The following is a 227,244-nucleotide window of genomic DNA, read 5'->3' on the forward strand; positions in this document are numbered from 1 at the left end:
CCTTGAATCCGTGAACGAATAGATGACGGTCCAGAGCGTGCAACCGACAAAGACGACGATCACCGTCAACACCATCGGAATGGCGGCGATTTTCGCATTGAGGTTGCGGAAAAGACCAAAGGGCCGGACAGCGTTAGCCATCGATACCTCCGTTGGTGGCGCGCATCAGGACAGGCGAGAACCCTCGCCCGCCCCGATGCCTGCCATCGCGATTGATAGGATGGTCGTCTGCTTACTGCGCCTGCTTGAAGATGGCGGCCTGCTTCTCGATCGCCTCGTCCACCGTCATCTTCGACGAGAAGAACTGCAGTCCGAGATCGGTCATCTGGCCGCGTGTATCGGGGTCGATCAGCTGGGTAACACCAGGCACGACATTGTCCGGGTTCTTCAGGATCTCCAGACCCTTCTTCATGCAGCTGCTAGCCGCGCTCAGATCGATATCGCCACGCACCGGCAGCGATCCCTTGGCGAGGTTGAACTTGACCTGGGTTTCCTTGGAAACCAGCATGCTGGCAAGCTCGAGCTGCGCCTTCGTAATGTCGGCATTGCTGTTCTTCGGGAAGTAGAAGCTGTCGCCGCCGGTATCGAGCAGGCCGTGGAAGCCGAGACCCGGCAGGCAGTCGTAATCCTTGCCGGCGACCTGCTTGGCAACGCCGAACTCGCCCTGCGCCCAGTCACCCATGATCTGCGCTGCGGCCTTGCCGGTTATGACCATGTTGGTGGCGACGTTCCAGTCGCGACCGGAATAGCTCTCGTCAACCAGATCGCGCGCCTGGGCGAAAGCGTCCCAAACCTTGCGGTTTTCGGGGCTCTTCACGGCGTCGGCATCTTTCTTCTGATAGATCGCCAGATAGGTTTCCTTGCCGCCGATACCGATCTGCATGACGCTGCGCATGCCGTCGACCTGCCACGGAGCGCCGGTCGCGAGCGGAACGATGCCCTTCTCGCGCAGCTTCGGCGCATCGGCGACGAACTCGTCCCAGTTGGCCGGAACCTTCATGCCATTGTCTTCGAAGACATGGCGATTGACCCACATCCACTGCCAGGAGTGAATGTTGAGCGGCACGCAATAGATACGGCCTTCATAGGTGCAGGAGTTGAGCAGGCTGGCCGGACGAATGATGTCCTTCCAATGTTCCTTCTCAGCAAGATCGGTCAGATCGGTCATCAGGCCGGCCTTGACGAGCTCTTCAGCGTCGCGGCCCGTGTTGAGCTGCGTTGCGCCCATGGGGTTGCCGCCGAGAATGCGGCTGACGATCAACGGCGTCGCAGTCGAACCGGATCCGGCGATCGCGCCGTCGACCCAGTGATTATCGCCAAGCGCGTTGTACTGATCGGCCAGAACCTTCACGGCAGCTGCTTCACCGCCCGATGTCCACCAATGCGTTACTTCAAGATCAGTCGCGTTTGCTGAGAAGGCCGGAATCGCGACAGATGCGAGCAAAGCGGCGGCCACCAAACGAATATTCATGAGTTCTCCTCCCTCACTGAAACGTTGCCGGAAAAATGTATTCGAATCATTTTCAACACGCAACCGCCTGCCCACAAATTTTTTATGACGACATCAATATACAATCAAAGATTACATTTTACCTGTGGAAGATAACCCTTTCTCACCGTTGAATGAGCATTACGATATTCCATGAAATTCACTTAAATTATTGATATCAAATGATTTAAATAGATACCTCATTCATCATGCATCCGAGATGGATCTCAGCCAGTCCGATTCCATAACCAAAGACCAGAAGTGCAACCAAGAGAATGCACGTGAAAATCGGCATCAAAATAAGGCTCGACTTTTCAACTGTATCGTTACAGTTTTTCTCATTGCCTTGCGAAGGCGGTGTGGCGTCTATGCTTGCGGCGGACGCATGGGCAATATAAGCGGATTGGCTGCGGGAGGCGGCCGGGAGGCAAGCGTGAGCGAAATGGACAATAAGAAAATGTCAGGGAGCGGAGCGCCATCCACCCCCGAGCGACCGACGTTGAAAACAATCGCCTTCATGACCGGGTTGGGAATCACCACCGTTTCACGCGCACTGAAGGATGCCCCCGATATCGGCGCAGAGACCAAGGAGCGGGTGCGTATGGTCGCCCGACAACTGGGCTATCAGCCGAACCGTGCGGGCGTGCGTCTGAGGACCGGCAAGACCAATGTCATCGCCCTGGTGCTCAGCATCGACGAAGAGATCATGGGCTTCACGAGCCAGATGGTGTTCGGCATTTCGGAAGTTCTTGCCGGGACGCAATATCACCTGGTGGTGACGCCGCATTCACATAGCAAGGATCCTTTGGTACCGGTGCGATATATTCTCGACACGGGCTCTGCCGACGGTGTCATCATATCGCGAACGGAACCGGACGATCCCCGCGTTCGGCTGATGCATGAACGCAGTATGCCTTTCGCCACGCATGGGCGCACGGATATGGGCATCGTTCATCCGTTTCACGATTTCGACAACGAAGCTTTTACCCACGAAGCCGTTCGTGCTCTCGTCGCCAAAGGCCGGCGGCGCCTGGCCTTGCTGCAGCCCTCCAGCAAGCTCACCTATTACTCTCATACCCGCATCGGCTTTCAGATCGGCCTGCACGAATATGGCGCCGAGGAAATCCCGCTGCGCGTGACGACCGACGCCCCGCTGACCGTTATCAGAGACAGCGTCGAAGCGATGATGCGTTCATCGCATCCGCCTGACGGTATCGTCTGCTCCAGCGGTGGCGGCGCTATCGCCGTCAACGCCGGTATCGAGGCAGCCGGTTTCCGGCTCGGTAAGGATATCGACATGGTCGCCAAGCAATCGACCGATGTGCTGAACTGGATCCGCCCAGAGATCATCACGATCTACGAGGACGTTCGCCACGGTGGCCGTGAACTGGCCAAGTCCGTCATCGCTCGCATAGACGGCATAGAGCCGGAATTGCTGCAAAGCATCAGCGAGCCGGTCTGGCCAAAGAGCTGATAGCAAAAAGCCCGCCTGATCTCTCAGACGGGCTTCTTCACTCAGATACGGGACACCACTTTAGCCGTTGGCGCCGCTGCCCCACGGTCCATGGTGAATATCCTTGCCGTCGACACGGTCGAAGCCATGCGCACCGAAGAAGTCACGCTGGGCCTGGATCAGGTTGGCGGTACCGCGCGCCTGACGATAGGCGTCGAAATAGGTGAGCGCCGAAGCAAGTGCAGGAACCGGTAGGCCGGATGCCGTTGCCGCCGAGACGATGCGACGCAGCGACGGAATGGATTCCTTGACCATGTCGGCGAAGGCAGGCGTGACGATCAGGTTGGCCGCATCCGGCGTCTTGGTGAAGGCGCTGGTGATTTCGTCGAGGAACTGCGAGCGGATGATGCAGCCTGCACGCCAGATCTTGGCAATGACGGGCATCGGCAGCGACCAGTTGAACTCCTTCGAAGCCTCGGCCATGACGGCAAAGCCCTGCGCATAGGCACCGATCTTGGCGGCGAACAGCGCAAGCTCGAGATCCTTGAGCAGATCGGGGCCGAAGCTGATCGGGAACTTGTAGTCCGGCGTGCCGAAGATCTTCTCGGCTGCTTCGCGCTGGCCCTTGATGGCCGACAGACTACGGGCGGCCACAGCCGCTTCGATGGCGGTTGCCGGGATACCCATGTTCTGCGCCTCGATGGCAGACCACTTGCCGGTGCCCTTCTGACCAGCCTTGTCGAGGATGACGTCGGGCATGGCGCTGCCTGTTGCCGGATCCTTGGCGGCGAGAACTTTCTCCGTGATCTCGATGAGGTAGGAGTTGAGGCGGCCCTTGTTCCAGTCACCGAAAATGCCGCTGATCTCAGCCGCGCTCTTGCCGAGGCCGTCGCGCAGGATGCCGTAGATTTCGGCGATCATCTGCATGTCGGCATATTCGATGCCGTTGTGAATGGTCTTGACGAAATGGCCTGCGCCGTCATTGCCGAGCCAGGCGACGCACGGATCATTGTTGTACTTTGCAGCGATCGAGGTCAGCACCTTCTCGACGCGCTTGTAGGAGTCTTCCGTACCGCCGACCATGATCGACGGGCCGTGACGGGCGCCTTCTTCACCACCGGACACACCCATACCGATGAAGGTCAGGCCGGTGTCCTTCAGACGATCGAAGCGAGCGATGGTGTCGCGGAAGTTGGCGTTGCCGGCATCGATCATGATGTCGCCCTTGTCGAGATAGGGCTGCAGCGCCGCCATCTGCTGGTCGACCGGCTCACCGGCCTTGATCATGATGATGATCGGCCGCGGCGGACGGATCGACTCGACGAACTCCTCGATCGTCTTGCACGGAATGATCTTGTCCTTAAGCTCGCCGGCATTGGCGTAGAATTCATCCGTCACCTGTGGAGTGCGGTTGAACACGGCGATCTTGTTGCCTTTTTCAGCGATGTTGAGCGCCAGATTCGATCCCATCACTGCGAGACCGATCAGCCCGATTTCTGCCTTTTCCACGACAATCCTCCAGTCAGTCGTTGGCTGCATCCGGCCCCATCCTGAAGCCCCGCAAGACGCAGCAAAATCCGATTTGACGCAATGCCGCCGAACTCCATGAAGCCGGTGGCAGCCCTGCGTTCGGGCTTGTTGTTGCACTCCGGACAAAAAACGGCAAGCCTTCGAAAGCCGTGAATCGTTCGCTTTGCAGGACTGTGCAAGAATGTTGCGGGATTCGAGATTCATCCATTTTCCGAACCGTCGCCTGCTTCACCGATTGCAGCCCTCGGGAAGGATATAGAGGAGGAAAACACCATGTCGACCATGAGCGCAAAGATCGTACACATCGCCATCGAACGCAGCTGGCAAGAGGTTTATGATTTTGCCAGCCGCCCGCAAACCATCGCGCTTTGGGCCTCCGGCCTGGCATCCGGCCTGACGCAGGATGGAGACGAATGGATTGCCGAGGGCACACTCGGCAGCGCCCGCGTCCGTTTTGCCCCACGCAACGACTTTGGCGTGATCGACCATACCGTGACGCTGGAATCCGGCCTGCAGGTTCATAACGCCCTGCGCGTGGTGCCAAACGGAGATGGATGCGAGGTCATGTTCACCCTGCTTAAGCTGCCTGACATGGATGATACACAGTTTGCCGATGACGCGGCGCATGTCCTGCAGGATCTGCAAAAACTGAAAGAGTTGCTGGAGCGCTAGAACAACTGCGGAAACCCGTGTGACGATTTCCGCCAGGCGCGTCCGTCAATGCTGCCGCAACGCACGCCTGGTACCCAACACGCTTGTTGCAATCGGTCGAAAAGAGGAGCCACCCGCAATGAAATGCCTGCGCATCTATGCCACTCCCGACGGCGAATCGCATTTCGACGAGGTTGACCTGCCGACTACGAAGCGGACGGTGCATCCCGATGCCGCGCCATTCGAAGTTTCAGCCAGCTACCCGGCGTCGCGCGTCCGCCTCACCCGCATTCCGGCAGGCATGCGCGAAGTTGCCTGGCATACGGTTCCTGAGCCGGTTCTGACGGTCAGGCTCGACGGTTCGGTGGATTATGAGACGAGCGACGGCGAGGTGCGCCACGTTCCGGCCGGCAGTTTTGTGCTGGTGGAGGACACGCACGGCAAGGGCCACCTGTCGCGCCATTCTCCCGAAGCGCAAACTGTCATCTGGATTTCGCTGCCGAACGGCCTCAATCCACCGCGCTCATAACACGCGGATGGCGGATGAGCCGTCGCTACCTACTCAAAGCGAGCGCAAGGTCCAATCGACCATCTCGGCTGCAACACCGGCGAAGGCGGCATCAAGCCCACGCACGAAATCGGCGTTGCTGCCGCCGCTGACGGGCACGGACTTGCGGAACACGTTCTGCGCCTTCACGGTGCCACTGCGGTCGTTGAGGATCTTTTCCGAGATTTCGACCACTGCCGTCTTCTGGCCGCCCGCTGCATTGATCTCGAAAGAGCGGATGTCCGTCACAATCTGATAATCGATCGCAAGACCCTGACCCGGCACGCCGACACCGCCAAGCTTTCCGGTATTTTCAAAGGCTTCCACCAGCTTCGACTGCACCATCTTGCTCAGCTTGTCGCTCCATTGCGATTTGCCGAGATACTGAATTTCGGAGGGCGAGACACGGATGACGATCTGGTTGCTGTCCAGTGCCTGCAATGCGGTCGGCGTCGGGATCAGAATTTGCCGGCTTTTCACCGCCGGGCCATTCGCTTTCACCGATGCCGAAAGATCGTAGGTATCGTTGTTCGTTGTTCCACAGCCACCGAGCAAAGCTGCAAGCAGCGGCAGTGCGATGGCAGCTTTCCACACCTGATGACGCTCACTCGACACGCAACCGATCATATTTCGCTTATCCCCTGGAGACCAGATATCGCTGTTCATCAATGCCGCGCGCGGCCGTCATATGTCTTGACCGTATCGCCACCAAAGATCAGTCGCTGTGGGTTCCGGTCGAAATTAGTGATTGTCGAGTTCAGATTGTCAACCGTGCCTCGCATATCGTTGACGAGGCTCTGAACGTCACGAAGGCCACCGCTGGAGAACTTCTGCAAGTTTTCAGCGATCGGACCGATGCGCGAATTGAGGTTGTCAGCCACCTTCTTGAAGGATTCGAGCGTGTCCTTCGCTTGGGCAAACAGCGATTGCGTGCTGTCATTGCCAAGCAGCGAATCCACCTTCGTCAGAATGCCATCGACCTTGCCGGATGCGGCATTCAGCTTGGTCGAGATATCGCGTGCGTTGGCGATCGTCTGGTCGATATCCTGCTGATGCGCGGCAACGGAATTCGCCACATCGCGAATGGACGCGACAACGGTGCGCGCCTGCTTGGTCACGTCGTTGATGTCGTCGACCGACCCCTTGATCTTGGCAGGGTCGATCTGCGCGACGATCGCATCGACACGATCCAATGTCTGCTGCGCCTTCTGGCCGAAGGCGTTGTAGGTATCGGCAGTCTGCTTGAAGCTGGCGACAGTTGCCTTCAGATCGGTCGTTGCGTCGGCCACATTGGCGGTAATCTTGTCCGCATTGGCTATGACGTCATTGACCTTTTGCGCGTCAACCGCCCGCACCAGCTTCTCGATGGCATCAAGGGTGGAGTCGACGCGGACGGAGACGGTCTTAAAGGTATCCGACAGCTGTCCGACGCTTGCGAGGAACTTGTCGATATTGTCGGAATTGTCAGCGATAGCCTTGGAAAACTTCTGCGCATTGCGCACGGTGTCGGTCAACGGCCCACGCGAATCCGAGACAAAGCCCTGAATATCGCCGATGGTATCGTTGGCGCGATTGAGAATCTTGTCCGCCGTCGTCAGAAGGTTCGTCACACTCGATTGATCCGCGAGCAGCACCGCTCGCTTGCCGGTGTCGACCGAGCGCTTCAGGATGTTTTCGTCGCCGTTGCGACCGCCCGAAAGTTCGATGTAGGCAGCACCCGTTAGACCCTGGATCTCAAGAATGGCCTTGGTGGAGGTGTAGACAGGTGCATCCGCGCGAACCTGGGTGAAGGCCAGCGAGTAGTTCGGATCGTCCGCATCGATCGACAGGCCCTGCACCGTACCGACCTGGATACCGTTGAACCGAACGGGAGAGCCAACGCTCAAGCCGTTTGCCGAGCCTGGGATACGGACCACGAGTTCGACCATCGGGCCGCCGCGTCCGTATTCCGCCATCCAGTAGACGAAGCCGAAAGCGGCCGCGATGACTAGCAGCGTAAAGAACCCGACGATCGTATAATTCGCTTTGGTTTCCATTGTCTCCAGTCACTTCTCGCGGCTGTGGGCGCCTGCGCCTTTATCGTCGTTACGCTGCCTGATGTCATCCCGCGGCACGATCGAGCGTGCACGCTTGCCCCTGAAATAGGATTGCACCCAGGGGTCATCACAGGCGAGCATGTCCTCAACCGTGCCTTCCACCAATACCCGCTTCTGTCCAAGAACAGCAATACGGTCACAGACGGAAAACAGGCTGTCGAGGTCGTGAGTCACCATATAAACGGTCAAGCCGAGCGTGTCTCGCAGCTTGGCGATCAGCTCGTCGAACTCCGTTGCACCGATCGGATCGAGGCCCGATGTCGGTTCGTCAAGGAAAACCAGATCCGGATCGAGCGCCAGGGCGCGAGCCAGCGCGGCGCGCTTGATCATGCCGCCGGACAGTTCCGAAGGATATTTGTCCGCGGCATCGGCAGCCAGACCCACCATGCGGATCTTCATCAGCGCGAGCTCGTCCATCATCTCTTTCGGCAGGTCCAGATACTCGCGCATCGGTACCTGGATGTTCTCTTTCACCGTCAGCGAGGAAAACAGCGCGCCCTGCTGGAAGAGAACGCCGAGGCGCATATCCAGCCGGTTGCGGGCATTTTCGTCAAGCTTGTCATAGTCTTCGCCAAGAATCTCGATCTTGCCGGAGCGGCGCGGCAGCAACCGCAGCACGGTGCGCAGCAACACGGACTTGCCCGCACCCGACGCGCCGACAAAGCCCAGGATCTCACCGCGATAGATATTCAGGTTCAACTTATCGAGCACGACCTTCGAGCCGAATGCCACCGTGACATCCCGCGCCGACAGCACGATATCCCTGCCCTGCTCATCTTGTTCCAAAGGGATTTCCGACTGAATTTCGCTCATCGTTGCCCCCTTTAGAAGTCGATCGCGGCGTAGAACATGGCAAACAGCCCGTCCATCAGGATCACGACGAAGATCGACTTCACCACTGCGGAGGTGACGTGCTGACCGAGCGATTCGGCACTGCCTCCGACTTTCAGTCCCTCGACGGCCGCAACGATGCCTATGACAAGCGCCATGAATGGCGCCTTGATCATGCCCGAAATGACGGTCGAAAGGCTGATAGCCTCATGCAGGCGAGAAATGAACGTCGCAAAGGTGATGCCGGAATATCCCCAGGCGACCATCGCAGCCCCGAAAAGCGAAGCAAAGTTGGCAAGGATCGTCAAAAGCGGCAGAGCGACAGTCAGAGCGACCAGACGCGGGAAAATGAGAACGCCGATGGGGTTGAGGCCCATGACCTTCAGGGCATCCACTTCCTCGCGCATCTTCATCGAGCCGATTTCAGCGGTGATCGCGCTGCCGGAACGGCCGGCAATCATGATCGCCGTCAAAAGCACGCCGATTTCGCGCAATTGCAGAATGCCGACGAGATCGACGACGAACACTTCCGCGCCGAAGTAGCGAAGCTGGAACGCACCCTGCTGCGCAATGATCGCGCCGATCAGCGATGACATCAGCAGGATGATCGGAACGGCTCTGACGGCCATATGGTCGATCTGGTTGATGATCGACGCCGGCGAAACGCCGCTGCCGCGCCCGAACTTCAGCTGGGCACCACGCACCGCCGAGCCCAGAATATACATTGCGGCAACGAGATTGCCCCAGAGGTCGTAGACATTGCGGCCGATCGGCGCAAACAGTCTTTCGGCCAGGGATATCTTAGGCTTTTTGCCGGTGCCCTCTTCCTTCGCGTCCTCATCGAAGGCGGTCAACAATTCGTCGATATGCGGATTCGAGCCGTCGATCGTCACGGTCGCGCCATGGGCTTCCTGACTCATTTTCAAGCGTCGGATCAGAAGCGCGCCCGCTGTATCCACGTCGGAGAGATCCGAAAGGTCGATCACCACCTCGCCGCCAGCGCTGCGCTTGGAAAGCTGCTCGATCTGCCTGAGAACGCCGTGCACATTGGCGCTACGCCAATTGCCTTCGAGCCGATAGCGATGCCCGCTGCCATCGGCTTCGTCGTCGATCCTCGGTGCATCGGATTTCTGTTCGGCTGCTTTCAAACTCATGCGTCTTTCAGATCTGGCGTCATCTATGGCGACTCGGAGAATCCGCCCGACATTAATACTTAATACACCGACTGCACGGGAAATTGCTATGCTGCACCGCAGCCAACATATGTCACGGCTTTTTGATATCCAAATGAATTTGTCGTTGCCGGCTCAGGATACGCCGTGCGCGCCCCCGATCGCTTTGCCGTGGGACGGCAAACCGCGGGCAAAGACAACCATGGCGAGACCGAACGCCGCGGTGCCCGCCATCACATAATAGCTGTAGATATCGAGCCAGGCATAGAGATAGCCCGACGCCAGCGTCATCAGCCCCAGGAACATCCCGTTGTAGAAATAATACGCTCCCTGGGCCGATGACTCCTGCGTCTCGTGAACGGAAGCGACGATGCGGCGCTGAATTCCGGTATGAACGCAGGCATAGGTGCAGGAATGGAAACACTGCAGCAGGAAATAGCCGATGAAACCCAAATTCATCGGAAACAGCGTCCATCGAAGGATGCACATGCTTGAGCCGAAGAAGATCAACGTCCAGGCGCTGAAGCGCCGGCTCAGTCTCTTCGACAGGAAGAAGACCATGACCTCAGCGGCAACACCGATGCTCCACAGAATGGCGATTTCCGCTCCGGAAAAACCGAGTTTGCGCCAGTAGATCGACGCAAAGGTGTAAAGCATCGCGTGGCTCGACTGCTGCACCGAGACCCCGATCATGGTGACGAGCAATTGCGGCGAGCGAAGATTTCCGGTTGGCGGCTGCAGGTTGATCGGCTGGTTGGCGCGGCGCGTCGGCCCGATACGCGGCGAGAAGACCCCCATCAGCATGGTGAGAACGAAGCCGGCCACCATGACCGGCAACACCATCGTGCCGCCCCACATGCCGATCATCTGCCCGCCGAGAAGCGTCGACAGAATGAAGGTGATCGATCCCCACACCCGCATCGATCCGTAATCGAACCCCCAGCGGCGCACGCCCGACATGGCGATCGACTCGACGACCGGCACGTAAGGCGCATAGGTCGCCCCTTGAATGCCGTAGACCAGCAGGACCGGCCAGAAATCACTCGTCCAGTAAAGCGCGATTGCCGTCAGCAGCGACAGGCCGCCCGACCAGAACAGCACATCGGCGCGCTCCTTCATGTGGTCGGCAAGGACAGCGATGATCGGGGTCACGAGAACGCGCACGACCATCGGTACGGCGATCACAAGACCGATCTCGTGATCGTTGAAGTTCAACCCCGCCAGCCAGACGGGAAAGAACGGCAGCGCGATGCCGTTGACGAACAACGGCGCGCAATAGGACAAGGCTGTGCGCAAACGGAAATAAGAAGGCGCACCCTCGCTCGGCAGGGACTTCATCGCGGGAATCATGACAGACCTGAAGGGAACTGATTTGTCCCTATCACTCTATCGTGAGTACGACTATGGCGAGAAATAGCCAAATCGTAACGTTTCGAAGGAAATCCGAAAATACGGGCCTTCCGTGACGATCAATAATTATGTCAGGCTATGATAAAGCGCGTGAAGCGGCGTGACGATCACGCCGCCCGAATGCCGACAGGCAATGGCAGCGGCACATCCTCCAGCGGCGTCGAAACCGGCTGCGTATCGAGAATGGTCCGCCATGTGATGAGCTCGAAGGTACCGTCTTCATGCTCGGCGATCGCCGTGCAGCTCTCCACCCAGTCACCGGTATTGATGTAGCGAACCCCATCGAGGTCCTCGATAACGGCATGGTGGATGTGACCGCAGATCACGCCATCGGCATCACTGCGCTTGGCTTCCTCGGCAACGACACGCTGGAATTCGCCAATGAAGTTGACGGCATGCTTGACCTGCAGCTTTGCCCAGGCCGAAAACGACCAGTAAGGCATGTTCAGCCGGCGGCGTACCGCAGCGAGACCGATATTGATCAGGATCGCCATGTCGTAGGCCCAGTCGCCGAGATAGGCGAGCAGGCGAGCGTTGCGGACGACGACATCGAATTCGTCGCCGTGCAGCACCAGATATTTCTTGCCGTCGGCCGTTTCGTGAATGGCGCGCTGCGCCACCTCGATGCCGCCGAAATGCATGCCGGGGAAGTCACGCAGGAACTCGTCGTGATTGCCGGGGATGTAAACGATGCGCGTGCCCTTGCGCGCCTTGCGCAGCAGCTTCTGCACGACGTCGTTACAGTCCTGCGGCCAATACCAGCTGCGCTTGAGACGCCAGCCATCCACGATATCGCCGACAAGAAAGATCGTGTCGGCTTCGTGATGACGCAGAAAATCGAGAAGGAAATCCGCCTTGGCGGCTTTCGAGCCGAGATGCACGTCAGAAATGAAGAGTGTTCGGAATCGCCGGGTGTCCATGTTTTCATCCACGAACTCTATCGTCCGTGCCCTATCCTACCTTGGTTATTCCAAAACCAGACTCGTGTTGCAGGAAGATGACAAATCCTGTGCCCGAAGGCATATCGGACCTGTTCAACCGCGTTTGGCCGCGATGGTGACGGCGCGGACCATCGCGCGGAAAACCGGCGACACCAAGGCCATGCTTTGCCTGCCCCGCCCGGTCGCTTTCGTCTGCAAACGTCGGCGCCGCGATCAATCCCGCAAACCCGCGGCCCAGCAATCAAGACTTTGTCACGACAAAAACGGTCCGTGACGCCAATTGCATACTGTGAACGCCAAACGATTGATGTATGGAGGGACTCGAGGCGCAAGCGCAGGCAGGAATGGAGACCGCGAGATGGATACGAACGATACTTCTAAGGCAGCCAAGAACATGGCGAGCGGAAACTTCGACGAACAGGCGCTCTATTTCCACCGCTATCCCCGCCCCGGCAAGCTGGAAATCCAGGCGACAAAGCCGCTCGGCAACCAGCGCGATCTGGCCCTTGCCTATTCGCCCGGCGTTGCCGCGCCCTGCATCGCTATTCGCGACAACCCCGAGACGGCCGCGGACTATACGTCCCGCGCCAATCTCGTCGCCGTCATTTCCAACGGTTCGGCCGTTCTCGGTCTCGGCAATATCGGGCCGCTCGCCTCCAAGCCGGTCATGGAAGGCAAGGCCGTTCTCTTCAAGAAATTCGCCGGCATCGATGTGTTCGACATCGAAGTCGACGCTCCGACCGTCGATGAGATGGTCAATACGATCTCGGCGCTGGAACCGACCTTCGGCGGCATCAATCTCGAAGACATCAAGGCGCCGGAGTGCTTCGATGTCGAGCGACGCCTGCGCGAGAAGATGGAAATCCCGGTGTTCCATGACGATCAGCATGGCACCGCCATCATCGTCGCCGCTGCCATTCTCAACGGCCTGGAACTTGCCGGCAAGAAGATCGAGGACGTCAAGATCGTCGCATCGGGCGCCGGTGCTGCCGCGCTGGCCTGTCTCAACCTGCTGGTCATCCTGGGCGCCAAGCGCGAGAACATCTGGGTCCACGATATCGAAGGTCTGGTCTACAAGGACCGCAACGTCCTCATGGACGAGTGGAAGTCCGTCTACGCCCAGGACAGCGACAAGCGCGTTCTCGCCGAATCCATTCCCGGTGCCGACGTCTTCCTCGGCCTGTCGGCCGCCGGTGTTCTGAAGCCCGAACTTCTCGAGCAGATGGCTGAGAAGCCGCTGATCATGGCGCTCGCAAACCCGACGCCGGAAATCATGCCTGACCTCGCCCGCGCGGCTCGTCCCGACGCCATGATTTGCACCGGCCGTTCGGACTTCCCGAACCAGGTCAATAACGTTCTCTGCTTCCCCTACATCTTCCGCGGCGCGCTCGATTGCGGCGCAAAGACGATCAACGAGGAAATGAAGATGGCCGCCGTGCGCGCCATCGCCTCGCTTGCTCGCGAAGAACCTTCCGATGTCGCCGCCCGCGCCTATTCGGGAGAAACGCCCGTCTTCGGGCCGAACTACCTGATCCCCTCGCCGTTCGATCCGCGCCTGATCCTGCGTATCGCGCCGGCCGTTGCGAAGGCCGCAGCCGAAAGCGGCGTGGCGCTGCGTCCGATCACCGACTTCGACGCCTATATGGACGAGCTGAACCGCTTCGTGTTCCGCTCCGGCTTCATCATGAAGCCGATTTTCGCGGCGGCCAAGATCGCAGATCGCAAGCGTGTGGTCTTCTCCGAAGGCGAAGACGAGCGCGTGCTGCGCGCAGCCCAGGTCCTGCTTGAAGAAGGCACGGCAACGCCGATCCTGATCGGCCGTCCCTCCGTCATCGAGACGCGTCTAAAGCGCTATGGCCTGAAGATCCGCCCGCATACGGATTTCGCCGTCATCAATCCGGAAGACGATCCGCGCTTCCGCGAATATGTCGATCTCTATTTCTCGCTCGTCGGCCGCGCCGGCGTTATCCCTGAAGCCGCACGCACGATCGTTCGTACGAACGCAACCGTCATCGGCGCGCTGGCTCTGAAGCGTGGCGAAGCCGATGCGCTCATCTGCGGCCTCGAAGGCCGCTACGAGCGCCATCTGCGCATCGTTCGACAGATCATCGGCAAGCGACCCGACGTTCGGGATTTCTCCGCTCTGAGCCTGCTGATTTCGCAGCGCGGCGCCACCTTCTATGCCGATACCTACGTGACGTTTAACCCGACCGCCGAGGAAATCGCGGAGTCTACGGTGCTGGCTGCCGAGGAAATCAAGCGCTTCGGCATCACGCCGCGGGCCGCCCTCGTCTCGCATTCGAACTTCGGGTCCCGGGAATCCGAAAGCGCGACCAAGATGCGCAACGCGCTCGCTCTTGTTCGGCAGGCGGCGCCGGAATTGGAAGTCGACGGCGAAATGCATGGTGACAGCGCCATCTCCGAAAGCCTGCGCCGGCATGTCATGCCCGACAGCACGCTCTCCGGCGAGGCAAACCTGCTCGTCTTCCCGAACCTCGATGCCGCCAACATCACGCTCGGCGTGGTCAAGACCATGACAGACGGCCTGCATGTCGGCCCGATCCTGCTCGGCACTGCCCTTCCGGCGCATATCCTCTCGCCGTCGGTTACGTCGCGTGGCGTGGTCAATATGGCGGCTCTCGCTGTCGTCGAAGCATCCGAGGTCGCTTGACCAACACAATCGCAGCCGCTTCGGCGGCTGCGACCTGCAATTTCATAAAATTCCTCTCGAAATCCATGCGTTTTGATGGATACGTTGTTAAGCTGGAAGATATAGGCTTCAGCGAAGTCGAACCGCTTTCGAGAGCACATCCGTGAACCGCGGCATCAAACACGCTTCCATCGCCTTGCTGTCCCTGATGACGGCCACACCGACCTTTGCGCAGGCCGATCTTTGCGACGGGTTACGCGGCCATTTTGTCGATATCAATCAGGTCATTGGCGCGAGCCAGGAAACGCGCCAGCTCTCGCGCGCCATCGTGCAGCAGAATTTGCTGATCCGCCGCACGATGAGCGAGTTGCGAAATCAGGGCTGCGTCGAAGATAGCAGCATGGTGATCATCGGGCAGGACAATGAAGGCGTCTGCGACGATATGAGAGGATCGCTCGACCAGATGCGTCACGATCTCTCGATCCTGATGGATCAGCGTGAAGACAGCGTCAGCCGCGTCGATGCCGTTGCCATGCAGCGCCGACAGTTGCTGGATACGATGCAGCGCAACGGCTGCAGCCTGCCGGCATCGGCAACCCCCGACATCGTTATCGACACTCGCACGAAGCTCGACGCCTACGCGCCGGAACAGCAGGGACTTGCTCAACCCGAAAGCTCGATTACGGTCATCGAGACGCCGAAGCTGCAGAAAAATTCCAGCATCACACCGAAGCAGACGCCGAGCGCAAATGCCCCGGCCGTGACGCAGATCCAGCCGCAGCAATTCCCGCCCGACAGACCTTATGACCCTTCGGCCAATAAGGTGCGCCAAGTCGGACCGCAATTTCTTGCGACCGACCAGGGCAGCATCGATCTCAAGCATCCGAAGGATGGTGGCCCGCAGCCGACACAATAGGCTCGCGCAACAGGGAAGCGATGGTCTCGTCCCCCGCTTCCTGCGCCAGGTCACGATACGATCGTCCTGACGCATCTCTGACTGCCCGATTGCCGCCGCGCTCCAGCAACAGCCGCACTACATCGACACGCCGATTGATGATCGCAAAGCCGAGAGGTGTCATCCAGTCGCGATCGGCGCTTGGCTGCCCACGAGGGCGGAAATCACCAAATCGGATCTCCAGCTGTTCGGGATTGATATCGAGACGTTTGAGTAGCTCTTGCACCTCGCCAAAGGCGGCGGCGGCGAAGACATCGAGCGGATGGGCCTTCAGCAGTTCGACCATGTCGGTCTTGCCGTTATAATCGGCCCAACCGATTGCCGGTGCATAGAAATACGGATCGCGGATGGTCGTATCGGCCCCGTGCTCAATCAGCAATCCTGCCATCTCGATATGCCCATGCAGCGCCGCCTCGTGCAGCGGCGTACGACTAGTTATCGCGTTGACATCGAGCCCCAGCGCCAGCATCCGGCTCACACCATCGATATCGTTTTCGCCGGCGGCTTCATGCAGCATCGCGGGATGAGCTTTTTGCATTGCCGCAAGAATGTCACTGGACGGTTTCATGGCAAGCAGCGCCTTGAGCGAAATGCCCTTGTTCAAAACGGCGATATAGAACTCGTCCTCCGGCTTAAGCCGGACGGCGACAGCGCCTTTCCCAACAAGATAGTCCGCCAGTTCGGTGTCACCCCCGAGCCGCGCCCACTCGTAAGGCGTACGTCCATTGACAACCTTCTGAACGTCGGCGCCGTGCTCGACCAGAAGGCGCACCCGCTCACCCATGCGGTGTTCCAGCGCCCAGGCGAGCTGATAGTCGAAAACGGTCTGCGAATTCGCGACGAACTGACCATCCTCGCGAACCAGCCAATTGTTTCGATCCCGCGCAGTAAGACCGTACTCCAAGAGCAATTTCAGGCAGGTATCGTTAGGCTCGAACATACGATTGTAGAGCGCCTGGCTGTCATTGGCTTCAGCTCCAGCATCCAGCAGCAGACGCGCGAATGCTTCGCAGTCCGGATGTGGCGGCTGGCGCTCCTTGCCCGCCTCGCCTTCTGCGAAGACGCCGGTGAGTACGGTAAATCGATACTGACCATTATCGAGGAAAAACGCATTCACATCAGCGCTGCGCCTCACAAGCTCGCGTGCGGCCGGCAGACTGGATCGGCCGGGAAGACGTGAATACGCGGCATACATCAGCGGCGACCAATCGTAAGGGCCACCCTTGCGATCCAGAAGCTGCGGTTGGCGATCCAGCCAACGCCCGACGCCATCAGCATCACCAAGCGCTGCGGCAACGTGGATGCTTTCTGCAGCAATCTCCGGATGCGCTTCAAGCAGTTCCCGCGCTTCATTGAACCGCGCGGGATCGGCGGCGATATTGCCGAAGTAGGAAACCGTCACCAGCGACAGGAAGCGGTTGGCGAGCTGATCGCGCGGAACCTGCCTGCGGTTGCCGCTCTCCAGATGCACTTTGAGCTTCGTCCAGCTGGAGAAACCGAATTCACGGGCGAGAACGAGCTGAATGTCCTGCAATCCAACGTCGGCGCTATCGGAAAAATAGGGTGCAACGCGGCCGCGTGCCGAAGCATCGCCAGCTTGAAAGGCCTTGAGAAACGTCTTGGCCTGCTTTTTCAGGGAATCGATTGTGGCGTCAGCCGCCAGAGAGCGCGTGGTCAAAATAGACCTCCTTCCATTTACGTCCGGTATCCGCGCCCACAGACTGAAAAGAGGTGTGGCAGTCTATTCTACATGCTTCAGGTGGGCCTTGCCCTTCCCGCGGATCGGATGTGCCCTGAGAACACATCCAGATCTATAGCGTCGGTTGCAATCTGTCCAGAGGTGTCAAACGGGTTCGTAACGGACGTAGGCGAAGGCATCACCATCCGGTGACCAGTTCGGCACATTGATCGATCCCTGCCCGCCGAAGAGTTCGAACAGTGTCGTGATATTGCTGCCGTCCATATCCATCAGCCGCATGCGCACATTGAGATCGCGGGGGTGATCGAAGACGTCGGGATCGTAGGAAATCAGCACGACCTTGTCATTCTTGGGTGACGGATGCGCAAACCAGTTGCCGTAATTGTCGTGCGTGACCTGCTCCAGGCCGGTGCCGTCGGGATGAATACGCCAGATCTGCATCAGGCCGGTGCGGCTGGAATTGAAGTAGATCCACTGCCCGTCGGCCGAAAAATCGGGGCCGTCATTCCGGCCCTCGCCATGCGTCAGACGCGTCTCCTCGCCGCCATCGATCGAGATCGTGTAGATATCGAAGACATCGTTGCGGATGCCGCAATAGGAGAAACGCTGACCGTCCGGCGACCAGCCATGCCAGTAGGAGGGCAGATTGGTCGTCACCTGTCGCGGCGTTCCGCCTTCCGCGGGCAGAACATAAATGCAGGCCTTGCCATGCTCCACCTTGTCGGAAATGGCGATCAGCGAGCCGTCGGGCGAGATGCCGTGGTCGTTGTTGCATCGCGTCGCAAAGCCGGTATCGATGCGCACGATGCCACCGCTCACGTCGAGCGGCAGCCGATAGAGAAGTCCGTCGCCATTCAGCAGCAGGTAGCGCCCATCTGGCGAATAATTCGGCGCCTCGACGAGCTCGTCAGTCTGCCAGACAACCCGGTTCTCACCGGTGCGGATGTTGTAGATCTCGACCGAGCTTCGCATTCGTCTTCTTCCTGTGTCGGAGGCGTGATCAGCGATCGCGGAACCGATTGGTGATCGGGTAGCGGCGGTCGCGGCCGAAATTCTTCTTGGTGATCTTCACGCCCGGTGCCGACTGACGGCGCTTGTATTCGGCGAGATAGAGCAGATGCTCGATGCGATGCACCGTCGCGACATCGTGACCACGCGCCACGATCTCCTCGACCGACATTTCTTTCTCGACGAGGCACTCGAGGATATCGTCCAGCGCCGGATAGGGCGGCAACGAATCCTGGTCCGTCTGGTTCGGCCTCAGCTCAGCCGACGGCGCCTTGTCGATGATGTTGTAAGGGATCACCTCGCCCGATGGACCGAGCGCCCCTGGCGGCACATGCAGGTTGCGCCAACGCGAGATGGCATAGACCTGCATCTTGTAGAGATCCTTGATAGGGTTGAAGCCACCGTTCATGTCGCCGTAGAGCGTGGCGTATCCGACGGACATTTCCGACTTGTTGCCCGTCGTCACCACCATTGAACCGAATTTGTTCGAGATCGCCATCAGGATCGTGCCGCGAGCACGGCTCTGCAGGTTTTCCTCGGTGATGCCGGTTTCCGTCCCTTCGAACAGGTCGGACAGAGCAGCGGTGAAGCCGGTGACTGGATCCTCGATCGGCACGATATCGTAGCGGCAACCAAGCGCCTTGGCGCAATCGGCCGCATCCTTCAGCGAATCCTGCGAGGTATAGCGATAAGGCAGCATGACGGTGCGCACGCGCTCTTCACCGAGCGCATCGACCGCAATCGCCGCGCAGATCGCCGAGTCGATGCCGCCGGAAAGGCCGAGCACGACCGACTTGAAGCCGTTCTTGTTCACATAGTCGCGGAAGCCCAGCAGGCAGGCGCGGTAGTCAGCCTCCTCGCCTTCCGGAATGTGCGCCTTCGGCCCCTCCGCGCAGTGCCAGCCATCGGCATTCTTCTTCCAGGTCGTAACCGTCAGCGCGGTCTCGAACTGACTCATCTGGAATGCCAGCGTCTTATCGGCATTGAAACCGAAGCTCGCGCCATCGAAAACCAGCTCGTCCTGGCCGCCGAGCTGGGCGGCATAGATCATCGGCAAGCCCGTCTCGATGACTTGCTTCAACACAACCTGATGACGGATATCGACCTTGCCGCGATAGTAGGGCGAGCCATTCGGCGACAGCAGGATTTCAGCGCCGCTTTCGGCAAGCGTTTCGCAAACGCCAAGTTCACCCCAGATGTCCTCGCAAATCGGGATACCCAGCCGAACGCCGCGGAAATTGACCGGGCCCGGCATGGCGCCCTGATCGAAAACGCGCTTCTCGTCGAATTCGCCGTAATTCGGCAGATCCACCTTGTCACGGACCGCGATGACCTTGCCGCCATCAAGCACGGCGACCGAATTGTAGCGGCCGGTCTCATCCTGTCGAGGGAAACCGATAATGACACCGGGGCCACCATCGGCGGTCTCTGCAGCCAGACTTTCCACCGCGTTCCAGCAGGAGCGCAGGAATGCTGGTTTGAGCACAAGATCTTCCGGCGGGTAGCCGGAAATGAACAGCTCCGTCAGCAGGACGATCTGCGCGCCTTCGCGCGCCGCCTCTGAGCGCGCCTCGCGCGCCTTGGCAAGGTTGCCGGAGATGTCGCCAACCGTCGGATTGAGCTGCGCAACCGCAATGCGGATCGTGTGGGTAATTTGGCTTTGCTCTGTCATGCCATACATTTAGCGACGGCGTCATTCTTCCGCAACCGCCTTCGTCCTCCAGCACGCATCAAAGATCGCGACACCCGTATAGGCGGTATTTTTATCCGGAAAAATACCAAGCCTGCCTTGCGGTTCATCAGCCGTTCATGACAGAAACATGACAATTATATGAACGTCTTGTCGCATTTGGAGACATCCTTGGTCGATCTGGTCATCGGTTCCGCCTTAGCGGGCAGGCTCGCGCTATTCCAGAAGATCGGCGCGGCAAGGCAGCATTCCGCCCTGCTTCGTCAGTTTTTGAGCCTTGCGCTGACCTTGTTGATCGCTGCTTTACTGGTCGTCATGGTGGAATGGATTGCGCGCGGCGAGCTTTCCAGCGTCTTTCCCTATCTTTTTTCGCTTTCTCGCCCGGGGTTCACCACTGTTGGAATCATCGTGCTGGCGATGCTGACTGGCGACGCCGTATTCGGCCGAGCACATCTGTCCCTCCTGATCGTCGCGCCGTTGCTTCTGGTGCCCGCCTTCATCTCCAGCCAGAAGCAGAATTATCTGTCGGACCCGCTCTACCCTTCTGATTTCCTGTTTGCACGACAGATCATGGAATTGATGCCCGTCATGGTGCGTGAGCGGCCGTGGACTGCGGTGGCACTTTCTATCGGTATCATTGCCGCAGCGGTCGCTGTCGCATTTTTCGGGCGGTACGCTTGGCGCCATGCCGCAAGGCTGTCGCAAACAGCGCGTGTGACGAGGCTTTCGATCTGTCTGCCGCTTGCGGCGCTCTTTGTTTCGCAGATGGATCCCACGCAATACTCCTTCATCCGCGAGAAGTTGCGCATTATCCCGATCGTCTGGGATCAGAAGGAGAATTACAGCTACAACGGCTTCATCATCGCCTTCTCGCTGAACTTGCCCATGGCCGATGTCAAATCGCCGGCCGGCTATGGCTCCGACGCCATCGATGCCATCCCGTCGAGAAACTACGGTTATCTTTCCGGACCGCGCGAGAAGCCGGACGTGATCATGCTGATGAGCGAGTCCTTCTGGGATCCGACCCGGCTTTCCAACGTAAGCTTCACGCCCGATCCGATGCCGACGATCCGGGCTCGGCAATCCGGATATGTCTTTTCACCCGAATTCGGCGGCATGACCGCCAATGTGGAATTCGAGGCGCTGACGGGCTTTTCCAATGCCTTCCTGCCCTATGGCAGCATTCCCTATCAGCAATATGTGCGCCGCCCCATGCCGTCGCTCGCCACCTTCTTCCGCGGCGAAGGCTATGCGGCCCGTGCCTTGCATCCGTTCAGCGGCTGGTTCTGGAACCGCAACGAAGTCTATAAGGCTTTTGGTTTCGAGGAGTTTCATACCGAAGAGACCATTCCCGGCATCGAGAAGCGCGGCATGTTCGCCTCCGACGATTCCCTGATGAAGGAGATCATGCGCGAAGGCGACGGCACCGATCGTCCATTCTTTTTCTTCGCTGTCACCCTCCAGGGACACGGCCCCTACGAAGCCAATCGCTACGCCCAGAACACCATCGATGTCGGCGGAAATCTCAGCGACGAAGATCGTGCAGCGCTCGCCACCTATGCCCAAGGTGTTCGCGAGGCCGACGACAGCCTGAAAATGCTGATGGATTGGGCCGAAAAGCGCAATCGCGAGACCATCATTGTCCTTTGGGGCGATCATCTGCCGCCGCTCGGCAGCGTCTATCCGAATACCGGTTACATGCCGCAACAGGTCGCAACTCGTAAGGCGCCCCTTGATGTCATGAAGCGGGAACACGAAACCCCGCTGGTCGTCTGGTCGAGCAAGAAGGGCGTGCGGAAGGATATCGGCACGATCAGCCCGTCACAGCTGCCCTATCAGGTCCTGAAAGCGGCCGGGTATGAGCATCCGTTCTACACCGGCTTCCTCGGTCGCGTTCAGAAGAAGTACAACATCGTCGACCGCTATCAGTTGGCGACGCGCGACAATCAGGCCTTCCCGGATTGGGCGCGCAAGGAGCTGGATCTCGACCCGCTGGTTCGCGACTACCGCTATCTGCAGCATGATGCCATGTTCGGGCGCGAATACGGTGTGGAGCGCTTTTTCCCGTCCCATGCAAGGCTGATCAACCAGGGCAGCTGAAGGACGAACTACCGCCGGAAGCGCAGGAGCGTGAAAGCTTGTCGGAATCCGCTGGACTAAGACCGGTGTGTTTGCAGGCTTTCACATTGCTTTCTAGCCGGGCGATCGAATACTTGGCGACCAAAGGTATTAAGCCCCGGAGCCCTCCATGTATAATCTTCCCAATTTCGTACATCTGCATTTTGACAAGACGGCCGACCAACTTGGTGAGACCGAGAAGCGCGTGCTCCGGAAAGCGCATGAGCGCAAGATCGTCTCGACCGATATCAACGCCGCCTTCTCCGCCAATTCATCTTTCGGCGAACGGCTCGCTGACGGCATTGCCCGCGTCGGCGGCTCCTGGTCCTTCATCATCGGCTTTTTGCTGTTCCTGGTCTTCTGGTGCGTCATCAACACGGTCATTCTCGTCACCCGCGCCTTCGACCCCTATCCCTTCATCTTCCTCAATCTCGTGCTCTCCATGCTCGCCGCCATCCAGGCGCCGATCATCATGATGTCGCAGAACCGACAAACCGAGCGAGATCGCTTCGAGGCCGCCAAGGACTACGAGGTCAATCTGAAGGCCGAACTCGAAGTTCTGTCTCTTCATCAGAAGATAGACATGCAGGTGCTCAAGGAGCTTGCGCTTGTCCGGGAAGAACTTGCCAACCTGACGAGGCAGGTTGCCGAAAAAGGCAGCGCGTGACGATCAGTCCGACGATCCCGCCGTCGCCAATCCGGGGCGGCCTTGTCGGTATTGCGGCAGCCCATCGGTGATTTCGTAATAGTCGCCCTTATCCGCGCAGAAGATGTGATAGGCAATCTCCATGCCGCTCGGCTGGTCGAACAGCCCGGCCATAATCGATATCTCGTCCTCCCCGTCAGCCGCCCAAAACAGTGCCGAACCGCAGGTCTTGCAGAAGCCGCGGCGCGCAAATGTGCTGGCGCGATACCAGGTGATGAAATCCTCGCCCTCTATGGCAAGGTTGGCGATCGGCACGTTGGTGGCCGCATAATAGAGACCGGTTTGCTTGCGGCATTGCGAACAGTGGCACGCCACGACCTCTCGCAATTTGCCATGCGTCCTGAAACGTACGCTGCCGCAAAGGCAGGCTCCTGTATGGTCTGCGGTCATGATGTCTCCCCATTTCAGGAAGACTTTCCCGAGAAGCTGGGCCAGGTCAATCTCAAAGAAATGAAGCGCCGTTCAGCGGGATTGATCATGGCACCTCAAATGCAAAACGGGCCGGCTGGAAGGCCGACCCGTTTCTGACATCTTGCTGCGACTTGGCTCAGCCGTGAGCGCGCAGGCGCTTCTCGTCGCGGCCGCCCTTCATGCGTTCGGCGAGCAGGAAGGCCAGTTCGAGCGCCTGATCGGCATTGAGGCGCGGATCGCAATGAGTGTGGTAGCGATCCTGCAGATCTTCGGCGCCGACGGCGCGCGCGCCGCCCGTGCATTCGGTCACATCCTTGCCGGTCATCTCGATGTGGATGCCGCCCGGATGCGTGCCTTCGGCGCGGTGAATCTGGAAGAAGCTTTCGACTTCCGACAGGATGCGCTCGAACGGACGCGTCTTGTAGTTGTTGAGCGTAATCGTGTTGCCATGCATCGGATCGCAGGACCAGACGACCTTACGGCCTTCCTTTTCGACGGCACGAATGAGACGCGGCAGGTTGTCCGCAACCTTGTCGTGGCCGAAGCGGCAGATCAGGGTCAGACGACCGGCTTCGTTTTCCGGGTTCAGGATGTCGATCAGATTGATGAGATCATCTGCCTGAAGCGAAGGACCGCACTTCAATCCGATCGGGTTCTTGATGCCGCGGAAATACTCGACATGTGCGTGGTCGGCCTGGCGCGTGCGGTCGCCGATCCAGAGCATGTGGCCCGAGGTCGCGTACCAGTCGCCGGTCGTGGAGTCGACGCGGGTGAAGGCTTCTTCATAGCCGAGCAGCAACGCTTCATGGCTGGTGAAGAAATCGGTTTCGCGCAGGTTCGGGTTGGTCTCGGCGGTAATGCCGATCGCGCGCATGAAATCCATCGTCTCGCCGATACGATCGGCAAGCTTGCGGTAGCGCTCGCCCTGCGGGCTGTCCTTGACGAAGCCGAGCATCCATTTCTGCACGTTTTCCAGGTTGGCGTAGCCACCCATGGCGAAGGCGCGCAAGAGGTTCAACGTCGCGGCAGACTGGCGATAAGCCATCATCTGACGCTCCGGGTTGGGAATGCGTGAATCGCTGTTGAAGTCGATGCCGTTGATAATGTCGCCGCGATAGCTCGGCAGCGAAACACCATTCTGCGTCTCGATGTTCGACGAGCGCGGCTTGGCGAACTGACCGGCGATACGGCCGACCTTGACCACCGGCAGCTGCGCGCCGAAGGTCAGGACCACAGCCATCTGCAGGAAGGCACGGAAGAAGTCGCGGATCGTGTCAGCGCCATGCTCGGCAAAGCTTTCGGCGCAATCGCCACCCTGCAGCAGAAAGCCGTTGCCTTCCGCAACATTGGCCAGATGAGCCTTGAGACGGCGAGCTTCACCGGCAAAAACGAGCGGCGGATAGCTTGCCAGCTGCGCTTCGGTATCTGCCAGCGCTGCCTTGTCCGGAAATTCCGGCACCTGCTGGATCGGTTTCTGCCGCCAACTGCTCGGTGTCCAATTCTGTGCCATCTCACTCACCTGCTTGTGCGCCCGGTCTTTTGCCGGGCGTCCCGTCGTCGAAAATAACGCGCGCTTATAAACCTTTGCCGCCCGCTTGCAAAGGCGGGCAAACTACTGTGCCGATCTTTTGTGGCGCAGACGATGCCTGCCCCAGTCGAGCGCGTTACACGCGCTCGCCGTTGCGGATCCGATAGCTCGGAGAATACATCGTCACCAACTCTTCCGCAGCGGTCGGATGGACCGCCATGGTGCGATCGAAATCGTCCTTGGTGCAGCCGGCCTTCAGCGTAATGCCGAGAATCTGCGCCATTTCACCGGCGTCATGGCCGAGAATATGCGCGCCGACCACCTTGCGATCGGCAGCATTGACGATCAGCTTCATCAGCATCTTCTCCGTGCGACCGGAGAGCGTCGCCTTCATCGGCCGGAACTGGGCGCGATACACCTCAAGCTCCGGATAACGCTTGGCCGCATCTTCTTCTGTCAGACCGACCGTGCCGATTTCGGGCTGCGAGAAGACGGCCGTCGCGATGAGCTCGTGATCCGGCCGCGTCGGATTGTTCTTGTAGACCGTCTCGATGAAGCATATGGCCTCATGAATGGCGACGGGCGTCAGCTGTACCCGATCGGTGACGTCGCCGAGGGCGAAGATGTTCGGCACGGACGTGCGCGAATATTCGTCGACGACGATCGCACCCTGATCGTTGACGGCGACGCCGGCAGCCTCCAGCCCAAGTTTGTCGGTATTCGGCGTGCGGCCAAGCGCCAGCATGACGGTATCGACGTTCAGGGACTTGTCGTTCTTGGTACGAACGCTGAGGCCATTTTCCGTCTTCTCGACGCTTTCGATGATGTCGTGGCAGAGAATGCGGATGCCCTTCTCCTCCATCGCCTCATGCAGGCCCTTGCGCAGGTCGTGATCGAAGCGCGACAGGATTTCGGCACCGCGATAGATCAGCGTCGTCTCGACACCGAGGCCGTGAAACACGTTGGCGAATTCGACCGCGATATAACCGCCGCCGGCGATCAGGATGGACTTCGGCAGCTCCTCCAGGTGAAAAGCTTCATTGGAGGAAATGCAGAGCTCATGCCCCGGCAGCGCCGTATGAAGGTTCGGCGTGCCACCGGTCGCGATGACGATGGTTTCCGCCGTCACCGTCTGGCCGGTCTTTAGAAGCTTGATCGTGTGCGCATCCACCAGCTCCGCGCGGGTATCGAAAATCTCTGCCTTGGCATTGTCGAGCCCCTTACGATAGAGGCCTTCCAGACGGGCGATTTCCTTGTCCTTCGCCGCAATCAGCTTCTTCCAGTCGAAGCTGCTCTCGCCGACGGTCCAGCCGTAGCCGGCCGCATCTTCGAAATGCTCGCTATATTGCGAGGCGTAGACGAACAGCTTCTTCGGCACACAGCCGCGGATGACGCAGGTGCCGCCATAGCGATATTCTTCGGCAATGCCGACCTTCTTACCGAGCGAACTGGCCACGCGGGCACTGCGCACGCCGCCGGAACCGCCGCCAATCACGAAGAGGTCGAAATCAAACGAAGGCATGGGTGGCTCCTGTCGAAATGGAAGCGCGCTCAAAGCGCTATTGGGGATCGGCATTCATATAGGAAGCCGCGACACAAAAAGAAAAGCCCGGAAAGATGTCCGGGCTTCGAATTTGCCAGCGTTGACCGCGCACCGCCAAAACGTTGGAACCGTCCTGGGGTAAGGGTCGCAAATTGCGTCTTACTGCTTCGGTGCAGCCTGCTGGGCAGCAGCGCCGCCATCCGGCATGACGACCGGCTGCTTGACGATCTTCTGGAGAGCGTCGCTGCTCTGCTTGGCGAGATCGCGGGAAATGCCCTGACCCCAGATATCGGCAGACTTGTAGAGTTCGCGGTTGGCGAGCGGGCTATCCTTGATCAGCTTCTTGCCGGCCGGCGAGTTATAGAAATCAGCGATGGCCTTGAGCTCATCGACCGTGAAGGTCTTGGCATAGGTGGTCGCAGCCTCGCGCTCGAGATCTGCACGGCGCGGAGCAAGTGCGAGAGCGGTGGCATCGACGGAAGAGTTGATCGCATTGCCGAAGTTCGGGTTGGCCTGGATCATCGTGCTCTTCAACTGCTCGGCAAGGTTCGGCAGGATGTTGTCGAACTGGTTGGTGATGCCCATAGCGTTGATCGCAGCGCGCGCAGCCTTGATCTGATCCTCGGAAATTTCCTGAGCGTTGGCAGAACCGAACGCCATGCCGGAAAGAAGAATGGTTGCAGCGGCAAGACGGCCAAGACCCGCAAATTTGATCATGAGATGAGTGCTCCTATGTATTGTTCGCCCGCAACGTACGCGCACCGGCGGGGCCGGCGATAATCGCTAATGTCGCCATATTGATAAAGAGCCCGTGTTCGACAACTCCGGGAATCGAATTGAGCTCATCCGACAGCGCCTCTGCATCAGGAATGCGGCCGAAAGATGCATCAATGATAAAATGTCCACCGTCAGTGACAAAGGTCTTGCCACCGGCAAGCCGCAGGTTGAGAGGCCCGGAAAGGCCGAGACGCGAGGCAGCCTTCTCGATGAGAATACGCGTCGAAGCAAGACCGAAAGGATTGACCTCGATCGGCAGCGCGAATGTGCCAAGCGTCTGAACGATCTTGCTTTCGTCCGCGATCACGATCATTCGGGCTGACGAGGCCGCGACGATCTTTTCACGCAGCAAAGCACCGCCGCCACCCTTGATCAATGTCAATGCGCCGTCGACTTCATCGGCGCCGTCAATGGTCAGATCAAGTTCGGGAAGCTCATCCAGGGTTTTGAGCGGCACACCGAGTTCGTTGCAGAGTTTCGCCGTTCTCTCCGACGTCGGAACGCCCTCGATAGACAGGCCGGATGCCACCTTTTCGGCAAGCAGGCGAACAAATTCCTCCGCGGTGCTGCCCGTGCCGATCCCCAGCCGCATGCCGCTTTCGACATAAGTCAGGGCCGCCCTCGCGGCCTCAATCTTCATCTCGCGGGCGTCCATGCGCCACTCGCTCCCATTGTTACGTTGGTCTGCTGTTTACACGGCTCTCCCGCCAAACGAAAGCCAAAATAACGGCAGAGCATAGAAATCCCCGCGCCTCTTTGCCAAGGCTTCCCGGCCATTCGGTTGCAATTGCCAGCGCGATATTCTAACTCCGAAAGACGCCCCTTTTTTCTATGCAAAGGCCGATTCCCAGTGACATCTTCCCTTGTCGTATTCGATCTCGATGGCACGCTGCTGGATACGCACGCTGATCTCATCGTCAGCCTGAACCACACCATTGCAGCGCTCGATCTGCCGCCCGTGGGCTATGACGACATTACGCATCTGGTCGGCCACGGTGCTCAGGTCATGATCGAGCGGGCCTGCAAGCTGCATGGTTATGCGCTTTCTCCCGATGAATTGCCGGCATTGATGCAGCGTTTCATCACTCATTATTCAGCAACGATGCCCGGCGTCACACAGCCCTACCCCGGCCTTGTTTCGGCACTCGATACGCTCAAAAGCAAGGGCTACAAGCTGGCGGTCTGCACCAACAAGATGGAGGCGCTCGCGCGCACCCTCCTCGACCTGCTCGGCCTGACCCACTACTTCGAAGCCATCACCGGTGGCGACACCTTTACCGTGCGCAAGCCGAATGCGGAACATCTGATCGGCACGGTCGAGCGCGCTGGAGGCGACATTACCCGAACGATCATGATCGGCGACAGCGTCAACGACATCCTGGTTGCCCGCAATGCCGGCGTTCCCTCGATCGCGGTTCCCTTCGGCTATTCCGATGTTGGCATCGAAACGCTCGAGCCGAGCCGCATCATCTTCCACTATGACGAACTCACCCCTGAGCTCGTCGATGCGATGCTTGCCGCCTGAGAACATCAAAATCCCTGTTGGTTCAGCCCGCAAGGTTGCAAAGCATCTTGCGGGAAACACGCGACTGCGCCACAACCTTGTGACGTCCTGTTCCCCCCAAGGCCGGTGAAGCGAAGACATTCGCACGCGATTCATGGAGGCAAGCCGGGCGATCCGAAGTTGGAGTGGCCCCCTTGCTCGCAGCAGACCCTGAAGACCGCAACGCCGGTCGATTGCCAAACCGTCGGGGCTGGTTTGCCCCGATCGTGCAGACACTTATCATTTGCGCGGCGCTCTGCGCGGGAATCTGGTTCTACATATATGGAGACCGCGTCGTCGGTTACGTCGAACAGGCAACCTCCGCTGCGCCCGATCCGTCATTGCTGGCGGTATACCAGCACTTCGATATCGATCCTCTGCCGAATGTCGTTGCCGGCCGCACGACAATGGCCACCGATCTCGACATGCTGCGCCGAGAGCACTGCGATTGGGACGCCGTCTATAAATTTGCCGACGAACTGCAAAAGCAAGGCTATCGCCGCGAGGCCGCCAGGGTGTTCATCGCCTTTTCGAACAAGTGCAAGCCTTCGAACGTCGCGCTAAGTGCCGCCGCCAATATACTTGACAACCTCAGCGATTTCGACGAGGCCCTGAAGGTCTCCAACGACTTGATCGCGATGTCGCCCGGAATGCCGGACTACTATTTTGAGCGCGCGCAGATCAGGCAAAACGCCAAGAAATATCGCGACGCCATCGATGATTATTATTCGGTGATCGGCCTGACTGACAACATCGCCATGCTGAACAGCATGGTCTTCGATGGTCTTTCGGGCAGCTATCGCAATCTCGGCCAGTATTGTGAGGCAATCGGCGCGCTCCAGCTCTGGATATCCGCCAATCCGGACCGCAACGACACTGCCGTCGTGCGTGGGATGATCAAGGAATATCAGGCCAAGGGAAAATGCACCTCCGCCTACGCTACCGGCAGCGATCGCTTCCCGACACAGGGCAAGAACGTCATTTTCGCGAAAGTGTCGATCAACGGCACTGAAGGCACGTTCATCGTCGACACGGGCGCAAGCTTCGTGGCAGTCACCAAGGCCTTTGCCGCACGTGCCAAACTACCGATCGACGGAAACAACGGCATCGCGTTGCAAACGGCGAACGGCGTATCGCAAGCCACCCATACCGACGCTGCGACGGTCAAGGTCGGCCGGGTCGAGGCCAGCGACATTACAGCCGTTGTGTTGAGTGACGACGGAGCCCTCGGCAACGAGGTCGACGGTCTGCTCGGGCGCTCGTTTCTATCACGCTTCGATGTAACCTTTGGCAGCCGCGAATGGCGGATCGAGGCCAAGGATTAAAGTGCTGGACCGGCTGTGCTCTTTCAAACAGAGCCGGATGAGGACGCTCGGCCGACTTAGACGATCGATGTCTCGACATAGCAAAAGGGCGGCCAATGGCCGCCCTTTTACGTTCCTTATCTCAACAACCTTAAATCTGCGCGGTGCGCGACTTGCTGGTCGTGTCGAGCGCCTTCTGTGTTGCCGCGTCGCGATCGTAGACGTCGTTGAAATACTGAATAACGCCATCCTTGTTCGGCCATGCCGTGAAGTAAGCGATGTAGATCGGGAACTTCTGCGGCACGGCGACGGCCTTGTTCTGACCGGCAGCGATCTGCTTGGCGACATCCTGAACCGTGGTGTCGAGAACGGCGGCAGCCATGGCGCGCGGATCGGCAAGGCGGACGCAGCCGTGGCTGAGTGCGCGCATGTCCTTCTTGAAGAAGCTCTTCTGCGGCGTGTCATGCATGTAGATTGCATGCGAGTTCGGGAAAAGGATCTTCAGTTCGCCGAGAGCGTTGTCGCTGCTCGGCGGCTGGCGGACTGCGATGTTCTTCGTCGAGCCGTACCAGTCGACACTCGACGAGGCGACGGCATGACCACCGACTTCGACCTGGTAACCCATGCGATCGAGGTAATTCGGGTCGGAGCGAAGCTTTGGCAGCATCTCGTTGATGATGATCGACTGCGGAACGCCCCAGAACGGGTTGAATTCGACCGTCTGGATCTGGTTTTCGAAGAAGAACGTCTGATGCTGCTTGCCGCCGACAACGACGCGCATCGACAGCTGTTCCTGGTTGTTGTTGTAGTAGTACACCATGAACGCCGGCTGGTTGATCAGCACATAACGCGGACCGAGTTCGGGCGGCAGCCAGCGAAGCTGCTCCATGGCGATAACCAGCTTCTGGATCTTGGTATCGTTGTTTTCGCCAACCATGGCGCGAACGGAGGAAGGACCGATCACGCCATCCGACGTCAGACCCTTTTCCTTCTGGAAGTCTTCGACCAGTGACACGAGGTCCGGCGTATAGTCCGGCGCGCCTGCATAGGAGGCGAGAACATCGGCGTGAGCCGTCTTCAGCGCGTCCGAACCGCGATGCTGGATCGCCTTGACGATGTTGGCCATTTCCGGCGAGCTGCTACCCGGCTTCAGGGTGCCGCTCAGCGAGATGGAGATATGCGTGCCATCGGTACCTGCTTCGGCGCGCAGCTTGGCGAGTTCTGCCTTCAGCAAGGTAAACTGCTGGTTCGACGGGTCGCGGCTGTTGAGATAGGCGGCCACATCCGGGCTTGCGCGCAACACATCGAGCGTTGCCGCCAGATTGACGTCCTTGCGCTTGAAGTCGTGGTAGCCGGAAATCTTGTTCGGGTCGAGACGACCACGGATCGTATCCTGGACGAACATCAGCACCTTGCTGGAAAGCGCGAGTTCGAACTGCATGAGAGCACGATCACGCATGACCGGGTCGGCATTTGCCGCATCCGCGCTCGGAGCGGTTACGGCGTAGTCGGCAGGATCGAGGCCGACGGAACCGGCGTCGGCAAGAACGGCCATCGCGGCCTTCGCCTTGTCGCTGACCGCATGATCGGCAACCCACAGCAGCGGCTTTGTCTGATCGGCGTAGTAACCTTCGATCGCCTTGGCGATATCGTTGGTCGCCATCACGCGCGCATCGGCCAGATAGCGGCGCTGAGAGCCTTCTGTGTCGAGGGCGACGGGCGTCGGAGACGCATCGGCAACTGCGCCGGTGACGACCGGATCAGCAAAATGCGACGTCGACACAAGACGCATCGAGTCCGCCTTGTAGGTATAATATTTTGGCGCATCGACCTTCGGCAGCGGCAGCTTGGCCTGCGGTGGCGCTTGAACGGTATCGAGTGTCTGCGCCGGATTAACGGGAACCGGAGCTGATACTTGGGTGCTCTGCTGACGCCCCTGACCGCCACGGATGAAATCCATGAGCGTCATGGCGCTTGCTGAAGTCGCGCCAACGGAGGAAAGGCAACAGGAAAGAGCCAGGACGGATGCTGTGGCTTTAGCTGCAAGTTTCATTCTCTAATCAGTCCCTGTATCTTGCGGTAACTTCGAGCCAGACGGCGGTGTTTTCAACTCGGCCGCGATGTAGGAAACATCGTATACCGTTTATACTGAAAACGGCGAGAGCCGCCTTGCGTTCAATGTCTCAACTTCACGTTACGAAGCGAAGACGTTTTCCACGATTCAATTCACACAAAATTATGAAATTATTGGTTAATCTTTTATTGAAATTTCCAGCGCTTTTTCGCCTGTCGAAAATTCGCCTTCAAGAATATATCCAGAGCGTGTTAAAAAGGGCACGCCTCGGCGCGGCACTCCAAACCTGACTTCAATAATCATGAAATAGCATCTGCGGTGTTTTCATCGGTCCGCTTCGGGCCTATATGGCTGCTTGTCTATTTCAATGGAAAGCAGGATCAGGAACATGACTTCCACCCGCACCGAAACCGATACCTTCGGACCGATCGAAGTTGCCAGCGACCGCTACTGGGGCGCGCAGGCCCAACGCTCGCTCGGCAACTTTAAAATCGGCTGGGAAAAGCAGCCGCTTTCGGTCGTCCGCGCCCTCGGCATCGTCAAACAGGCAGCCGCCCGCGCCAATATGCAACTCGGGCAGCTCGATTCGGCGCTTGGCAAAGCGATTGTCGATGCCGCACAGGAAGTCATCGACGGCAAGCTCAACGAGCATTTTCCGCTGGTGGTCTGGCAAACCGGTTCCGGCACGCAGTCCAACATGAATGCGAACGAGGTGATTTCCAATCGTGCGATCGAGATGCTCGGCGGCGTGATGGGCTCGAAAAAGCCAGTGCATCCGAACGATCACGTCAATATGAGCCAGTCCTCGAACGACACCTATCCGACGGCCATGCACATCGCCTGCGCCGAAGAAATCGTTCATCATTTCCTGCCCGCACTCAAACACCTGCATGCGGCGCTCGAAAAGAAGGTCGCCGACTTCGGCCACATCATCAAGATCGGCCGCACCCATACACAGGATGCAACGCCGCTCACGCTCGGCCAGGAGTTTTCAGGCTACGCCGCACAGGTCGCCTCGTCGATCAAGCGCATCGAGCTGACGCTGCCGGGCCTTTGCGAACTCGCCCAGGGTGGCACCGCGGTCGGCACAGGGCTCAATGCGCCCATCGGCTTTGCCGAGAAGGTTGCCGAGGAAATCTCCGGCATCACCGGCCTGCCGTTCGTCACCGCGCCGAACAAGTTCGAAGCGCTGGCCGCGCATGATTCGATGGTGTTCAGCCATGGCGCGATCAATGCGGCGGCAGCAGCCCTCTTCAAGATCGCCAACGATATCCGGTTGCTCGGCTCCGGCCCGCGCTCCGGCCTTGGCGAACTCTCTCTGCCGGAAAACGAGCCGGGTTCATCGATCATGCCGGGCAAGGTCAACCCGACCCAATGCGAAGCACTGACGCAAGTCTGCATCCAGGTCTTCGGCAACAACGCCGCTTTGACGTTTGCCGGCAGCCAGGGCCATTTCGAGCTGAATGTCTATAATCCGCTGATGGCCTATAATTTCCTGCAGTCGGTGCAGTTGCTTGGCGATGCCGCGGTTTCCTTCACCGACAATTGCGTCGTTGGCATCGAGGCCCGCGAAGACAACATCAAGGCCGGCCTGGAGCGCTCGCTGATGCTGGTGACGGCACTGGCACCGAAAATCGGCTACGACAGCGCGGCAAAGATCGCCAAGACGGCTCATAAGAACGGCACGACCTTGAAAGAAGAGGCTCTGGCAAGCGGACTGGTGACGTCGGAAGAATATGACGCCATCGTCCGCCCGGAAACGATGATCGGGCCGAAGTAAGACCAGACATGAAAGAGGGCATTTCGAGTATTGACGAAATGCCCTCTCATTATCGGCCGTGAGCGATGCTCGCGGCCTCTGCGACGATCGGCTTGATCGCCCTTCTCGGGTAAGGAGCCGTGTGGCTTACGGTCAAAACGGTGGCCGGATCGATCCTCGCCAGAATTTCCTTATGAAAAACGCCCTTCAGATAACCATCCTGCACAAGCACGAATATGGCGAAGGCGGCCAGAAGTGCAGAAGCGGATAGCGGCGACAAATGATGGTGATTGCGATGCGAGATATCCATGATCTCTGTCCTTGCGCCAAGGCCTCAGGGACATATCGCCCGGCCTTGCCTTGATAGGACGTGGCTCTTTCCCACCTCACTTGAAAGACGCGAGTTTCAGAACCGAGCGTCTACTCTTCATTGACAATGACGCTATTGAACTCGGGGGATGTTTTTCAGCCGATTGCATTTGCTGTGAGGCGGATTTAGACCACCTCCAAATATTTTCCTCCGCCATCCGGCTTGAAAGGTTTCCCACATGGCTGACGATCTATTTCCCCTCGGCGAAGACACGACTCCGTATCGCAAGATTTCGGGCGATTATGTTTCCGTCGATACCTTCAAGGGCCAGGAAATCCTGACCGTGGATCCGGAAGGCATCCGGCTTCTCGCCGAGACGGCGTTCGCCGATATCAATCATCTGCTGCGGCCCGGACACCTCAAGCAGCTGGCCTCCATCCTCGACGATCCCGAGGCCACCGATAATGACCGCTTCGTCGCCTATGATCTTCTGAAGAACGCCAATATCGCCGCAGGCGGTGTGCTTCCCATGTGCCAGGATACCGGCACGGCGATCATCATGGGCAAGAAGGGCCGTCGTGTCTGGACCGAAGGCGGCGACAGCGGCGCTCTGGCCAAGGGCGTTCTCGATGCCTACGAGAAAAAAAACCTGCGCTACTCGCAGCTCGCGCCGATCAAGATGTTCGAGGAGAAGAACACCAAGAACAATCTGCCGGCGCAGATTGATATTTACGAGGAAGGCACCGACTCCTACGACTTCCTTTTCGTTGCCAAAGGCGGCGGCTCGGCCAACAAGACCTTCCTCTTTCAAGGTACGCCGTCTCTGCTGACCCACGACCGCATGCTGGATTTCCTGAAGGAAAAGATCCTAACGCTCGGCACGGCAGCCTGTCCCCCCTACCATCTGGCGATCGTCATCGGCGGCACCTCGGCCGAGATGAACCTGAAGACGGTAAAGCTGGCGTCGACACGATATCTCGACTGTCTTCCCACGGAAGGCTCCGAAAGCGGGCATGCCTTCCGGGATATCGAGATGGAGAAGGAAATTCACAAGCTCACACAGAGCCTCGGCGTCGGCGCCCAGTTCGGCGGCAAGTATTTCTGCCATGACGTCCGGGTCATCCGTCTGCCGCGCCACGGCGCTTCCCTGCCGATCGGTCTTGGCGTGTCCTGTTCCGCCGACCGCCAGGCAAAAGGCAAGATCACACGTGACGGCATCTTCCTCGAGCAACTCGAGACCGATCCTTCGAAATACATGCCTGAAATCGATGAGGCAAAGCTGTCCGAATCGATGGTGCGTATCGATCTCAACAGGTCGATGGCGGAAATTCTCGCCGAACTCTCTCAGTATCCGGTCAAGACCCGGCTTTCTTTGACCGGAACCATCATCGTTGCCCGCGATCTGGCGCATGCGAAAATTCGTGAGCGTCTGGAGAAGGGCGAAGGCATGCCCGAATATCTGAAGAATCACCCAGTCTATTACGCCGGCCCGGCAAAGACGCCCACGGGCTATGCTTCAGGCTCTTTCGGCCCGACGACGGCTGGCCGCATGGACAGCTATGTCGATCAGTTCCAGTCTTTCGGCGGCTCGATGGTGATGCTCGCCAAGGGGAATCGCTCGCGGGCCGTCCGCGAAGCCTGCAAAAAGTATCGCGGCTTCTATTTAGGCTCGATTGGCGGGCCCGCAGCACGTCTTGCGAAGGATTGTATTAAGAAGGTCGATGTACTGGAGTATCCAGAACTCGGCATGGAAGCTGTATGGAAGATCGAAGTGGAAGATTTCCCCGCCTTCATCGTGATTGACGATAAGGGCAATGACTTCTTCCAGGAACTCAACCTGGGGTAATACACCTTCCCTTAGCTGGCTCACACGAAGGCACAAACGGTGCCTTCGTACATAAACGGTGCTTTACTTGTAAGGTTTTCGAATAAAACTTTACTTGAGGGCAATTATTCGCAATGTTCCTCTTAATATTTTTCAAAGAATCTCGGTATAAGTAAAAAATGCGTTTAACCGATACATGTTACGGAGCTCACCGATGAGTACGGCGATTGCGCCCAAGGCGCAAATTCCCGACGTGGCAGGGCAGATTACCTACGCCATGCGATCCATGGGAGTCGCACCTATTCCGCGCAACTATGAGCTTTTCTACGAAGCTTATATCGGTTCCAATCCGGCGCTGACGCGAGAGCTGGCTGCGCTTGGCAACAACGCGAACCAGGAAGAGCTCGATACGATCGGCGCAAAGTACTTCCCGCGCCATGCCGGTCGCGTCTTCGACGATGCGCATACCCGGCTAACCGTCGAACTGGATGCCGTGCTGCGCGCGCTCAGGCAGGAGCAGACTACGCTCGAGAGCTACAATCGGCTTCTCGGCGAGACCTGCGAACGCATCAGCTCCCGGAACCACAACAGCGCCGACCTGTTGCGCAACGCCATCGACATGCTGACGACCGCGACCGGCGATACCATGGCGCAGGGCGAAAAGATCGTCGAGAACGTGGCACAACGCAGCCAGGAGATGGATCAGGTCCGTAAGGAACTGGATGAATACAAGCGCATCGCCAATACGGATGCCTTGACGCGGCTTTCAAACCGCCGGGCTTTCGAAGATCGCCTCGTTTCCATTTTCGACAATCAGTTGACCCGCCCGACGACGGCGCTCGTGCTTGCCGATATCGATCATTTCAAGCGGATCAATGACACCTACGGCCATCCCGTCGGCGACAAGATCCTTGCCACGGTCGCGTCCATCATTCGCGCCAACGTCCGGCGCGAAGTCTTCGTCGCCCGCGTCGGCGGCGAGGAGTTCGCGCTGATCATCGAAGGCATCACGGTGGAAGAGGTTACGGCCGCCTGCGAACGTATCCGCCGCGCCCTGGAAACCACCCCGTTCAAGAATTCGCGGACTCGGATCGATTACGGCCCGGTCACCATATCACTCGGCATCTGCATGGGCTCGGAAGCCGCCGATTCCGGCGAACTCTACAACAAGGCGGATCTGGCGCTTTACTGCGCCAAGAACGCCGGTCGCAACTGCTACAATGTCTATCAGGACAGCATGCAGAAAGACTTCACCAAAAGTTGGCTCATCTACAAAAACTAGAACTGAAGCCAACCAACCGCCGGCGCTGCTTTCCCATGCAGCCCGGCGGTTTTGCTTTTACGGCTGACAGGCTCCAGCGCGCCCGCTGCGAACCTAAGAAAAGCGCCGTGCGGGAGCGCGGTAAAACGATAAGACCCTGCCTTCGGCGCCATCGCCAGCGCTTTCGACACCCTCTGCTTCCGATAGAAAATCGTTGACTACGTCAAAGACCGGAGCGGCACTGACAATGCGCCTGTGTCCAAAGCCATTGGCCCAGAAGAGGCGCACATGCTCTCCCTGTGCTGCATAGGCGCGAGCATGGTCGGCACTCACTTCCTTATCGTCTTCGGCGTGAACGACAAGGACGGGACGGCTTGCGTCGAGCATGTCGCGCCGTTCGTCATAAGTGCTGAGCGCCCTGCCCGTCACACGGCCGACCTCTTCCTCCAGCGACCGCTGTGTTTGAGCCGGAAGATTCATCAGGCGGCCAAAATCCCTGAAAAGCCAGCCCATCGCGCTGGGCGCCCCGATCAACACCAGCCTCTTCACTTCGAGTGGATCGATACCAGGCAGAAAGCCCGCACAGGCAAGCGCCAGGGACGCGCCACCGAAGGAATGCCCGATAGCGGCATCCAGCGTGCCGAAGCGCGCGGACGCTGCCGCTATCGCTGAAACGGCAAGCCGCACATGAAGGGAGCGCCCAGCCGAACGGCCATGCCCGGGCAGATCCAGCGAGATGACCTCCGCGCCGGTACTGGCAAGAGCGGCCGTCAGCTCGGACATATACTCGCTGCCGGATCCCCAACCGTGCACGACGAGATAGCGCTTGCGCGGTCCCTTGGCACCGCCGTTGAAGCGATAGGCCATCGCGCGACCACCCGGAAACGACAACGGCACCTCTTCCGCGGCGCGGAGACGCTGACGGCCCTCCATATAGGCAGCTGTCGCCTTCGCCCCGAGCGGACGCCGCGATGGCGTCCGGCAGAAAAGCTGGAAGGCGACCTTGCCCGCAAGCTTCGGCGAAAGCCTGCCGAGGCCGGCCAAACCGGAGCGGGTGACCTTGAGCGCAAACGATGGCATAGTGGGAATCCAAGAATGTTCAACTATGAACAATAAAGTACAACGATGAACAAAAATCAATCCCTTCCCTGGGACCATCCGCGTTTTCGAAGCTGGATCGCCGTCGCGCGCGCCTGCCAATTGATGCAGCAATCGCTGGCGAGATCGCTGGCATATCTCGACATCAAGCCGCCACACCTCGATATCCTCGTCAACCTCTTCCGCTTTGAAGGCATCTCGCAGCAGCAGCTTGCGCGCAAGCTGCTGGTCGGCCGTTCGAACATGAGCATGCTCCTGCCGCAGATGGAAAAGCGTGGACTGATCGAGCGACGCAGCGACAAGCAGGACAAGCGCATTTTGCGTCTCCACCTGACCGATGCCGGGCGGCAGGTGACGGAAGAGGCCATGACCATCCAGACGGCCCTGATAGATCGCATGCTCTCGGATGCGCCGGTCGAAGAATGCGAGCTGATGACCACGCATATGGAGCGAATCGTCAGCCTGTTGCTACAGGAAGAGAACGAACCTCTGGTCGCGATCGGCGATCAGTGATCGCCGGCCGAGCGTGCCGACGGAACGACGCGGGTCAGTGACGCAAACTCCCAGATCGCCACCACGACGAGGACGGCTGCGGCCAGGATACCGAGTTGATAAACCACGACCATCGGCAAGGTGAGCAGCAGCAAGCCGAGGCCGACAAGCCCAACGATATGCGACAGCGGCGGTCGCCCCGTGGTCGCACCTTTGAACCACAGGTTCCCCAGCAGAAACACGGCAGGACCGCCGAGAATGGCTGCTGCAAGATGCATGTCCGCCTGCTCGTGCGGATGCGCAAAGAGGAATTCGTCGCCGACGACGCTCAGGATGATGCCCGCCAGGATGGGGATATGCGCATAGGTAAAGGCCTGCCGTGCCAGGCTTCCGGGCGTGTCGTCATGCTCGATGCGATGAGCGGCACGTTCATGTCCGAACTGGAAGTAGATCCACCACAGGGCAACCGTGCCGACAAAGGCGGTGATGAACACCATGATCATCAAGGGCGTCACCGGCTCTTCGGCAAAGGTCTTTCCTGCCTGCAGAACGGCTTCGCCGAGGCAGATGATGATGAAGAGTGCGCAGCGTTCGGCAATATGGGCGCCGGATACATCCCAGTCCGCCACGGTCGATTTCCCAAGTCCGGGAACACGAAAGCCAAGCGCGGGAGCGGAGTATTCAATAACGAGCGCCACCAGCCAGAGGCCAATCCGCAATTCGCCCTCCATAAGCGCCCCGGCGATCCAGAAGATGCCGGAAAGCACGAGCCATGATGTGATGCGAAGGAAGTTGCGATGGCGGCCGGAATGCACATCCCTGAGCGCATAGACCGCAAACAGAGAACGGCCGACCTGCATGAAGACATAGGCGCCGGCAAAGAAGATGGCTTTATCACCGAACGCGTCGGGTATGGCAGCGGACAAGATCAGCCCGGCGAACATCAACACAAAGAGCATGATGCGCACCGGCATGCGATCCGGATCGAGCCAGTTCGTCACCCATGTCGTGAAAATCCAAACCCACCAAACCGCAAAGATCAGCATGATGGCTTCCATCGCGCCCAGCGGCGTAAAATGTTCGCCCAGCGAATGTGCAAGCTGGGAAATCGAAAACACGAAAACCAGATCGAAAAACAGCTCGACGAAAGACACCTTGCTTTCGTTTTTGCTGCCCTTGGCGCGAAGCCAGCCTTCCCTACCCCCAAGGATCATGCCTACGCCCCCTTTTACGTCGGTATTTTCAGTGTGAATGCGGCCTGCCAACCGGATCTCGGCTGAGACCTTTTTCCGTCATTTCGGCCTCATAGACGGCAAAAAGCTCCTGCCCCTTCTCGCCGAGTTCGCGCAGATAGGCCCAGGTGAAGATGCCGGTGTCGTGCATGTCGTCAAAGCCGATGCGCACCGCGTAATTGCCGGTAGGCGTCATCGACATGATACCGACATTGCGCTTTCCGGGCACGGTAACTTTCTGCCCCGGGCCATGCCCCTGCACCTCGGCAGACGGCGACAGGACCCTTAGCATCTCGGCGGGCAGATCGAAGCTTGCGCCGTCATCGAAAGTCACCAGGAGGCGATGACGATCCTTCGATACTTTCAATTCGGTCGGCCAGACGGCGCTCATCGGTTTTTCCATGCGTTTCAATGTCGGGTTTGAGGATTATGCTGCCGCTCGTTCACGCGCAAGTGCAATCAAAATGCATTTTCCTTGACGCAACAATCGCCTATGCACACATTAGCAGTGTAACGGAGGTTTGAGTGAACAGCATAGTCGGCCCCATAGGCAACGCATCGGCATTGTTGCCGGACGCGTCCCCCATGATCGACCCTTTCGGCCGAGCCATCAGCTATTTGCGCGTTTCGGTAACGGATCGGTGCGACTTCCGCTGCACATACTGCATGGCTGAAAACATGACCTTCCTGCCGAAGAAGGATCTTCTGACGCTTGAAGAGCTGAATCGGCTCTGTTCCGCCTTCATTGCCAAGGGTGTCCGCAAGATCCGGCTGACGGGCGGCGAGCCGCTGGTGCGCAAGAACATCATGTTCCTTGTGCGCGAGCTCGGCAGGCAGGTGCAGAATGGCGCGCTGGACGAGCTAACGCTGACGACGAACGGATCGCAGCTCGCCCGTCATGCCGAGGAACTCTACGACTGCGGCGTGCGCCGAATCAACGTCTCCCTTGATACGCTGAACCCCGACAAATTCCGCAGCATCACGCGCTGGGGCGATTTTTCGAAGGTTATGGAAGGGATCGACGCGGCTCAGAAGGCCGGTCTCAAGATCAAGCTCAACGCCGTCGCCCTCAAGGACTTCAACGAGGCGGAAATTCCAGATCTGCTGCGCTTTGCCCACGAGCGGCGCATGGATCTGACCGTTATCGAGACGATGCCGATGGGCGAGATCGACGAGGATCGCACGGATCAATACCTGCCGCTGTCGAAGCTGCGCAGCGATCTCGAGCGCCAGTTCACGTTGACGGACATCCCCTACAAGACTGGCGGCCCGGCGCGCTACGTCAAGGTCGAGGAAACCGGCGGCCGGCTCGGCTTCATCACTCCGATGACCCATAATTTCTGCGAGAGCTGCAACCGCGTGCGGCTCACCTGCACTGGAACTCTCTACATGTGCCTAGGCCAGAACGACGCGGCCGATCTGCGCACAGCGCTGCGGGCAACGGAAGACGATGCTCTTCTTCACGCCGCGATCGATGAAGCCATCACCCGCAAGCCGAAAGGCCATGACTTCATCATCGATCGCACCCATAACCGCCCGGCGGTGGCTCGCCACATGAGCGTCACGGGCGGCTAGGACAATTCCACGGACATGTGGAATTACGTGTAGCCAACAAGCCGGAGCGGCTGGGACGTCGATCGAATTCCTGCCGCTTCCGCCAACAATCGAGACAATCACATGCAGCTTGAGCTCATTCGCAACGCGACGCTGAAGGTCACCTATGGTGGCCAGGTATTGCTGATCGATCCCTACTTCGCGCCTCGCCATAGCCTGCCGTCCTTTACCGGACGCTCTCCCAATCCCATGACGGAACTGCCGCGCCCGATCGACGACATTCTCGAAGGCGTCGACGTGGTGATCGTCTCGCATCTGCACACCGATCATTTCGATTCGGTAGCGAAAGAGCGCATCAACGAGGCTGTACCGTTCCTCTGCCAGCCGGGCGACGAGGAGACGATCCGGGAATCCGGCTTCACAAGCGTCACGCCGCTGCTTCAACCCACCGTCTGGCATGGCGTGACCGTCACCCCGCGCCAGGGCAGTCATGGCGTCGGGCCGGTTGTGGACAAAATGGGGCCAGTGATCGGCTTCACGCTGGAGGCGGCCGGCGAACCCACGGTCTATTGGGCAGGCGATACCGTCTTCTACCCGCCCATTGCCGAGACGATCCGGGACGTCTCTCCGGATGTGATCATCACGCATTCCTGCGGCGCGCGCTGGGATAGCGACCTCATCGTCATGGACGCCGAGCAGACAGTCGCCGTCAGCCGGCTCGCGCCGCAGGCCATCGTCGTCGCAACCCACATGGAAGCGCTCGATCACGCCACGATCACCCGGCAGGCTCTGCGCGAGGCGGCAGACGCGGCGCATATCGATCCGTCGCGTCTGCTGATCCCGGCCGATGGCGAGAGGCTGCACCTCGGTCAGTAATCCCATATTGCCTGCTCGGTTCGCGACGTCGACCTGGGCAGGTATCGTCGCTTCGCTCGCGCTGCTACGAACGCGATGCGAAGCGTTTCTTTGCCTCGTCAGTCGCCGGCATATAGAGCGAAACCGCGGTTCCCTCGGGGTCACGGAACTGAAAGGTCTTGTTGCCCCAAGGCATCATTTTCAGCTCGTGGACGAGAGAAACCTGGTCCTTCAGGCGCTCGTATTCCGCATCGATATCCTCGACCTGAAATTCGAGATAGGCGGTGCGATTGGCGCCAGGCTCGGCGCTGCCCTCTTTCCAAAGTGCGACAGTCTCGATGGAGCCGATGGCCAGCGCTGCCGCCGGGGTCTCGATCTCGGCAAAGACAGGCGCGAGCCATTGAGCCTTGAGCCCCGTCACCATCTCGTAGAAGGCCACCATGGCCTTGATATCGCCTGCGATAAGACGGGTGGAAGCGAACTTCATGAACAGTCCTTTCAATTGGGAACAAAGCCTTTGCGGCTTCGCGGAACCTCTTGTCGCACGTCCCTGCTGCCAGCATACTGTCAGCAGGAGTCAACATACGATGCGCCGCGCCGACCGACTGTTTCAGATCATTCAAATTCTACGCCGATCCACCCGACCAGTGACGGCAGCCGCGCTGGCCGCCGAACTGGAGGTGTCGAAACGCACTGTCTATCGCGACGTGGCGGATCTGATCGGCCAGCGAGTTCCGATCGAAGGCGAGGCCGGATTGGGCTATCTGCTCGCAGATGGCTACGACATGCCGCCCCTGATGCTGGCGCCCGATGAACTGGAAGCGGTGGTGCTGGGCGCGCAATGGGTATCGGCCCATTCCGACAAGGTGCTCGCCAACGCCGCGCGCGATGTGGTGGCGAAGATCGCCGCAGTGATCCCCGAGCGGCTGCGTGCCTTCGTCATTGAGCCGAGTGTCGGCGCACGGCCGACCATCGGCAAGCCCGAGGAGCGCGTCGATGCATCACTCATCAGGGCGGCAATTCGCAACGGCATGAAACTGCGGCTTCGTTATAAGTCAGAAGCGAGCGAGGACACCGACCGGACGGTGTGGCCGGTGATTCTGGGTTATGCCGAGACGAGCAGCCTGCTGGTGGCGTGGTGCGAGCTGCGCGAGGGTTTCCGCCATTTCCGCACCGATCGCATTGCAGCCGTAGAGATGCTCGACGAGCCGATCGGTTTGCGGCCGGGAGAATTGCGCCGGCGCTGGCAACGCTGGCGCGAGGAACAAGTTCGCTTGGCGCCCGATCTCCATTGATCAAAAAAACGCCGGCTTCTTAGCCGGCGTTTTCAAGGCATTATAAAAATTATCTAATATACTGATTTAAGCCGCGCGGTAGCGAGCATCGGCAGCGCCGTAGTCGTCATATTGCGCATCGCCCTCGCCTGTCCGGAAGCGATCGATCTTCTCTGACAGCATGTCGACGCGCTGGCGTAGACCATGGATCTCGGCGTTGTTTTCCTCGACCATGGCCGCATTGCGCTGCGTGATCAGCTCGACTTCGGCGACGGCCCGCGTGACTTCCTCGATACCGGTCGACTGCTCGGTCGTCGCAGACGAGATATCGGCGACAAGCCGCTGCACACCCGTTACGTGGCTGATGATTTCCGTCAGCGCCGTGCCGGTCTGCTCGACCAGGCGAACACCGTTCTGAACCTGCGACGAGCTTGCCGAAATCAGGCCCTTGATCTCCTTTGCCGCATTGGCGCAGCGCTGTGCCAGCTCGCGAACTTCCTGTGCCACGACTGCGAAGCCACGACCGGCCTCGCCTGCCCGTGCCGCTTCCACGCCGGCATTCAGCGCCAGCAGGTTGGTCTGGAAGGCGATCTCATCGATGACGCCGATGATGGTCGCGATCTTTTCCGAGGAGCGGTTGATCTCGCTCATGGCGCCGACAGCCTTGGCGACCACTTCGCCGGACTGGGTCGCATAGGCCTGCGTCTCGTTGACCGAAGTCGCCGTCTGACGGGCACGATCGGCAGTCGAACGGACGACGTCGCTCAGACGATGCAGGGCACGCGAGCTCTCTTCCAGTGCTGCCGCCTGCTGCTCGGTACGCCGCGCCAGATCGTCGGCAGACATGGCGAGATTGCCGGTGCCTCCCTTGATTTCCTCCGCCGTATAGCGAACATCGGTCAATGTTTCGCGCAGCGCTTCGATGGCGTGGTTGTAGGTGAAGGCCATCTCGACGAAGTCCGTCGACAGGTCCTCACGCATGCTTTCTTCCAGGTTACCGTCGGCAAGCTTGGCAAGGACATCGGCCAGCGCATTCAGAGCCTGCTTCTGCTCGGCTTCGATGCGAGCACGTTCGGCGGCGCGACGTTCGGATTCTTCGGCCGAAAGCGCCCGTGCACTCTCTGCCTCGCGCTCAAGCCGTACGTTCTCAAGAGCGGCATCACGGAAGACACTGACGGATCGGACCATATCGCCGATTTCGTCGCCGCGGTTGCGTCCATCGATCGCAACCTCGAGGTCGCCGCTCGCAAGACGCGTCATGATCTCGGTCACGCGCTTCAGCGGTCCGCGCAGCGTTTCCACCAGCATCAGGCCGCCGACGATGGCGAGCAGCGTGCCGAGGATCATGGCGATCACGGAAACATTCGCCGAGCGCTCGCTGTCTTCCTTGCCGATTTCCTGCGCCTGCGCCACGAAGCTGCGCAGCGACGTCATGGCGTCAGCCAGCAAGCCGTTGGACTGAACACGCGTCGTCTTCCAGTCCGCAGCAGTCTGCAGCAGATCGGCCGAGCCATTGGTGAGGCTGTCGATCAAAGGCTTCACATGGGCTGCGAAGTCGCGCATCGTGGCATTGGTCTGGCCGAGCGACGATATTTTCGCGGCGGCATCCTGCAGATCCTTGAGGTCGGCGATGACGGGCTCACGCGATGCAGCGTCTCGAACAGTCTCCATGCGCGATGCATGCAGCGTCAGGCGATCGACGATGCCAAGCGCCTGGTCGACATGGTCGAGAAGTTCCTTCTGTCCATCGATGATCTTGTCGAGGCTGACGAAGCGATCGGCAGCGGTATCGCTGTTCTTTGCCGATTGCAGCGTCATGTCGCCTTCGATTTTCACGAAGCTTTGCAGGATCGGCCCCATCGCCTCGACCTTCTGGTCGGGCGTTCCAGAGCCCTTCAGCACCGCGTCCAGCTTGTCCGCAGCGTCGGAGGCATTGTTGACCAGCCCGGCGCCGCGCTTCGATACGAGCGCCTTGGATACCGTCACCTGCTTCAGGATGGCATCGGCATAGGTGCGCGCGTCGGAAATTTCCTCGGTCGAATCGGCTGCCATCTGCACCTGGATGCGCAGATTGCTCATCTTCTCCGACAATCCCTTGTAGGCCGCCGCATCATAGAGCAACTCCTTGGCGAAGGTTTCCTTGTCGTTGAAGTCCTTGCGGATGATATCAATCTGTTTGCCGGCAGCCTTCACGGACGCTTCGACGCCCTGCACTGCCTTCTGAATAGCCAGAACATCGCTATCCTGCTTTTGCCGGATCGACCAAAGCGTCGCCTCCTGCGCACGCATCTTGGTCGCAAGCTCGCCGACCGGTACGATCTTCGCGCGCTGATCGTCGCTCAAAAGCCCGCTCAGCCGGCGAACTCCCCGCTCCTGCGCATCGATCTTGTCGCTGAGCGCCTGACGCGTATCGTCCGATGGCGCTCCCGTAAACTCCTGAAGCGCGGCCTGCAGGTTTTCGAAATCACTGATGTTCTCGATCGTCGCCCGCGTCACGGTCATGTGGCCGTTCAGAATGTTGGCGGTGTGGTAGCCGACAAGACCGACACCGGCGATAAGAACCACCAGCGGAACAACGAAGATCAGAACCTTTGTGACAATGCGACGGCTCTGCAGAAGACGATCAATGAAAAACATGCGGCGCCTCAAATAGATCAATGAAATCTCAGGAGGTAGCCGGACCGTCATTCCTGCTGCGCTGCCATAAATGCGTCTGCATCATGCAAAACCGCAGCAAGCCTCGGAAAATAAGATTGAATAAGAATTAATCGGGCGTCGAAAAGCCGGTTGGATCGGCAAAAAACCACAACCGGCGTCTCGTTCTGCGACCGAAACGGGAATAAGCGACACCGCGCGCATTCGATTTGCTGCGACGCACCATCGAATTTGAGGGGTCAGGCGCGACGAGCGATTCCAATTTGCGGCAAAGGGCGCTAATCCAGACGATATACCGGGGGCCTGACAGACTCAGATGCAATTGACAAAGAACACGCAGGGCGCGCTCTTGATGGCCGCCTCCATGGCGGGATTCTCCTGCAGCGACGCGCTGTCGAAAACTGTCATTGCCAACATGAATGCCGGTCAGATCATCTTCATTCGCGGCCTGTTCACCACATTTTTCGTCTTTCTGCTTGCCCAGCGCATGGGCGCTTTGCGGTCCTGGAAGGTCGTCCTTCAGCCCATGATCGCCCTGCGCATCGCGTGCGAAGCAATCGCGGCGGCGACCTACATCACCGCACTGGGAATGATGCCCATCGCAAACGCTTCCGCAATCCAGCAGGCCGTACCCCTGGCGGTGACATTCGGAGCGATGGTTTTTCTGAAGGAGCCGGTCGGATGGCGGCGCTGGACGGCAATTCTGGTCGGCTTTGCCGGTGTGCTCATCATCATCAGGCCGGGACCGGATGGCTTCACTCTGGCGGCCTTATTGGTCACGGCCTGCATGTTCACGACCGCAGCCCGCGATTTGGCGACACGTTGCATCGACAAGACGGTGCCGTCCCTGATGGTAACGGTCTGCACCGCGATTTCCATTTCCATCTTCGGCGCCCTATGCATTGTTCCCCTTGGCGGATGGCAGCCCGTCGGCACGGCGTCGCTCGTGCAGATCTTTCTCGCGTCGATTCTGGTACTTGTCGGCTATCAGTCCATCATTCTCGCAATGCGGATTGGTGAAATCTCGTTTATCGCGCCCTTCCGCTATCTCAGCCTCATATGGTCAGCACTCCTTGGCCTGATCGTCTTCGGAGAGATGCCGGACGGATGGTCTATCGTCGGCGCCGCAATTGTCATCGCCTCCGGCATCTATACATTCTATCGCGAAAACAAGCGGCGGACTGCGGAGCGCATCGCGCAGGAAGCAGAAGCCCGCGTTCCCGCCTGAGGTCGCAAAGCATGCCGCTCCCGATTGCCAATGCCGACGATATTCCCGTTGTTCTGCTCGCAGGCGGCAGATCCAGCCGCATGGGCACCAACAAGGCCTTCGCAAAGCTTGGCGGCGAAAGCCTTCTCGCGCGCATCTCCAGGCGAATATCGCAACGACAGACAAGGCCGCCGGCGTTGAACGCCGACACGGACTGGCCGGACGCCATGGGCATGATTTTGGTTCCGGACGGAATTCCCGGCAAACTCGGCCCACTCGCCGGTGTGCTTGCCGCCATGCAGGATACGTCAGCGCGTTATCCGCAGGCTTCCCACGTCGTTACCGTGCCGGTAGACAGCCCCTTCCTTCCTCAGGATCTGGTCGCGCGGCTGGCCGATGCCATTCAGGACGAAAACGAAATCGCAATCGCGACCTCCCTCGATCGAGACCACCCGGTCGTCGGTCTCTGGCCGGTGACGGCGGCGCGGGATCTGGAAACCTGGATCGTCTCCGATCCGAAACGGCGGGTAAGGGATTTTCTCGAACGCCATTTGGTCAGACGCGTCAATTTTTCAGCGATCGAAACAGCGCGCGGCGCGCTCGATCCATTCTTCAACGTCAACACGCCCGCCGATCTGGTCGAGGCGGAACAATGGCTGGCAGTATTGGAAAGCATGGAATGACGGAACTTCGTCCCAAGGTCTTTGGCATCGCCGGCTGGAAGAACTCCGGCAAGACCGGGCTTGCGGTGCGCCTCGTCACCGAATTTACGCAGCGCGGCTATCGCATATCGACCATCAAGCATGCGCATCATGATTTCGACATCGACAAGGTGGGCGCCGACAGCTTCCGTCATCGCGAAGCGGGAGCGCATGAAGTCACCATCGTTTCCGGCACCCGCTATGCCGTCATGCATGAATTGCGAGGCGAACCGGAACCGAGCTTCGAGGAGATACTGGCCCGCCTCGCCCCCTGCGATCTCGTGCTGATCGAAGGCTACAAGCGCGAACCGATACCCAAGATCGAGGCACGCCGCCTCGAATCAGCCAAACGCGAGCCGCTCGCCCCGCATGACAAGCATATCGCCGCCATCGCAGCCGATCATCCGGTCGAGGATGCCGGTCTGCTTGCGGTTTTCGATCTCAACGACACCGTAGCGATCGCCGACTTCATTGCTGCAGCCGTTGGCCTCGGCAGGCCGACAAAATAAAAGGCCGCCGGTTTCCCGGCGGCCTCCCATTCTTGCACCAAACGGTGTCTTACTGCCGGTTCGAGGCTACTGGACGCACCAGCGGCGTGATGCGGCGGATGGTTACGCGTCTGTTTTCCTGCGACGGGCCGGTGGTGTTGACCTTCAGGTACTGCTCACCATAGCCCTGAGTCACCAGGTTTTCAGCCGGAATGCCGTAGACATCCGAGAGCACGTTGGCGACCGATTCCGCACGACGGTCGGACAGGATCAGGTTGCTCTGCGCCGAACCCACCGCATCCGTATGACCTTCGATCAGGAAGGTTTCGGTGGGATCGTTCTTGATGATTTTCGAGATGCCGTCGGCGACACCACGCAGAGTGCTCGCCTGTGTCATCGGAATATCGGAGCTACCCGTCGCGAAGGTAATCGTGTCGAGGTCGATACGGCGGATCTTGTCGCGGATACGGGCCGAATAACGGACCTCGTTGACCGAATAGATACGCTCGACCGGCTCGACCGGCGGTTCACGCAGGAAGTCGTAATAGTCCGCGTTACGGTTGGAGGCCGTATCGATGATGTACTTGCTCAGCGGAATGAGCAGGCGCATCGGCGGCAGGTCTTCGCCCGGATCGCGATAGTAGTCGTCATTGTCGGGACGATCTTCCAGTTCCGGCGAATAGAACAACACGTATTCCCGACCACGAGCATCGATGCGCGAACGCTGGATGATATCGCCGTAGCGATTGCGGATCGTCACGACGCGATCACCGTCCGGTTGGTCGATCGTCTCGCGATACCGATCCCGCGGCAGCTGTTCGTAAGTAGGACGTTCGCCACCACGCACGAAGCGCTCGGTATCGTCATGGCGAACGACATAGGTGTTGTCGACGTTCACGACCGTACGATTGTCCTGATTGATGATCGTCTGGACGGTGGTTCCCTGCGGCGGAGCGAAATCCGGGCGGCGATCGATCCGGCGACCCTGTTCGCTGGTCACGGCTTCCATCTTCACCGGCGGCTGCTGCTGATTGCCGGCGGCTGCACGTTGCGCTTCCGCGTCAGAGGTCGGCGGCTTGCTGTAAGCCGGCGGTGGCTGCTGGCCGGGTGCGTTCTGTGCCTGTCCGGCCTGACCCTGGCCGTTCTGACCCTGCCCTACCTGGCCTTGACCAGCCTGACCGCCTTGGCCGCGACCGCCGGGGTTCTGACCATTGTTCAGATGTTCGCCACGGCGAACGGCTCCCTTCTGGCTGTCGAGGACGGCGCTGCCGTTTTCAACAGGAAGAATGACGGGACCACTGGCGGACGAAGGATTTTCCGCGATCTTCTTGCGGCGTTCCAGTTCCTGCGGCGAGACCTGCTCGGCCGGTGGCACCTGGATTTCGCCGGCCTGCTGGGCATTTCCATTGGCGGGAGCCGGTGTGGCAGCATTGCCCTGTGCCGGAGCCTCTGCCCCGTTGGCAGGCGGCTGCTTGCCGGGTTGCTGCGTTGCCTCGCTGCCGGTCGCCGGAGTACCAGGTTGCGCCTGAGCCGGTTGCCCCTGCTGCTCGCCCTTCTGGGCCGGCTGCTGCGGATTGGCGGCGGGCTGTTCACCCTGCTGCTGGGTCTGCGGCTGCTTGCCATGCGTCTTGTCGGCCCCTGGCTTCTGACCCTGCTCGGCGCCCGATGTCGCCGGCGTGCCGGGTTGAGCCTCCGGCTGAGCTTGAGTTTCAGGCTGGTTCTTGTGGCCCTTCGCCGGCTGACCGGCTGGCTGCTGTTCGGCCGGCTGCTGCGCCGGAGCAGCGGTCTCGCCCTGCGGCTTTGGCTTGGCGTTCTGCTCGGGCTGCGCCTGCTTTTCAGGCTGAGCTTCCTGCTTCTGCGGCTCGCCGGCGGCAGGAGCCTCCTTCTCGGTCGCGGCAGGCTGCTGGGCCTTCGATCCGGGCTTGGCCTTCTGTTCAGGCTTTGCCTCGGGCTTGGCCTCCGGTTGCGCTTCTGCGGCAGGCTGCTTCGCCTCTGGCTGCTGCTCCTCGGCGGGCTGCTTCGCTTCTGACTGAGGCTTGCCCTTCTGCTTGGGCGGTTGGGCTTCGGGCTGAGCCTCGGGAGCGGCCGCCTTTGGCTGCGGCTTGGCTTCCGGTTTCGCTTCCGGCTGGGCCTGCGGTTCTTCTGCCGGCTGCTGACGCTGCTTCTTCGGTTCCGGCTGGGCCTCGGCGGCCGGCTGCTTGGCCTCGGGCTTCTGCTGCTCCTGTTCGGCCGGCTGCTGGCGCTCCGCCTTCGGAGGCTTCTGCTGCTGCTCGCCTTCGGGCTCAGCCTGCTTCATCTGGTGCTGCTGCTCGCCGCCCTCGCCTTCCGGCTTCTGGCCCTCGTGCTTCTTGCCTTCCGGCGCGCCCTGCTCGCCTTCACCATGCTTCTTCTTGAGCTGCTCCTCCTCCGGCTGGGCTGCCGGAGCGTCTTGCTGAGCCACTTCGAAACTTCCATTGGCATCGGTCGTGCCGACGATGCCATTGTTCAGCGGCGCGATGGGCTGCTCGCGCAGTGCCGCAGCTGCCGCCGGCTCGAATGCGAGCGAAAGTGAAAGCAGCGGAAATGCAGCGCTGGCAAATAGTCTGGATCGCTTTCCCATATGGGTCTCCTCTTTGTTCCTTGTCCGCCGAATTGCGAATCTCAGCAAACAACGCGATGCCGCACGAAGCAGGCCAATTTTCGGTTGCCGTGAGGCTGAATCGCGGCAAGCGGCTATATGTTCCCGAACTATTAAAAGGCCCCAATTAACCCTGGCTGAATAGGCTGGACGGCTTGCGTTCAGATTTCTCGATCACGCAGGCGGGCTGCCGGCGGATCGAAAGGCAGCGATTTCCCTCGTAATTCCAGTTGCAATTTTCGAAAAAAAAGTACGAATATCGCCGCAAGGCGGGCCACCGGCCCGCTCCACTCGAGCCGCCTGCCAAAAACAAGAATGAGCTGGCGGCCACCAACAGAGAGGGTCAATATGCGCATCTCCACTCGTCTTTTTGCCGCTGCATCCTTCGCCGTGATGTCGCTCGTCGCCGGTTCGGCGCTTGCTGACGGCGACACGCTCGTCATCGGCACGGACGCGACCTACCCGCCGTTCGAATCGCTCGACGCCGGCGGCAAGTTCGTCGGCTTCGACATCGAAATCGCCAATGCGCTTTGCGATCAGATGAAGGTCAAGTGCACCTTCGTGAACCAGGATTTCGACGGCATCATTCCGGCCCTGCAGGCCAAGAAGTTCGATGCCATCGTATCTTCCATGTCGATCACGCCGGAACGCGAAAAGATCGTCGACTTCACCAACAAGTACTACAACACTCCGCCGGCAATCGCCGTACCGAAGGACTCTCCCCTCAAGGAAGCAACCGACGAAGCCCTGAAGGGCAAGACCATCGGCGCACAGTCCTCGACGACCCACGCCAACTACGCCTCGGCTCACCTGAAGGACGCCGAACTGAAGCTTTATCCGTCGGCTGACGAATACAAGCTCGACCTCGGCAACGGCCGCATCGACGCCGCGATCGACGACGTGGTCGTTCTGTCCGAGTGGGTAAAGTCGGATGCAGGCAATTGCTGCAAGATGCTCGGCACGCTGAAGATCGATCCGGTCATCAACGGCGCTGGCGCCGGCATTGCCGTCCGCAAGGGTGACACGGCCCTCAAGGACAAGCTCAACGCCGCGATCGTTGCGATCCGCGCCGACGGCACCTACAAGAAGATCCAGGACAAGTATTTCGATTTCGACGTCTACGGCGATTGATCGCCCGTCGATTCCCCGGGAAAAGACGACGGCGGAAGCTTGCTCTTCCGCCGTTTTTGTTTGACAACGTGAAGAATATAAGCAGAAACGCGGCAAAAGCCGCTAGGGGAAATACAGCATGAGCGGACTGTTTTCCGCCCTTGGTTCCTTGTGGACCTGGTTGAGTACGATTTTTGATCCATTGTGTGGTCCGGCCGGACTGTTCACCGTGTACAGCATGTTCAATCCGAACACGATGCTCGCCTGCGGCGACACGGGCTGGGGCGATGAATTGGCGGGTGGCCTCAAGATCACCATCGCCGTTTCGGTTCTGACCTTGCCGCTCGGCGTCATCATCGGTTTCTTTGTCGCGCTGGCGCAGCAGTCCGAGGAAAAATCCCTGCGGCTTGCCGCCGGCGTGTTCACGACGATCTTCCGCGGCCTGCCGGAGCTATTGACGCTCTTTATCATCTACTACGGCATGCAGATCCTGCTGCAGTCGCTGCTTGCCAAGTTCGGCTATGACGGCCCTATCGAGATCAATGCGTTCGCAGCAGGCATGTGCGCCCTGGCCATCGTGTTCTCAGCCTACTGCTCGGAAGTGCTTCTTTCGGCGTTCAAGGCGATACCGAAGGGCCAGTATGAGGCCGGCGATGCCCTGGGCTTCCATCGCGCCCGTACCATGCGGCTCATCATCGTGCCGCAACTGGTTCGCATCTCCCTGCCGAACCTCGGAAATCTCTGGATGAACCTGTTGAAGGACACATCCTACGTGTCGATCATCGGTCTTGCCGACATTATCAGGCAGACGGGGATTGCCGTGCGCGCCACCAAGGCGCCCTTCACCTTCTACTCAATTGCTTGCCTGTTCTATCTGACCTTGGCCGTCATCTCTTCGATCGGCCTGTTCTATCTCGATCGATGGGCCAAACGTGCGGAGGTTCGTCGATGAGCCATGCCGAAGCTCTGATTGCGGCGCGGCCTGCGCCGCCCAAGACAGCCAGAAGGCTCTCCAAATCCCGCATCGTCGGATACTTCTTCCTGACGCTGTGGATCATTCTCGGCATCTCGCTGCTCGCGATGATCGTAACGAACTGGGATCTCAACAAGCTGGATACCTACGGGCCTCGGCTTCTCAACGGTCTCTGGATCACGGTCAAGCTCGTCGCATTGTCATTTCTCTTGGGCGCGGTCCTCTCGATCCCACTCGCATTCGCGCGCATGTCGAGCAACAAGATCCTGAGCACCCTGACCTATTGTTACGTCTATCTGTTCCGCGGCACGCCGCTGCTGGCGCAGATTTTCATGGTCTATTACGGCTTTCCGAGCTTCCGTTGGGTTTTTGAATACATCGGCATGTGGTGGTTCTTCAAGGATCCGTTCTACTGCGGCGTATTTGCCATGACGCTGAACACCGCAGCCTATCAGACCGAAATCGTTCGAGGCGCCATCCAGAGCGTACCGAGCGGCCAGAGGGAAGCGGCGAGCTCTCTCGGAATCCACACCTGGATCGCCTTCCGCAAGATCATCATTCCTCAGGCGCTCATCGTTGCGCTGCGCCCCTACGGCAACGAGATCATCCTGCTGATCAAGAGTTCTGCCACGGTCTCTATCATCACGGTCTACGATCTGATGGGCGAGACGCGCTACGCGTTTTCGCGCACCTATGACTACCAGATCTACCTCTGGGCCGCGATCTTCTACCTGGTGATCGTCGAGCTGATGAGAAATGGTTGGGCGCGGATGGAAGGCCATTTGACCCGACATCTGAAACGGTGAGCCCGAAGAGGCGGCCCATCGGCGCCGCCTCTGGCAGCACTCGCATCAATACGCTGCTAACATTTTGATTTACCGTAATAATTTCCATATATGACAGTTTTGTAAAGCTTGCGTTTACCATGAGCTGTTTCCATATTCTTGTGACCATGAGTCACGAAAAAATGGGAACGAAAGTGAAAAGCTCATGCACGAAGACATGCAAAAGCAGTTGCAGGGTTATGGGTTGACGACGGCGCAGATCCTCTATCGCCTGCCTGACCATCCGCAGTTTCTCCAGACGTATATCTGGCAGGACTACGACCTTGCGCCGAATTTCCCGGAGATGCGCGGTTTCCTGAAATTCTGGCAGGAAACACTCGATGGCCCGCTGCATTCGGTCCGCTACATTCACCGCAAACTCATATCTGCCGGTGAGTGGCGAGCGCTGAAGGGCGAGTTTATTCTGCATTAATTTCGCCACAGGCAGCCTCGGACATCGCAGCCGCAGGCCCTCCTTTGACGCAAGCATTGCAAAAGCCGCTCAAGCGCCTTAATGCCTGCGGGACAAACGGAAGGGCTGCTGATCCATGGCAAAGAAGAAGATCGACGAAGACGCGCTGGCGGAAGCGTACAACCGCGCCCTGGCGCTGGAAAAAGCCGGCGATGTCGATGCCGCCGTAAAAGCCTATGAAGAGGTGCTCGCTCTCGATCCCGAAGATCATGGCGGCGCAGCCGTGCGGATCGCCTCGATGGGGCGCGGCGAAATCCCGTCAAAGGCCCCCGACGCCTATGTCGAGACGCTGTTTGACCAGCACGCCGAGGTTTTTGAGGACGTTCTCGTCGAGCAGCTCGGCTATCATGTTCCCGTGCTGGTACGCCAACGCCTGCAGACGCTTGGCCTCGGTCCCTTCAAACGCATGCTCGATCTCGGCTGCGGCACGGGTCTGACGGGAAGCACGCTGCGGGATGTCGTCGAGGATATTACCGGCATCGACATCTCCGAGAACATGGTCGAAATCGCCCATGAGAAGGAGGTCTATGAAACGCTGTTCGTGGCCGAGGTCGAAGATTTTCTCGAAGACAACGATGAAGAGCCCTTCGATCTGATCACGGCAACAGACGTCCTGCCCTACCTCGGCGCGCTGGAGCCGCTCTTCTTCGGTGCTGCGGAAAACATGACGGCCGGCGGTCTCTTCATCTTTTCCTCCGAGACCCTGCCCGAAGCCACCATGGCCGGCCGCCCTTATATGGTCGGACCTCACCAGCGCTTTGCTCACGCCGACACCTACATGCGCGAGCGGCTGACGTCGACCGGCTTCGAGCTGATCGAGATCACCGACATCAACGTTCGCATGGAAGAAGGCCAGCCAACGCCGGGCCATCTCATCATCGCACGCCGCCTCGCCGATTGATCCAACAAACAAAAGCTAGATAGTTATCCAAAAGGGTAACTATCTTCTTGCGCGACGCGCCGCGAGCTGTTACTTAGCCAATCAGGTAAGTTTCAGCTCGCACCTAACTATGGGAAGGTCGTCGCATGTCCCTTATTCTTTACAATCATCCCCTCGCCTCGTTCTGCCATAAGGTGCTGATGGCGCTTTATGAAAATGAGACGCCTTTCGAAAATCTTGTGATCGATCTCGGCAGCGCGGAGTCGCGTGCCTCTTTGACGCGCCTTTGGCCTATCACCAAGTTTCCCGTGCTGCGCGATGAAGCGCTCGATAGCACCGTGCCGGAAACGAGCATCATCATCGAATATCTCGACCAGCACTATCCCGGCACCACACCGCTTTTGCCGCCGGATCCGACTGACGCGCTCTGTGTCCGCCTTTGGGATCGCTTCTTCGATCAATACGTTCAGGATCCGATGCAGAAAATCGTCGCGGATGTTAACCAGGCAGAAAAAGACCGGAGCCCGAAAAATGTCGCAGACGCTCAGGCGCTGTTGCGCACGGCCTACGGCATGATCGAGAAACAACTGGAAGGAAAGCTTTGGATTACCGGCGATAGCCTGACCATGGCAGATTGCGCCGCGGCGCCGGCATTGTTCTATGCCGAAACCCTCGTCCCCTTCGGCGAGGAGCATGCCAAGCTGAAGGCATACTATCGGCGGCTGATCGAGCGTCCGTCCTTCGCCCGCGTCCTGAAGGAAGCCGAGCCCTACTTCCACATGTACCCATACAGTGACAGACTACCCGAACAATTCAGACCGGAAAAGCCAAATGCCTGAGGAGCCGCAGACGCTTGATCGCATGTTCCAGGCCCTTTCCGATCAAAGCCGACGCGGCATGATTGATCGGCTGGGCCGCGGACCGGCCTCCGTCACGGAATTGGCACAGCCGCTCGACATGGCGCTGCCGACCGTGATGAAGCATCTGCATGTGCTGGAGACAAGCGGATTGGTGCTGTCGGAAAAAGCCGGCCGAGTGCGCACCTACCATCTTCGCAAGGAGGCTTTGGCTGATGTAGAGCGGTGGATTGCCGAGCGCAAGGCATCCTGGAACAAGGCCTTCGACCGGCTCGACCTTTTTCTGGCTGACACATCGACGGAGACGACAGGCGAATGACCGCACGATCGACCGAGCATACGACCATCACCATCGAGCGCCATTTCAAGGCGCCGCTGCCGCGCGTTTTCAGCGCTTGGGCGATACCGGAGCAGAAGCAGCAATGGTTTGGCTACCATGGGGACTGGAAACAGCTGGATTTCCAGCTCGATTTCCGCACCGGCGGCAGCGAAAGCAATCGTGTCGCTTCGAGCGACGGTGTCGTTCACGCCTATCAGGCGCGCTATATCGACGTCGTTCAGAACGAGCGCTTCATATACGCCTTCGACATGATGCTCGACAGCAAGCGCATTTCCGTATCGCTGGCGACAGTCAATTTCATACCGACATCGGACGGCACGAAGATGATCTTTACCGAGCAGGTCGTCTTCCTTGATGGCTATAGCGACAACGGCTCGCGATTGATGGGGACTGAGATCGGCTTCGACAATCTCAGGCTCTATGTCGAGGCAGACGACGCCAAGCCGAATTAGGTCCGCGCCTCGCCGAGGATCGCCGCGAGAAGCCGGCCCTCAAGTTCGGCCAGTGCCGGATTACCGTGACGGCGCGGATATGGATGGGGAATGGCGAGATCAAGCACGATCCGCCCCTCGTCCAGCACCACGACCCGATTGGCCAGATGCACGGCTTCGCTGACATCATGGGTCACGAGCACTGCGGTGAAGCCGAGTTCCCGCCAGACGCGGTTCAGCAGTTCCTGCATGCTGATCCGCGTCAGGGCATCGAGCGCTCCCAGCGGCTCATCGAGCGCGAGAACACCGGGCTTGCTGACGAGCGCACGCGCCAGCGCCACGCGCTGCTTCTGTCCACCGGAAAGATTGGAGGGCCACTCGCCGGCCTTCTCGGCAAGCTGCACCTCGGAGAGAACCGCAGCAGTCTCCTTGTGCAATAGATCTTGCGATACGCCTTCGCCCAAACCGACCGCGACATTGTCTGCCACCGAAAGCCAGGGCAAAAGGCGCGGCTCCTGAAACACGATGCGCGTATTGGGTTGCGTGTCGCTGCCGTTAGCCGCCTCGAAGCGCATATGCCCGGCGCTCGGCTCTTCCAACCCCATCAGAATGCGCAGCAGCGTGCTCTTGCCGCAGCCGCTCTTACCGATGACGGCCACAAACTGGCCTGCCGGAATGTCGAGATCGATGCCGCGCAGAACGCGATTGTTCCCAAAGCTCTTCTCCAGCCCCTTGATATGGATGGCAGCGGCGCCGGCCGTCTGCTCAGCCGCATTTGCCGGGGCTTGCCGGGGTCGATCGAGTAGGTTGACGCTCATGACAAGCTCCTCAATTCTGATAGGCCGGGTTCCAGCGCAACGCCCTGCGTTCGATGGTTCGCGCGACGACATCGGCAAGCTTGCCCAGAATGGCGTAGATGACGAGCGTCAGAACAACGACATCGGTCATGCCGAACTCGCGGGCATTGTTGGCCATGTAGCCGATACCCGACGATGCCGCGATGGATTCGGCGACGATTAGCGTCAGCCACATGATGCCGAGGGCAAAGCGCAGCCCGACCAGAATGGATGGAAGCGCGCCGGGAAAGATAACCTTTCGAAACAGCGTCCAATTGCTCATCCCGTAGACGCGCCCCATCTCGATCAGGCCGCGATCGACATTGCGAACGCCGTGATAGGTGTTGAGGTAGATCGGGAAAAGCACGCCCAACGCCGTCAGGAACAGCTTCGATTCCTCGCCGATCCCGAACCAGAGAATGACGAGCGGCACCATGGCAAGATGCGGAATGGTACGCAGCATCTGAAGAGTCGTATCGGTCAGTTGCTCAGATATCCGCGAAACGCCGTTGGCAATGCCGAGCAGAAAGCCGATCGAACCGCCGACGATCAGACCGGCAAACGCACGTCCGGCGCTGACCAGAATATTATTCGGCAATTGCCCTGAGATGGTGGTTTGCCAGAAGGCGACCACCACCGCAGCCGGCGATGGCATGATGCGGGTGGAGATCCATCCAAGCGACGAGCCGAGCTGCCACGTCGCAATGACGATGATCGGCAACAGGAATGGCCGCAGCCGATCGAACGACATAGCCTGCCTTGCCGCCCTCGCCTGGCGAGACCGGCTCTCGGCGCCGATGCGTATGAAGGAAGTATCGAATGCCGACATGAGGATCTCCTGCAGGGATGGTTACGAGCCGGAAACGACCTTCAGATTGCCGCCATGGCTGCCGCCGGCGAAAATCTGCTTGGCGCCGAACTCGTTGCGGAAGCCGGCCCGTTGCTCCTCGCGGCTCAACCCGAGCTCCGGGAAGAGAAGCTCGGCGACGCGGTAGGCTTCCTCCAGATGCGGATAGCCCGACCCGATCACGGTTTCGATGCCGATCTCCTGATATTCCCGCAGCCTTGCGGCCACTGTCTTCGGCGAACCGACGAGCGCAGTCCCTGCACCGGCGCGCACCAGGCCGACGCCGGCCCAGAGATTCGGTGAGACCTCGAGCTTGTCGCGACGACCGCCATGCAGGGCCGCCATTCGCTTCTGGCCGACGGAATCCGACTGCTTGACGAACTGCTCCTGCGCCTCGCGGATCGTCTCGTCATCGAGTTTGGAAATCAGCTTATCAGCCGCCGCCCATGCCTCTTCATCCGTCTCGCGGACAATGAAATGCAGACGGATACCGAAGCTGACTTCACGGCCGCGCTTGGCGGCGGCAGCCCGTACCTTCTCGACCTTCTCGGCAACCTGAGCCGGCGGCTCACCCCATGTCAGGTATTTGTCGACGCGGCCGACGGAGAATTCGATGCCGGCATCCGAGGAGCCGCCGAAATAGAGCGGAGGACGCGGCGCCTGTATGGGCGGCAGACCAAGCCGAGCGTTGGTCGCCTTGATATATTTGCCCTCAAACGTCGAGGATCCCTTCTCGAGCAACTCTTCCCAAACATGGAAGAACTCATCCGCATGGGCATAGCGCTCATCATGCTCCAGATGGATGCCGTCGCCCGCCAGCTCCGCCGGGCTCCCGCCCACGACGATGTTCAAGAGCACGCGGCCGTTGGAAACGCGGTCGAGCGTCGATGCAAGACGGGCGTAGTAGGCAGGCGATGCCGTGCCGGGACGGATAGCGACCAGGAACTTCAATTTCTGCGTATGAGCCGAAAGAGCCGCCGCCGTCACGAAGGACTCCTCGCAGGAGACACCCGTCGGCAAGAGCACGCCGGAATAGCCGAGCCTGTCGACGGCCTGGGCAATCTGCTGGAGATAACCGATCTCCGGCCCCCGATTGAGATCGGTCGTGCCGAGATAGGTGCCGTCGCCGGAGGTCGGAATGAACCACAGGAAGTCGATGGGTTTAGCGGTCGCGGTCATGAGGTTTGCCTGCCTTGTGCGTGCACGCGGTCGGGAGCCAATTCCCGATGCTTCAGATCAAATACTGACATAGGCTATCGATTATATCGACAATACAGATTTTCTATTGCCTGATGTCCGGTGGAATATTTTTGCCGAGTTGCGCCAGCCGATAGTGTTCACGAGCGGCCGACCGGCATTCGCCGAAAGTTCGTCAGCTCGCCTTCGGCCGCCAGACAATATCCGTGACCGTCAACTTCCTAGGCACAATGCCGAGGCTATAGAATTCATCGGCCAGCCCCTGCTGATAAGCGATCGCGGCGTCCGTGATGGTCGACACGCCACCGAGATCGGCACCTGGCCGTGTCAGCGTAACGCGCGTCACAGCTGCGGGAACACCGGTAATTTCGGACAATGCGGTGACGGTATCGTCGATGTTCGCTTGCGCGGCAGCACCGACCTTGGCCAATTCGTCAATCACATCGACGATAACCTGCGGATTGGCTTTCGTGAAATCGCCGTTCGCCAGAAAGTAGCTGAAAGAGTCGACGATCCCGCGTGCCGTTGTCAGAATGCGGGTATCCCGATCTGCCTCGGCAATGGCAAGATAAGGATCCCAGATCGACCAGGCATCAATGGCACCCGTCTTGAAAGCAGCCGAAGCATCCGGCGGCGCAAGGTCGAGTGGCTGGACATCATCGACCGTCAGGCCGCCTTTGCGCAGTGCCTTGACGGTGACGTTGTGCGCGCTGGAACCACGCTTGAAGGCCACCTTCTTTCCCTTGAGGTCCGCGAGCGTCTGGATCGGAGAATCCTTGCGCACGAGAATGGCGGAGCTTTCGGGACTGCCGGTATAGAGACCGACATAAAGCAGATTGCCATTGGCCGCCTGCGCAAAGAGCGGCGGCACATCGCCCGTGGCACCGAAATCGAGTGCACCAGCGCCCAGCGCTTCGAGAAGCGGCGGTCCCGAGGTGAACTGGGACCATTCGACCGAGATGCCACGATCGGAAAGCCGCTTTTCAAGCGCGCCCTTGCGTTTGGCCAAGGCGAGCACACCGTTCTTCTGCCAGCCGATGCGAAGGGTCGTCGCTGCGGCGGCACGCTCCGGCCGGATAGAAGGCAACGCGAAGGCAGCTGCCGTTGCGCCAAGAAGGCCGAGTGTCTGTCTGCGCGAAATCATCGAAGATCCCCTCGTGAAGCCTGGGCCTGCACCGCCGGCTCGTTGTCAATGATTGAAGGATCGCAAATCCATAGATTATATCGACAAAGGATATTATGAAGTTTTGCCAATATGACGAAATTCGGTTTCGATTTATCCAGTGTTTTGGAAATGGAATTTCACGACATATGCCATGGTGACAAGTTGGCCAAGAGATCGGCCTTTCGCCCCCTTTGCCTTTCCGCTAAGCCTTCGAAACACATTCGGTCAGGGAGTTATGATATGGCAAAGGTTGCGTTCATCGGCATGGGCGTCATGGGTTATCCCATGGCAGGGCATCTCAAGGTCAAAGGCGGCCACGACGTGACCGTTTATAACCGCACCGTCGCCAAGGCCGAGGCTTGGGCCAAGCAATTCGACGGGAAATTTGCCCCTACCCCCGCCCAGGCTGCCGAAGGCGCGGATTTCGTTTTCACATGCGTCGGCAACGATGATGACCTGCGCTCGGTGACGACAGGCAAGGACGGCGTGCTTTCAGCGATGAAGGCCGGTTCCATCCTGATCGACAACACCACAGCCAGCGCCGAAGTCGCCCGCGAACTTCACGCCGCCGCCAAGGAAAAAAGCATAGAGTTTATCGACGCCCCTGTCTCCGGCGGCCAGGCCGGCGCAGAAAACGGCGTATTGACCGTCATGTGTGGCGGCGACGAAGCCGTGTTCGAAACTGCGCGCCCCGTTATCGACGCCTACGCTCGCATGGTTGGCCTGATGGGATCGGCCGGCGCCGGCCAATTGACCAAGATGATCAACCAGATCTGCATTGCCGGCGTCGTTCAAGGCCTCGCCGAAGGCATTCATTTCGGCAAACAGGCCGGACTTGATATCGAGAAGGTCGTTGACGTTATTTCCAAGGGCGCCGCCGGTTCCTGGCAGATGGAAAACCGCCACAAGACCATGAATGCCGGCAAATACGATTTTGGTTTTGCCGTCGACTGGATGCGCAAGGATCTTGGCATCGTGCTTGCTGAAGCCCGCCGCAATGAAGCGAAACTGCCGCTGACGGCACTCGTCGACCAATTCTATGGTGATGTGCAGGCGATGGGCGGCAATCGGTGGGATACATCATCCCTGCTCGCGCGCCTCGACAAGAAGTAAACAAATAAAAAGCGCTCAGCCGATATCGAATTCGGCTGAGCGCCAGCGTGAAAGACCCTGTTCAGTCGTCGTTGGACTTCGCATTCTCCAGCAGCATGTAATCCAGCGGCAATTCCGTCGAATACTTGATCTGCTCCATCGCGAAAGCCGAAGAGACGTCGCGGATTTCGATCTTGGCGATCATCCGCTTGTAGAAGGCGTCGTAAGCCGCGATATCCGGAACGACCACACGCAGCAGATAATCGACATCGCCGCTCATGCGGTAGAATTCGACCACTTCCGGAAAATCGGCGATGACTTCAGAAAAGCGCTTCAGCCATTCGATCGAGTGGCTGTTGGTGCGGATGGACACGAAAACGGTGACTTTCGTGTTGACCTTCTCGGGATCAAGCAGGGCCACGCGACGGCGAATGACGCCATCCTCTTCCATCTTCTGGATACGGCGCCAGCACGGTGTCGTCGACAGCCCGACCTTCTTGGCGAGGTCGGCCACGGCCAGAGTGGAGTCCTCCTGCAACAGACGCAGGATTTTGCGGTCAAGACGATCCATTTAAAGCATCCCTTCGAATTATATTCTCTCTATAGCTCATTTTAAGCAGGAGAAAAGAAACTTTTTCTCAAGATAGCAGGGTTTTCACACGATGTTGCAAAACGGGCAGCAATTCTGCTTCGAACCAGGGATGGCGTTTCAACCAGCCGCTGTTGCGCCAACTCGGATGTGGCAGGGGCAAAATCGCCGGCGATCGGTTGGTCAGGAGATAACGGCGCCATTCCGCAACCGTCTCCGTCATCGACGACATTCGCTCCGCGCCCATATGCCAGGCTTGCGCATATTGGCCGATGGTAAGAATGAGCTCGATCTGCGGCATCGCGTCCATGGCTCGCTGACGCCAGAGGGGCGCGCATTCCTTCCGTGGCGGCAGGTCGCTGCCGGCAGCATCATAGCCCGGAAAGCAAAAGCCCATCGGCAGCATGGCGAAATGATCGGGATTATAGAAACTCTCGCGATCGACGTTCAGCCATTGGCGGAGGCGATCGCCGGAAGCATCGTTGAAGGGAAGCCCGCTTTCATGAACGCGAAGACCCGGCGCCTGCCCCGCGATGAGAATCCGTGCCGTCGAAGACAGCGTAGCGACCGGGCGCGGTTCGTGCGGCAGCCGATGCGCCTCTCCTCTCGCCGGCGCATCACGACAGAGGCGACAGCCGGCAATCTGCGAGCTCAGCATCTGCAACGCATCATCCTGCATTACTCCGCGCTCCATCCGGCAAGTCGTCCCAAATAGTCGACCAGACCCTTTATCAGATCGCCGTTTTCGGATCGTTGCATACGCTCCTCGCGCCTGTAATCACTCGGTCGCGCGAAATCACCGGCCCACACGCCCGCTTTTTTCTGACGTGCGATGCGCTCTTCGGCGACATAGCGGCCATAGGCCACGGCCATGCCCTCGCGCACCATCCTGGCATTGACATCGATATCGCCCAGCACGCAAGTCACCAGCAGGCGACCGTAACGATCACGGTCTTGTCCCCGACATTCCGGCGTTCCGCCATTAATAATTGCGACAAGGGTTTCGCGCGCCTTCGCGCCGCAAGCCCAATCGACGCCATCACGCCGACATTGCTGCCGATATTCCGGCGCATCGATGCCTTTCAGTCTGAAACGCTCACCGTTGGAAGAAAGCGTATCGCCGTCGATAACGTAAAAACCGCCTAATTGAACGAGTTCCGGGCAGTTATTCATCTTTAGCGCGAGTAGAGCAAGAATGGCAAGCAACGCGAAGGTGGTCGCGCCGTCACGGAAAAGGCGGCCTGACCGCATCACGTTCTTGCCTCCTTTCGAAACAAATCCTTGGCGAAGATGGCAAACAAATCATTTCGCTGCAGCATCTTCTTAAGAATTGGCCGGTAGTCTGTAACCTCAGGCAGATCAAGTTTCAACGAAACCATGAGAACCGGCGTCAGCACATCGACAGATAAAAACATCGTCGACCGCTCGCACAGTCACCGTAACCGGGCTGTGTCGAAGGCGGTGCGGCAGACGCGTGAGCGCCTGCAGACCGGCCATAGCAGCAATTTCGATCGTGAACTCATGATCATGCACGTCGAAACGATGCTGCAGGGTGCAGCCGTCGTGCCGATCTTCGCCGTCATCGTCGCCGCACTCGGCGTCTATCTGACGCGCGATGCGCAGATTTTCCTCTGGACCATTCCGATCCTGTCGGCCCATGCGCTCAACATGCTGCTTGGCAGACGCGCAAAGAAGCAGGACATGACTCTGGAAAGTGCCAGAAAATGGCGCCAGATCCTGCTGCTCGGACAATTGCTGACAGGGCTTTGCTGGGCGATATTCGCCATGCAAAGCTGCTCGACCTGCGGCGGCGACAGTTTCAGCCTCTATAAGGGCACCGCCCTGCTCGTCGCGATCTGTATCACCGCCGTATCGAGCTTCATGCTGCCGCGCGCCGTTCCCTTCTGCTTTGCGCCGGCGACGGTCGCCCTTGCTGTTACGGCAGCTGTCACCCGCAGACCCGCCGATATCGCGCTGATCGCAGCCATCTCTTTCGCCGTGATCTTCTTTACCTTCATCGCCAACAGGATGTTCCAATCCAATCTGAAAATCCTTTCCTTCCAATCGGAAAAGGACGACCTGATTGCGGAATTGGAGGTCGCGAACTCGATGTCCGACGAAGCTCGCCGGCGGGCTGAAGATGCAAACCTCGCCAAGTCCCGCTTCCTCGCGTCCATGTCGCATGAGTTGCGAACGCCGCTCAACGCCATCCTCGGCTTCTCCGAAGTCATGTCGTCAGAGGTGATGGGCCCACTGAACAATCCAACCTATCGCGAATATACGACGGATATCCATCGGTCCGGACAGCATCTGCTGAACCTGATCAACGAGATCCTCGATCTCTCACGCATCGAGGCCGGCAAGTACGAACTGAACGAGGAAGCGATCTCGCTCATTGATATCGCCGAGGATTGCATCGGTATGGTTCAGCTGCGCGCGCGTGGAAAGAATATCTCCATTTCCTCGCAGATCGAGCCTCAGTTGCCGACCGTCTGGGCCGACGAGAAATCGATGCGCCAGGTCATCCTCAATCTTCTCTCGAATGCCGTCAAATTCACGCCGCAAGGTGGCGAGATCAGCATCAAGGTCGGCTGGACAGCTGGCGGCGGCGAATATGTTGCCATCAAGGACAACGGCCCAGGTATTCCGGAAGACGAAATTCCGGTCGTCCTGTCGACGTTCGGCCAGGGTTCGATCGCCATCAAGAGTGCAGAACAGGGCACCGGTCTCGGCCTGCCGATCGTGCAGGCCATTCTTGCCAAGCATGATGGCCAGTTCGTGCTGAAATCGAAGCTGCGCGAAGGGACCGAAGTTATCGCCATCCTCCCGGCCAAGCGCGTGTTGCAGAGCCTGCCTGCGGTGGAAGACGCGCCGCTTGCCGGACGGCGCAAGAGAAGCTTCGCCTGAAATACGGCTGAAGCCTCTTACCGAAACAGCAGATGGCTGCCGACCACGTAAATCATGTAGATGCCGGCTGCGACGAGCATGCAAAACACCGCAAAGGAACCGAGATCCTTGGCATGCTTGCCGACATTGGAAATCTCGGGTGAAATCCGGTCGATAACCTCTTCCACGGCAGTGTTCATGGCCTCGATGGCAAAGACACCCAGGAAAAGCACCAGCCCGATAACGATCTCACCAATAGTGGCGCCGACCACGATCAGAATGATCAACGCGATGGCGGCAAAGAAAAGCTCCTGCCGGAACGCGGATTCCTGAAGCAATCGCAGAAAGCCACCCCAGGAATAGCTGGCGGCTGCAAAGAAATGCCGGATACCGGTTTCCTTGGTGATGCCAGGTTTCGAAAATTCGGCCATTCCCGTTCCGCCCGTAATGTCCCGATTGTATTTCCAAGCGCGTCGCGATCTCCAGGATTCGCTTGCGCTTCAATTTTGCGCACGCCGTTATCGCAAAACCGCTGAACACATTTGCGCGACATGCTTTAGACGCTTTGCGAATACCGCCTCGCCGGACACGAAGCAAGCGGACACTTCCGACGCGCCCTCTAAAATCATTACAGATTTATGACGCGGACCGATACTTCCACAGGAAAAACGGCAGCGGGATGCATATCGTCTCCCGCTGCCTTTTTCATCAATGCTTGTTGGTGACGCCGGCGCTTTCGAAGGTCGCCATGCCGGAATGGCAAGCGGCTGCAGCCTTGACGATACCAGCAGCAAGCGCCGCGCCAGTGCCCTCTCCAAGCCGCATGCCAAGCGCCAGGAGCGGCGTCTTGCCGAGCTTTTCGATCGACCTCAAATGCCCGGGTTCAGCGGAAACGTGGCCGATAAGGCAGTGGTCCAGCGCCGAGGGATTGGCAGCCTTCAGGATGGAAGCGGCAGCCGTTGCCACATAACCGTCGATGATGACTGGAATGCGCTCCATGCGCGCGGCCAGAATGGCGCCGGCCATGGCCGCGATTTCGCGGCCGCCGAGACGACGCAGGATTTCGAGGGGATCGGAAAGATGATCGCGGTGCAAGGCGACAGCCTTTTCGACGGCGGCAACCTTGCGCCGCAGCATCTCGCCTTCGGAGCCCGTGCCGGGACCGACCCAGTCTTCAGCCTTGCCACCATAAAGCGCGTAGTGAATGGCAGCCGCAATGGTGGTGTTGCCGATGCCCATTTCGCCGATGCACAACAGATCCGTGCCGCCAGCGATCGCTTCCATGCCAAAGGCCATCGTCGCGGCGCAGTCACGTTCGCTCAGCGCCGGTTCCTCGGTGATGTCGGCCGTCGGAAAATCGAGCGCGAGATCGAACACCTTCAGACCGAGATCGTAGGCGACGCAAATCTGGTTGATCGCAGCCCCGCCTGCCGCAAAGTTCTCGACCATCTGCTGCGTGACGGATGGTGGAAACGGCGTAATGCCCTGCTTGGTGACGCCATGATTACCGGCAAAAATCGCCACCAGCGGCCGGGTAACGGCAGGCGCGCGACCGGTCCAGGCGGCGAGCCAGAAGGCAATCTCTTCGAGGCGACCGAGCGCGCCGGGCGGCTTGGTGAGCTGAGCATCGCGTTCACGGGCTGCGACAAGCGCACGGGCGTCCGGTCCAGGAAGGTCGCGCAGCAGCGTGCGGAAATCGTCGAATGGCAGGCCGGTTACGCTCATGAATGCCGTTCCTTGTCTTTTGGTCTCAAATCAGGTTCTTTGCGGTGCGACTCTATTAGTCTTCGGAATCGGTGCGAACAACTCCAAAAGCGCCCGATGCTGTCGCTTGGATGGCGAGGAGAAGAAGAAATGCGGGAATATATGCGCGATATCGCGCGCGCAGTCGCCTTTTTAAGCCGCATTCCCGTGTCGCCCTCGTTCTTTGCAGGCTATGATGGCAAGCTCGGGCCCGTTTCGCGCGCCTTTCCGCTGGCCGGCCTGTTGATTGCCGCACCGGGCGCGGCAGCCTTCGGGCTCTTGCTGGCGCTGCATGCCGATCCATTGATGGCGGCGCTTCTGGCGCTGACGGTTCAAACGGTTTCAACGGGCGCCCTGCACGAAGACGGGCTCAGCGATACGGCAGATGGATTAGGCGGCGGCAAGGATCGCGAGCGCGCGCTCGCCATCATGAAAGACAGCCGCATCGGAACTTACGGTGCGGCCGCATTGATCCTGTCCTTTGGCCTGCGCGCTGCAGCCATGGCTGCCATTGCCCGTCACGCGGCACCGATCGATGCGACGATCGCGATGCTCGCCGTCGCCGTTCTCAGCCGCGGGGCGATGGTCTGGCACTGGCATGTGCTGCCATCGGCAAAGCCGGATGGCGTTGCAGCTTCAGCAGGTCAACCGGATGGCGACGCCATGCAGGTAGCGCTGATCACGACGCTGGTTCTTGTCACTCTTCTGATCTGGTCGAGTCTGGGCATTTCTTCGCTGATTTCCTCCCTGCTGGTCGCCGCCCTTGCGACCTTTTTCGTAAATAGACACGTGCGCCAGAGGCTGTCGGGTCATACCGGCGACACCATCGGCGCGACGCAGCAGATTTGCGAAATCGCGTCGCTCTGTACCCTTGCCATGTGCGTTTGAAGCCTCGATATATGATCTCATGCTAACACCCTGCATTCTTGTCTGTTCTATCGATATCAACACCGGATATTGTTTCGGTTGCGGCCGCACGTCGGCCGAAATCGGAGCATGGATGAGCTATAGCGACGAGGAGCGCCGCCAGATCATGGCCGCACTCCCGGAGCGCCTGACCACGGTCGAGCGCAAGCCACGCAGGGAAACCCGCCGGCAACGGATGGCAAGGGAGCGCAACGCCGTATGAACCGCCTGAACATCGTTCTCGCCATTCTCGGCATCGGTCTCGCACTGCTCATCTTCAATAACAATAACGGCACTACCTTCGGCATGGAAAACGACGATTTTGCGCGGATCGTTTATCTCCTGCCGATTGCTCTGATGATGAGCGCGGCCGTTTGGGCAAGCCGTCATACCGTCAGCCAATCGATCCGCAATCTCCTGATCTGGTTCGTGATCATCATGGCGCTTGCAACCGTCTATGTTTATCGCGGCGACGCCCAGCAGGTCGGAAACCGTCTCTTCGCAGGTTTGGTGCCGGGCCATGCCGTCGTCGTGACCACCAGCGAAGGCGGACAGGAGGTGATCCTGCACAAGCGCGCGAACGGCCATTTCGAGGCGGAAGTCATGATCAACGGCCAGCCGATCGATATGCTGATCGACACCGGCGCCAGCACCATAGCGCTATCGCAGGAGGATGCTGCACGCGTCGGCATCATTCCGGAAAATCTCACCTATTCGATGACCGTCTTGACTGCGAACGGCCGTGCGCAAGCAGCCCCGGTGGAACTCGGCACAGTCGCGATCGGTCCCATCAAGCGCCGGAATGTCAAGGCAAGCGTGGCGGAGGCGGGACGACTGGACCAGAGCCTGCTCGGCATGAGCTTCCTCGAAACCCTGGGGTCGTTGCAGATGCAGACGGACGAGCTTCGGCTTCGGGACTGACGGCATGCAGCCGAACTCGATAGTTCGTCGGGGACCGAAGCATGCTGCGGTCCTTTCACTCTAAAAGACGGCAGACACGAACCGCAATATGAGTGAAACGCCATGGCGCCCGCAAAAGCCAACATAACGACGGAACTGCTGCTTCTCCTTGCCCTCGCCACTTGCTGGGGCGCGTCTTATACCTTCATCCGCGTTGGCGTTTCCACCATTCCGCCGATCACGCTGATCGCCGCCCGCACCTTGATCGCCGGCGGTGTCCTGTTGGCGATCATCCGCTGGCGCGGCCTCAGCCTGCCGCGGGATTCAGCTACCTGGAAGCGCTTTCTCATTCAGTCATGTCTCAACAGTGCCATTCCCTTCACGCTCATCGCATGGGCGGAGCAGACCGTCGATGCGGGCCTTGCGACGATCCTGAACTCCACAACGCCGATCTTCACCTTTTTGATCGCCGCGTTCCTGCTTCGCAGCGAATCGCTGACCGGGCGCAAGCTTTTCGGCGTGATCGCGGGCATGGCGGGGATTTGCCTGATCATCGGTCTCGATGCGCTCAACGGAATGGGCCGGCAGCTGGCGCCGCAGCTCGCTGTCGTCGCGGCATCGGTCTGTTACGCCTGCGCGGCTCTCTTCGGCCGGAATTTCAAAGGCCTGGATCCGATGATGCCCGCAGCAGGCTCGCTGCTCTGCGGTGCCGCCCTGCTGATCCCCGCGAGCCTCGTCTTCGAACATCCCTGGCAAGTCGCCCCATCAGCGGCTTCGGTTTTCGCATTGCTCGGCCTCTCGGTCGTTTCCACCGCACTGGCCTTCAGCATCTACTTCCGGCTTATACAGACATTGGGCTCGGTCGGCACCACGGCGCAGGCCTATCTTCGTGTCCCGATCGGCGTCGGCATCGGTGTCGCCTTCCTTGGCGAGCCCCTTTCACCGACGGCAGCCATCGGCCTTGTCTGTGTCGTCGTCGGAGTGATGGCAATGACGATTGCGCCACGCAAGCGGGCGACAGCAGGCTGAGATACATTGCCGGCTCAGAGAAGCACTGACAGATCGTCCCACGCGAAAATAAGATTGTCGGAACGCCATAACGGTCCCGGGTCGACATAGCGGCCGACCAATTGGCCCCCGAGGGCTTTATAGAAGGCAATCGCCGGCTCGTTGCCGACGACAACGCCAAGGCCGACAGACGAGTATCCCATCGACGCAAATTCGCGCGCCATCTCACGCATCAACCGCCGACCAAGCCCTTGCCGCTTGATAGAGGCGTCCACATAGAGCGACTTGATCTCGCCGCGCCCTCCGAATGCCGGCTCTGAGGATGCGCCGATTGCGCCAATGCCGACCAGCCGGTCGCCCTGTCGGGCCAAAAGAATGCGCTGATCCCGGCGAGGATTGGCAAACATATCCGCCCATCGCGCCCGGCGATATTCTTCATCCAGCGCCTCGTAGACATCGGCCGGCGCCAGATCGCGATATGTGTCACACCAGATGACGCGGTGCAGCCTGGCAATATCAGTGATATCCTCGACACGAGCAGGCCCGATCGTGATGCATGTCATCACGCGTTATTTCCGAGGATGCTGCCGCGCAGCGCGCCGACGAGATATAGCGATCCGGTAACAAGCAGCCAGCCGCCGGTTTCGGCAACCGCGGAAACAGCACGCTCCAGTGCCTTGTGCGGCTCCGGCTCTGCTTCACAGGCCAAGCCCATGGACCGCCCGAGCGCCGCCATATCCTGAGCCGCATGGGCGCGCCCGGAGCCGGATGCCTCCGTAAACACTGCATACGAGACATAATGCGAAAGCACCTCGATAAAGCCCGGGGCATCCTTGTCGGACGCCAGAGCCACGATGGCGACGCAATCGCCGCTGACGGTGTTCGACCGCGTAATATCGCGCAGGACAGCTTCGATATTAAATGGCACATGCGCGCCGTCCATGACCATGGGGACTGCTTTTCGGCCGGACTGCAAAGCGGACGGCAGCACGTAGTCGAAGCGCTCCATGCGGCCGGGTAGACGTGCCTTTTCGATCACCTCAGGTTCAAGCAGCTGCGCGCCGATCGGCTGGCCTTGCGCACCACCTTGGAGCACGCTTTCGCCTTGCCGACCGAGATGATCAAAGACGAGCCCCACCAGCGCCAGATTGGTGTCGGCGATTGTCGCATCCACCGGAAGGTCGGTGCGATACACCTTGCAACCCAGTTCGTCGGCACGCTGCTGCACGACACGCCCTGCCGCATCGTCAGCGGCAAGCGTGGTGACCAGCATGGCACCAGGCTTCAATATGCCGACTTTCTCGCGAGCTATCGCTTCGCGCGTGCTCCCGAGAATTTCCGTATGCTCCAGCCCGATATTGGTGACGACGGCGACTTCGCCGAAGACAACATTCGTCGAATCCAGTCGGCCCCCAAGGCCGACCTCGACCACGACCCAGTTCAATCCGGCATTGTAGAATACGACGAAAGCAGCAGCTGTGATGACGTCGAACCACGTCGCGTCTTCGCCGGCCGTTGCTGCCTGCTTCGCACTCTCGTAACTGTCCAGAACCTGCATGATCGCTATGGCAAGAGCATCGTCCTCGACCTCGCGACCGAGAACACTGACGCGTTCGTTCACATGGTCGACATGCGGCGATGTATAACGGCCGACCTTCCAGCCGGCGTGCAACAAACCGGCTTCGATCAGTGCGCTGACAGACCCCTTGCCCTTTGTGCCTGCAACGTGAATGGCGCGGAAGCTCCGATGCGGGTTGCCCAGCCGCTGCATGAGGTCCAGCATCGGCTCAAGGCCCACCCGCATCTCCCCGCGCGGCTTGCGCTCCCAATTTGTCAGCGCATCGAGGCGAGAGAGTGCGTGAGAGAGCGATTGGCTGGGATGGGACTGGGACATGATGGACCTTCGGCAGACTTTGAGGCGGCAAGATTCGAGCGCGCGCCGCGGGGTGGCATAGCACCTCTCGCAAGTCTACGCCCGCTGTTCTTGCGACATCGTGTCGAGATCGGTGAGTTTCATGCGGCGGCGAGCGCCGCAACGCCCTGAAACTTGCCGGAAAGATCCGCCGTCAGTTCCGCAGCCGATAGCCTGTCCTGAAAATCCATCCGAGAACAGCCAGGCAGATGACGAGAAAAAGGGTGATCATGCCGAGGCTCAGCACCGGGTTGACGTCCGCAATGCCATAGAAGCTCCAGCGAAAGCCGCTGACCAGATAGAGAACCGGATTGAGATGGCTGACGGCCTGCCAGAAAGGCGGCAGCATATTGATGGAATAGAAGCTCCCTCCGAGGAAGGTCAGCGGCGGCACGACCAGCATCGGGATCAGGTTCAGCTGCTCGAAATTGCCGGCCCAGATGCCGATCATGAAACCGAACAGGCTGAACGTCACGGCAGTCAGCACGAAGAACAGGATCATCATGAGCGGGTGCTCGATCCGGATATCAACGAAGAAGCTCGCTGTCGCGAGGATGATCAGCCCGATCAGCATTCCCTTGGTCGCCGCCGCCCCCACATAGCCGAGAACGATTTCCGTCATCGCGACGGGCGCCGACAGCACTTCGTAGATGGTGCCGGTGAATTTCGGAAAATAGATGCCGAACGAGCCGTTGCTGATGCACTGGCCGAGCAGCGTGAGCATGATCAGGCCGGGCGTGATGAAAGCCCCATAGGAAACGCCTTCGACGAGATTGATGCGCGATCCGATCGCGGCGCCGAAGACGATGAAATAGAGCGATGTGGAGATGACAGGCGAGACAACACTCTGCAGCAGCGTGCGGCGCGTGCGAGCCATTTCGAAACCGTAGATGGATTTGACCGCTTCGAAGTTCATTTGGATGCTCCCACCAGCGATACGAAAATATCCTCGAGCGAGCTCTGGCGCGTCGAGAGATCCTTGAAGTGAATGCCCTCGGCGGCAAGTTTCGACAGCAGAGTGGCAATGCTCGACTGCTCGTTCTGGGCGTCGAAATCATAGACCAGTGTCAGACCGTTCGGGCCGAGCGAAAGACCGTTGCCTTCCAGACAGTGCGGAATGGCAGCAAGCGGCTCATTGAGATCGAGGATCAGCTGCTTGCGGCCGAGCTTGGCCATCAGCGTCTTCTTCTCCTCCACCAGCAGCAGTTGCCCGCCATTGATGACGCCGACGCGATCGGCGGCCTCTTCAGCCTCTTCGATGTAGTGGGTCGTCAGGATGATCGTCACGCCGGACGCGCGCAGGCGCTCGACGACATGCCACATGTCCTTTCGCAGCGCCACGTCGACACCGGCGGTCGGTTCGTCCAGGAACAGAATCTCCGGCTCGTGCGACAGCGCCTTCGCGATCAGCACACGTCGCTTCATGCCGCCCGAAAGCTGGCGAAGCGTATTGTCCTTCTTCTCCCACAGCGAAAGATCACGCAGGATCTTCTCGATATAGTCCGGGTTCGCTTTCTTGCCGTGGAGCCCTCGCGAGAAACTCACCGTATTCCAGACGGTTTCGAACTGATCGGTGGTCAGCTCCTGCGGCACGAGGCCGATCATGCTGCGCGTGGCGCGGAAATCGCGCACGACGTCGTGGCCGCCGACCGTAACCGTGCCGCCGCTCGGATTGGCGATCCCGCAGACGATCGAAATCAAGGTCGTCTTGCCGGCACCGTTCGGCCCGAGCAAAGCAAGGATCTCGCCCCGATCGATATCGAGGTCGATACCTTTCAATGCTTGAAAACCGTTGCTGTAAGTTTTGGTAAGACTGCGGATGGAAATAATCGGAGCCATGATGTGGGCAAGTCCGGCTTTTATAGTGTGATCAATTTCTTGGCGTTTGCCCGCTATATAGCCGGTTTTCGGCTTTTACCATCCCATGTGTCTAAACACAGCGTTCGCTTAACCCAAATAAGTTGTCATCAAATCGTGACCTTGCTCGGGCATATACATTCGCAGGTGAGCAACGTTTGTCGCAAATCCGCCCAACGCCTCTTGGCGGCATCGTCAGCGCCTGACGTACTAGACGATTGATTGTCTTCGCATTTATATTGCATGCCTTATTGCGACATGAAATTTTTTTCTGGAGCAGGCAGCGATCCCCCGTTGTTGCCGTGCGCCGCTCAAGCCGGCCTGCGCCGGCTTTTTCTTTTTCTGCTGGAAATGATCAGGCAACCGCTACCAGTTGCCATTAACGCCGCAACCGGCCGGCGGCAGCGTCTTGTGCTCGAAGCGTTCCTTCAGCATTGCACAACCCTTGTCACGGATCGGCCCGGGCATCATCGAATTGAGACCGATACCCACTTCGTCAAAAGGATCGTCGGCATAGGCGACATAGGCATACCAGCGGCCGCCGATCACGACGACGATTGCGATCAATGCAGCGATCAACGCACGCCCCAGGCTTCTCTTTCGTCTCGGTATCTGTTCCATGGAACCCCCACTCGCCATCAAACGCCGCACTCAACTACGCTGTCTCACCTAGGTAAATCAGCCGCTGCGTTCGGCAAGAGCGCAAGCACCTACAAAGACGTGCAAATCAGAGGCTGCAATAACGACGACCGCCCTTCCGATCCCGAAGGTCGAAATGGAAGTGGTTCCAATGCTCCGGATTGCTGCCCGGACCCAGGACGGTATCGAAATAGCGGCAGCTGTCGGTGCGAACAGCCTTGAGCAGCCCGCCCTCTCTGAAGGAGAAGAGTCCCTTCTTGCGCACGTCGATCACATGGCCGTTCTTCAGGATGAAGGTTCCGACGTCGATGGCATTGCCATGCGCATGCTCGGACATCGGATTGTATCGCTGCCGGCTATTGTTCATCCGCCGGCAGGAATAGCCGCCGAGCGGGACGACAGTGCCGATGCCGGACCAATAGCGCGTGCGTGCCGCCGGCGCCAATTCGTTCTTCACCCACTTTGCGAAAGCCAGCGTCACCTGACAATTCAATGTCACCGCCGGCCTGACAGCGATGTTGCCGGAAAGCCCGCTGAGTGAAATCGGATAGGGAACCTGGCACGCGGGACCGCTCGAGATTGCCGGCTTGTCCGTATAGATAACGCCCATGCGCCGCAGTTCCTGACGGCAAGCGATTTCGGAAGGCGGCATCATGCCCGGCGTCGATTGCGGCGCTTCGAACTGCTGATCAAGACGCGGAACGGGATTATCGATGCGTGGCAGCATCGCGACCTGCGTGCCCTGCTGCCGGCGCGGTACGGGTGATTGATCCATTTCCGCCTGCGCTGAGGAACTTTGCACGATGGAGCGATTGGCCTGTCCTCGATTGGCCTGACTGCGATTGGTCTGCGTCGGCGCATCCGTCCCGATGCCGTCGACAACGGGCTGGTCGGTTTCGCCCTCAGCAATATTCTGTTCTTCTTCCTGCGCCAATCCCACGACCGAAGCCGATTGCGCCTCTTCGGCAGGGCCTACCCCAAGCTCCGCATCCATGTTGACGCCCTGGGACGGGACATCCGATTGCTGCGCCAGACCCTGCTCGACGTCCGTCGTGGTCACGGCTTCGCCGGTGCGCTTGTAGGTGCTGGAGGCCGAAACGACGGGATCCTGAACGCCCTGGTATGCGAATTGCCGCTGAGGCACGCTGCGATGCGGCCTGATCGAGCCAACGCGGGAGCTGCTATCGACGTTCGAGGGGGGCACAAGGCTATCGGCCGTACAAGCGACCAGCGCCGACGACAAAAGCAACGGCAGCAGAGCCCGCCGTAATGTTGGTAAATAGGCCATAATCCTGATCCGCTGCCCCAGCCACGGTCGGTAACGATTACAAATCCTAAATGGGAACGGTGAACGAATACTTACCGCGACATCTCATCTGTGCCGGACTGGCATCGATGAGTCGATCAACTCCATCACGAATACGTCAGACGGGCTTTTACGAATGGCTTCAGGACATGCGTCGATGCATCTTTCCCCTGACCGCGAGATTGCATAGGTTGAAAGACGGAATCGATAGTCCGAACAGGAGCAAAGGGATGAACGACGCCGTCAAACCACGAGGCGAGCTGACATTGCGCACGCTCGCCATGCCCGCCGATGCCAACCCGGCCGGTGACATCTTCGGCGGCTGGGTCATGGCGCAGATGGATTTGGCAAGCGGCATCCGCGCCGCCGAACGGGCACGCGGTCGCGTGGTCACGGCCGCCGTCAAGGAAATGGCATTCGAGCTTCCGGTCAAGATCGGCGATACATTGAGCGTCTTCACCGACGTCGAACGTGTCGGCCGCACGTCGATCACCCTGAATGTAGAGGCCTGGGCACATCGTTCGCGCTACAACAAGCTGGAAAAGGTCACAGGCGCGACGTTCATCATGGTCGCTCTCGATGAAAACGGCGCGCCGAAGGCGGTGCCGCCGGAAAGCTGAAGCCATGGAGGGGGCGGCACACTCACCGGAAGTCTACGTCTATATCCGGACAGTCATGAGCATGGTGATCGGCCTTTCGCTGGCCCAGCTCCTGACTCGATTGGCGGGGTTCGTGCAATCGCCGGGCAAGAACAGGATCTATCTCGTGCACATCGGCTGGGTGCTGTCGATGTTTCTGTTCATCATCCATTTCTGGTGGTGGGAATATCGGCTGCAATCCGTCGCGCAGATCAACTTCGGCGTCTATCTGTTCCTGATCTGCTTTTGCTGCCTTTTCTATTTTCTGTGCGTGCTGCTCAATCCTCCCACCGTCGACGACTATGGCGGCTTCGAGGAATATTTCATTTCGCGGCGCGGCTGGTTCTTCAGCCTGCTTGCCGTCGCCTACGCCGTGGATCTCATCGACACGCGCCTGAAAGGCGAAGTCTATTTCCACTCGCTCGGTTGGGAGTATCCGACCCGCAACGTCGTTTATATCGTGCTTTGCATCGTTGCCGCGATTACCGCGAACAGGCGCTTTCACGCGGCCTTCGTAATCCTCGGACTGCTCTACCAGATCACATGGATCTTCCGTCTCTATGACGTGCTTCCGGGATAAGGATCAAATACTGTACAGCGTAAAATGGTTGCCATTTCGATGCTTTACAATTCTTGACCAAGACATCGCCATATTGTTCGGATCGATTGTCGTCTTGGATGCACGTGGGAGATTCAAGCCTTGAAAATGAAGAGCTATGCATTGGGACTGGCGCTCGCTCTTTCGTGGCCATGGGTCGTCCACGCGGAAGATCCGGCGCCCGGGCCAGCCAAGACCACCATCGATCTCAAATACTGGGTGGAGTTTGCCACGCAGGGCAATGCAGCCGCGCAATACGGCCTCGGCTATCGCTACGCCAATGGTGACGGCGTGGAGCGCGACGACACCAAGGCGGTCGATTGGTATCAAAAATCCGCAGAGCAGGGAAACACCCAGGCTCAATATGCCCTCGCCTACATGTATGCAGCCGGACGCGGCGTCAACGCGGATCAGAAGCTGGCAACGGAATGGTATCTGAAATCCGCGCAGCGTGGGAACGCCGACGCTCAATATGCCGTCGGCTACTCCTTGGCCAACGGTCGCGGTGTACCCGTCGATAACGAACAGGCCGTCAACTGGTATCAGAAATCGGCCGCACAGAACCAGGCACAGGCACAATACGCGTTGGGGTATATGTATGCGAACGGCCTTGGCGTTCGACAGGATTCTGAGATCGCTCTCAACTGGTATCGCAAATCCGCGGATCAGGGCCGATCCGACGCGCAATACGCGCTCGGCTATATGTTCGATAACGGCCAAGGCGTTCCGGAAGATCATACCGGTGCTCTCGAATTGTACCGAAAGGCCGCCGACCAGGGTGATGCGCAGGGTCTCTATGCTGTCGGTTATGCCTACGCCAATGGCCGTGGTGTCGAACGCAGCGATGCGGAAGCCTTCATCTGGTATAAGCGAGCCGCAGCAAAAGGCCGCGCCGACGCACAATATGCCGTCGGCTACAGCCTGGCGAACGGACTGGGCGTCGCAAAGGACTATCGCCAAGCCTTGCAATGGTATCGCAAATCGGCAGACCAAGGCCGATCGGATGCGCAATATGCGCTCGGTTATCTCTATGCCAACGGGCAAGGCGTCAAGGTCGACGATATCTCGGCGGTGAGGTGGTACCGCAAGTCGGCCGATCAGGGCGATCAGCAGGGCCAATATGCCCTCGCCTACATGTATGCCGGCGGTCGCGGCGTCGCGAAAGACTACCGCAAAGCACTTGAATGGTATGGAAAATCGGCCGCGCAGGGCTATGCGGATGCACAATATGCGCTGGGTTACATGTATGATAACGGCCAGGGAACGACCGCCGACAAGGCGGCGGCGGCAGACTGGTACGGTAAGGCCGCCGCCCAGAACAATTCGCAGGGCCAATACGCTCTCGCCTACCTTTATTGCGAAGGAGATGGCGTCGCCAAGGATTACGGCCGCGCCGTCGAGCTTTTCCGCAAGGCAGCGGAACAAGGCGATGCACGAGCGGAATATGGTCTTGGATATCTCTATTATAACGGCTACGGAGTACCGAAGGACGCTGGCGTTGCCGCCGATTGGTTCAATAAGGCCGCCGCCAAGGGATTGCCGGAAGCGCAGCACGGTTTGAGCTATATGGAAGCCAACGGCGAAGGTCCCATCAAGGATCTCGGACCATTGGGCGAAGGGCGGTCATCCGACACGGACACCGGCCCGTCGCCGGGCTGGGTTGCTTTTCGTCTGCTGATGGCACTTCTGCCATAGCGGGCGACCGTACAGAATTGAACTCGATAGTGAGCCGAGGACTGAGCGTGAATTGGAAGAAGGGAGCGATAGGATTGCTCTTCGCACTGGCATCGATGGGTGTGGCCCATGCCGATGTCGGACGCAATACCTATGATCGCGGCGATATCAAATCACCCTCGGACTATTGGCGCTCTCTGGCGAACAAGGGCAATGTCACCGCCCAGATGAAACTCGGCCAGATCTACGAGGAAGGCGACGGCGTCGAGAAGAACCTCACCCAGGCGCTGAAATGGTATCGAAAGGCGGCCGAACAAGGCAACGCCGAAGCGCAATTCAATGTCGGCACCATGTACGACCAGGGGGAAGGCACCGCCGTCGACAAGGAGCAGGCGCTTGTCTGGTACAAGAAAGCCGCAACGCAAGGTCACGCCAACGCGCAATATAACCTCGCCGTGATGTACGACACCGGTGAAGGCATTGCCGAGAACAAGGCCGAGGCGTTTGTGTGGTACCGCAAGTCCGCCGAACAGGGCGATGTGGACGCACAGTACAATGTCGGCGTGATGTACGATCAGGGCGACGGCACGACCAAGGACAAAAGCCAGGCAGTCGATTGGTATCTGAAGGCCGCCGACCAGGGCAAGGTCGAGGCGCAATACAATCTCGGCATCATGTATCGTGACGGCGAAGGCGTTGCCAAGAACGGCACCGAAGCGCTGTCCTGGTTCAGGAAAGCCGCCGAACAGGGCGACGCCGATGCGCAGTACAATATCGGCGCGATGTATGCCGATGGCGATGGGATCAGCCAGGACGACAAGCAGGCCATCGCCTGGTTCCTGAAGGCCGCGGGCCAAAATGACGTCGAGGCGGAATACAATCTCGGCGTGATGTTCCGCGATGGAGAAGGCATCGCCAAGAACCCGGACCAGGCAGTCTACTGGTTCGAGCGAGCCGCCGGCCACCGCTATGCGGACGCGGCTTACAATCTCGGCATCATGTATCGCGATGGCGACGGCGTATCCGCCGATCCAAACAAGGCTCTTGAATGGTTGCGCAAGGCCAAGAGCCTCGGCTACAAAGGCGGCACCGACGACGGCGACGACGCAGCACCGGACGCCAACGGCATCCCGATCTGAACGACCCGATCACTCGGCCAAATGCTCGATTCTACGTTAAGGGCGTCTCCATCGGATCACCAGATGGCATCGCTGCCGCCGCGTCATTTTTGGCGGCGGGCAATCGCATACCGGATCGACATGATCATTTTCGCCCTACTCTGCTTGTCTTTTCTCTGGTGTGGTGGCTCTTGCCGTTGATCATCTGGCGCGGCCAGACTTTCTACGATCGCTTATGTGACACGAAGGTCGTCAAGGATTAGACCGCCGTCGCCGATATGCCGGGGATTGCTTTGTTGGCGAAAGATATAGAAGACTGGCGAAGGGCCGGGACATTGCTTTGCTTCTTCTCTCAAGAGGATCGATCGCCGTGAATCTGAAACAATCCGTACTTCTCTCTTCATGCTTGCCATCTTTTCGCATGGCATCGCTGGCGGTCGCGGTCGTCCTACCGCTGACGCCGCTGCCGCTTGCGACGACGCCGGCCTTGGCCGCGCCGGGCTCATGCTGGTCGCTGCTGCACAGCAAATTCGGCCCGGAGATCGAAAAGTCGGTCAATGAAGCAGATCCCTGCAAGAAGCTGCCGGGCGTCGACCATAAGGACAAGTTCGAGGTCAAGTCGCTTGATGTCTGCGATGGGCCCAATGGAGGCGTCCAGATCAATGCGCAAGCCGAAATGGCCTGCAAATCGCACGGCGTACTGAAGACCACAATCAAGGGCCAACTCGATGCCTCGATGACAGTGGATGTCGGCTCATGCCACATCACCGACATGCATATCGGCATCAACGGCCCGATCGGCGATTTGATCTCCTCCGTCGGTGGGCTGCAGGATCTTGCCCGCGGCTTCGCGCAGGCAAAGATTTCCGAGATCTGCGGCAAATAAGGCGAAGGCCGGCGAACACCACCGGCCTCGCTCAAGCCAGTTATCGGATGGGCTCAGGTCTTGACGATCTCATCGGGCGCGCGGGCGCTTTTACTGCCGAAGCGAACTCCCTTCTTCTCGTAGCCAAAGCCGGCAAACAGCGCGACAGCGACCGCGACGATGCAGGCGACGATCATCAGCGCGAAGGCATAGTCGCCGTTCCATTGCTTGGCCAATCCTGCCTGGATCGAGGCGTTGCCGGAAGCCAGCAGATTGCCGAGCTGATAGGCAAAGCCCGGAAACGTGCCGCGCACCTCATCCGGCGACAATTCGTTGAGATGCACCGGCACGATGCCCCAGGCGCCCTGCACGAAGAACTGCATCAGGAAAGCGCCGATCGCCAGCATGACAGGCCCATGGCCATAGACCCAGAGCGGAGCAACAGGGATCGCCAGCAGCGAAGCGATGACCATGGCCCGGCGCCGGCCGATGCGCTGCGACATCACTCCGAATGCCAGACCACCGACGATCGCGCCGATATTGTAGACGATGGCGATGGCGCCGACGGTGTAGGAGTCATATTGCCGCTGCGTCTCCAGGAAGGTCGGATAGAGATCCTGCGTGCCGTGACTGAAGAAGTTGAATGCGGTCATGAGAATGACCGCCCATATGAACAGCGGAATATTCTCCTGCAGGACGGTCAGGAACGGCCGTTGCGGCTTTGATTGGCGTTGCACGAAAGCCGGCGACTCCTCAACGCTGCGCCTGATATAAAGCACCAGCAAAGCCGGCACCGCACCGACAATGAACATGCCGCGCCAACCGATGACGGGAAACAACAGGAAGAAGACGATCGAGGCCAGCAGATAGCCGGAAGGATAGCCTGCCTGCAGGATGCCAGAGACGAGACCGCGTGAATCCTCGGGTATGGTCTCCATGACAAGCGATGCGCCGACTCCCCACTCGCCGCCCATGGCAATGCCGAACAGGGCACGCAGGACGAGAAACATCGTCAATCCAGTCGAAAAGCCGGTGAGGAACTCGAACACCGAGTAAAGCAGCACATCGACCATCAGCGTCATCCGCCGGCCGTAGCGATCCGCGGCGAGCCCGAAGATCAGCGCGCCGAGCGGGCGCATGGCGAGCGTGAGGAAGATGGCGACGGCCACCGCCGGGACATCCGTGTGAAATTCCTCTGCGATATGTTTGAGAACGAAAACCAATATGAAGAAATCGAAAGCATCCAGCGTCCAGCCCAGATAGGCCGCGATGACGGTGTTTCGTTGCTGGGGCGACAGGAAACGCAAGCTATCCAATGCGGTCATTATAATCCTCCGACCGGATGGCGGCGGCGAGGCGGGCAATACCGGATGCCGTCGAAGCTGGGGGAACCCGGCGGGATTGGCCGGGCATGTCGACGTTGCGGTGGTTCCTCCTTTGGCGCCAGTGAGGATTGCGCTATGCGGACTTTGGGATCAGCGATAACGCACCAGCCGCCCTTGGGTTGTATCACATTCGACATCCCTGACGAACGGAAAAATCCATCGATCCGTTTCCCTTTTGTACTCTTTGCCCCTTCACATTGGCGTGTTCTGTCGCCATATTCCCTCCATGGCCAAATCACCGAAAAAACCTTCCGCTCCGACCGGTTTCGAAGAGGCGCCGCAGGCACCGTTTGAAGGTGCGCCGCTCAGCGGCAGCGTGTCCGATTGGGTGAAGCAGCTCGAGGCGGATGCGGAAGCATCCGGCATCGAAACGCAGCGCGAGATCGCCTCCAAGGCAGGCAAGCATCGCAAGAAGGTCGAGATCGCCGCTTCGAAGTCTGCACGAGGCACCTCGATGGGCGGCTCGACAGACCCGAAAACGCGCGCTGCGGCCGGCCTCAATCCCGTAGCAGGCCTCGATATCGCGCTTGAGGATGCCGACAAGATCGCGACCGGCGGCGTAACCGCGACCGTGGAAGCGTTGTCGAAGCTGATCGAGAGCGGCAATCCGCTCTTCAAGGATGGTAAACTCTGGACGCCCCACCGCCCTGCCCGCCCGGCGAAATCCGAAGGCGGCATCGAGATCCGCATGGCCTCGGAATACCAGCCCGCCGGCGACCAGCCGACGGCGATCCGCGATCTCGTCGAAGGATTGGAAAATGGGGACCGCAGCCAGGTGCTGCTCGGCGTCACGGGTTCCGGCAAGACCTTCACCATGGCCAAGGTGATCGAGGCGACGCAGCGGCCCGCCGTTATCCTCGCCCCTAACAAGACGCTGGCCGCGCAGCTCTATTCCGAATTCAAGAACTTCTTTCCGGACAACGCGGTCGAGTATTTCGTCTCCTACTACGATTATTACCAGCCGGAAGCCTACGTTCCGCGCTCGGATACCTTCATCGAGAAGGAAAGCTCGATCAACGAACAGATCGACCGCATGCGCCACTCGGCGACGCGCTCGCTGCTGGAACGCGACGATTGCATCATCGTCGCCTCCGTCTCGTGCATTTACGGTATCGGCTCGGTCGAAACCTATACGGCGATGACCTTCCAGATGAATGTCGGCGACCGGCTGGATCAGCGCCAGCTTCTGGCCGATCTCGTGGCGCAGCAATACAAGCGTCGCGACATGGATTTCATCCGCGGTTCCTTCCGCGTCCGCGGCGACACGATCGAAATCTTCCCGGCCCACTTGGAGGATGCCGCCTGGCGCATCTCCATGTTCGGCGACGAGATCGACGCCATCACCGAATTCGACCCGCTGACCGGCCAGAAGACCGGCGACCTGAAATCGGTGAAGATCTACGCTAATTCGCATTATGTGACGCCGCGCCCGACGCTGAACGGCGCCATCAAGGCGATCAAGGAAGAGCTGAAGATCCGGCTCGCAGAGCTGGAAAAGGCTGGCCGCCTGCTCGAGGCGCAGCGTCTGGAGCAGCGCACCCGCTACGACGTCGAAATGCTGGAAGCCACCGGCTCCTGCGCCGGCATCGAGAACTATTCGCGCTACCTGACCGGCCGCAATCCCGGCGAGCCGCCGCCGACCTTGTTCGAATATATTCCCGATAACGCCCTGCTCTTCATCGATGAAAGCCACGTCTCGGTCAGCCAGATCGGCGGCATGTATCGCGGCGACTTCAGACGCAAGGCGACGCTGGCCGAATACGGCTTTCGCCTGCCCTCCTGCATGGACAACCGTCCGCTGCGCTTCGAGGAATGGGACGCCATGCGCCCCGACACGATCGCTGTTTCGGCAACGCCGGGTGGCTGGGAAATGGAGCAGGCTGGCGGCGTCTTCGCCGAGCAGGTCATCCGCCCAACAGGCCTCATCGACCCGCCGGTCGAGGTTCGTTCCGCCCGTACCCAGGTCGACGACGTCCTTGGAGAAATCCGCGAGACGGCCGCCAAGGGTTATCGCACCCTCTGCACCGTGCTTACCAAGCGCATGGCCGAGGACCTGACGGAATATCTGCACGAACAGGGCGTGCGCGTGCGCTATATGCACTCGGATATCGATACGCTGGAGCGCATAGAAATCATCCGCGACCTGCGCCTCGGCGCCTTCGACGTCCTCGTCGGCATCAACCTGTTGCGCGAAGGCCTCGATATTCCGGAATGCGGCTTCGTCGCCATCCTCGATGCCGACAAGGAAGGTTTCCTGCGTTCCGAGACGTCGCTCATCCAGACCATCGGCCGCGCCGCGCGTAACGTGGACGGCAAGGTCATTCTTTACGCCGACAACATCACCGGCTCGATGAAGCGGGCGATGGAGGAGACGAGCCGCCGCCGTGAAAAGCAGATGGCTTACAACCTCGAAAACGGCATCACGCCGGAATCGGTCAAGGCGAAGATTTCCGATATCCTCGACAGCGTCTATGAGAAGGACCATGTTCGTGCCGATATCGGCGGCGCTGCCGGCAAGGGTTTTGCCGATGGCGGCCATCTGGTCGGCAACAATTTGCAGGCTCATCTCAACGCGCTGGAAAAATCGATGCGCGATGCCGCAGCCGACCTGGACTTCGAAAAGGCGGCGCGTCTGCGCGACGAGATCAAGCGCCTCAAGGCCGTCGAACTTGCCGCCATGGACGATCCGCTAGCCCGCGAAGAGGCCAAGAGCCTCGAAGGCGGCAAGGGAGGCCGTGCCTCAAAGGCCGGCAAATCGGGTGCTGCAACTTCGGGTCAGGATGCCTCCAACGGCTATTTTGCCAAGCCCAGTCTCGATGAAATGGGACCGGGCAGCGATGCCGGCACGCCGCTTTTCCGCAGGAACACGCTGGACGAGATGACGGTCGGCCGCACCGAGAAGCCAGTCCAGGGCAAGATGCCGGACAAGCCGGTGACGCGCGCAAAGCCCGGCGTCGGATCCTATGAGGACCCGATAGACGAAAGACAGCGCAAGAGCAGGACAAAAGGCAAAACCGGGCGGCCAGGACGATAAGGCCGGCGGGCGCCGCCAAGTGCCGAGGATTGCAGCCAGCGCCGGAGGATCTTCGCTGGTTTGTCGGAAAGCCTGAACGCCATCGCATGAGGAGCCCCATGACGCAAGGCAACGTTTGCGCGTGCCGAATCGACGGGGAAAGCGACCACGGGAGAGAGAACGATGTCAGAGCCTTTAGTCGTCCGCCGTGAGACCCATGTCTCGGCACCGCCCGCAGCCGTGTTCGCGCTGTTGACCGATCCCGAAAAAATTCTACGCTGGATGGGCACCGAAGCCCAGACAGAGCTGCAGCCCGGCGGCATTTATCTGGTCAATGTCACAGGTGCCCGCGTCGCCCGCGGCTCCTTTCGTGAGGTCGTGCCGGTGCATCGTCTCGCCTACAGTTTCGGCTGGGAAGGCAGCGAGGCCGTGCCGCCAGGATCAAGCCTGGTGGAAATCGATCTGATCGAGCAACCGAATGGCACACTGGTGCGCCTCACCCATACCGGCCTGCCGACGGCCGACCAATGTGAAGCGCATGCAAAGGGTTGGGCGCATTACTTCGACCGCATGGCTGCGGTGGCGGCAGGGCGCGATCCTGGTCCGGATTCCATGCACGGTCACGACGGCCAGAGCTGACGGCATCGGCACAACCTCATGGCCTCGTCGGAGAAACGCTAGGTCGCCGACGAGGGACATAGCTCAATTCTTTTGTGTGGTAACGCCCTCATCCCAAAGCTTGGATCGCTATGGATGACAGGCTGCAACTGTCATGACATGATCGCGCCATGAATCTACCTGCCCCTCTTTCCTGGCTCGTTGATGAAGCCGGAACCTCCCCCAATCCCGAACGCTTTCTGGCGGATCTCGGCAGACAGCTCGTTGATGCCGGGCTGCCACTTGCCGGTGGCGCCCTGACGCTCGCCGCGCCGCACCCGATCGTGACGCAACGTACCTGGCTCTGGCATTCCAAAACGGACGCAGTAATCGAGGCTCTCGGCTTCGCTGGAACGGTGCTCGGACAAGCCGGTCGCGACTGGCTCGGCGATCTCGGCCCCACCTGTGAGGCAACGATCGGAGAAACGCCAGACAATTCCGTGCTGGCCTGGGCCGGCACCCGGCCTTTCACGGCGACAGAAGCGGCAAACCTGAACCAGATCGCCCGCTTTGCCGCGGCACCGCTGGCGGCCCTTGCCGCCCGCGCGGCGCTGTCGGCGCTACTCGAAGCCTATCTCGGCCGCAGAAGTGCAGCCCGAGTTCAGGCCGGCGCGCTCAGCCGCAGCACCGGCGAAACCATCCGCGCAGCGCTTCTTTGCGCCGACCTTCGCGATTTCACCGCTCTCTCCGAAGCGACGGAACCGACGATCGTCATCGCCGCTCTCGACGCCTGGTTCGATCGTGTGGCGGGCGCCGTGCATGCCTTCGGCGGCGAAGTACTGAAATTCATCGGCGACGGCGTGCTGGCGATCTTCCCGGTCACGACCACGGCAACAGAAGCCTGTGAGGCCGCGCTGCGCGCCGCAACCGCCATTCGCGCCGGCATGGCCCATCTCGATGCGACCCGGGCAAGCCAAGGCCTGCCGCCGCTCCCCTTCGGCGCCGCCTTGCATTTCGGCGACATGCTCTGGGGCAACATCGGCGCCGCCGACCGCCTGGACTTCACCGCCATCGGCCCCGCCGTCAATCTCGTCAGCCGGCTGGAGGGCCTGTGCAAGCCGCTTGGGCAGAATATCCTGATTTCCGGGTCGCTCGCCGCTGAGGCAGCGATGCCGCTCGCTTCTCTTGGAGACCATGAGCTGCGAGGGATTGCCGAGCCTTGCGCGGTGTTTACGCTGGTTGAGACGTGAAGCGTCCGTGAATAGCCACGAACCGCGAAGCGTTTGTCCGGGCCTAATCCGGGCGCAAGAACCAAAACTTCCAAGGCAATCAAAATTGACGGGATTTGAATGGAGAGGAAAATATTTAGGCTTCCGTGTATTGCGGGCATTATTGTTGAAATACCCGCGCCACTCGATAATATTCACGGCAAGGAAGCAAAGTCAGCGAATCTGACGATCTAGTTAAATTCAACCACGATACTCGTAGTTAAATTGAAAGACCTCAACTCAACCCGCACTGAAGGTCTGCCCCATTAACAAAACCTCTGCCTGTATCGGCTTTGGCTTGGAGCAACATCTTCCTTATGCTTGCAACTCCTTGAAATTCCCACCCTAATCCCACCCGTTTCCCACCCTGCCCTAATATTGCCCCTTGCCTTTTTGCACAAAGCCTGTCACCCATATGCATGCTCGGGCATTTGCATGCCGGTGACTGGACTGATTTGGTGATCCGCTGGCGGCAGGCAGTGGTTGGGTTTAAGAGACCCGCGCAGACGTTCTTTCCCCGTACGTGACTTCTCGACTGGCTTTCGCATGTCGCGGAAGCAAAGCCGTCCGGGTTTCCCGGATTAACTAAGACTGATGGGTAAAGGACTATCCCCCATGGCCACCAAGGGCACCGTAAAATTCTTCAACCAGGACAAAGGTTTTGGTTTCATCACTCCTGACGGCGGTGCAAAGGACGTTTTCGTCCACATCTCCGCTCTTCAGGCTTCTGGCATCCAGTCGCTGCGTGAAGGCCAGCAGGTCACGTTCGACACCGAGCCGGATCGCATGGGCAAGGGCCCGAAGGCTGTCAACATCCAGGCTAACTAAGCCTCTGGTGACTGCCTGAAAAGGTTTCCGACGGCGCGGTGAAAACCGCGCCGTTTTTCATTTCAGCCATTCATATCGCAAAGCCTACCGCCGTCCCTCGGGGCGGCGGCATTTTGCGAATGCTCGCACCTCCTTACGAGGACGGAGCGAGCTTCGCTGCATGGTTCAAAATAAATCCGCTGTGGTTCTGGCCGATCGCGGATATCGATCCCTAATGATGGGGCAGGCGGAAACGCTTTCTAGTCCCGAGGATGAGCGGATGCGCTCACGCGCTTACCCGTTCGCGTTCACCGGAAAAGTCCACCGCCGCGAAGGCGGCCGCAATCACCTCGGGGCCTGCGCCCGACTTGTTGGCGTCGGTCGACAGGATCTGACGGTAACGCCGCGAACCCGGCAGACCGGTGAAGAGGCCGACCATGTGGCGCGCGACATGCTGCAGGCGGCCGCCATTGGCGATATGCCGTTCGACATATCCAATCATTCGGTCGCGCAGCCCGTTCCAATCCGCCTCGGTTGCCGGATCACCATAGAAGCGATGATCGACATCGGCGAGAATGGCGGCGTTCTGATAGGCGGCACGGCCGAGCATGACGCCGTCGACATGGGAAAGATGCGCCTCGGCCTGATCCAGCGTCTGAATGCCGCCGTTGATACCGATGAAAACATCGGGCCAACGCTGCTTCATGCGATAGACGATGTCGTAATCGAGCGGCGGGATCTCGCGGTTTTCCTTGGGCGACAAGCCCTTCAGCCAGGCTTTGCGCGCATGGATCCAGATGGCGTCTGCGCCGGCATCGAGGACGCGCGTCATCAGCTCGGGCAGCGCCTCTTCCGGCTCCTGCTCATCGACGCCGATGCGGCATTTCACGGTAACGGGCGCCTTCGATATTGACTTCATGGCAGCCACGCAGGACGCAACCGCCTCCGGCGTCAGCATCAGACAGGCGCCGAACGTGCCGGATTGCACGCGGTCCGACGGACAGCCGACATTGAGGTTGATCTCGTCATACCGATAAGCCTCGGCAATCCGCAGCGCCTCGGCAAGCTTCACCGGGTCCGAGCCGCCGAGCTGCAACGCGACGGGATGCTCCGCCGTATCATGACCCAGCAGCCGATCGCGCGGCCCATGAATGATCGCGTCGGCCACCACCATCTCCGTATAGAGCAGCGCATGCCGGCTGATCTGCCGATGCAGATACCTGCAATGGCGATCAGTCCAGTCGATCATCGGTGCCACCGCAAAAATCTTGCGGCCGTTTTTCAGCGCGTCACTATACATGGGAAACCTTTCTGATCCGCGCTCTACACCAAATCCCTGAAAAAGGCCAGTTTCCGCGGCAGTAACAATGATGCTAGTTTGCCTTATGGAGTCGGAGGGCGACCGCCTTGCCGAAGATCAGGAATTTCGAAAGCCCATATGAACGCCCCTTTGACGACAGTCATTCCGCCACCCGCCACCGTTCTCCTCCCGATCGAGGGCGAAAACGAGTTCTTTCCCGTGCGCCGCGTTTATTGCGTTGGCCGCAACTATGCCGACCATGCCATCGAAATGGGCCATGATCCGAGCCGCGAGCCGCCCTTCTTCTTCCAGAAGAATCCCGACAACCTGCTGGTCTCGAGCGATTTCCCTTACCCGTCGCTGTCCTCGGATGTGCATCACGAGGTCGAGCTTATCGTAGCACTTCGCAGCGGCGGCGCGGAAATACCAGTCGAGCAGGCGCTGGATTGCGTCTACGGCTACGGCGTCGGCATCGATTTTACCCGTCGCGACCTGCAGGGCGAAGCCAAGAAACTGGGCCGCCCCTGGGAAATCGGCAAGGCCTTCGATCACTCGGCGCCCGTCTCCGCGCTCGTCCCCGCCACCCGCGTCGGTCACCCCGACAAGGGCGGCATCTGGCTGATGCGCAACGGAGAGGCCGCTCAGAGAGGCGATCTCTTGCAGATGATCTGGAAGGTGCCCGAAATCATCGCCGAGCTTTCCAAGCTCTTCACGCTCGCACCGGGTGACATCATCATGACCGGTACCCCCGCTGGCGTCGGTCCCGTTACACGCGGCGACCGGATCAGCTGCGCCGTCGATGGCGTTGCAAACCTGGTACTCAACGTCGTCTGATCGAGGAGGATCGACCATGCCGCTTTACGCCCTTGCTGGCTCGACGCCGAAGACGCCGGGTCCCGGCCGATATTGGGTCGCACCGGATGCAAGCGTGATCGGCAAGGTCGAGATCGGCGAGGACGTCGGCATCTGGTTCGGGGCGGTGCTGCGCGGCGACAACGAGCCGATCACCATCGGCAACGCCACGAATATCCAGGACGGCACCATGGTGCACACCGACCCGGCCTACCCGACGGTGATCGGCGAAGGCTGCACCATTGGCCATCACGCCATTCTTCATGGCTGCACGATCGGCAACAACTCGTTGATCGGCATGGGCGCCACGATCCTGAACGGCGCCAAGATCGGTAACAACTGCCTCGTCGGCGCCAATGCGCTTGTCACGGAAGGCAAGGAGTTCCCGGACGGCTCGCTCATCGTTGGCTCCCCGGCACGCGCGATCCGCACGCTGGATGAAGCCGCGATAGAAGGCCTGCGCCGTTCCGCCAGCAATTACGTCGCCAACTGGCAACGCTTCGCCCGCGACCTTAAAAGATTGGATTAGAAATCCTTCACAAATATCTGGCGAGGAAGGCAATAGCCTATCGGCAGCGACGGCTTATGCCGCACAATTCGCGCAATGGCCGCGGATCTCGATGGTGGATTTCTCGGCTTTGAATTTCTGCGATTTCAGCCAATCCATCAGCCGATGATCCACCTCGTGATCGTGAAACTCGATCACCTGGCCGCAGCTTTCGCAGATGGCGAAGGCGACGAGGCCGTGGCTATGGCAATTCTCGTGCGGATGGGCGCAGGCAACAAAGGAGTTGATGCTCTCTAGCCTGTGCACCACGCCATATTCGAGAAGCTTGTCCAGCGCGCGATAGACCTGCAGCGGCGCACGAAAGCCCTGGTCGCGCAGCTTGTCGAGAATGGTATAGGCGCTGAGCGGTCCTTCCGCCCTGGTCAGCACGTCGAAAACAAGGCCTTGATTCTTTGTGAGCACCGGAGTGGTCATGACGACTGTCCTCTCTGTTGCGCCGCTGGCGTGCCGGCCCTTCGAACGAGGGGCAGCAGACTGATGATAAACAGAACAAGCGCCGCAACGACGATCGATGGTCCAGACGGCGTATCGTAGCGCAGCGATCCGAATAGACCGCCGACAACGGCGACGGCGCCGAGCAGAGAGGCGAAAACCGCCATCGTCTCCGGCGTCGCGGCAAAGCGGCGCGCAGTGGCCGCGGGAATGATCAGCAGCGCGGTGATCAGGAGTATGCCGACGATCTTCATGGCAATCGCAATCACCACGGCCATCAGCAGCATAAAAAGCAGCCTTGAGCGCTCCGGCCGCAATCCCTCGGCTTCGGCAAGCTCAGGATTGACGGTCGACGCCAGAAGCGACCGCCAGAGCCAGGCAATAGCCGCCAGTACCAAGATCCCGCCGCCCCAGATCACCGCAATATCCGACTGGCTGACCGCGAGAATATCGCCGAACAGAAACGCGATCAGATCGATGCGCACCCAGCTCATGAAGGCGACGATGACGAGACCGATCGCCAGCGTCGCATGCGAGAGAATGCCGAGCAGCGCATCCGCTGAAAGCGCCTGCCGTCGCTGCAGGAACAAAAGCAGGATCGAGACGAGCGCTGCGACCGCAAATACCGATAGCGTCAGATTGAGCTGAAAGAGCAGCGAGAGCGCCACGCCTAGCAGCGCCGAATGCGAAATCGTATCGCCGAAATAGGCCATGCGCCGCCAGATGATGAAGCAGCCGAGAGGCCCGGTCGTCAGCGCCAGCCCGACGCCTGCGACAACCGCGCGAAGAAAGAAGTCGTCAAACATGGCGCTCCCCCTCGGCATGGTGGTGGTCGTGGCTATGGTGATCATGGTCATCGTGACCGTGATGATGATCGTCATGTTCGTGATGGTGGTGACCATCATCGGCGTGGCAATGATCCGTGATCGAGCCATCGGCATGCTGCACGCGTCCGTCGGGCAGATGCGTATGATCGTGATGATGGCTGTAGATCGCAAGCGACTGCGCGGCGCGCGTACCGAACAGCTTTACGTATTCCGGGCTTTGGCTGACCGTCTGCGGCGTTCCCCGGCAGCAGACATGGCCGTTCAGGCAAACCACCGTGTCCGTCGCCGCCATCACGACATGCAGGTCATGCGAAATCAGCAGGATGCCGCAGCCCTGCGAATTGCGGATCGATTTGATGAGATCGTAAAGCGCAATCTCGCCGTTGAAATCGACACCCTGCACCGGCTCGTCCAACACGAGCAGATCGGGCTTTCGGGCAATGGCGCGCGCAAGCAGCGCCCGCTGAAATTCGCCGCCGGACAGATGCTGCACCTCGGCCTTGGCGAGATGCGCGATGCCGACAGCCTCCAGCGCCACAGTCAATTCGCGCTCAGGCAGCGGTCCGGTCAGCGTCATAAGACGCTGTACGCTGAGTGGCAGCGTCCAATCGATCGCAAGTTTCTGCGGCACATAGCCGACCTTCAGATTGGCTATACGCTCTACACGCCCTTCATCCGGTTTCAAGACGCCGATCGCCGTCTTCGCGCTGGTCGACTTGCCGGAACCGTTCGGGCCGATCAGTGTGACGATCTCGCCGCGGCTCACCGAAAAATCGACGCCGCGCACCAGCCAGCGGCCGCTGCGGCGAACGCCGACATCATGGAGCGACACAAGCGGCCGGCTCTTGCTGTCGATGGAAGAAAGCATGAAATTTCCAATTGCACTATTGCGCCATGCTATCGCACACGTTATAGCATAACGCAATTGATGTAATAACATAACAGACCCATTCAAGGGCATTTAATCGCATGAATGCAGCAAAAGCCTTCCTTCCGCTCGCCGCCTCTCTCCTGCTTTCCGGCATCCTCGCCGGCACAACGGCAACCGCAGCCGATGCGCCGAAGGTCGTCGTTTCGATCAAGCCGATCCATTCTCTTGTCGCCGCAATCATGCAAGGGGTTGGCACGCCGGACCTGATCGTCGATGGCGCGGCCTCACCGCATACCTATGCGTTCAAGCCGTCGAACGCCCGCAGCCTTCAACAGGCCCAGGTGGTCTTCTGGGTCGGCCCCGGCATGGAAGCTTTTCTTCAGAAGCCACTGGATTCTCTCGGTTCCAACGCAACGATCGTCGAACTGGACGATGCGCCCGGCATCACTAAGCTCAAGTTCCGCGAAGGCGGCGCCTTCGAACCGCATGACGACGGTGACGAGCATGACGCCGGCGATCATCATGATCACGGCGAATTCGACACCCATCTCTGGCTTGATCCCCACAATGCCAAGGCGATGGTCGCGGAAATCACCACGTCGCTGGTCGCCGCAGATCCGGCCAACGCCCTGACCTATGAGGCAAATCAGAAAACCCTGAACGACAAGCTTGACGCGCTGGACACGGAGATTGCCTCCACGCTCGCTCCGATCAAGGAGAAGCCATTCATCGTCTTTCACGATGCCTATCAGTATTTCGAGCATCGCTACGGCGTGCGCGTTTCCGGCTCGATCACGGTCAGTCCCGAGACCATTCCGGGTGCACAGCGTGTCGCCGAAATCCACAGCAAGGTCGCCGATCTCGGTGCAACCTGCGTGTTTGCCGAACCGCAGTTCGAGCCAAAGCTGGTCAATGTGGTGCTCGAAGGCACCGCGGCAAAGTCAGGCGTGCTGGATCCCGAAGCTGCGACCTTGCCCCAGGGCCCGGATCTTTATTTCGACCTGATGCGCGGCATCGCAAGTTCCCTGAAAGCCTGCCTCTCCTGAGAAAGGCTTGATATCGCCGAAGGAAGCGAGCCAACGCTCGCTTTTTTCATCACCGCAAATGTAATGATATTACATTACAAGAGGTAGCCATGAACAAGAAGCTCCCGGTCACAGTCCTCTCCGGTTTCCTCGGCGCCGGCAAGACGACGCTGCTCAACCATATCCTCAACAATCGCGAAGGCCTTCGCGTCGCCGTCATCGTCAACGACATGAGCGAAGTGAACATCGATGCGGCGCTCGTGCGCGACGGCGGCGCCAACCTCTCGCGAACCGAGGAGCAACTTGTGGAAATGACGAATGGCTGCATCTGTTGCACCCTGCGCGACGACCTGCTGAAGGAAGTCCGCCAGCTCGCCGAACAGGATCGCTTCGACTATCTGCTGATCGAATCCACGGGTATTGCTGAGCCCCTGCCCGTTGCCACCACTTTCGAGTTCCGCGACGAAGACGGCAGCAGCCTCTCCGACGTCGCCCAGCTCGATACCATGGTGACCGTCGTCGATGCAGCCAATCTTTTGGCAGACTATGGCTCGACGGATTTCCTCGCTGATCGTGGCGAAACGGCCGGCGATGGCGACAACCGGACGATCGTCGATCTCCTGGTCGAGCAGATCGAGTTCGCCGACGTCGTGATCCTGAACAAGATCGGCTCCGCAACGCCCGAACAGCGCGACGCCGCTCGCAAAATCATCGTCGGCCTCAACCCCGATGCGCGCCTGATCGAAGCCGATTTCGGCGCGGTGGCATCATCCGAAGTTCTGGGCACGGGCCGCTTCGATATCGATCGCGCCGAAACACATCCGCTCTGGTACAAGGAACTGCACGGCTTCAAGGATCATGTTCCCGAAACCGAGGAATACGGTATCCGCTCCTTCGTCTATCGCGCGAAAAAGCCGTTTGATCCCATGAAGTTTCAGGCATTTCTCAACCGCTCCTGGCCGGGCGTCGTCCGCGCCAAGGGTTTTTTCTGGCTCGCCACCCGCCCTTATTATGTTGGCGAAATGAGCCAGGCCGGCGCACTCGTCCGCACGAGCAAGATGGGTCTCTGGTGGGCTGCGGTGCCTCAAGATCAGTGGCCGAACGATCCGGGGTTCAAACGCGCCCTGACGCCCTATCTCGACCCGACCTGGGGCGACCGCCGCCAGGAGCTGGTGTTCATCGGCGCAGACCCGATGAGCGAGCAGCAGATCACGGCCGAACTGGATGCGTGCCTGATCGAGACAGACCGCTTCACGCCTGAGCGCTGGCGTGACCTGCCCGACCCCTTCGCAAGCTGGAGTCGCCCGGCAGCATGAAGACGCCAAAGGTGATCAGATTTCGCTGCTACTGCGTCGAATGCTCCGACGATGATGAGGCTAAGGACGCCAGCCCGCAGCCCGCCCGGGCGGCATCAAGCAAGGCTCCGCCGCTCGATGATGTCAGGCAAAACGAAACGAACCCGCTGCCAGCAGCGGGTTCGATCGAAAAAACACTATTTGGCGCCTGAGCGCGAGTTCAGGCCACCAGCATGCTGACAGGAACGACGCTGACCTCGTGCATCACCATCAGGGCGCCAATAATGGTTCCCTTGGCGCGCAGAGGCGTCATGCTGCAGTGAAGCACCTTGCCGACATCGGCTTGACGATAGGACGGATACAGGCATTCGACCGCCTCGCCACCAAAACAGGCATCGAGCTTCGTCTTCACATTGTCTTCAAAGTATTCCGCGCCGACGAATTCCGCTATGTGCCGTCCGACAAGCTCCATCGATTTCGATCGCAGAAACTCCGAATTGGCGGCGTTGCTGTAGAGGTAGCGATAGTCGCGCGTCACGACCGCAACGCGATCCGGCAGGCTGTTGAGAATGACATCGTTCAATACGCTGCCTTCGTCAAAGCCGAAGATATCGTCCCGCTCGTTCCTGTCGGCAGAGAATGCCATCAGAACATCGGCGGCCGACTCACTTGCGCCGCCAAAATAGCGATCGATCAGCACAGACAGCGAAGCCGAATTGCGCATCACACGCGATCGATCATCCGATTCTTCTCTGATGAGATTGTTCAGAAACTGCAGCTGCATATAGATCTCGAGGAGACTCGTGGCCCTGTAGGCCAGGATGGCAGCTATCAACGGCTCCAATTCACTGTCGAGTGAAGCCACCAGCTCGTCGTCGCCAAGCTTTATCGCACGCTGAATCTGATTACATTTCGTGGAGAAGGCATGAAAGAGTGCCAGCAAAATTGCCCTCCTGTCCTTGACCATTCGTCAAACACCGAGGCCTCGTTTCCCGGCGTTATCATGCCCAAGGATCATCAGTTTGGTGTCCGCAATCTCACCAAACTTTCTGCTACGTGAATTATCATGACTTATCTGTCGTTTCAATCCGGATGATTGGAAGTTCTCTTCAATGGAGAACTTTCTGAAATGGCAGGCTAACCGCCTGCAATAACTGGATGAAGACCGCATCGGAATGGATGGATCGTCCGTACGCTGGCAGACTGACGTCTAGAAGACTGCCTTCTTGATGTTCCAGCGATCGTGATACCAGAGCCATTGCTCCGGATTCTCCCGCACCCAGCTTTCGACCTTGTCGTTCAGCATCTGTGCGGTGGCAGTCAGATCGAGGCCGCCTGCCTCGTTGCGCGGCATCTCAAGCTTCGGCTCGATTTCCAGCCGGTAGCGATTGTCTGGCAGACGAATACAGCGAGCCGGATAGACCTCGCAATTGAACTGCCGCACGAGTTTCGGCAGAAGTGGATTGGTCTTGACGTCGCGCCCAAAGAACAGAGTTTTCAAACCCTTGCGGAACTTCTGGTCGACGAGGACACCTACCCCGCGCCCCGCCTCGAGCTCGCGGGCGAGACTGAACGACGACCCCGCATGCGAAGGCACGAGATTGCCCATGCGCTTGGCGCGAAAATCGAAGACCTTCTTGGCGACATAGGGATTGTTCGGCGGACGGAAGAGCACCGTGACCGTCAGCCCGAAGGCGGCGCCCGCGACGGGCAGCAGCTCGAAATTACCGGTATGACCGGTGAAGACGATGAACGGCCGCGGATTGTCTCTGAGATCCAGAAAGATCGGAATGCCCGAAACTTCGATACGGCCGGGTGTCTCACTCTCGGGATCGAAGTCGAACAACCGGTCGAGAAAGACGTATTCGGCGGCCAGCCGCCCCATATTGCCCCAACTTGCAAGCGCAATCTCTTCGATTTCCGCGTCGCTTTTCTCGGGAAAGGCGTTGCGCAAGTTGGTCAGCATCAGCTGATGCCTGCGCATGCGCGGACCGAGTTTGCGCGTCAGCCAGTCGGCGAAATTGATACCGCCATCTGCCGGAAAAAGCTTCAGGAAGTTGAGAAAACCGAATATGACCTGCGCGACCAGCCACTGGCGAAAGTTTCTGATGGAGAGGACGATCCGGGTGATAAAAAGCTTCACGCGGCTCAATCCATCTTCAGGATGATCTTGCCGAATATCTGGCGCGATTCCATCCGCTCCAGAGCGCGATCGATATCGCTGAAACTGACCTCGGTATCGATCACCGGATGCGCCAGCCCACGCGCCATTTTTTGCATGGCGTTGGCCATGTTCTCCATGCGGCAGCCGAAAGAGCCGAGCAGCTTCAGCTGCTGTTGGAAGAGCATCATAAGATTGATCTCGGTCGAGACACCGGAGGTCGAACCGCAGGTGACAAGACGGCCGCCACGCTTCATGCAGAGCATCGAGCCAGCCCAAGTATCCTTGCCGACATGCTCGAATACGACGTCGACGCCCTTCTTCTTCGTCAGCTTGCGCACAACGCCTTCGAAGCGGTCCTTGCGGTAGTTGATGACGTGATCGGCACCGAGCGCCTTGGCCTTCTCGATCTTGTCGTCGGAGCCGACGGTGGTGATGACCGTGCAGCCGATCTTCTTGGCAAGCTGGATTGCGGCCGTGCCGATGCCCGATCCACCGGCATGAACGAGAATCGTCTCGCCGGGCTCGAGCTTGGCATTGTCGAACAGCATATGCTCGACGGTGCCGAAGGTGACAGGCGCAAGGGCAGCACCGATTGCATCGACACCGGGAGGTGCCGGAACGAGCAAGCGAGCGGGAAGATTGACCTTCTCCTGCGCGAAGCCATCGAGATGAAAGCCATGCACGCCGCTGACGTTCTCACAGAGATTGTCGCGACCTTCGCGACAATGACGGCAAAGGCCGCAGGTCCGTGCTCCGTAGATCGATACCAGCTGTCCCGGCAGGACATTGGCAACACCCGGACCGATGGCCTCGACGACACCGGCAGCTTCCGCGCCGATGACAAGCGGCATTTTGCGCTTGGCGAATGCCATGCCACGCCAACCCCAGACATCGATATGATTGAGGGCGACGGCCTTGACGCGCAGGGTGACTTCACCTGCGCCAGGCGCTTCCGGCTCCGGCAGATCGGTGATCTCAAGTTTGCGGTCGTCGATCAGTTGCAAAGCACGCATAGCAAAGTCCTTCGCCTCTCAGGCGCAGTTATTATGTGTTATTCAAAGGTCCGATTAAGCCGGTTCGAGCGCCATGACAAGGCTGGCGTTCTGACCGCCGAATCCGAAGGAGTTCGAAAGAACGGCATTCACCTGCTTTTCACGCTTCTTGTTCGGCACCACGTCGAGGTCGATCGACGGATCGGGATTGTTGTAGTTGATGGTCGGCGGCAACGTGCCGGTCAGCATCGTCTGCAGCGAGAACACCGCCTCGACCGCGCCGGCAGCCGTCAGCGTATGGCCGATCATCGACTTGTTCGACGAGACAGGAATGGTCGGCAGGCGTTCGCCGAACACGGCGGACATCGCCCCATACTCCATCTTGTCGTTTTCAGGCGTCGAGGTGCCGTGCGCGTTGATATAGCCGATATCGGTCTCGGCCATGCCGGCATCGGCAAGTGCTGCGCGGATCGTCGCGATCGCCGGGCCACCATCCGGAGACGAGCGGGTGCGATGGAAGGAATCGGCCTTATCGCCTGCCCCCTTCATGATGCCGAGGATCTTGGCGCCGCGCGCAATCGCGGCTTCCAGCGATTCCAACACAAGCGTCGCTGCACCTTCGGCGATGACGAAACCGTCGCGATCCTTGCTGAAAGGCTTGGACGCCTTGGTCGGCGGGTCGTTCTGCGTGGAGAGAGCCGACAGAAGCGAGAAGCGGATCAGCGCCTCGGCGCTGAGCGAGCCGTCGGTCGCAACGGTCAGCGCCCGCGTCGTGCGGCCCTGACGGATCGCCTCGATGCCGAGCTGGATCGCCGTGACACCCGATGCACAGGCGGTCGACAGCGTTACCGGCAGGCCGCGCGTGCCGAAACGGTCGGCAAGACGCTCAGAAATAGCGCCGAACAGAGCTGCCTCGTGGAAAGCGGGATCCGGGCGCTGGCGCATGGCGGCGAGGAAGCGCTCGTAGGCATCACCATCATGATCTGCAGGAGGAGAGCGGTCGGCCAGCTCGAAGCGGGCGTTCCATTCCGGCTCGATTGGCGGCGCGGCGAGGAAAAGCGGCGCATCGAAATCGCCGGAGATGCCGGCCTGCGCCAGCGCCTCGATCGTCGTCTCGCGCGCGAAAGCGTAGGAGCGCTCGACGGCGTTCGGGACGGGAATATCGATGAAATCCACCGTACCGGCGATCCGTGTCGAAAGACCGTCGGTCGGAAAGCGGGTGATGTTGTGAATGCCGGAGGTGCCGGATGAAAGCGCGTTCCAATTATCCTGCAGGCCCTGACCGAGCGAGGTGATGATCCCCATGCCGGTGACGGCGACGATCGGACGTCCGAGGTGATCCTTGTAAGCGGATGCGGTCATGATTCTGCTCCTCACGCTTCAGCTGAAAGTACAGCAACGCCTTCGCCGCGGGCATGGCCGACAGTCGTTACAACAGCATTACGGGCTCCGATGGCCATCGGCTTTTCGTGCTCGGCATCGAAAGGCGGCACCTTGGCCTCATTGGCGACAGCAAGTGCCGCGAAGGCGAGGCCAAGCGTAAACTGGCCTTCCAGACCGTGCCCGGAAACGCCCGAATAGGCGCGGATCGCGGCAGCGGGAAGCTGTGCCTCCAGCACGGCCTTTTCGCGCTGAGCCAGATCGTGGATTGCAGACGTACCGGAAAAGACGACCGTCGCATCCGTCGCGCCCTGCTTGGATGCGCCGAGCATACGCTCCAGCCGCTTCTCGAATTTGCCGCCGTCGCGCTGGCCGCGATCGCCTTCGATCGAATCGATGGTCGCATATATGCGCGCCCCGCGCCCCTCGGCATGCGCACGCGATTCCAGCACCAGGAATGCGCTCAGCGAGCCCATGATCATGCCGCCGCCATCTTCCGGCTTGCGCGACCAGATGGGATGCCAGTCACCGATTGCATGGGCATTGATCGACTCGATCAGCAGGATCATGTCCAGGCGCTCCGCCGAAAACGCACCGCCAACAAGCGCGTGAGTGGATTCACCCGACTTGATGCGATGGAAGGCGGTCTCGACGGCGGAAACGCCGGCCGCCTCTTCACCCATGAAGGTCCGCGACGAACCGGTGACCTTGTGAACGATGGAAATATTGCCGGCCAGCAGATTGGAAAGCTGAGCCAGGAACAACGTCGGCCGCAACTCCGTCGTCAGCTTCTCGTTCAGAAGCAGCTCACGGTCGTTGCGCTTCAGGCCTTCGTTGACGATCAGCGTGTCGACATTGGTGTCACGCTCGCCACCGCCGGCAGCGACGATCATGTCCATGGAGCCGCAAGCGTCCAGATCGTCCTTGAAACCGGCATCGTCAAGCGCAAGACCGGCGGTAAAGACGCCGATGCGCTGCCAGTTTTCCATCTGACGCTGGTCGCCGCGCTTCGGGATCTGCTGGGACCAATCGATCTCCGGCAGCGGATGGACCGGATAGGGCTTGAACTTCTCGGTTTCAACGATGGCCGGCGGTGCCGCATCGGCCGTCAGCAACGCCAGATGCGCGTCTTTGCCGACGCCCTGACAGGTAACGATGCCGATACCCGTGATCACCACATCATTCTGAGCCTTGCTCATTCATCAATCCTCTTCGAATGCGGCGCCGGACAAGAGCCGGCAGCATCAACCGTTGGCGGCAATGGCTTCGAGAAGCCCGACCTCGCCCGCCCGCTTGCGCACGATATCGGCGAGCGGCACCTCATTAAACGGCATGGTGCGCAGCTTCAACTGCGCATCGCAGATCTTCTTTCCGGCAATGGTAATACGTGCCTTGGTCACCGCAAAACCGGATCCGTCGTGCTCCAGCTCGGCCTCGATATCGAGCTCTGCCTCCGGCTCGACGAAGGTGCGCATCTTCGCACCGTCGACCGACATCAGAAAAGGCATATAGGCAAATTTGGTCGCGGCAAGCACGAGCATGCCGGACGCTTGCGCCATCGTTTCAATCAGGAGAACGCCCGGAACGAGCGGCATGCCGGGGAAATGGCCTTCGAAAACCGGGCTTTTCGCCGGAACGACGGAATGCGCCTTCAACAGGCCTTTGGACAGGTCGACGGACTCGATCCTGTCTATCATCTGGAAATATTCCAGCAGCATCAACGCCTCCGCTCCACCCGGCAATGCAGGATGCACCGGGCGGGATACGCTATTTAAGAATGAAACCGCCCGGCCGCCATATTCAAAGGCGGCTGGGCGTCAAAAAAATGCAAAGGATGTTGCTCAGCCCTTGGCGGCGCGCAATTCATCGATCTTGGCACAGAGGTTTTTCAGCACGAAGTATTCTTCGGTCGAAACCTTGCCCTCGTTGACTTCCTGCGTCCACTGCTCGAGCGGGATCTTGATGCCGAATTCCTTGTCGATCGCGAAAACGATATCCAGGAAGTCCAGGCTGTCGATGCCAAGGTCGTCGATCGTGTGGCTGTCCGGGGTGATGGTGTCACGGTCGATTTCGCTGGTTTCAGCGATGATGTCGGCAACTTTGTCAAATGTAGCAGTCACTGCCCATACCTCTTGAAATAATAATTCAATCCCCCTCATAGGGAAATCCATTCCAAAAGCCAATGGTTTCCACCGTAAACCCCGGCAATTTGGCGGATGACTGTTGCGCAAAGAGCAAAATGACGCCTGCGCCACAACCACACGGATCCAGGCGCGCATGCGTGCAAGATGCGGCAGCATGAGGGCTGACCGCATCTGCAGACGAACCCGCCGTGCCTCCGCTCGTTCAGTCGTTGATGACGATCCGGGTGTTGTGAAGGCCTATATCCGCCGCCATCGAGAAGAAGGTCGCCGCATTGCGCGTCTCCAGGCGCACGCAGCCATGAGAGGCAGGCCTGCCCAATTGCCTGACTTCATAAGTGCCGTGAACCGCATACCCACCGTTGAAGAACACGGCATAGGGCATCGGCGCATCGTCATACTTCTTGGAGCGATGATCCTTGGAAAGCCACTTTGCAGTGTAGGAGCCCGTCGGCGTCACATAGCCTCGCCGTGCGGTCGATACTTTCCAGCGGTACTTGAAGACACCATCTTCCGAGACGGTCATTGTTTGCGAGCGAAGATCGACCGACGCCAGAAGCGTTCCGGCATTCGCTGCACCAACATACAATTGCGTGGAAATACCCATGGCCGCCGCCAGCATTACATATTTCATCTTATCCCCTCCGACCGTTGCTTCCTCGCGAAGCAATTCAGACGAGGGTAAAGCTTAGCATCACGCCAATTATACCTGATTAATACGTATAGTGAGTGATTTCTTAATCAGGCCGCCCGTTCAAAGCAGCAGCAGGAAACCCAGAAAGGCAAGAAGTGCCAGGACAGAGCAAGCCGAATAGAAAATCGAAATGCCGGCTTCGATATCGCTGACCGTCGCCGTATCACGCCCGGAGCCGTTGATCATCGGTTCGCGCACGAGCTCTCCGCCATAGATACGCGGCCCGGCAAGCTGGATATCCAAGGCACCGGCCATCGCCGCTTCCGGTCTGCCGGAATTCGGCGAGCGATGCAGGCCGCCATCGCGCACGGCAACACGGATCGCATTTCCAAGCGCCGAAAGGCCACGCTTGGCAAGAGCGCCGATGGCAATCAGCAAAATCGACAGTCGGGCGGCCGGCCAGTTGGCGATATCGTCCAGACGGGCTGCAGCGCGCCCGAAGTCGATATAAGTTTCCGACTTGTGGCCGATCATCGAATCGGCGGTATTCAGCATCTTGTAAAAGAACAGGCCCGGTAGGCCGAAAATGGCGTACCACAGCGCCGGCGCCACGACGCCGTCGGAAAAATTCTCGGCAAGACTTTCGATTGCCGCCCTGCAGATGCCCGGCTCATCGAGTGTTTCCGGATCTCGGCCGACGATGCGCGACACGGCGACGCGGCCACCTTCGAGGCCGTTTGCCCGCAAGGCCTGCGAGACATCGCCGACATGATCGGCCAAGCTCTTCTGCGCCAGGAACACCGCCACGAGCGCGGCCTCGACCAGAATGCCGAGCCAGCCGAAGAAGGCCAGCAATCCATGAATGGCCCAGCCCGCAATCGCGGCACCCATCAAGAGTGCAATGATCGACATGACACCGTTACGACGGCGAAGAACACCGGCAAGATGCTTGGCGTTGAACCGTTGATCGAAGGACGAGATCGCCTTGCCGAACAGCACGACAGGATGTGGAAAGCGCTGCCAAAGCCAGTCGGGATCGCCGACGATGCGATCGAGCAGCAGGGCAAGAACCAGAATGAGCAAATGTTCGTCGGCGGTCATGTCGAATATTCCTCTAGCGCACGCCGCCGAACCTCGCAAAAGGCTTCGAACGACATCCTGCCCTACCTGTTTGATTCCAGCGCGAATTCAGATTTCAGGCCGAGCCGATCTGAAATCATCCGACGCAAGTGCCCCGGCGAGTCTCTGGTCCGCCTCTTCATCGGGTGTCAGTCCGAAGCGCAGCCAGTTGTGCGCATAATCGAACTTGCGGACCAGAATGTGGTGACGGCAGAGATGCGTATATAGGCCTTCTGCCCGCTCGTCCGCAACCAGTGAGAATAATGCCGTGCCGCCGACGATCCGAAGGCCTGATCGAAGCAGTACCGACTTGAGCGCCTGATGACGTTGCACGATACGGTCGCGGATAGCGCCGGTATCACGCTCCATCAGCGATGCCGCTATCGAGAGAGCCGGTCCGGAAACTGCCCATGGGCCAAGCCATTCCTCGAAACGCTCAAGGATCGAAGGCTCGGCAATCACGAAGCCAAGCCGCAGGCCGGCGAGCCCGAAAAACTTCCCGAAAGAGCGGAAAATGACGAGGCTTGGCATCGAAGCGGCATGAGGCGCAAGACTTGCCTCCGGCACGACGTCGCCAAAGGCCTCATCGACCAGAAGTGTCCCGCCTCGCCCATGCTGCCTGTCGTGGAGAGCCCGCAATTCGTCGACGGAAAATTTTCGCCCATCCGGGTTGTTGGGATTGACGACGGCGACAAGCCCATCGTCATCGCTCAATTCGGCAACCGAGGAAATTTGCCGGAGCCGCAGACCGGCAAGCGTAAATGCCCGCGCATATTCTCCATAGGTCGGGGACAGGATCGCAACGCTTCCGCCGCGAACGAGCCTTGGAAGCATCTGGATGACCGATTGCGTTCCGGGAACGGGCAGCGGCAGGATATCACCGCTACGATAGTACTCCCGCGCCGCCTCTCGCGCGCGCTCCTGCAAATGCTGGTCCGGTAGCCGATGCCAGGCCGCGACGGGCACGTCGGGCAAAGTCACCGGGTTGGGATTGATGCCGGTCGACAGATCCAGCCAATCGTGGGGCTTTCCGCCATAGAGACGAGCGGCAGCCGTGATACCGCCGCCATGGACGATCCCGGTCATGCCGCGTCACCGGCCAGATCGATCAGGTGCATGTAAGACCCCCCAACATTGGAACGGCGCAAGCCGGCCGCCCCCAGATCCACGCCAAGCGCATCCGACACCGTGAAAAGGCGATCCGCCTCGCCCTCCGAAACAATGGTCGAATAGTGAAATTCATGGGCCGTCATCGGCTTGTCGAAAAAAGATCCGGCAAGCGGAGTCACCCGTCGATAGCCGAGATGACGCTGTCGTGTTTGGTAGCTGGTCACGACAGGCAAAAGGCCGAGCATGCCGTGGCGATTGCCGTCCGCATCCACCAGCCCGTCGCCGAGTACCATATAGCCGCCGCACTCGCCATAGATTCGAACTCCAGCTGCCGCCGCCGCCTTCATGGCGGACAGAAACCGTTGCGCGCCCGCAAGCCTGCCAGCGTGAAGTTCCGGATAGCCGCCGGGAAGATAGATGGCATCCGCATCGGCGGCGGGCGCCTCGTCCGCCAACGGCGAAAAGAACGAGATCTCCGCCCCGCGTCGTCGCCAGCCGAGCAGCATATGTTCGTAGCTGAAGGCAAACGCAATATCGCGCGCCACTGCGATGCGCTGTCCGAACGGCATCAGGCGCGGGATATTGGCGGCCGATGGGCGGACGAGATTCTGTTGTGCAATCCGCATCAAGAGATCGAAATCACATGCTTTGGAAACCACAGCTGCAGCGGATTCGATGAATTCCTCCAGACCGGCATGTTCGCCGGCCTGCACAAGGCCGAGATGCCGTTCCGGCAGCGCGAGACTCTTGTCATTTCGCAGGACGGCGAGAACGGGCATGCGCATCGCATCCAGCGCCCGGCGCAGCATCCCTTCATGTCTCTCGCTGGCGACACGGTTGAGCACGACGCCGGCCACGCGAATATCGGCGCGGAAATGAGCAAAACCGCTGACCACGGCGGCGACCGACTGGGACATGCGCGAGGCATCCACCACAAGCAGCACCGGAAGATCGAGCAAGGCAGCAAGATCGGCCGGCGTTCCCGTGCCGTCGGCCGCACCGTCGAACAGCCCCATCATGCCCTCGACAACCAGCATCCGGCCGCCCATGCGATGAAGCGCCGAATTGGCTGACAGGAGTTCGGGCCGCATCCCCCAGGGATCGAAATTGAGACAGGCGGAGCCCGCCGCTGCTGCGTGAAATGCCGGATCGATATAATCGGGACCAGCCTTGCCGGGCGCGACGGCGATGCCTTTCTGTCGCGAGGCTCTCAGGAGGCCGAGCGTGAACGTCGTCTTGCCCGAACCGGATGCCGGTGCGGCAATCAGCAAACCGCTCATGCCGACGCCTTCCGCTCACCTCCAGCCCGCATCTCGGCGGCCGGCACAAGCGAACGCCCAGAAAGCGCGCCCAGCCAATCGAGCGACGGCCGCAGTCTGACAACGTCGCCGACAACGACGATGGCGGGCGGCTCCAGCCCGGAGGCTTCGATATCGTCAAATGCACGTCCCAGCGTCGTTTCCAGCACTTGCTGCTGCGCTGTCGCGGCGTTGCACACGAACGCCACCGGCTCGTCGGGAGAGCGGCCCGCGGCCATGAGATTGCCGGTGATCTGGGCGATATGCTTCATCGCCATGTACATGACGATAACGGGCGAGCCTTTGCCGATCGCTTCCCAATTGATCGCATCGGGCACGACCCCCGAGGAGTCATGTCCGGTCAGGAAGGTCACGGCATGATTGACATCGCGGTGCGTGACGGGAATGCCCGCATAGGCCAGTCCGCCGATCCCGGCCGTGATGCCGGGGACGATGCGGAAGGGAATGCCGTGTTCGACGAGCGTCAAAGCCTCCTCGCCGCCACGCCCAAAAACAAAGGGATCACCACCCTTGAGACGCAAAACGCGCTTGCCGGACCGCGCTAACTCCACCAGCCGAAGCGAAATGTCGCGCTGCTTGGCCGACGGCTTGCCGCCGCGCTTGCCGGCATATTCCAGCACGGCGCCCGCACGCGCGAGCTTCAGGCAATCCTCGTTGACCAGCGCGTCGTGTACGATGATGTCAGCCTCGGCCAATCCTTTGGCCGCGAGCAGGGTCAGCAGCCCCGGATCTCCCGGACCGGCGCCGACAAGCCAGACCGAGCCCGGCTCCAGTGAGGGCAGATTGGAAAAAGCGCTATCGTTCATCCTCTGTGTCCTATGCCCGGATGGCTGAAATTGCAACGTTGAGAACGGGATAAGACAGTCGTGGCCTGTTGTCGTTCCGTGCCCAATATTATGCGATCGGCGCCTTCAGACGCGTCAATGACGCGCTATGGGCTTTGCCAACGACGACAGACCGTCACAAAACCAAGCGTCAACGAGCCGGCGTCGGATCTGACATCTCCGAACGTTTGAATATGAATGTGTGGAACGCAGATGGGTTGACCGGAAGCGTAAGTGGGAAGGGAATGCCGCCACTCCCTTCCCGAGTGTCTTAGTGCACTACTTTTTCCAGGATCACATCACGGATCAGGTCGATGACCTCCTGCGAGCGGATACCGGTGCAGATGATCTGGCTGGGCAAATTGTCCCAATCGCCCGGCGGGAAACGACGGCCATCCGGCTTGACGATCGTCTGACCATCGGCAATGCCGCCACAGACGACACGGACCGATCCCTCGATGGTGTCGAACAATTGCGGCGCGACGACGTAGACGCAGGCGCAGCTATCGTGAACCATCATGCCGTCTTCAACGGCGTGCTTGTAGAAATCGATATAGGACTGCGACAGATCCGACAGCAGCTGCACCGAAGGACCGCCAGCCTTTGCCATGTCGGCGAGATAGCCGCGGCTCATCGTGGTGATCGATGTGACGTCGAGGCCGACGACAACGACTTTCCAGGCGGCTGTCATGACGAAATCGGCAGCTTCCGGATCGCCATGAATATTGGCTTCCGCCACCGGAGTGACATTGCCTGGCACATAGAAATTGCCGCCCATGATCACGACGCCCTTCACGAGCGAGGCAATCTCCGGGTCGTGCTTCAAGGCCAGAGCCAAGTTGGTCATGCGGCCAACGGCAACCAGCGTAACCTCGCCCGGATGGGCGCGAACCGTATCGATGATGAACTGATAGGCAGGGCGCGGGTCGGCTGGCAGATCAATCGTTTCGGGCACGTCGATGTCGCCGAGACCGTTATGGCCGTGAACGACCGCTGGCCACGGCCGTTCAGGCCGCGAGGGATCGAAGGTGACGCTGGCGCCCCGCGCAACCGGGCACGAAATGTTCCATTCGCGCTTCAAAAACAGCGCATTGCGTGTCGTGGTATCGACCGAAGCATTGCCGAAAACCGTCGTTATGCCCAGAAGGTCGATATCCGGATGGCGATGCAGAAAGAGAAGCGCCATTGCATCGTCAACGCCCGGATCGGTATCATAAATGACCTTGTTCATTATTTTTCCTTACGAATATACTGATTAAGCTCGATCTTTCGGATGGTTGTTTCCGCCATTGATCACGCTTGAGCTACGGGCATACACGAGAACCGCGCTTGGCGAAATGCCGACGGGATGCCGCAGCCCCCTTGACTGCGAGCACCCATCGATTTCGATATCACCCAATCCTCGCGATTGCGGCGGTGGCAAAATTGGACTTGATCTTCGGCAGAACGAGCTCCGCATCGGCGCCTGCGGCCGCCAAAGCCGCCGCCTCGGCAACGCCATGACATCCGACATGAGCAAAGACGAGTTCGGAGGGATTCTTCAGGCGCGGTGTTTCCCGCTCCAACGCCGCCGCCTTGAAAAACCGCACCGGCAGACGGAAATGAGTGGCCACTTCCAGGATCGCCGGTTCATTGATGCGCGTGTCGATCGACACCACGGCCAAAAGCTGCTCGCTGCCTATTCCGACCTCCTGTAACGCACGTTCGGCAAGCGCGCACACGTCGTTCCAGTCGGTACCACTCTCGCAGCCCAGGCCGAGAATATAGCGGCGGGGGGAATTGGCATAAGTCGTCATATTCGCTCCCGATGATGACAGCCGAGCTCGCAGGTGTAGCCAGCCAATGCCGAGCCGTCAATTTCGCCTGGTGTGGCCCGCAGGCAATTGCCACGGGGCGGTCGAAATGCAAGAAGGCCGCTGGTTTCAAACCGCATATCTCCCGCCCGCAGAGTTCCCGCCTTGCCAGACATCACGTTTCAGATCCTGCTTCTGCTTTTTGCCGCCGCGTTCTTTGCCGGCTTCGTGGATTCCATCGCCGGCGGTGGCGGGCTGATTACCGTCCCCGCGATGCTCCTGGCCGGGATCCCACCGCTTCAGACACTCGGCACGAACAAGGTGCAGTCGATCTGCGGTGCGGCATCGGCGACTATTGCCTATGCGCGGCAAGGCCATGTCCGCCTCCGCGAGCAATTGCACATGGCCGTTATGGCCGTGATCGGCGGCATGTTCGGTGCGATGCTGGCGACGGTGATGCCAAGCTATGTTCTGCGCATCATCCTGCCGTTCCTGCTGATCGCCATCGCTCTCTATTTTGCGCTCAAGCCCAATCTCGGCGACGTCGAAAAGCACCGGCGGATGAGTGCTGCAGCTTTCGGCGTGACACTCGTGCCGCTGATCGGCTTTTATGACGGTGCGTTCGGACCCGGCACCGGTTCGTTTTTGATGCTCGCCTTTGTGTCGCTCGCCGGCTTCGGCCTGCTGAAGGCGACCGCACATACCAAGCTGCTCAATTTCGGCTCCAACCTCGGCGGCCTGATCGTCTTCATCTTTTCCGGCGTCATTCTCTGGAAGGTCGGGATCGTCATGGGTCTCGGCCAGTTTCTCGGCGCGCAGGCTGGCTCGCGGCTTGCCATGCGCATCGGCGCAAAACTGATCAAGCCGCTGCTCGTCATCATCTGCATTGCCTTTGCGATCAAGTTGCTGGCAGATCCCACCCATCCCGTCAGGATCTGGCTCGGTCTCTAGAAACGGCCCTTTGATTACCTCGGACGTAATTGATAGTGCTTCGGTACGCGCCGATGATCGCCCTGCCTGAACGGTTCAGGCGATCCAAAGGAGTTGACCGATGACTGACGCGAACACCATTGCAGACCGCTACCTCGCCATCTGGAACGAGGCCGATACCGACCGCCGCCGTGCGCTCATCGCTGAAGCATGGACGGAAGACTGCAGCTATATCGACCCGATGATGCGCGCTGACGACCGCGAACAGATCCATGCGCTGGTCACGGCCGCGCACGATCGCTTCCCCGGCTTCCGCTTCGCGCTGATCACAGATGGCGACCGCCACGGTGACAACCTCCGGTTCTCGTGGGGCTTCGGGCCGGCCGATGCCGAACCACTGATCAAGGGCACGGATTTCGCCATCCTAGAAGGCGATCGGCTGAAATCCGTTCACGGCTTCATCGACCAGCTGCCGGCCGCCGCATGATGAACCCGGCCCGCTCTCTCGGCGACCATCTGCGCGAATGGCGGCAACGCCGCCGCCTGAGCCAGCTCGACTTCGCCCTTGAAGCCGATATATCGCAGCGACATCTGAGCTTCATCGAGAGCGGGCGGGCGCTTCCAAGCCGCGAGATGCTGATGCATCTCGCAGAACGGCTCGGCGTACCATTGCGCGATCGTAACCCCATGCTTCTGGCGGCAGGGTTTGCGCCGGTCTTCCCCGAACGCAAGCTGGATGATCCGGCACTTGCCCCGGCGCGGCGGGCGATCGATATGCTGCTGAAAGGTCACGAGCCTTTCCCGGCCCTGGCGGTCGACCGGCACTGGACGCTGATTGCCGCCAATGCCGCCGTAGCACCGCTGCTTGCCGGTGTCGTCGATACCTCGTTGACCGAGGGGCCGATCAATGTTTTGCGATTGAGCCTTCATCCGCAGGGCCTGGCACCGCGCATCGCCAATCTCTTCGAATGGCGGGCGCATCTGCTGGAGCGCCTGCGCCAGCAGATATCGGCGACCGGCGATCCCGTACTGGCAAAATTGCTGCAGGAATTGTCAGCCTATCCCGCACCACCTGCGCCGAAATCGACAGCTCCAGAGCGAGATTTCGCGGGCATTGCTGTACCACTGGAACTTGTCACCGAAGCGGGACATCTTTCGTTTCTATCCACCACGACGGTCTTCGGCACACCCGTCGATGTCACCCTGTCGGAACTGGCGATCGAATCCTTCTTTCCCGCGAACCCACAGACGGCGAAAGCACTCAAAGCAATGCTGCCGGGCAGTTGAGCGCCCGGCGGATGATCAGAACTCGACGCCGGGCTGTCCCTTGATGCCCGAGCGGAAAGGATGCTTGATCAGTTCCATCTCGGTGACGAGATCGGCAATCTCGATCAGCTCTTCTTTGGCATTACGGCCTGTCAGAACGACATGCGTCATATGGGGCTTCTCGTTCCTGAGGAACTCAAGCACATCGTTGATGTCGAGATAGTCGTAGCGAAGCGCGATGTTGATTTCGTCGAGCAGCACCATCGAGTTCCGCTCGTCGCGGATCAGCTCCTTGGCCTTCTCCCAGGCGGCGGATGCCGCTGCCACGTCACGGGCACGATCCTGTGTTTCCCAGGTGAAGCCCTCACCCATCGTATGGAACTGGCAGATATCGGAAAAATGCTTTTCGATCAGGTCGCGCTCGCCGGTCCACATGGCCCCTTTGATGAACTGCACGACGGCGCTCGGCTTCCCGTGGGCGATATGTCGGAAGATCATGCCGAAAGCGGACGACGATTTTCCCTTGCCCTTGCCGGTATGAACGATGATCAGGCCTTTCTCATCGTTCTTGCTGGCCATGATCTTGTCGCGCGCGGCCTTCTTCTTGGCCATCTTGTCGGCGTGACGAGCATCGTCGCTCTTCGGTGCTTCCACACCGGTCTCGGCCAATTCGTCGCTCATTGCATTCTCCCTGATATGATCGATTTCTGTGCCAGCGGGCCGCCGCGCCAAAGATAGAGCGCGACAAGCGGATGGTCTTCCGTGCGCATGGCGTGGCGGATGTTCGAGGGGTGATGGATGATCTCGCCCGACCAGCGCGGCAGGAACGGTTGCGCATCCTTGCTCCACAGCGAACCGTCGGTCAGAGGGATATAAATCTCCTCCGCCACATGATGATGGTCCGGATAATGCACCCCGGGACCAAGCAACAAAAAGCCGCCAGCCATCTCCTCGCTTGCAAAATGCCCGCGCGTACCGAACAACTCGACCCAGCCATACTTCTGCAAAAAATCGCCGCCGAAATCGGCGATGTTGTAGGTCTGAGCCCAATGCAGGCTATCCTCGGCATCCAGCAGTCTATTGAGCAAAACCTCTTCCGCCCCATTACCCGATCGGTCGAGCGCGCGAAGGTAAGAGACGACGGCCAAATCATGCGGCGCGAGCGTCCGCGCATCCATCGACCAGCCAAAACCCTCGATAAAATGTTTTAGAACCGGATCGCTGCGCGATTGCAGATAACTCCGAAAAGCAAGCAGAAGCTCGTCAACCACGCTCATGCCGCTGCATCCTTGTTCTTGTCCAAAGTTTCGAGATCGAACCGTGCCGAATTGCTTCTCGGCGTCCAAAGTTTGCGATCGATCGCTTCGAGCAGACGTTCCCGCATGTCTCGCAACGCGGCGGGATTTTTCTCCGCCATGAAATCACGTAGGTTCTGGTCGACTACAAAAGCCTGGTAGACGGCCTCGAAATGATGATTGCCGACGGCACCCGTCGTCGCCGCGAAAGCGAAAAGATAGTCCACCGTTGCGGCAATCTCGAAGGCGCCCTTGTAGCCGTGGCGCATGATGCCCTCGATCCATTTGGGATTGACGACGCGCCCGCGCACCACGCGGCCGATCTCTTCTTCAAGCGAGCGGATCACAGGCTTTTCCGGCCTCGAATGATCGTTATGATAGATCGAGGGGCGCGCGCCGCCGAGCTGCTCGGCCGCCGCCGCCATGCCGCCCTCGAACTGATAATAATCGTCGCTGTCGAGCAGATCATGCTCGCGATTATCCTGGTTCTGCACGACCGCCTGGATCGACCGCAACCGCTCCTCGAAGACACCGCGCTCGGCGCGTCCCTCTTCGCCAGCGCCATAGACATAGCTGCCCCAGACGAGATAGGCCTCGGCGAGATCGGCACGCCGCTCCCATCCTTTCTCATCGATGAGCGCCTGCAGACCGGCGCCATAGGCTCCAGGCTTGGATCCAAAAATACGATACCCAGCGCGGCGGCTGGCAGAGGCCGTGTCGAGGCCGGCTGCTTCGAGCCGCGCGATCTCACCACGCATCCGTGCCGCAATAGGATTGTCTGCAGCATCTTCCTCAAGCATGCCAACGGCACGAATTGCCTTGTCGAACAGGGCGATCTGCTCGGGAAACGCATCACGGAAGAAACCCGAGATGCGCAGCGTGACATCGACACGCGGCCGCCGCAGCATGGCCGGCGGAATGATCTCGTAGCCCGTCACGCGGCGAGACGTCATATCCCAGACCGGCTTGACACCGATCAGCGCCAGCGCCTGCGCGACATCATCGCCCCCGGTGCGCATGTTCGATGTCCCCCAGGCCGTCAGGCCGAAGGAGACGGGCCATTCGCCATGGTCCTGCACGTAACGACGGATCAGCAGCTCGGCCGATTTCTTGCCAAGCTCGTAAGCGGCCGGCGTCGGTACGGCACGGCTGTCGACCGAATAGAAATTCCGCCCAGTCGGCAAAACGTCCGGCCGTCCGCGCGTCGGCGCACCGGAGGGGCCGGGCGGAACGAAACGCCCGTCAAGGCCTTTGAGCAGGGCTGCGATCTCCGCATCGCCGCAGGCGAGGATGGACGGCTGGAGCTTCGAGGCAATCTCGCTGAGAACCATGCGGGTGTTGGACCAATTCTCCGGACTGGCTATGTCGCCATCCACGAGTTTTGCGGCCAGCAGTTCGATACGCTCGACGGTGTCCCCCTGGGTGCGCCAGAGAACATCGGAGATGTCTTCGAGGATGGCGGGTCGCGGGCCACTCCATTCTGCGGCCATGTCGCAGTCCAACGGGTCGAATGCTTTGCGTGGAGGGTTATCCTCCACGCCCTCGAACGCATCCCGAGCAATCGCCCGCTGCAGGCTCTGATCGCCACCCTCGCCCAGGCCGCGCGGCACTCTCGCCAGCGCCACCGTTAAATCCGTCAATAGCCGCCCGGAAGGCGAAACGCCGAAGATGTGCAGGCCATCACGGATCTGCATCTCCTTGAGGTCGCAGAGATAAGCATCAAGCTTGCGCAATGCCTCGTCTTCGCCCTCGCCCTTGGCGATACCGGCATCCTGGTCGAGCCCGATATCGGCAACGAGATCGAGGATCTGCTTTCGGAGCAGCCGGATACGACGCGGATCACCGCCCGAAGCCTCGTAATATTCGTCGACCAGCGCCTCCAGATCCTTTAGCGGGCCGTAGCTTTCGGCGCGCGTCAAAGGCGGGGTCAGGTGGTCGATGATGACGGCGCTCGTGCGGCGCTTGGCCTGCGTGCCCTCGCCGGGATCGTTGACGATGAAAGGATAAAGGTTCGGTAGCGGCCCGAGGATCGCTTCCGGATAACAAACCTCCGAAAGCGCCAGCGCCTTGCCCGGCAGCCATTCGAGATTGCCGTGCTTGCCCATGTGGATGACGGCGTGGGCACCGAAGGAGCGGCGCAGGAAGGCATAGAAAGCGAGATAACCGTGCGGCGGGACGAGATCGGGAGAGTGGTAGCTCTCCTTCGGATCGATATTGTATCCGCGCGCCGGCTGGATACCGACAAGCACCTCGCCGAAGCGGGTAAACGGCAGGGCAAAGCCGCCATTGAGCGCGTAAGGGTCTGCCTCCGGCTCGCCCCAGCGCGCCGTGATCTCATCCTGAATCTGTTTGGGAAGCGACGAGAAGAAATCCTTGTAGTCGCTCAAGGAAAGCGTCTCGCGAACGATACGGCCATCATGCCCCGAATTTGTCGGGCCATCCGCCAGATGCCGCATCAGCGCATCGCCATCGGCGGGTATATCAGCGACGCCGTAGCCTGCCGCTTGCATCGCGTTCAGAACCTCGATCGTGCCGGCCGGCGTATCAAGCCCGACGCCGTTGCCGAGACGCCCATCACGATTGGGATAGTTGGCCATCACAAGCGCAACGCGCCGATCGCCGGGTGGTGCATTGCGCAGCCGCGCCCAATTGGCGGCGAGCCTCGCCGTGTAGCGCATGCGATCCTCAAGCGGCTCGCTGGCGACGATATTGGCCTCAACCCTTTCATCATAGCGGGCGGCCGCCTTGAAAGACACGGCACGGGCAAGAACGCGCCCATCGACTTCGGGCAGAGCCACATTCATACCGAGATCGCGGGCCGAAAGCCCTTGAGAGGACGCCTCCCAGGCCTCTTTCGACGAAGCCGAGAAGATGGCCTGCAGAACAACGGCCTCGCCAGTCTCCAGCACCGTCGCCTGACGATCCGCGCCCGGCGCCGAAACGGCAAAGCCCGTAGAATTGATGACTACGCCCGGCTTCAACTCGATAAAGACACGTTCGAGAATCCCGACGGAGACGGCATCCTTGAGACTATAGGCAAAGACCGGTAACGGCCGCATGCCCTCGGCGACCAGAGCCTCCATCATGGCTTCCACAGGCTTCATCTCACCGCTCTGAACCAGCGCGCGATAGAAGGAAATCGCGACTGTCGGGGGTTCGCGTCCCTCCGGGACTGCCACCCCCGAAACGGAAACCCTCCTCCACTCCTCGACGCCGATCACCCCCTTGCCCGGCCACCATATGCCGGCCTTCATCAAAGGTGCGGCCGGCATGGGCTTTTCGCCACCCGACAGCATCGCCTCTGCATAGGAGAGAAACGCCCGCGAATTCGCCTCCCCGCCCTCGATCAGATAGGACCAGAGCGCATTGAGATCATCGAGCGCAACGTTGGAAAAAGGCGTCAGCCCTGGATCGGGCTTCGAATCCCCCGGCAATACAGCAATCAACGCACCCTGACGCGCCGCACAGGCATGCAGCGCCTCCAGCGCATAGTGGAAGTAGCTCGCCCCTCCCAGCGCACGCACGATGATGATCTTCGCATGCCGGGCCGTCCTGTCGACATAGGTATCGACGGACATCGGATGCTTGAGGCTCATCAGGCTCGCAAGCCGAAGCGAACAGTCGCCTTCGCCGTGCGCTGCGGCAATCGCCGCAAGCTCGGTGTCGGCCGCCGACAGAAAGAGGATATCGCCGGGCGTCTGCCCAAGGTCGATCGCCTCCTCGCCGTCGCTGATCGTTCCCTTTTGAGCTAGAAGGAGGTGCATGGACTTCCCTTAGACCAAAGCTTCGATCGCCTTGCGAACGATCGTCTCGTCCATCTCGTGCAGGCCGATCACGACAAGCCGGGTCGCGCGCACCTCGCCCGGTGTCCAGGCGCGATCGAAATAGGTGTCGATACGGCTGCCGACTGCCTGCAGTTGCAGGCGCATGGGCTTGCCGGGAACATCGACGAAGCCCTTGAGGCGCAGCACGTCATGCTCGGCGATCACGCCCTTCAGCGCATCGACAAAGGCAACCTGGTCGGCAATCGAACCGAGTTCGACGACGAAGCTGTCGAATTCGTCGTGGTCATGCGGCGTGCCGTCCTCATGCTCCAGTTCGTGATGGGATTTGCGGTTGACGATATCGTCTTCCGTGCCAATGCCGAGACCGAGCAGAATTGCCGCCGGCACGTCGCCGTTCTTCGCTTCGATGATCGTCGGCTTGCGGGCGGTGCGCGAGGCTACCTCGGCGCGGACGCGGCCGAGACCGTCACCGTCGATCAGATCGGTCTTGTTGAGCACGATCAGATCGGCGCAGGTCAGCTGGTCCTCGAAAAGCTCTTCGATCGGGCTTTCGTGGTCGAGCGAATCGTCTTCGACACGGCGGGCTTCCACAGCGTCGTGATCATCGGCAAAGCGACCGGCGGCGACGGCAGCGCTATCGACCACGGTAATAACGCCGTCGACAGTGACATGCGTGCGAATGTCAGGCCAGTTGAAGGCAGCGACCAGCGGCTGCGGCAGAGCGAGACCTGAGGTTTCGATGACGATGTGGTCCGGGCGCGCATCGCGCTCCAGAAGCTTCGTCATGGTCGGAATGAAATCGTCGGCGACGGTGCAGCAGATGCAGCCGTTGGTCAGCTCGATGATGTCGTCTTCGGTGCAGTTCTCCGCGCCGCAGCCCTTCAGCACGTCGCCATCGACGCCGAGATCGCCGAATTCGTTGATGATCAAAGCAATCTTCTTGCCGCCGGCATTCTGCAGGAGGTTGCGGATCATCGTCGTCTTGCCGGCTCCGAGAAAGCCGGTGATGACGGTGGCGGGAATCTTTTCCTGGTTCATATGCATCAACCCTTCATTTTCAGCGGCAGGCCCGCTGCGATAAAATAAACTTCAGCACTTGCCGCCGCGACCATCTGGTGCAGGCGGCCAGCATGATCACGAAAGTCTCGCGCCATGCGATTTTCCGGCACGATGCCGAGGCCAACTTCATTGGAAACGAAAACGAGCCGCGATCGTGCCCGGGGCAGAAATTCGGTGAGAGCGGCAAACTCCGCCGCCATATCCCGCTCCGCCATCATCAGATTGGTGACCCAGAGCGTCAAACAGTCGACAAGCACCGCCCGATCCTCGGTGTCGATGGCGGCAAGCTGCCCGACGAGATCCATCGGCTCCTCATGTGTCTGCCACAGGTCGCCGCGATCGACACGATGCTGGGCGATGCGCTCGCGCATCTCGTCGTCCCACGCCTGTCCGGTCGCCACATAGTGACGCTCCAGGCCGGTGTCCGAAATAAGCGATTCGGCGAATCGGGATTTGCCGGAACGCGCGCCCCCAAAGACGAAGACTGCTCGGGAAGTCGAAGACGACATGCGTTATGCCCGCTCCCACGTGGCGACGAGGGTCGGCAGCACTTGGCTGAAACCGGAAAGCAGGCGTTCAAACGCCAAAAACTCCTCTTGCGCCATGACAACCTCCGTGCTGGCAGCGGAACTTACGTTCCAGAACAGGCTCTGCGCCCGGCACGCATGGCAGGTCTCCTGGCTCGCGGTTAAGGCGCCGCGATCAGGGGCGGACCGAAATCGGTCGCCCCCGATCGTGCACCAGCGGATCTTTCTCGCCTTCCCGGCCAGGCATCATGAAAAGGCGGACGATTCGTAGAATTAGAGGCGTCCAGCCCCGGTTGATCATGATGCCACGCCAGTGGCTTTTTCCGGCTTGAGTTCGCTCATGCCCGTTCGCCCCATGCGAACGATCGACAGACGTGCCCTCGAACCGGACGAAAGACCCTGACCGCTCTACAGTCGCGGGGTCGGCTGTGATGAAAACGCCCGGAGTGGGTCCGTCCCGTCACATTCCCTTTTCATCCCATGCGGCAGATCGCCGCTCAGGAACCATTCGTTATGCCGGTCATGATTAGGCTTTCACTTAATTCAAGTCAATCAAGGGCATGGATGCGACATCGTATGCTCCACGTGCGAAATCGTCGCAAAATCCCCTGAAAACGCCGCTCTTTTTGCCGTATTTCTTTGATGTTAGGAGTTTATAGAGGTTACGCCCTCACATTCGAGTAAAAATATATCGTCCGTTCCCCATGTTGCAGAAATTCCAACCTCGACGCTTAGGCGTCTTCTCGGCCCTGTTCGATCTCCATCGTTTCAGAGCGTTGCTCCGTCGCGGCGAACTGGGGCTGGTATTTGCCGGCGCACTCGCCGGTGTCGCCTCCGGCTGCGCAGTCACCACGATGAGTTACATCTCGCGAAAGCTGCATAGTCTGATCTACGGCATAACGGACTATGAGCGCCTGAGCTCCGCAGCTTTGGCAATTCCGGATAAATCCATCCTGCTGATAGCGCCGATCGCCGGCGGCATCATTCTCGGCATTCTGCTCTATATACTCTCCCGCACGCGCAAAAAACCGATGGTCGACCCCATCGAAGCAAACGCGCTGCATGGCGGCCGCCTTTCCCTCACGGATAGCATCATCGTCGCGGTGCAGAATCTGATCTCGAATGGCTTCGGCGCGTCCGTCGGGCTTGAGGCAGGCTATACACAGCTCGCCGCCGGCATTGCCTCGAAGTTCGGTTACAAGATGCAGATGCGCCGCGCAGATTTGCGCATGTTGGTGGGTTGTGGTGCAGCCGGCGCGATCGCGGCAGCCTTCAATGCGCCCCTGACCGGCGCATTCTACGCATTCGAGCTGATCATCGGCTCCTACTCCATCCTGACGCTGACGCCAGTCGTCGTCTCTGCCCTGATTGCGACGATGATCGCAAGGCTGCTTGCCGGCGATGATTTCGCCATCGATATCGGCCACTTCGGCTCCATCGTCCCCGCAGACTACCTGCCGGCGGTGCTGCTCGGCGCCTTCTGCGCCGGCATCGGCATCCTGATCATGCAGGGCGTCGCCTGGACCGAGGAACTGGCCCGCAAGAGTTCGATAGCACCGGCTTTCCGTCCAGCACTTGGCGGCCTTGTTGTCGGCCTTTTGGCGCTCGTCTCGCCGCAGGTCCTTTCAGCCGGCCATGGTGCGTTGCATCTCAACCTGTCGAGCGACATCACGCTGTGGGCGCTGGTCAGCCTGTTCATCCTGAAGTCGCTTGCCTCGGCCGTGTCGATCGGCTCCGGCTTCAGAGGCGGCTTGTTCTTTGCCTCGCTGTTCATGGGCGCTCTGCTCGGCAAGATCTTTGCCTATTGCGCACCCTATTTCGACCACGCAACGCTGACGCCGGCCGTCTACGCGGTCGTCGGCATGAGTTCGCTGGCCGTTTCGATCATCGGGGGTCCGCTGACCATGACCTTCCTGGCGCTCGAGATCACCGGCGACTTCCCGATTACGGCGCTGGTGCTGGCTGCCGTCATCACCTCGTCGCTCGTCGTGCGAACCACCTTCGGCTACTCCTTCGCCACCTGGCGTTTCCATCTGCGCGGTGAAAGCATCCGCAGCGCCCATGATGTCGGCTGGATCCGCAGTCTCACCGTGGCCCGCATGATGCGCCCAGACGTTCACACCGCAAGCCTTGGAATGAGCATCGAGGAATTCCGCAAGACATTCCCGATCGGCTCGGCGCAACGCGTCATTCTGATCGACGATAAGGAAAAATATTCGGGCATGGTGCTTGTTCCGGATATCTATGCGAGCCCTGTCGAAAAGGATGACGAGGAACACGGTCTTGCGGACTTCATAAGCCTCCGCAACGAGTTCCTCCAGCCACAGATGAACGCCAAGCAGGCAGCTGCGATGTTCGAGCAGACGAAGAGTGAAGCGCTTGTCGTGGTCAACGACCTCATCGAACGCAAGGTCGTCGGGCTGCTGACCGAAAGCTACACATTGCGGCGCTACAGCGAAGAACTCGATCGCCGCCGGCGTGAAGTGTCAGGCGAACTATAGAGCGGGCCTAAAATCGGAAGACGCGTTGACGCTCTTAGCCGACGAGACTGTCGAGCCAGGCCGGATCAAGCACGCCCTCAAGCTCGTTTGCGACCTCGTCCAGCGCCGCATCGACGCCAGCACGATAATCCCTGCGTTCGCCGGAAAGGCCGAAGCTCGCCAACAGCTTCGCCCGATAGGCATCGCTTGTAAAAAGCCCATGCAGATAGGTTCCCATCACACGGCCATCCGGCGATATCGCTCCGTCCGGACGCCCATCGATCACCGTAGACGGCCGGTCGCAATCCGCGCCACGGGTCACGCCGAGATGAATCTCATATCCCGTCAGCGGCGCATCGTATTCTTTCGAAACAGCGTGGCTGTTGCGAACGGTCTTTCCTGGCGCCATCTCGGTTTCAATATCGAGCAACCCCAGCCCGGGAGTCTGCGTTTCCGCTCCCTCGATGCCGAGCGGATCATAGACCATGCGGCCCAGCATCTGGTAGCCGCCGCAAATGCCGATGACGCGGCCGCCGCGACTTACGTGGTTCACGATATCCCGGTCCCATCCCTGGTGGCGCAGATCAATCAGGTCACCGATCGTGGACTTTGAGCCCGGGAGGACCACGAGCCCTGCGTCCGCAGGCAAACGCTCGCCGGCGCGAACGAAAACAAGTTCGACATCCGGCTCTGCCCGGAGCGGATCGAGATCATCGAAATTGGCAATGCGCGAGAGCACCGGAACGGCAACCTTCAAGGCTCCGGCAGAACCGCGCGCCAGTCGCTCCAATACAACGGAATCCTCTGCGGGAAGTCGGCCTGCAGCCTTCAACCAGGGCACAACCCCATGACAAGGCCAGCCGGTGAAGCCGCCGATCGCGTCGACGCCCTCCTTGAAAAGCGAGACATCGCCGCGAAACTTGTTGATGACATACCCCCGGATCATCCGCCGGTCTTCTTCCGGCAGGATATGGTAGGTGCCCACCAGCGACGCGATGACGCCGCCCCGATCGATATCACCGACCAGGACGACCGGCACGTTGGCGCGTGTCGCAAAACCCATATTGGCGATATCGCCCGGGCGGAGATTGATTTCGGCCGGCGAACCAGCGCCCTCCACGATGACGAGATCGGTTCCCGCCCGCATCGCGGCAAAGCTTTCGAGAACGGCGCCAAGCAGCTGTGGCTTCAACGCCTGGTAATCTCTACCCTTGGCACGTCCCCACACCTTGCCCTGCACGATGATCTGGCTTCCGGTCTCCGACTGCGGCTTCAGGAGCACCGGGTTCATGTGCACCGATGACGGGACGCGTGCGGCCAGCGACTGCAGCCATTGAGCCCGACCGATCTCGCCGCCATCCTCGGCGACCGCGGCGTTATTGGACATGTTCTGCGGCTTGAACGGACGCACCCGGACGCCCCTGTTCGCAAACAGACGACACAGTCCGGCGACCAATACCGTTTTTCCGACATCGGAGCCGGTCCCCTGAAGCATGATCGCCCTTGTCATTCCCCTCAGCCCCCAGATGATGCAGCCACTGAAAATCCGGCATTTCGCCTTGATTTCGCCGCGATGTCTAACAGCCTGAGCTGCTTTAGGCGATACAAAAATGCACCACTTTCAATCATGCTCTGTTTGCGACATCGGATGACGATTTCATCCATTGTTAGTTATGAGGAAGAGGATTATCTGCAGCTCGAAAACACACAACGGGACCGGCCGATCCGGCTTAGAGGATACCCCAATGCTCTTCATCTTCAACAGACAGAATTCCATCCAGATCGCCTGGAATGGCAAGCTACCGGTCCGTCGCCCCGAAAGCCGCCTGCAGCAACTCGATACCCGCTTCGGCACGGTCGGTTTTATCCGCACCTACAGCGTCGGCTGACATAACGTCAAGCCGAACAGCCCGCACGCATCAAGCCGCCATGCGATCGCAGGGGCGGCTTTATTTTATCGACAGATCAACTTTGAAAATGGCCAGGCGAAACGCCGCAAGCAGGTGGATCGCAAAGAGCAGCCCAAAACGCGAAAACCGCGCGATCCAGGGATCAACGCGGTTTGCCAAAAAACGCCGGCTCCCCTGCACATACGCCGCAAGGTTCGCTTTCCCCCGGTACGCACTACCTGATCCGGAGAAGCAGCGGTGTCCCCCGCCACGCAACGATTGATAAACCGACATCGTTACCGGAGGGTTATTAAGTGCTTAACGAAGGGTGAATTTGAAATTTTTTTGAAAATTTTCCCGTTTCCGTCGCGAAATTACAAACGACGCAAATGGAATAAAAAACGTCTTTCAGGGGCGCGATATTTTAGTCATACTTAATTCCGCGCTCCGTAAAGGGCACCGCCGAAGCGCACATGACCCATTTTTTAGCCTCGAATGGCAGAAAATAGGCTAATTCAGGCGCTTATATCCGCTTCTCCAAGAGGCGCGACAACGTCATATGCCGGTCGCGCTGTTGATTTCTTCACTCAAATCCTTACGCTGTTTCTTGTCGGTGCAAATAATGCTCGGCCGCGACATGGTTTTGCGGTCGCAAAAAGACAAAATGCCCGACGGCAGCAATGGGGACCGTATAGGCGCCGTGACCGGCGTAGGAACGGTTGTGGTTTGAACCACGCTGATAGGAGATCGACAGATATCGTACGTGCTTGGAGTCGAATTCCGCAGCGTAACGAAAAATTGGGAGACGTAATCACATGAAGAAGCTTCTCGCTTCCGCCATATTTGCATTCGGCGCCTATGCTTTGGCTGGCTCGGCGCATGCAGCAGGATGCGGCGACGTATCGATCGCCGAAATGAACTGGGCCTCGGCCGGCGTTGCCGCCCAGGTCGACAAGATCATTCTGCAGAACGGCTATGGCTGCAATGTCACGCTGGTCACCGGCGACACGCAACCGACTTTCACCTCCATGAATGAAAAGGGCGAGCCCGACGTTGCACCGGAGCTCTGGGTCAATGCCGTGCGCACCGCGCTCGACAAGGCTGTAGCCGATGGAACGTTGATCGAGGCAGCCCCGCTTCTGAGCGATGGCGGCGTCGAAGGCTGGTGGATCCCGAAATTCCTTGCCGACGCTCACCCAGACATCAAGACCGTTCAGGATGCTCTGAAGCACCCGGAACTCTTCCCGGCTCCCGAAGATCCGTCCAAGGGCGCGGTCTATGACTGCCCGGCCGGCTGGAACTGCCAGATCTCGACCACCAACCTGTACAAGGCGCTTGGAGCTGACAAGCTCGGCTTCACGCTGGTCGACACCGGTTCAGCTGCCGGCCTCGACGGCTCGATCGCCAACGCCTTCGAAAAGAAGACCGGCTGGCTCGGCTACTACTGGGCTCCGACCGCTATCCTGGGCAAGTACGACATGGTTCGCCTGAGCTTTGGCGTACCGCACGACAAGAAGGAATGGGACGCCTGCACCGCGATCCAGGATTGCGCCAACCCGAAGGTGAATTCCTATCCGGTTTCCGACGTCTACACGGTCGTGACGAAAGCCTTCGCTTCGAAGGCCGGGATCGCCATGGATTACGTTAAGACCCGCAAGTGGGATAACGCCACGGTCGGCAAGGTTCTGGCCTGGATGACCGACAACCAGGGCACCAATGAGGACGGCGCCAAGTACTTCCTCAAGACCTATCCCGACATGTGGACCAAGTGGGTTTCCGCCGACGTTGCCACCAAGGTCAAGGCTTCGCTCTGATCCGCATGAAAGAATCGGCGGCAGGCCTGCGCCTGTCGCCGTTTTGATATTTCCAGGGCGCAACTGACACTCATACCGACAGACCGACGCGGCCACAGGTCGCAACGAGTGCAGATTGACGACAGTGAATGTAGTAAGAAGTGAAAAGCAGCCTGAAGAACCGGTCGTGGCGCTGCTATACCGTCCGTGCGTGAAGGCCACACGCGCGGCGGAAATAGAACCGGATCAAGAAGGGGAAATACATGGCTATTCAATGTACGATCCTGCCGGATGTGCTCTGCAACTTCCCGGCAATAGACGACTCTCTGATACGTCTCGCACGCAAGAACATCGATGACGGCTTCCGCGCGCTTGTCCGCACCTACGCCACTGTCATCGACACGATCGTGCAACCGCTGCAATGGTTCCTGAACGACCTCGAATGGCTCTTTACCAATACGCCGTGGTTCATCGTGCTTGTGGTCATGATGCTGGTCGTCTATGCCGCCAGCCGTAATCTCAAGATTGTCGCCGGCACCGCCATTTCCATGATCCTCATCGGCGTTTGCGGCCTTTGGGGCGACACCATGGTGACGCTTGCCATGGTCACGGTCTGTACGCTCATCGCAATCATCATCGGCCTGCCGATCGGCATTCTGATGGCGCGTTCGGACCGGCTGCAGTCGATCATCAATCCGATACTCGACGTGATGCAGACCATGCCGAGCTTCGTCTACCTCATTCCGGTCGTCGTTATCTTCGGCATCGGCAAGGTGCCGGGCCTCATCGCCGTCGTCATTTATGCGATCCCGCCGATGATCCGCCTGACCAATCTCGGCATCCGTCTCGTCGACAGGGAAGTTCTGGAAGCTGCGGACGCCTTCGGCTCATCGCATCGCCAGAAGCTGTTCAATGTGCAGATCCCGCTCGCGTTGCCGACGATCATGGCCGGCATCAACCAGACTATCATGATGTCGCTCGCCATGGTCGTCGTCGCATCCATGGTCGGCGTCGGCGGTCTCGGCAAGAACACGCTGCAGGCGATCAACAACCAGTTCTTCACCGTCGGGTTCCTCAACGGTTTCGCACTGGTCGCCATTGCCATCATTTTCGACCGTACGAGCCAGGCCTATGGCAGACGGCTACAAAAGCACTCGGAGGTCATTCATGGCTAGTCACGCGATCCAGATCAAAAGCCTTTACAAGATTTTCGGTCCTCGCGGACGCAACTATGTCGACCACGTCAAGAACGGTATCGGCAAGGCCGAACTCAACGAAACCTATGGCCATGTACTTGGCCTGCAGGACATCAACATCGATATGCCGGCCGGCGCCATCACCGTTGTCATGGGCCTTTCCGGTTCCGGCAAGTCGACGCTGATCCGCCATATCAACAGACTGATCGAACCAACCGCCGGCGAAGTGCTCTACGACGGCGTCGATGTCTGCAATATGAACGAGAATGCGCTGCGCGAATTCCGGCGTCACAAGACGGCGATGGTGTTCCAGAAATTTGCGTTGCTCCCGCACCGCACCGTGCTGGAAAACACGATCTATGGCCTGGATATTCAGGGCATTCCGCGCTCGGAAAGCGAGAAGAAGGGTCAATACTGGATCGAACGCGTCGGCCTGAAAGGTTTCGAAAGACATTTTCCAAACCAGCTTTCCGGCGGCATGCAGCAGCGTGTCGGGCTTGCCCGCGCACTGACGAACGATGCCGATATTCTGTTGATGGACGAAGCCTATTCCGCACTCGACCCGCTGATCCGTGTAGATATGCAGTCGGTTCTCCTCGATCTGCAGAAAGAACTGAAGAAGACGGTCGTGTTCATCACGCACGATCTCGATGAGGCGCTTCGCCTTGGCGACAAGATCGCGATCCTGCGTGACGGCAAGGTCGTGCAACAAGGCACCGGTCAGCAGATCGTCCTGAAACCCGCAGACGACTACATCACCGCCTTCGTCAAGGAAGTGAACCGTGGCCGGGTCATCCAGACGCAGACGATCATGAAGCCACTGTCTGGTGAGCCAGGCGGGACACGCGTGCCGAGCGACATGACGTTGGAAATCGCGGCCAAGCAGATAACCGAAGCGGGGCAGACGGGAGCCGTTGTCACGGATACCGGCGGCAAGCCGATCGGTTCGATCGATCTGCAAAGCATCATCGCTGCCATGGTAACGCCCACGACGCACGAGACGGCGGAAATGGCAGCAGCCTGATAAACGTTGCCTGAGCCAATATGAAAGGCGCCCTGCAAGGGGCGCCTTTTTCTTCGCCGATCGCCGCATAGAACCACAGCGCCACATTGCCGTTGTACTGACATAAAGAAATGTTTATATCTGCATATAAATCCAGCCATTCAAGGAAACGCCATGACCGTCGCAGCCAATCCTCTCACCGATCTTCTCGCTGAAAAAGGCGTCTTGCTGGCCGACGGCGCGACCGGCACGAACCTGTTTGCCATGGGTCTCGAGGCTGGCGAAGCGCCGGAACTCTGGATCGAGCAGCATCCCGAGCGGATCGTCAAATTGCATCAGGATTTCGTCGATGCCGGCGCCGACATCATCCTGACCAATACCTTTGGCGGCACCCGCCACCGCCTGAAGCTCCACCATGCCCAGGATCGCGTGCATAGCCTCAACAAAGCAGCAGCCGAAATCGCGCGATCCGTTGCCGACAAGACTGACCGCAAGGTTATCGTTGCCGGCTCCGTCGGCCCGACCGGCGAATTGCTGATGCCGCTCGGCGCCCTCACCTATGAAGATGCCGTCGCCGCTTTCGTGGAGCAGATCGAAGGCCTGCAGGCCGGTGGCGCAGATGTCGCATGGATTGAGACCATGTCGTCCCCGGAGGAAATCCGCGCCGCGGCCGAAGCTGCCGTCAAGGTCGGCATGCCGTACACCTACACCGGTTCGTTCGACACCGCAGGCAAGACCATGATGGGCCTGCACCCCAAGGACATTCACGGCGTTGCCATGGATATCGGAGAAGGCCCGCTTGCCGTCGGCGCCAATTGTGGTGTCGGCGCGTCGGATATTTTGTCGAGCCTGCTGGACATGACCGATGCCGATCCCTCCGCGATCGTGGTCGTCAAAGGCAACTGCGGCATTCCCGAATATCGCGGCGCCGAGATCCACTACTCCGGCACGCCGCCGCTCATGGCCGACTATGCGCGCCTGGCACGCGATGCCGGCGCAAAGATCATCGGCGGCTGCTGCGGCACCTCCTGCGATCATCTGGCCGCGATGCGACAGGCTTTGGACAGCTACGTCCCCGGCCCGCGCCCGACCTTGGAAACGATTATCGAACGGATTGGCCCACTGCGCAACAAGACCGCCAACGAAGGCCCAACGGCGCCGACACGCGAACGCCGCCGCCGCAGCTAGAGCAATTCCAGGAAAAGTGCGCAGCGGTTTTCCGTCCGGAATTGCGCGAAAACAAAGAGATGGAGCGGTTCGGGGATTCAGTGAAAAACTGAACCGCTCTAAAGCCGACATGACCGATGAAAAAGCCGGCCGCAATATCTTGCGGCCGGCTTTTCTTTTGGTCGAGCGTCAATCCCGCTCGTGTTCTGGGGCCGATGGCGCGGCCTCTTATTGACCGAGCGGCCGCTGATTGACCGCATCCAGGAAGGACATATCCTCAGCATCATCCTTGCCGAAGACGAAGAAATCCGCCTCGGAAATCAAGGGATGCTTGTAGGGGTTATCGATGTGCTTGAGCAGCGACCACCCCGGCATCCAGCGCGCCACATCGTCGGTGAAACGCCGATTCCTGACATGAATGGCGCCATGACGATCCGGACCATCATGGTTGGAGGCGTAAACGATGACGTAACGCTTGGACATGGCAAAAAGCCTGTCCATATACGCGCGATACACATCTTCCTCGATGAGATGGAAGATAACGTCGAGGGATAACGTCAGCTCGAATGCTTCATTGTACTGGCTCATGTCGAGTTGCGGGCTGCCAAGCCAGACAAAATCGCGGCCAGGACGATTTCCGTGAATGTTCAGACACAAATCAATAGCCGTTCGCGAAACGTCGAAACCGGTGTAATCGGCGAAGTTCAGGTAGCGAAGCTGATTGCCGTCGCCGCTTCCGAGCTCTCCAACTTTTTGCACCTGCTTTTCGGCAGTGAATGCGTTGAGAATCAGCGCCTTGTATTCCGCAGATCTGTGATAGGAACCCGCACCGGAATTACCGCCCGTCTGATACCGCTGCTCCCAGTATTTCGACGAATCAAAGGCAGGACGATGATCCGCGACAGGTTGTGCGAGCACCGGGGCGACGGGCTGCGCGATATTGACGATCGGCGCCACCGGCTCGAACCATTTCTGCCATTCGTCGCCGCCAACCAGCTTCAGTTCGTTGCCGTTGCGAAGGGTCCAGGCTCGAACGCGCTGGGCATGCTTCGAGAGAAGTTCATGGTAGCGCTGACTATGCGTGCCGCTGCGCGCAACAAGGTGCACTTCGCAGAGGAAATCGGGATGCAGCGCCACATCGCGCATCTCCTGAGTCTCGTGATCGCACGTGACGAAGATGATCGGATCGCGTTCACGTCCGGCAACCGCCAGAATGAACTCCACCAATCCGTCGGCCCGATCCGCATCGACAAGATAGATGATCGACGAGGCGTCGGGGGCATCCGTCCGCAACAGCGAGATCGGATACATGGTCGAGAGAACTTCGTCCTGTTTCCTGGAGCTGTCATAGGCCGACCCCGTGCCGGCGGTCGATTGCTCGTAGATCGTCGGACGCTGCACTTCGATCGGCAGCAGCCATCTTTCCTTGCGCGGCACGATATAAGACGGGATACCCTCACGGTTGAGATATTCCGCAAGCCACGTATCGGCCATGTTGCGATGGCGGAAATCCGATAGCTGCATCTTCACCGTGTTCGAGTGGAACACACAGGCGTTCGTCGCAACGACATGGACGCGACGCCGGCGCATGAAGGCGCGCTCGAAATGAAGGACGGCCCGTCCGCGATCCTTGTAGTAGCCCTTGCTCGGCTGCAGGATAATGGCGCCATGAACGCCGACGACGGCCTGACCGCGCAGTTGGGCAAGTTCTCCGACAGAGCGGGCAACGAAGTCATCGGGGTAAATGATGTCATCGTCGCAGGTGATATAAACGGCGTCTTCGACCTGATCGAGGCCCCAGAACTTGCCGGCATCGCCGTAGCGGCTGCCATCGGTGTCGATGAAATGCCGGATCTTGGGATGATCTGCTATGAAGCCCGGCGCTTCGGTAAAACCGTTGAGATAGACGTACAGGCAATCGACTTGCGGCAGCAGCGACATGACGGTGGCGCGCAGCGCGATCTCATTTCCTGCGACCGTCGCCATGCCGGCCACGATCTGACGTGTCGGCGGCAGCAAAGCCAGGTGTCGCGGATCGACCAGATCTGTTGCCTTCGCCGGAATGCCGGCTTCATCGTGAACCGGCTCGAAAAGATAGGTCGGCGTGGTGTTGTAGAACTGGATCTTGCGATAACCGAGCGGCCGCAACACAGCTTCGACATCGGCCAGAACGGCCCGGGTTCCGGCGCTGACGAGCAGCTTCGGCCGGCACCGCGCAATCGTTTCCTGGGCGCCGCGCAGCACATCGGCCTCGCAGCCGCTGACATCGATCTTGATGAGATGCACCCGCTGCTCACTGATGATGTCGTCGAGCTTCGCCACCTGGATCTCGCCCTGCCCGTTAGGCTGGAACGTCGTGTTGCCGAGATTGCCGGCATCGGCGGTCGCGATCTCTCCCGTGCCGGAAACAGCGCCAAGCGCGAGCGGGTGAAGCTCGACCAGCCCGTTGATTCCGTTGAGTTCGACATTAGCCTGCAACGCGGCGAACGCGATCGGATTGGGCTCGAAAGCGATCGTCCTCACGCCGAGAACAGAGCTGAAAAACAGCGTGTGATTGCCGATATAGGCACCGACGTCGATCGCCAGCGCGTCCTCCGGCAATGATGAACCCACATCCTCGAGCATGGCCCGCTCGTAGAAGGCGCGGTTCTGAAGGATAAACCCTTGGATGTGATCATTCGGATTGGGAAGGTGAAACCTGACGGGGTTCCGGTAGGTGTTCACTTCGCAGGCGATCGTGGCTTGCAGCGTCATCGCGGTTCTTTCCAACATGCAAAGGTTTAACAGGCAAGGACTTATCGGGAATGGTCCGGCGCGACCGAAATGATCGTCAGCGGCCGCCGGCGACCATCAATCCGCTACCGCCCATTGCATCGAGACTGAATTTCAGGCCCGCACTGACACTTGCCCAGCGTTTGGCCGCCATCACCTCGGTCGCGCGATCCTGGGCGAAGAGGCAAAGGTTAAAGCCGAAGGGCGACAGATTGTTCGCCAGCGCCGGCAAGGCGAGCAAGGCGCTCTCGGTCGGGTATGACGTATTCTGAAGATCGACCACGACCAGTTCGAACTTGACGTCCGCGCCGATCTGCCGGGTATCGGGGAATGTCGCGGAAATATCCTCGAAACCGACATTGGCCGCCTCTGTTTCGATAATCGAGATATTGTCGGTCAGTCCGCTCGCCGTGAAGCGCGCGTCGAGATCGGCAACCTGCTCCGGTGTGATGCAGAGGCAGTTCAGCCCGATATCCTGTCCCGCCACGAGCGACGCCAATGCCAGTGCGGAGCGCGGCGCACCGATATGAAGAATATTCGGCTTGTCGCTTCGCGCAAACGCTGCCCGGCGAAGCGCCCAGATCTGCATCGGCGTCAACGGATTGCGGCCGGCAACGGACTGGGCGTCGAGCAAGGTCGGATAACCCGAAACGAGAATGTCGCTTGCCGTCTTTTGCCAGACGTCCGTGCCAACAACGATGCTGGACACATCCGGCGCGGCATTATCGGCAAAAACCACAGGAGCCGGCTTCGGCGCAGCGGTCGTGGCGACAGGCCGCGTCACCGGCAGAGGCGGCTTGTTGAAGGCATCCTGTGCCGAACGCTGCTGTGACGTCGAGTTGAGACCACGCGAATTCGGATCGAGATTATGGTGCGAATAGGGATTGGACGCCGTGTAGCAGTGCGCATTGATCGGCATGTATTCGTAGCGCCGCGTCTGGTCGAGAATGGGGAGCGCCAAAGCGATGTCGCAGGCAGCCATGAACCACTGCCCGGCATTGTCGCGGAAATAGCTCTCCGGAATATTGTCGAGCAACGAAGCGCGAAAGCTGAAGAAATGGCTGGTCTTCCATCCCTGAGCGCGCGGCGAAAGATTGGGATCGAGCGGACCGTTGCCGCCAACGCCGCCGCCATCCGTGATGAAATTCGTCCAGACGACATCCTTGCCACCCGCGTACTTCTGCGCCATCTGCTCCAGGATGGTCGGGATGATCAGCTGATCGTCGCCATCGAGAATTCCGATGAAATCAGCGGCATGGGCAAGCGGGCGCAGATGCTCCCAGACGTTACGCGACTTCCCCATTTGGGTGTCGTTGCGGATGAAGGTGTGTCGGTTCGGAAAAAGATCGTTGAGGACCGATGCCGCGATCACCCCGGTATCGTCCTGCGAGCAGTCATCGACAAAGAGAACATGCAGATCGTCCAAGGTCTGCCGTGAAAGGCTTGCGAGGGACTGGCGGACGTACATTTCGCAGTCGCGCGCCGTCATGAAGATCAGCGCCGTTGTCCCGTTTGCAATTTCCGTCATCACCGTCTCGCAGCCTCAATCCGACAATATCGCCTGGAGGATATGGCATCCCCTGCTATCCCGATTAGCGAATGTGGCTGGCTCCAACCTTGCGTATCCCCACCTCATCCCGGCAGCAGTTCCGTCACGGCGATGATCGGACCGAGCGGAAAAAGACCGTCCCGTCTTTGCCATTCCGGAATGTCCAGGCTTGAAATGCTGCCATCCAGAAACAGCGCATTGGCGCAGCCGAGATCGTCGCGGAACAATGTCGCGAAGTCGTGGAACCGGACCGGACCGTCGGAAACGACAAAAACGACCTTGCCGTCGGCGGTAACGCCGACGCCGTTGCGTGATTTCAGGCTCGTGCTGTCGGCGAGGAAGGACGGATGAAGCTTGCCGTCGATGACCAGCATCGGCCCGGACTGTGTCGCATAAAACGGCTTTATGCCGGAAGAGACGAATGCGTTGCTTTCCATCACACCCGCCTTCCCCGGCAGAAGATAGAAGACGCCATTCGGCAGCAAATGGAAATTGCCCCAACCCTTGTTGGTATTGATCGCTTTCAGTTCACGCCCGTTTTCAACGAACAGGCCGACCGGTGATTGATCGTCGAGATACATGCCGCCGTTCATGGCAAAACGGATATAGATCCGGTCCTGGCGCAGATCATTCTCAAGCGCACGAAACGAGCCGTAGGGCTTGCCGCTGCGATCGTTCTGAAAAAGCTGGATGTCGTCGACAGCCGGATCGAAGCTACAGATGGTATAGGCATCGCCGAGATGCTGCACCTTGCGGCATGCCTCGCCTGCGGACGCGGCCGTGCCGAAGGCGAGCGCGGCCAGGATCGTCATCAATCGAATCAAGGTCATAACTCCAGATTGATAGCATGGGCGGCAAGTCGCAATGAAATTGCGGCAAAACAAGGAGGCAATGGATTTAAAGCTTTAGAGCCGCCATGTGAAAGGAAAGCTGTTCGGCGGGATAACGATAAGTGGCCCCGACGGGACAGGCATTTCGGGCAAGGCATCCCGTCGCCATGCAGGTCGCCTGCCCTTGCGCGCTTCGCAAGTACGATCGACAGTGCTGAACATCGAACCCGGTGGGCTCCACCGCTCCCGCGGGACAGCTTGTAAGACAAGGCTTGTCAGCGCAGCGGTCACAGGGATGATCGTCATCGGTTGGTGCCGGTTCCTCCGTCAGCAAATCCGCAAATCCAAGGGCGCCACGATAGCCGTGCCAGAGGCCGTATCGCGGATGGATGAGAATACCGAGAGGCGAGGCCTTCAGACCCTCAGCCTTCATGGTCCAGCGCTGAAACGGCTGCCATGGCGGGTCGGACGGGAAATAGGCAGTCGCGCCGAATTCTGCGGCGACGGGCCTGATGATCGCTTTCGACCAGTCATCGAGCGGATCGCGGCGGCCGATATTTTCGGGCAGTTGACGCCACAGAGAGAATGGTCGCCAGATAGAGCCGCCGATATTGCCAAGCAACACTACACTCCGCGCCGGCAGGCCATCGTCCAATTGCGGCCCATCACCATCGTCAAAATGAAGGCTGCCACGAACGAAAACTCCGTGGGCGCCAAGCGCCGCACGGAGCTTCTCAATCATGACAGGGCCGCCGCTCACCGTGGCCCCTTATATTGATAGTGCGGCCGCCAGACTTCCTTCTGGATCAGGTCGGCAACGCGCGTTGCACCGCCTTGCTCCCTGGCGGCCTCGGGCTCTCTTCAAGTGAAAGCGTCCGGCATCGAATCCTTGCGCTTCTGGATATAGGCCAGCAACGCTTCGTCGACGGCCGCATCAAGCGGAGGCGCTTCATAATGGTCGAGCCAGGAGCGGCAAAGCGCGTTGGCGCGATCTTCGATGCGCTTCTGTCCCTCGATTTCCCACTGCTCGAAGGAGTTGTTGTCGGCGAGCGGCGAGCGATAGAACGCGGATTGGAAATTCGCCTGGGTATGACCGCAGCCGAGATAGTGGCTTCCCGGACCGACTTCGCGGATAGCATCCAGCGCCTGACCATTCTCCGAAAGATCGATCCCTTCCGCCATCTTCTGCATCATGCCGAGCTGGTCCTGGTCGATCATGAACTTCTCGTAGGAAGAAACGAGACCGCCTTCGAGCCAGCCTGCGGCATGGAGCACGAAATTCGTGCCCGCCAGCAGCGTCATGTTCAGCGTATTGGCTGATTCATGCGCCGCCTGCGCATCTGGCACCTTGGAGCCGCAGAGCGAACCGCCGGTACGGAAAGGCAGACCGAGACGACGGGCAAGCTGCGCTGCCCCGTAGGAAACGAGCGACGGCTCCGGCGTACCGAAGGTCGGCGCTCCCGACTGCATGGAGATCGAGGCGGCAAAAGTTCCGAACAGGACCGGCGAGCCCTTGCGAATCAACTGCGTAAAGGATGCCCCAGCCAAAACTTCCGCAAGAATCTGCGTCAGCGTGCCAGCGACCGTTACCGGGCTCATGGCGCCCGAAAGGATGAAAGGAGACACGACCGAAGCCTGGTTGTGTCGCGCGTAAACCTTCAAGGCGCCGAGCATGGTCTCGTCGAAGACCATCGGCGAGTTGGCATTGATCAGGTTGAGGGTGACGCAATTGTTCTCGACGAAATCGTCCCCAAACACGATCTTCGCCATTGCGATCGTGTCTTCGGCGCGCTCCGGCGCGGTCACCGATCCCATGAACGGCTTGTCGGAATATTTGATATGGCTGTAGACCATGTCGAGGTGACGCTTGTTCACCGGAACGTCCACCGGCTCGCAAACCGTACCGCCCGAGGAGTGCATCGACGGCGCCATATAAGCGAGCTTCACGAAATTGCGGAAATCCTCAATCGTCGCATAGCGGCGGTTGCCTTCGAGGTCGCGCACGAAGGGAGGCCCGTAGACGGGTGCGAAAATCGTCGCCTTGCCGCCAACGTGAACGTTGCGGGCGCTGTTGCGCGCATGCCAGGTGAATTCCTTCGGAGCCGTCTTCAACAGTTCGCGGCAAAGTCCCTTCGGGAAGTGGACGCGCTGCCCGCGCACATCGGCGCCGGCTTGCTTCCAGAGCTCGAGTGCCTCGGCATCGTCGCGAAACTCGATCCCGATTTCCTCTAGAATCGTATCGGCATTGCGCTCGATGAGCTGCAGGCCTTCTTCATCGAGAACTTCGTAAACGCCGATCTTGCGGGTGATATAAGGAAGCGAAGGACCAGGCCCGCCACCGCTGCGCGACGCACGCCTTGCGGCGGCTCCTCTACCCTCGGTTCGCGAACGCCGTCCGCCGCCATCGCCACCTGCAACCGGCTGTTCGATCATATCGTCCATGATGTTTCCTCGCTCCTGCGCATGAATGCGTCTATCCTCGCCATGCTACCCGATTCCGACAAGCAGACGTTTCTTAATGCGCCAGCCATTAGCATAGGACAGACATGGAAGCGTCAATATCCTCGCTTTATATTCGTCGCGATTGATCCGCATCACGTCGCATTCGAAAAGAGTTTTGGCGGCCTTCGGGTCTATCGATAATAGTGACAGTGTTTTATACAAGCCTCTGATGCATTGCACGAAAACGGGATGGAGCGCATGTCTGACGACGAAATCATTCTCTCGGAACTTTCTGACGAAGAGCTCGTGCAGCAGATGCATGACGACCTGTATGACGGGTTGAAGGAAGAGATCGAGGAAGCAACGCAGATCCTTCTCGATCGCGGCTGGACCCCTTACGACGTGCTGACGCAGGCACTTGTCGAAGGCATGCGCATCGTCGGCATCGACTTCCGCGACGGTATTCTTTTCGTTCCGGAAGTTCTGCTTTCCGCCAATGCGATGAAGGCCGGCATGGCGATCCTGCGGCCGCTTCTGGCGATGACCGGCGCTCCGAAGCTGGGCAAGATGGTGATCGGCACCGTCAAGGGCGACATTCACGACATCGGCAAAAACCTCGTCGGCATGATGATGGAAGGCGCCGGTTTCGACGTGATCGATCTTGGCATCAACAACCCGGTTGAAAACTATCTCGACGCGATCGAACGTGAGCAGCCCGACATTCTCGGCATGTCTGCCCTGCTGACGACGACGATGCCTTACATGAAGGTTGTCATCGATACGCTGAAGGAAAAAGGCCTGCGCGATGATTACGTCGTTCTCGTCGGCGGCGCGCCGCTGAACGAAGAGTTCGGCAAGGCTGTCGGCGCTGACGCCTATTGCCGTGACGCAGCTGTCGCTGTCGAGACAGCCAAGGAATTCATGAAGCGCAAGCACAACAGCCTGGCCGCCGGCGCCTGATTGCGACATAACTACGCCGGCGGCAACCAAAGGGTTGTCGCCGGCCTATCGGCATCCCAAATCTGTTATTGCGCAGCCTTCTTGACCGTATGACCGGCGTCCTGGGTGGCGTTCACTGCGTTTGCAGTGTCTCTGCCCACGCCGCGAATTGTATTCGCGCATGAAGCAAGGACCATGAGAACTGCGCAGGCGGTGGCAATTTTGCTGAATGTCGAGGCAGTCATGATCGGGAACCCTCTCTGAGTGGATATCGATAAACAAAAGGCGGAGACCTATCCTCCGCGTGGTAAACGCATGACAACGGAAAAAGTTCATGTGATCGCGTGCGGCGCAATCGCGCGCGAGATACTGGCGGTCACCCGAATAAACGGGCTCGACCACATCGATCTGCACTGTCTTCCGGCAATCTACCATGCCTATCCGCAGAAGATCGTTCCGGCCCTGGAGGTGGCGATTGCTGAAGCCCGTTCACGCGGTTTCGAGAAAATCTTTGTCGGCTATGCCGATTGCGGCACAGGCGGCGATCTCGACAAACTTTGCGAGCGTGAGGGGATAGAGCGCCTATCCGGTCCCCACTGTTATTCCTTCTTTACCGGCAACGAGGCCTTTGCGGCGCGAGATGACGACGTCACCTCGTTTTTTCTGACGGATTTTCTGGCGCGCCAGTTCGAAGCCTTCGTGATCGTGCCGCTTGGTCTGGATCGCCATCCGGAACTGCGCGACATGTATTTCGGCAATTATCGTAAGGTGGTCTACCTCTCGCAGGAGGAAGATCCGACGCTGCAAGCCAAGGCGCGCGAAGCCGCAGCCTATCTCGGGCTCGACTACGAGTACCGTTTCACCGGCTACGGCGATCTCGCCCGCGAACTGATTGTTGTCTGATTACGACATAATCGTCGCTTCAAGATTCTTATGGTTTGCCAGTTCCGACACGCTGGACAAATCACGGGCATTCAAACAAATTTTTAAAGCCGGTAATCTCAAAGGATAGCGCGCTTTTCCGCTAGTGCCGATATGCTTTTCATGCCGCGTCGCTTTTTGGCATGTGCGGCGTCGTGGCGAGCGCAGTCCGGAGATAGGCTGGCGTGCATTCTTTGCGTGAAGAGGAGATTTGTGTATGGCCGATCGCATTGTCGTCTACTGGCGGGATATCCCGGCCCAGGTCATCATCAAGAAGGGTAGGCAGACGGCAAAACGCGAGCTCTCGCTGCGCTTTACCGAAGCGATCGACATGTGTGCCATGCGCACCGGCGCCGCCGAAACCGACGACTATCTTGCCGAGTGGCGCAAGGCCGACCCCGTGCCGGTTTCCGATGATCTTGAGGCCGAGGCGGATAAAGCGGCAAGCGAGCTCGAAAGCGCCTATGATCGCGAGCGGTTGGTGGCATTGGTCAAGGCCGGAGGCCGCGACAATGGCTGATGCCGCCCCAAAGCCGGGCAATGCCGGCGCAGCGGCGAAAGCCGCCAGCGGCGCCTATACGCCGGCCGGCGTCTCCCCCAACCGACGCGCGCGCCGCAAATATACGATCCGCCTGTGGGCCGTTCGTCATTCACGTTTCTTCGAGTGGTTCTATCGTCGCTTCGCCGATGCCTTCCTGCTGCTTCATCCGCTATGGAAGTCGATCGGCTACGACCGTGTGGAGCGCCCGATCACCTTTATCGAACGCAATGTGAAGGGCTTCCTCTTCGATTGCCGCATGTGCGGCCAGTGCGCGCTATCGTCGACGGGCATGTCCTGTCCGATGAACTGTCCCAAGCAGCTGCGCAACGGCCCCTGCGGCGGTGTGCGCGCCAATGGCAATTGCGAGGTGGAGCCCGATATGCCCTGCGTCTGGGTGCAGGCCTGGAACGGTTCGCGAAACATGAGCGAGGGCGATGCGATTTTGAAGGTGCAGAAGCCTGTAAACCAGTCGCTGCGCGAAACCTCGTCGTGGCTTCGCGTCACGGCGGAAGCAGCTGCGGCCCGCGACGCCGCAAAAAAGGAAGCCTGACCAGATGTCGCAAATCGATGAAAATCCCCTTGGCGTCCATCTGCCGCTCGATCCCCTGCCCGGTCACTATTCGTTGGGACGGCTGGAGCGCGTACTTCGTCGCGGCGAATTCGCAGTCACGGCCGAGCTCAACCCGCCCGACAGCGCCAATGCCGAAGACGTCTACGAGCGCGCCGCCATTTTCGAAGGCTGGGTCGATGGCATCAACGCGGTCGATGCCTCCGGCGCAAATTGCCATATGTCCTCGGTCGGCATCTGTGCCCTTCTGACGCGCATGGGCTATGCGCCCATCATGCAGATCGCCTGTCGCGACAAAAACCGCATCGCCATTCAGGGCGACGTGCTGGGTGCTGCCGCCATGGGCGTGTGCAACATCATGTGCCTGACCGGTGACGGCGTGCAGGCGGGCGATCAGCCGGGCGCCAAGCCGGTCTTCGATCTCGATTGCATGTCCCTGCTTGAAACCGTGCGCGTCATGCGCGACAACGCCAAATTTCTGTCCGGCCGCAAGCTGACATCGCCGCCGAAGGTCTTTCTGGGCGCTGCCATCAACCCCTTCGCTCCGCCTTACGATTTTCGGCCCTACCGGCTGGCAAAGAAGATCGAGGCCGGCGCACAGTTCGTCCAGAGCCAGTATTGCTACGACGTGCCGATGTTCCGCGAATACATGAAGAAGGTGCGCGACCTCGGCCTCACCGAAAAATGCTTCATTCTCGTCGGTGTCGGCCCGCTCGCCTCGGCAAAAACCGCCCGCTGGATGCGCTCCAATGTGCCCGGCGTCCATATTCCCGATGAGGTCATCAAGCGCATCGAAGGCGCACAGGACCAGAAGAAAGAAGGCAAGCAGCTCTGCATCGACATCATCAACGAGGTGAAAGAGATCGAGGGTGTTTCCGGCGTTCACGTCATGGCCTACCGGCAGGAAGAATACGTCGCCGAGATGGTCCATGATTCCGGCGTGCTGAAAGGCCGTCAGCCATGGAAGCGCGAGTCAAGCCGTACCGATGCCCTAGTCGCCGAACGGCTGCACCAGATCAGCGAAGGCAGGGAAGAAAATCAGCAGGCAATGGCCGAGCTCGCAGCGCACCACACGCCGCAGCAGACACATTGATTTCGATAGATCGCAGTCGATCCCGGTAGAGGAGCCGGCCGGCTTGTAACCCAAATCATCGCACGATAGACCAACTATCGGGCCAACTGACCAGAGGATCAGATATGACGCGTACCATCGTTGCCTCCGCCACCCGCGAGATCATCATAGGCTTCGACCAGCCTTTCTGCGTCATTGGCGAGCGCATCAACCCGACCGGCCGCAAAAAGCTCGCCGCCGAGATGATCGAAGGCAATTTCGATACCGTCATCAAGGACGCCCTGGAACAAGTGGCGGCCGGTGCGACCATGCTGGACGTCAACGCCGGCGTGACTTCGGTCAACCCGAACGAGACCGAACCGGGCCTGCTGGTACAAACGCTCGAGATCGTGCAGGGTCTGGTCGACGTACCGCTCTCGATCGACAGCTCCGTCACGGCCGCCATCGAAGCGGCGCTCAAGGTTGCCAAAGGCCGGCCGCTGGTCAATTCGGTGACAGGCGAAGAGGAAAAGCTGGAAGCCATTCTGCCGCTCGTCAAGAAATACGACGTGCCGGTCGTCGCCATATCGAACGACGAAACAGGCATCTCCATGGATCCGGATGTGCGCTTCGCCGTCGCCAAGAAGATCGTCGAGCGCGCCATGGATCACGGCATCAAGCCGCATGACATCGTCGTCGACCCGCTCGTCATGCCGATCGGCGCTTTGGGTGATGCCGGCCGTCAGGTATTTGCGCTGCTGCATCGCCTGCGCAACGAGCTGAAGGTCAACACCACCTGCGGCCTCTCCAATATCTCTTTCGGCCTGCCGCACCGCCACGGCATCAACGCCGGCTTCATTCCCATGGTCATCGGCGCCGGTATGACCTCCGCCATCATGAACCCCTGCCGTCCGCAGGAAATGGAAGCTGTGCGCGCAGCCAACGTGCTGAACGGCACGGACGCCAATTGCACCAACTGGATCATGACCTATCGCGACTACAAGCCAGCCGAGGGCGGCGCTGCTGCCACTGCGGCCGCTCCCGCTGCCGGTGGCGGCCGGCGCGGCGGCCGTGCTGCCCGCACCGGCGCCGGCGCTGCGAAGGAGTAACGATGACCTATCCGAGCCGCCGGCTTTCCAACGACCTCGCCACCCTATGGATCGAGGCCCCCATGGTGATCGGCATGCGCCTGTCGCAGATGTGGATGACGGCCATGACCGGCGGCCAAGTGAACACTGCCGAATTCAACCGGATGATCACCGAGAAGATGGCGGCAGCCAGTGAAAGCGTCATCGCCGCCAACATGGCGATGGCTGAACAGAATATAGCGGCAATGACAGCAATCGCGACGGGGAAGAAGACCTCGACGCAACGGGCGGCCGACTCGATCGCCCGCGCTGCCGTCAAACCATATAGCAAGCGCGTTCGCTCGAACGTGCGCCGCCTTAGCAAACAGAAAGACTGATCCGTGGCCGAAGCCAGCGACAGCGCGAATCCCCTCGTCCTTTTCATGCCTTCCGGCAAGCGCGGCCACTTTCCGGTGGGCACGCCGGTGCTGGAGGCTGCTCGCAAGCTGGGCGTCTACGTCGAGAGCGTCTGCGGCGGTCGAGCGACCTGTGGCCGCTGTCAGGTCTCGGTTCAGGAAGGCAACTTCGCCAAACACAAGATCGTATCGGCCAATGATCACCTGTCGCCGATCGGACCAAAGGAAAAGCGCTACGCCGAGGTACGCGACCTGCCAGAGGGCCGCCGCCTCTCCTGTTCGGCGTTGATCCAGGGCGATCTCGTTATCGACGTGCCGCAGGATACCGTCATCAACGCGCAGGTGGTGCGCAAGGCGGCAGACGAACGCATCATTGCCCGCGATCCGGCCGTGCACATGTGCTACGTCGAGGTCGAGGAACCCGACATGCACAAGCCGCTCGGCGATCTCGACCGTCTGAAGGCGGCAATCGCGGCGGATTGGAAATACGACAATCTCGAAGTGGATTTTAACCTTATCCCGCAGGTGCAATCGATCCTGCGCAAAGGCGAGTGGAAGGTGACCGCCGCCATCCATCGCGATCAGGAGAGCGAACGTCCTCGCCTCATCGCGCTTTATCCAGGCTTGAAGAACGAAGCCTATGGCATTGCCTGCGATATCGGTTCGACGACCATCGCCATGCATCTGTCGTCGCTGCTTTCGGGGCGAACCGTCGCGTCGGCCGGTGCTTCGAACCCGCAGATCCGCTTCGGCGAAGACCTGATGAGCCGCGTCTCCTATGTGATGATGAACCCGGATGGACGCGAGGCGATGACCAATGCGGTCCGCGAAGCTCTGAACGGCCTGATCGACAAAGTGTGCGCCGATGGCGGCGTGTCGCGTGAGGATATTCTGAACGCCGTCTTCGTCGGCAACCCGATCATGCACCACCTCTTCCTCGGCATCGATCCGACCGAACTTGGCGGCGCACCTTTCGCGCTTGCCGTATCCGGTGCTGTGCATTTGAAGTCGGCTGAAATCGGTCTGCCGATGAATGCCGGAACCCGCATCTACATGCTGCCCTGCATCGCAGGTCATGTCGGCGCCGATGCGGCCGCAGCGACGCTCGCCGAGGGACCGCATCGCCAGGATGAGATGATGCTGCTGGTCGATATCGGCACCAATGCCGAAATCGTGCTCGGCAACCGCCAGCGCGTGGTCGCCGCCTCCTCGCCGACCGGCCCGGCTTTCGAGGGCGCCGAGATTTCCAGCGGCCAGCGTGCCGCACCCGGCGCGATCGAACGGGTGCGCATAGACCCCGTCACGCTGGAGCCGCGCTACCGCGTCATCGGCATCGAGCCATGGTCTGACGAACCCGGCTTCGAGGAAGCCGCTGCCAAGATCGGCGTAACAGGCATCTGCGGCTCCGCGATCATCGAGGTTGTGGCCGAAATGTTCCTGAGCGGCATGATCTCGGAGGACGGGGTGGTCGATGGCGCGATGGGTGCCCGCTCGCCCCGTATTTTGCAGAACGGGCGCACCTACTCCTACCTGCTGCGAGACGGCGAACCACGCATCACGGTGACGCAGAACGACATCCGCGCCATCCAGCTCGCCAAGGCCGCGCTTTATGCCGGCGTGAAGCTGCTGATGGACAAGCAGGGCATCCACCATGTCGACCGCATCGGCCTTGCCGGCGCCTTCGGCACGTTCATCGATCCCAAATATGCAATGGTGCTCGGCCTCATCCCGGACTGCTCGCTGGAGCACGTCAAGGCCGTCGGCAATGCCGCTGGCACCGGCGCGCGCATGGCGCTGCTCAATCGCGGGCATCGCCGCGAGATCGAGGAAACCGTCAGGAAAATCGAGAAGATAGAGACGGCGCTTGAATCAAAGTTTCAAGAGCATTTCGTCTACGCCATGGCCATGCCCAACAAGGTGGACAGCTTTCCGGAACTTTCGAAGGTGGTCACGCTGCCCGAACGCAAGCAGCCTTCGGACGATGGCGGAGAAGGTGGCGGCCGTAGGCGGCGTCGCAGCCGCGAGTAAAAGACAGACGGCCGCGAACTACGCGGCCATCTTGCGTCCGATCTCAACGAAGGCCTGACGAATGCTGTCGGCCACGGCCTTCATCGGCCCCGTCATCTGTGACGCCGTCAGCAGGCGAATGTCGAAAGAGGTGAGCTCCGGGAGGCCCTCGTTCGGGCCAAGGATCTCCATATCTTCCGTTACATAGGATCGCGGGAACGGCGCAATCGCCAGATCGGAAACGACGGCCGCGCGTTGCGCCATTGTGTGAGCGCTGAGGTAGGAGACACGGTAGGGTCGCTTTTGCCGCTCCAATTGCGCCATAGCCTCCGAACGCCAGATGCAGCCCTCCTCCCAGATGGAGATCGGCAACGGATCGCGGCGATAGGCCGTGCCGCACTTGGCGCCAGCCCAGACAAGGCGTTCGGTATAGATCACCTCACCTTCCGTCGGGAAAGGCCGCGTGGCGCAGTTGATGAGCGCCAGATCGAGCCGCTGCTCCTCAATGCGCTTCTTCAGTTGGATGCTCATATCGACCGTTACGTCGACCATGATGCCCGGATAGCTTTCGGAAAAGCTCTTCAAGATGCTCGGCAGCAGCCGTTCGCCAATATCGTCAGGCGCTCCAAGCCGCACCACGCCGCTGAGTTCCGGCATGATGAACCGTGATACGGCCTCGTTGGACAGTGCCAGAATGTTACGCGCATAGGAGAGCAGCATCTCTCCGTGCTGCGTCAGGCTCACCGAGCGCGCGTCCCGCAGGAAAAGCGTCACGCCAAGTTGCTCTTCGAGTTTCTTGATCTGCATCGAAACGGCTGACGGCGTGCGGAAAACAGCATCGGCGGCGGTGGAAAAATTACCGGTTTCGGCAATGGCCACAAAGGTCCGCAGAACTTCATTGTCAAGCAACGGTATGGGCCGGCGGAACGGTACGGTCATATCGACACCTTCAATTTTTCTGAATTTAAGCACCATATCATTTCATTTGTCTGAATGTCAACGAAGCGCCATATTAGCTCCACTGAAAATGATACACGCCGCCGAAAAGGAGCAAACACCATGGCTGGCACGGCAATGAATGAAACCGCTCGCTTCCTGACACTCATGCACGACCGCAGGATCCAAAAGACTGCACAGCATACGCTTGACGAGATCGTGGCGCGCTTCCCCGCGCATCTGATCGACGACGTCAACGCGCGGGGCCTGCCGCCGGATCGGACCCTGTCTGCTATTGAACGCAAGCCCGCCAATACGCAATCGTTCAAAAATACTAATAGTAGGCATAAGATCTATTCGCTTGATTGATGAATGCGCCGCATTCATATTATCACTCAAGGGTCGCGACCTTTTTGAGTGTTAAGCACCGAAAGGAACCTGAACATGACGACGATATCAATAAGACACACTGTAGGGACGCGGAATCCGCTTCCGTCAGGCAGCAGTTATGTGCCTTTTCTTTCCCGTATCGCGCACAATTGGCAGCAGTGGCGTTCGCTTCGCGAGCTTGAATCCCTTTCAGACGATGTCCGCAAGGACATGGGTTGGCCGGCCGCGGATGAAACCAAGAATTCGAAAGCCATGCGATGATCGACCAGAATGGTAATTTCTAAGGGCGACGCTCAACCCCGACGAGTGTCGCCTTTTGAACATTTTTGCATCTGAACGCGCATTCCAGATTAAACTTGAGATTTACCCACTTCTATATTTGACGACCCCGGCAGATTGCTTGCCATCCCTCCCCATTCCTCTTGCAATGCAGCATTTATCGCCAACGACGCAAATATCACTTTGCGGCCGCGATTATCCATGCCAATGTCGCTAACAGACCATCGAGCCGACGTATTTGACGCAAGGAATACGGAATGGTCCTGGAGCATGGATTTTCACGATATGAGCAAGACTCCGATTAAGACGCGTTCCCTGGTTTTCTTCCTCGTTCCGCATTTCACCATGCTGCCATTTTCCGCGGCAATCGAAACGCTGCGAATTGCCAATCGCATGCTTGGTTATCCCGCCTATACATGGCGGCTCGCCTCCACGGATGGCCAGAAGGTCTATTCTTCCAGCGGCATCGGGCTTGAAGTCAATTCTTCCCTCGCCGACGAGCGTCGCTTCCTCGGCGGCGAGAACCGCCCCAACATGGTGCTGGTCTGTTCCGGCATCTATGTCGAAGAGTTTCACAACAAATCGGTCAATGCCTGGCTGCGCGAAACCTACAATCGCGGCGTTGCCGTCGGAAGCCTCTGTACGGGCGCCCATGTACTGGCGCAGGCCGGCCTGCTGAACGGCAAGCGCTGCGCCATTCACTGGGAAAACCTGCCGGGCTTTTCGGAAACCTTCCCTCAGGCCGAAGTCTATGCCGATCTCTATGAGGTCGACAGCAACCTCTACACTTGTGCCGGCGGCACCGCATCGCTCGACATGATGCTGAACCTCATCGGTCAGGATTTTGGCGAAAACCTCGTCAACCGGGTCTGCGAGCAACAGCTGACCGATCGCGTGCGCAGCCCGCACGACCGCCAGCGTCTGCCGTTGCGCGCGCGTCTCGGCGTGCAGAACGCCAAGGTTCTTTCGATCATCGAGCTGATGGAAAGCAATCTCGCCGAGCCGCTGTCGCTTCTGGAAATCGCAGACGATGCCGGCCTGTCGCGCCGCCAGATCGAACGCCTGTTCCGGCAGGAAATGGGTCGCTCCCCGGCGCGCTACTACCTCGAAATCCGGTTGGATCGCGCCCGGCACCTGCTGGTGCAGTCGTCCATGCCCGTGGTCGAAGTGGCTGTCGCCTGCGGCTTCGTATCCGCCTCGCACTTTTCCAAGTGTTATCGCGAACTCTACAACCGCTCGCCCCAGCAGGAGCGCGCTGAGCGCAAGCTGACCATGTCGACGAACCGCACCGGCATCGTCGTCTGATCAGTTCAGCTGATAAGAACAGGCGAATTTTGCAGGCGGCCTATTCGGCCGCCTGTTCCGTCATTTTGAAGTCGGAATAGACCTGGTTACGACCATTGTGCTTGGCCATGTAGAGAAACTGATCGGCAGCATTGAGATAGTTCTCAAAGGCTTCATAACCGACGATCTCCGCAACACCGATGGAAACGGTGACAGCCAGCTCCTCGTCGTCGGCATGGACTTTTAGATCCGCAAGGCTCAACCGAACCTCGTCGCATAGCGCTGTCGCAGCCCGCGAGTTCATTTCCGTAAAGAGGATCGCGAATTCCTCGCCGCCCAGCCGCGACAGCAGATTGCCGCTGCCTTCGAACAGCGAATGCAGACGACCGGCAACCGCTTTCAGCACCTGATCGCCGATCTCGTGGCCATAGGTGTCGTTCAGCTTCTTGAAGTGATCGATATCGAGGATCGCGACGCAGCTCGGACGCTGGCGGCGCAGGCACTCATTCACCAGCCGCGGCCCATGATCATAAAAATAGCGGCGATTGAAGAGGCCGGTCAGATAATCGCTCGCCGCCGCCGCGCGCAATTGCTTCAATTGCGTCAGCGTCTCGACATTCAATGCGATACGGCACTGCAATTCTTCCGGGACATACGGACGGTAGATGAAATCGCTGGCTCCGGCTTTCAGGAAGGTCGCTGATAGCAGCCGGTCGTTCGAAGATGAGATCCCGATGATCCGCATCCGGTCCGACCCATAACGATGGCGTATGCGGCGGGTCAGCTCATGACCGTTCATATCAGGCATGTTGTAGTCGGTCACGACGACCTCGATGTCCTCGAAGCTTTCGAGCACCGCAAGAGCCTCGACGCCGGTGCTGGCTTCGGCGACTTTGAACTGTTGCGCCTCCAGCATGTCCGTCAACATCTTTCGAGCCGACGGAACATCATCCACAACCAATACGCGTGTCGATCGATTGGCGATAGCCCGTCGGACGGCCGCAACCAGATTATCGAGCGCGAACTCGCTGTCTTTCAGCACGTAATCGACGACGCTGCGTTCCATGATGCGGCTACGCGTCGCCATATCGAAGGATGCGGTGAAAACGATCGTCGGGATATTGTGAGCGACGGCGACGTCAAGCGCCTCGCCATGAGCAGCATCGGGAAGATTGAGGTCGATCACCGCCATGGTAAAGCTGAGATCGGGCTCTGCAAGTGCCTCATTCAGCATCTTCAGGGAGGAACAATGGGTCACGGACAGGCCGAGCTCCGCTTCGAAGCGGTGCGATAGCACGGCGGAAAACATGCGCGAATCCTCGACCAGAAGTATTTTCTGGCCGCTATTGCGATAGCTTCCACCACCGCTCAGGGATCCCACATGCAGCACCATTTCCCTTCAATTCCTCCTACGCCGTCCGGCACTCGAACGTTCAATCAGCTATATCTCGTCAAACTGCCCAGGCAGCATCCTGAACAGGATTCGTAAAAAATTGGAACCACAGATTGCAGGTATTTACCTAAAAAATGACGATTCCTCACATTTGATGCGCATTGTCTCCGCCGCGCACATATTATCTCACGCCACTTCCCTAACTCGGCGAGCCGATTGGATCTGCAATAATGTGTCGAGATTTTGATTCACGCGGCAGTAGAATTCCTCATCGATGAACGGTCGCAACATGAAATCATTGCCGCCGGCCTTGAGGAACCGCGCCGAAAGAAGCCTGTTGGTGGAGGACGAGACGCCGATGATGCGCAGCTCATGCGACCCGCGGGTCGCCCGAATGCGCCGCGTCAACTCGAAACCATCCATATCGGGCATGTTGTAATCCGTAACCATCAGACCGATATCCGGATTGGTCTTCAGCAGCTCAAGCGCCTTGGCACCGTTTTCGGCCACGCTGACCCGGAAATTGTAGCGCTTCAATCGGCTCGACAGCAACGCCCGTGCCGTCGCGCTATCATCGACGATCAGGACGTGATGGCGGTGATTGGTAAGGAAGCGGCAGATCGATTCCGCCAGCATATCGACAGCAAAGACGTTATCCTTGAGAATGTAATCGACCACATTCTTGGCAATCAGTTCGTCTCGCGTGCCTTCCAGAAACGTGCCGGTAAAGGCGATCGTCGGGATGCTGAGATCGAGCAGATAGGTCAGAGCCTCGCCCTTTTCAGCCCCGGGCAGGTTCATGTTGGAAATCGCGAGCTTGATCGGCTCGGATGACTTGTCGTAGGCGAGCTGCAGCTCATCGAAATTTCGGCAGATCTCGACATCGATATCCAGAAGCTCTCTCAGCCTCGTGCCGATCATCGATGTGAAGAGGTTGGAATCTTCCACCAGAAGAATGCGGGAGCCGGCAAGCGAAGCGCCGGAATATTGCATTCCAGAAACACCCAGAAATGGCATAATAAAAACCTGTTTTTGAAAATTGCTCCTCTACAGTTGTTCTAGAACAAAGCATTTGAATATTTGTTAAATCGACTGGTTTCCCGAAGATGAAGGAAATAGCTGTCAGCTCCTCGCCTTTCGGCAAGCCTATTCACCTTCGGCTCTTCTCATGTCGGGGCGACATCTTCAGAGTGCAGCACACCATCGCATGCAGACTGAACCAGATCTGCAGCTATAGTTGTCTCAATCGATAGCCGAGCAACGGCCTTATCATTCGGCCACCGATCGTCCCCGGCGACGGCTTGGTGCCTTTGCCTCGGCTCCGCTATCAGCGGGAGAGACGATGGTTTCGGCAGGCCCATCCTCAGCCTCGGGGCCATCAGCGGACTCCGTCAGGCTGCTTGCTGCATCCGCTGGCCTATTACGAGCGCCGTCACGAATGATGCGCAGTTCCTGATGCGGATAGGGAATGGAAATTCCCTCCTCGCGGAACCGCTTCAGGATCTCAATGCGCAGGTTGTTGCGGATTTCCATGCCGTCGGACAGATCCGACAGATAAAAGCGCATTTCAAAATCGAGCGACGAAGGGCCGAAGCGCAAGAATTCGACATGCGGCTCGGGATTTCTCAAAACCTTGGGGATGGAACGGACGAGCTCCAAAAGGATTTCCATGACCTTGCGCGGATCGGTATCGAAGCTCACTGAGACCGGAATTTCCGAGCGGGCCAGCCTGTTACGGTGCGTCCAGTTCCCGACCGAGGCGTTGATGAGTTCCGAATTCGGCACGATGATCGACTGCTTGCGGAAGGTCTCGATCTCCGTCGCACGCACCGAGATGCGCTTGACGATGCCTTCCGATGTCCCCGACACGATCCAGTCGCCGACCTTGAACGGTCGCTCGACAAGCAGGATCAGACCCGACACGAAGTTCGAAACGATGTTCTGCAGGCCGAAACCGATACCGACGGACAAGGCGCTGGCAACCAGGGCCAGGCTCGACAGATCGATGCCCGCAGCGGAAATGGAGATGATCGCCGCAACCGCGATGCCGAGATAGCCGATGCCGGTCCTGACCGAATTGCGAACACCGAGATCCACCTGCCCGCGCGCCATGACATTGCTGTCCAGCCAGCGCTGGAACCAGCGCGTGACCAGATAGCCGCCGGCAAAGAGCAGAATGCCGACGCAGATGCCGAGCAGCGAGATGGAAATGTTGCCGATCTTGATCTCGGTGAACAGTCGGTAAGCGAAGACCTCGAGATCCTGAATGTGGAAGCCCCAGGAAAGCAAAATCAGCGGAATTCCCGTCAGCAGGGCGACAGCATAGGTGGCGAGACCGGCGACCAGACCGCCCTGATCGAGGGCGACATCTCCAAGCCTGAGCTTGCTTTGCAGAAAGCGGCCAATGATCGTCTCGGCAAAAACTCCCTGTTTCGAGACAGCTTTGCCGAGCTGGAAGCCGAGATACATGGTCGCGATAACGGCGCTTGTCACGATCATCTGCGTTGCCATGAAGCGGGCGAGACCGACATAGCCGATGAACGAGATAAAGATGACTACAATGCCGAGAACGCGAAGGATGATCGCCATGCCGTGCGGCCAGCGACGTCCGGGCGCATCCGGATCGCCATTCTTGGCCAGCATCGGAGAACCGAACGAGGCCGCGATCAGGATCAATCCGATGAGCAGCGCGGCAAAAAAGCTCTTCGCCACGGTGACGACGACAGGCGATCCCATGGATTCGCTGATGCGATCGAAAACGTAGTCGAGACCATTGACCACCGCCATGGCCTGCAGACACCAGGTCAGAGAATGGGCACCCTTGTTCGACAACTTGACCAGGCGCCAATGCGGCCTGAACGGTGCGAAGACGGCGTTGCTCAGACGGCCGACGAAATAGACCAAGCCGATGAAACCGAAGAGCGCCGCCAAAATCGGCGAGATATCCGGCCGCAGAACGTTGAAGTTCGACAGGAAGAAAAACGACGTGACCAGAAATGCGACGAGCGACAGTGTACGGATGAGGGTTGACCAGAACGCGACCGAGAGGCGGCTGATATAGGCCGGATTCTCGATGGTTTCATCCTGCACGTAATAACGCCGAAACACACGATATCCGCCCGACAGGAAGATGAGGGCCGCCCCCATCGACAGGAAGACGGCGGTCAGCAACGAGCCAAGCTTTGCCTTCACCGCGAAGCCGATCCAGCTCGTCACCGCATCTTTGAACCGGAAGCTCTCATCGACAAGCGCCGAGCCCGCATCCTGAAACGTACTGACGGACACTTCCGTACGTTTCAGCAACGTCTCGGTAAATAGCCTGCGCCGCTTTTCCATCAGTTGCATCGACAGCCGATTGGTTTCCGTCGTCAGACTATCGGCATCGAGCGTAAGCGCGCTGATCTGTGAGCGCTCGGCGTTGAGACGTTCGCGCTCCTGAGAGACGATCGCCGCTTCCGGCGGCTGCCCTTCCTTGGGCGCTGCACCAAGCTGGGCCAGGCGGGCATCGATCTCGGTCGTGCGCGGCTTCAGTCGCGCCGAAATGGCCGCGACCGACCGGTTGAGATCATCGGACTGACCGGAAAGCGCCACCAGGGCTTCGTCGTCCATGCCTCCCTGCTTCACGCTGTCATGAAGCGACGTATAATCCTTCTTTGCCTTGTTGAGATCCGCAACGACAGCCTCCAGCAAACCGTTGGCAACTGGCTGGGGTTGCTGATCGGCCGGCTGAGCGGCTGGCGCCGGCGCGGACTGCTGCTGATCCTGCGCGAAGGCGGCTCCATCTGTCGTCGGAACGGCAGCCGCGGCAACGCTCAGCCCCAGCAGAAAAACGGACAGAATAAGGAAACGGAATTTCAACGGCCGCAAGCAGTGTTCCTCGTCGCGCATAGATCAAGGTCAGCGGAGGATCCGGATCGCCCCGAACAAGAGGCCCCGAGTCGTCCTGAGGGTGATTGCAAATTTCATAGTCTTTACGCGCACGCCTTGTAAGACAAAGAAAGGCGACACAAAGGCATTTCCAGCCCTTATCAGGCGCTTTCACCGCTCAAGACCGCTATCGTCTGGCGAAGATAGGCTGATGAAGCAGGTTTGCAATGGTGTGCCTCATGCCCGCCCCTGTCTCAGGATCAGGATGAAGGCGATCCCGCCGACAAGCCCGGTGACGATGCCGATCGGCATATCCTCCGGTGCCATGATCAAACGCGCCACTATATCGGCCCAGATCAGGATCAGCGCGCCGAAGATGGCGCTCAAGGGGACGACACGAACATTGTCGCTGCCGGCGATCAGCCTGACAAAATGCGGCACCATCAGCCCGACGAAGCCGATCGCGCCGGAAAAGGCTACCATCACGCCCGTCAGCAAAGCCGTGGTGACGAACAGAAGCAGACGAAACTGCGTCACGGCGATCCCAAGCGTCGCGGCCGTCTCGTCGCCCATGGCGAGCGCATTTAGCTCCCTGCTTCTGGGGATCAGCAGAACAAGACTGAGGAGCAGGACGGCCGCCGGATAGATGATATGCTGCCATTGCGCCAGACCCAGCCCGCCAAGCATCCAGAAGACGACGGTGTTCGTTGCCCGGGGATCTCCAAGAAAAATCAGGAGATTTCCGAGCGCGGTGAACACGAAGGCGACCGCGACCCCTGAAAGCACCAGCCGATCGGCCGACTGCGAGCGTGTCAAACGCATGGTCAGTCCGACGGCGCCGGTTGCGAGCAGCGCACCTGCGAAAGAAAATAACGGCACCGTCAGCAAACCGAGGATCAACCCGGTGTGCAGCAAAGCCAGAATAGCGCCGAACGCCGCTCCCGATGAGACGCCGAGAAGATGCGGGTCCGCCAGCGGATTGCGTGTTAGCGCCTGTAGCACGGCGCCGGTGACGGCAAGCCCCGCCCCCACCAATCCTGCGAGAACGACCCGGGGAAAGCGCACATCCCAGACGATGCTCTCCTGCCCGCGCGACCAGGAGACAACAAATGCGCCTGAATGCAGCTTGTTGCCGACGATCGACCAGACCGTCGAAAAGGGGATGGGCGCTGCGCCGAGCGAAACGCCGGCGGTCACGGACAGGATGAAACAGAGGGCAAGGAGAAGAATGAGGATGAAGAGGTTGAGGCGCATGCGTCAATCTTAAAGAAGAGATCCGCCCAATGATCGATTGGACGGATCTGCATTGCGGATGATTACATTGCGCTCGGATGAAGCGCCTTGGCGAGCGTCGCGATGGCCTCGATGTTGCGCGGGCCTGGCGTCGCCTCCACATAGGGCAACACGACGAAGCGATCGTTCTTTACCGCATCGATCGCCTTGAAGGCGGGATTGCCCTTGAGAAACGCGATCTTCTGTGCGGCCGTCACCTGCCCGTAATCGACGATGACGATCACCTCCGGGTTCTTCTCGATCACCGGCTCCCAGGAGACCTCCGTCCAGCTCTTTTCCACATCGTCCATCACATTGCTGCCGCCGGCGGCTTCGATAAGCGCCGTGGGAATGCCATAGCGGCCCGAGGTAAACGGCTTCTCTTCGCCGGAATCATAGACAAAGACCCGCGTGGGCTTATCGACCTTGCCGATCTTTGCCTGGATCTCCGCAAGCTGTTTGCGATAGCCCGCAACCAGCGCCTCCGCCCTGTCTTCGACGCGGAAGATTTTCCCGAGATTGATGAGATCCACGAACATGTCGTCCATGGTCGGCTTGTTCTTCTGCATGACGAAGATGCAGGATTCCGTCAATTCGTAGACCTTGATGCCGAAGGGCGCCAATGTCTCCGGCGTTACCTCGCCGCCGACCTTCATGCCGTAATTCCAACCGGCGAAATAGAAGTCGGCATTCGCGCCGAGAAGCACTTCCTTGCTCGGATATTTCGGTGACAGCTCAGGCAGTTCCTTGATGCCCTCGCGCAGCTTCTCATCCAGCGTTTTCCAACCGGATACGCCTGTATAGCCGACCATGCGATCCTGGAGCTTCAGCGCCAGCATCATCTCCGTCAGATTGACGTCGTTGGAAACGGCCCGTTCCGGCGCCTTGTCGAAGGTCACGTCACGATTGCAGCTGCGCACCATAACGGGATCGGCCAATGCGGCACCGGCGAGAAATGTCCCAAACAGCAAAGCGGCAGCGGACAGGGAAATGCGCGAAAACATCAATAACTCCAAAGTTTTGATTATCGAAGGGAAAAGGAAAAACGCCTGGCCTCGCCACCTGCCTGTTGATGCAGGCTGGCCCCGACCCGGAAAGCGGAAGAAATATGCTCCACGGTCAGCACATCCGTCGGCTGACCATGTCCCGTCAGCCGGCCGCAATCGAGCACGGCGACATGCGTGGCGAAATCGGCGGCAAGATTGATGTCGTGAAGCGTGGTGATAATGGTCCGCCCAAGGCCCTTGAGCAACTCGAGGATCTCAAGCTGGTGGCGGATGTCGAGATGATTGGTCGGCTCGTCCAGAATGATCAGCTCCGGCTCCTGCGCCAAGGCACGTGCGATCAGAGCGCGCTGCTTTTCGCCGCCGGAGAGCGACGCGAATTGCCTCAAAGCCAACGGTGCCAACTCCAGCCGCACAAGCGCCTGAGTCGTCACTTCGTGATCATGGTCGCTCCAGCGCGCCATGCCCTTGCGATGAGGAATGCGTCCCATCAGAACCACGTCACGGACGCTGAAGGGAAAATCGCTTGGTGTTTCCTGCGGGACGACGGCAATGCGTTGCGCTGCCTGGCGCGGGCCGATGGACCAGAGATCGACGCCATCCAGGCGCACCGTGCCTCGCTGCGGTTTGACCCCACGATAAAGGCAACGCAACAGCGTCGATTTGCCGGCTCCGTTCGGGCCGATAATCGCCAATCGATCGCCGGCATCGACGGACAGACTGATGCTGCTGATGATGGGCATGCCCTTGTGAGCACCCCATGTGACGCCCTCTGCGTCCAGTCTTGCGCTTCCTTCCCGCATGGTCTGCCCCTACTGCAATACAAGCGAGAGCTGGCGCTCGGCCGATACAATAGCCGCCGGGATGCGCGCCAAGGTCTTTCCGCCTAACATCGTTGGACGTTCGCTTTCGCGCGTCAGCCCATCGGGCCGATCGCGATAGAGCTGCGCGAAGGAAACGAGCGCGCCGATATCCGCATCGCCCTCGATGTCACCGAAGAGGTACGTCGCCTTCGCCGTTGCCTGAAACGCAACCGTGCAAGGCCGCTCGCAGCCCGCCATGCAGACGCTACCCTCGAGGCTGAAGTCGTCGGAGAGTGCATCGCCAGCCTGGGCCAGCGCAGCTTGAAGATGCGTCAAAAGATCAAGGCCCGGTCTGCACGGCTTGCCGACATGGCGGCAATTGGTGCACACGGTGATCCGGTGTCTTGTCTCTTTCGCATTGTCCATGAGAAGCCTCCCGGAGATCGAGCCGGAGGCAAAATCAAGATAGGGCCAGCGAACGCAGATGCGCCCTTGCCCAACCACTGAATTTCCATCGGAACACCCCGTCCGTTGCGGTTGATATCGTCGATGGCAGGTCTCCTGGCTCGCGGGTCACAGCCCGTTCGCGCCTTCCCGGCATAACGCCAGTGGCATTCTGCGAACGCACTCTCCGCTTACAGTTGCGGGGGCAGCCACGGTTTAGACCCCTGATGGGTAATTCGCACCGTGTTCCCTTTTCAGCCGCCGGCCGGATTTTTCCGAAGGCAGCACCATCAACTGCATTCTTCTCACAGAAACCGATGGCGGGCAACGGCGATGTCATGATGCTTCGTCTATCCTGAAATCTTAAATTCAAACCTAGTTACGTTATTACATTACACATTACAAGCAAATATCACTATGCCTCAACATCACCCCTTCTGCGAGGGTGATGACATGAGCTTTCTGTCTCAATCATCGTCGGCTGTGCTAAACCGCCTTGCACCGGGGATGGAAGCGTTCCGCCATGCTTTCGGCCGCGGCATAGGCCTGCGTGACGATCTCCGGTACGAGGTCAATATCCGGGAGACTGCCAAGCCCGAGCGGGCCGATGGCAAAAAGCGCGCCGGTGGCTTTTCCATTAACTTCAAGAGCGCCGGTTGCCTCGACCGCAAGGCCAAGCCCCAGTTCATCCGGCACCGCCAACCCCGTATCGATCAGACTGCGCAACAACGGCGCATTGAGATCGGGCGCCTGGCATCGACAGTCGATCACATCGTCCGCATAAAGCTGCTCGGTGTCCTGCCGGCCGGCAGGACGGAAAATCAGCCCCGTTGGTGTCCGCTGAATGACATGACCTCGTCGCAGCAAAGTATTTCCCTCAGCCAGCTCCTGCTGCAAGCGAAGATGCAGCGCCTCGGGCAGACGATTGCGATGGCTGTCGTAAAGCGCGCGCAGATGGCGGTTGAATTGCTGCTTCTGTCGCGCAGGCAAGGAACGCCAGAGAGAGCGCGCATGCTTGCGCAATCCGTTCATGATGGATTGCCAGTTCTGGCCATCGCCTTCCGCAGCTTCACATGCCCTGCGAATGAAACGAACGATCTCGCTGAGCTGATTGGGCATTTCCTCGGCTGGGAAGATGGGATCGGCATTGTTGCGCGTATGGCTCTGCGGCAGGAAACCGCGCCGCGAGACGATGGAAACCTGCCCGGTATAACCGCTGTCGCGCATTTGCAGCAGCCGGTCGACAACACGCAGACCGCTGCCGAGGAGGATCGTATGCGGCCGAGAAACAAGCCGGCGCGCGCGCACTGTGGTGGGCAGTGTTTCGATGTCTCCGGCTGGCGACGTTTCATCGGCAAGGCCATATCCGGTCGCAAGCACCACCATGTCGAACGGCGCATTGGCTGCCCCGTCGCTATCGACGTGAAACCCTCCGCCATGGGTACGGCGCACACCGAAAACCAGATCGCCGCTCACCTGCACCGACACATCCCGACGGGACGAAAAAGCCTCTGAAAAACGCTGATAGACATAATCGCTGAAAATGCTCTTCGGCACAAAGATCTGCAGAAAGCCCGGTATGGCCGCTGGAACCGCGCTACGGAAAGGCGCATTGCCGCAGAGCCATTGATTGAAATCATCCGGGTCGCCAGCGGACACCGAGAGATCGCGGACACGGCTGTTGAGAATTTCGCTGCTGTTTCCGGCGGCCAGTGCTTGGCCGCCGCTCACGCTGGAATTGGGATCGAACAGTTGCAGATGGAATGGGAAGCGCACCGTCTTCATCAACGCAATCGCCATCATCATGCCCGAGAAGCCACGGCCGATCACGGCGATGCGCGGCATCTCATAGGCACGGCTCGCCATATTGGCCTTGGCCGAAAAAAATCCCTGAACCGTCATATCAACTCCTGAAGCAAGAGGTGGTCGATCATGCCCTTCTTCGGTTTGCCCTATGCGACACAGAAAACCGGACGTCCGGCATCAAGCGTCTGCAAACCAAAGCGCTGCGGCTCATAGCAACGCATAAAAGCCGCATCGGTTCTCAAAATTCGGCGCATCCGCTCGATCCGATTTCATTTCCGCTGTGAACGAGGGACGCGACACGCAGGTCCAAATCCGATCCGAGGCCGGATGCCTGCAATTGGCTGAACGCATGACTACCCGTCAAAAATGTCATGAGGCAGCAGGGTTATTGCCATTGTCTACTTATTTAGTCGTATATGAAAGCGCGAAAACACGCCGCTAGCAAGTGCTTTCTTGCGACGGCCTTCCTCAGGATACGTTCCGCCAGAATATGCCGAGGCAAACCCAAAGCCCCTGCAAAGCGTTGGAACTGATCAACTATCATCACGTGAAAACGGATCTCTGGGCTGTCACTACCAAACACGGCGGCTCACTTACAATTTGTCTATCCGGCGATTATCATGGCGGGCAGTCGCGCGAAAACGCGTGGAAAATGCATTGTACACCGCATCTATAGAAATTAGGCTGTTGCTGATTTGCCCTGCCCGAAGGACTGATTTGGCATAGGCCGAGGAGCGACGAATGGGGACGGTTTCGCAGTTGCACGAACGCGTCAGGCCGCCGGCCCATCGCATTCAAAGCGAAGAGGAAGCGCTTGAAATCGCGCGATCCATGGCCTCTGACTTTGCGGCGCAGGCAAGCGATCGCGATATCAACCGCATCCTGCCCTACGACGAAATCGAGCAGCTCTCCCAATCGGGCCTGCTGGGGATTTCCGTGCCTTCCGAGCATGGAGGCATCGATATTTCAAATTCTGTGTTGACCGAAGTCGTTGCCATTCTCGCAGAAGCCGACCCGTCCATCGCCCAGATCCCGCAAACGCATTTCCATGTTCTTGAGGCCGTGCGCCTTGGCGGCAACGACGAACAGAAGGCCGCTTTCTTTGCGAGAGCCATCGCTGGCGATCGTTTTGGCGGCGTGTTTCCTGCAACCGGTCCCGGCGTGAGTGATCAGGATAATCTGCGCCTGAAAAAGGATGGCCCGGGATATCGCCTCAACGGTCGCAGTATTCAGTCGGCCAGCGTCGTGTTTTGCGACTGGATGGCAGTATTTGCACCCGACGACCAGAAGAAGATCATCGCTGCGGTTATTCCCAGGACGATGGAAGGCGTTCAGATCATCGACGATTGGGATGGTTTTGGTCAGCGCACATCAGGCAATGGCACGACGATTCTCCACGATGTCTATCTGAATGCAGATACCTTGCTCGTGCATCATGAGAAACTTGAACAGAATGCCATTGTCGACAGCGTAAGCCAGCTTACCCATGCCGGCATCAATCTTGGCATTGCGCGATCCGCGCTGGCGGCGGCCATGGAGTTTGTCCGTGCTCACGCCGCGACGGATACGGACAACCGCCCTACGGATGATCCGTTGATCATCACCAGGATCGGCGAAGTGGCGATCCGTATCGAAGCCGCTACCGCCATGATCGAGCGCGCCGGCAGCAAGATCGACGCGGCTCAAATCAATCTCACGGAAGATCACGTCATCGATGCGGCTCTTTCCGTCGCAGCAGCGCAGACCATAACTGCGGAGATTGCGATGGAAGCGACCAATGCTCTGTTTGAACTCGCCGGAGCGTCGTCAGCGCGCATCGGCCTCAATCTCGACCGCCATTGGCGCAATGCCCGCATGCATACGCTGCAAGATCCTGCCGGACGCAAATACAGTTTGGTCGGCAATTATCATCTCAACAGCGTCAAGCCGACAGGCGGCTTGTGACGGAGCAACGAGAACCGTCAGCCGAGGTGCGAAGCCCTATAGTCTTCCTGTTCCTGGATCTCGATCCCTGCACCACCGGCCACAAACTGTTCCAGCGTCATGTTGTCGAGAATTTCGGCAATGGCATCGCGGACCTCCGTCATGGAGCGCCGCACCTGACAGCGCTCCGGATCCGAACAGTCGTCGCAGGCTTCGTAAGCCGTGCGGCTGGCGCAGCGGATCGGTGCCAGCGGGCCATCCAGCGTGCGGATGACATGGCCGATGCGGATATCGGAAGCCGGCCGCGACAGAGAATAACCGCCGCCCGGCCCCTTCTTGGAGCGAAGCACGCCGGCATTGCGCAGTTCGAGCAGGATCGTGTCGAGGAACTTCTTCGGAATGTTGTTGCGCTGGGCAATATCGTTGATGAATGCGGTTTCACCGGGCGCCAGGCGAGCCAGATCCACCAGCGCCTTCAATCCGTATTTTCCTTTTTTCGTAAGCATCGCCGTCCGCTTTACTGCAAAGTCGATTGGTGGAAATTCGGCTTGGTTTAAAACAAAGACTCAACCGGCCGATCTTGTCATCATAGGTTGCGGAAGTAACCCCGCCATCCAGGACGAACAAGACAGTAACTCACAAATTGTATAGTTTATATGAGTAAATTTAGGCAGATGTATCGCGTAAGCAACGATTTTGCGGATTTTCTTGGATTTAAGCAGCATTCGTGGCCAAATGTCCGCCCTGAACCTCTTTCCCGCCTTTGACGATCGCCCCGGCCAGCTGTTCGGCAACAAGAACGGCGTGCTCGATCACCTCGGGCAGCCCCATGAGCTCTCCGAACGTGCCACGCGCCAAGGGGCCGGATATGAACAATGCAGGCACGATAGCGCCAGCCGCATCCAGCGCGCGTGATTGCATGTCGCAGGCCAACCCGAGCCCCGTGGGATCCATGGCGAGACATCCGGCCTTCGCCATGGCCTCGATCCAGCCCTGAGACTGCAGAATGCCGCGATGCCCTGGGCCTGTGGTCACGACAACAGCATCGAATTGCCGCTCAAGTCTGCGATCGGAGCGACCGAGGCGAAAATTGCAGTTAATCAAGCCGCCTGCAGCCTCAACGGAGCTTATTGAAGCGGCCAATATCTCAAGACGACCGTCATCGATCGCTCTCTCGCTCGCATCCTCGACCTGGGGCGCGACACGAAACCGATGCACGTCCCAGAAAGGCCGCAAGTGCCTGACGACACGACGGCGCTCCACCAGCGGCAAGGCATTCCATAGCTGCCGCCCCTGTATCCGCACCTGATCGACGACGGCATGCCAGCTGCCGCCCTCCCCCTCGACGTCTCGTATCGCAGCGCGCACCCGCCGCAACAGCGCCACCGCCGTTCGCGACGGGTGACTGACAAAATCGCCGACCGGCTCCTGTTTGACGCGCGCATGGCCGCGAGAACGCAGACCCCGACGGGATACGGCTGTGATTGGTCCTCTGTGCCCGCGCAATACCAGCGACGCGATGACATCCGCCGACGTCAGCCCATTGCCGACGACAAGCATGCGGTCGTCAGCGCGGACGGCAGCAAGCGCGTCAGATTTGGTGGGATCGGCGATAAATCGCGGATGGCCCGCCAGAGCCCGTTGCAACACTTGCGGGGGCAGCGGCGACGGATGACTGGTCGCGATGACCAGAATGTCTGCATGTACGCGCTGTCCGGCCTCGCCTGCGAGTATCCATCGCCCATCCGATCTGGAGATATGGTCGACGCGCTGCCGGATGTGAGAAAGCCGACCGTCCTCGACAAAGGGTTGGATCATGCTGTTGATATAGTGTCCGAAAACAGCGCGACGCGGAAACAGACCGCCATTCTCAGCGATCCCTGCGTCGTCGTCGGCCATACCGTCATGCGTCAGCAGCCATCGCTGAAAATGCTCGAGATCGTCAGGCAGCAGGCTCATTCTCGCTGCTGGCACATTGATGCGGTGTGCAGGGTTGCGCGTATCATAGGCGAGCCCCGCCCCAAGGCGTTCGCGCGGCTCGAAGACGAAAAGCTGACCAGGCTCCAAAGACCGTCGTTGCAGCAGATGAAAGGCAACTGCAGCGCCCGATACGCCACCTCCGATTATAGCAATCACAGGCAGGTCTCGCGCCTCGGCATTAGAGCTAATCGTCAACGGCAAACTCCCTTTGGATCGACCACTTTTGCGCCCGACGCTTTCGATCAATCCCAGCATTCATATAGGATGACGATATACTCTATAAATTTTATTGACAACATGATCCTGAGACGAATATCGGCTTCTGCCTGCAACCTTGCGCCTCGGGATGACCGCGATAAGGCTTTACAAACAAGGATTTAATTGTGCCCCGCACAACATTGTTTTTGCACCGCAGGATGCAAAATACTTGGCATGCAACGAATAAAAGAACATACTAATTCTCGTTCTGATCCGTTTTCTCTGGGAGGAGAAACATCATGGAACTGCTCCACCTGCTCACCGCCTTCGACTATACGCTGATGCTGCTTCTGGCCGCGATCTTCGTGTTCAGCTTGATGGAAGGTGGGCGCCGAAAGCACTGAAGGTCAGGCTATTAGATACTTGGCTTTTAGTCGGCATGCCTGCGCAAGTCGAAAACGTAGCTGTAGATTGAAACGAGGCGATCGCCGGCGAGCGGCTCTTCGTCCCTTTATGGTTACTGCATTCGTCGCATGTAGCTATCTTTGCGCGTCATTTAAACGAGCGCCAGCATTCTAGAGCGATGGACGGCATGCGCAGCTTTTAGAATAGAACTGACAGCTATCTATTATTTCAAATCTAAAAACGTTTCCCCGCAGATTCCGCAGATCTATTGAGCAATAAATATGATTTCAATATAATTTTTAATTCGTAATACATTCATTAAAATATAGAAACTCGTAACGTTAGTCGTTATTGAATCGACAAACAAACCTCAAATCATAGTATGAATATTTAATTTCCAGCATGTTAGGATTCTGGTCGCAAGCTTCACGCAAACGATATCCTTTACATTCCTATTGACTGGAACGGAGGTATATCCATGCGCTATGACTGGGATGGCATCAAGACGCGGCGGATAAGACAGCTAAAATATGGGCTGTCACTCTTTCTATTCACTATGTCTGTCACGGTGCCAGCTATGTTTCTTTTCCGCCTGAAATGACGTTACGATAAATTTTCCTTCGTTGCGAACTCAAGTCTAACTGGTCATTCGACCGCCACTTGGCGAGCGGTCAAGACCAGCAGAAATAGCCACTTTTGTTAGATACACCTCTTCCTTCGCATGGCTTGAACTTACAAATAAAATCCCACCATCTTGCCAAACACCCGGATATGCCGCCGAGCCGCCTTTGAACGATCCAGGAAAAACGGGCATATCGGAAGCTCCTTTCCTTACCGATACGATATTTTGAACGACGCCGGTTGCGGGGTCAAACAACGCGAGCAAGAGCGGATCTCTCGCATGCCGGCCGGGCGTCATAATGGGGTTGAAAACCAAAGCGATTCGACCATCGGCAAGCAATAAGACTGCGGCTGAGGATGGGTTGTCTGGTATGTTCGTCTGCACCAACGGCCCCCACGTCACACCATTGTCCTCAGAGTTTTGAATGTGGATGCGCTTTGTCGGCCTTGATACGGCTCTCCAAACTCGAAGCAACCTGCCCTCGCTCAGCCGGAGTGTTGCCGGCTCAGCAAATGTCTCACCATTGTGATAGATCCACCCAATCCAGGCGGACTCCGGCTCTCCGGGCGTAGACCCACCCCAGGTCCCGAACAAATTCGCTTCATCAAAAATTGCCGCTGCAAGCTTGGGGTCGTATGGATTGATTTCCGTATCAGATCCATTTTTATAGACATTGCTGGATATGCGAACCAAACGGCCGACGGTCCCATCGTCCATGCATTCGCGGGCCAAAAGTGCGTCGCCGATCACAACATTTTTCTCTACAACTAGGTCTACGGCAACGACCGCATAGAGTTTGTCTTCATTTATGATGAAGCACCGTGGATAACTAATTCTACTATCTTTAAGGTGAGTCTCGCCGATACCATCGAACTTACTTTGAGGCCCACAGATGACGACAGGGGAGCCAAACGAACCACCATCATCTAGAGATGATTTAGCTATGGTCATCTGACCACTTGCATCCTCGTTAGTTCCTCCGGAAGAATACATAATCCAGAGGCGCTTATTGTGCTTAACCACGCGAGTATGATGATGGTACCGATGGGAATTTAGATCAGCTTCAGTTGGCTCCGCTCCATTTGCCGCGGCAACAAGCGTATCAATGGTTCCAGTCGAAACTGGGAAATCGCTCCCATCAAGCGGATTACTTCCCCAAGAGAGAATCGTTTTTGTCCCAGAGCGCCGGATCAAAAATTCAGAAAGATCCTCGCATTGCCTATCTGTAATGGCGGAATTAAACAGGCCTATTTCCTTGATGCCGCCACGCATCGAATCGTTCGCAGGGGTGGACGCAGAACCACCTCGTCCGCCGATACAAATCGATGCGCCTTTGTCGAAAAGAATGGCGGAAACGGCCTGATCTTCAGATTTTATCTTATTAATCCAACGGCTCAACCTGGCACCGGATTTGCGAACGACAACGGCAAGCTCGTGGCCTGGAGTATAGATCCCGCAGATGTTAACTGAATTCTCCGAAGTACCGTCCATCGACGAAGCAAATTCGACTCCCTTGGATGGCGAATTGTAGATACGCCACGAAAAACCTTTGGACGGCCCCAGCGATTTGGAAATGATGGTAAATTCGTCCGAAGCCGATTGGTCTGGGCGAAGCAGGATGAAGATCGTAAAATCGTCCAAGCCAGCGATAGCCGCATCTTCGTAAACGAGTCCCTGGTCTCCACCTGGAAATTCTATTGAAGCTGCACGAACACCCAGGTTTGTTCCATTCACTGTGATCGTCGGGAAAAGACCACCGCTTGTTTCCCAATTCGTAAGATAGCCCCCATTCTGAGAAACACCATGAGCCGAAGAAAGGCGGAAATAGTTGTTAGGGAGCGTGTCCGGAAACTCATTCGGCGATTCCGTAGGATCGGGACTGATCAAATAATGGTTTTTTCTATGATCTCTATGCTCTTCATTGAATAAAAATAAAACACCGAAGGTCAATACGGTACTTTTCAATAAAAAATCACGTCTGGAACTGCGCAATTCTTCCTCTTAATAAGATATATTATGGAAATTAATTACTTAAAATTCTTCCAGATGCCTCGTCGTAAAAACAAAACAACCATCGTCATTTAGCGTTGCGCTTTATGACTTTTTGAAGTCAAAAATTAGAAATTAATGGACTTACGGAGTAAAATTTTGACTACTTCATCATATCTACACAATATCTTCACAATATCTTGAAATTAGACATGCCTTTAATTGAACATATGAATTTGAATCGCAGCTCATGTACCGAGAGACGCCAAATTGCATATTGCTGATGGGAAAAACATTTCCGTTGCCGTGGCAGGAGGAAACTGTGATTTCGCTTGCAAGAACTTCGCAGCGAGCCAGGCCGCTGAAAAAACATGTTCTTCGGAGAGCAAGCTTCAGTGCTTCCGACTCAGATGGGCCGCGGTGTCGCGATTTTCTTTCATCACACGCTGGCTGATTCCAATTACGCTTGCTGAATTAATTATAGAGGACTCCTCACTCCTCGAGTCCCTTCGCGCAGTTTGGATTCAGAAGCCGCAAGATCAAGACTGGGTAGCAGCAGCGAACGAGCTCATAGCTGCTTAAACCCTGTCATAGCTGAAAATTGGCGGGTGTTTTCATAGAGATCAAATGATCATGTTACGTCAGAAACATTTAATCATCTGATTTTCTTGAGATAATGGCATTTCTCACTAGTCGCGATGCCGCAATTGATGGCTTTTCAACCAAGATGTTCATAATCCAAGCAAGAATAATTGCGGTCGGGACTGTGACAACCCATACTGTGAGAGATCCGAAACTTGCATACAGCAAAATCAGCGCCACGCTTAAGACGAGATAATGGTTTAGATACAAACTATACGATATCTCACCGAAAAATTTAAACCGCGCAAGTAAACGCCCCTCGTTGGATCCGAGGACCAAGGCGACGATCAGCACGCAACCAACTCCAATAGCAAGATCACCAATCATGCGCTGACTTAAGGTCCACGGATTATCAAATGGATACGCGTAAAGAAGCAGCGCAACCGCCCAAGTCAGTATGCGCCACCTTCCCTTTAGCGCGGAAAACGCTTTCGAGATTGCGTCCTGATGAAAGGCCAAGAAAGATCCTGCGGCGAAAAAGGTCGAATAATGTAGGCTAATGAGCAGTTCTGCCTGTAATGGTGTGAGCGGTATGATCCCCGATATGGCGTAAGCGATGAGCAAGGAGATTATCGGAAAAACGAGGAAAGTCGCCTTTCGCAAACGCCATACCGAGAAATATATCAACGGAAAAATGATCGATATTCTCATCTCATGGATGATTGACCAAATTGGTGGATTAATCTCCGACGGATTAAATACGCCAATCATCAGCAAGTTTCCCGGTATGTTTAGATTCTCACCGAAAACTGGATTTGGAACATTCATCCATCCAAGGTCCCAATGAGCGCCAAGGGCCTTGAGAAGATGGTACGTGCAAACTGCGAGAATGAGCGAAGCTAAGTATGGTGGATAAAGTCTAGCGATCCTTGAGGCCAGGTACGCATCATATCGCGGGAAACCAATCCTTCCCCACATCCTGGTCAATGCGAAGCCACTTAATACAAAGAACAAAACGACCGCTTGATGGCCAGACCATAATATCCTCAACGGCGTCCATTTGATTTCATCCCAGATCGGGTCGACTTTATATAATCCGGCTATTGTCGCGTGTGATAGCAAGACCAATATCGCCGCGATGCCCCTTAAAGAGTCAAGGGAACGCTCTCTCCCGCCATTCGCCGCCGCTATCATATTTGGACGAGCAGGAGTGTTCGATTGAACAAGAGAGATGTTATCTAACGACATTATCTGATCTGAAAACTTGACCCAACGACGGGCAGCATTTGTTTATTACGGGCTTGCCGTCAATCTTTCGCGACAAATTTTCGACCGATGTGGGTGCGAAACTGCATATATTTTCCGCTTATAATTCAAGACAATCATTCAAATCAGCATTTCATTACGCAACAATTTTAGAATGCATTCGTCAGGAATGATCTCACAATAGGTTGTGAATCATTATCGAGCGTTGCATTCCGCGTACATAAGAAAATACAAAATCATGCTATGCGAGCTTAATGAGGGAGAAAACAACCAAAAATCGCATCAAGGGAGTTGATGGTCTCAGGGCAATATCTGTTCTGGTCGTATTTGCTCACCATACTGGGCTCACCCCCATTCATGGCGGAGGTGCCGGCGTAGATATATTTTTCGTCCTGAGTGGCTTCTTGATTACCAACATTTTGAAGAACGAATTCGATTCCAACAAAAGAATCTCATTCGTGAATTTTTACGCACGACGAACCTGGCGATTACTGCCCGCCTTGGGCATTTTTCTTCTATCCGTGTGGCTCTACTGTTTAATTTTTCAACCCTCCGTAAACGTCAGCTGGGAAATCTTGCCGTCGATGTTCTATCTCATGAATTGGGTTCGAGCTTTCGATTTATATGACGCCCAATTGACTGCGCACACCTGGTCGCTTTCCATTGAGGAACAGTTCTATCTGATTTGGCCAGCTGTCCTCATTGTCGTTCTCAGATTAAGACGAATTCATCCAGCGATAACAATAGCTTTGTTGGCAGCGGCGGTCACATCATGGCGGATGATATTGGAACCGGGTAGCGTGGGTTCTGCACGCATATACATGGGATTTGACACTCATTCCGACGGAATTTTGGTCGGCTCGCTGCTGGCGCTTTTACCTGCCAAAATCGTTAGAAAAATAGGTGACTATTGTTGGTGGATGGGTGCATCCTATTTGCTGGCGTGTTTTCTCGTCCCGTATTTCATAGACTTCGCCACCACTAACGTTGGGTATACCGTCACCGCCCTCGCCGCGGCAGCAATAGTCGCTAAATTAGCGTCTGATCCAGATGCGCCAATCACCAACCTTTTCGATTTCAAAGTGCTTGCTTGGCTGGGGAAGCTCTCTTATGGCTTCTATTTGTGGCATTATCCGGTAATTAAAATACTGGTTTATAGCGAATACGAGATATTCGGCGCATTCTTTTCCAGATTCAGATACGCGCCGGTTCTTATCGTTGTCACCTGCTTTGTCGTGACGCTCATTCTCACAACAATATCGTGGTATGTGGTTGAGTCTCCACTGCTGAAGACCCTGCAAAATTCAAAGAAGCAGAAGCTAGACGACACCGAAAGACGATTAGAGTCCCAAACCACTTCGACGTGAAGGTCCGCAGTTTCAAAAAAGATGCCTTGAGCGCGCTGAATTCTTGCGACAAGCAAACGGATTATCCTGACCAACGCATTCATAAGATGCGGCCGCGTTTTTATAAAACGCCTGCTAAATCAGCGATAAACATTTGAAATTTGGTGGGTGATGTAGGGCTCGAACCTACGACCCGCTGATTAAGAGTCAGCTGCTCTACCAACTGAGCTAATCACCCGTACCGCTTGCTGGCGGCGTGACCGGGCATATAAATAGGATCGGTTTGATTGTCCAGCGGCCAGATGAATTTTCTTTGTTTTTTTGTCAAAAAAATTTCAGAGACGGCCAAAAACCATTAAAAATCAAAGCTCAAGAATTCCGGAGGCAATGCGGACAGCCTGGCCGCCAATGCGGGCGTTGGCGATCTGACCATCATCGATATCAAGGTGCAGGTGAATCATCGAAGGGCGTCCCATCTCGATGCCCTGTTCGATGATAACGGGATGATGCCCGTCCGGCAGCGCGTCGAACTGATTGATCGCTCCAGACAGCGCGGCCACCGCTGAACCCGTCGCCGGATCTTCCACGATCCCCATGCCGACCGGAAACATGCGTGCATGAAACTTGGCAACATGGTTCACGCCACCGCGGCAATAGATGAAGGCCGAAGCGAGCGCGCCGTCGACAAAGGGGACGGTCTTCTCCCAAAGCTGCGCGTCAAATTCCAGACGCTCGGCCGCGCCCACGTCATGCACCGGCACGAGAAGGAACGGCACGCCGGCGCTCCAGATGGACGGCACATGATTTTCGAAGCCGATCTCGGTGATCTTGAGACTGAGTGCGTTGGCGATATCAGCCTTATCCAGAGGCAACAAAATCTGCTGCGACTTCTTCGGCAGATCGAACTCGGCAAAGCTCGCCCGGTTTTGGCGCAACTTGATGGCGCAACGGACCGGCCCAACCCTCTCATCCAGCACGGATACCAGGTCAAGATCGCCGCCGTGGCTGGCATGCGCCTTTTCCGCGAGCGCGATGGCGGTGCCGACCGTCGGATGACCGGCAAAAGGCAGTTCGCGCCCCGGTGTGAATATGCGAAGCGTTGCCGTATGCGCCGGATTTTGCGGCGGCAGCACGAACACGGTCTCCGAAAGATTCATCTCTCGGGCGATCGCCTGCATCGCCTCATCACTCAAATCTTCGCCATCGAAGATGATCGCGAGCGGATTGCCAGCCAGTTTGCTGTCGGTAAACACATCATAGACACTGTAGCTACGCGCCAAACCGGCCTCCATCCATGCTTCAGACTGAATATTCATAACGGCCAGCGACTTCAGCGCAAGCCCGGCTTATTTTCCCCTGCCGAAGAACCAGGCAAGAATGGGCAGCATTGCCGCGCTATAGTGATGCGCGGAGGGATCGGCTGATCGAATGGCAACCGCGCCGTCAACCTCATCCTCATCAGACACCAGCATATGCGCTTCGATCCGCTTCAGCATATCCTCTGCGCTCCAAGGGAAGTGGAAAACCCGCAAGAGAGTGACCGAACGGTTCACATGTGTGCCGTAATAGCCAGGCTCGACAACGGCATCGTTGAGATCGAGCCCTGTCTCTTCGAGGACCTCACGCCGCATGTTGCCTTCCACATCGCAATGCCCGTCCATGATGTCGTTTTCATCCATCGAGCCTGCCGCGCAATAGACCTGCCCGGGATTGGCAGTGTGCGGCGCCATGCGGATCGCGATGATCGCTCCGTCGGATGAGACAGCAACCGCAAAGGCGAAGAGATGGAACCCACCCGGCTCCCTTTGTTTGCGCCACCAGAGGAACGTCGAAAAAGGCGTTACATAGGCTTCTCCCTTGACGATGCCGTCGGCAAGCGAAAGCCGGTGCTGGAAGATCATGCGGCCGTCAAAAAGCGCCGGATTGGCGGCGAACTCTTTTTCCCAATTCCGCCGTGACGCTTCGAGCTCATGCACATGAAAAGGATGCTCGCCGGGAAGCACCGCAAGATCGATGCTGGAAACGGGAAACACGGTGCCTTCCGGCGGCCAGCCGGCCGTATCGTTTTGTTCTGAAGCGGTCATTTCAAATCCAATGTCATGACAATGGGGCAATGATCGGATGCCTTCGGCCGATCCCAGCCGACGCGCGGATAGCGCTCCACCTCCTGCCCCGGTGGGAATATAGTGCGGAACGGCTGGCCCGAACGAACGATGTCGGGCATGTGCGTCGCGTTGGCGCGCGCCAGCGCGGGAGACAGCCAGATGTAGTCGAGCTGACAAAGCCGCTGCTCCTGCGGCCCGCGCGCATGGTAAAGCGTCCAGCGGTCCAATTCGTCGCGTCGCCGCAGGACGTTTTCGGCAAAGCCATCGTGGCTGAAGACATCGAGCGCGCTTCCATTCTGCTCCTTGCGCGGCTCGAAGCGATAGCCGGTACGGCGCGTGCCGATGACATCGACCCATTCCTGATAATCGTTCATATCCCCGCAGATCGCGAAATTCTTCGATGCCGTATGACCGGCCCCGAAACGGCCTTCGATAATACGCCGAATTGCCATGGCTTCGGCCCTGCGGACCGGCATGGTCGCCCGGCGTCCATCCACGCCTTCGCGCGCCGGCCCCATCGATTTCAGGTGCGTGACGTAGAGCGAGAACGGCACGCCGCCGATGTGAAGATGCAGCTCCAGGCAATCGCGCTTGAAGATCTTGTCTTCCGCATGGTGGCCGAGTGCCGCAAGCTCGTCATTAAAGAGGCCCAAGCTGCCATACGTCACCATGGCGTGACTTTTGATGTCATTGAGGACGATCGGCTGGCCGTCACGCGTTTCCTCACGCATCATCACGGCAACATCGATGCCGCGACTGTCATTGCCCTCGATCAGATATTTCTGGCGATAGCCATTGCCGACCATGCGATAGAGATAGCCGTATTCGAAGGCCTGCAGCGCGGTCATGTTGTCGACCTCCTGCAGGCAGATGATATCAGCATCGGCATCTGCGATCGCAAGCGCGGTCATCTGTCTGGTGTCGTCGGTTGCGGCGATCACGCGCGCTGCTTCCAGCTGCTGATAGACTTCCTCGTTGCGCACATCGAACAGCTGCAGCACGCGATCCTGCCGCAGCTGATTGCGAAAACCGGTGTAATCGAAGCGGGTCAGAAGGTTTTCGACGTTGAATGTCGCAAGGCGCAGGGACATGAAGCATTCCAGTTTATGACGAATATAGTGAGCCGGCTTACATCATCCAGCTTTGGCTGTTACGGTCGACTTGAATTTGCCCATCAGATAGGGGCCGGAAAGAAGAGGCGCATATTTCGGCTGCTCCCCATCTTGCAGGCACGACGGCAGGCAGGCAATCTCGGCAAACCAGTTCGGCTGGTGGAAGAAGGCCAAGGACTGCCGTCGCTGCATGCCGCCCTCCTCCGGTAGCGGATTGACAACGCGATGCACCGTGGAAACCCAGCGATCGTTGGTCCACAGCGCCATCAAGTCGCCGATATTGATGACGAAGGCGCCCTCGACAGGGGGCACCGGCGTCCAGTTACCATCGGGAGCGATGATCTCCAGCCCTTTCGAGCCCGGCTGAGGCAGGAGGATCGTCAGACTACCGTAATCGGTATGTGCGCCCGCGCGAAGCTGACCGGGTTGCGGCGGCACATGCTGCTCCGGATAGTTCAACGCCCGCAGCGCGCTGATCGGCGCATCCACATAAGAATCGAAGAAGTGTTCATCGAGACCGAGCGCCGTTGCGAAGACGCGCATGATACGTGCCGCCAGATCCTCCATCCCCCGATAATAGGCCTTCCAAGCGTCCACAAACCCTTCGGGAGCTTCAGGCCAGATGGTTTCCGCATAGCAAAAACCCAACGCTTCGGGATCGCTCATGCCTGCGGGAACGGAAAGCGGGCCGCCATTGAAGCTCTCCTTCAGGTCCGGCGGCGTGTCGACATTGCGCGATTTCGCAAGCGCCTCCGTTCCTGGCCCAAGATAGCCGTAGGGATAGCCCGGATAAAGTGTCTTGGCGCGCTGTTTCACCTCGGGTGGCAGATCGAAGAAAGTCTGCGTCTTCTGCCAGACATCGGCAATAACGGTATTCGCAACGCCGTGATTGGCGATCGCCAGAAAGCCGGTAGAGCGGCATATCCGATCCACCTCCACGCCAAGCCGCTTTTTCTCGTCGTTGTCGGCCAGCTCGAAAGCGCCGAGATCGAAAATCGGAAAGCTATGATCGGACACACGCGAATCCCCTTCGTGACGTCGAGCAAATCAAGCATAGGAGGCGGCAGGGAACAACCATCTTGTCCCCAGCCGGATCAAAGCCGCCATGCCGAACGGATGGCGACCGGGTAATCGTCTCCGGCCGCAACCGCGTCGCGGCTATAGGCTCGCAACATCTGACCATCCGGCATCGACAGCCTCATCGCATAGCGCTCACCTTCATAGAGAACGGAAACGACCCGGCAGGAAATACCCTCCGAATCGGCAAGCACATCCTCGGGACGTACGAGAATATCCGCGCTCGCCGAGCCGTCTGCCCGGTTGTCCCATATGCCACGGAAAGCCGACCAGTCGATGCGGCGCGCTCCACCATCGGGAAAAGTCAGCGAAAGAATAGCCCCCTGCCCGACAAGTCCGCCGACCATTCTGCCTTCCGGGCGTGCATAGATCTCGGCAGGTGGCGCGACCTGCAGCAACCGCCCTTCCGACATGACGGCAACATCGGTCGCCAATGCCATCGCCTCGCTCTGGTCGTGCGTGACATAGATCATCGTGGCGCCGGAGCGCTGATGAAACTCTCGGAAGGTCTCTTCCATCTCCTTCTTCAGATGACGGTCGAGATTGGCAAGCGGCTCGTCCAGCAGCACGACATCGGGCGATGTCACCAGGCAGCGAGCAAGCGCCACGCGCTGGCGCTGACCACCGGAAAGATCGGCCGGCCTGCGTTCGGCATAATCGCCAAGGCGCACGGTCGCGAGCGCCTCGCGCACCTTCTCGCGGTAACGCTCGCCGGAGATACCGCGCACCTTCAATGGGTAGCCCACATTGTCTGATACGTTCATGTGAGGCCAGAGTGCGTAGGACTGAAACACCATCGCCATGTTGCGCCGCTCGGGCGGCAGCATGGTCGCTGCATCCGCAAGCAGCCGCTCTCCGAGATGAATGGAGCCATCCGTCGGCTGTTCGAAGCCGGCTATCATCCTGAGCACGGTCGTCTTGCCGCAGCCGGATGGACCGAGCAGGGCCAGGAAACCGCCCTCGCGGACATCGAGCGACAAAGCGTTGACAGCGGAGCGCCCTCCGGTGCCGAAATCCTTGCTGACATGATTGAGGATCAGCTTCGCCAAGGCACCACTCCCTTCGGCAGGCGCTTGGCCATGATTTCCAGTAGCACCATCATGATGACGACCATGGCGATGACGATGACCGACATGGCCGAGGCAAGATCGGCGCTGCCGCCATCATCGAGGTTGTAGATGACGACGCCGAGCGTCTGCGTGCCCGCCGACCAGAGCAGAGCCGAAACAGTCAATTCGTTGCAGGCAATGAGGAAGACGAGGATCACCGATGCGCCCGCAGCCGGCGCAATCAGCGGCACGATGATATCTGTGAGACGACGGAAGAAGCCAGCGCCCGAAAGACGCGCAGCCTCCTCCAATGCCGGATCGAGCTGCAGAAAGGCGCTCATGACCGGCTTCAGGCTGACGGCGAAATAGGCGGAGAAGTAGGCAAGTAGGATGATCCAGATCGTCCCGTAAAGCGTGACATTCAAGATCGGAAGGGGCGCCGCGAACACCAGAATGAAGCAGACGGCGATGATGATGCCCGGAAGCGAATAGGGGATCTCGATCATGCCGCCTACGATGCGGCTCAGCATGTCCTTCCGCCGCGTCAGCGCATAGGCCGCAAGCACTGTCACCAGAAGGAGACCCAGCGCCGTCATCCCCGCCAGAAAGAGCGAGTTGGAAAAGGCCGTGCGCGTTATGCTCTGCCGAAACAGGATTTCCGTGAAGGCGTTCAGCGATGCCGTCTTGAAGGTGAGTGGAACGCCATAGGCCGGCACCAGCGCACCCGCAACCAGCGCCAGGAAGGGCGCGACAAGCATGATGAACAAGATGGCGTAAAGCACCGGCAGCGCCAGAAAACGCCAGCGACCGAGCGAAAAGGCAGCAGTTGCGCCGGAAATGCCGATGACGCGATAGTCACGACCCTTCAAGGCCCTGCCCTGTACCGCAAGGCCGGCAACGGCGATGACCGCGATCATCGTCGACAGCACCGCGATATCGCCGAATGTGCGTGGCCCGAAATTGGAGAACTTGGTGAAGATCAGGGTCGAGAGCGTATAGATCGAGGCGGGGATGCCGAGGATCGCGGGAATGCCGAAATTACCGATCGAAGAGACGAAGGCGATCGCGGCACCGGCGATAACCCCAGGCAGAGACAAAGGCAGAATGATATCGCGGAACACCCGCAAACCGGAGGCGCCGGAAAGCCTCGCAGCCTCCACACCATCACGCGGCAGCGCCATCAGGCCGGCACGCAAGGCGAGATAGACGAGCGGCGCATGTTGAACCCCGTAGAGAAGCGCAATACCGCCGATCGAATAGAGCGGCTGCGGCGAGCCGAGCGGCGGCGCGATATGCAATGCCTTCAGCAAGGGGCTCGACGGCCCGGACATCTGCACCCAGGCCAGCGCCGTTACCTGCGGCGGAATCATCATCGGCAAGACGAAGAGGAAGCCAAGCAGTCCCCTGCCCGAAAGATCGGTCAGCGTCAGCAGAAATGCGAAAAGGCAGCCGAGCAAAACCGAAACGATGGTGCCGAGGATCGCCGTCTCGATCGTGTACCAGGCTGAGCGCCAGAGCACCGGGTCGGTGATCAGCTCATAGGTGCCGCCCCTGAGCAGCGCTTCGATGCCGGCAAGCGCCAGCCGCGCCAGCGGCAGGACGCTGAGCAAAAACACGACGGCAACAACAAAAGGAAACAGCCAGGCCGGCTGGCTGTTTCCTCGACGCACATGTCCGTACATTCCAAATCCGGGTCGGATTACTTCGACTTGAAGTAGGTGGAGAAGGTCTTCAGGTCCTGATCCGTGTTCTTGAGAGCATCGGCTGCATTCAACGGCAAAACCTTGATGCTGTCACGTGCCGGGAATCCTTCCGGCAGCGGCGTGCCGTTGCGAGCCGGAATATAGCCGAGCTTCAGGAAGCCTTCCTGGCCCTTTTCGGAAAGAACGTAGTCGACGAATTTCTTGGCGGCATCCGCATGTTGCGTGCCGGCAAGAATGCCGACCGGCTCCGTGACGGCCGAAACACCTTCCTTCGGGAAGACGAATTCCAGCGGAGCGCCCTTGGCCTTTTCGCGGATCGGCATGTAGTCGACGATCATGCCATAGGCTTTTTCACCGGAAGCGACCGACTTCAGCACGGCGCCGTTGCCGCCTGCAGCGATTGCACCATTCTCGGCGAGATTCTTGTAGTAGTCCCAGCCGAGGCTGCTGACGCCGGCCAGCGTCTGCGCGTGGATGAGAGCCGCACCCGAAGCAAGCGGGCTCGGCATTGCGACGAGGCCCTTGGCTTCCGGCTTGACCAGATCCTGCCAGCTCGTCGGCTTCATGGCGGCTGCGGTGTTGTAGACGATGCCGGTCGTGATCAGCTTGGTCGAGTAGTAATAACCGTCGGCGTCATAAAGCGAGGCGTCGTAATTGGCGGCTTCCGGCGACTTGTAGGCGAGCAGCTTGCCGGCTTCCTTCAGGCGCTCGAGCGTCACGGTATCGGCGATCAGCAGAACGTCGGCGACAGGAGCGCCAGCCTGCATTTCAGCCTGCAGCTTGGCAATGATCTGCGGCGTGCCGTCACGAACCCAATCGACCTTGACGCCGGGATTGGCGGCCATGAAACCATCGACGGTCGCCTGCGCATCGGCATTCGGCTGGCTGGTGTAAAGGACGAGATCGGCGGCGTTTGCACTACCGGAGAAAAGAGCGATGGCCAGAAGGCCGGCAAAGGCGGAAACAAAGGTCTTCATAAACGTCCTCGTCTGGATAATTAGAAGCGTTCTCTAGACGCGCGGCTTAACATGATTGTGACAACTTGTAATACCGAGAACAACTGGGTGGCGGCGAAGTCCCTCCGCGTTGGATCGCCGTGTCTGCTCAGAGCGAGTTACCCAGACAGCGTTATGCAATCTAGTTGCATCCATTTGGCCCCGATTGACTTCAATGATTGGAAATTCTACTAGAGGTAGATAGTTTAGGGGGTGGGCAATAGCATGCGTTTTGTTGGCAATATTATTTGGTTTGTTTTCGGTGGGGCAATCCTCGCGCTTCTCTGGCTTTTCGGAGCACTGATTTTCGCAGTGTCGATTATCGGCCTGCCGATATCCCGCGGCGCAATCGAGATGGCGAAATTGTCCGCTTTTCCATTCGGCAAGGATGTCGTGCACGTTCGCGAACTTGACGGTAAGGGACTGACGGCTGTCACGGCGTTGACCGGGACGATCGGCTTCATTGCCAATATTGTCTGGGCCATCTTTTTTGGATCCCGTTGTTTTTCGGCTATCTGATTGCCGGTGTTCTGAATTGCCTGACGATCATTGGCATCCCTTTCGGCATTCAGTCGTTCAAGCTGGCAGGTCTATCCTTCTGGCCCGTCGGTCGGCGTGTCGTATCCAAGGAACTCGCCGAAGTCGCGCGCATGCGCAACGCCCAGGACAAGCTCGATAAAATTCGCGGCTCAAAGGCGATTGCTGGAGCCTGACTGAAACGCCGGAAACTGTTGGAGCGATCTGCAGTCCCAAATTGGGCTTGCTTGCCTAGAGTGTCGATCTTGAATGCAATTGGATATTGAACGTGATCAATCCAAGACGCGCATCGCCTTGGATTGATCAAAGCATGCGCATTCATAAGATGATTAAACCTTGACCATCGCCGTCTCGCGCTATTTTCTGAGGCACGTATTTCAGACGGGATCGAGGAGGATAGATCTATGGAATATCGTCTGCTTGGCCGTTCCGGCCTCAAAATCTCCGCCATCACCATGGGCACCATGACCTTCGGTGGAGTCGGCTGGGCAAAAACCGTCGGCGATCTCGGCATCAAGGATGCAAAGAAGCTAGTCGACATGTGCATCGATGCAGGCGTCAATCTGCTCGACACCGCTGATGTCTATTCGCAGGGCGCATCGGAAGAAATCCTTGGCGAGATCATCGGCGGTCCGCGCAAGAATGGCGTGCTCATCGCCACCAAGGCTCGCTTTCCGATGGGCCCAGGCCCCAACGATGCCGGCTCTTCGCGTCAGCACCTCATCAAGGCCTGCGAAGCAAGCCTTAAGCGCATGAAGACCGATGTGATCGACCTCTACCAGCTGCATGAATGGGACGGTCAGACCCCACTCGAAGAAACGATGGAAGCGCTGGACACCCTGGTTCGCCAGGGCAAGGTCCGCTACATCGGCTGCTCGAATTTTTCCGGCTGGCACATCATGAAGGCGCTCGGCGTCAGCGAGCGTGACAAGCGCGAACGCTTCGTCAGCCAGCAGATCCATTACACGCTGGAAGCCCGCGACGCGGAAAACGAACTGGTGCCGATCAGTATCGATCAGGGTCTTGGCATTCTCGTCTGGAGCCCAATTGCGGGTGGCCTGCTGTCGGGCAAACACCGGCGCAACCAGGCGACGCCGGAGGGCACGCGCCAGTTCGCCGGCTGGACGGAACCGCCGATCCGCGATGAAAATCGCCTTTGGAATATTGTCGATACGCTGGTGGAGATTGCCGAGGGTCGCGGCGTTTCCGCAGCGCAGGTTGCTCTTGCCTGGCTGATCGGCCGCAAGGGCGTGACCTCGGTCATCATCGGCGGTCGCACCAAGGCCCAGTTCAAGGACAATCTTGCCAGTGCCGAGCTGAAGTTGACGGACGAGGAGCGCAAGCGGCTCGACGATGTCAGCCTGCCGCCGCTGATGTATCCCTACTGGCACCAGCGCAATACGGCCAGCGACCGGCTGAGCGAGGCCGATCTGGCGCTGATCGGCCCGCATCTGGATAAATGAAGACTATGGCGTGGCGGCTTAGGCCGCCATCGCCCCGATCTCTTCGGCAATCAACCGGCCAAGCCGGGAGATACCTTCCTCGATCATCTGATCGTTGGCGCAGGAGAAGCTGACACGGAAGGTATTGGCTCCACTGCCATCGGCAAAGAATGCCTGACCAGGTACAAACGCGACCTTCGCCGTTTCCAGCGATCGCGCGAGCAGCTTGGCGCCATCCATCCCCTTCGGCAACGTGACCCAGACGAACATGCCGCCTTGCGGCTTCGTCCAGCTCGTGCCGTCAGGCATATATTTCGCAAGCGCCGCCAGCATACAGTCGCGACGGTGGCTATAGGTCTTGCGGACCTTGGCGACCTGCGCCTCGAAGCCACGTTCGGCGACCTGATGAATCGCGATCTGGTTGATGGTCGAGGAATGCAGATCCGCCGCCTGCTTCATCAGCACGAGCTTGCGGATGACAGGCGCATTGGCGACGACGAAGCCGACGCGAAGGCCAGGTGCGAGCGTCTTGGAGAAGCTGCCGCAATAGATCGTGCGCGTGTCGTTGATGTTGCCCTTACGCGCGATTTCCAGCGCGAGGATCGGCGCCACCGGCTCGCCGTCGTAGCGCAGCGATTGGTAGGCAGCATCTTCGATGATGGCAATATCGAGTTCGTCAGCCAGATCGAGCAGCTTCTCGCGACCTGCCAGATCGACCGTCTCGCCCGTCGGGTTGGCGAAATCGGCCGAGAGATAAGCAAACTTCACGCGGCCACCCGCCTGCGACGCGGCAGTCCGATAGGAATCCGGCGTCCGGTTGCCGTTCGGCGTCAACTGGTCGTAGGTCGGCTCATAGGCATTGAAGGCCTGCAGCGCACCGAGATAGGTCGGCGCAGTGACGAGCGCCGTGTCCTTCGGAGACAGGAAGAGCTTGCCAAGATAATCGAGCCCCTGCTGCGAACCGGAAACGATGAAGACGTTTTCGAGCTCGCAGGGAATGCCGAGTGCCGCCATCTGTCCAACCAGCCATTCGCGCAGCGGCTTGTAGCCTTCGCTGACCGAATATTGCAGTGCCGCGTTGACGGTCGGGCCGGAGAAGATGTCGGCATAAGCCTGCTTGAATTCCGCATCCGGAAACAATGCGGGATCGGGAATACCGCCTGCAAAAGAGATGATATCCGGGCGCTCCAAAAGTTTCAGCAGCTCGCGGATTTCGGAGGCGCGCATACGGCTCGAGCGCGTCGCAAAGATATTTTCCCAATTCAACATGGGGCTTCCTCGTAATTTTTGGTCTTTCCGGCACAAGATCACGCAATAAAAGATAAGTCAACAATGCTGACCTATTTTGTTTTCATTGCCTCGAGGAATCGCAATTTTCCTGATAGAAATGAGCCTCTCAACCCGAGTAAACGAGCCAAAAAAGATCATGAGCACAGATCCGACATCATCGTTCTATGCCGACAATGCCAGCCTCTATGCGGCACGCGAACGCAACCTTCCCAAGAGCCGGCTCGACGTCTTCCTGGCCGCCCTTCCCGCCGGCGCGTCCATCCTGGAACTGGGATGCGGAGCCGGCCAGGATGCCGCCTATATGCTCTCGCGCGGCTTCGACATCACGCCGACGGACGGCTCGGCAGAACTCGCCAATGAGGCCGAGAAGCTGATCGGCAGGCCCGTCCGGATCATGCGGTTCGAGACGCTCGATGCCAGCACTGCTTTTGACGGCATATGGGCGGAGGCCAGCCTCCTGCATGTACCGAGATCCGACCTCCCGGGTATCTTCGACCGGATTCTGCGCGCTTTGAAAGACGGCGGCATCTTCCATAGCAGTTTCAAGGCGGGCGATGCCGAAGGGCACGACACGCTCGGCCGCTACTACAATTACCCTTCGGTTGAATGGCTGACGGCTCTCCTCAGCGCGGGCGGCTGGAAAGACATAGCGATGACCGAAGCCGATGGCGGCGGCTTCGACGGCAAGCCGACGAAATGGCTTTATGTAACGGCTCGAAAATAAAAAAGCCGAGGCTTTCGCCTCGGCCCTTCATCCCGGCGGTGCCGAAAGCTTAGTTGACCGACTTGTCGACCAACTTGTTCTTGCCGATCCATGGCATCATGCCACGCAGCTTGGCGCCGACTTCTTCGATCTGGTGGCTGTCGTTCAGGCGGCGGATACCCTTGAAGCGGGCAGAGCCCGAGCGGTATTCCTGCATCCAGTCCGAGGTGAACTTGCCGGTCTGGATGTCCTTGAGGACGCGCTTCATTTCAGCCTTGGTTTCGGCAGTGATGATGCGTGGGCCGGAAACGTATTCGCCCCATTCAGCGGTGTTCGAGATCGAGTAGTTCATGTTGGCTATGCCGCCTTCATAAATCAGGTCGACGATGAGCTTCACTTCGTGCAGGCACTCGAAATAGGCCATTTCCGGAGCGTAACCGGCTTCGACCAGCGTTTCGAAGCCAGCGCGGATGAGCTCGACGAGACCGCCGCAGAGAACGACCTGTTCGCCGAAGAGGTCGGTTTCGCACTCTTCGCGGAAGTTGGTTTCGATAATGCCCGAACGGCCGCCGCCGACGCCGCAGGCGTAGGAGAGAGCGAGTTCAAGAGCGTTGCCCGAAGCGTTCTGGTGAACGGCAACGAGGCAAGGAACGCCGCCGCCCTTCTGGTATTCGCCGCGAACCGTGTGGCCCGGGCCCTTCGGGGCGATCATGACGACGTCGACCGAAGCCTTCGGCTCGATGAGGCCGAAGTGAACGTTGAGGCCGTGTGCGAAGGCGATTGCAGCGCCGTCACGGATGTTCGGAGCGATATCGGCCTTGTAGATGTCGGCCTGCAGTTCGTCCGGGGTCGCCATCATCATCAGGTCGGCCCAGCCGGCAGCTTCCGCAACGGTCATGACCTTGAAGCCATCAGCTTCAGCCTTCTTGATCGTGGGCGAACCAGCCTTGAGCGCGATCGCAACGTTCTGCGCGCCGCTGTCCTTCAGGTTCAGCGCGTGAGCACGGCCCTGGGAACCGTAGCCGATGACGGCGACCTTCTTCGACTTGATGAGGTTGAGATCGGCATCACGATCGTAATAGACGCGCATTGTTGGTCCTTCCCTTTGCTTGTCTGGGTACAGATTTTAAAATGTCAGACGGTCGCGGCTGCTTCCGCCAATACTTTCTCCGTGCCGTAAAGCCGGAGGAAGGCGCTGACCGCCTTTTCCGCCTGACGGCTCGTGTCCTTCAAACCGGGCTCGCCGAGCAGCATGCGAACATGCAGATCGGAAACGATGAGCCCGTAAAGCGTGTGATATGCCTCGTCGGCATCGTCAAAGCGCAACAGCCCTGCCCGCTTGCCGGCGTCGATCAAGCCGCTGGCGCGGCGATCGATCTGCCTGCGGCCACGCTCGAGCAAGAGCTTGCCGAGCTTGGAGCCGTCGCGGTTCGATTGGCCGATTGCCAGACGGTTCAAGGCGAGCGAGACGTCGCCGGCCAGAACTTCGAGCAGATCGCGGGCAAAGATGACGAGGTGGTCGTGCAGGCTGGTCGTGTTCAGTCGTTCGCCGTTGCGCTCGAAGGTGCGCACCTTGCTCGCCTGATACGCGATCATCGCCGACAGCAGGCCGTCGCGATCGCCAAACCACTTGTAAAGACTTTCCTTCGAGCAATTGGCGGCGCGTGCGACGCCCGAAGTCGTCAGCGCCTTTTCGCCGCCGTCAACGAGGAGGCGCAGCGCCTGTTCCAAAACCGCGTTCTGGCGCGGCGAAAACTCGCTCGACTGTCCTACTTCGCTCAGCACGATGGCTACTCCCAAATGCGTACCGTACGGTACGGTTCGTGGCGCTTTATGCAGCACTGCAGGCTGGTCGTCAAGCGGAATTCGTAGCTGCGCTGCGCAAAAAAGACAGGACTTGTCAGGGAGGGCTTACGACGGATAGAGCTTGCTGCAATCTCACTCTTTGCCGGACCGTTCAGATGAAAATCGAGCATCTGCTTGCCTCCAAGAAATCGACCGGATCAATGCCTGAAAACAAGCACTTGATACTTTTCCGCGTAGTTGGGATCTGTCTCGCGCTCGGCTTGTTCTCGACGCTCGCGTCAGGTCCTTCAACGGCAAAGCCAATGTCCGGACCAATGGGGCACTATTGCGGCAAGCTGCTCTCGAGCGGGAAATTGGTCGATGTCGAGACCATCTTCACGATCGACCGACGCAATCACATCTCAGGCACCTACCGCTTCAACGACGACGGAGAAACAACGGTCGGTTCGCTCTCGGAAATTGGCGCATCGTCCGGTGTGCAGCGCAGATTGCGCTGGTTCGACAAATATGGAATGGGATCGCTGGTGATCCGCTTCGATCGCAACTATCGACGCTTCGAAGGATTATGGGGAACGCAGGATTCCGATCTCAGCTACACCTGGAGCGGTGGCGAGTGCGGCGCGCCCATGAGCTGAGCGCGCTTGGCTTAAACCATCGGTCCTATTCGGCAGCGACCGCACCGCGCATGGCTTCGGCGTCCTTGAGCGGCGGCAGACCATACAGCCGGCTATATTCGCGGCTGAACTGCGAAGGGCTCTGATACCCGACGCGATGGCCGACCGAGCCGACGTCGAGCTTTTCGACAACCAGCAACCGGCGCGCCTCATGTAAACGAAGCTGCTTTTGATATTGCATCGGCGACATCGCCGTCACGGCTTTGAAATGGTGGTGCAGCGACGAAACGCTCATACCCACATGCTCAGCCAGTTCCTCGATCCGCAGCGGCAGGGCAAAATTGCTGCGCAGCCAGTTGACCGCACGCGCAACCCTGTTGCTCTGCCCGCCCGCGGTAGCCACCTGCAACAGCCTCGGCCCGTCCGGACCAGTGAGAAGCCGATAGAGAATTTCCTGTTCGATCAACGGCGCCATCGCCGGTATATCGTCCGGCGTATCGAGCAGTCGCAACAGCCGCAGGGACGCATCGAGAAGCTCCGGCGGCGCGTAGCTGACGGCAAGCCCGCGCATGCCATCGGCCGTCAACGCGTGACGCGGGATGGTCACCCGAGACAGCAACTCGTTGAGGCGCTCATACTCGAGAGACATGGCAAAGCAGAGATAGGGGGACGCATTGGCAACCCCGGTAATCTGAGTCGACACCGGCAAGTCGAGCGCGGTCAGTACATATTGTCCTGCGCCATAGTGGAATGTGTCCGCACCCAGCGTCAGCGACTTTCGCCCCTGCACGACAACGGCAAAGACCGGGCGATATTCCCGATGCTGCAACGGCGTATCGGCCGACTGCCTATGCAGGGACAGGCTGGGGATCGCCGTGTTGAACTCCCCGTCGGACGTGGCGAAGCGGGCAACGATCGAGGCGAGTTCCTGATTGGGGTTGAAAGCCAGTGTCATAGGCAACCGATTGTTTTCGAGCGCAGGTTTTAGTCTATCTAGGTGCCCCCGCCCCTCAGCAAAAGAGCCTCCGCAAATTTAGATTCGCAGGATCGTACATAAAGCTTGCAGGATCGCTCTAACACTGTGGCGACGTTCCGGTGCATAAGTCGGCTCTCCCAGTTTCCACTCCCAACCCAATCCGAAAACAAGGAAATTTCCCATGCCTATCGCAAAGGGTTATGCAGCCACGGATGCGTCCAAGCCGTTGACGCCGTTCACCTTCGAACGCCGCGAGCCGAACGCGGACGACGTCGTCATCGAAATCAAATTCTCCGGCATCTGCCATTCCGACATCCATCAGGCGCGCAACGAATGGGGCAACGCAAGATACCCCATGGTGCCGGGCCATGAGATCGCCGGTATCGTCAGCGCCGTCGGCTCGAATGTGACCAAGTTCAAGGTCGGCGACCGCGTCGGCGTTGGCTGCTTCGTCAACTCGTGCACGACCTGCGCCACCCGCGATCTGGACCTCGAGCACTACATGCCGGGCGTCGTCCAGACCTACAACGACGTCGAGGCCGATGGCACGACGCCGACCTATGGCGGCTATTCGGACTCGATCGTCGTCAAGGAAGGCTATGTCCTGTCGATCCCGGAAAATCTGCCGCTCGACGCCGCAGCACCGCTGCTTTGCGCCGGAATCACGCTTTACTCGCCGCTGCATCACTGGAAGGCCGGTCCCGGCAAGAAGGTCGCGATCGTCGGCATGGGTGGCCTCGGCCATATGGGCGTCAAGATCGCTCATGCCATGGGCGCGGATGTGACCGTTCTCAGCCAAACGCTGTCGAAGAAGGAAGACGGCCTGCGCATCGGCGCCGACCACTACTACGCCACGAGCGATGCCGAGACCTTCAAGACGCTCGCCGGCACCTTCGATCTCATCATCATGACGGTTGGCATCGCTGTCGACTGGAATGCCTATCTGAACCTGTTGAAGGTGGATGGAAGCATGGTCGTCGTCGGCGCACCGGAGCATCCCGTCCCGGTTCATGCCTTCTCGCTGATCCCGGGCCGCCGCAGCCTTTCCGGCTCCATGATCGGTTCGATCAAGGAAACGCAGGAAATGCTCGACTTCTGCGGCAAGCATAACATCGTCTCGGAAATCGAGGTGATCAACATGGATCAGGTCAACGAAGCCTATGAGCGCGTTCTGAAGAGCGACGTTCGCTACCGCTTCGTTATCGATATCGCTTCGCTGGCATAAATAGAAAAAGGCGGCGTCCGATGAGGACGCCGCCTTTTTCAATCGTCACGCATGGTTTCTCGTTGCGTGATCAGCCGGGCGCTGTGCTGCCGGCTGAGATAGATCCACAGCCAGCTCCAGGCGACCGCGATGCGCCATCGCACGCCGATGAGGAAATAGATGTGGGCCAGGCCCCATACCCACCAGGCGAGCCATCCCTTCAATTTGAACCAGCCGAAATCGATGATCGCCGCGCTCTTGCCGATCGTCGCAAGGCTGCCTTGGTGACGATAGTGAAATGGTCCGGGGGCAGCCTTGCCTGCGAGCTTGGCCTTGATCACCTTGGCGACGTAAGCCCCCTGCTGCTTGGCGGCTGGCGCAATCCCCGGCACCGGGCTGCCGTCATCGCGCATCACGGCAGCCGTATCGCCGATCACGAAAATATCCTGCTTGCCGGGCGCCCGCAGATCCTTGTCCACCACCGCACGGCCGGCGCGATCAGCCGGAATATCCAGCCATGTCGCAGCGGGTGATGCCTGCACGCCCGCAGCCCATACGATGGTGCGGCAAGGCACGAAAGCATCACCGATCGTAACCCCTTCGGCAGTGCATGATGTCACGGGCTTGCCGAAACGAAGTTCGACGCCGTGCTTTTCGAGCTCCTTGCGCGCATAGTCCGACAGGTCCTCGGCAAAGGCAGCCAGGACACGCGGACCGGCTTCCACCAGGATAATCCTCGCCTTGCTCGTGTCGATGTTGCGAAATTCCTTCGGCAACGTCGTTCGCGCCAGTTCCGAGATGATGCCAGCAAGCTCGACGCCCGTCGGCCCTGCGCCGACGATGACGAATGTCAGCAGCGCATCACGCACCACCGGATCCGTTTCCATCTCGGCTCTTTCGAATGCCAGGAGCACACGCCGGCGGATCGTCGTCGCGTCCTCGAGGGTTTTCAGGCCCGGAGCCACCGGCTCCCATTCGTCATGGCCGAAATAGGCATGCGTGGCCCCGGTCGCCAGCACCAGAGTGTCATAAGCGATCCGTTGGCCATTCTTCAGAAGTACCTGATGCGCCTCGCCGTCCACGCCGACGACTTCAGCCAGCAGTGTCGTCACTTCGGGCCTGTCCCTGAAGAAGTTTCGGATCGGCCAGGCAATCTCGGAGGTCGCCAGCAACGTCGTTGCGACCTGATAGAGCAGCGGCTGAAACAGGTGATGATTGCGCCGGTCGATCATCGTGATGCGAACCGGAGCACCTTTCAGGTCATTGACGAGCTGCACCCCGCCGAAACCTCCTCCGACAACGACAACGTGATGATCCTGCATGGCAACACCTCATAAATACGTTGACCGAAAACGTAGGGTTGAGGCGCATGGGCAGCAACTATCTTTTATGCATGGCACCCCTGCGGCCATCATGGTTCTTGCTTAATTATTGTGCATAGCTCACCGGAATGGAAACGCCGCCCTTCAGCTCCTCCATGGAGATCGAGGCGGAGACATCGAACAGCTCCACCCGCCGCACCAGCTGCTTGTAAATAACATCATAATGTTCGACGCGCGGCAGGACGATCTTGAGGATGTAATCGTAATTCCCGGTGAGACGATGCGCTTCGACGATCTCGGGAATATCGCTGATGACCTTACGGAAAGCCTCGATCCATTCGTCGGCATGATGCGCGGTCTTGATCAGCGCATAGACCGTGGTCGGTACACTCATTTTCTCGCGGTCGAGCACGACGATGCGGCGGGCAATGTGACCGCTCTCCTCCAGGCGCTGGATACGGCGCGAGCAGGCGGAAACCGACAAAGCTACGCGATCGGCGAGCTCTGTCACGGAGACACCCGCATCCGCCTGCAGAAATTCAAGAATCTTACGGTCACGTTCGTCAAGCATATGCGGCATTCCCATCTAACGCGCCGTCAATTTGCATAAAAAACTGAAAATACGCAAACTATTGCATTGAGACTGCAATAAGCTTCGAAAAATGCAAGCACGCGGCGCGTGAATCACCTCACTATTCCTCCATTCAAACATTAGGAGCGGAGAACAGCATTATGCGTACCATTGGCCTGATCGGCGGCATGAGTTTCGAGAGTTCGGCAGTCTATTATCGCCAGATCAATGAAATGGTCCGCGAGCGGCTGGGCGGTCTCTCCTCGGCCGAGTTGGTCATGTATTCCGTCAACTTCGAAGAGATCGTCGCTCTTCAGAAGGCCGGACGCTGGAACGACGCAGCCGATCGCCTCGCCGATGCCGCGCAGCGCCTGCAATCCGCCGGTGCCGAGTGCGTGCTCATCTGCACCAACACTATGCACCTGATCGCGCCGCAGGTTGCCGAGCGCGTGTCGGTGCCGCTGATCCACATCATTGATGAGACGGCGACAGCGTTGAAGGCCGCGGGCCGGGTCAAGCCGCTACTGCTCGCTACGCGCTACACGATGGAGCATGGTTTCTATGCCGAACGCATGGCCGAAAACGGCGTTTCCATCATGGTCCCAGGTCCCGAAGATCGCACGGTAACGCACGATATCATCTTCAACGAACTCTGCGCCGGCATCATCAAGGACGAGTCGCGCCGCAAGCTGAATGCCATCATCGAGCGGGCCAAGGCAGATGGCGCCGACAGCGTCATTCTCGGCTGCACGGAGATATGCCTCATTCTCGATCCGAAGGCGCTGATCTTGCCGGGCTTCGACACCACGACGATCCACGCCGAAGCGGCTGTCGACTTCGCGCTATCGAACGAAACGTCGAGCAGCAGCTGCGCCGCCTGACTACGCTTAAATTACTTGACTCCGTCAACTAAATATTGGACATCGTCTCCTATGCTTTAGGAGACGATGTCATGACTCTTGCCGCCGAATTCGCGACCATTGATGCTGTCCGCGATTTCAACCGCTTCTACACGAATTTTCTCGGCGTTCTGAACAAGGCCTATCTCGATAGTCCCTACACGCTGACGGATGTGCGCGTGCTGTTCGAAGTCGGCTTTCGCGGCGGTGTCGCGGCTTCGGCGCTGACGCGCGAACTCCATCTCGATCCCGCCTATCTCAGCCGCATCGTCAAGCGTTTTCGTGAGGATGGACTGATCGAAACCACGCCGGACCCGAATGATGCGCGCAGCCAGATCATCAAGGTCACCGAGAAGGGACAAGCGCAGTTCGAGGAATTCGTGCGCCGTTCGCGCGCGCAGATCGCCGGATATTTCGGGAAGCTGGCAATCGGCGCGCCAGAGCATGTGGTGGCCGCCATGCGCACGATCCAGGATACGCTGGGCGCCGACGAAGCCGCAGCCACTCCCGCCATCATCCGCAACCATCGCATCGGCGACATCGGCTGGATCGTGCAGAGCCAGGGGCGATTCTACAGCGAAGAATACGGCTGGGATCATCGCTTCGAGGGTCTCGTGGCCGAAGTCGCGGGGAAATTCCTGTCCAACTTCAATGCGCAGAACGAACGGTGCTGGATCGCCGAACGCTACGGCCTCAACGTCGGTTCAGCAATGATCGCCGACGGCGGCAACGGCGTCGCCAAACTCAGGCTGCTCTACGTCGACAAGGCAGCACGCGGCCTTGGCCTTGGCAAACTCCTGGTCGACGAATGCATCCGCTTTTCGCGCGAGGCCGGCTACCACAAGCTCTCGCTCTGGACCAACGATATCCTCGACACCGCTCGCGCGATCTACATCAAAGCGGGCTTCAAACTGACAGCGGAAGAAAAGCATTGCATGTTCGGGCCCGAACTGAACGGCCAGACTTGGGAACTGGACCTTTGAGGCCACGATAGCCAGAATAGCCGGAAGCCCTAAAAACCTTTCAATACGCAGGATCGTATAGAAAGCTTGCAGGACTGTTCTAACGCTGACGCATCGCGGTAGGCTAAACATAGCCAATGACACCGAACGTCATTCCCTTCCCGTCACCATTGCAAAAGAGCACTGACGCAGCAGGACGTTAGAGCACCACTCCCACCTGACATAGCCAGCAAGCACGGCCACAAACCACTTCTATCCGCGACGCCACATCACGCAAAGCAAAGCAGAGATGTCGATTTAGGGCAGGAAACTTGCTGCAACGCAAAATCTGCTTGATTTGGAAACGATCATTTCCTAAAAGAAACCCATGACAACAAGCACACTCGATATCGCGCCAAAACTTCGCGGCCGCCCCAGGGAATTCGATATGGATTCCGCGTTGGATGAAGCGCTGCGCGTCTTTTCCGAGCGAGGTTACTATGCCGCCTCGATCAGCGAACTGACCGAGGCCATGGGCCTGACGGCCGGCAGCATCTACAAGGCATTTGGCGACAAGCGTGGCGTGTTCCTCGCCGTCTTCAGCCGCTATCGGCAAGTGCGCCAGCAATTGATCGACGACACGCTTGCCACGTCGCCGAACGCCCATGAAAAGCTGCGGGCGCTGGTGACATATTTCGCCGACGCCTCGTGTGGCGAGAGCGGCCGTCGTGGCTGTCTCGTGGTCGGCAGCGCAACCGAGCTTGCGCTGTTCGATGAAGAGGTTGCCGGCCGTGTCGCCGTGGCCTTCGATTTCGACGAAAAGCGCATTCTGGATCTCATTCGCCTCGGTCATTCCGACGGATCCGTGGCGAAGCACGTCGATCCCGAAGGCACGGCCTGCGCCCTGCTTGCCCTGACGAAGGGCATGCGTGTGATCGGAAAGACCGGACGCAACACCGCACAGATGCTCGCCGCCGTCGAGACGGCCATGAAATTACTGAACTGATTTTCATCGCTTTTTCCAGGGAGCACGCTCCCCATATCCCCATCGAGGATGAAACATGCCCGCAACTGCCGCAGTGAGACGGGAGAGCACGCCGCTCCCCGAGAAGACCCTTTCGCCGCTTCTGACATTCATGTTCGCCGCAGCCTGTGGGCTGGTGGCCGCAAATCTATACTATGGCCAGCCGCTTGCCGGCCCCATCAGCCAGTCGCTTGGCTTCAGCCCCGCCGCCACCGGCCTGATCGTGACCCTGACCCAGATCGGCTACGGCCTCGGCCTCCTGTTGATCGTTCCCCTGGGTGACCTTCTGGAAAACCGCAAGCTGGTACTGACACTGGTCGCATTGTCCGCCGTGGCTCTCATCGGCGCGGCCTTCGCATGGTCGCCATCGCTTTTCCTGCTGGCATCGCTCTGTATCGGCCTCGCCTCGGTCGCGGTGCAGGTGCTCGTTCCCTTCGCAGCCCATATGGCGCCGGATGCCAGCCGCGGCGCTGTCGTCGGCAATGTCATGAGCGGTCTGCTCTGCGGCATCATGCTCGCCCGCCCCGCCGCAAGCTTCCTGTCCGAACTTCTGTCCTGGCACGCGGTCTACATCATTTCGGCTGGTATCATGGTCGGGCTGATCGTCATCCTGCGTGTCGTCCTGCCGACCCGCGTTCCGCATACCAAGCTGCATTATGGACAGCTCCTGTCCTCCATGGGCCATCTCGCGCTTCGCACGCCGGTGCTGCAGCGCCGTGCGCTCTATCAGGCCTGCATGTTCGGTGCTTTCAGCCTTTTCTGGACGACGACGCCGCTGCTGTTGGCAAGCCCGGCCTTCGGCTTGACGCAGAACGGCATCGCTCTGTTTGCGCTTGCCGGGGCGGCAGGTGCCGTCGCCTCGCCGATTGCCGGACGCGTTGCCGACCGCGGCTGGACGAAGCTTGCAACCGCCTTTGCACTGGTGCTTGCGATCGTCGCGTTCCTGATCGGCCATTTTTCCGGCAGCGGTTCGCTGCTGGCGCTGGTCACGCTGACACTGTCCGGCATCATGCTCGATTTCGGCGTTCAGACGAATCTGGTGCTGGGTCAGCGCTCCATCTTCGCACTCAGCGCAGAACATCGTAGCCGGCTGAACGGTCTTTATATGGCGACCTTCTTTGCCGGCGGCGCGCTTGGCTCGGCGCTTGGCGGCTGGGCCTATGCGACCGGCGGCTGGAACCTTGCCTCGTGGATCGGCGTCGCCTTCCCCGTCATCGCCCTGCTGGCGTTCCTCACCGAGCGCAAGAACTAATCAAGTCGGCTGCGGCAGCGCCTGCCGCAGCCAATCGCATTCTCGCAGGCCTGCGCCATGGAAGGGATCGACCAATGTGCCGGAAACGATGCCCGCCAGGATTTGCGGCGCAGGCGGCACTCTGGCAATCGTCGCGACCAGCCGATCCCGAACCCAGGCGAGTGCTGCCGAATCCGATTGATAGAACGGCGTGAAAGCCGCCGAAAGCAGCTGGAACAGGCGCACATGCATCCGCCGCGCCCTGGCATAATCCAAAAGAGCCGCCTCGATCGTTTCATTCCGCGCCAGCGCATGCGCCAATGCCGCAACATCGAGAAGCGCCATATTGGCGCCCTGCCCGAGCTGCGGGCTGGTGGAATGCGCCGCGTCGCCAACAAAGACCATCCGTCCGCTAAAGGGCACCATCATGGTGCGATGGGCATAGCGTGCCAGCGTCAGCTGGTCCCAATCGGTGATTTGCTCCAGCAAGGGTTCGCATTCCGGCCAATAGCTGCGGATTGCCTGTTTCCACTGTTCCAGCCCGCGCTTGCGCACCTCATCGGCTTCGCTAACCTTGAGGCTCCAGAACAAGGCCGCCTGCTTCGGCAGGCCGGGCCGTCTGCAGCCGATCGGCAGGACGCCGATCATGACGCTCGCTTTATCGTAACGCTGCGTCAGCGCCGCCTGATCCACCAATCCATCGGGACAATCGAGCGTCGCCCAGAAAGCACCGTAAGTCAGATTGCGCGCTCGCGGTGCGGCTGGCGATGCCGCCGCCAACTCGGAGCGGGCGCCACTCGCATCGATCACGAGATCGTAGGGACCGAGCCGCTCCCCGCCTTCGATGGAGAGATAACTTTCGCCGCCCTCCTCGCTGACGCCGACGACCCGCTGTCCGGTCAGGATCTTGTGTCGCCGTGCGGAGACTTCATCGTAAAGTGTCTCGAATAGCGCGGCGCGATGGACACCGAGCCCATAGCGCCCACCCGGCAGCGCATTGTAGCGAACATCGAGTACGATGCGGCCACGGGCGGTTTCCGTCCCGAACAATCGGTCGATGCGGTTGCCTGCTGCATGAATGGCCGGCCCGAGGCCAAGCGCCTCGAGCACGGTCAAACCGGTCGGCTGCAGCATCAACGCGGAGCCAACGGGTGCCGGACTGTCGAAGCGTTCGATGATGTCGGTCGCGTGGCCCGCACGCGTGAGAAGAAGGGAGGCAGCAAGACCTGCAGGTCCGGCGCCGACGATGGCAATCTTCAAAGGCTTCACGATGGGCGGCTCAGTTTGGCGATTGGTCGAAACGAACCCTCGCAGCCTTCACGGCTTCGTGATTGGCTTCCGCCCAGTTCAGCAGCTGCGCCAGCGGCTCGTAAAGCGAATAGCCGAGATCGGTCAGGCGATATTCGACGCTCGGCGGTTTGGTGGGAAAGACTTCTCGATCGATATAGCCGTCGCGCTGCAAGTCGCGCAGCGTCTGCGTCAGCATGCGCTGGGAGATATCGGGCACCAGCCGGCGCAATTCACCAAAGCGATACGGCCGTTTTGCCAGTGTTTCCAGAAGCAGCACAGACCACTTCCCGCCGATCTGCGAGATCAGATCGCGCACGGGGCAGTTGCCGAAATCGAGGTTGCTGAGATCGACGTCGCGCAGTGGCGGATCTACTTTACGCAGGTTGACGACGGTACTGGCGCTCATGCCGGTTCCCTTTTGGTAACTTGGAGCCGAAAAACTGCCTCCTTTACACCATGAAGTCAATTCCTATTCTAGTGCTAGTCTCTTTTTGAGAGCAACCAGGCCTCCGCGAATTTCCGGTGGTCCAACAAGGGAAAACACATGAGCAGCACTCTTCTCGTCACCGGCGCCGCCGGTCAGCTTGGTCAGCGCGTCATCCATCACCTGCTGGAGACATACAAGGTCGCGCCCGGCCGCATCATCGCCGCCACGCGCAGCCCGGAGAAGCTTGCCGACCTCGCCGCCAAGGGCATCATCACCCGCAAGGCCGATTTCGACGATGCCGCCAGCCTGTCGGCCGCCTTTGCCGGCGTCGATCGCGTGCTGATCATCAGCACCGATGCGCTGGCGGTTCCGGGACAGCGCCTGACGCAACATACCGCTGCCGTGGAAGCCGCCAAGGCTGCCGGCGTAAAACATGTTCTCTACACCTCGATGCCCGCGCCGGAAGACTCTCTCGTCACCTTCGCGCCCGACCACCTCGGCACCGAGAATGCCATCAAGGCAAGCGGCATCGGCTACACGATCCTGCGTGACGCCTGGTACTTCGACAATTATCTCCTCGGCCTGCCGCACAGCCTCGAAACCGGCAAGTGGTACACGGCAACCGGCGGCGGCCGTCTCAGCAATATCAGCCGTGAAGATTGCGCTCTCGCCATCGCAGCCGCGCTGGCCTCCGACAGCACGGAAAGCGTCACCTACACGCTGACCGGCTCGACCGCCGTCACCGTCGAGGACATCGCAAGTGTTGTCAGCCGGATCACCGCCCGCCCGCTTGAAGTCGTTGAGGTAAATGACGAACAGTTCGCCGCTGGCCTTGCCGGCGCAGGCCTGCCACCCTTCGTCGTCAACATGCTCGTCTCCGCCGACGCAAACACCCGCGCCGGCAAATTCGACATCCTGACGAATGATTTCAACAAGCTGACCGGCAAGGAACCGCAGACGCTGCGCGCCTTCTTTGAGGAACACAAGGCTGTATTAGCCGGCTGATTTTTGGAGCGGCCGGGCCGGCCTATCCGCTTGCATTCATTCAGCTCAGTCGTCTCCCCGCGTCGCGGGGAGAGACAACCTTGCACCCTGAAACAACGACCATCGCCGCTGTTCAAAGAGCCTAGCGTCGGGACCAGTTCGTTCCGATTGCCGAAACTCTGTCGAAGACACTTTTGTCTTTCCAATGTTTACTTCTGAAAAAAGCTTACCTGATAATCCATAAGCTCCTCTGGATTTTCCGGCTTAATGAACTCCACAACGAATTCCCGATCCGGGAACTGCCACTGAAGCTTTGCCGCGAAAATTTCAACTAGTCGCTTGCCGAGAAGGATAAGCTTGTCGCTGGATATATCTGCGCATTCCGAATGCTGGATATCCGCGACGTGAAGATGGTTCATCACCCATTCGATAGACCGCCGCGTCGAAGCTGGGGCACTTTCGAACGCTCTAAGCCCTTCTTCGGAAAAACCCTCTACCAAGATGTATTGTCGATGCGCAACAAAGCTTGGCCAGAATATCGAAGAGTATCCGACAGCAAGTGAAAAGTTGCCGACGCACCCGGTCCAGCTTCCAATATCGATGCCGCGGCCGTTGTTCCACTCGCCCAATTCCAATTTCATGCTTTCTGGAATTTAAGTCACGGAACTCCACCTTTCGCTATCCTCTCGGATTGCCGAAATGACGCGACAAGCAATCTGTTACGCATGCGCCACCTCGAGGTTATTGTTTGCGAGGCGCGGACGTTACCATTTTTGGTTAAAACGAAACCAGTCGCTTAATTGAGCGAATAGAAAAGATGGATGTCGCTAGAGTTACTGGCAAAATCATTGAGCAAATCGCCAGTGTCGTTATGGCCCTGTCACAATTATTTCCGTCAGGGCATTGGTCCAGACCGTCTCCGAGAGCCGCGAATCCACCAAACCCAACGACGACAGCATCAATCAGTCCCAACAAAAAGAGCGCAATAAGAATTGCTAACTTAGCAGTCTTCATCAAACGTAACTCTCTATTGCCATGGCGAGCCTTTTTGGGAGCCCAGGCTCGACAGCTCGGTATCGGAATAGAAAAGCTTTTCACACTCGCTTTACGTGTAAAGTACGTGAAAAAGATACCAACAGCAACAAGCTCTCTGTCGTTATTTGACCACCGTCAGAAACAACGACATCAATTTTGTCGCCAGTAATATGCTTGGAGCACTTCCCCTCAAACCACCTGACCGCAAGCCCGGCGGAAGCGCCGCACCGTTTCGGCCATGCCGTATTCCAGCGCATCGGCGGTCAAGCCATGGCCGATCGAGGTCTCGGCAAGCTTCGGAATGCGCTTCATCAGCGCCGGCAGGTTGGCGACAGTCAGATCGTGACCGGCATTGACGTCGAGACCGTTGGCAAAGGCGGCATCGGCGGTCTTGCCGAGCGCTTCGAGAATGACCGCCGCCTTCTGCGGATCGTCGTAACAACCACCATACGGGCCGGTATAGAGCTCGATGCGATCAGTCCCGACATCCTTGGCGATCTTTACCGCTTCGATATCGCCGTCGCCATCGGCAAACAGCGAAACGCGGCAACCGATTTTCTTGTATTTGGCGACGACATCGGCCAGCAGCTCGCGATCCCTGCGAAAATCCCAACCGTGATCCGAGGTCGCCTGTGTGGGATCATCGGGCACAAGTGTCACCTGCTCAGGCTGAGCTGCGGCGCAGAGATCGAAGAATTCGTCTGTCGGATAGCCCTCGATGTTGAACTCCGCCTCCGGAAACTCGTCATCGATCAGGGCGCGAATATCAGGCAGGTCGGAAAAGCGGACATGCCGCTGATCGGGACGCGGATGAACCGTGAGACCGCTGGCGCCGGCGGCAAGCGCGATGCGGCCCAGCCCGGTCACGCTCGGCCAGGGAAGATCACGCCGGTTGCGCAACATCGCGATAGCGTTGAGGTTCACGGAGAGCTTGGCGGGCATGATCGAAATCCCTGATTTTCAAAGCGGACGATATCATCGGTTTTAGGCCATTATGGCCAATAAAACCAACGAGATTCCGACATCAATCCATGCAAAACTTTGATGGCCCAGATAGCGACAAGTCACCGGAGCGCGACATCCGTCACTCAGCGCCCATAACCGCGTATCAGCGAACGATCGTCAGCGTCTCGGCAGCGCGGGTAATAGCCGTATAAAGCCAGCGCTCGCGCGTGTCGCGAAAGGCCCAGCTCTCATCGAACAGCACCACATTGTTCCATTGCGAACCCTGCGCCTTGTGCACCGTCAGCGCATAGCCATAATCGAATTCGTCATAACGCTTGCGGGTCGACCACGGAATCTCACCCTCGACATCCTCGAATGCCTGCTTCAATAGCTTGATCTTGGCGGCGCCACGATCCATGTCGTCATCTTCCGGGCGGATCAGAAGATTGATGCCCGGCTTCGTGGTTTCCCTGGAAGAAGTCATCACCTGCCAGAGCGAACCATTGAGCAATCCCTTGGCGGGATCGTTGCGCAGGCAGACCAACTTGTCTCCGGATTGCGGATACTCAGCCGAAAAACCTTTCAGCTCCCGCAGACGCTGATTGTAACGCCGCCGCGTCCTGTTGGTGCCGACCAGAACCTGATCCGCCTCGAGCACCAGCGGCTGCGTGACATCATTCTTGGAAATCACCTGCGCGGTACCATAATCGCCGTGCATAATTTCCTTGCCCTCACGCACCTGCATGGCGAGCTGGATGATCGGATTGTCACGCGCCTGCCGGTGAATATCCGTCAGCAGATAATCCGGCTCCTCGTTGGTAAAAAACCCGCCGCCGGTCACCGGCGGCAGCTGCCCCGGATCGCCGAGCACCAGAATGGGCGTGCCGAAGCTCATCAGGTCCTTGCCGAGCGCTTCGTCCACCATCGAGCATTCGTCGACGATGATCAGCGCCGCCTTGGCGACCGGGCTCTGGCGGTTGATGGTGAACATCGGGGCGATCGAAGTCTTGCCCGTCTCTTCGTCTTCGACGGCTTCCTCGCCGCGCGGCCGGTAGATCAGCGAATGAATGGTCTTGGCGTTGGAAGCACCGCGCGAGCGCAGCACCTGTGCTGCCTTGCCCGTAAAGGCCGCGAACAGCACATCGCCGTCGACATTCTCGGCAAAATGCCGCGCAAGCGTCGTCTTGCCCGTGCCGGCATAGCCGAACAGACGGAACAGCGGCGAGCGCCCCTCCTTCAGCCATTTGGCAACGGCCTTGAGCGCTTCATCTTGTTGCGGCGCGAATTGCATCGGCCGAATTGGCAGGATTCGGCAGCAGGAAGCAAGCAGTAAAAAATACCTGACAAGCTTGGGAATAAAATCTGGCGCACCCGTGTCTCATGTCCGGCAATGCAAAATGCGACGCCTGGACCCATCGTCCACCATCCGAGGAGAAACATCATGAAGACCATGAGATTCCTGACTGCGCTTGCAGCGGCATCGGCCTTTGCCACCGCCGCTTTCGCCGCAGCACCCGTCAAGACGGTCGAAAGCGCCAAGGGCAAGGTGCTTGCCGGCGAAAACGGCATGACGCTTTATACGTTCAAGAACGACAAGTCGGGCGAATCCAATTGCAACGGCGATTGCGCAAAAGCCTGGCCGCCGCTGATGGCCGATGGCAAAGCCAAGGCAGAGGGTGCATACTCGATCATCACCCGCAAGGACGGGATGAAGCAGTGGGCAAAGGACGGCATGCCGCTCTATTTCTTCGTCAAGGACACAAAGTCCGGTGATGTCGCCGGCGACGGTTTCAAGGGCGTGTGGGATGTCGCGAAGCCCTGATGCGAATGAAAAAGGCGCGGTGGGAACCTCCCCCGCGCCCGATAGCTTCGAGGCGGAGGTGCTGGCGCTCCTCCCCTCGCTGCGACGCTATTCGCGCAGCCTCACCCGCTCGGACGCCGATGGCGAAGACCTGCTTCAGGATTGTGTCGAGAAGGTTTTAATCCGCCGCGGCCAATGGCGCGGGCTGAACCTGCGCGGCTGGATCCTCACCATCATGACCAATCTCCATCGCAACGGGCGGCGCCAGCAAGGCGGCCGCAGTTTCGTCGATATCGATGACAACAGCCATTTGCCGGCAGCCGAAACCGACAACGATCCGCTGCAGCGCTCGCGCCTTGAAACGGCACTCAACAGTCTGGGCGAGGAGTATCGCGCCGTGCTGATGCTCGTGGTCGTCGAGGGCTACAGCTATCAGGATGTCGCAGACATGCTTGAGATCCCGATCGGCACCGTGATGTCGCGCCTGTCCCGCGCCCGCCAGAAGATGACCAGCCTGTTGAATGCCGACAACGTTGTCACGCTTCGGAGACCAAGATGAACGAACACAAACCGACCGTGACCGAAGCGGATCTCCACGCCTTTGCCGATGGCCTTCTGCCGCCGGAAAAGCAGGCAGAACTGCAAGCGTGGCTGGCTGAAAACGCCGAGGACGCCGCTATCGTTGCCGCCTGGCAGACGCAGAACGATGACATCAGGGCCATGTTCTCGCCCTATGCGATATCGAGAGATGGCGACACAAGGCTGATTTCCAGGGATACCGGCACCCCGTCCGTACAGACGTTCCGATCGCACCGAAGCCGCAAGCTGATGATGTTCGCGGCCTCCCTGGCGCTCTTTATCGCCGGTGCCGCGGCGGGCCATTTCGGTCCCAATCTCTTCAGGCCACACGAATTGCAGCTGACAGCGATCGAGGCTCTCCCGCAGCAGGCGCATTCGGCCTTCGTCGTCTATGCCAGCGATGTCCGCCATCCCGTCGAAGTCGGCGCAGATCAGGAAGCCCATCTCGCGACCTGGCTCGGCAAGCGCATGAATGTCGCCGGTCTCAAGGTGCCGAGCTTGCAGCGGCTGGGCTTCCAGCTTGTCGGCGGCCGGCTGTTGCCGATCAACGGCACGCCCGGCGCCCTGTTCATGTATGAGAATGCCACGGGCCAGCGTCTGACGGTTCTGGTCGGGCGCAACAGCGGCAACACCACGACCAGCTTCCGTTTCGCCAGCGACAACGCCGTCGAAACCTTCTACTGGATCGACGGCGATCTTGGCTATGCGGTGACGGGTGAGATCTCGCGGGACATGCTGCGGCAGGTGGCGGACGAGTGCTACAAGCAGTTTTCGTCGTAGCTCGCCTCGAGGGGAAGCATTTCGTCGCCCCCTAGGCTACTTATTTAGCTCCTGCCTCGAAGCACTCTCAACCAGCCTCCGTTGGCACGAGGCTGATCTCCACATGTTTGGCGCTGACGAAACCGCTCACTCCGTAGCTGGCATCCTATTCTATGCGAAAGCTCTGATCCGTCTTCGTAATTTCCAAATCGAAGATGATGCCTGGGACCATATCGAAATCAGTACAACTGATGGCACTCACCCCCTCGAGGATAAGCGTAACGATCGCATGCTTATCCAAGACAAAGTAACCTTTGGCGTCCACCTGGTCTGTCATGTTCCATGCGTGAATACGCAGCAGCCCTGCTCCGCTACCGGAGAAGCTGATCTCCAGCAATTTGGCATCATGGAAGCGGGGTATCCGCCCGAACCACTCAAGCAAAGATTTGCCGCCGGGAATATCGTTTAGCACAGAGGTAGAGGACATGACAGTTCACAAATGGGATGATCGGTTAGGAAACGCTTGTTCGGATGATCAACGGTGAGGATCATTCTCCAGCACGATCGGCTTGCCATGTGGCGTTGCCTCGGCAGCACGTTGCCAGCTTTGTTGCAAAGCCAGGATCGCATGGGCATCGGCAATGCCCTTCGCGACCAGCAGTCCTGACAGAGCAGCGACCCAGCAATCGAAATAATCGCTAGCGTCGACCGCGCGGCCAGCCTTATGCAGCTCGGCTGACAATCGTTCGGCCCATTCGCTCCAGGCAAACAGGCCTTTCTCATGCAGATGAACCGTGATCGCAAAGGCTTCAGCCGCCCAAGGCTCGGGAAAGACCGGCTCGCCATCGGTTGATTTCGGCAGCTGCGGCGATTGCGCCAGAGGCGACGCACTTTCACACGCGCTCAAGATAGCTCTCCCAGGCATCGATCGAGACGGTCAATGAGGGATCGGCACCCTCGCCCCAGATCTCAGTGCCATCGAAGACCACGGTATACACCCATTGCGGATTTTCGCCGCGGCCGTGGGCATTGTCATCTGGAAAAACGAACGACCCCTGCACGGCTTCGACAACGCCTGCCTTGGCGCGAGCATAGCGCGGCAGTCTAGTATGGCCGGTCGGATTGAAATTCTTGGTCCGCACATGATCCCCGACGGCGAAAATCGGGGCGGTCTCGATCGGCCGGTCACAGGGACCGCCCCTGGCCAAGACACCGTCGACCATATCAGCCTTCAGCACTCGCTTCGGCACGTTGCCCTGCTCGATCGTGTGACCGGCTCGTAGCTCCTCGGCCGTTGCAAAACCATGCCGCTCCAGCAGCATGTCGATGCCCCGCGTCCAAACCTCATAATAGCTGGCCGCAAGATAATCGGCCGGCGGAATGTTTTCGCGCGCATGCCGGCTCTCATCGATGTTCCAGGCACCGAAGGCGCCGCAGGAAAGCGTGATGCCGAGCGCGCGCTTTTCCCATTCCGCATGGAAATAAGGCTCATTTTGCTCGGGCGCGACCGGGCCGAAGCCCATCTGGCCGCCGAGATCGTGCGGCCCATTCATAATGCCGCCTCCGACATTCCGGCGACCGCCGTTCCGATCATGGCGTCACGGCTGACGAGATCGGCGAGCGCCGCCTCATCCATGCCCTCGGAGCCGGCGGGCCTCTCCGGGATCACTAGATAGCGAAGCTCTGCCGTCGAATCCCAGACACGGATCTTCGTTTCGTGCGGCAACGTCAAACCGAATTCGACAAGCACGCTACGCGGATCGATCACGGCACGCGAACGATAGGCCGGCGCCTTGTACCAGACCGGCGGCAACCCAAGCACGGCCCATGGATAGCAGGAGCAGAGGGTGCAGACGATCAGATTGTGCGTTTCCGGCGTGTTGAATACGGCGCGCATATGCTCGCCCTGTCGTCCCGTAAAGCCGAGACTTGCGATCGCCGCAGTCGCGTCGCGCCGCAGCCAGTCGGCAAATTCCGGATCGCTCCAGGCCTTCGCCACCACCTGCGCGCCGTTGCGCGGTCCGACCTTCGTTTCATAGGTCTCGACGATGCGATCGATCGCCGCCGGATCGATCAACCCCTTTTCCGTCAGCAGCGTCTCGAGCGCTTTCACACGCGCCTGCATGTCCGAATAATGGTTGTCGTGATGATGGTGATGATGAACGTCGTCATCATGCGAGTGGTAGTGCGACATGGTCGTCTCCTGTCTCTTGGCCGTTACTTTAGCATTGGCCAGAGACTGAGCACCAGCAGGACGGCCATGGTTATATTGAACCATTTCAGCCGGACGGGATCGGACAGCCAATCGCGCAGGACAGAGCCGAAGCCGGCCCAGGTCGATACGCTCGGCACGTTCACAGCCGCGAACGCAAAGCCGACGAGGAGAACCGTGAAGAGGTAGAGCTGCTCGTTGGTGTAGGTGGCCATGGCAGTGACAGCCATCACCCATGCCTTGGGATTGACCCATTGAAACGCGGCAGCACTGATGAAACTCATCGGCTGTGCATCGCCCTCCGCCTCGCTCAGACTGCGGGATGTTCCGATCTTCCAGGCGATCCAGACGAGATAGGCGCCGCCGGCAAATTTCAGCACGGTGTAGAGCACGGGCACTGTATGCAAAAGTGCGCCCAGTCCCAACCCCACGGCAATCAGTAGCACAAAAAAGCCGACGCCGATGCCAAGCATGTGCGGAATCGTGCGTCGGAAACCGAAATTCACGCCGGAGGTAAACAACATCATGTTGTTCGGTCCGGGTGTGATCGAGGTCGTGAATGCGAAAAGTAGTAGAGCCAGAAATGTATCCAGCGCCATGATGCCTCCTAGGACACCGTATCGTGACAAGGCGGCATCCGAAATTCTTCCTCACGCGCACAAAAAAGTGACGACGCATGACGATGCGACATTAGTTCGCCGGCCATACGAAAGCCATAGGGCGATTGTCACCGTGACAGAGTGGGTGTCGATTGAAATCCAATTGAACGCCCCTATCCTTCGGTTTTCTTGAGCGAGGAAAGATCATGCGCGAACCAATCCCCACCGTCACCCTCCCCTCCGGCATCCTGGTTCCGGCGCTTGGCCAGGGGACATGGAACATGGGTGAGAATGCCGCAAGCGCCCGGGACGAGATCGCCAGCCTCAAGACCGGCCTCGATCTCGGCATGACATTGATCGACACGGCGGAAATGTATGCCGATGGCGGCTCGGAAGAAGTGGTCGGCAAGGCGATCGAAGGACGGCGCGACGAGGTCTTCCTGGTCAGCAAAGTCTATCCCGCCAATGCCAGCCGCAAGGGCGCTGTCGAAGCTTGCGAACGAAGCCTGAGGCGCCTGAACACCGATCGCATCGATCTCTATCTGCTGCATTGGCGCGGCAACTACCCGCTTGCAGAAACGGTGGAAGCTTTCGAGGGCCTGAAGGCGGCGGGCAAGATCGAGGCCTGGGGCGTTTCGAATTTCGATGTCGACGATATGGATGAGCTACTTTCCGTGCCGAACGGCGGCAATGTCGCGGTCAACCAGGTGCTCTATAATCTTTCCCGGCGCGGCATCGAATACGACCTTTTGCCCTGGTGCCAGGAGCGCAGCATTCCGATCATGGCTTATTCGCCGATCGAACAGGGCCGGTTGCTCCATCACCCAGAACTCATCCGTGTCGCCAAGACCTATCAGGCAACTCCAGCCCAGATCGCCCTCGCCTTCCTGCTGGAGCGCGATGGCGTCATGCCGATCCCGAAAACCTCGAACGCGCGGCGCATCGAGGAGAACCGCGACGCGATCGATGTCGATATCAGCGATGAGGATTGGGCCGTCCTCGACGCCGCCTTCCCGCCGCCGTCACGAAAGAAATCATTGGAAATGCTGTAGTCTTAACGCTTGCGCAATTGCGGACGGAAAACCTGCAGCTTTTCCTGCAATTGCTTTAGGTAGCCGCCTTCTGCTGCGCCACGATCAGGTCGATCGCCCGGAACACATCCATCTCGCGCCAGTCGCTGGGATCTCGGTAGGTCGGATACAAAGAAAAGGCGGCAGCGGCAATCTGATCGACGGTACGCCGCTTCGTCCGACGGCCGGCGAGCGTCGCCTTGGTATAAACGCCGAAATGATCTTCGGTCACGCCCCAGCCCGCATAAAACGGCGCGGCATAACAACGAACCGGGATGCCCCTCAAAAGCGCATCGAACCCGAACTGGCTGGAGACCGTCCAGACCTCATCAACGACTTCGAGGACCGAGGCCACCGAGACGGCATCATCAAGCAACACGGCATTTCCCAGGGAAACGCCATCCGTAAGATACCCCTTACGAAGCCCCGCCATGACATCGGGATGGGTGCGGATCAGGCATTGTGCATCGCTTGCGAGCGCATCCGCCAGCATCTTTTCGAAAGAAGCTTTCGAGCCGAGCGCCCGGCCGACCGAGACATCACCGACGACCTGATCAACCAGCAAAATACGCCGTCTCGTCGTCCGCTCGATATTGGGCTGTCGGTGTGAAAGGTGATTGTACTTGGAAAGCTTGTGGCGAACGATCTGCTCGCGGATGCTGCGGCCGAATTCTCCGACGTCCCCCGCACCCTCGATCAATCGCTCGAGCCGTGACGGCCTTTGCGCATCGACAGGCAAGCCAAGATCATCGATGACGATAGACAGAGGAATGGCGCCGGATTTGCCGAGCCCCACCGAGCGCAGGAAGCCATCTTCCAGATGCCAGTGCCTGAGTTGACGCAGACGCGCGATACGGCCTGCGAGCTTGGCCGGCGCACGGCCGCCCCAGGATACGATGCCGCCTATCCCGGGAGAAAGAATGGAAGCAAGCTTCCGCGAGCCGAAATAATGTCCAAGCCACGGAAAATCACCCCGGACGAACAGGGCAGCACCAAGACGCATATCATCAGGCGGATGCCATGGCTTTCTCCCGATCTCGGGCAAAGTCTCGCCGGCAAGAACTTCCACCATATTCTCCCGCTGCAGATAACATCGCCGCCCCAGGCCGGGCGCAACAAAAGATAGAGCGGTTCAATGCTTCGCGGAAGCACTGAACCGCTCCGATTTTTAGCGCAGTTCGTTACGAAAGCCGGTCAACGCAGACGGCCTATTACATTCCCTGCGAACCGCGGTTCATCGCGGCGATGCCGGTGCGGCACACTTCGATCAGGCCGAGCGGCTTGATGATGGCGATGAACTGGTCGATCTTCGAAGACTTGCCGGTAATTTCGAGAATGAAATGCTCGACGGTCGCATCCACCACCTTGGCGTGGAAGGCATCGGCCAGCCGCAGCGTTTCTGCGCGCATCTCGCCACTTCCGGTCACCTTCAGCAGCGCCACTTCGCGCTCGATCGGCCGTTCCTGGCCGAGTTCGCGGGCGCGCACCGTCAGATCGACGACGCGGTGAACGGGAACGATGCGCTCGAGTTGAGCCTTAATCTGCTCCAGCACCTGCGGCGTACCGCGCGTGACGATGGTGATGCGCGAAAGATGCGCCTGATGCTCGGTTTCCGAGACCGTCAGGCTCTCGATGTTGTAGCCGCGACCGGAGAATAGGCCGATGACGCGGGCGAGAACGCCGGGCTCGTTGTCGACAAGCACCGAAAGCGTATGGTTTTCCGCCACGGCTGTTTCCGGCGAAATGAAATATGCGGAGCCCGTGGGTTGAAGGTGTGCGTTCATTATCCTTGTTCCGTTTCCTCGGTTTTTGTTCGATATGCCGGAATGATCTGCCGGGGCGCAGCTCGCGCCACGTCCCGGCTATCGATCAAACCAGCTGGCGGCCCTTTGCGTCGATCGCGTTGGCGACGGCCTCATCGGTCGCTTCATCAGGCAGCAGCATTTCATTGTGTGCCTTGCCCGAGGGGATCATCGGGAAGCAGTTGGCGAGATTGGCAACACGGCAATCGAAGATGACCGGCTTGTCGACGTCGATCATCTCTTGAATGGCGGCATCGAGGTCGCCCGGCTTTTCGCACCGCAGGCCAACGGCGCCATAGGCTTCCGCGAGCTTGACGAAATCCGGCATCGCTTCCGTATAGGAATTGGAGAGACGATTGCCGTGCAGCAGCTGCTGCCACTGGCGAACCATGCCCATGTACTGGTTGTTGAGGATGAAGATCTTGATCGGCGCATTGTGCTGGATGGCCGCCGACATTTCCTGAATGCACATCTGGATCGAGGCATCACCGGCGATGTCGATGACCAGGCTTTCCGGATGGGCGATCTGAACGCCCAGTGCAGCCGGCAAGCCGTAGCCCATCGTGCCGAGACCGCCCGAGGTCATCCAGCGGTTCGGCTGTTCGAAGCCGTAGAACTGCGCCGCCCACATCTGGTGCTGACCGACTTCGGTGGTGATGTAGGTGTCGCGATGTTTGGTCAGCTCATAAAGGCGCTGGATCGCATATTGCGGCATGATGACGTCGTCGCTCGGCTTGTAAGCAAAGGAATTACGCGCGCGCCAGCGGGTAACGTCAGTCCACCAATCGCCGAGACGATCGGCTGCGGGCTTCTGCGGCAGCGCGCGCCACAAACGAACCATGTCTTCCAGAACATTGCCGACATCGCCGAGAATGCCGACATCGACGCGGACGTTCTTGTTGATGGATGAGGGATCGATATCGATATGGATCTTCTTCGAATTCGGCGAGAAGGCATTCAGGCGGCCGGTAATACGGTCGTCGAAGCGTGCGCCGATGCAGACCATGACGTCGCAGTCATGCATCGCCATATTGGCTTCGTAGGAACCGTGCATGCCGAGCATACCGAGCCAATTCTTGCCGGATGCCGGATAGGCGCCGAGGCCCATCAGCGTCGAGGTGATCGGGAAATCGGTGAGTTCGACCAGCTCGCGCAGCAGCTTGCAGGCTTCCGGACCGGAATTGACGACGCCTCCGCCGGAATAGATGACCGGACGACGGGCATTCTTCATCAGCTCGATCGCCTGGGTGATCTTGTTGATATCGCCCTGGATCTTCGGCTGATAGCTCTTCTGAACGTGATGGGCTTCCGGCGGCGTGTAGGTGCCGGTTGCGAACTGAATATCCTTCGGAATGTCGACGACGACAGGACCCGGACGGCCCGTCTGCGCGATGCGGAAAGCTTCGTGGATGACGGCCGCCAGCTCGTTGACGTCCTTGACCAGCCAGTTGTGCTTCGTGCAAGGGCGCGTGATGCCGACGGTGTCGCATTCCTGGAACGCGTCCGAGCCGATCAGCGTCGTCGGAACCTGGCCGCTCAGGCAGACGAGCGGGATCGAATCCATCAAGGCGTCCTGCAACGGCGTCACCGCATTGGTCGCACCGGGACCGGAGGTAACCAGCATGACGCCGACCTTGCCGGTGGAGCGGGCATAGCCTTCGGCCGCGTGGCCGGCACCCTGCTCGTGACGAACGAGAATATGCTTGACGTCGTCCTGCTGGAAAATCTCGTCATAGATCGGAAGCACTGCGCCGCCCGGATAACCAAAGATGTGTTCGACGCCGTTGTCCTTGAGCGCCCGCAACACGATCTCCGCGCCTGTCATTCGATTGCTGCTCGCCTGATTATCTGTGCCGGTCATACGTTTGTTCCGCTTGTCTGCTGGAGGTTTGGAAGAATGAAATCTCGATTTCGGGCATAAAAAAAGGCCCCTTGGGGAGCCTGTCATCTAGCGCATGGGTGGCTATCGCCGGATGGTTACACCATCCTGCCCATGCGCCTTCCCACCACGATAAGAACGATCGAGTTATTCATGGCGCGAAGTGATAGACAGAAAATTTCCAAGCGTCAACGCGTGAAGCAATAAAAAATCGCGCACCGCAGCGTACCCCATAAAAAGTATGATGTAGCGACAGGGTTTTGTTAAGCCGCATTCCCTATGCTCCCCCATCTAAAGCTTGGGGTAGCCGTTTGCTCAATAATGATCTGCAGACGTCGGGTAAGGCGGGAGACCTTGATCGCCGCGACAGACTGAAGCCGGGAAATCGCTTTCTTGGCCGCGTTGTCGCGTGCAATGGCTCGAGAGCCACGATCGCTGCCGTCGCCGAAGACGGCGGAACCGACCTCACCGAACTTTGGTCCGTCGGCAAGCTGATCTCCATCAGTGTGGGAACCAACCGCGTCGCTGCGCTCGTCTATTCCATGAACACCAACAGTATCGGCTGGGGCGAAGGACAGGACAATCTCTTTCGTATCGAAGTCGAACTGCTGGGCGAAGTGCGAGTGGAGCCGGACGGCCGCGAAGAGTTTTCGAGCGGCATTTCCTCCTATCCCTATCTCGGCGCCATCGCGCACCGCATTCGCGCCGCCGACCTGATGCGCATTTTCGATGCCGGCAAGGGCAGCAGCTGTGTCATCGGCAAGCTGACGCAGGACGAGAGCATCGACGCCGCCATCCATATCCCCTCGATGCTGTCGAAGCATTTCGCCGTCGTCGGCTCGACCGGTGTGGGCAAGTCGACGGCGGTCTCGCTGCTGCTGCAAAAGGCCATCAGCGCCGATCCCAAGCTGCGGGTTCTCATCCTCGACCCGCACAACGAATTCGCCGCCGCCTTTCCAAGGCATGCCGTGGTCATCGATACCGATACGCTCGACCTGCCCTTTTGGCTGATGCGGCTGGAAGAGTTCAGCGAAGTCGTCTTTCGTGGCCGACCGGCAATTGCCGAGGAACTTGACGCGTTGCGCGATCTCATTCCTGAAGCGCGGCGCGCCTTCCGCGGCAGCGATTCAAGCCTGATGCGCCGTCAGACGGAAAAATCGTCCATTACGGCGGATACGCCGGTTCCATACCGCATGGCGGATCTGCTGGCGCTGATCGACGAACGTATCGGCCGCCTCGAAGGCCGGCAGGAAAAGCCGCACCTGCGCTCGCTGAAGATGCGCATCATCTCGGCGATCAACGATCCACGCTATCACTTCATGTTCTCCAACAACACGATCACCGATACGATCATGGAGACCATCGCCAAGATCTTCCGCATTCCGGGCGATGGAAAGCCGATCTGCACCTTCCAGCTCGCCGGCATCCCCTCGGAAGTTATCAACTCTGTTGCCTCCGTCCTCTGCCGCATGGCCTTCGAACTGGCGCTCTGGAGCGACGGCGCGATCCATATGCTTGTCGTCTGCGAAGAGGCACACCGCTACATTCCCGCCGACCCGACGCTCGGCTTCTTCCCGACGCGGCAAGCCATTGCACGTATCGCCAAGGAAGGCCGCAAATACGGCGTCTCGCTCGGCATCATCACGCAGCGTCCCGGTGAACTGGATCAGACGATCCTGTCGCAGTGCTCGACACTCTTTGCCATGCGCCTCGCCAACGACCGCGACCAGGACATTATCCGCTCCGCCATTCCGAACTCGTCGATCTCGACCACCAGCTTCCTGTCGTCTATCGGCAATGGCGAAGCCATCGCCTTTGGCGAAGCCATTGCCGTGCCGATGCGCATGCGCTTTTCCCGTGTCGATGAGCGGTTGCTGCCCAAGGCCAGCGGCAGCGTGGCAAGGACGACCGAAGAATCTCCCGATACCGTCGATCTGCGCACGATTATCAGCCGCATGCGGTCGGTATCCGGCCCGGATATTTCCGCTCTGCAGCAAGGGTTCAACGGCTCCGCAGAGCTGGCCGCCGACATCAGGAACACCATCGACGATACGCCTGCAGAGCCGACTTCGTGGCGCCAACCGGAAGCCGTATCACCGCCTCCGGAACCGTACCGCCCGGATATGCTGCCTCGTACGACAGCCCAGCCTGCTCCGGTTCAGACGTCGATAGACAGCAGGCTTTCGGAGCTCCGCCGCGAATTCCGTGGTGAGGAGACCTCGGCCACCCGCGCTATCCCGACGAGAGACGCGCCTTCGTCGCTGCGCCGCGAACCCGGTCTGTCGCTTCGCGACAGCATTCTCAAGAAGCCGCTCAGCAGCCTTTACGACAAGGATTGACGGTCAGGCCGCCGGATCGAAACGCTCCCAGCTGTGATCCATCTGATTGCGAAACCAGGTCATCTGCCGCTTGGCATATTGCCGCGTTGCTGCCGCTCCCGTCTCGATAACCTCATCCCGTTTCATCTCGCCGTTCAGCATGGCGGCAATCTGCGACACGCCTATCGCCTTCATGACCGGCATTTCCGGTGGCAATTTCAGCTTGAGCAGAGATCGCACCTCGTCTTCAGCACCCATCGCCAGCATCTTTTCAAAACGCCCGTTGATGCGCTGATGCAAAACGGTGCGGTCCGGCAGGACGACGATCTTTCGCGCTCGGTCGGGATCGATCACGACAGGTCCGGTCTTGCCCTGAAACGCGGCGATGGACTGCCCCGTCGCCTCGATCACCTCCAGAGCGCGAACGATGCGCTGACCATCCTGCGGATTGAGACTGTCCGCAACCGAACCATCTCGCGCCGCCAATTCGCGATGCAAATCCTCCGGGCCTTCTTCCAGGAGACGTGCCCTGAGGCGACTCCGTATTTCCGGGGGGATGGTCGGCATATCCGAAAGGCCTCCGGTCAGCGCCTTGAAGTAAAGCCCTGTTCCGCCAACGAAAACCGGCAATCGTCCGTCGTTGCGCAAACGCTCGACAAGATCGGTTGCCTCGCGCAGCCACACACCGGTGGAGTACGCCTGGCCCGCCGGGACATGACCGTAAAGATGGTGCGCAACGCCTTCCATATCCTCGTCCGACGGCCGTGCGGTCAGCACTCGCAATGTGTCATAGACCTGCATGCTATCGGCATTGATGACGACGCCATCGTGCAAACGCGCCAACTCAACCGCCAGCGCGGACTTGCCGCTGGCGGTCGGCCCGGTTATCAGGATCGCGTCGATATTGCTCATAAGGTTTCTGCTCATGGCCTTCGTTGCCACGCTTATTGCCAGTCCGTCAAACCCCGTTCTTGTTCCGGCTATCGCCGAAAAGGCGGCCGAAGCCGTCAAAGCGTCCGGGCTCTACTGGCTGGCCGATGGCATTGCCTGCGACATAGCCTTGCGAGACGATACCGACCTTGAGGCCGCAGAGGCCAATATTCTTGCGGCAATCGGAAGTGAGCCGATCGATCTGGTGATCCAAAATGCCGAAACGCGACGCAAGAAACTACTGATTGCCGACATGGACTCCACCATGATCGGCCAGGAATGCATCGATGAACTGGCCGCGGAAGTCGGCTTGAAAGACAAGGTGGCCGATATTACCGCTCGCGCCATGAACGGCGAAATCGCATTCGAACCGGCCTTGCGGGAACGCGTCGCGCTATTGAAGGGGTTGCCGCTTTCGGTGGTCGATGAGGTCATTGCCAAGCGCATCACGCTGACGCCTGGCGGCCCCGAACTGATCGCCACCATGAAGGCGAAGGGCTATTATGCGGCGCTCGTCTCTGGCGGCTTCACCGTCTTTACCAGTCGCATTGCAGCAACACTCGGCTTCGACGAAGATCGCGCCAACATTCTGCTCGAAGAGAACGGCATTCTCACGGGTCTCGTCGAGGAACCCATTCTCGGCAAGCAGGCCAAGGTCGATGCGCTGAACGATATTGCCAAAAAGCTCGGCATCTCCACCGATGATGCCCTGGCGGTCGGCGATGGCGCCAATGACCTCGGCATGTTGCAGCTGGCTGGCTCCGGTGTAGCCTTGCATGCCAAGCCGACGGTCTCCGCACAGGCGAGGATACGCATCGACCACGGCGACCTGACTGCACTGCTCTATCTTCAGGGCTATCGCAAGACCGACTTCATCAAACCATAGGACCGGCAAATACTGTCGATATCGGGGCCATAGATGATCATTACGGAAACTGAAAGGCTCATCCTGCGCAACTGGCGCGAAACAGACCGAGATCTGGCCTACGAGATCAATTCCGACGACGCCGTCATGGAGTTCTTTCCCTTCCGTCGCAACCGCGCGGAAGCGGATGCTTTCTATGATCGCGTCCATACGATGATTTCCGAAACCGGCCTTGGTCTTTACCTGTTGGAACTCAAGGACAGTGGCGAGCCAATCGGCTATTGCGGCCTGATGCCGACAAATCATCTCGAGCCGTTCATTCCGGCCGGAACGGTTGAAATCGGCTGGCGACTGGTTAGACGGCAATGGGGAAAAGGCCTCGTGACGGAAGCCGCAACGGCCTTGCTGTCTCATGGGTTCGAAACGCTCAGACTGGACGAAATCATATCCTTTGCCGTGCGTGACAATGTGCGATCGACGGCGGTCATGGAGCGGATTGGCATGCATCGGGTCATCGGTGGCGATTTCGACCACCCTAGTGTTCCGAATAGCCATCCCCATCTGAAACCGCATGTTCTCTATCGCCTGACGGCGGCAGACTGGCGTAACGGGCGGTGATTCCAATAGAAACATCCCGGCTGCTATTGCGGCCGTGCCGGGATGAGGATCACGATCTGTTTTACGAACTCAGTTCCGATCCCGCCGTTCTCGAGTTCTTTCCCTTTCGGCGCAGCCGCGAAGACGCCGATGCGGTCTTCTCCATGATCCTTGCAGCTCTGCCGGAGCCTGGCTTCGAGCTTCTGGTGATGGTCTTGAAGCAAAGCGGCAAAGCGATCGGCCTGTGCGGTCTCTCCAGACCACAACTTGAGCCCCATCTACCTGGCGACGCCGTGGAAATCGGCTGGCGGATTTCAGCACGTCATTGGCGCAACGGCTATGCCACCGAAGCCAGCGCGGCGCTTTTGAGCCACGCATTCGAACTATTGGAAATTGCTGAGATATTTTCGATCGCTGTCCACGACAATCGAAACGCTCTGGCCGTCATGCGGAAATTAGGCCTGCGCCCTGATCCAGCCAGAGATTTTGACCATCCGCACATTCCCGATACGCATCCGCATTTGAAACGTCACGTCGTCTACCGCCTGAGCGCCGCCGACTGGCGGTCGCTGCAGGCAGGTCGAGAGACAGGCTGAGCTATTCCAGCGGGACGGCGATGAAGCGCAAGTCACCATTCGGAGACGCGATCATCATCTGCGCATTGCGGCGCCCTTCCCGCTTCAGCGATGACACCTTGTCCGAGGCGGCACTGGGCGTCTGGACGAATTCCTGCGCGACTTCCACGACGACGTCGCCGGGCTTCAAGCCCTTTTCGGCAGCCGCGGATCCCGGCGCAACCTCGGTGATGACAACACCGTCCACGCTGTCGGCAATCCCGAAGCTCTTGCGGTTTTCGGCACTCAAGGTTGCCAGCTTCATGCCAAGCACCGCCGAATTTGTCTGAGCTGGCGGCTCTGCCTGCGGCGATTGCTGCTGGCTGTCGCCCTGATCCTGGCCATCCATGCCGTCGTCATCACCATCGTCTCCCTGATCGGGATTGATGACGCCGCCATTGTCGCCCTTGTCATTCGGTGCAAGCTGCGGTTTCTTGCCCTTATCGGTGTTTGCCGCTGCCTGGTCGCTATCTTCCAACCGACCGAGCGTGACCTTGACCGTCTGCTCCTTGCCGTCACGGAAGACGACGACATCGACTTCCTTGCCGACCGGGCTCTCGGCAACGACGCGCGACAGATCACGCATCTCCTCGACATCCTTGCCATCGAATTTCAGGATGACATCGCCCGCCTTGATCGAGCCGTTGTCGACGGGACCACCCTTGATCACGCCCGCCACGAGCGCACCCTTGGCGCTGCCAAGTCCCAGGCTGTTGGCGACATCATCCGTAACGGGCTGTATGCGCACGCCGAGCCAGCCACGGCGAGTCTCGCCGAAATCCCTGAGCTGATTGACGACGCCTTCCGCCAGCTCAGACGGCACGGCAAAGCCGATGCCGATGGAGCCGCCGCTCGGGGAAATGATGGCGGTATTGATGCCGATCACCTCGCCCTTCATGTTGAACAGCGGGCCGCCGGAATTGCCCTTGTTGATGGCCGCGTCGGTTTGGATGAAATTGTCATAAGGGCCGGCATTGATGTTACGGCCACGTGCCGAGACAATGCCGATCGTCACCGAACCGCCGAGGCCGAAGGGATTACCGATGGCCATCACCCAATCGCCGATGCGCATCTTGGACGAATCGCCAAACTTCACGGCCGTGAGCGGACGCTTCGGCTCCACCTTGAGTACGGAAAGGTCGGTCTTCGTGTCGGTGCCGATCAGCTTCGCCTTCAGCTTGGTGCCGTTGGGGAAGATCGCTTCGATATCGTCGGCGCCTTCGATAACGTGGTTGTTGGTAACGATGTAACCGGAGGGATCGATAACGAAACCGGAACCGAGGGAGCTTACCTTCCGGTTGCTGTCGTCATTATCGCGGTTCTTGAAAAAGTCGTTGAAGAAATCCTGAAACGGCGAGTTGTCCGGAACCTTCGGTGTGGCCGGTCCATCGCCCTCATCCTTCACCTTTTGCGACGTCGAAATATTGACCACGGCATCGAGCAGACCCGAAGCCAGATCCGCCACGGATGCGGGGCCAGCATTCATCGCCGGATTCATCGTCATCGTCGGTGTGTTTGCCGGTGGTGTCTGGCTGTTGTTGGTGGCTGGCGGCGTCTGCGCGCCGGCTGCGGCACCGCTATTCTGCGCCTGAGCGAAAGCCTGTTCCGCGCCGCCCACAACTGGACCTGCAATCAACGCTATGCTGGCCAGCAAAGCAAACGAACGTCTGAAAGGCAGGCGATTGGTCGAAGCCATCAGGCATCCTCATTGAAAAAGGGAAATCTTGTATAAGCATCAACATAAGGCGGAATGATGAAGCGTGAAATCACCTTTTTGCGATATCCCCGAACCTCCATTCCACCCATGGTTCTATGGTAGAGCCGACATCGCTTAAGACAAGGAAAGGGCCGCCGTTAGGCAGCCCTTCAAGTGTTTCAGAAGACGTGTCAGTTGCCTGACGGCGCCGGATTGGCGAGTGCCGGGGTGCTCGTATCGGGAGCGGCGCCGGCCGGATTGTCGAAGAACTTGAAGAAGTCCGACTTGTTCGGCGGCAGCACGAGCGTCTTTCCGCCCGAGCCAAGCGCCTTGTTATAGGCGGCCATCGAACGATAGAACTCGTAGAAGTTCGGATCGCGCTTGGAAGCGTCGGCAAAGATGGCATTCCGCTGGGCTTCGCCTTCGCCACGCAGCACTTCCGAGTCCTTACGCGCATCCGCGACGATCTCGACCACCTGACGATCCGCAATTGCGCGGCGACGCTGACCTTCTTCGTTACCACGCGCGCGGATCAGTTCTGCTTCCGCCAGACGCTCGGCCTTCATGCGGTCGTAGGTCTGCTGCGACACTTCCTGGGTCAGGTCGGTGCGGCGGATGCGGACATCCTCGATATTGAGGCCGAGTGATTCCGCATCGCGATGCAGATCGTCACGTACTTCGGTCATCATCGACGCACGTTCGTTCGAAAGCGCTGCTTCGAAGTTTCGCAGACCGTAGACACGACGCAGGGCAGCATCGAGGCGGGTTCTCAGGCGCGATTCCGCTGCGTCGCGATCGCCCGATACAGTCTCGCGGAACTTGCGAGCATCCTTGATCTTGTAGACCACGAAGGCATCGACTTCATAGAACTTGCCGCCCGAAACCTGGACGCGGATGTTGTCCAGATCGAAGCGAAGTTCCTGCCGCTGAATATACTGGACGCGATCGGCATCCATGAAGGCAAATGGCAGCTTGAAGTAAAGGCCCGGCTCCGTCTTGACGGCGCGGATCTGGCCGAAGCGCAGGACGATCGCCTGCTCCTTGGCATTCACCACGAAGACCGACGAGTAGATCAGCAGCAGCACGACCGCAAATGCGATAAGAATGGCTGGCAAACGGCTGGACGTCATTATTTGGCCTCCGGCTGAGTTGCTGTCGTGGGCTTGGTCGCCTGCGTCGCGGACTGTTTGCCCACTTCGTTCAGAGGCAGGTAAGGAACGACACCCTGCTTGTCGTCGATGATGACGCTGTTGGAATTGCCGATAACGGCCTCCATGGTTTCAAGGAACAACCGCTTGCGGGTGACCTCAGGTGCCTTGGCGTATTCGTTGTAGATCGAGATGAAACGCTGCGCTTCACCCTGCGCTTCCTTGACGACACGGTCCTTATAGGCCGCGGCTTCTTCACGGATCTGCGCAGCGCGGCCGCGAGCCTGACCAAGCTGCTGGTTGGCGTACTGATTGGCCTCTTCGACCTGCTGATCTTCGTTCTGTTCGGCACGCTGAACTTCATCGAAGGCATCGGCCACTTCGCGTGGCGGTGAGACATCCTCGATCGGCACGGCATTGATGGAGATGCCTGTGGCATAACGATCAATCGTGTCCTGGATAATGTTTCTGACCTCGGTCGCGATTTCCTGACGCTTGTCGCGGTAAACGTCCTGAGCCGGACGACGGCCGACGACCTCACGCATCGCGCTTTCCGCAACCTGCTGCAAAGTCTCGTCGGGGGTCTCGAGATTGAACAGATAGGATTGCGGATTGGTCACGGTGTAGAGCACCGAGAACTGCACGTTGACGATGTTCTGATCGCCCGTCAGCATCAAGCCGCTGGTGGAACCGGCGCTGGAACGGCTGCCGATATTGCGCTGCTGCTCGGTAACCTTGACGAACTCGACACGATCGACCGGCCAGAAATGGAAGTGAAGACCCGGCATCGAGACTTCTTCGCGCGGCTTGCCGAAACGAAGTTCGACGCCACGCTCGTCCGGCTGCACGGTATAGATGCACTGGATCAGCCAGAAGACGGCGATCACTGCGATGATGATGAGTACGACGCCTGCATTGAAGCCGCCGGGCACGAAACCTTTCAATCGGTCCTGACCGCGGCGAATTATATCTTCAAGGTCCGGAGGTCCTCCATTGCCGCCACCGCGCGGCCGGTTTGGTCCTTGCCCCCAAGGCCCCTGATTATTTCCGCCGCCACCGCCGCCCCATGGGCCGCCGCCGCCGCCATTCTGATTGCTCCAAGGCATCAAAACCTCTTTGTTTGTTGACTCCCGAAATCGCGCCGAGCGGTTGGAATTCTTGGCTCGAGATCCCCACGCGGCAGCGATTGCTTCCCGTTATAGGTATCGAAGCACCTGCTTTCAACGAGACTTGAGGAAGTTCGTCGGATTCACTGGAAAATATTTGATTTTCGCGGCCGGCTTCACGCCCGCCGTCGGTTGTAAATGACAAACCGCGTCGGATAAGTATCCTTCTCGCCAGCCGGTACGGCAAGCTCGCTTTCCTCGGTCCATAGGCCGGGATCGATCGTGGGAAAGGACGTATCGCCCTCTATATCGGCTTCGACATGGGTGATCAGCAGTCTGTCCGCCAGGGCAATTGCCTGCCGATAGATTTCGCCGCCGCCGAGAATACACAGTTCGTCGCTGCCGCTTTCCACCGCAAGACGTGACGCCAAATCGAGCGCCGCATCGAGGGAATGCGCCACCGTGACGCCCTCGGGCGCAAAATTTTCGTCACGGGTGATGATCACGTTCGGCCGGCCGGGAAGCGGCCTTCCGATGGACTGAAACGTCTTCCTGCCCATGACCACAGGCTTGCCGAGCGTCATTGCCTTGAAACGCTTGAGGTCAGAGGACAAACGCCAGGGCATGTCGCCGTCACGCCCGATAATCCCGTTCCGCGAGACGGCGACAACGATGGTTTTGAGCGGTTGGGTCATGCGTCTACCTCGATAACAATCGCCGCTTCAGGAACGAATCGACTTTTCCACTGCGCGCATGATAGACGCGGCGATGGATGAAAAGCATCTGTTTGATCGCGCGATCAGCGACCGCCATTGAGCGTGTCGAGTTGACCTGCCAGAGCGCCGCCGCTCTCTCTATCCATGGCCATCTTCCGATAGAGGCCGGCCATGCCCTTGAAGATCAATGCGGCGGGGTCGTCTTCACCAAGGAAATCGGCGATTTCCTCCATTTCGGCAACCCAGCGATAGGCCTTGGGATACATATCCGGAATTCCCTTGACCAACTTGGCATCCAGATCCGGCAGGCTTTCCTGAAGTTCGCGCTTCAGGGCTTCATCCGCCCCCGAGCAGATGGCGGCAAGCAGCATTGCCGTTCCAAGACCCGTCACACCCTTGTTGATGCCGGCGTAGCACATCTTCAGCGCCGATGCCGCGCCCAGCGGACCGTCGATACGGCGCACCTGAAGTCCGCGTTCCGAAAGGATGGCGGTGATATCCGCATCGTCGCCGCAGACATAGAGCTTCGGGCCCTTTCCCCCGGATTTCGGCGGACCGCCGATGATGGATCCATCCAGCACGATGCCACAATCATGGCCGAAAATTGCCGCGACCTGCGTCATCGTCTGCGGCGAGATTGCATTGCAATCCATGAACGTCGCCTTGGAGCCGCACCGGCGCATCGCGCCTGCGACCGCCTCGGCCACATCCACGGCATGCGCGGGCGGCACGATGGATAAGATGAGATCCGTTGCAGCGAGTCTATCCAACTCGACCGGCTGCATGCCCGCCGATTTGGCCCGCTCGACGGTCTCAGCCGAGCGCCCCTCAAGGTAGGTCAGCACTTTCGCGCCGTTTTCGACTAGGCGTCCCGCAATCGCACTCCCCATTGCGCCGGCTCCGATGACTGCAATCTCCAAGGCCACTCTCCCTTCCTCTCAGCAAAGCCAACACCATAGTCCCTTGCCGGCTGGGCGACGAGCGAAATGCCTCGCAGTCACGATAAGTTTGACTGGTGTTGGCGGGAGCTAAATTCGCCCGCCCCGAGGCAGTCGCAAAAGAAACGGAGGTCGCATCAAACGTTGCGAAGAACGAGAACCGCATAGATGCAGCGCCTGTCGCTCTCGTTCCTGAAGACACAATTCGTCGGAGGTCCGAGCTCGAGACAATCACCGGCCGACATTCTGTGGCTGGTATCGCCTTCCAGAAAGGTAAGCTCGCCCTCCAGCACCCATATGAGCTGCCGCATGAAGGCGTAGGCCGATGCCGGCATGGGTACTTCCGCCCCCACAGGCAATTCTATACGCACGAGATCCAGCGGCAGATCGGACTTGGGCGAAACATGCCGTCGCTCGTAACCGGTTTGCGGATCGACCCAGACCGGCTGATCCGCCATTTTCAGGAAACGTCCCTGCTGCATCTCCGCACGCGCCATCAAGGTCGACATGCTCAAGCTGAAAGCTCCGGACAGCTTACCCAACAGCGTCGCCGTCGGACTGCTCTCGCCACGCTCGATCTTGTGGATCATGGCGCGGGAAACAGCGGACCTCTCCGCCAGCTCGGTCAACGACCAGCCGCGGCTTTCTCGTTCGATGCGAATACGGGCGCCGATGCGGCTATCGATATCATAAATCTGGGACATCGTGATACTATAGTGGACACTTGCGCTGATAACAATCCGGCTTCCATCTTCGACTCGCCGATAGCCTGCGTCGTGAAAGGCCTTGGTAATCTAGGAGAAACAGACGAAAATCCACATGCTCATCATATTTCACCGGGGATTATGGGAGGTCGTGACGAATTGCAAGCTTGATGAGGCTCCCGGTTACCATAATAATATAGTGGACAGACACCAAAATCGGTGTATGACAGCATTTTCGAGCAGATTATACGCTCATCCAATGTGATGGACAGTTACGGAGTCAGCGATGCAAATTCGCGATGCGAAAGACGACGATCTCACGGGGATAACCGCGATCTATAACGACGCCGTCGCCAATACCGCCGCGATCTGGAACGAGACGCAGGTCGATATCGTCAACCGCAGGCAATGGCTGCAGGATCGACACAAGCTCGGCTATCCGGTGCTGGTAGCGGCCGACGAGAGTGGCGACGTTATCGGCTACGCCTCCTTCGGTGACTGGCGCGCCTTCGATGGCTATCGGCACACGGTCGAGCATTCCGTCTATGTCCGCAACGACCAATATCGCGGCGGCATCGGCAAGGCACTCATGATCGAACTGATTGGACGCGCCCGGGCAATCGGCAAGCATGCCATGGTGGCGGGTATCGAGGCAGGAAACGAGGCCTCGATCCGCCTGCACGAGAAGCTAGGCTTCCAGCAGGTCGGACTGCTCCCGCAGGTCGGCACCAAATTCGGGCGCTGGCTCGATCTGGCGTTTCTGCAGCTCCTGCTCGATGAGCGCACCGACCCCGATGCCAAGCCGGCCGTCTGAGGCCAGGGTTGACCGCGTTGCCTGTCATCCTGGTTTCGCGACAAGCGCTTTACCGGCCATTCTGAAACGGCAAGATCCACAGGGCTGTAAGCCCTACTGCCTTAGCCTGCAGCTTGCCGGAGCATTCCTTTTCGTCAGCCGCACCGTTCTCGCGGCCCGTCGATACACCTAAACGGCCACCTCGGCCGCGATGGCGGCGTGTGGTTCATACCCCACGACTTCGAAATCCTCGATGCGATAGCCGTCGATGCTTTCGGGGCGACGCAACAGACGAAGGCTCGGAAATGGCTTCGGCTCGCGGCTCAACTGTTCACGGATCGCATCGAGATGGTTGAGATAGAGGTGGACGTCGCCCCCCGACCAAACCACCTCGCCCAGATCCATATCCACCTGCTGCGCGACCATGGCCAGCAACGCCGCCTGTTGGCTGATGTTGAAGGGATTGCCAAGGAAAAGGTCGCAGGAGCGCTGGAACACCATCAGGCTCAAACGCGGTCTCGTGCCGTCTTCCGCCGAAATATTCGAGACATGGAACTGATAGACCATATGGCAGGGATGCAGCGCCATATCGGTGAGCTCGCCGACATTCCACGCATGGAAGATCATGCGGCGGCTGCTGGGATTGGTCTTCAGCTCCTGAATGACCGATGCCACCTGATCGTGCACCCGTCCCTCGGCATCGCGCCACTGCCGCCACTGCTTGCCATAGACAGGGCCGAGGTCACCCCATTGAAGGGCGAAAGCCTCGTCCTCCAGGATGCGCTTCTCGAAGCTGACCTGATCGATATCCTCGCCGGTGGCCTTGCGATATTTCGCCAGCGGCCAGTCACTCCAGATCCGCACATTCTCCTTGAGGAGATTGCGGATATTGGTGTCGCCGGTGAGGAACCAGAGCATTTCCTTGATGGCGAGCTTCCAGTAGACGCGCTTGGTGGTGAAGATCGGGATCTGGCCCTTCGACAGATCGAAACGCATCATCGCACCGAGACCACTCAAGGTGCCCACGCCCGTGCGGTCGATCCGGCGATCGCCATGCGCGAGCAGGTGCTCCATCAGGTCGAGATATTGATACTCCGGGTGACGAGCCATCTTCCGCTCCGCGATCGCTTGAGGGTCTTGAAGCGGCATAAGAGCACCCGCGGCCGACTGCCGCCGCACGCCCGGCCGATTCCTTGCTTGCGATTTTAGTGACAAGCCGAGACGAAACCAACCGCGCCTGAGCGTAATTCAGCCAAATCTCTTCGCTGCTGACCCAAACCGATGATTTCAACGAAGCATTTATGACAATTCCCCTTCCCTTCGCCCACGGAAAACACTATATCAGCCGTGCCGGTCTTCGGGCCGGCTATGGCGATAAATGAGCGGTGTAATAAACCTATTGGACCCGGGGGCGGTACCCGGCGCCTCCACCAAAAACCGGCCGGTGACATTCACGGCAGACCGGCTTTTGATGGGGGCGAAACAGGATCGACAAGGGTGTAAAGATCGACTTTTCGCTCGGCATTGTACCACCGTTATCGGGCTAAAATTGTAGTTGCAAACGACAACTATGCGGAAGCTCGTCTCGCTGCTTAATCGCGGTGTGACACTTCAAATAAAGTCCTAAGGGGTCGCACTCTTAGGCGGGGTTCGAAGGCACCTGGCAACAGAAGCCTTCACCTTATCCTTCAGTGCTATATTATACTATGACGAGACGACGACTCGCGCATGGGGCTTTTCCGGCAGCGTTCGGCGTGGCATAAGCCTTAAAAAAAACATGGGCTAACGAAAGACAGGAAAGCATGGCGCAGGATCATATCCGCTACGACATTTTGGCACAGGACGCCCTGCGTGGAGTAATCCGCAAGGTGTTGACCGAGGTCGGCGCCACCGGCCGTCTGCCCGGTGACCATCATTTCTTCATTACCTTCCTCACCGGCGCTCCCGGCGTTCGCATATCGCAGCACTTGAAGTCGAAGTATCCGGAGCAGATGACCATCGTCATCCAGCATCAATTCTGGGATCTGAAAATCACCGAAAGCCTGTTCGAAATCGGCCTGTCCTTCTCGGATGTTCCCGAAAAGCTGGTGATCCCGTTCAATGCGATCCGCGGCTTCTACGACCCCTCCGTCAACTTCGAACTGGAGTTCGATGTGCCTTTGGCAGACGAGGAGGAAATCGAAACCAGCGAGATCACCGCCTACCCGGTTCCGGCCGAGGGCGCGGAAGAGCCCGCAGCGCAGAAGGAAGGCGAGGAAAAGAAGCCGGGTTCGGTTGTCTCCCTCGATGCATTCCGAAAGAAGCAGTAAGACCTGTTGGGGAAGCATTTGCTTCCCCTTTCCAATTGGGAAGAGGAAGTCCGATGAGCGCGGAAATCGTCAATCTGCGTCAGTTTCGCAAGAAGCAGGTTCGCTCAGAGAAGGAAAAGCAGGCCGAGCAGAATCGCATCAGCTTCGGCCGAACCAAGACAGAAAAGAATCTCACCAAAGCGCTCAACGACAAGGCTTCAAAGACCCATGAAGCAGGCCGCATTGAGCCTCCGAAATCAGACGAGTAACGGCAACGCCGGCAAAAAAACTTCATAAATCAGTTGCTTGCTCCCGCATTTTGAATCATTTTTAGAAACACCCCCGCCCTCTCCGATTTTTTGATCGATCTGCCGATGATCCGTAAACATTCCGCGACGCTGCATGGCCATCGCACAAGCTTCTCCCTTGAGGATGCCTTCTGGACAGAGCTGAAGGCGATCGCCACTGCGCGCGGCATCTCGCTTGCGGCACTAATTTCTGAAATCGATGATGGGCGCGAGGCAGGCAGCAATCTGTCTTCTGCGCTGCGCCTTTATGTCCTCAAGTGGCTGAAAGAGCGCAACTAGCCACTCCAGACAAGCGCGTTGCCACCACCATAGCGAAATCGCGCGAAAGCAAAGCGATGGGGCAACACCTTCGTTATTCGAAGCACAGCTCAAAGGCTGTCGTCCCCGACCTCGGGGGCAGACGTAGACTAATCAACAAAAACCACGGGATCGCAACCGCGAGCAATCAACGCCCTGCGGAGCCAAGACTATTGGGCCGTTCCCGGCGTCATATTGAGATTCAGTGGTGGCACATTCGCCGGGGCTTGGCTATTCGGCACGGGTGATGGCTGTGCCTCGGCCTTGGCGCGAGCATCGGCGGCGGCCTTCGCCTTGGCGTCCTCTTCAGCTTGCTTCGCCTTTGCCTCTTGCTCGGCCTGCTGAGCCTTGGCAGCGTCCTCCGCCTGCTTTTGAGCGGCGGCTTGACGTGCCAAGTCGCGCAAACGGACCTCTTCAGCACGCCGTTGCTGCTCGATGGCTGCATCCCGCTGGCGTTGCGCCTCGCGCGCGACAGCGGTGTATTTATAAAGGGCAACTTCGCGCCGAAGCCGCTGCTTCTCAAGTACATTGGCTTGCAGGCGCTCGACACGCCGGCGCTCCCGCTCGAACGCACGCACCGAAAGGAAACTGGTAACATCGGTCACATCCATCGTGCGACCGGGTGAGGCCAGAGAGCCGGCAAAATCAAGACGCAGAGCCGGTTCAGCACCGCTCTGCGCTTCAGCCGCAGCATTGAAAGTGACGCCAAGCGATCCGCGCAAACGCTCGTCCGGCAGGCTGATTTCCGCATTGCCGGAGAGTTTCGCCAGATCGTTGCTGGACGCGATATTCGTGGCGCGCGCGACACCGGCGGAAATATTGAACGGGATGCTGGCCGCCGGCAACACGGCTTCGCCGTTGTTGAGCAGCGTCTGTACGATCGGCAGCACCTTGTCGGCCGTGATATCGCCCTGGATCTGATCCGTCGCCGACAGCAAAGGCGGCAACACCGAGAGATTGAGGCCGCGGACATGCGTCTCGCCAAGCTTCGCCTCACCCGAACCACTGGCATTGGCCGCGAGTTCCGCAACGCTCTTGCCACTGGCTTCGACACTCATTCCAAGACCGAAGCGGCCCGTCGCCAACGGCGCGCCATCGCGCTGCCAGGCGACTGCGGCCAGATCGCCGTTTGCCAGATTGAGCTTGGTCTGCATCAGCCCGGTGCCATCGGAATTAGCCATCATCAGGCTGCCGCTCAGCGTGCCGCCATTCCATCCACCGCTGACATCGTTCAGCCGCAGTTCCTCACCCTTGTAGACGGCATTCCCGGTAAAGTTGGAGATCGGGCCGAATATGCCGGGCCACAATTGTTTTGCCGATAGCTTGACGCCGATATCGAGGCCTGTGAAGGCCGGCAATCCAAGCTTCTCCTTGGAGAGATTGCCCGTCTTGGCGTCCGTTATCGGCCCATAGATCGCTTCAGCCAGCCAGCTCAGATCCGCCTTGTCGAGGGCCAGTTCACCCGTTGCCTTGATACTCGGTGCTTTCCGATCGAAGGTCAGCACACCCGAGACATTGTTGTCGGCAAGCACACCCTTCATATCGGAGAACGCGATCTTCTCGGGGCTGAGGGCCGCATTTGCCTGGAATTTGACCGGCAGGCCGGTCCCCATCTGCGGCGTGCCGATACCGTTCATGACGAAATAGGGGTCCAGATCGGCGCTTTCGAGCGACAGGGCAATATTGCCGTTGAGAAAGTTGTCGGGACGCACATCGACCTTGCCGGTCGCCGTGAACGAAGTCTTGTCCGTCGCAAACGTCAAGGCCGCGTCCGCCGGATCGGTGCCGGTTGCCGATACCTTCAGCGTCAGACGGCCATTGGCATCCGCCTCGACAGGCAAGGGATCGAGACCGGCCTGGCCGAAGAGAATGGACGTGATCGAATTTTCAAGCGTGCCTTCCAGGGTCGTCGTACCCTTGCCGGTAAACGCCGAGAGATCGGACATGCGATAATCGAAATTGACGCGGCTGCCGTTCGAGACGCCAGCGAGCGTCACGGTCAAGGCATTGTCCTGATCGCCGCCAAGCGTCACGGCACCGCGAAGCGCCGTATTTCCATACCAGGCAGCGTTGCGCACCAGCCGGTCCATGACAGGATGATGCGGCAGATGCTGCCGCATCATCTCGAAGAAGGGACCGGGATCGGCGGCCTTGAAGGTGATCTCGCCGGATCCCTTGTAGTCTGATGGCGAACCGTCGGCGCGTCCCGTCGCGGTGATCTCCGCGCCGGCGACATTGCGAACGGAAAGCTTGTCGAGCGTGAGCGCACCGCTCGCGATAGAGAAGGACGTATCGACGTCCTCCGCCGGCACGCCAAAGGCCATGAACTTGCCGGACTTCAGATGCGCGGTAATGCGATGGCTGAACAGGGAATCGCTGCCATCCTGACCGGTAAACAGCCCCGTCAGTGCTCGCAGGGCATCGAGATCGAATGCATCGCCGGTCAGATCGACGGCGAGCGTCGGCGGGTTCTTGTCGTTTGCCGAATTCGGCGCCCGGCGATCGATATGCCCCTTCAGAGTCGCCGGCCCCACAGCGATCTCAAGATTATCGAAACGCTGCTCCTCGTGACGCAAACTGACGTCGGCTGAGAAACCTGCCTGCCGCAGTTGACGGATCGCGGGATCGACAGAACCGACGAGCCAGGACGCCAAGCCGGACGGTTGATTGGAAGCAACGACCAGATTGCCGATAAAATTCGGCTCGCCCTGCAGCATGAGATTGCCCCGCGCCTCGACTTGGGTGCGGCCCGGCAGAGTTCCGATCGCATGATCGATCTTCCACCCCGTCCCTGCGGGTTCCAGATCCATCTGGACATCGCGAACGGTCGTATCGCCGGCAACGATCGCCGGCAGGCGGAACGTCGCTTTGCCGGGCACTTGCGGCACCGGAATTTCCGCTGCGATCGCAATCAGACTATTCAGTCGCTGGCGTGCCGAGATCGCCGGATTCCGGTTGGTCTTGCCATTGGAACCCTTGTTGTTGCCCAGGCGATTGACGTCGATTTGCTGGCCGTCGGCGGTCAGCAGGAATTCCGGCTTCGTGCCGGTATCCAGCGTCGCCTCGCCCGTGACGACATAGGGGTCGTCGGCGCCGCCAACTTCCAGGCGATATTCTGGCACCCGAATACGATCGTTGGTCAGCTCAAATCGGCCCTTGAAGCGAGGCTGCGCCTTCTGCTCAGCCGGATCGTGGGACTGCTTGTCGTCGATCCCTGCCGTAAAGGAGCCCATATAGTCCGGCTTGCTGTCGACGAGCTTCAGCTCGCCGTCCAGATCGACGTTGACCGGATGGCGATCCGGCATCAGCCGGGTGCGAACGCGCAGGACGCCATTGTCGTCAGGCTGGCTGCTGGAGATCGTGAAGTTGCCATGCTCGCCGTCAAGCGCCGCATCGCCTTCGATACGCCATGGGCCAGCCAGAGACTTGGCGGACATTTCCGCATTGAGGCCCGCGACATGCCGGGTCCGGCCGGATTGCTCGTCGATAAAAAGCACGTCGCCGTCTTCGACATGAACGCTTTCAAGCACCACCGACTTGGCGGGAATCTCGGGCTGGCTGCCGCGCATCCAGTCCAGAGTCCCGTCTTTCGCCAGGCGCAAGCGCACCTTCGGCTTCGACACGCGCATATCGAAAATCAGCGCCTCGCCGGAAAGGAACGGCGCAAGCTCGGCATCCATGGAGAATTCGGCAATCTGGACCAGCGGCGTGCCGTCAGCCTCCTGGCCGACACGGACATCGTGCAAGGTGACGGATGGAAACGGTAGGAGGCGCGCATCGACGGTACCGTGCACGGTTACCTTTTTGCCGATGATCCGGCTCGCCTGATCCTCGAAATTCTTGCGAAAATCGGTCCAGTCTATGAAGAGCGGAGCAAGCAGCGCCACGAACAGCACCACCACGAGCAATCCACCCAGAAAAACCAGGACCCTACCTAACAATGCGCACCGTCTCCAATCTGCATTCCAAATAAACGATCAACCGTAACCTATTCGAGCACATACACCAGATCGCCCCGAATAAGCACGCTTCTATCGAACCTCATTGCAAAATCGCATCATTTTTATGAAGCCTGCGGCGTGATTTAGCGCATCCCCGCAGCTTTCCATGACCTGAGTTGGGAAAAGTGCCCGTAGCCTAGCGCCATTCACGCCGGTAGCAAGCCAAGATCATGGGAATGCTTCACTTTTCAATGAGGGTGGAAGATTTTTCCGGGATTGAAGATGGCGTCAGGATCGAGCGCCTCCTTAACCTGACGCATCAGGTCGACCGCGTTGCCCAATTCCTGCTCGAGAAATGTCATCTTGCCCTGCCCGATCCCATGCTCGCCGGTGCAGGTCCCGCCCATCGCCAGTGCACGGGCATTGAGGCGCGCAACGAAATCCTCGATGACGGCGATTCCCTCCGGCGTCTTGTCGTCGAACAGTGCGAGCACATGGAAGTTGCCATCGCCCGCATGCCCGACGATCGGCGCAAGCAAGCCATGCGCCTCGATGTCGGCCTGGGTCTCGACGACGCACTCGGCCAGCCGTGAAATCGGCACGCAGACATCCGTCGAAAGGGCTGCCAGTTCGGGCGCCAGCGCACGGCATGCCCAGTAGGCATCGTGGCGAGCCTTCCAGAGCTTGTTGCGCTCCTCGGCGTTGGCGGTCCAAACGAAGTCGCCGCCGCCGCATTCGGCCGCGATCTCGGCAAACTGCTCGGATTGCAGCGCCACCGTCTCGTCCGTGCCGTGGAACTCGAGAAAGAGCGTGGGCTTTTCGTCGTAGGTCAGGCCGGAATAGCGGTTGCACGCGCGAATCTGCATGGCATCCAGCAGCTCGATGCGCGCGACGGGCACACCCATCTGGATGGTCAGGATAACAGCATCGCAAGCAGCCTTGATGTCGGGAAATGCACAGACGCCGCCCGCGATCTTTTGCGGAATACCCTGCAGCCGCAACGTGATCGACGTCAGCACACCAAGCGTTCCCTCCGCACCGACGAAAAGGCGGGTCAAATCATAACCGGCGGAGGATTTTCGGGCGCGGCGCGCTGTGCGGATCTCCTCGCCCTTCGCGGTGACGACGGTCACTGCCAGGACATTGTCCTTCATCGTGCCATAGCGCACGGCATTCGTACCGGAAGCCCGCGTGGAGGTCATACCGCCGATCGAGGCATTGGCACCCGGATCGATGGGAAAGAATAGGCCTGTGTCGCGCAGGTAGACATTCAGCTCCTCGCGCGTGATTCCAGGCTCGACCGTGCAGTCCAGATCCTCGGCATTGACTTCAAGCACACGATTCATCCGGCTGAAATCGATGGAAATTCCACCCTGCGGCGCATTTACCTGCCCCTCGAGCGACGAGCCCGTGCCGAAAGGGATGACCGGCACCCTGTGTTCGGCGCATGTCTTGACGACGGCCTGCACATCCTCACTGGTCTCGGCAAAAACCACGCCATCGGGTAGCTGCGACGGAATATAGGTCGTCGTATGGGCATGCTGGGCGCGAAAACTTTCACCCGTCTGGAAACGCTCTCCAAAAGCCTGTTTCAGCACTCCGAGAACGGCTTTGATCCCCGTTTCGTTGCGCGTTCCCGACTTCGCGTCAGCCAGAGCCATAGTCCGAATCTCCCATCGCGATCATTCGAGGGCGTTAACCCTTTGGCCGGTTCTATGAGACATCGGCGCGACGCTGTCCAGTCAAGAAAAAGCCGCACGTGACGGATGCAATGCGCGACCCAACCAAACCCCGTTGCCGACCTTATCGAAGGTCTTTCATCCCTCAGCGACGCGGTCGCGAGCCCCGCACCATGCTGCTCCATGCACCCGGCGGAATACCGAAAGCTTTCTTGAAATGCCGCGTCAAATGGCTTTGATCGGCAAACCCCGTTGCGGCGGCCACTTCGGCAAGCGAGTCGCCAAGGCCTATCATCAGCTTGGCGTGCTGCAGCCTGCGCATCAGCAGAAAACGATGCGGGCTCGTGGCGAAAACCGCGCGAAAATGGCGGGCAAGCGCAAAGCGATCGAGCCCGGTGACGCGCTCAAGTTCTTCGGACCGCACGCCGCGCATGACATGCTCCTCAAGATAATCTCTGGCTACCTTCACCTGCCCCCATGCGATGCTGCCCAAAGGTCGCTGCGGCAGGTTCGCATGCTGAACGAGACCATCGGCAAGACGGGCAACGAAATCATCGACGAAGAGATCGTCGAGTTCACGATCGAGCTCCCCGAGCGCCGCCAGAAGCAGCCCGGCGAGCCGGTCATCCTCCACGATCGGATCGCCGATGAAGGGCAGCCCGATACGGGCTGTCTCCAGACACTGAAACAGCACCGAAGGCTCCAGATAGAGCATGCGGTAGATGAGCCCGTCCTCGGTCGCCGCGCCACCGTCGTGCAGTTCGTCGGGATGCAGCACGATCACGCGTCCCGGCAGGCTGTAACGCTGCTCGCCGCGATAGCGAAAGGTCTGCACGCCCCGCATGGTCACACCGAGCGCATAGGTGTCGTGGCGGTGCAGTTCAAAGGCATCGCCGCGGAACTGGGCTTGAATGCGCTCGATACCGGGATAGGCGGGGGCCGAGAGGATGCTGTTCGTCTCCGGCGTGACGCACAAACGTTCAAGACCCTCGAAGATCTGTCCGGCTACATCGTCACGTAACGTCTCGTTTCCCGACTGCATGAAAGTGACCATCGATGTTCGATACCAAAATCGCGATCGTTCTGCGAAGCGATCTTCAATCCTGGCAAAAGCTGAATGTGACCGCGTTCCTGACGAGCGGTCTTGCCGGACAATATCCGGAAATCATCGGCGAACCCTACCGCGATCGCGCCGGCAACGTCTACAACGCTTTGTCGGTCCAGCCGATCATCGTGCTTTCGGCCGATGAGGAAAGCATGGCCACCATACATCGACGCTCGCTCGAACGCGGTGTCATTTCCTCGCTTTTCATCGAGGAAATGTTCAAGACCGGCCATGACGCCGCCAATCGTGCCATGTTTTCGGAATTCGCGCCCGACGATGCCAAGGTCGTCGGCATCGCGCTGCGCGCGGACAAAAAGATCGTCGACAAGATCACCAAGGGCGCCAGCATGCACGGCTGAGCAGGCCGTAACAAAAAGGCCGGGTCGCAAAACCCGGCCTTTTTGTTACGATCGTGCCGCCAGATCAGTTCTGGGCGATCGGCGCGATCTGGATTTCGACGCGGCGGTTCTGGGCGCGGCCAGCCTCGCTGGCATTCGATGCGACCGGCTGTGACGGGCCGAAGCCGATCGCAGACATGCGGCGCTGGTCGATTCCCTGGCTGCCGAGATAGGACGCAACCGATCCGGCGCGGCGCTCGGACAGATCCTGGTTATGCTGCAAGCTGCCGGTCGAGTCCGTGTGGCCGTTGACGTCGATCAGCGTGCGGTTGAACTTGCGCAAAACGATCGCGACGGAATTCAGCGTTGCGAAGAATTCCGGCTTGATCGCATCCTGGTCGATGTCGAAGGTGATTGCAGACGGCATGTTCAGGATGATGCGGTCGCCGACGCGGGTGACGGAAACGCCGGTGCCCTGCAGCTGCTGGCGCAGTTCGGATTCCTGCTGATCCATGTAATTGCCGATCCCGGCGCCTGCGAGCGCACCGACGCCGGCGCCAATCAGCGCGGCATTGCGGCGCGAGGCCGGCGAGTGACCGATCAGAAGCCCGGCAACCGCGCCGACACCGGCGCCAATCGCTGCACCGCCGGCTGTATTGGAGACTTTCTGCTCCCCCGTATACGGGTCGGTGGTCGTGCAGGCGTTCAAAAAGGCTGCCGCTAGGGCAAGAATGGCAATTTTCTTGATCATGGAATCGTCGCTCT

Annotated in this window: 215 protein-coding genes, 1 tRNA gene, 1 other RNA gene and 2 riboswitches (1 of these 219 running past the window's edge); of the genes, 93 read left to right on the top strand and 124 right to left on the bottom strand. The window is 59.0% G+C overall.

All coding sequences use genetic code 11. The annotated features are described in order from the left end of the window. Together HGP17_RS05495 and HGP17_RS05500 are read right to left on the bottom strand one after the other, a co-directional pair. Window positions 1–141: the 5' portion of a sugar ABC transporter permease gene (locus HGP17_RS05495; RefSeq protein WP_168806636.1), read on the bottom strand. 750 nt of this gene lie to the left of the window's left edge; only the first 141 of its 891 coding nucleotides appear in the window; its start codon is at window positions 139–141; its stop codon lies beyond the left edge, outside the window. A gap of 91 nt (window positions 142–232) precedes the next feature. Continuing rightward, window positions 233–1,471, bottom strand: coding sequence for an ABC transporter substrate-binding protein (locus tag HGP17_RS05500; protein WP_168806638.1), 1,239 nt, complete (start codon window positions 1,469–1,471; stop codon window positions 233–235). 460 nt (window positions 1,472–1,931) lie between these two features. Here HGP17_RS05500 and HGP17_RS05505 point away from each other — a divergent pair, with 460 nt between their 5' ends. After that, entirely contained in the window at window positions 1,932–2,963 is a 1,032-nt protein-coding gene (locus tag HGP17_RS05505) for a LacI family transcriptional regulator (protein ID WP_168808111.1), read from the top strand. A 60-nt stretch (window positions 2,964–3,023) separates the two neighbouring features. Here HGP17_RS05505 and gndA read toward each other — a convergent pair whose 3' ends face one another. Beyond that, window positions 3,024–4,451, bottom strand: coding sequence for an NADP-dependent phosphogluconate dehydrogenase (gene gndA, locus HGP17_RS05510; protein ID WP_168808114.1), 1,428 nt, complete (start codon window positions 4,449–4,451; stop codon window positions 3,024–3,026). A gap of 294 nt (window positions 4,452–4,745) precedes the next feature. Between gndA and HGP17_RS05515 the strand changes: the two genes are divergently transcribed. Both HGP17_RS05515 and HGP17_RS05520 read left to right on the top strand, forming a co-directional pair. Beyond that, window positions 4,746–5,144 (top strand): SRPBCC family protein, encoded by a 399-nt coding sequence (locus tag HGP17_RS05515; RefSeq protein ID WP_168806640.1) that lies wholly within the window; start codon window positions 4,746–4,748, stop codon window positions 5,142–5,144. A gap of 118 nt (window positions 5,145–5,262) precedes the next feature. Beyond that, a complete protein-coding gene (locus HGP17_RS05520) occupies window positions 5,263–5,652 on the top strand; it encodes a hypothetical protein (protein WP_168806642.1) in 390 nt (129 codons plus the stop codon). A gap of 33 nt (window positions 5,653–5,685) precedes the next feature. On the opposite strand, the gene HGP17_RS05525 is transcribed toward HGP17_RS05520, so the two are convergent. From HGP17_RS05525 to HGP17_RS05550, 6 genes are all read right to left on the bottom strand, one after another. Further along, window positions 5,686–6,297 (bottom strand): ABC-type transport auxiliary lipoprotein family protein, encoded by a 612-nt coding sequence (locus HGP17_RS05525; protein WP_168806644.1) that lies wholly within the window; start codon window positions 6,295–6,297, stop codon window positions 5,686–5,688. 38 nt (window positions 6,298–6,335) lie between these two features. After that, window positions 6,336–7,706 carry an MlaD family protein gene (locus HGP17_RS05530; RefSeq protein WP_168806646.1) on the bottom strand — a complete coding sequence of 457 codons (1,371 nt, stop codon included), beginning with the start codon at window positions 7,704–7,706 and terminating at the stop codon, window positions 6,336–6,338. Between the two features lie 9 nt (window positions 7,707–7,715). Beyond that, window positions 7,716–8,579 carry an ATP-binding cassette domain-containing protein gene (locus HGP17_RS05535; protein ID WP_168806648.1) on the bottom strand — a complete coding sequence of 288 codons (864 nt, stop codon included), beginning with the start codon at window positions 8,577–8,579 and terminating at the stop codon, window positions 7,716–7,718. Between the two features lie 11 nt (window positions 8,580–8,590). After that, window positions 8,591–9,751 carry an ABC transporter permease gene (locus HGP17_RS05540; RefSeq protein ID WP_168806650.1) on the bottom strand — a complete coding sequence of 387 codons (1,161 nt, stop codon included), beginning with the start codon at window positions 9,749–9,751 and terminating at the stop codon, window positions 8,591–8,593. Between the two features lie 153 nt (window positions 9,752–9,904). Next, window positions 9,905–11,119 (bottom strand): MFS transporter, encoded by a 1,215-nt coding sequence (locus HGP17_RS05545; RefSeq protein WP_168806652.1) that lies wholly within the window; start codon window positions 11,117–11,119, stop codon window positions 9,905–9,907. A 167-nt stretch (window positions 11,120–11,286) separates the two neighbouring features. After that, the gene (locus tag HGP17_RS05550; protein ID WP_168806654.1) at window positions 11,287–12,099 is read right to left on the bottom strand and encodes a UDP-2,3-diacylglucosamine diphosphatase; all 813 of its coding nucleotides are present in this window, start codon (window positions 12,097–12,099) and stop codon (window positions 11,287–11,289) included. Between the two features lie 379 nt (window positions 12,100–12,478). On the opposite strand from HGP17_RS05550, the gene HGP17_RS05555 reads away from it, so the two are divergent. Beyond that, window positions 12,479–14,791 (top strand): NADP-dependent malic enzyme, encoded by a 2,313-nt coding sequence (locus HGP17_RS05555; RefSeq protein WP_168806656.1) that lies wholly within the window; start codon window positions 12,479–12,481, stop codon window positions 14,789–14,791. Between the two features lie 142 nt (window positions 14,792–14,933). Continuing rightward, window positions 14,934–15,686 carry a hypothetical protein gene (locus tag HGP17_RS05560; RefSeq protein ID WP_168806657.1) on the top strand — a complete coding sequence of 251 codons (753 nt, stop codon included), beginning with the start codon at window positions 14,934–14,936 and terminating at the stop codon, window positions 15,684–15,686. On the opposite strand, the gene HGP17_RS05565 is transcribed toward HGP17_RS05560, so the two are convergent. The 3 genes from HGP17_RS05565 to HGP17_RS05575 form a co-directional block, all read right to left on the bottom strand. Next, window positions 15,646–17,403 carry an ankyrin repeat domain-containing protein gene (locus HGP17_RS05565; RefSeq protein WP_168806659.1) on the bottom strand — a complete coding sequence of 586 codons (1,758 nt, stop codon included), beginning with the start codon at window positions 17,401–17,403 and terminating at the stop codon, window positions 15,646–15,648. The two genes, HGP17_RS05560 and HGP17_RS05565, sit on opposite strands and share 41 nt — an antisense overlap. Before the next feature lie 165 nt (window positions 17,404–17,568). Beyond that, on the bottom strand, window positions 17,569–18,396 hold the full coding sequence (locus HGP17_RS05570; protein ID WP_168806661.1) for a PD40 domain-containing protein: 828 nt from the start codon (window positions 18,394–18,396) through the stop codon (window positions 17,569–17,571). Window positions 18,397–18,424: 28 nt separating this feature from the next. Further along, window positions 18,425–20,104 carry an NAD+ synthase gene (locus tag HGP17_RS05575; RefSeq protein ID WP_168806663.1) on the bottom strand — a complete coding sequence of 560 codons (1,680 nt, stop codon included), beginning with the start codon at window positions 20,102–20,104 and terminating at the stop codon, window positions 18,425–18,427. 159 nt (window positions 20,105–20,263) lie between these two features. Here HGP17_RS05575 and HGP17_RS05580 point away from each other — a divergent pair, with 159 nt between their 5' ends. Together HGP17_RS05580 and HGP17_RS05585 are read left to right on the top strand one after the other, a co-directional pair. Next, window positions 20,264–22,222, top strand: coding sequence for an LTA synthase family protein (locus tag HGP17_RS05580; protein WP_168806665.1), 1,959 nt, complete (start codon window positions 20,264–20,266; stop codon window positions 22,220–22,222). Between the two features lie 148 nt (window positions 22,223–22,370). Then, window positions 22,371–22,907, top strand: coding sequence for a DUF1003 domain-containing protein (locus HGP17_RS05585; protein ID WP_168806667.1), 537 nt, complete (start codon window positions 22,371–22,373; stop codon window positions 22,905–22,907). Between the two features lie 3 nt (window positions 22,908–22,910). On the opposite strand, the gene HGP17_RS05590 is transcribed toward HGP17_RS05585, so the two are convergent. The 5 genes from HGP17_RS05590 to rpiA form a co-directional block, all read right to left on the bottom strand. Beyond that, window positions 22,911–23,336, bottom strand: a complete 426-nt coding sequence (locus HGP17_RS05590) for a GFA family protein (RefSeq protein ID WP_168806669.1) — start codon at window positions 23,334–23,336, stop codon at window positions 22,911–22,913. A 157-nt stretch (window positions 23,337–23,493) separates the two neighbouring features. Continuing rightward, window positions 23,494–24,867 (bottom strand): 3-deoxy-7-phosphoheptulonate synthase class II, encoded by a 1,374-nt coding sequence (locus tag HGP17_RS05595; RefSeq protein ID WP_168806671.1) that lies wholly within the window; start codon window positions 24,865–24,867, stop codon window positions 23,494–23,496. A gap of 154 nt (window positions 24,868–25,021) precedes the next feature. Continuing rightward, window positions 25,022–26,407, bottom strand: a complete 1,386-nt coding sequence (gene gor, locus HGP17_RS05600) for a glutathione-disulfide reductase (protein ID WP_168806673.1) — start codon at window positions 26,405–26,407, stop codon at window positions 25,022–25,024. Window positions 26,408–26,587: 180 nt separating this feature from the next. After that, window positions 26,588–27,145 (bottom strand): DUF2059 domain-containing protein, encoded by a 558-nt coding sequence (locus HGP17_RS05605; protein WP_168806675.1) that lies wholly within the window; start codon window positions 27,143–27,145, stop codon window positions 26,588–26,590. A gap of 13 nt (window positions 27,146–27,158) precedes the next feature. Then, window positions 27,159–27,860, bottom strand: a complete 702-nt coding sequence (rpiA, locus tag HGP17_RS05610) for a ribose-5-phosphate isomerase RpiA (RefSeq protein WP_168806677.1) — start codon at window positions 27,858–27,860, stop codon at window positions 27,159–27,161. A gap of 195 nt (window positions 27,861–28,055) precedes the next feature. On the opposite strand from rpiA, the gene HGP17_RS05615 reads away from it, so the two are divergent. Beyond that, the gene (locus HGP17_RS05615) at window positions 28,056–28,730 is read left to right on the top strand and encodes an HAD family hydrolase (RefSeq protein WP_168806679.1); all 675 of its coding nucleotides are present in this window, start codon (window positions 28,056–28,058) and stop codon (window positions 28,728–28,730) included. Window positions 28,731–28,903: 173 nt separating this feature from the next. Further along, window positions 28,904–30,073, top strand: a complete 1,170-nt coding sequence (locus tag HGP17_RS05620; RefSeq protein WP_168806681.1) for a TIGR02281 family clan AA aspartic protease — start codon at window positions 28,904–28,906, stop codon at window positions 30,071–30,073. 130 nt (window positions 30,074–30,203) lie between these two features. Here HGP17_RS05620 and HGP17_RS05625 read toward each other — a convergent pair whose 3' ends face one another. Beyond that, a complete protein-coding gene (locus HGP17_RS05625) occupies window positions 30,204–32,105 on the bottom strand; it encodes a L,D-transpeptidase family protein (RefSeq protein ID WP_168806683.1) in 1,902 nt (633 codons plus the stop codon). Window positions 32,106–32,514: 409 nt separating this feature from the next. On the opposite strand from HGP17_RS05625, the gene fumC reads away from it, so the two are divergent. Beyond that, entirely contained in the window at window positions 32,515–33,906 is a 1,392-nt protein-coding gene (fumC, locus tag HGP17_RS05630; RefSeq protein WP_168806685.1) for a class II fumarate hydratase, read from the top strand. 49 nt (window positions 33,907–33,955) lie between these two features. Here fumC and HGP17_RS05635 read toward each other — a convergent pair whose 3' ends face one another. After that, window positions 33,956–34,195, bottom strand: coding sequence for a hypothetical protein (locus HGP17_RS05635; RefSeq protein ID WP_168806687.1), 240 nt, complete (start codon window positions 34,193–34,195; stop codon window positions 33,956–33,958). Window positions 34,196–34,433: 238 nt separating this feature from the next. On the opposite strand from HGP17_RS05635, the gene HGP17_RS05640 reads away from it, so the two are divergent. Continuing rightward, window positions 34,434–36,041 carry a fumarate hydratase gene (locus HGP17_RS05640; RefSeq protein ID WP_168806689.1) on the top strand — a complete coding sequence of 536 codons (1,608 nt, stop codon included), beginning with the start codon at window positions 34,434–34,436 and terminating at the stop codon, window positions 36,039–36,041. A gap of 193 nt (window positions 36,042–36,234) precedes the next feature. Then, window positions 36,235–37,302, top strand: coding sequence for a GGDEF domain-containing protein (locus HGP17_RS05645; RefSeq protein ID WP_168806691.1), 1,068 nt, complete (start codon window positions 36,235–36,237; stop codon window positions 37,300–37,302). Between the two features lie 93 nt (window positions 37,303–37,395). On the opposite strand, the gene HGP17_RS05650 is transcribed toward HGP17_RS05645, so the two are convergent. Beyond that, the gene (locus tag HGP17_RS05650; protein ID WP_168806693.1) at window positions 37,396–38,361 is read right to left on the bottom strand and encodes an alpha/beta fold hydrolase; all 966 of its coding nucleotides are present in this window, start codon (window positions 38,359–38,361) and stop codon (window positions 37,396–37,398) included. A gap of 45 nt (window positions 38,362–38,406) precedes the next feature. Here HGP17_RS05650 and HGP17_RS05655 point away from each other — a divergent pair, with 45 nt between their 5' ends. Beyond that, a complete protein-coding gene (locus HGP17_RS05655; RefSeq protein ID WP_168806695.1) occupies window positions 38,407–38,892 on the top strand; it encodes a MarR family transcriptional regulator in 486 nt (161 codons plus the stop codon). Here the strand turns inward: HGP17_RS05655 and HGP17_RS05660 are convergent. Both HGP17_RS05660 and HGP17_RS05665 read right to left on the bottom strand, forming a co-directional pair. Then, window positions 38,886–40,085: a low temperature requirement protein A gene (locus HGP17_RS05660; protein ID WP_168806698.1), complete on the bottom strand. Its 1,200-nt coding sequence runs from the start codon at window positions 40,083–40,085 to the stop codon at window positions 38,886–38,888. The two genes, HGP17_RS05655 and HGP17_RS05660, sit on opposite strands and share 7 nt — an antisense overlap. Before the next feature lie 28 nt (window positions 40,086–40,113). After that, entirely contained in the window at window positions 40,114–40,494 is a 381-nt protein-coding gene (locus HGP17_RS05665; RefSeq protein WP_168806700.1) for a DUF971 domain-containing protein, read from the bottom strand. A gap of 134 nt (window positions 40,495–40,628) precedes the next feature. Here HGP17_RS05665 and moaA point away from each other — a divergent pair, with 134 nt between their 5' ends. Continuing rightward, on the top strand, window positions 40,629–41,678 hold the full coding sequence (moaA, locus tag HGP17_RS05670) for a GTP 3',8-cyclase MoaA (RefSeq protein WP_168806702.1): 1,050 nt from the start codon (window positions 40,629–40,631) through the stop codon (window positions 41,676–41,678). A gap of 102 nt (window positions 41,679–41,780) precedes the next feature. After that, on the top strand, window positions 41,781–42,533 hold the full coding sequence (locus tag HGP17_RS05675; RefSeq protein WP_168806704.1) for an MBL fold metallo-hydrolase: 753 nt from the start codon (window positions 41,781–41,783) through the stop codon (window positions 42,531–42,533). Window positions 42,534–42,597: 64 nt separating this feature from the next. On the opposite strand, the gene HGP17_RS05680 is transcribed toward HGP17_RS05675, so the two are convergent. Continuing rightward, window positions 42,598–42,999 carry a VOC family protein gene (locus HGP17_RS05680; RefSeq protein WP_168806706.1) on the bottom strand — a complete coding sequence of 134 codons (402 nt, stop codon included), beginning with the start codon at window positions 42,997–42,999 and terminating at the stop codon, window positions 42,598–42,600. Between the two features lie 100 nt (window positions 43,000–43,099). On the opposite strand from HGP17_RS05680, the gene HGP17_RS05685 reads away from it, so the two are divergent. Beyond that, entirely contained in the window at window positions 43,100–43,807 is a 708-nt protein-coding gene (locus HGP17_RS05685; protein ID WP_168806708.1) for a YafY family protein, read from the top strand. Between the two features lie 66 nt (window positions 43,808–43,873). On the opposite strand, the gene HGP17_RS05690 is transcribed toward HGP17_RS05685, so the two are convergent. Then, window positions 43,874–46,423, bottom strand: coding sequence for a methyl-accepting chemotaxis protein (locus tag HGP17_RS05690; protein WP_168806710.1), 2,550 nt, complete (start codon window positions 46,421–46,423; stop codon window positions 43,874–43,876). A 334-nt stretch (window positions 46,424–46,757) separates the two neighbouring features. Here HGP17_RS05690 and HGP17_RS05695 point away from each other — a divergent pair, with 334 nt between their 5' ends. From HGP17_RS05695 to mobB, 3 genes are read left to right on the top strand one after another with little or no spacing between them, the layout of a single operon-like run. Further along, window positions 46,758–47,669 (top strand): DMT family transporter, encoded by a 912-nt coding sequence (locus tag HGP17_RS05695; RefSeq protein ID WP_168806712.1) that lies wholly within the window; start codon window positions 46,758–46,760, stop codon window positions 47,667–47,669. An 11-nt stretch (window positions 47,670–47,680) separates the two neighbouring features. Continuing rightward, window positions 47,681–48,331 carry a molybdenum cofactor guanylyltransferase MobA gene (gene mobA / locus HGP17_RS05700; RefSeq protein ID WP_168806714.1) on the top strand — a complete coding sequence of 217 codons (651 nt, stop codon included), beginning with the start codon at window positions 47,681–47,683 and terminating at the stop codon, window positions 48,329–48,331. Further along, window positions 48,328–48,858: a molybdopterin-guanine dinucleotide biosynthesis protein B gene (gene mobB, locus HGP17_RS05705; RefSeq protein WP_168806716.1), complete on the top strand. Its 531-nt coding sequence runs from the start codon at window positions 48,328–48,330 to the stop codon at window positions 48,856–48,858. The genes mobA and mobB overlap by 4 nt, the downstream gene beginning before the upstream one ends. Window positions 48,859–48,907: 49 nt before the next feature. Here mobB and HGP17_RS05710 read toward each other — a convergent pair whose 3' ends face one another. Both HGP17_RS05710 and HGP17_RS05715 read right to left on the bottom strand, forming a co-directional pair. Further along, window positions 48,908–51,436 carry an OmpA family protein gene (locus HGP17_RS05710; RefSeq protein WP_168806718.1) on the bottom strand — a complete coding sequence of 843 codons (2,529 nt, stop codon included), beginning with the start codon at window positions 51,434–51,436 and terminating at the stop codon, window positions 48,908–48,910. Window positions 51,437–51,615: 179 nt separating this feature from the next. Then, on the bottom strand, window positions 51,616–51,801 hold the full coding sequence (locus tag HGP17_RS05715) for a hypothetical protein (RefSeq protein WP_168806720.1): 186 nt from the start codon (window positions 51,799–51,801) through the stop codon (window positions 51,616–51,618). A gap of 1 nt (window position 51,802) precedes the next feature. On the opposite strand from HGP17_RS05715, the gene HGP17_RS05720 reads away from it, so the two are divergent. The 8 genes from HGP17_RS05720 (at window position 51,803) to HGP17_RS05755 (ending at window position 57,362) form a co-directional block, all read left to right on the top strand. After that, window positions 51,803–52,585 (top strand): ABC transporter substrate-binding protein, encoded by a 783-nt coding sequence (locus tag HGP17_RS05720; protein WP_168806722.1) that lies wholly within the window; start codon window positions 51,803–51,805, stop codon window positions 52,583–52,585. A 118-nt stretch (window positions 52,586–52,703) separates the two neighbouring features. After that, complete coding sequence (locus HGP17_RS05725) at window positions 52,704–53,516, top strand: ABC transporter permease (RefSeq protein ID WP_168806724.1); 813 nt, start codon at window positions 52,704–52,706, stop codon at window positions 53,514–53,516. Continuing rightward, a complete protein-coding gene (locus HGP17_RS05730; protein ID WP_168806726.1) occupies window positions 53,513–54,343 on the top strand; it encodes an ABC transporter permease in 831 nt (276 codons plus the stop codon). Before HGP17_RS05725 ends, HGP17_RS05730 begins: the two co-directional genes overlap by 4 nt. A 184-nt stretch (window positions 54,344–54,527) precedes the next feature. After that, window positions 54,528–54,794 carry an aspartate-semialdehyde dehydrogenase gene (locus tag HGP17_RS05735; RefSeq protein WP_168806728.1) on the top strand — a complete coding sequence of 89 codons (267 nt, stop codon included), beginning with the start codon at window positions 54,528–54,530 and terminating at the stop codon, window positions 54,792–54,794. 115 nt (window positions 54,795–54,909) lie between these two features. Then, complete coding sequence (locus HGP17_RS05740; RefSeq protein WP_168806730.1) at window positions 54,910–55,734, top strand: class I SAM-dependent methyltransferase; 825 nt, start codon at window positions 54,910–54,912, stop codon at window positions 55,732–55,734. Window positions 55,735–55,859: 125 nt separating this feature from the next. Continuing rightward, window positions 55,860–56,552 (top strand): glutathione S-transferase family protein, encoded by a 693-nt coding sequence (locus HGP17_RS05745; RefSeq protein WP_168806732.1) that lies wholly within the window; start codon window positions 55,860–55,862, stop codon window positions 56,550–56,552. Then, window positions 56,545–56,889, top strand: coding sequence for a metalloregulator ArsR/SmtB family transcription factor (locus tag HGP17_RS05750; RefSeq protein ID WP_168806734.1), 345 nt, complete (start codon window positions 56,545–56,547; stop codon window positions 56,887–56,889). The genes HGP17_RS05745 and HGP17_RS05750 overlap by 8 nt, the downstream gene beginning before the upstream one ends. Then, window positions 56,886–57,362, top strand: coding sequence for an SRPBCC family protein (locus HGP17_RS05755; protein WP_168806736.1), 477 nt, complete (start codon window positions 56,886–56,888; stop codon window positions 57,360–57,362). Before HGP17_RS05750 ends, HGP17_RS05755 begins: the two co-directional genes overlap by 4 nt. On the opposite strand, the gene HGP17_RS05760 is transcribed toward HGP17_RS05755, so the two are convergent. The 4 genes from HGP17_RS05760 to HGP17_RS05775 form a co-directional block, all read right to left on the bottom strand. Further along, window positions 57,359–58,159, bottom strand: a complete 801-nt coding sequence (locus HGP17_RS05760) for an ATP-binding cassette domain-containing protein (protein ID WP_168806738.1) — start codon at window positions 58,157–58,159, stop codon at window positions 57,359–57,361. The genes HGP17_RS05755 and HGP17_RS05760 overlap by 4 nt on opposite strands. 10 nt (window positions 58,160–58,169) lie before the next feature. Further along, the gene (ssuC, locus tag HGP17_RS05765; protein ID WP_246703987.1) at window positions 58,170–58,928 is read right to left on the bottom strand and encodes an aliphatic sulfonate ABC transporter permease SsuC; all 759 of its coding nucleotides are present in this window, start codon (window positions 58,926–58,928) and stop codon (window positions 58,170–58,172) included. A gap of 99 nt (window positions 58,929–59,027) precedes the next feature. Continuing rightward, the gene (gene ssuD / locus HGP17_RS05770; protein ID WP_168806742.1) at window positions 59,028–60,203 is read right to left on the bottom strand and encodes an FMNH2-dependent alkanesulfonate monooxygenase; all 1,176 of its coding nucleotides are present in this window, start codon (window positions 60,201–60,203) and stop codon (window positions 59,028–59,030) included. A gap of 193 nt (window positions 60,204–60,396) precedes the next feature. Continuing rightward, window positions 60,397–61,365 carry an aliphatic sulfonate ABC transporter substrate-binding protein gene (locus HGP17_RS05775; RefSeq protein ID WP_168806744.1) on the bottom strand — a complete coding sequence of 323 codons (969 nt, stop codon included), beginning with the start codon at window positions 61,363–61,365 and terminating at the stop codon, window positions 60,397–60,399. Window positions 61,366–61,515: 150 nt separating this feature from the next. Between HGP17_RS05775 and HGP17_RS05780 the strand changes: the two genes are divergently transcribed. Further along, on the top strand, window positions 61,516–62,499 hold the full coding sequence (locus tag HGP17_RS05780) for an NAD(P)-dependent oxidoreductase (protein WP_281412746.1): 984 nt from the start codon (window positions 61,516–61,518) through the stop codon (window positions 62,497–62,499). A 61-nt stretch (window positions 62,500–62,560) separates the two neighbouring features. Here the strand turns inward: HGP17_RS05780 and HGP17_RS05785 are convergent, their stop codons facing one another. The 3 genes from HGP17_RS05785 to HGP17_RS05795 all read right to left on the bottom strand — a co-directional run bounded on the left by HGP17_RS05785 (window position 62,561) and on the right by HGP17_RS05795 (window position 64,321). Further along, window positions 62,561–63,049, bottom strand: a complete 489-nt coding sequence (locus tag HGP17_RS05785; RefSeq protein ID WP_047632975.1) for an Lrp/AsnC family transcriptional regulator — start codon at window positions 63,047–63,049, stop codon at window positions 62,561–62,563. A 67-nt stretch (window positions 63,050–63,116) separates the two neighbouring features. Next, window positions 63,117–63,746, bottom strand: a complete 630-nt coding sequence (locus HGP17_RS05790; RefSeq protein WP_168806748.1) for a uracil-DNA glycosylase family protein — start codon at window positions 63,744–63,746, stop codon at window positions 63,117–63,119. Beyond that, a complete protein-coding gene (locus tag HGP17_RS05795; protein WP_168806750.1) occupies window positions 63,746–64,321 on the bottom strand; it encodes a thermonuclease family protein in 576 nt (191 codons plus the stop codon). The genes HGP17_RS05790 and HGP17_RS05795 overlap by 1 nt, the downstream gene beginning before the upstream one ends. A gap of 123 nt (window positions 64,322–64,444) precedes the next feature. Here HGP17_RS05795 and HGP17_RS05800 point away from each other — a divergent pair, with 123 nt between their 5' ends. After that, a complete protein-coding gene (locus HGP17_RS05800; RefSeq protein WP_168806752.1) occupies window positions 64,445–65,974 on the top strand; it encodes a HAMP domain-containing sensor histidine kinase in 1,530 nt (509 codons plus the stop codon). A 17-nt stretch (window positions 65,975–65,991) separates the two neighbouring features. On the opposite strand, the gene HGP17_RS05805 is transcribed toward HGP17_RS05800, so the two are convergent. Together HGP17_RS05805 and cobT are read right to left on the bottom strand one after the other, a co-directional pair. Continuing rightward, the gene (locus tag HGP17_RS05805; RefSeq protein ID WP_168806754.1) at window positions 65,992–66,384 is read right to left on the bottom strand and encodes a diacylglycerol kinase; all 393 of its coding nucleotides are present in this window, start codon (window positions 66,382–66,384) and stop codon (window positions 65,992–65,994) included. Between the two features lie 277 nt (window positions 66,385–66,661). Beyond that, entirely contained in the window at window positions 66,662–67,678 is a 1,017-nt protein-coding gene (cobT, locus tag HGP17_RS05810; RefSeq protein ID WP_168806757.1) for a nicotinate-nucleotide--dimethylbenzimidazole phosphoribosyltransferase, read from the bottom strand. A gap of 129 nt (window positions 67,679–67,807) precedes the next feature. On the opposite strand from cobT, the gene HGP17_RS05815 reads away from it, so the two are divergent. The 4 genes from HGP17_RS05815 to HGP17_RS05830 all read left to right on the top strand — a co-directional run bounded on the left by HGP17_RS05815 (window position 67,808) and on the right by HGP17_RS05830 (window position 70,531). Next, a complete protein-coding gene (locus HGP17_RS05815) occupies window positions 67,808–68,584 on the top strand; it encodes an adenosylcobinamide-GDP ribazoletransferase (RefSeq protein WP_168806759.1) in 777 nt (258 codons plus the stop codon). 19 nt (window positions 68,585–68,603) lie between these two features. Beyond that, window positions 68,604–68,825 carry a DUF1289 domain-containing protein gene (locus HGP17_RS05820; RefSeq protein WP_168806761.1) on the top strand — a complete coding sequence of 74 codons (222 nt, stop codon included), beginning with the start codon at window positions 68,604–68,606 and terminating at the stop codon, window positions 68,823–68,825. Beyond that, window positions 68,822–69,523: a TIGR02281 family clan AA aspartic protease gene (locus HGP17_RS05825; RefSeq protein ID WP_168806763.1), complete on the top strand. Its 702-nt coding sequence runs from the start codon at window positions 68,822–68,824 to the stop codon at window positions 69,521–69,523. The genes HGP17_RS05820 and HGP17_RS05825 overlap by 4 nt, the downstream gene beginning before the upstream one ends. Before the next feature lie 102 nt (window positions 69,524–69,625). Next, window positions 69,626–70,531 (top strand): EamA family transporter, encoded by a 906-nt coding sequence (locus tag HGP17_RS05830; protein ID WP_168806764.1) that lies wholly within the window; start codon window positions 69,626–69,628, stop codon window positions 70,529–70,531. A gap of 14 nt (window positions 70,532–70,545) precedes the next feature. On the opposite strand, the gene HGP17_RS05835 is transcribed toward HGP17_RS05830, so the two are convergent. The 6 genes from HGP17_RS05835 to HGP17_RS05860 all read right to left on the bottom strand — a co-directional run bounded on the left by HGP17_RS05835 (window position 70,546) and on the right by HGP17_RS05860 (window position 76,206). After that, window positions 70,546–71,073 (bottom strand): GNAT family N-acetyltransferase, encoded by a 528-nt coding sequence (locus HGP17_RS05835; protein WP_168808116.1) that lies wholly within the window; start codon window positions 71,071–71,073, stop codon window positions 70,546–70,548. Then, window positions 71,073–72,404, bottom strand: coding sequence for a Mur ligase family protein (locus HGP17_RS05840; RefSeq protein WP_246703954.1), 1,332 nt, complete (start codon window positions 72,402–72,404; stop codon window positions 71,073–71,075). The genes HGP17_RS05835 and HGP17_RS05840 overlap by 1 nt, the downstream gene beginning before the upstream one ends. A 172-nt stretch (window positions 72,405–72,576) precedes the next feature. Next, window positions 72,577–73,338, bottom strand: coding sequence for an ABC transporter permease (locus tag HGP17_RS05845; RefSeq protein ID WP_168806765.1), 762 nt, complete (start codon window positions 73,336–73,338; stop codon window positions 72,577–72,579). Beyond that, the gene (locus tag HGP17_RS05850; protein ID WP_168806766.1) at window positions 73,335–74,261 is read right to left on the bottom strand and encodes an ABC transporter ATP-binding protein; all 927 of its coding nucleotides are present in this window, start codon (window positions 74,259–74,261) and stop codon (window positions 73,335–73,337) included. Before HGP17_RS05850 ends, HGP17_RS05845 begins: the two co-directional genes overlap by 4 nt. A 384-nt stretch (window positions 74,262–74,645) precedes the next feature. Further along, window positions 74,646–74,900 (bottom strand): hypothetical protein, encoded by a 255-nt coding sequence (locus HGP17_RS05855; protein ID WP_168806767.1) that lies wholly within the window; start codon window positions 74,898–74,900, stop codon window positions 74,646–74,648. 106 nt (window positions 74,901–75,006) lie between these two features. Further along, window positions 75,007–76,206, bottom strand: coding sequence for an extensin family protein (locus HGP17_RS05860; RefSeq protein WP_168806768.1), 1,200 nt, complete (start codon window positions 76,204–76,206; stop codon window positions 75,007–75,009). Between the two features lie 248 nt (window positions 76,207–76,454). Here HGP17_RS05860 and HGP17_RS05865 point away from each other — a divergent pair, with 248 nt between their 5' ends. From HGP17_RS05865 to HGP17_RS05885, 5 genes are all read left to right on the top strand, one after another. Further along, window positions 76,455–76,844: an acyl-CoA thioesterase gene (locus tag HGP17_RS05865; protein WP_168806769.1), complete on the top strand. Its 390-nt coding sequence runs from the start codon at window positions 76,455–76,457 to the stop codon at window positions 76,842–76,844. Window positions 76,845–76,848: 4 nt separating this feature from the next. Further along, entirely contained in the window at window positions 76,849–77,442 is a 594-nt protein-coding gene (locus tag HGP17_RS05870) for a hypothetical protein (protein ID WP_168806770.1), read from the top strand. Window positions 77,443–77,568: 126 nt separating this feature from the next. Further along, window positions 77,569–79,155: a tetratricopeptide repeat protein gene (locus HGP17_RS05875; RefSeq protein ID WP_246703988.1), complete on the top strand. Its 1,587-nt coding sequence runs from the start codon at window positions 77,569–77,571 to the stop codon at window positions 79,153–79,155. Window positions 79,156–79,202: 47 nt separating this feature from the next. Next, window positions 79,203–80,273 carry an SEL1-like repeat protein gene (locus HGP17_RS05880; protein ID WP_168806774.1) on the top strand — a complete coding sequence of 357 codons (1,071 nt, stop codon included), beginning with the start codon at window positions 79,203–79,205 and terminating at the stop codon, window positions 80,271–80,273. 349 nt (window positions 80,274–80,622) lie between these two features. Beyond that, window positions 80,623–81,138: a hypothetical protein gene (locus HGP17_RS05885; RefSeq protein ID WP_168806776.1), complete on the top strand. Its 516-nt coding sequence runs from the start codon at window positions 80,623–80,625 to the stop codon at window positions 81,136–81,138. 53 nt (window positions 81,139–81,191) lie between these two features. Here the strand turns inward: HGP17_RS05885 and HGP17_RS05890 are convergent, their stop codons facing one another. Beyond that, window positions 81,192–82,442, bottom strand: a complete 1,251-nt coding sequence (locus tag HGP17_RS05890; RefSeq protein WP_168806778.1) for an MFS transporter — start codon at window positions 82,440–82,442, stop codon at window positions 81,192–81,194. A 286-nt stretch (window positions 82,443–82,728) separates the two neighbouring features. Here HGP17_RS05890 and uvrB point away from each other — a divergent pair, with 286 nt between their 5' ends. The 4 genes from uvrB (at window position 82,729) to HGP17_RS05910 (ending at window position 88,208) form a co-directional block, all read left to right on the top strand. Beyond that, window positions 82,729–85,536 carry an excinuclease ABC subunit UvrB gene (uvrB, locus tag HGP17_RS05895; RefSeq protein ID WP_168806780.1) on the top strand — a complete coding sequence of 936 codons (2,808 nt, stop codon included), beginning with the start codon at window positions 82,729–82,731 and terminating at the stop codon, window positions 85,534–85,536. Between the two features lie 162 nt (window positions 85,537–85,698). Further along, window positions 85,699–86,154, top strand: coding sequence for an SRPBCC family protein (locus tag HGP17_RS05900; protein WP_168806782.1), 456 nt, complete (start codon window positions 85,699–85,701; stop codon window positions 86,152–86,154). A gap of 149 nt (window positions 86,155–86,303) precedes the next feature. Next, window positions 86,304–87,362: an adenylate/guanylate cyclase domain-containing protein gene (locus HGP17_RS05905; protein WP_168806784.1), complete on the top strand. Its 1,059-nt coding sequence runs from the start codon at window positions 86,304–86,306 to the stop codon at window positions 87,360–87,362. Between the two features lie 633 nt (window positions 87,363–87,995). Further along, a complete protein-coding gene (locus HGP17_RS05910) occupies window positions 87,996–88,208 on the top strand; it encodes a cold-shock protein (protein ID WP_004109325.1) in 213 nt (70 codons plus the stop codon). A gap of 265 nt (window positions 88,209–88,473) precedes the next feature. Here HGP17_RS05910 and dusA read toward each other — a convergent pair whose 3' ends face one another. Then, window positions 88,474–89,487, bottom strand: a complete 1,014-nt coding sequence (dusA, locus tag HGP17_RS05915; protein ID WP_168806786.1) for a tRNA dihydrouridine(20/20a) synthase DusA — start codon at window positions 89,485–89,487, stop codon at window positions 88,474–88,476. A gap of 138 nt (window positions 89,488–89,625) precedes the next feature. Here dusA and HGP17_RS05920 point away from each other — a divergent pair, with 138 nt between their 5' ends. After that, a complete protein-coding gene (locus HGP17_RS05920) occupies window positions 89,626–90,321 on the top strand; it encodes a fumarylacetoacetate hydrolase family protein (RefSeq protein WP_168806788.1) in 696 nt (231 codons plus the stop codon). A gap of 16 nt (window positions 90,322–90,337) precedes the next feature. Then, window positions 90,338–90,868, top strand: coding sequence for a gamma carbonic anhydrase family protein (locus tag HGP17_RS05925; protein WP_168806790.1), 531 nt, complete (start codon window positions 90,338–90,340; stop codon window positions 90,866–90,868). 54 nt (window positions 90,869–90,922) lie between these two features. Here the strand turns inward: HGP17_RS05925 and HGP17_RS05930 are convergent, their stop codons facing one another. Genes HGP17_RS05930 through HGP17_RS05940 form a run of 3 tightly spaced genes read right to left on the bottom strand, consistent with a single transcriptional unit; the run spans window position 90,923 to window position 93,034 of the window. Next, window positions 90,923–91,321 carry a Fur family transcriptional regulator gene (locus HGP17_RS05930; protein ID WP_168806792.1) on the bottom strand — a complete coding sequence of 133 codons (399 nt, stop codon included), beginning with the start codon at window positions 91,319–91,321 and terminating at the stop codon, window positions 90,923–90,925. Continuing rightward, window positions 91,318–92,145 carry a zinc ABC transporter permease subunit ZnuB gene (znuB, locus tag HGP17_RS05935; RefSeq protein WP_168806794.1) on the bottom strand — a complete coding sequence of 276 codons (828 nt, stop codon included), beginning with the start codon at window positions 92,143–92,145 and terminating at the stop codon, window positions 91,318–91,320. The genes HGP17_RS05930 and znuB overlap by 4 nt, the downstream gene beginning before the upstream one ends. After that, window positions 92,138–93,034 (bottom strand): metal ABC transporter ATP-binding protein, encoded by an 897-nt coding sequence (locus tag HGP17_RS05940; RefSeq protein WP_168806796.1) that lies wholly within the window; start codon window positions 93,032–93,034, stop codon window positions 92,138–92,140. Before HGP17_RS05940 ends, znuB begins: the two co-directional genes overlap by 8 nt. A gap of 101 nt (window positions 93,035–93,135) precedes the next feature. Between HGP17_RS05940 and HGP17_RS05945 the strand changes: the two genes are divergently transcribed. From HGP17_RS05945 to HGP17_RS05955, 3 genes are all read left to right on the top strand, one after another. After that, window positions 93,136–94,083 carry a zinc ABC transporter substrate-binding protein gene (locus tag HGP17_RS05945; RefSeq protein WP_168806798.1) on the top strand — a complete coding sequence of 316 codons (948 nt, stop codon included), beginning with the start codon at window positions 93,136–93,138 and terminating at the stop codon, window positions 94,081–94,083. Between the two features lie 89 nt (window positions 94,084–94,172). Next, window positions 94,173–95,378 carry a zinc metallochaperone GTPase ZigA gene (zigA, locus tag HGP17_RS05950; protein WP_168806800.1) on the top strand — a complete coding sequence of 402 codons (1,206 nt, stop codon included), beginning with the start codon at window positions 94,173–94,175 and terminating at the stop codon, window positions 95,376–95,378. Continuing rightward, complete coding sequence (locus HGP17_RS05955) at window positions 95,375–95,569, top strand: hypothetical protein (protein ID WP_168806802.1); 195 nt, start codon at window positions 95,375–95,377, stop codon at window positions 95,567–95,569. The genes zigA and HGP17_RS05955 overlap by 4 nt, the downstream gene beginning before the upstream one ends. An 8-nt stretch (window positions 95,570–95,577) precedes the next feature. Here HGP17_RS05955 and HGP17_RS05960 read toward each other — a convergent pair whose 3' ends face one another. The 14 genes from HGP17_RS05960 to HGP17_RS06025 all read right to left on the bottom strand — a co-directional run bounded on the left by HGP17_RS05960 (window position 95,578) and on the right by HGP17_RS06025 (window position 108,836). Next, the gene (locus HGP17_RS05960) at window positions 95,578–96,300 is read right to left on the bottom strand and encodes a PAS domain-containing protein (protein WP_168806804.1); all 723 of its coding nucleotides are present in this window, start codon (window positions 96,298–96,300) and stop codon (window positions 95,578–95,580) included. 267 nt (window positions 96,301–96,567) lie between these two features. Beyond that, window positions 96,568–97,500 (bottom strand): lipid A biosynthesis lauroyl acyltransferase, encoded by a 933-nt coding sequence (locus tag HGP17_RS05965; protein WP_168806806.1) that lies wholly within the window; start codon window positions 97,498–97,500, stop codon window positions 96,568–96,570. A gap of 5 nt (window positions 97,501–97,505) precedes the next feature. Continuing rightward, the gene (locus tag HGP17_RS05970; RefSeq protein ID WP_168806808.1) at window positions 97,506–98,534 is read right to left on the bottom strand and encodes a zinc-binding dehydrogenase; all 1,029 of its coding nucleotides are present in this window, start codon (window positions 98,532–98,534) and stop codon (window positions 97,506–97,508) included. Window positions 98,535–98,588: 54 nt separating this feature from the next. Further along, on the bottom strand, window positions 98,589–99,875 hold the full coding sequence (locus tag HGP17_RS05975; protein ID WP_168806810.1) for a beta-ketoacyl-ACP synthase: 1,287 nt from the start codon (window positions 99,873–99,875) through the stop codon (window positions 98,589–98,591). Between the two features lie 11 nt (window positions 99,876–99,886). After that, window positions 99,887–101,092 carry a beta-ketoacyl-ACP synthase gene (locus HGP17_RS05980; protein WP_168806812.1) on the bottom strand — a complete coding sequence of 402 codons (1,206 nt, stop codon included), beginning with the start codon at window positions 101,090–101,092 and terminating at the stop codon, window positions 99,887–99,889. 45 nt (window positions 101,093–101,137) lie between these two features. Beyond that, the gene (locus HGP17_RS05985) at window positions 101,138–101,611 is read right to left on the bottom strand and encodes a 3-hydroxyacyl-ACP dehydratase FabZ family protein (RefSeq protein ID WP_168806815.1); all 474 of its coding nucleotides are present in this window, start codon (window positions 101,609–101,611) and stop codon (window positions 101,138–101,140) included. 123 nt (window positions 101,612–101,734) lie between these two features. Then, window positions 101,735–102,013, bottom strand: coding sequence for an acyl carrier protein (locus HGP17_RS05990; RefSeq protein WP_069613139.1), 279 nt, complete (start codon window positions 102,011–102,013; stop codon window positions 101,735–101,737). A gap of 226 nt (window positions 102,014–102,239) precedes the next feature. Continuing rightward, a complete protein-coding gene (locus tag HGP17_RS05995; protein ID WP_168806816.1) occupies window positions 102,240–102,668 on the bottom strand; it encodes a L,D-transpeptidase in 429 nt (142 codons plus the stop codon). Window positions 102,669–102,788: 120 nt separating this feature from the next. After that, window positions 102,789–103,769: an adenosylcobinamide-phosphate synthase CbiB gene (cbiB, locus tag HGP17_RS06000; RefSeq protein ID WP_168806818.1), complete on the bottom strand. Its 981-nt coding sequence runs from the start codon at window positions 103,767–103,769 to the stop codon at window positions 102,789–102,791. A gap of 87 nt (window positions 103,770–103,856) precedes the next feature. Next, window positions 103,857–104,873 (bottom strand): threonine-phosphate decarboxylase CobD, encoded by a 1,017-nt coding sequence (cobD, locus tag HGP17_RS06005; RefSeq protein WP_168806820.1) that lies wholly within the window; start codon window positions 104,871–104,873, stop codon window positions 103,857–103,859. Further along, complete coding sequence (locus HGP17_RS06010; protein WP_168806822.1) at window positions 104,870–106,177, bottom strand: cobyrinate a,c-diamide synthase; 1,308 nt, start codon at window positions 106,175–106,177, stop codon at window positions 104,870–104,872. Before HGP17_RS06010 ends, cobD begins: the two co-directional genes overlap by 4 nt. Beyond that, complete coding sequence (gene cobA / locus HGP17_RS06015; RefSeq protein ID WP_168806824.1) at window positions 106,174–107,022, bottom strand: uroporphyrinogen-III C-methyltransferase; 849 nt, start codon at window positions 107,020–107,022, stop codon at window positions 106,174–106,176. The genes HGP17_RS06010 and cobA overlap by 4 nt, the downstream gene beginning before the upstream one ends. A 289-nt stretch (window positions 107,023–107,311) precedes the next feature. Further along, the gene (locus HGP17_RS06020) at window positions 107,312–108,271 is read right to left on the bottom strand and encodes a nucleoside hydrolase (protein ID WP_168806826.1); all 960 of its coding nucleotides are present in this window, start codon (window positions 108,269–108,271) and stop codon (window positions 107,312–107,314) included. Between the two features lie 160 nt (window positions 108,272–108,431). After that, the gene (locus HGP17_RS06025) at window positions 108,432–108,836 is read right to left on the bottom strand and encodes a cobalamin biosynthesis protein (protein ID WP_168806827.1); all 405 of its coding nucleotides are present in this window, start codon (window positions 108,834–108,836) and stop codon (window positions 108,432–108,434) included. 162 nt (window positions 108,837–108,998) lie between these two features. On the opposite strand from HGP17_RS06025, the gene HGP17_RS06030 reads away from it, so the two are divergent. The 3 genes from HGP17_RS06030 (at window position 108,999) to HGP17_RS06040 (ending at window position 111,050) form a co-directional block, all read left to right on the top strand. Beyond that, a complete protein-coding gene (locus HGP17_RS06030) occupies window positions 108,999–109,784 on the top strand; it encodes a TSUP family transporter (protein WP_168806828.1) in 786 nt (261 codons plus the stop codon). Between the two features lie 100 nt (window positions 109,785–109,884). Continuing rightward, a complete protein-coding gene (locus HGP17_RS06035; RefSeq protein ID WP_168806829.1) occupies window positions 109,885–110,250 on the top strand; it encodes a nuclear transport factor 2 family protein in 366 nt (121 codons plus the stop codon). Beyond that, a complete protein-coding gene (locus tag HGP17_RS06040) occupies window positions 110,247–111,050 on the top strand; it encodes a helix-turn-helix transcriptional regulator (protein ID WP_168806830.1) in 804 nt (267 codons plus the stop codon). The genes HGP17_RS06035 and HGP17_RS06040 overlap by 4 nt, the downstream gene beginning before the upstream one ends. 15 nt (window positions 111,051–111,065) lie before the next feature. Here HGP17_RS06040 and cobO read toward each other — a convergent pair whose 3' ends face one another. The 5 genes from cobO to cobU are packed head-to-tail and all read right to left on the bottom strand — an operon-like array spanning window position 111,066 to window position 117,677. After that, window positions 111,066–111,710, bottom strand: a complete 645-nt coding sequence (gene cobO / locus HGP17_RS06045) for a cob(I)yrinic acid a,c-diamide adenosyltransferase (RefSeq protein ID WP_168806831.1) — start codon at window positions 111,708–111,710, stop codon at window positions 111,066–111,068. Next, window positions 111,707–112,306, bottom strand: a complete 600-nt coding sequence (locus tag HGP17_RS06050; RefSeq protein WP_168806832.1) for a dimethylsulfonioproprionate lyase family protein — start codon at window positions 112,304–112,306, stop codon at window positions 111,707–111,709. Before HGP17_RS06050 ends, cobO begins: the two co-directional genes overlap by 4 nt. Further along, entirely contained in the window at window positions 112,303–116,088 is a 3,786-nt protein-coding gene (cobN, locus tag HGP17_RS06055; RefSeq protein WP_168806833.1) for a cobaltochelatase subunit CobN, read from the bottom strand. Before cobN ends, HGP17_RS06050 begins: the two co-directional genes overlap by 4 nt. Before the next feature lie 9 nt (window positions 116,089–116,097). Beyond that, on the bottom strand, window positions 116,098–117,147 hold the full coding sequence (gene cobW / locus HGP17_RS06060; protein ID WP_168806834.1) for a cobalamin biosynthesis protein CobW: 1,050 nt from the start codon (window positions 117,145–117,147) through the stop codon (window positions 116,098–116,100). A 5-nt stretch (window positions 117,148–117,152) separates the two neighbouring features. Continuing rightward, window positions 117,153–117,677: a bifunctional adenosylcobinamide kinase/adenosylcobinamide-phosphate guanylyltransferase gene (gene cobU / locus HGP17_RS06065; RefSeq protein WP_168806836.1), complete on the bottom strand. Its 525-nt coding sequence runs from the start codon at window positions 117,675–117,677 to the stop codon at window positions 117,153–117,155. 140 nt (window positions 117,678–117,817) lie between these two features. Continuing rightward, window positions 117,818–118,219, bottom strand: a riboswitch (cobalamin riboswitch). A 180-nt stretch (window positions 118,220–118,399) separates the two neighbouring features. Between cobU and HGP17_RS06070 the strand changes: the two genes are divergently transcribed. After that, a complete protein-coding gene (locus tag HGP17_RS06070) occupies window positions 118,400–120,196 on the top strand; it encodes a chloride channel protein (protein ID WP_168806838.1) in 1,797 nt (598 codons plus the stop codon). A gap of 34 nt (window positions 120,197–120,230) precedes the next feature. On the opposite strand, the gene HGP17_RS06075 is transcribed toward HGP17_RS06070, so the two are convergent. Next, window positions 120,231–121,685 carry a cobyric acid synthase gene (locus HGP17_RS06075; RefSeq protein WP_168806840.1) on the bottom strand — a complete coding sequence of 485 codons (1,455 nt, stop codon included), beginning with the start codon at window positions 121,683–121,685 and terminating at the stop codon, window positions 120,231–120,233. A 235-nt stretch (window positions 121,686–121,920) separates the two neighbouring features. On the opposite strand from HGP17_RS06075, the gene HGP17_RS06080 reads away from it, so the two are divergent. The 5 genes from HGP17_RS06080 (at window position 121,921) to bmt (ending at window position 127,244) form a co-directional block, all read left to right on the top strand. Further along, complete coding sequence (locus HGP17_RS06080) at window positions 121,921–122,064, top strand: hypothetical protein (RefSeq protein ID WP_168806842.1); 144 nt, start codon at window positions 121,921–121,923, stop codon at window positions 122,062–122,064. Between the two features lie 815 nt (window positions 122,065–122,879). Next, window positions 122,880–123,878: an ABC transporter substrate-binding protein gene (locus HGP17_RS06085; RefSeq protein WP_168806844.1), complete on the top strand. Its 999-nt coding sequence runs from the start codon at window positions 122,880–122,882 to the stop codon at window positions 123,876–123,878. A 242-nt stretch (window positions 123,879–124,120) separates the two neighbouring features. After that, complete coding sequence (locus tag HGP17_RS06090) at window positions 124,121–125,032, top strand: proline/glycine betaine ABC transporter permease (protein WP_168806846.1); 912 nt, start codon at window positions 124,121–124,123, stop codon at window positions 125,030–125,032. Continuing rightward, complete coding sequence (locus HGP17_RS06095; RefSeq protein WP_168806848.1) at window positions 125,025–126,077, top strand: glycine betaine/L-proline ABC transporter ATP-binding protein; 1,053 nt, start codon at window positions 125,025–125,027, stop codon at window positions 126,075–126,077. The genes HGP17_RS06090 and HGP17_RS06095 overlap by 8 nt, the downstream gene beginning before the upstream one ends. A gap of 153 nt (window positions 126,078–126,230) precedes the next feature. After that, entirely contained in the window at window positions 126,231–127,244 is a 1,014-nt protein-coding gene (gene bmt, locus HGP17_RS06100) for a betaine--homocysteine S-methyltransferase (RefSeq protein ID WP_168806849.1), read from the top strand. 207 nt (window positions 127,245–127,451) lie between these two features. Here bmt and HGP17_RS06105 read toward each other — a convergent pair whose 3' ends face one another. The 5 genes from HGP17_RS06105 to HGP17_RS06125 form a co-directional block, all read right to left on the bottom strand. Next, window positions 127,452–129,977 carry an FkbM family methyltransferase gene (locus HGP17_RS06105; protein WP_246703955.1) on the bottom strand — a complete coding sequence of 842 codons (2,526 nt, stop codon included), beginning with the start codon at window positions 129,975–129,977 and terminating at the stop codon, window positions 127,452–127,454. A gap of 76 nt (window positions 129,978–130,053) precedes the next feature. Further along, on the bottom strand, window positions 130,054–131,523 hold the full coding sequence (locus tag HGP17_RS06110; protein WP_168806851.1) for a glycosyltransferase family 2 protein: 1,470 nt from the start codon (window positions 131,521–131,523) through the stop codon (window positions 130,054–130,056). A 104-nt stretch (window positions 131,524–131,627) separates the two neighbouring features. Continuing rightward, window positions 131,628–132,374, bottom strand: a complete 747-nt coding sequence (locus tag HGP17_RS06115; protein ID WP_246703956.1) for a phosphodiester glycosidase family protein — start codon at window positions 132,372–132,374, stop codon at window positions 131,628–131,630. Between the two features lie 67 nt (window positions 132,375–132,441). Next, on the bottom strand, window positions 132,442–133,116 hold the full coding sequence (locus HGP17_RS06120) for a 4Fe-4S dicluster domain-containing protein (protein WP_205925794.1): 675 nt from the start codon (window positions 133,114–133,116) through the stop codon (window positions 132,442–132,444). Between the two features lie 119 nt (window positions 133,117–133,235). After that, a complete protein-coding gene (locus HGP17_RS06125) occupies window positions 133,236–134,816 on the bottom strand; it encodes a trimethylamine methyltransferase family protein (protein ID WP_168806854.1) in 1,581 nt (526 codons plus the stop codon). Between the two features lie 258 nt (window positions 134,817–135,074). Between HGP17_RS06125 and HGP17_RS06130 the strand changes: the two genes are divergently transcribed. Beyond that, complete coding sequence (locus HGP17_RS06130; RefSeq protein ID WP_168806855.1) at window positions 135,075–135,776, top strand: B12-binding domain-containing protein; 702 nt, start codon at window positions 135,075–135,077, stop codon at window positions 135,774–135,776. Window positions 135,777–135,841: 65 nt separating this feature from the next. Here the strand turns inward: HGP17_RS06130 and HGP17_RS33500 are convergent, their stop codons facing one another. Then, a complete protein-coding gene (locus tag HGP17_RS33500) occupies window positions 135,842–136,000 on the bottom strand; it encodes an entericidin (protein ID WP_168806856.1) in 159 nt (52 codons plus the stop codon). Between the two features lie 70 nt (window positions 136,001–136,070). Here HGP17_RS33500 and HGP17_RS06140 point away from each other — a divergent pair, with 70 nt between their 5' ends. The 7 genes from HGP17_RS06140 to HGP17_RS06170 all read left to right on the top strand — a co-directional run bounded on the left by HGP17_RS06140 (window position 136,071) and on the right by HGP17_RS06170 (window position 142,347). After that, complete coding sequence (locus tag HGP17_RS06140; RefSeq protein WP_168806858.1) at window positions 136,071–136,658, top strand: DUF1638 domain-containing protein; 588 nt, start codon at window positions 136,071–136,073, stop codon at window positions 136,656–136,658. 235 nt (window positions 136,659–136,893) lie between these two features. Further along, a complete protein-coding gene (locus HGP17_RS06145; RefSeq protein ID WP_168806859.1) occupies window positions 136,894–137,196 on the top strand; it encodes a virulence factor in 303 nt (100 codons plus the stop codon). After that, window positions 137,189–137,767, top strand: coding sequence for a methylenetetrahydrofolate reductase C-terminal domain-containing protein (locus HGP17_RS06150; protein ID WP_168806861.1), 579 nt, complete (start codon window positions 137,189–137,191; stop codon window positions 137,765–137,767). The genes HGP17_RS06145 and HGP17_RS06150 overlap by 8 nt, the downstream gene beginning before the upstream one ends. A gap of 4 nt (window positions 137,768–137,771) precedes the next feature. Continuing rightward, a complete protein-coding gene (locus HGP17_RS06155) occupies window positions 137,772–138,878 on the top strand; it encodes a methylenetetrahydrofolate reductase (protein ID WP_168806863.1) in 1,107 nt (368 codons plus the stop codon). A 104-nt stretch (window positions 138,879–138,982) separates the two neighbouring features. Beyond that, a complete protein-coding gene (locus HGP17_RS06160) occupies window positions 138,983–139,945 on the top strand; it encodes a methyltetrahydrofolate cobalamin methyltransferase (protein WP_168806865.1) in 963 nt (320 codons plus the stop codon). Window positions 139,946–139,947: 2 nt separating this feature from the next. Beyond that, complete coding sequence (locus tag HGP17_RS06165) at window positions 139,948–140,301, top strand: hypothetical protein (RefSeq protein WP_168806867.1); 354 nt, start codon at window positions 139,948–139,950, stop codon at window positions 140,299–140,301. Window positions 140,302–140,346: 45 nt separating this feature from the next. Continuing rightward, window positions 140,347–142,347 (top strand): ASKHA domain-containing protein, encoded by a 2,001-nt coding sequence (locus HGP17_RS06170; RefSeq protein ID WP_168808120.1) that lies wholly within the window; start codon window positions 140,347–140,349, stop codon window positions 142,345–142,347. Between the two features lie 18 nt (window positions 142,348–142,365). Here the strand turns inward: HGP17_RS06170 and HGP17_RS06175 are convergent, their stop codons facing one another. After that, a complete protein-coding gene (locus HGP17_RS06175) occupies window positions 142,366–143,265 on the bottom strand; it encodes a LysR family transcriptional regulator (protein ID WP_168806897.1) in 900 nt (299 codons plus the stop codon). 120 nt (window positions 143,266–143,385) lie between these two features. Between HGP17_RS06175 and HGP17_RS06180 the strand changes: the two genes are divergently transcribed. Continuing rightward, entirely contained in the window at window positions 143,386–143,631 is a 246-nt protein-coding gene (locus tag HGP17_RS06180) for a hypothetical protein (protein ID WP_168806899.1), read from the top strand. Between the two features lie 585 nt (window positions 143,632–144,216). After that, on the top strand, window positions 144,217–145,236 hold the full coding sequence (locus tag HGP17_RS06190) for a GlxA family transcriptional regulator (protein ID WP_348648886.1): 1,020 nt from the start codon (window positions 144,217–144,219) through the stop codon (window positions 145,234–145,236). A 40-nt stretch (window positions 145,237–145,276) separates the two neighbouring features. Here the strand turns inward: HGP17_RS06190 and HGP17_RS06195 are convergent, their stop codons facing one another. The 8 genes from HGP17_RS06195 to HGP17_RS06230 form a co-directional block, all read right to left on the bottom strand. Next, window positions 145,277–146,608 (bottom strand): diguanylate cyclase, encoded by a 1,332-nt coding sequence (locus HGP17_RS06195; RefSeq protein WP_168806913.1) that lies wholly within the window; start codon window positions 146,606–146,608, stop codon window positions 145,277–145,279. Between the two features lie 186 nt (window positions 146,609–146,794). Next, a complete protein-coding gene (locus HGP17_RS06200; RefSeq protein ID WP_168806916.1) occupies window positions 146,795–147,625 on the bottom strand; it encodes a response regulator in 831 nt (276 codons plus the stop codon). 252 nt (window positions 147,626–147,877) lie between these two features. Continuing rightward, a complete protein-coding gene (locus tag HGP17_RS06205; protein WP_205925880.1) occupies window positions 147,878–150,466 on the bottom strand; it encodes a mechanosensitive ion channel family protein in 2,589 nt (862 codons plus the stop codon). A gap of 246 nt (window positions 150,467–150,712) precedes the next feature. Then, on the bottom strand, window positions 150,713–151,729 hold the full coding sequence (locus HGP17_RS06210) for an iron ABC transporter permease (RefSeq protein WP_168806920.1): 1,017 nt from the start codon (window positions 151,727–151,729) through the stop codon (window positions 150,713–150,715). A gap of 62 nt (window positions 151,730–151,791) precedes the next feature. After that, complete coding sequence (locus HGP17_RS06215) at window positions 151,792–152,751, bottom strand: ABC transporter substrate-binding protein (RefSeq protein ID WP_168806922.1); 960 nt, start codon at window positions 152,749–152,751, stop codon at window positions 151,792–151,794. Between the two features lie 20 nt (window positions 152,752–152,771). Then, window positions 152,772–153,554: an ABC transporter ATP-binding protein gene (locus tag HGP17_RS06220; protein WP_168806924.1), complete on the bottom strand. Its 783-nt coding sequence runs from the start codon at window positions 153,552–153,554 to the stop codon at window positions 152,772–152,774. Window positions 153,555–153,563: 9 nt separating this feature from the next. Then, window positions 153,564–153,980, bottom strand: a complete 417-nt coding sequence (locus HGP17_RS06225) for a DUF1636 domain-containing protein (RefSeq protein WP_168806926.1) — start codon at window positions 153,978–153,980, stop codon at window positions 153,564–153,566. Between the two features lie 107 nt (window positions 153,981–154,087). Next, a riboswitch (cobalamin riboswitch) is annotated at window positions 154,088–154,305 on the bottom strand. 179 nt (window positions 154,306–154,484) lie between these two features. Beyond that, on the bottom strand, window positions 154,485–155,900 hold the full coding sequence (locus tag HGP17_RS06230) for an FAD/NAD(P)-binding protein (protein ID WP_168806928.1): 1,416 nt from the start codon (window positions 155,898–155,900) through the stop codon (window positions 154,485–154,487). A gap of 645 nt (window positions 155,901–156,545) precedes the next feature. On the opposite strand from HGP17_RS06230, the gene HGP17_RS06235 reads away from it, so the two are divergent. After that, the gene (locus HGP17_RS06235; protein WP_168806930.1) at window positions 156,546–157,748 is read left to right on the top strand and encodes an SfnB family sulfur acquisition oxidoreductase; all 1,203 of its coding nucleotides are present in this window, start codon (window positions 156,546–156,548) and stop codon (window positions 157,746–157,748) included. Window positions 157,749–157,765: 17 nt separating this feature from the next. Here HGP17_RS06235 and HGP17_RS06240 read toward each other — a convergent pair whose 3' ends face one another. The 4 genes from HGP17_RS06240 to HGP17_RS06255 form a co-directional block, all read right to left on the bottom strand. Then, a complete protein-coding gene (locus HGP17_RS06240) occupies window positions 157,766–158,233 on the bottom strand; it encodes an Rrf2 family transcriptional regulator (protein ID WP_168806931.1) in 468 nt (155 codons plus the stop codon). A gap of 208 nt (window positions 158,234–158,441) precedes the next feature. After that, entirely contained in the window at window positions 158,442–159,902 is a 1,461-nt protein-coding gene (locus HGP17_RS06245) for an FAD/NAD(P)-binding protein (protein ID WP_168806932.1), read from the bottom strand. Between the two features lie 1,045 nt (window positions 159,903–160,947). Next, the gene (locus HGP17_RS06250; protein ID WP_168806933.1) at window positions 160,948–162,924 is read right to left on the bottom strand and encodes an exo-alpha-sialidase; all 1,977 of its coding nucleotides are present in this window, start codon (window positions 162,922–162,924) and stop codon (window positions 160,948–160,950) included. A gap of 648 nt (window positions 162,925–163,572) precedes the next feature. Continuing rightward, window positions 163,573–164,751 (bottom strand): acyltransferase, encoded by a 1,179-nt coding sequence (locus tag HGP17_RS06255; protein ID WP_168806934.1) that lies wholly within the window; start codon window positions 164,749–164,751, stop codon window positions 163,573–163,575. A gap of 272 nt (window positions 164,752–165,023) precedes the next feature. Here HGP17_RS06255 and HGP17_RS06260 point away from each other — a divergent pair, with 272 nt between their 5' ends. Then, entirely contained in the window at window positions 165,024–166,136 is a 1,113-nt protein-coding gene (locus tag HGP17_RS06260) for an acyltransferase (protein ID WP_168806935.1), read from the top strand. A 141-nt stretch (window positions 166,137–166,277) separates the two neighbouring features. Here the strand turns inward: HGP17_RS06260 and HGP17_RS06265 are convergent. The 8 genes from HGP17_RS06265 to HGP17_RS06300 all read right to left on the bottom strand — a co-directional run bounded on the left by HGP17_RS06265 (window position 166,278) and on the right by HGP17_RS06300 (window position 174,138). Then, window positions 166,278–166,353: transfer RNA gene (locus HGP17_RS06265), tRNA-Lys, on the bottom strand. A 124-nt stretch (window positions 166,354–166,477) separates the two neighbouring features. Further along, a complete protein-coding gene (locus HGP17_RS06270; protein WP_168806936.1) occupies window positions 166,478–167,395 on the bottom strand; it encodes a PhzF family phenazine biosynthesis protein in 918 nt (305 codons plus the stop codon). Window positions 167,396–167,461: 66 nt separating this feature from the next. Beyond that, the gene (locus HGP17_RS06275; RefSeq protein ID WP_168806937.1) at window positions 167,462–168,199 is read right to left on the bottom strand and encodes an NUDIX hydrolase; all 738 of its coding nucleotides are present in this window, start codon (window positions 168,197–168,199) and stop codon (window positions 167,462–167,464) included. Next, window positions 168,196–169,311 (bottom strand): endonuclease/exonuclease/phosphatase family protein, encoded by a 1,116-nt coding sequence (locus HGP17_RS06280; protein WP_168806938.1) that lies wholly within the window; start codon window positions 169,309–169,311, stop codon window positions 168,196–168,198. The genes HGP17_RS06275 and HGP17_RS06280 overlap by 4 nt, the downstream gene beginning before the upstream one ends. 42 nt (window positions 169,312–169,353) lie before the next feature. Beyond that, entirely contained in the window at window positions 169,354–170,349 is a 996-nt protein-coding gene (locus HGP17_RS33990; RefSeq protein WP_168806939.1) for an isopenicillin N synthase family oxygenase, read from the bottom strand. A gap of 77 nt (window positions 170,350–170,426) precedes the next feature. Then, window positions 170,427–171,458 carry an ABC transporter ATP-binding protein gene (locus tag HGP17_RS06290; protein WP_168806941.1) on the bottom strand — a complete coding sequence of 344 codons (1,032 nt, stop codon included), beginning with the start codon at window positions 171,456–171,458 and terminating at the stop codon, window positions 170,427–170,429. Continuing rightward, on the bottom strand, window positions 171,446–173,140 hold the full coding sequence (locus HGP17_RS06295; protein ID WP_168806943.1) for an iron ABC transporter permease: 1,695 nt from the start codon (window positions 173,138–173,140) through the stop codon (window positions 171,446–171,448). The genes HGP17_RS06290 and HGP17_RS06295 overlap by 13 nt, the downstream gene beginning before the upstream one ends. 17 nt (window positions 173,141–173,157) lie before the next feature. Continuing rightward, window positions 173,158–174,138, bottom strand: a complete 981-nt coding sequence (locus HGP17_RS06300) for an ABC transporter substrate-binding protein (RefSeq protein ID WP_168806945.1) — start codon at window positions 174,136–174,138, stop codon at window positions 173,158–173,160. A 243-nt stretch (window positions 174,139–174,381) separates the two neighbouring features. Between HGP17_RS06300 and HGP17_RS33505 the strand changes: the two genes are divergently transcribed. The 3 genes from HGP17_RS33505 (at window position 174,382) to HGP17_RS06310 (ending at window position 176,156) form a co-directional block, all read left to right on the top strand. Continuing rightward, entirely contained in the window at window positions 174,382–174,675 is a 294-nt protein-coding gene (locus tag HGP17_RS33505; protein ID WP_246703957.1) for a YccF domain-containing protein, read from the top strand. Then, window positions 174,657–174,869: a YccF domain-containing protein gene (locus HGP17_RS33510; RefSeq protein ID WP_246703958.1), complete on the top strand. Its 213-nt coding sequence runs from the start codon at window positions 174,657–174,659 to the stop codon at window positions 174,867–174,869. Before HGP17_RS33505 ends, HGP17_RS33510 begins: the two co-directional genes overlap by 19 nt. A 228-nt stretch (window positions 174,870–175,097) precedes the next feature. Further along, window positions 175,098–176,156, top strand: coding sequence for an aldo/keto reductase (locus HGP17_RS06310; RefSeq protein ID WP_168806947.1), 1,059 nt, complete (start codon window positions 175,098–175,100; stop codon window positions 176,154–176,156). An 18-nt stretch (window positions 176,157–176,174) separates the two neighbouring features. Here HGP17_RS06310 and HGP17_RS06315 read toward each other — a convergent pair whose 3' ends face one another. Continuing rightward, window positions 176,175–177,404, bottom strand: coding sequence for a PLP-dependent aminotransferase family protein (locus HGP17_RS06315; protein ID WP_168806948.1), 1,230 nt, complete (start codon window positions 177,402–177,404; stop codon window positions 176,175–176,177). Window positions 177,405–177,561: 157 nt separating this feature from the next. Between HGP17_RS06315 and HGP17_RS06320 the strand changes: the two genes are divergently transcribed. After that, window positions 177,562–178,149 (top strand): class I SAM-dependent methyltransferase, encoded by a 588-nt coding sequence (locus tag HGP17_RS06320; protein WP_168806950.1) that lies wholly within the window; start codon window positions 177,562–177,564, stop codon window positions 178,147–178,149. Between the two features lie 49 nt (window positions 178,150–178,198). Here the strand turns inward: HGP17_RS06320 and ilvC are convergent, their stop codons facing one another. Both ilvC and HGP17_RS06330 read right to left on the bottom strand, forming a co-directional pair. Further along, on the bottom strand, window positions 178,199–179,218 hold the full coding sequence (gene ilvC, locus HGP17_RS06325; protein WP_168806952.1) for a ketol-acid reductoisomerase: 1,020 nt from the start codon (window positions 179,216–179,218) through the stop codon (window positions 178,199–178,201). Window positions 179,219–179,262: 44 nt separating this feature from the next. Further along, window positions 179,263–179,913, bottom strand: a complete 651-nt coding sequence (locus HGP17_RS06330) for a TetR/AcrR family transcriptional regulator C-terminal domain-containing protein (protein ID WP_168806954.1) — start codon at window positions 179,911–179,913, stop codon at window positions 179,263–179,265. Between the two features lie 323 nt (window positions 179,914–180,236). On the opposite strand from HGP17_RS06330, the gene HGP17_RS06335 reads away from it, so the two are divergent. Beyond that, window positions 180,237–180,569, top strand: a complete 333-nt coding sequence (locus HGP17_RS06335; protein WP_168806955.1) for a hypothetical protein — start codon at window positions 180,237–180,239, stop codon at window positions 180,567–180,569. A gap of 25 nt (window positions 180,570–180,594) precedes the next feature. On the opposite strand, the gene HGP17_RS06340 is transcribed toward HGP17_RS06335, so the two are convergent. Beyond that, window positions 180,595–181,503, bottom strand: a complete 909-nt coding sequence (locus tag HGP17_RS06340; protein WP_168808121.1) for an AraC family transcriptional regulator — start codon at window positions 181,501–181,503, stop codon at window positions 180,595–180,597. A 202-nt stretch (window positions 181,504–181,705) separates the two neighbouring features. Between HGP17_RS06340 and HGP17_RS06345 the strand changes: the two genes are divergently transcribed. Continuing rightward, a complete protein-coding gene (locus tag HGP17_RS06345) occupies window positions 181,706–182,749 on the top strand; it encodes an NAD(P)-dependent alcohol dehydrogenase (RefSeq protein WP_168806956.1) in 1,044 nt (347 codons plus the stop codon). A gap of 38 nt (window positions 182,750–182,787) precedes the next feature. Here the strand turns inward: HGP17_RS06345 and HGP17_RS06350 are convergent, their stop codons facing one another. Next, window positions 182,788–184,050, bottom strand: coding sequence for an NAD(P)/FAD-dependent oxidoreductase (locus HGP17_RS06350; protein ID WP_168806957.1), 1,263 nt, complete (start codon window positions 184,048–184,050; stop codon window positions 182,788–182,790). Between the two features lie 106 nt (window positions 184,051–184,156). Continuing rightward, complete coding sequence (locus tag HGP17_RS06355; RefSeq protein ID WP_168806958.1) at window positions 184,157–184,621, bottom strand: Lrp/AsnC family transcriptional regulator; 465 nt, start codon at window positions 184,619–184,621, stop codon at window positions 184,157–184,159. A gap of 161 nt (window positions 184,622–184,782) precedes the next feature. On the opposite strand from HGP17_RS06355, the gene HGP17_RS06360 reads away from it, so the two are divergent. The 4 genes from HGP17_RS06360 to HGP17_RS06375 all read left to right on the top strand — a co-directional run bounded on the left by HGP17_RS06360 (window position 184,783) and on the right by HGP17_RS06375 (window position 188,737). Continuing rightward, window positions 184,783–185,502: an aspartate/glutamate racemase family protein gene (locus tag HGP17_RS06360; protein ID WP_168806959.1), complete on the top strand. Its 720-nt coding sequence runs from the start codon at window positions 184,783–184,785 to the stop codon at window positions 185,500–185,502. Between the two features lie 71 nt (window positions 185,503–185,573). Further along, window positions 185,574–186,503: a bifunctional helix-turn-helix transcriptional regulator/GNAT family N-acetyltransferase gene (locus HGP17_RS06365; protein ID WP_168806960.1), complete on the top strand. Its 930-nt coding sequence runs from the start codon at window positions 185,574–185,576 to the stop codon at window positions 186,501–186,503. 346 nt (window positions 186,504–186,849) lie between these two features. Beyond that, a complete protein-coding gene (locus tag HGP17_RS06370) occupies window positions 186,850–187,467 on the top strand; it encodes a TetR/AcrR family transcriptional regulator (protein WP_168806961.1) in 618 nt (205 codons plus the stop codon). A gap of 55 nt (window positions 187,468–187,522) precedes the next feature. Next, a complete protein-coding gene (locus HGP17_RS06375; RefSeq protein WP_168806962.1) occupies window positions 187,523–188,737 on the top strand; it encodes an MFS transporter in 1,215 nt (404 codons plus the stop codon). Here HGP17_RS06375 and HGP17_RS06380 read toward each other — a convergent pair whose 3' ends face one another. Both HGP17_RS06380 and HGP17_RS06385 read right to left on the bottom strand, forming a co-directional pair. Then, window positions 188,738–189,985, bottom strand: a complete 1,248-nt coding sequence (locus HGP17_RS06380) for an NAD(P)/FAD-dependent oxidoreductase (protein WP_168806963.1) — start codon at window positions 189,983–189,985, stop codon at window positions 188,738–188,740. It abuts the gene before it with no gap. A 10-nt stretch (window positions 189,986–189,995) separates the two neighbouring features. Then, on the bottom strand, window positions 189,996–190,412 hold the full coding sequence (locus HGP17_RS06385) for a helix-turn-helix domain-containing protein (RefSeq protein ID WP_168806965.1): 417 nt from the start codon (window positions 190,410–190,412) through the stop codon (window positions 189,996–189,998). A gap of 138 nt (window positions 190,413–190,550) precedes the next feature. Between HGP17_RS06385 and HGP17_RS06390 the strand changes: the two genes are divergently transcribed. Further along, on the top strand, window positions 190,551–191,438 hold the full coding sequence (locus HGP17_RS06390) for an SDR family oxidoreductase (protein ID WP_168806967.1): 888 nt from the start codon (window positions 190,551–190,553) through the stop codon (window positions 191,436–191,438). 188 nt (window positions 191,439–191,626) lie between these two features. On the opposite strand, the gene HGP17_RS06395 is transcribed toward HGP17_RS06390, so the two are convergent. The 3 genes from HGP17_RS06395 to HGP17_RS06405 all read right to left on the bottom strand — a co-directional run bounded on the left by HGP17_RS06395 (window position 191,627) and on the right by HGP17_RS06405 (window position 194,688). Continuing rightward, complete coding sequence (locus HGP17_RS06395; RefSeq protein WP_168806969.1) at window positions 191,627–192,058, bottom strand: hypothetical protein; 432 nt, start codon at window positions 192,056–192,058, stop codon at window positions 191,627–191,629. 583 nt (window positions 192,059–192,641) lie between these two features. Next, a complete protein-coding gene (locus tag HGP17_RS06400) occupies window positions 192,642–193,394 on the bottom strand; it encodes a pyridoxine 5'-phosphate synthase (RefSeq protein ID WP_168806971.1) in 753 nt (250 codons plus the stop codon). Between the two features lie 166 nt (window positions 193,395–193,560). Continuing rightward, window positions 193,561–194,688, bottom strand: a complete 1,128-nt coding sequence (locus tag HGP17_RS06405; RefSeq protein ID WP_168806973.1) for an ATP-dependent RecD-like DNA helicase — start codon at window positions 194,686–194,688, stop codon at window positions 193,561–193,563. 150 nt (window positions 194,689–194,838) lie between these two features. Between HGP17_RS06405 and HGP17_RS06410 the strand changes: the two genes are divergently transcribed. The 3 genes from HGP17_RS06410 to HGP17_RS06420 are packed head-to-tail and all read left to right on the top strand — an operon-like array spanning window position 194,839 to window position 196,557. Then, entirely contained in the window at window positions 194,839–195,219 is a 381-nt protein-coding gene (locus HGP17_RS06410) for a hypothetical protein (protein ID WP_168806976.1), read from the top strand. Continuing rightward, window positions 195,203–195,757 carry an RNA polymerase sigma factor gene (locus tag HGP17_RS06415; protein ID WP_168806978.1) on the top strand — a complete coding sequence of 185 codons (555 nt, stop codon included), beginning with the start codon at window positions 195,203–195,205 and terminating at the stop codon, window positions 195,755–195,757. The genes HGP17_RS06410 and HGP17_RS06415 overlap by 17 nt, the downstream gene beginning before the upstream one ends. Beyond that, window positions 195,754–196,557, top strand: coding sequence for an anti-sigma factor (locus tag HGP17_RS06420; RefSeq protein WP_168806980.1), 804 nt, complete (start codon window positions 195,754–195,756; stop codon window positions 196,555–196,557). The genes HGP17_RS06415 and HGP17_RS06420 overlap by 4 nt, the downstream gene beginning before the upstream one ends. Window positions 196,558–196,702: 145 nt before the next feature. Here HGP17_RS06420 and HGP17_RS06425 read toward each other — a convergent pair whose 3' ends face one another. The 5 genes from HGP17_RS06425 to HGP17_RS06445 are packed head-to-tail and all read right to left on the bottom strand — an operon-like array spanning window position 196,703 to window position 199,347. Next, the gene (locus tag HGP17_RS06425; RefSeq protein ID WP_168806982.1) at window positions 196,703–197,023 is read right to left on the bottom strand and encodes a hypothetical protein; all 321 of its coding nucleotides are present in this window, start codon (window positions 197,021–197,023) and stop codon (window positions 196,703–196,705) included. Window positions 197,024–197,071: 48 nt separating this feature from the next. Continuing rightward, on the bottom strand, window positions 197,072–197,443 hold the full coding sequence (locus HGP17_RS06430; RefSeq protein ID WP_168806984.1) for a nitrile hydratase accessory protein: 372 nt from the start codon (window positions 197,441–197,443) through the stop codon (window positions 197,072–197,074). Further along, the gene (nthB, locus tag HGP17_RS06435; protein WP_168806986.1) at window positions 197,430–198,089 is read right to left on the bottom strand and encodes a nitrile hydratase subunit beta; all 660 of its coding nucleotides are present in this window, start codon (window positions 198,087–198,089) and stop codon (window positions 197,430–197,432) included. Before nthB ends, HGP17_RS06430 begins: the two co-directional genes overlap by 14 nt. After that, window positions 198,086–198,730, bottom strand: coding sequence for a nitrile hydratase subunit alpha (nthA, locus tag HGP17_RS06440; protein WP_168806988.1), 645 nt, complete (start codon window positions 198,728–198,730; stop codon window positions 198,086–198,088). Before nthA ends, nthB begins: the two co-directional genes overlap by 4 nt. Window positions 198,731–198,753: 23 nt before the next feature. Beyond that, the gene (locus tag HGP17_RS06445; RefSeq protein WP_168806990.1) at window positions 198,754–199,347 is read right to left on the bottom strand and encodes a LysE family translocator; all 594 of its coding nucleotides are present in this window, start codon (window positions 199,345–199,347) and stop codon (window positions 198,754–198,756) included. A 203-nt stretch (window positions 199,348–199,550) separates the two neighbouring features. On the opposite strand from HGP17_RS06445, the gene HGP17_RS06450 reads away from it, so the two are divergent. Continuing rightward, window positions 199,551–200,399, top strand: coding sequence for an aldo/keto reductase (locus HGP17_RS06450; protein ID WP_348648902.1), 849 nt, complete (start codon window positions 199,551–199,553; stop codon window positions 200,397–200,399). A gap of 55 nt (window positions 200,400–200,454) precedes the next feature. Here the strand turns inward: HGP17_RS06450 and HGP17_RS06455 are convergent, their stop codons facing one another. The 3 genes from HGP17_RS06455 to HGP17_RS06465 form a co-directional block, all read right to left on the bottom strand. Further along, window positions 200,455–201,486 (bottom strand): capsular biosynthesis protein, encoded by a 1,032-nt coding sequence (locus HGP17_RS06455; RefSeq protein ID WP_348648903.1) that lies wholly within the window; start codon window positions 201,484–201,486, stop codon window positions 200,455–200,457. 142 nt (window positions 201,487–201,628) lie between these two features. Next, window positions 201,629–202,201 (bottom strand): acetolactate synthase small subunit, encoded by a 573-nt coding sequence (ilvN, locus tag HGP17_RS06460; protein WP_168807003.1) that lies wholly within the window; start codon window positions 202,199–202,201, stop codon window positions 201,629–201,631. Between the two features lie 85 nt (window positions 202,202–202,286). Continuing rightward, window positions 202,287–204,080, bottom strand: coding sequence for an acetolactate synthase 3 large subunit (locus HGP17_RS06465; RefSeq protein WP_168807005.1), 1,794 nt, complete (start codon window positions 204,078–204,080; stop codon window positions 202,287–202,289). Between the two features lie 329 nt (window positions 204,081–204,409). On the opposite strand from HGP17_RS06465, the gene HGP17_RS06470 reads away from it, so the two are divergent. Then, complete coding sequence (locus HGP17_RS06470) at window positions 204,410–206,437, top strand: DUF87 domain-containing protein (protein ID WP_168807007.1); 2,028 nt, start codon at window positions 204,410–204,412, stop codon at window positions 206,435–206,437. 3 nt (window positions 206,438–206,440) lie between these two features. Here HGP17_RS06470 and miaA read toward each other — a convergent pair whose 3' ends face one another. Next, window positions 206,441–207,328 carry a tRNA (adenosine(37)-N6)-dimethylallyltransferase MiaA gene (gene miaA, locus HGP17_RS06475; protein ID WP_246703959.1) on the bottom strand — a complete coding sequence of 296 codons (888 nt, stop codon included), beginning with the start codon at window positions 207,326–207,328 and terminating at the stop codon, window positions 206,441–206,443. Window positions 207,329–207,341: 13 nt separating this feature from the next. Between miaA and serB the strand changes: the two genes are divergently transcribed. From serB to HGP17_RS06490, 3 genes are read left to right on the top strand one after another with little or no spacing between them, the layout of a single operon-like run. After that, window positions 207,342–208,232 carry a phosphoserine phosphatase SerB gene (gene serB, locus HGP17_RS06480; RefSeq protein ID WP_168807011.1) on the top strand — a complete coding sequence of 297 codons (891 nt, stop codon included), beginning with the start codon at window positions 207,342–207,344 and terminating at the stop codon, window positions 208,230–208,232. 33 nt (window positions 208,233–208,265) lie between these two features. After that, entirely contained in the window at window positions 208,266–208,829 is a 564-nt protein-coding gene (locus HGP17_RS06485) for a GNAT family N-acetyltransferase (RefSeq protein WP_168807013.1), read from the top strand. Beyond that, complete coding sequence (locus HGP17_RS06490) at window positions 208,826–209,404, top strand: GNAT family N-acetyltransferase (protein WP_168807015.1); 579 nt, start codon at window positions 208,826–208,828, stop codon at window positions 209,402–209,404. Before HGP17_RS06485 ends, HGP17_RS06490 begins: the two co-directional genes overlap by 4 nt. Before the next feature lies 1 nt (window position 209,405). On the opposite strand, the gene HGP17_RS06495 is transcribed toward HGP17_RS06490, so the two are convergent. The 6 genes from HGP17_RS06495 to HGP17_RS06520 all read right to left on the bottom strand — a co-directional run bounded on the left by HGP17_RS06495 (window position 209,406) and on the right by HGP17_RS06520 (window position 215,730). Next, complete coding sequence (locus HGP17_RS06495; protein WP_168807017.1) at window positions 209,406–211,118, bottom strand: DegQ family serine endoprotease; 1,713 nt, start codon at window positions 211,116–211,118, stop codon at window positions 209,406–209,408. Window positions 211,119–211,309: 191 nt separating this feature from the next. Beyond that, entirely contained in the window at window positions 211,310–212,248 is a 939-nt protein-coding gene (locus HGP17_RS06500; RefSeq protein WP_168807019.1) for a protease modulator HflC, read from the bottom strand. Continuing rightward, a complete protein-coding gene (gene hflK / locus HGP17_RS06505) occupies window positions 212,248–213,372 on the bottom strand; it encodes an FtsH protease activity modulator HflK (RefSeq protein ID WP_168807021.1) in 1,125 nt (374 codons plus the stop codon). Before hflK ends, HGP17_RS06500 begins: the two co-directional genes overlap by 1 nt. 176 nt (window positions 213,373–213,548) lie before the next feature. Then, window positions 213,549–214,067 (bottom strand): dihydrofolate reductase, encoded by a 519-nt coding sequence (locus HGP17_RS06510; RefSeq protein ID WP_168807023.1) that lies wholly within the window; start codon window positions 214,065–214,067, stop codon window positions 213,549–213,551. A gap of 104 nt (window positions 214,068–214,171) precedes the next feature. Further along, window positions 214,172–215,008 carry an NAD(P)-dependent oxidoreductase gene (locus HGP17_RS06515; RefSeq protein ID WP_168808122.1) on the bottom strand — a complete coding sequence of 279 codons (837 nt, stop codon included), beginning with the start codon at window positions 215,006–215,008 and terminating at the stop codon, window positions 214,172–214,174. Between the two features lie 155 nt (window positions 215,009–215,163). After that, window positions 215,164–215,730, bottom strand: coding sequence for an XRE family transcriptional regulator (locus HGP17_RS06520; RefSeq protein ID WP_168807025.1), 567 nt, complete (start codon window positions 215,728–215,730; stop codon window positions 215,164–215,166). Between the two features lie 286 nt (window positions 215,731–216,016). On the opposite strand from HGP17_RS06520, the gene HGP17_RS06525 reads away from it, so the two are divergent. Next, a complete protein-coding gene (locus HGP17_RS06525; RefSeq protein WP_168807027.1) occupies window positions 216,017–216,544 on the top strand; it encodes a GNAT family N-acetyltransferase in 528 nt (175 codons plus the stop codon). Between the two features lie 168 nt (window positions 216,545–216,712). Here the strand turns inward: HGP17_RS06525 and HGP17_RS06530 are convergent, their stop codons facing one another. Continuing rightward, a complete protein-coding gene (locus tag HGP17_RS06530; protein WP_168807029.1) occupies window positions 216,713–217,633 on the bottom strand; it encodes a thymidylate synthase in 921 nt (306 codons plus the stop codon). A 200-nt stretch (window positions 217,634–217,833) separates the two neighbouring features. Here HGP17_RS06530 and ssrA point away from each other — a divergent pair. The 4 genes from ssrA (at window position 217,834) to HGP17_RS06550 (ending at window position 219,398) form a co-directional block, all read left to right on the top strand. After that, window positions 217,834–218,204, top strand: a transfer-messenger RNA (tmRNA) gene (gene ssrA, locus HGP17_RS06535). 121 nt (window positions 218,205–218,325) lie between these two features. After that, a complete protein-coding gene (locus HGP17_RS06540) occupies window positions 218,326–218,832 on the top strand; it encodes an SspB family protein (RefSeq protein ID WP_168807031.1) in 507 nt (168 codons plus the stop codon). 53 nt (window positions 218,833–218,885) lie between these two features. Then, window positions 218,886–219,080 (top strand): DUF4169 family protein, encoded by a 195-nt coding sequence (locus HGP17_RS06545; RefSeq protein WP_168807033.1) that lies wholly within the window; start codon window positions 218,886–218,888, stop codon window positions 219,078–219,080. 105 nt (window positions 219,081–219,185) lie between these two features. Continuing rightward, entirely contained in the window at window positions 219,186–219,398 is a 213-nt protein-coding gene (locus tag HGP17_RS06550; RefSeq protein ID WP_168807035.1) for a ribbon-helix-helix domain-containing protein, read from the top strand. A 188-nt stretch (window positions 219,399–219,586) separates the two neighbouring features. Here HGP17_RS06550 and HGP17_RS06555 read toward each other — a convergent pair whose 3' ends face one another. The 3 genes from HGP17_RS06555 to HGP17_RS06565 all read right to left on the bottom strand — a co-directional run bounded on the left by HGP17_RS06555 (window position 219,587) and on the right by HGP17_RS06565 (window position 226,078). After that, window positions 219,587–223,357 carry an AsmA family protein gene (locus HGP17_RS06555; RefSeq protein WP_168807037.1) on the bottom strand — a complete coding sequence of 1,257 codons (3,771 nt, stop codon included), beginning with the start codon at window positions 223,355–223,357 and terminating at the stop codon, window positions 219,587–219,589. Window positions 223,358–223,605: 248 nt separating this feature from the next. Further along, window positions 223,606–225,018, bottom strand: coding sequence for an FAD-linked oxidase C-terminal domain-containing protein (locus HGP17_RS06560; RefSeq protein ID WP_168807039.1), 1,413 nt, complete (start codon window positions 225,016–225,018; stop codon window positions 223,606–223,608). A 163-nt stretch (window positions 225,019–225,181) separates the two neighbouring features. Beyond that, window positions 225,182–226,078 carry an AraC family transcriptional regulator gene (locus HGP17_RS06565; protein WP_168807041.1) on the bottom strand — a complete coding sequence of 299 codons (897 nt, stop codon included), beginning with the start codon at window positions 226,076–226,078 and terminating at the stop codon, window positions 225,182–225,184. Between the two features lie 14 nt (window positions 226,079–226,092). Between HGP17_RS06565 and HGP17_RS06570 the strand changes: the two genes are divergently transcribed. Then, complete coding sequence (locus HGP17_RS06570) at window positions 226,093–226,500, top strand: DUF2000 family protein (RefSeq protein ID WP_168807042.1); 408 nt, start codon at window positions 226,093–226,095, stop codon at window positions 226,498–226,500. A gap of 64 nt (window positions 226,501–226,564) precedes the next feature. Here HGP17_RS06570 and HGP17_RS06575 read toward each other — a convergent pair whose 3' ends face one another. Then, window positions 226,565–227,230: an OmpA family protein gene (locus HGP17_RS06575; RefSeq protein ID WP_168807044.1), complete on the bottom strand. Its 666-nt coding sequence runs from the start codon at window positions 227,228–227,230 to the stop codon at window positions 226,565–226,567. Window positions 227,231–227,244: the final 14 nt, after the last annotated feature.

Origin of the sequence: Rhizobium sp. P38BS-XIX (assembly GCF_012641435.1) — a bacterium.
Lineage (GTDB): Bacteria > Pseudomonadota > Alphaproteobacteria > Rhizobiales > Rhizobiaceae > Rhizobium.

What these genes read in the sequence shown, in the direction of transcription:
- HGP17_RS06345 (WP_168806956.1), top strand. Translation starts at nt 181,706, where the DNA reads ATGCCTATCGCAAAGGGTTATGCAGCCACGGATGCGTCCAAGCCGTTG.
- HGP17_RS06525 (WP_168807027.1), top strand. Translation starts at nt 216,017, where the DNA reads ATGCAAATTCGCGATGCGAAAGACGACGATCTCACGGGGATAACCGCG.
- HGP17_RS06300 (WP_168806945.1), bottom strand. Translation starts at nt 174,138, where the DNA reads ATGAAGACCTTTGTTTCCGCCTTTGCCGGCCTTCTGGCCATCGCTCTT.
- HGP17_RS06120 (WP_205925794.1), bottom strand. Translation starts at nt 133,116, where the DNA reads ATGATTGAGAAGCTCCGTGCGGCGCTTGGCGCCCACGGAGTTTTCGTT.
- HGP17_RS06540 (WP_168807031.1), top strand. Translation starts at nt 218,326, where the DNA reads ATGGCGCAGGATCATATCCGCTACGACATTTTGGCACAGGACGCCCTG.
- HGP17_RS05690 (WP_168806710.1), bottom strand. Translation starts at nt 46,423, where the DNA reads ATGTTTTTCATTGATCGTCTTCTGCAGAGCCGTCGCATTGTCACAAAG.
- cobD (WP_168806820.1), bottom strand. Translation starts at nt 104,873, where the DNA reads ATGACCGGGATCGTCCATGGCGGCGGTATCACGGCTGCCGCTCGTCTC.
- HGP17_RS05735 (WP_168806728.1), top strand. Translation starts at nt 54,528, where the DNA reads ATGCACGAAGACATGCAAAAGCAGTTGCAGGGTTATGGGTTGACGACG.
- HGP17_RS06140 (WP_168806858.1), top strand. Translation starts at nt 136,071, where the DNA reads ATGACAACGGAAAAAGTTCATGTGATCGCGTGCGGCGCAATCGCGCGC.
- HGP17_RS06095 (WP_168806848.1), top strand. Translation starts at nt 125,025, where the DNA reads ATGGCTAGTCACGCGATCCAGATCAAAAGCCTTTACAAGATTTTCGGT.
- HGP17_RS06310 (WP_168806947.1), top strand. Translation starts at nt 175,098, where the DNA reads ATGGAATATCGTCTGCTTGGCCGTTCCGGCCTCAAAATCTCCGCCATC.
- HGP17_RS06210 (WP_168806920.1), bottom strand. Translation starts at nt 151,729, where the DNA reads ATGCGCCTCAACCTCTTCATCCTCATTCTTCTCCTTGCCCTCTGTTTC.
- HGP17_RS06550 (WP_168807035.1), top strand. Translation starts at nt 219,186, where the DNA reads ATGATCCGTAAACATTCCGCGACGCTGCATGGCCATCGCACAAGCTTC.
- HGP17_RS06570 (WP_168807042.1), top strand. Translation starts at nt 226,093, where the DNA reads ATGTTCGATACCAAAATCGCGATCGTTCTGCGAAGCGATCTTCAATCC.
- HGP17_RS05640 (WP_168806689.1), top strand. Translation starts at nt 34,434, where the DNA reads ATGGCTGACGATCTATTTCCCCTCGGCGAAGACACGACTCCGTATCGC.
- HGP17_RS05500 (WP_168806638.1), bottom strand. Translation starts at nt 1,471, where the DNA reads ATGAATATTCGTTTGGTGGCCGCCGCTTTGCTCGCATCTGTCGCGATT.
- HGP17_RS05815 (WP_168806759.1), top strand. Translation starts at nt 67,808, where the DNA reads ATGCGGGAATATATGCGCGATATCGCGCGCGCAGTCGCCTTTTTAAGC.
- HGP17_RS05625 (WP_168806683.1), bottom strand. Translation starts at nt 32,105, where the DNA reads ATGAAACTTGCAGCTAAAGCCACAGCATCCGTCCTGGCTCTTTCCTGT.
- HGP17_RS06410 (WP_168806976.1), top strand. Translation starts at nt 194,839, where the DNA reads ATGAAGACCATGAGATTCCTGACTGCGCTTGCAGCGGCATCGGCCTTT.
- HGP17_RS05820 (WP_168806761.1), top strand. Translation starts at nt 68,604, where the DNA reads ATGCTAACACCCTGCATTCTTGTCTGTTCTATCGATATCAACACCGGA.
- HGP17_RS06130 (WP_168806855.1), top strand. Translation starts at nt 135,075, where the DNA reads ATGTCTGACGACGAAATCATTCTCTCGGAACTTTCTGACGAAGAGCTC.
- HGP17_RS06115 (WP_246703956.1), bottom strand. Translation starts at nt 132,374, where the DNA reads ATGACCTTGATTCGATTGATGACGATCCTGGCCGCGCTCGCCTTCGGC.
- HGP17_RS05605 (WP_168806675.1), bottom strand. Translation starts at nt 27,145, where the DNA reads ATGATCAAATTTGCGGGTCTTGGCCGTCTTGCCGCTGCAACCATTCTT.
- HGP17_RS06390 (WP_168806967.1), top strand. Translation starts at nt 190,551, where the DNA reads ATGAGCAGCACTCTTCTCGTCACCGGCGCCGCCGGTCAGCTTGGTCAG.
- HGP17_RS06105 (WP_246703955.1), bottom strand. Translation starts at nt 129,977, where the DNA reads ATGACGCTGCAAGCCACGATCGCCTGCGAAGTGAACACCTACCGGAAC.
- hflK (WP_168807021.1), bottom strand. Translation starts at nt 213,372, where the DNA reads ATGCCTTGGAGCAATCAGAATGGCGGCGGCGGCGGCCCATGGGGCGGC.
- cobN (WP_168806833.1), bottom strand. Translation starts at nt 116,088, where the DNA reads ATGCACCTCCTTCTAGCTCAAAAGGGAACGATCAGCGACGGCGAGGAG.
- HGP17_RS06035 (WP_168806829.1), top strand. Translation starts at nt 109,885, where the DNA reads ATGACTGACGCGAACACCATTGCAGACCGCTACCTCGCCATCTGGAAC.
- HGP17_RS05535 (WP_168806648.1), bottom strand. Translation starts at nt 8,579, where the DNA reads ATGAGCGAAATTCAGTCGGAAATCCCTTTGGAACAAGATGAGCAGGGC.
- zigA (WP_168806800.1), top strand. Translation starts at nt 94,173, where the DNA reads ATGAACAAGAAGCTCCCGGTCACAGTCCTCTCCGGTTTCCTCGGCGCC.
- HGP17_RS06445 (WP_168806990.1), bottom strand. Translation starts at nt 199,347, where the DNA reads ATGGCGCTGGATACATTTCTGGCTCTACTACTTTTCGCATTCACGACC.
- HGP17_RS05570 (WP_168806661.1), bottom strand. Translation starts at nt 18,396, where the DNA reads ATGCGAAGCTCGGTCGAGATCTACAACATCCGCACCGGTGAGAACCGG.
- HGP17_RS05830 (WP_168806764.1), top strand. Translation starts at nt 69,626, where the DNA reads ATGGCGCCCGCAAAAGCCAACATAACGACGGAACTGCTGCTTCTCCTT.
- HGP17_RS05760 (WP_168806738.1), bottom strand. Translation starts at nt 58,159, where the DNA reads ATGAGCGTCAACCTACTCGATCGACCCCGGCAAGCCCCGGCAAATGCG.
- HGP17_RS06215 (WP_168806922.1), bottom strand. Translation starts at nt 152,751, where the DNA reads ATGTTTTCGCGCATTTCCCTGTCCGCTGCCGCTTTGCTGTTTGGGACA.
- HGP17_RS06575 (WP_168807044.1), bottom strand. Translation starts at nt 227,230, where the DNA reads ATGATCAAGAAAATTGCCATTCTTGCCCTAGCGGCAGCCTTTTTGAAC.
- HGP17_RS06500 (WP_168807019.1), bottom strand. Translation starts at nt 212,248, where the DNA reads ATGACGTCCAGCCGTTTGCCAGCCATTCTTATCGCATTTGCGGTCGTG.
- HGP17_RS06400 (WP_168806971.1), bottom strand. Translation starts at nt 193,394, where the DNA reads ATGCCCGCCAAGCTCTCCGTGAACCTCAACGCTATCGCGATGTTGCGC.
- HGP17_RS06385 (WP_168806965.1), bottom strand. Translation starts at nt 190,412, where the DNA reads ATGAGCGCCAGTACCGTCGTCAACCTGCGTAAAGTAGATCCGCCACTG.
- HGP17_RS05730 (WP_168806726.1), top strand. Translation starts at nt 53,513, where the DNA reads ATGAGCCATGCCGAAGCTCTGATTGCGGCGCGGCCTGCGCCGCCCAAG.
- HGP17_RS05580 (WP_168806665.1), top strand. Translation starts at nt 20,264, where the DNA reads ATGAACGTCTTGTCGCATTTGGAGACATCCTTGGTCGATCTGGTCATC.
- HGP17_RS06485 (WP_168807013.1), top strand. Translation starts at nt 208,266, where the DNA reads ATGATCATTACGGAAACTGAAAGGCTCATCCTGCGCAACTGGCGCGAA.
- HGP17_RS06370 (WP_168806961.1), top strand. Translation starts at nt 186,850, where the DNA reads ATGACAACAAGCACACTCGATATCGCGCCAAAACTTCGCGGCCGCCCC.
- HGP17_RS06365 (WP_168806960.1), top strand. Translation starts at nt 185,574, where the DNA reads ATGACTCTTGCCGCCGAATTCGCGACCATTGATGCTGTCCGCGATTTC.
- HGP17_RS06110 (WP_168806851.1), bottom strand. Translation starts at nt 131,523, where the DNA reads ATGACGGAAATTGCAAACGGGACAACGGCGCTGATCTTCATGACGGCG.
- dusA (WP_168806786.1), bottom strand. Translation starts at nt 89,487, where the DNA reads ATGTATAGTGACGCGCTGAAAAACGGCCGCAAGATTTTTGCGGTGGCA.
- HGP17_RS06240 (WP_168806931.1), bottom strand. Translation starts at nt 158,233, where the DNA reads ATGCTTACGAAAAAAGGAAAATACGGATTGAAGGCGCTGGTGGATCTG.
- HGP17_RS06275 (WP_168806937.1), bottom strand. Translation starts at nt 168,199, where the DNA reads ATGACCGCTTCAGAACAAAACGATACGGCCGGCTGGCCGCCGGAAGGC.
- HGP17_RS06510 (WP_168807023.1), bottom strand. Translation starts at nt 214,067, where the DNA reads ATGACCCAACCGCTCAAAACCATCGTTGTCGCCGTCTCGCGGAACGGG.
- HGP17_RS06405 (WP_168806973.1), bottom strand. Translation starts at nt 194,688, where the DNA reads ATGCAATTCGCGCCGCAACAAGATGAAGCGCTCAAGGCCGTTGCCAAA.
- HGP17_RS06420 (WP_168806980.1), top strand. Translation starts at nt 195,754, where the DNA reads ATGAACGAACACAAACCGACCGTGACCGAAGCGGATCTCCACGCCTTT.
- HGP17_RS05520 (WP_168806642.1), top strand. Translation starts at nt 5,263, where the DNA reads ATGAAATGCCTGCGCATCTATGCCACTCCCGACGGCGAATCGCATTTC.
- HGP17_RS05940 (WP_168806796.1), bottom strand. Translation starts at nt 93,034, where the DNA reads ATGCTTTCTTCCATCGACAGCAAGAGCCGGCCGCTTGTGTCGCTCCAT.
- HGP17_RS06020 (WP_168806826.1), bottom strand. Translation starts at nt 108,271, where the DNA reads ATGAACAAGGTCATTTATGATACCGATCCGGGCGTTGACGATGCAATG.
- rpiA (WP_168806677.1), bottom strand. Translation starts at nt 27,860, where the DNA reads ATGGACGCCCGCGAGATGAAGATTGAGGCCGCGAGGGCGGCCCTGACT.
- HGP17_RS06520 (WP_168807025.1), bottom strand. Translation starts at nt 215,730, where the DNA reads ATGTCCCAGATTTATGATATCGATAGCCGCATCGGCGCCCGTATTCGC.
- HGP17_RS06355 (WP_168806958.1), bottom strand. Translation starts at nt 184,621, where the DNA reads ATGCTTGACGAACGTGACCGTAAGATTCTTGAATTTCTGCAGGCGGAT.
- fumC (WP_168806685.1), top strand. Translation starts at nt 32,515, where the DNA reads ATGACTTCCACCCGCACCGAAACCGATACCTTCGGACCGATCGAAGTT.
- HGP17_RS06565 (WP_168807041.1), bottom strand. Translation starts at nt 226,078, where the DNA reads ATGCAGTCGGGAAACGAGACGTTACGTGACGATGTAGCCGGACAGATC.
- cobT (WP_168806757.1), bottom strand. Translation starts at nt 67,678, where the DNA reads ATGAGCGTAACCGGCCTGCCATTCGACGATTTCCGCACGCTGCTGCGC.
- HGP17_RS05745 (WP_168806732.1), top strand. Translation starts at nt 55,860, where the DNA reads ATGTCCCTTATTCTTTACAATCATCCCCTCGCCTCGTTCTGCCATAAG.
- HGP17_RS05685 (WP_168806708.1), top strand. Translation starts at nt 43,100, where the DNA reads ATGCGCCGCGCCGACCGACTGTTTCAGATCATTCAAATTCTACGCCGA.
- HGP17_RS05825 (WP_168806763.1), top strand. Translation starts at nt 68,822, where the DNA reads ATGAACCGCCTGAACATCGTTCTCGCCATTCTCGGCATCGGTCTCGCA.
- nthA (WP_168806988.1), bottom strand. Translation starts at nt 198,730, where the DNA reads ATGTCGCACTACCACTCGCATGATGACGACGTTCATCATCACCATCAT.
- HGP17_RS05995 (WP_168806816.1), bottom strand. Translation starts at nt 102,668, where the DNA reads ATGAAATATGTAATGCTGGCGGCGGCCATGGGTATTTCCACGCAATTG.
- HGP17_RS05555 (WP_168806656.1), top strand. Translation starts at nt 12,479, where the DNA reads ATGGATACGAACGATACTTCTAAGGCAGCCAAGAACATGGCGAGCGGA.
- HGP17_RS06360 (WP_168806959.1), top strand. Translation starts at nt 184,783, where the DNA reads ATGCGTACCATTGGCCTGATCGGCGGCATGAGTTTCGAGAGTTCGGCA.
- HGP17_RS05515 (WP_168806640.1), top strand. Translation starts at nt 4,746, where the DNA reads ATGTCGACCATGAGCGCAAAGATCGTACACATCGCCATCGAACGCAGC.
- mobB (WP_168806716.1), top strand. Translation starts at nt 48,328, where the DNA reads ATGACGGAACTTCGTCCCAAGGTCTTTGGCATCGCCGGCTGGAAGAAC.
- HGP17_RS05850 (WP_168806766.1), bottom strand. Translation starts at nt 74,261, where the DNA reads ATGGCTCCGATTATTTCCATCCGCAGTCTTACCAAAACTTACAGCAAC.
- mobA (WP_168806714.1), top strand. Translation starts at nt 47,681, where the DNA reads ATGCCGCTCCCGATTGCCAATGCCGACGATATTCCCGTTGTTCTGCTC.
- HGP17_RS33500 (WP_168806856.1), bottom strand. Translation starts at nt 136,000, where the DNA reads ATGACTGCCTCGACATTCAGCAAAATTGCCACCGCCTGCGCAGTTCTC.
- HGP17_RS05725 (WP_168806724.1), top strand. Translation starts at nt 52,704, where the DNA reads ATGAGCGGACTGTTTTCCGCCCTTGGTTCCTTGTGGACCTGGTTGAGT.
- HGP17_RS05785 (WP_047632975.1), bottom strand. Translation starts at nt 63,049, where the DNA reads ATGGATCGTCTTGACCGCAAAATCCTGCGTCTGTTGCAGGAGGACTCC.
- HGP17_RS05650 (WP_168806693.1), bottom strand. Translation starts at nt 38,361, where the DNA reads ATGCCATCGTTTGCGCTCAAGGTCACCCGCTCCGGTTTGGCCGGCCTC.
- ilvC (WP_168806952.1), bottom strand. Translation starts at nt 179,218, where the DNA reads ATGCGCGTCTATTACGATCGTGATGCCGATCTCAACCTCATCAAGTCG.
- HGP17_RS06085 (WP_168806844.1), top strand. Translation starts at nt 122,880, where the DNA reads ATGAAGAAGCTTCTCGCTTCCGCCATATTTGCATTCGGCGCCTATGCT.
- ilvN (WP_168807003.1), bottom strand. Translation starts at nt 202,201, where the DNA reads ATGAACGCACACCTTCAACCCACGGGCTCCGCATATTTCATTTCGCCG.
- HGP17_RS06025 (WP_168806827.1), bottom strand. Translation starts at nt 108,836, where the DNA reads ATGACGACTTATGCCAATTCCCCCCGCCGCTATATTCTCGGCCTGGGC.
- HGP17_RS05925 (WP_168806790.1), top strand. Translation starts at nt 90,338, where the DNA reads ATGCCGCTTTACGCCCTTGCTGGCTCGACGCCGAAGACGCCGGGTCCC.
- HGP17_RS06235 (WP_168806930.1), top strand. Translation starts at nt 156,546, where the DNA reads ATGGGGACGGTTTCGCAGTTGCACGAACGCGTCAGGCCGCCGGCCCAT.
- HGP17_RS05585 (WP_168806667.1), top strand. Translation starts at nt 22,371, where the DNA reads ATGTATAATCTTCCCAATTTCGTACATCTGCATTTTGACAAGACGGCC.
- HGP17_RS05720 (WP_168806722.1), top strand. Translation starts at nt 51,803, where the DNA reads ATGCGCATCTCCACTCGTCTTTTTGCCGCTGCATCCTTCGCCGTGATG.
- HGP17_RS06560 (WP_168807039.1), bottom strand. Translation starts at nt 225,018, where the DNA reads ATGGCTCTGGCTGACGCGAAGTCGGGAACGCGCAACGAAACGGGGATC.
- HGP17_RS06425 (WP_168806982.1), bottom strand. Translation starts at nt 197,023, where the DNA reads ATGTCCTCTACCTCTGTGCTAAACGATATTCCCGGCGGCAAATCTTTG.
- HGP17_RS06160 (WP_168806865.1), top strand. Translation starts at nt 138,983, where the DNA reads ATGACGCGTACCATCGTTGCCTCCGCCACCCGCGAGATCATCATAGGC.
- HGP17_RS06145 (WP_168806859.1), top strand. Translation starts at nt 136,894, where the DNA reads ATGGCCGATCGCATTGTCGTCTACTGGCGGGATATCCCGGCCCAGGTC.
- HGP17_RS05680 (WP_168806706.1), bottom strand. Translation starts at nt 42,999, where the DNA reads ATGAAGTTCGCTTCCACCCGTCTTATCGCAGGCGATATCAAGGCCATG.
- HGP17_RS05835 (WP_168808116.1), bottom strand. Translation starts at nt 71,073, where the DNA reads ATGACATGCATCACGATCGGGCCTGCTCGTGTCGAGGATATCACTGAT.
- HGP17_RS05755 (WP_168806736.1), top strand. Translation starts at nt 56,886, where the DNA reads ATGACCGCACGATCGACCGAGCATACGACCATCACCATCGAGCGCCAT.
- HGP17_RS05870 (WP_168806770.1), top strand. Translation starts at nt 76,849, where the DNA reads ATGGAGGGGGCGGCACACTCACCGGAAGTCTACGTCTATATCCGGACA.
- HGP17_RS06255 (WP_168806934.1), bottom strand. Translation starts at nt 164,751, where the DNA reads ATGTCGTTAGATAACATCTCTCTTGTTCAATCGAACACTCCTGCTCGT.
- HGP17_RS06465 (WP_168807005.1), bottom strand. Translation starts at nt 204,080, where the DNA reads ATGACCGGCACAGATAATCAGGCGAGCAGCAATCGAATGACAGGCGCG.
- HGP17_RS05530 (WP_168806646.1), bottom strand. Translation starts at nt 7,706, where the DNA reads ATGGAAACCAAAGCGAATTATACGATCGTCGGGTTCTTTACGCTGCTA.
- HGP17_RS05920 (WP_168806788.1), top strand. Translation starts at nt 89,626, where the DNA reads ATGAACGCCCCTTTGACGACAGTCATTCCGCCACCCGCCACCGTTCTC.
- HGP17_RS05945 (WP_168806798.1), top strand. Translation starts at nt 93,136, where the DNA reads ATGAATGCAGCAAAAGCCTTCCTTCCGCTCGCCGCCTCTCTCCTGCTT.
- HGP17_RS06010 (WP_168806822.1), bottom strand. Translation starts at nt 106,177, where the DNA reads ATGAGCGGTTTGCTGATTGCCGCACCGGCATCCGGTTCGGGCAAGACG.
- HGP17_RS06125 (WP_168806854.1), bottom strand. Translation starts at nt 134,816, where the DNA reads ATGGACGATATGATCGAACAGCCGGTTGCAGGTGGCGATGGCGGCGGA.
- HGP17_RS05780 (WP_281412746.1), top strand. Translation starts at nt 61,516, where the DNA reads ATGGAATTTCACGACATATGCCATGGTGACAAGTTGGCCAAGAGATCG.
- HGP17_RS06375 (WP_168806962.1), top strand. Translation starts at nt 187,523, where the DNA reads ATGCCCGCAACTGCCGCAGTGAGACGGGAGAGCACGCCGCTCCCCGAG.
- HGP17_RS05845 (WP_168806765.1), bottom strand. Translation starts at nt 73,338, where the DNA reads ATGAACTTCGAAGCGGTCAAATCCATCTACGGTTTCGAAATGGCTCGC.
- cobA (WP_168806824.1), bottom strand. Translation starts at nt 107,022, where the DNA reads ATGAACGATAGCGCTTTTTCCAATCTGCCCTCACTGGAGCCGGGCTCG.
- HGP17_RS06320 (WP_168806950.1), top strand. Translation starts at nt 177,562, where the DNA reads ATGAGCACAGATCCGACATCATCGTTCTATGCCGACAATGCCAGCCTC.
- HGP17_RS05840 (WP_246703954.1), bottom strand. Translation starts at nt 72,404, where the DNA reads ATGTCCCAGTCCCATCCCAGCCAATCGCTCTCTCACGCACTCTCTCGC.
- HGP17_RS06530 (WP_168807029.1), bottom strand. Translation starts at nt 217,633, where the DNA reads ATGGCTCGTCACCCGGAGTATCAATATCTCGACCTGATGGAGCACCTG.
- HGP17_RS06260 (WP_168806935.1), top strand. Translation starts at nt 165,024, where the DNA reads ATGAGGGAGAAAACAACCAAAAATCGCATCAAGGGAGTTGATGGTCTC.
- HGP17_RS05865 (WP_168806769.1), top strand. Translation starts at nt 76,455, where the DNA reads ATGAACGACGCCGTCAAACCACGAGGCGAGCTGACATTGCGCACGCTC.
- HGP17_RS05660 (WP_168806698.1), bottom strand. Translation starts at nt 40,085, where the DNA reads ATGATCCTTGGGGGTAGGGAAGGCTGGCTTCGCGCCAAGGGCAGCAAA.
- HGP17_RS06080 (WP_168806842.1), top strand. Translation starts at nt 121,921, where the DNA reads ATGCTCTTCATCTTCAACAGACAGAATTCCATCCAGATCGCCTGGAAT.
- HGP17_RS05955 (WP_168806802.1), top strand. Translation starts at nt 95,375, where the DNA reads ATGAAGACGCCAAAGGTGATCAGATTTCGCTGCTACTGCGTCGAATGC.
- HGP17_RS05525 (WP_168806644.1), bottom strand. Translation starts at nt 6,297, where the DNA reads ATGATCGGTTGCGTGTCGAGTGAGCGTCATCAGGTGTGGAAAGCTGCC.
- HGP17_RS06545 (WP_168807033.1), top strand. Translation starts at nt 218,886, where the DNA reads ATGAGCGCGGAAATCGTCAATCTGCGTCAGTTTCGCAAGAAGCAGGTT.
- miaA (WP_246703959.1), bottom strand. Translation starts at nt 207,328, where the DNA reads ATGAGCAATATCGACGCGATCCTGATAACCGGGCCGACCGCCAGCGGC.
- HGP17_RS06495 (WP_168807017.1), bottom strand. Translation starts at nt 211,118, where the DNA reads ATGGCTTCGACCAATCGCCTGCCTTTCAGACGTTCGTTTGCTTTGCTG.
- HGP17_RS06415 (WP_168806978.1), top strand. Translation starts at nt 195,203, where the DNA reads ATGTCGCGAAGCCCTGATGCGAATGAAAAAGGCGCGGTGGGAACCTCC.
- HGP17_RS05790 (WP_168806748.1), bottom strand. Translation starts at nt 63,746, where the DNA reads ATGCAGGATGATGCGTTGCAGATGCTGAGCTCGCAGATTGCCGGCTGT.
- gor (WP_168806673.1), bottom strand. Translation starts at nt 26,407, where the DNA reads ATGCCTTCGTTTGATTTCGACCTCTTCGTGATTGGCGGCGGTTCCGGC.
- HGP17_RS05545 (WP_168806652.1), bottom strand. Translation starts at nt 11,119, where the DNA reads ATGATTCCCGCGATGAAGTCCCTGCCGAGCGAGGGTGCGCCTTCTTAT.
- HGP17_RS06190 (WP_348648886.1), top strand. Translation starts at nt 144,217, where the DNA reads ATGAGCAAGACTCCGATTAAGACGCGTTCCCTGGTTTTCTTCCTCGTT.
- HGP17_RS06335 (WP_168806955.1), top strand. Translation starts at nt 180,237, where the DNA reads ATGTCCGGACCAATGGGGCACTATTGCGGCAAGCTGCTCTCGAGCGGG.
- HGP17_RS06165 (WP_168806867.1), top strand. Translation starts at nt 139,948, where the DNA reads ATGACCTATCCGAGCCGCCGGCTTTCCAACGACCTCGCCACCCTATGG.
- HGP17_RS05985 (WP_168806815.1), bottom strand. Translation starts at nt 101,611, where the DNA reads ATGCTGCTGGAATATTTCCAGATGATAGACAGGATCGAGTCCGTCGAC.
- HGP17_RS05875 (WP_246703988.1), top strand. Translation starts at nt 77,569, where the DNA reads ATGAAGAGCTATGCATTGGGACTGGCGCTCGCTCTTTCGTGGCCATGG.
- uvrB (WP_168806780.1), top strand. Translation starts at nt 82,729, where the DNA reads ATGGCCAAATCACCGAAAAAACCTTCCGCTCCGACCGGTTTCGAAGAG.
- cobO (WP_168806831.1), bottom strand. Translation starts at nt 111,710, where the DNA reads ATGAGCGACGAATTGGCCGAGACCGGTGTGGAAGCACCGAAGAGCGAC.
- HGP17_RS05860 (WP_168806768.1), bottom strand. Translation starts at nt 76,206, where the DNA reads ATGGCCTATTTACCAACATTACGGCGGGCTCTGCTGCCGTTGCTTTTG.
- HGP17_RS05930 (WP_168806792.1), bottom strand. Translation starts at nt 91,321, where the DNA reads ATGACCACTCCGGTGCTCACAAAGAATCAAGGCCTTGTTTTCGACGTG.
- HGP17_RS05980 (WP_168806812.1), bottom strand. Translation starts at nt 101,092, where the DNA reads ATGAGCAAGGCTCAGAATGATGTGGTGATCACGGGTATCGGCATCGTT.
- HGP17_RS06340 (WP_168808121.1), bottom strand. Translation starts at nt 181,503, where the DNA reads ATGACACTGGCTTTCAACCCCAATCAGGAACTCGCCTCGATCGTTGCC.
- ssuC (WP_246703987.1), bottom strand. Translation starts at nt 58,928, where the DNA reads ATGTCGTTCGATCGGCTGCGGCCATTCCTGTTGCCGATCATCGTCATT.
- HGP17_RS05775 (WP_168806744.1), bottom strand. Translation starts at nt 61,365, where the DNA reads ATGATTTCGCGCAGACAGACACTCGGCCTTCTTGGCGCAACGGCAGCT.
- HGP17_RS05550 (WP_168806654.1), bottom strand. Translation starts at nt 12,099, where the DNA reads ATGGACACCCGGCGATTCCGAACACTCTTCATTTCTGACGTGCATCTC.
- serB (WP_168807011.1), top strand. Translation starts at nt 207,342, where the DNA reads ATGGCCTTCGTTGCCACGCTTATTGCCAGTCCGTCAAACCCCGTTCTT.
- HGP17_RS06150 (WP_168806861.1), top strand. Translation starts at nt 137,189, where the DNA reads ATGGCTGATGCCGCCCCAAAGCCGGGCAATGCCGGCGCAGCGGCGAAA.
- HGP17_RS05695 (WP_168806712.1), top strand. Translation starts at nt 46,758, where the DNA reads ATGCAATTGACAAAGAACACGCAGGGCGCGCTCTTGATGGCCGCCTCC.
- HGP17_RS05740 (WP_168806730.1), top strand. Translation starts at nt 54,910, where the DNA reads ATGGCAAAGAAGAAGATCGACGAAGACGCGCTGGCGGAAGCGTACAAC.
- HGP17_RS05590 (WP_168806669.1), bottom strand. Translation starts at nt 23,336, where the DNA reads ATGACCGCAGACCATACAGGAGCCTGCCTTTGCGGCAGCGTACGTTTC.
- HGP17_RS05710 (WP_168806718.1), bottom strand. Translation starts at nt 51,436, where the DNA reads ATGGGAAAGCGATCCAGACTATTTGCCAGCGCTGCATTTCCGCTGCTT.
- cbiB (WP_168806818.1), bottom strand. Translation starts at nt 103,769, where the DNA reads ATGACCGCCGACGAACATTTGCTCATTCTGGTTCTTGCCCTGCTGCTC.
- HGP17_RS06295 (WP_168806943.1), bottom strand. Translation starts at nt 173,140, where the DNA reads ATGTACGGACATGTGCGTCGAGGAAACAGCCAGCCGGCCTGGCTGTTT.
- HGP17_RS05575 (WP_168806663.1), bottom strand. Translation starts at nt 20,104, where the DNA reads ATGACAGAGCAAAGCCAAATTACCCACACGATCCGCATTGCGGTTGCG.
- nthB (WP_168806986.1), bottom strand. Translation starts at nt 198,089, where the DNA reads ATGAATGGGCCGCACGATCTCGGCGGCCAGATGGGCTTCGGCCCGGTC.
- HGP17_RS05975 (WP_168806810.1), bottom strand. Translation starts at nt 99,875, where the DNA reads ATGACCGCATCCGCTTACAAGGATCACCTCGGACGTCCGATCGTCGCC.
- HGP17_RS05505 (WP_168808111.1), top strand. Translation starts at nt 1,932, where the DNA reads ATGGACAATAAGAAAATGTCAGGGAGCGGAGCGCCATCCACCCCCGAG.
- HGP17_RS05800 (WP_168806752.1), top strand. Translation starts at nt 64,445, where the DNA reads ATGAGAACCGGCGTCAGCACATCGACAGATAAAAACATCGTCGACCGC.
- HGP17_RS05805 (WP_168806754.1), bottom strand. Translation starts at nt 66,384, where the DNA reads ATGGCCGAATTTTCGAAACCTGGCATCACCAAGGAAACCGGTATCCGG.
- znuB (WP_168806794.1), bottom strand. Translation starts at nt 92,145, where the DNA reads ATGTTTGACGACTTCTTTCTTCGCGCGGTTGTCGCAGGCGTCGGGCTG.
- HGP17_RS06350 (WP_168806957.1), bottom strand. Translation starts at nt 184,050, where the DNA reads ATGCAGGATCATCACGTTGTCGTTGTCGGAGGAGGTTTCGGCGGGGTG.
- HGP17_RS05890 (WP_168806778.1), bottom strand. Translation starts at nt 82,442, where the DNA reads ATGACCGCATTGGATAGCTTGCGTTTCCTGTCGCCCCAGCAACGAAAC.
- HGP17_RS05970 (WP_168806808.1), bottom strand. Translation starts at nt 98,534, where the DNA reads ATGCGTGCTTTGCAACTGATCGACGACCGCAAACTTGAGATCACCGAT.
- HGP17_RS05910 (WP_004109325.1), top strand. Translation starts at nt 87,996, where the DNA reads ATGGCCACCAAGGGCACCGTAAAATTCTTCAACCAGGACAAAGGTTTT.
- HGP17_RS06280 (WP_168806938.1), bottom strand. Translation starts at nt 169,311, where the DNA reads ATGTCCCTGCGCCTTGCGACATTCAACGTCGAAAACCTTCTGACCCGC.
- HGP17_RS06200 (WP_168806916.1), bottom strand. Translation starts at nt 147,625, where the DNA reads ATGCCATTTCTGGGTGTTTCTGGAATGCAATATTCCGGCGCTTCGCTT.
- bmt (WP_168806849.1), top strand. Translation starts at nt 126,231, where the DNA reads ATGACCGTCGCAGCCAATCCTCTCACCGATCTTCTCGCTGAAAAAGGC.
- HGP17_RS05855 (WP_168806767.1), bottom strand. Translation starts at nt 74,900, where the DNA reads ATGGAACAGATACCGAGACGAAAGAGAAGCCTGGGGCGTGCGTTGATC.
- HGP17_RS05645 (WP_168806691.1), top strand. Translation starts at nt 36,235, where the DNA reads ATGAGTACGGCGATTGCGCCCAAGGCGCAAATTCCCGACGTGGCAGGG.
- HGP17_RS06195 (WP_168806913.1), bottom strand. Translation starts at nt 146,608, where the DNA reads ATGGTGCTGCATGTGGGATCCCTGAGCGGTGGTGGAAGCTATCGCAAT.
- HGP17_RS06230 (WP_168806928.1), bottom strand. Translation starts at nt 155,900, where the DNA reads ATGACGGTTCAGGGATTTTTTTCGGCCAAGGCCAATATGGCGAGCCGT.
- HGP17_RS06220 (WP_168806924.1), bottom strand. Translation starts at nt 153,554, where the DNA reads ATGCGGGAAGGAAGCGCAAGACTGGACGCAGAGGGCGTCACATGGGGT.
- HGP17_RS33505 (WP_246703957.1), top strand. Translation starts at nt 174,382, where the DNA reads ATGCGTTTTGTTGGCAATATTATTTGGTTTGTTTTCGGTGGGGCAATC.
- cobU (WP_168806836.1), bottom strand. Translation starts at nt 117,677, where the DNA reads ATGTCGTCTTCGACTTCCCGAGCAGTCTTCGTCTTTGGGGGCGCGCGT.
- HGP17_RS06155 (WP_168806863.1), top strand. Translation starts at nt 137,772, where the DNA reads ATGTCGCAAATCGATGAAAATCCCCTTGGCGTCCATCTGCCGCTCGAT.
- HGP17_RS06180 (WP_168806899.1), top strand. Translation starts at nt 143,386, where the DNA reads ATGGCTGGCACGGCAATGAATGAAACCGCTCGCTTCCTGACACTCATG.
- HGP17_RS05905 (WP_168806784.1), top strand. Translation starts at nt 86,304, where the DNA reads ATGAATCTACCTGCCCCTCTTTCCTGGCTCGTTGATGAAGCCGGAACC.
- ssuD (WP_168806742.1), bottom strand. Translation starts at nt 60,203, where the DNA reads ATGACCGCGACCGCTAAACCCATCGACTTCCTGTGGTTCATTCCGACC.
- HGP17_RS05900 (WP_168806782.1), top strand. Translation starts at nt 85,699, where the DNA reads ATGTCAGAGCCTTTAGTCGTCCGCCGTGAGACCCATGTCTCGGCACCG.
- HGP17_RS05595 (WP_168806671.1), bottom strand. Translation starts at nt 24,867, where the DNA reads ATGGCACAGAATTGGACACCGAGCAGTTGGCGGCAGAAACCGATCCAG.
- cobW (WP_168806834.1), bottom strand. Translation starts at nt 117,147, where the DNA reads ATGAACCAGGAAAAGATTCCCGCCACCGTCATCACCGGCTTTCTCGGA.
- HGP17_RS06170 (WP_168808120.1), top strand. Translation starts at nt 140,347, where the DNA reads ATGCCTTCCGGCAAGCGCGGCCACTTTCCGGTGGGCACGCCGGTGCTG.
- HGP17_RS06070 (WP_168806838.1), top strand. Translation starts at nt 118,400, where the DNA reads ATGTTGCAGAAATTCCAACCTCGACGCTTAGGCGTCTTCTCGGCCCTG.
- HGP17_RS05655 (WP_168806695.1), top strand. Translation starts at nt 38,407, where the DNA reads ATGAACAAAAATCAATCCCTTCCCTGGGACCATCCGCGTTTTCGAAGC.
- HGP17_RS06225 (WP_168806926.1), bottom strand. Translation starts at nt 153,980, where the DNA reads ATGGACAATGCGAAAGAGACAAGACACCGGATCACCGTGTGCACCAAT.
- HGP17_RS06175 (WP_168806897.1), bottom strand. Translation starts at nt 143,265, where the DNA reads ATGACCGTACCGTTCCGCCGGCCCATACCGTTGCTTGACAATGAAGTT.
- HGP17_RS05540 (WP_168806650.1), bottom strand. Translation starts at nt 9,751, where the DNA reads ATGAGTTTGAAAGCAGCCGAACAGAAATCCGATGCACCGAGGATCGAC.
- HGP17_RS06075 (WP_168806840.1), bottom strand. Translation starts at nt 121,685, where the DNA reads ATGACAAGGGCGATCATGCTTCAGGGGACCGGCTCCGATGTCGGAAAA.
- HGP17_RS05665 (WP_168806700.1), bottom strand. Translation starts at nt 40,494, where the DNA reads ATGAGCGCCGTCTGGCCGACCGAATTGAAAGTATCGAAGGATCGTCAT.
- HGP17_RS06395 (WP_168806969.1), bottom strand. Translation starts at nt 192,058, where the DNA reads ATGAAATTGGAATTGGGCGAGTGGAACAACGGCCGCGGCATCGATATT.
- HGP17_RS05675 (WP_168806704.1), top strand. Translation starts at nt 41,781, where the DNA reads ATGCAGCTTGAGCTCATTCGCAACGCGACGCTGAAGGTCACCTATGGT.
- HGP17_RS05635 (WP_168806687.1), bottom strand. Translation starts at nt 34,195, where the DNA reads ATGGATATCTCGCATCGCAATCACCATCATTTGTCGCCGCTATCCGCT.
- HGP17_RS05750 (WP_168806734.1), top strand. Translation starts at nt 56,545, where the DNA reads ATGCCTGAGGAGCCGCAGACGCTTGATCGCATGTTCCAGGCCCTTTCC.
- HGP17_RS06315 (WP_168806948.1), bottom strand. Translation starts at nt 177,404, where the DNA reads ATGTTGAATTGGGAAAATATCTTTGCGACGCGCTCGAGCCGTATGCGC.
- HGP17_RS06090 (WP_168806846.1), top strand. Translation starts at nt 124,121, where the DNA reads ATGGCTATTCAATGTACGATCCTGCCGGATGTGCTCTGCAACTTCCCG.
- HGP17_RS06040 (WP_168806830.1), top strand. Translation starts at nt 110,247, where the DNA reads ATGATGAACCCGGCCCGCTCTCTCGGCGACCATCTGCGCGAATGGCGG.
- HGP17_RS06050 (WP_168806832.1), bottom strand. Translation starts at nt 112,306, where the DNA reads ATGAGCGTGGTTGACGAGCTTCTGCTTGCTTTTCGGAGTTATCTGCAA.